Source organism: Pseudothauera nasutitermitis (genome assembly GCF_004801295.1).
Taxonomy (GTDB): domain Bacteria; phylum Pseudomonadota; class Gammaproteobacteria; order Burkholderiales; family Rhodocyclaceae; genus Pseudothauera; species Pseudothauera nasutitermitis.
Genome location: NZ_SSOC01000002.1, coordinates 57,000 through 287,685 on the forward strand (window position 1 = coordinate 57,000; position 230,686 = coordinate 287,685).

The 230,686-nt window shown below is 67.2% G+C and carries 209 protein-coding genes, 1 tRNA gene, 1 pseudogene and 2 riboswitches (2 of these 213 only partly in view); of the genes and pseudogenes, 101 read left to right on the forward strand and 110 right to left on the reverse strand.

Annotation, left to right across the window (positions count from 1 at the left end):
- The 4 genes in view from E6C76_RS04370 to E6C76_RS04385 are tightly spaced (at most 60 nt apart) and all read right to left on the reverse strand, a layout consistent with a single transcriptional unit that may run on beyond the window.
- Positions 1–45 carry the 5' end (the start) of a uracil-DNA glycosylase gene (locus E6C76_RS04370; RefSeq protein WP_136347575.1) on the reverse strand. It extends 834 nt beyond the left edge of the window, so 45 of the gene's 879 nt are visible here — the first part of the coding sequence; its start codon is at positions 43–45; its stop codon lies beyond the left edge, outside the window.
- Positions 45–491: a ribosomal protein S18-alanine N-acetyltransferase gene (gene rimI, locus E6C76_RS04375; protein WP_408003468.1), complete on the reverse strand. Its 447-nt coding sequence runs from the start codon at positions 489–491 to the stop codon at positions 45–47. Before rimI ends, E6C76_RS04370 begins: the two co-directional genes overlap by 1 nt.
- 41 nt (positions 492–532) lie before the next feature.
- Positions 533–1,219 carry a tRNA (adenosine(37)-N6)-threonylcarbamoyltransferase complex dimerization subunit type 1 TsaB gene (tsaB, locus tag E6C76_RS04380; protein WP_136347050.1) on the reverse strand — a complete coding sequence of 229 codons (687 nt, stop codon included), beginning with the start codon at positions 1,217–1,219 and terminating at the stop codon, positions 533–535.
- A gap of 60 nt (positions 1,220–1,279) precedes the next feature.
- Positions 1,280–1,645, reverse strand: a complete 366-nt coding sequence (locus tag E6C76_RS04385; protein WP_136347051.1) for a hypothetical protein — start codon at positions 1,643–1,645, stop codon at positions 1,280–1,282.
- A 216-nt stretch (positions 1,646–1,861) separates the two neighbouring features.
- On the opposite strand from E6C76_RS04385, the gene ompR reads away from it, so the two are divergent.
- The 8 genes from ompR (at position 1,862) to E6C76_RS04425 (ending at position 7,150) form a co-directional block, all read left to right on the forward strand.
- Positions 1,862–2,599 (forward strand): osmolarity response regulator transcription factor OmpR, encoded by a 738-nt coding sequence (gene ompR / locus E6C76_RS04390; protein ID WP_136347052.1) that lies wholly within the window; start codon positions 1,862–1,864, stop codon positions 2,597–2,599.
- Between the two features lie 94 nt (positions 2,600–2,693).
- The gene (locus tag E6C76_RS04395; RefSeq protein ID WP_230976181.1) at positions 2,694–3,980 is read left to right on the forward strand and encodes a sensor histidine kinase; all 1,287 of its coding nucleotides are present in this window, start codon (positions 2,694–2,696) and stop codon (positions 3,978–3,980) included.
- A gap of 31 nt (positions 3,981–4,011) precedes the next feature.
- On the forward strand, positions 4,012–4,728 hold the full coding sequence (locus E6C76_RS04400) for an MBL fold metallo-hydrolase (protein WP_331000001.1): 717 nt from the start codon (positions 4,012–4,014) through the stop codon (positions 4,726–4,728).
- A complete protein-coding gene (locus E6C76_RS04405; RefSeq protein WP_136347054.1) occupies positions 4,718–5,158 on the forward strand; it encodes a group II truncated hemoglobin in 441 nt (146 codons plus the stop codon). The genes E6C76_RS04400 and E6C76_RS04405 overlap by 11 nt, the downstream gene beginning before the upstream one ends.
- A gap of 9 nt (positions 5,159–5,167) precedes the next feature.
- Positions 5,168–5,776, forward strand: coding sequence for a septation protein A (locus E6C76_RS04410; protein ID WP_136347055.1), 609 nt, complete (start codon positions 5,168–5,170; stop codon positions 5,774–5,776).
- Complete coding sequence (locus tag E6C76_RS04415) at positions 5,776–6,075, forward strand: YciI family protein (RefSeq protein ID WP_136347578.1); 300 nt, start codon at positions 5,776–5,778, stop codon at positions 6,073–6,075. Before E6C76_RS04410 ends, E6C76_RS04415 begins: the two co-directional genes overlap by 1 nt.
- 14 nt (positions 6,076–6,089) lie before the next feature.
- Positions 6,090–6,368, forward strand: a complete 279-nt coding sequence (locus tag E6C76_RS04420; RefSeq protein WP_136347056.1) for a BolA family protein — start codon at positions 6,090–6,092, stop codon at positions 6,366–6,368.
- On the forward strand, positions 6,365–7,150 hold the full coding sequence (locus E6C76_RS04425; RefSeq protein ID WP_136347057.1) for a peptidylprolyl isomerase: 786 nt from the start codon (positions 6,365–6,367) through the stop codon (positions 7,148–7,150). Before E6C76_RS04420 ends, E6C76_RS04425 begins: the two co-directional genes overlap by 4 nt.
- Before the next feature lie 117 nt (positions 7,151–7,267).
- Here E6C76_RS04425 and E6C76_RS04430 read toward each other — a convergent pair whose 3' ends face one another.
- From E6C76_RS04430 to E6C76_RS04445, 4 genes are all read right to left on the reverse strand, one after another.
- Positions 7,268–9,061, reverse strand: a complete 1,794-nt coding sequence (locus tag E6C76_RS04430; protein WP_136347058.1) for an acyl-CoA dehydrogenase — start codon at positions 9,059–9,061, stop codon at positions 7,268–7,270.
- A 79-nt stretch (positions 9,062–9,140) separates the two neighbouring features.
- A complete protein-coding gene (locus E6C76_RS04435; protein ID WP_136347059.1) occupies positions 9,141–9,806 on the reverse strand; it encodes an energy-coupling factor ABC transporter permease in 666 nt (221 codons plus the stop codon).
- 28 nt (positions 9,807–9,834) lie between these two features.
- Positions 9,835–10,764, reverse strand: a complete 930-nt coding sequence (locus E6C76_RS04440) for an electron transfer flavoprotein subunit alpha/FixB family protein (protein WP_136347060.1) — start codon at positions 10,762–10,764, stop codon at positions 9,835–9,837.
- Between the two features lie 90 nt (positions 10,765–10,854).
- Positions 10,855–11,604: an electron transfer flavoprotein subunit beta/FixA family protein gene (locus E6C76_RS04445; RefSeq protein WP_136347061.1), complete on the reverse strand. Its 750-nt coding sequence runs from the start codon at positions 11,602–11,604 to the stop codon at positions 10,855–10,857.
- Positions 11,605–11,773: 169 nt separating this feature from the next.
- On the opposite strand from E6C76_RS04445, the gene E6C76_RS04450 reads away from it, so the two are divergent.
- The 3 genes from E6C76_RS04450 to E6C76_RS04460 all read left to right on the forward strand — a co-directional run bounded on the left by E6C76_RS04450 (position 11,774) and on the right by E6C76_RS04460 (position 14,703).
- A complete protein-coding gene (locus tag E6C76_RS04450) occupies positions 11,774–12,385 on the forward strand; it encodes a TetR/AcrR family transcriptional regulator (RefSeq protein ID WP_136347062.1) in 612 nt (203 codons plus the stop codon).
- A 112-nt stretch (positions 12,386–12,497) separates the two neighbouring features.
- Complete coding sequence (murJ, locus tag E6C76_RS04455; RefSeq protein ID WP_136347063.1) at positions 12,498–14,036, forward strand: murein biosynthesis integral membrane protein MurJ; 1,539 nt, start codon at positions 12,498–12,500, stop codon at positions 14,034–14,036.
- A 37-nt stretch (positions 14,037–14,073) separates the two neighbouring features.
- Positions 14,074–14,703 carry a YbhB/YbcL family Raf kinase inhibitor-like protein gene (locus E6C76_RS04460; RefSeq protein ID WP_136347064.1) on the forward strand — a complete coding sequence of 210 codons (630 nt, stop codon included), beginning with the start codon at positions 14,074–14,076 and terminating at the stop codon, positions 14,701–14,703.
- Positions 14,704–14,744: 41 nt separating this feature from the next.
- On the opposite strand, the gene E6C76_RS04465 is transcribed toward E6C76_RS04460, so the two are convergent.
- From E6C76_RS04465 to E6C76_RS04495, 7 genes are all read right to left on the reverse strand, one after another.
- Positions 14,745–16,004, reverse strand: coding sequence for a 6-phosphofructokinase (locus E6C76_RS04465; protein ID WP_136347065.1), 1,260 nt, complete (start codon positions 16,002–16,004; stop codon positions 14,745–14,747).
- Between the two features lie 99 nt (positions 16,005–16,103).
- A complete protein-coding gene (adk, locus tag E6C76_RS04470) occupies positions 16,104–16,757 on the reverse strand; it encodes an adenylate kinase (protein WP_136347066.1) in 654 nt (217 codons plus the stop codon).
- Positions 16,758–16,816: 59 nt separating this feature from the next.
- Positions 16,817–17,593: a 3-deoxy-manno-octulosonate cytidylyltransferase gene (kdsB, locus tag E6C76_RS04475; protein WP_136347067.1), complete on the reverse strand. Its 777-nt coding sequence runs from the start codon at positions 17,591–17,593 to the stop codon at positions 16,817–16,819.
- Positions 17,594–17,636: 43 nt separating this feature from the next.
- Entirely contained in the window at positions 17,637–17,825 is a 189-nt protein-coding gene (locus E6C76_RS04480) for a Trm112 family protein (protein ID WP_136347068.1), read from the reverse strand.
- The gene (gene lpxK / locus E6C76_RS04485) at positions 17,806–18,819 is read right to left on the reverse strand and encodes a tetraacyldisaccharide 4'-kinase (RefSeq protein ID WP_136347069.1); all 1,014 of its coding nucleotides are present in this window, start codon (positions 18,817–18,819) and stop codon (positions 17,806–17,808) included. Before lpxK ends, E6C76_RS04480 begins: the two co-directional genes overlap by 20 nt.
- Before the next feature lie 87 nt (positions 18,820–18,906).
- Entirely contained in the window at positions 18,907–19,329 is a 423-nt protein-coding gene (locus E6C76_RS04490) for an ExbD/TolR family protein (RefSeq protein WP_136347070.1), read from the reverse strand.
- 6 nt (positions 19,330–19,335) lie between these two features.
- Positions 19,336–19,944 carry a MotA/TolQ/ExbB proton channel family protein gene (locus tag E6C76_RS04495; RefSeq protein WP_136347071.1) on the reverse strand — a complete coding sequence of 203 codons (609 nt, stop codon included), beginning with the start codon at positions 19,942–19,944 and terminating at the stop codon, positions 19,336–19,338.
- A gap of 381 nt (positions 19,945–20,325) precedes the next feature.
- On the opposite strand from E6C76_RS04495, the gene xseA reads away from it, so the two are divergent.
- From xseA to E6C76_RS04515, 4 genes are all read left to right on the forward strand, one after another.
- Positions 20,326–21,687, forward strand: coding sequence for an exodeoxyribonuclease VII large subunit (xseA, locus tag E6C76_RS04500; protein ID WP_136347072.1), 1,362 nt, complete (start codon positions 20,326–20,328; stop codon positions 21,685–21,687).
- Positions 21,688–21,845: 158 nt separating this feature from the next.
- Positions 21,846–22,430, forward strand: a complete 585-nt coding sequence (locus tag E6C76_RS04505) for a superoxide dismutase (protein WP_136347073.1) — start codon at positions 21,846–21,848, stop codon at positions 22,428–22,430.
- Between the two features lie 113 nt (positions 22,431–22,543).
- The gene (locus E6C76_RS04510) at positions 22,544–23,032 is read left to right on the forward strand and encodes an acyl-CoA thioesterase (RefSeq protein WP_136347074.1); all 489 of its coding nucleotides are present in this window, start codon (positions 22,544–22,546) and stop codon (positions 23,030–23,032) included.
- Between the two features lie 295 nt (positions 23,033–23,327).
- Positions 23,328–24,956 (forward strand): methyl-accepting chemotaxis protein, encoded by a 1,629-nt coding sequence (locus E6C76_RS04515; RefSeq protein WP_168734238.1) that lies wholly within the window; start codon positions 23,328–23,330, stop codon positions 24,954–24,956.
- A 19-nt stretch (positions 24,957–24,975) separates the two neighbouring features.
- On the opposite strand, the gene E6C76_RS04520 is transcribed toward E6C76_RS04515, so the two are convergent.
- The 8 genes from E6C76_RS04520 to ppx all read right to left on the reverse strand — a co-directional run bounded on the left by E6C76_RS04520 (position 24,976) and on the right by ppx (position 33,343).
- Positions 24,976–25,743: a TatD family hydrolase gene (locus E6C76_RS04520; protein WP_136347075.1), complete on the reverse strand. Its 768-nt coding sequence runs from the start codon at positions 25,741–25,743 to the stop codon at positions 24,976–24,978.
- 19 nt (positions 25,744–25,762) lie between these two features.
- Positions 25,763–26,566, reverse strand: coding sequence for an enoyl-CoA hydratase (locus E6C76_RS04525; protein WP_136347076.1), 804 nt, complete (start codon positions 26,564–26,566; stop codon positions 25,763–25,765).
- 82 nt (positions 26,567–26,648) lie between these two features.
- Positions 26,649–28,298, reverse strand: a complete 1,650-nt coding sequence (locus E6C76_RS04530) for an acyl-CoA synthetase (RefSeq protein ID WP_136347077.1) — start codon at positions 28,296–28,298, stop codon at positions 26,649–26,651.
- 45 nt (positions 28,299–28,343) lie between these two features.
- Entirely contained in the window at positions 28,344–28,976 is a 633-nt protein-coding gene (locus E6C76_RS04535) for an ABC-type transport auxiliary lipoprotein family protein (RefSeq protein WP_136347078.1), read from the reverse strand.
- Positions 28,977–28,986: 10 nt separating this feature from the next.
- On the reverse strand, positions 28,987–29,937 hold the full coding sequence (locus E6C76_RS04540) for an MlaD family protein (protein WP_136347079.1): 951 nt from the start codon (positions 29,935–29,937) through the stop codon (positions 28,987–28,989).
- Between the two features lies 1 nt (position 29,938).
- Complete coding sequence (locus E6C76_RS04545; protein ID WP_136347080.1) at positions 29,939–30,730, reverse strand: ABC transporter ATP-binding protein; 792 nt, start codon at positions 30,728–30,730, stop codon at positions 29,939–29,941.
- Positions 30,730–31,839 (reverse strand): MlaE family ABC transporter permease, encoded by a 1,110-nt coding sequence (locus E6C76_RS04550; RefSeq protein ID WP_136347081.1) that lies wholly within the window; start codon positions 31,837–31,839, stop codon positions 30,730–30,732. Before E6C76_RS04550 ends, E6C76_RS04545 begins: the two co-directional genes overlap by 1 nt.
- A gap of 1 nt (position 31,840) precedes the next feature.
- Entirely contained in the window at positions 31,841–33,343 is a 1,503-nt protein-coding gene (gene ppx / locus E6C76_RS04555) for an exopolyphosphatase (protein ID WP_136347082.1), read from the reverse strand.
- Positions 33,344–33,496: 153 nt separating this feature from the next.
- Here ppx and ppk1 point away from each other — a divergent pair, with 153 nt between their 5' ends.
- On the forward strand, positions 33,497–35,575 hold the full coding sequence (gene ppk1 / locus E6C76_RS04560) for a polyphosphate kinase 1 (protein ID WP_136347083.1): 2,079 nt from the start codon (positions 33,497–33,499) through the stop codon (positions 35,573–35,575).
- 66 nt (positions 35,576–35,641) lie between these two features.
- Here ppk1 and E6C76_RS04565 read toward each other — a convergent pair whose 3' ends face one another.
- Together E6C76_RS04565 and E6C76_RS04570 are read right to left on the reverse strand one after the other, a co-directional pair.
- A complete protein-coding gene (locus E6C76_RS04565) occupies positions 35,642–36,226 on the reverse strand; it encodes a DVUA0089 family protein (RefSeq protein WP_136347084.1) in 585 nt (194 codons plus the stop codon).
- 136 nt (positions 36,227–36,362) lie between these two features.
- Positions 36,363–38,564, reverse strand: coding sequence for a RelA/SpoT family protein (locus E6C76_RS04570; RefSeq protein WP_136347085.1), 2,202 nt, complete (start codon positions 38,562–38,564; stop codon positions 36,363–36,365).
- 118 nt (positions 38,565–38,682) lie between these two features.
- Here E6C76_RS04570 and E6C76_RS04575 point away from each other — a divergent pair, with 118 nt between their 5' ends.
- The 4 genes from E6C76_RS04575 (at position 38,683) to E6C76_RS04590 (ending at position 41,422) form a co-directional block, all read left to right on the forward strand.
- Positions 38,683–39,576 carry a DMT family transporter gene (locus E6C76_RS04575; RefSeq protein ID WP_136347086.1) on the forward strand — a complete coding sequence of 298 codons (894 nt, stop codon included), beginning with the start codon at positions 38,683–38,685 and terminating at the stop codon, positions 39,574–39,576.
- The gene (locus E6C76_RS04580) at positions 39,576–40,346 is read left to right on the forward strand and encodes a M90 family metallopeptidase (protein WP_136347087.1); all 771 of its coding nucleotides are present in this window, start codon (positions 39,576–39,578) and stop codon (positions 40,344–40,346) included. The genes E6C76_RS04575 and E6C76_RS04580 overlap by 1 nt, the downstream gene beginning before the upstream one ends.
- Complete coding sequence (locus E6C76_RS04585; protein WP_136347088.1) at positions 40,343–40,807, forward strand: flavodoxin family protein; 465 nt, start codon at positions 40,343–40,345, stop codon at positions 40,805–40,807. Before E6C76_RS04580 ends, E6C76_RS04585 begins: the two co-directional genes overlap by 4 nt.
- A 174-nt stretch (positions 40,808–40,981) precedes the next feature.
- Positions 40,982–41,422 (forward strand): host attachment protein, encoded by a 441-nt coding sequence (locus E6C76_RS04590; RefSeq protein WP_136347089.1) that lies wholly within the window; start codon positions 40,982–40,984, stop codon positions 41,420–41,422.
- Positions 41,423–41,525: 103 nt separating this feature from the next.
- Here the strand turns inward: E6C76_RS04590 and E6C76_RS04595 are convergent, their stop codons facing one another.
- The 3 genes from E6C76_RS04595 to ispD form a co-directional block, all read right to left on the reverse strand.
- Positions 41,526–42,191: an Lcl C-terminal domain-containing protein gene (locus tag E6C76_RS04595; protein WP_168734239.1), complete on the reverse strand. Its 666-nt coding sequence runs from the start codon at positions 42,189–42,191 to the stop codon at positions 41,526–41,528.
- An 83-nt stretch (positions 42,192–42,274) separates the two neighbouring features.
- Complete coding sequence (gene ispF / locus E6C76_RS04600) at positions 42,275–42,760, reverse strand: 2-C-methyl-D-erythritol 2,4-cyclodiphosphate synthase (RefSeq protein ID WP_136347091.1); 486 nt, start codon at positions 42,758–42,760, stop codon at positions 42,275–42,277.
- Between the two features lie 12 nt (positions 42,761–42,772).
- A complete protein-coding gene (gene ispD / locus E6C76_RS04605) occupies positions 42,773–43,474 on the reverse strand; it encodes a 2-C-methyl-D-erythritol 4-phosphate cytidylyltransferase (RefSeq protein WP_136347092.1) in 702 nt (233 codons plus the stop codon).
- 98 nt (positions 43,475–43,572) lie between these two features.
- On the opposite strand from ispD, the gene E6C76_RS04610 reads away from it, so the two are divergent.
- The 4 genes from E6C76_RS04610 (at position 43,573) to E6C76_RS04625 (ending at position 47,048) form a co-directional block, all read left to right on the forward strand.
- Entirely contained in the window at positions 43,573–44,847 is a 1,275-nt protein-coding gene (locus tag E6C76_RS04610; protein WP_136347093.1) for an MgtC/SapB family protein, read from the forward strand.
- Between the two features lie 40 nt (positions 44,848–44,887).
- On the forward strand, positions 44,888–45,715 hold the full coding sequence (gene amrB / locus E6C76_RS04615) for an AmmeMemoRadiSam system protein B (RefSeq protein WP_136347094.1): 828 nt from the start codon (positions 44,888–44,890) through the stop codon (positions 45,713–45,715).
- The gene (gene amrA / locus E6C76_RS04620; RefSeq protein ID WP_136347095.1) at positions 45,693–46,304 is read left to right on the forward strand and encodes an AmmeMemoRadiSam system protein A; all 612 of its coding nucleotides are present in this window, start codon (positions 45,693–45,695) and stop codon (positions 46,302–46,304) included. Before amrB ends, amrA begins: the two co-directional genes overlap by 23 nt.
- A 69-nt stretch (positions 46,305–46,373) precedes the next feature.
- Entirely contained in the window at positions 46,374–47,048 is a 675-nt protein-coding gene (locus E6C76_RS04625; RefSeq protein ID WP_136347096.1) for a dienelactone hydrolase family protein, read from the forward strand.
- Here the strand turns inward: E6C76_RS04625 and E6C76_RS04630 are convergent.
- The 9 genes from E6C76_RS04630 to E6C76_RS21990 all read right to left on the reverse strand — a co-directional run bounded on the left by E6C76_RS04630 (position 47,045) and on the right by E6C76_RS21990 (position 54,277).
- The gene (locus E6C76_RS04630; RefSeq protein WP_136347097.1) at positions 47,045–47,935 is read right to left on the reverse strand and encodes a metal ABC transporter solute-binding protein, Zn/Mn family; all 891 of its coding nucleotides are present in this window, start codon (positions 47,933–47,935) and stop codon (positions 47,045–47,047) included. The genes E6C76_RS04625 and E6C76_RS04630 overlap by 4 nt on opposite strands.
- The gene (locus E6C76_RS04635) at positions 47,932–48,831 is read right to left on the reverse strand and encodes a metal ABC transporter permease (protein WP_136347098.1); all 900 of its coding nucleotides are present in this window, start codon (positions 48,829–48,831) and stop codon (positions 47,932–47,934) included. Before E6C76_RS04635 ends, E6C76_RS04630 begins: the two co-directional genes overlap by 4 nt.
- Positions 48,828–49,676: a metal ABC transporter ATP-binding protein gene (locus E6C76_RS04640; protein WP_136347099.1), complete on the reverse strand. Its 849-nt coding sequence runs from the start codon at positions 49,674–49,676 to the stop codon at positions 48,828–48,830. The genes E6C76_RS04635 and E6C76_RS04640 overlap by 4 nt, the downstream gene beginning before the upstream one ends.
- Entirely contained in the window at positions 49,673–50,614 is a 942-nt protein-coding gene (locus tag E6C76_RS04645; RefSeq protein ID WP_136347100.1) for a metal ABC transporter solute-binding protein, Zn/Mn family, read from the reverse strand. The genes E6C76_RS04640 and E6C76_RS04645 overlap by 4 nt, the downstream gene beginning before the upstream one ends.
- A 67-nt stretch (positions 50,615–50,681) precedes the next feature.
- Positions 50,682–51,248, reverse strand: a complete 567-nt coding sequence (locus E6C76_RS04650; RefSeq protein WP_136347101.1) for a DUF6162 family protein — start codon at positions 51,246–51,248, stop codon at positions 50,682–50,684.
- Positions 51,248–51,586 carry a hypothetical protein gene (locus E6C76_RS04655; protein WP_136347102.1) on the reverse strand — a complete coding sequence of 113 codons (339 nt, stop codon included), beginning with the start codon at positions 51,584–51,586 and terminating at the stop codon, positions 51,248–51,250. The genes E6C76_RS04650 and E6C76_RS04655 overlap by 1 nt, the downstream gene beginning before the upstream one ends.
- Positions 51,583–52,125 (reverse strand): thiamine pyrophosphate-binding protein, encoded by a 543-nt coding sequence (locus E6C76_RS04660; protein WP_136347103.1) that lies wholly within the window; start codon positions 52,123–52,125, stop codon positions 51,583–51,585. Before E6C76_RS04660 ends, E6C76_RS04655 begins: the two co-directional genes overlap by 4 nt.
- Positions 52,122–53,342, reverse strand: coding sequence for a PepSY-associated TM helix domain-containing protein (locus E6C76_RS04665; protein WP_230976160.1), 1,221 nt, complete (start codon positions 53,340–53,342; stop codon positions 52,122–52,124). The genes E6C76_RS04660 and E6C76_RS04665 overlap by 4 nt, the downstream gene beginning before the upstream one ends.
- A gap of 377 nt (positions 53,343–53,719) precedes the next feature.
- Complete coding sequence (locus tag E6C76_RS21990) at positions 53,720–54,277, reverse strand: Fur family transcriptional regulator (protein WP_168734240.1); 558 nt, start codon at positions 54,275–54,277, stop codon at positions 53,720–53,722.
- A gap of 450 nt (positions 54,278–54,727) precedes the next feature.
- Between E6C76_RS21990 and E6C76_RS04675 the strand changes: the two genes are divergently transcribed.
- The 8 genes and pseudogenes from E6C76_RS04675 (at position 54,728) to E6C76_RS04705 (ending at position 63,585) form a co-directional block, all read left to right on the forward strand.
- Positions 54,728–55,264 (forward strand): sigma-70 family RNA polymerase sigma factor, encoded by a 537-nt coding sequence (locus tag E6C76_RS04675; protein WP_136347106.1) that lies wholly within the window; start codon positions 54,728–54,730, stop codon positions 55,262–55,264.
- 6 nt (positions 55,265–55,270) lie between these two features.
- Positions 55,271–56,233 carry a FecR domain-containing protein gene (locus E6C76_RS04680; protein ID WP_136347107.1) on the forward strand — a complete coding sequence of 321 codons (963 nt, stop codon included), beginning with the start codon at positions 55,271–55,273 and terminating at the stop codon, positions 56,231–56,233.
- A 25-nt stretch (positions 56,234–56,258) separates the two neighbouring features.
- On the forward strand, positions 56,259–56,651 hold the full coding sequence (locus E6C76_RS04685) for a DUF423 domain-containing protein (RefSeq protein ID WP_136347108.1): 393 nt from the start codon (positions 56,259–56,261) through the stop codon (positions 56,649–56,651).
- 115 nt (positions 56,652–56,766) lie between these two features.
- A pseudogene (locus E6C76_RS04690) lies at positions 56,767–58,554 on the forward strand (TonB-dependent siderophore receptor); the annotation flags it as partial.
- Positions 58,547–59,230, forward strand: a complete 684-nt coding sequence (locus E6C76_RS22685) for a TonB-dependent siderophore receptor (RefSeq protein WP_408003469.1) — start codon at positions 58,547–58,549, stop codon at positions 59,228–59,230. The pseudogene E6C76_RS04690 and the gene E6C76_RS22685, both read left to right, overlap by 8 nt.
- A 237-nt stretch (positions 59,231–59,467) precedes the next feature.
- Positions 59,468–59,971 (forward strand): sigma-70 family RNA polymerase sigma factor, encoded by a 504-nt coding sequence (locus E6C76_RS04695; protein ID WP_136347110.1) that lies wholly within the window; start codon positions 59,468–59,470, stop codon positions 59,969–59,971.
- 43 nt (positions 59,972–60,014) lie between these two features.
- A complete protein-coding gene (locus E6C76_RS04700) occupies positions 60,015–61,031 on the forward strand; it encodes a FecR domain-containing protein (RefSeq protein WP_168734241.1) in 1,017 nt (338 codons plus the stop codon).
- Between the two features lie 115 nt (positions 61,032–61,146).
- Complete coding sequence (locus tag E6C76_RS04705) at positions 61,147–63,585, forward strand: TonB-dependent siderophore receptor (RefSeq protein ID WP_211090112.1); 2,439 nt, start codon at positions 61,147–61,149, stop codon at positions 63,583–63,585.
- Between the two features lie 98 nt (positions 63,586–63,683).
- Here the strand turns inward: E6C76_RS04705 and E6C76_RS04710 are convergent, their stop codons facing one another.
- Positions 63,684–65,360: a diguanylate cyclase domain-containing protein gene (locus E6C76_RS04710; RefSeq protein ID WP_168734242.1), complete on the reverse strand. Its 1,677-nt coding sequence runs from the start codon at positions 65,358–65,360 to the stop codon at positions 63,684–63,686.
- Between the two features lie 373 nt (positions 65,361–65,733).
- Here E6C76_RS04710 and E6C76_RS04715 point away from each other — a divergent pair, with 373 nt between their 5' ends.
- A complete protein-coding gene (locus E6C76_RS04715) occupies positions 65,734–66,288 on the forward strand; it encodes an NADPH-dependent FMN reductase (protein ID WP_136347113.1) in 555 nt (184 codons plus the stop codon).
- A gap of 96 nt (positions 66,289–66,384) precedes the next feature.
- On the opposite strand, the gene azu is transcribed toward E6C76_RS04715, so the two are convergent.
- Entirely contained in the window at positions 66,385–66,828 is a 444-nt protein-coding gene (gene azu / locus E6C76_RS04720; RefSeq protein ID WP_136347114.1) for an azurin, read from the reverse strand.
- Between the two features lie 176 nt (positions 66,829–67,004).
- On the opposite strand from azu, the gene E6C76_RS04725 reads away from it, so the two are divergent.
- Positions 67,005–67,502: a sigma-70 family RNA polymerase sigma factor gene (locus tag E6C76_RS04725; RefSeq protein WP_136347115.1), complete on the forward strand. Its 498-nt coding sequence runs from the start codon at positions 67,005–67,007 to the stop codon at positions 67,500–67,502.
- Between the two features lie 11 nt (positions 67,503–67,513).
- Positions 67,514–68,476, forward strand: a complete 963-nt coding sequence (locus E6C76_RS04730) for a FecR domain-containing protein (RefSeq protein ID WP_136347116.1) — start codon at positions 67,514–67,516, stop codon at positions 68,474–68,476.
- Positions 68,477–68,521: 45 nt separating this feature from the next.
- Here E6C76_RS04730 and E6C76_RS04735 read toward each other — a convergent pair whose 3' ends face one another.
- Positions 68,522–68,935, reverse strand: coding sequence for a MerR family transcriptional regulator (locus E6C76_RS04735; RefSeq protein WP_136347117.1), 414 nt, complete (start codon positions 68,933–68,935; stop codon positions 68,522–68,524).
- Positions 68,936–69,020: 85 nt separating this feature from the next.
- Here E6C76_RS04735 and E6C76_RS04740 point away from each other — a divergent pair, with 85 nt between their 5' ends.
- Positions 69,021–70,310, forward strand: a complete 1,290-nt coding sequence (locus E6C76_RS04740) for an NADH:flavin oxidoreductase/NADH oxidase family protein (protein WP_136347118.1) — start codon at positions 69,021–69,023, stop codon at positions 70,308–70,310.
- Between the two features lie 155 nt (positions 70,311–70,465).
- Complete coding sequence (locus tag E6C76_RS04745; RefSeq protein ID WP_136347119.1) at positions 70,466–72,934, forward strand: TonB-dependent siderophore receptor; 2,469 nt, start codon at positions 70,466–70,468, stop codon at positions 72,932–72,934.
- Between the two features lie 100 nt (positions 72,935–73,034).
- Here the strand turns inward: E6C76_RS04745 and E6C76_RS04750 are convergent, their stop codons facing one another.
- Entirely contained in the window at positions 73,035–73,469 is a 435-nt protein-coding gene (locus tag E6C76_RS04750; protein WP_168734243.1) for a DUF6491 family protein, read from the reverse strand.
- A gap of 147 nt (positions 73,470–73,616) precedes the next feature.
- Between E6C76_RS04750 and E6C76_RS04755 the strand changes: the two genes are divergently transcribed.
- The 6 genes from E6C76_RS04755 to fhuE all read left to right on the forward strand — a co-directional run bounded on the left by E6C76_RS04755 (position 73,617) and on the right by fhuE (position 81,876).
- Positions 73,617–74,105, forward strand: coding sequence for a sigma-70 family RNA polymerase sigma factor (locus E6C76_RS04755; protein ID WP_136347121.1), 489 nt, complete (start codon positions 73,617–73,619; stop codon positions 74,103–74,105).
- Between the two features lie 6 nt (positions 74,106–74,111).
- Entirely contained in the window at positions 74,112–75,083 is a 972-nt protein-coding gene (locus E6C76_RS04760) for a FecR family protein (protein ID WP_136347122.1), read from the forward strand.
- Between the two features lie 119 nt (positions 75,084–75,202).
- A complete protein-coding gene (locus E6C76_RS04765; protein WP_136347123.1) occupies positions 75,203–77,641 on the forward strand; it encodes a TonB-dependent siderophore receptor in 2,439 nt (812 codons plus the stop codon).
- A gap of 212 nt (positions 77,642–77,853) precedes the next feature.
- Complete coding sequence (locus E6C76_RS04770) at positions 77,854–78,378, forward strand: sigma-70 family RNA polymerase sigma factor (RefSeq protein ID WP_136347124.1); 525 nt, start codon at positions 77,854–77,856, stop codon at positions 78,376–78,378.
- A complete protein-coding gene (locus E6C76_RS04775; RefSeq protein WP_136347125.1) occupies positions 78,375–79,355 on the forward strand; it encodes a FecR domain-containing protein in 981 nt (326 codons plus the stop codon). Before E6C76_RS04770 ends, E6C76_RS04775 begins: the two co-directional genes overlap by 4 nt.
- Positions 79,356–79,440: 85 nt before the next feature.
- Positions 79,441–81,876, forward strand: coding sequence for a ferric-rhodotorulic acid/ferric-coprogen receptor FhuE (gene fhuE, locus E6C76_RS04780; protein WP_136347126.1), 2,436 nt, complete (start codon positions 79,441–79,443; stop codon positions 81,874–81,876).
- Between the two features lie 31 nt (positions 81,877–81,907).
- Here fhuE and E6C76_RS04785 read toward each other — a convergent pair whose 3' ends face one another.
- From E6C76_RS04785 to E6C76_RS04795, 3 genes are all read right to left on the reverse strand, one after another.
- On the reverse strand, positions 81,908–82,249 hold the full coding sequence (locus tag E6C76_RS04785) for a type II toxin-antitoxin system RelE/ParE family toxin (protein WP_136347127.1): 342 nt from the start codon (positions 82,247–82,249) through the stop codon (positions 81,908–81,910).
- Between the two features lie 4 nt (positions 82,250–82,253).
- The gene (locus E6C76_RS04790) at positions 82,254–82,490 is read right to left on the reverse strand and encodes a ribbon-helix-helix domain-containing protein (protein WP_211090113.1); all 237 of its coding nucleotides are present in this window, start codon (positions 82,488–82,490) and stop codon (positions 82,254–82,256) included.
- A gap of 148 nt (positions 82,491–82,638) precedes the next feature.
- Positions 82,639–84,828 (reverse strand): putative bifunctional diguanylate cyclase/phosphodiesterase, encoded by a 2,190-nt coding sequence (locus E6C76_RS04795; RefSeq protein WP_136347129.1) that lies wholly within the window; start codon positions 84,826–84,828, stop codon positions 82,639–82,641.
- 295 nt (positions 84,829–85,123) lie between these two features.
- On the opposite strand from E6C76_RS04795, the gene E6C76_RS04800 reads away from it, so the two are divergent.
- The 12 genes from E6C76_RS04800 (at position 85,124) to E6C76_RS04855 (ending at position 99,203) form a co-directional block, all read left to right on the forward strand.
- Positions 85,124–85,624 carry a sigma-70 family RNA polymerase sigma factor gene (locus tag E6C76_RS04800; protein ID WP_136347130.1) on the forward strand — a complete coding sequence of 167 codons (501 nt, stop codon included), beginning with the start codon at positions 85,124–85,126 and terminating at the stop codon, positions 85,622–85,624.
- The gene (locus tag E6C76_RS04805) at positions 85,621–86,580 is read left to right on the forward strand and encodes a FecR domain-containing protein (protein WP_136347131.1); all 960 of its coding nucleotides are present in this window, start codon (positions 85,621–85,623) and stop codon (positions 86,578–86,580) included. Before E6C76_RS04800 ends, E6C76_RS04805 begins: the two co-directional genes overlap by 4 nt.
- Positions 86,581–86,651: 71 nt before the next feature.
- Positions 86,652–86,921, forward strand: a complete 270-nt coding sequence (locus E6C76_RS04810) for a CopG family ribbon-helix-helix protein (protein ID WP_136347132.1) — start codon at positions 86,652–86,654, stop codon at positions 86,919–86,921.
- A complete protein-coding gene (locus E6C76_RS04815; protein ID WP_136347133.1) occupies positions 86,921–87,196 on the forward strand; it encodes a type II toxin-antitoxin system RelE/ParE family toxin in 276 nt (91 codons plus the stop codon). The genes E6C76_RS04810 and E6C76_RS04815 overlap by 1 nt, the downstream gene beginning before the upstream one ends.
- 125 nt (positions 87,197–87,321) lie before the next feature.
- On the forward strand, positions 87,322–89,724 hold the full coding sequence (locus tag E6C76_RS04820; RefSeq protein ID WP_136347134.1) for a TonB-dependent siderophore receptor: 2,403 nt from the start codon (positions 87,322–87,324) through the stop codon (positions 89,722–89,724).
- A 170-nt stretch (positions 89,725–89,894) separates the two neighbouring features.
- The gene (locus E6C76_RS04825; protein WP_136347135.1) at positions 89,895–90,398 is read left to right on the forward strand and encodes a sigma-70 family RNA polymerase sigma factor; all 504 of its coding nucleotides are present in this window, start codon (positions 89,895–89,897) and stop codon (positions 90,396–90,398) included.
- A complete protein-coding gene (locus E6C76_RS04830) occupies positions 90,395–91,384 on the forward strand; it encodes a FecR domain-containing protein (RefSeq protein WP_211090114.1) in 990 nt (329 codons plus the stop codon). Before E6C76_RS04825 ends, E6C76_RS04830 begins: the two co-directional genes overlap by 4 nt.
- A 94-nt stretch (positions 91,385–91,478) precedes the next feature.
- On the forward strand, positions 91,479–93,977 hold the full coding sequence (locus E6C76_RS04835) for a TonB-dependent siderophore receptor (protein ID WP_230976161.1): 2,499 nt from the start codon (positions 91,479–91,481) through the stop codon (positions 93,975–93,977).
- 341 nt (positions 93,978–94,318) lie between these two features.
- Entirely contained in the window at positions 94,319–94,813 is a 495-nt protein-coding gene (locus E6C76_RS04840) for a sigma-70 family RNA polymerase sigma factor (RefSeq protein ID WP_136347137.1), read from the forward strand.
- On the forward strand, positions 94,803–95,783 hold the full coding sequence (locus E6C76_RS04845) for a FecR domain-containing protein (RefSeq protein WP_136347138.1): 981 nt from the start codon (positions 94,803–94,805) through the stop codon (positions 95,781–95,783). The genes E6C76_RS04840 and E6C76_RS04845 overlap by 11 nt, the downstream gene beginning before the upstream one ends.
- Positions 95,784–95,925: 142 nt before the next feature.
- Positions 95,926–98,466, forward strand: a complete 2,541-nt coding sequence (locus E6C76_RS04850) for a TonB-dependent siderophore receptor (protein WP_136347139.1) — start codon at positions 95,926–95,928, stop codon at positions 98,464–98,466.
- A gap of 215 nt (positions 98,467–98,681) precedes the next feature.
- Positions 98,682–99,203 carry an OmpA family protein gene (locus E6C76_RS04855; protein WP_136347140.1) on the forward strand — a complete coding sequence of 174 codons (522 nt, stop codon included), beginning with the start codon at positions 98,682–98,684 and terminating at the stop codon, positions 99,201–99,203.
- Positions 99,204–99,252: 49 nt separating this feature from the next.
- On the opposite strand, the gene E6C76_RS04860 is transcribed toward E6C76_RS04855, so the two are convergent.
- Entirely contained in the window at positions 99,253–99,906 is a 654-nt protein-coding gene (locus E6C76_RS04860) for a DsbA family protein (protein ID WP_136347141.1), read from the reverse strand.
- The gene (locus E6C76_RS21995) at positions 99,903–100,055 is read right to left on the reverse strand and encodes a hypothetical protein (RefSeq protein ID WP_168734244.1); all 153 of its coding nucleotides are present in this window, start codon (positions 100,053–100,055) and stop codon (positions 99,903–99,905) included. Before E6C76_RS21995 ends, E6C76_RS04860 begins: the two co-directional genes overlap by 4 nt.
- 119 nt (positions 100,056–100,174) lie before the next feature.
- On the opposite strand from E6C76_RS21995, the gene E6C76_RS04865 reads away from it, so the two are divergent.
- Positions 100,175–101,113: a LysR family transcriptional regulator gene (locus E6C76_RS04865; protein ID WP_136347142.1), complete on the forward strand. Its 939-nt coding sequence runs from the start codon at positions 100,175–100,177 to the stop codon at positions 101,111–101,113.
- 22 nt (positions 101,114–101,135) lie between these two features.
- On the opposite strand, the gene E6C76_RS04870 is transcribed toward E6C76_RS04865, so the two are convergent.
- Together E6C76_RS04870 and E6C76_RS04875 are read right to left on the reverse strand one after the other, a co-directional pair.
- The gene (locus E6C76_RS04870) at positions 101,136–102,062 is read right to left on the reverse strand and encodes a bestrophin family protein (RefSeq protein ID WP_136347143.1); all 927 of its coding nucleotides are present in this window, start codon (positions 102,060–102,062) and stop codon (positions 101,136–101,138) included.
- A gap of 75 nt (positions 102,063–102,137) precedes the next feature.
- Positions 102,138–102,770 (reverse strand): DUF2325 domain-containing protein, encoded by a 633-nt coding sequence (locus E6C76_RS04875; RefSeq protein ID WP_211090115.1) that lies wholly within the window; start codon positions 102,768–102,770, stop codon positions 102,138–102,140.
- Positions 102,771–102,964: 194 nt separating this feature from the next.
- On the opposite strand from E6C76_RS04875, the gene E6C76_RS04880 reads away from it, so the two are divergent.
- From E6C76_RS04880 to E6C76_RS04900, 5 genes are all read left to right on the forward strand, one after another.
- A complete protein-coding gene (locus E6C76_RS04880) occupies positions 102,965–103,594 on the forward strand; it encodes a putative metalloprotease CJM1_0395 family protein (RefSeq protein WP_136347144.1) in 630 nt (209 codons plus the stop codon).
- Between the two features lie 77 nt (positions 103,595–103,671).
- Entirely contained in the window at positions 103,672–107,130 is a 3,459-nt protein-coding gene (mfd, locus tag E6C76_RS04885; RefSeq protein ID WP_136347145.1) for a transcription-repair coupling factor, read from the forward strand.
- 138 nt (positions 107,131–107,268) lie between these two features.
- Positions 107,269–107,679, forward strand: coding sequence for a DUF4332 domain-containing protein (locus E6C76_RS04890; protein ID WP_211090116.1), 411 nt, complete (start codon positions 107,269–107,271; stop codon positions 107,677–107,679).
- A 267-nt stretch (positions 107,680–107,946) separates the two neighbouring features.
- Positions 107,947–108,156: a cold-shock protein gene (locus tag E6C76_RS04895; protein ID WP_136347147.1), complete on the forward strand. Its 210-nt coding sequence runs from the start codon at positions 107,947–107,949 to the stop codon at positions 108,154–108,156.
- 128 nt (positions 108,157–108,284) lie between these two features.
- Complete coding sequence (locus E6C76_RS04900; protein WP_211090117.1) at positions 108,285–110,159, forward strand: DEAD/DEAH box helicase; 1,875 nt, start codon at positions 108,285–108,287, stop codon at positions 110,157–110,159.
- 28 nt (positions 110,160–110,187) lie between these two features.
- Here E6C76_RS04900 and E6C76_RS04905 read toward each other — a convergent pair whose 3' ends face one another.
- From E6C76_RS04905 to yaaA, 3 genes are all read right to left on the reverse strand, one after another.
- Complete coding sequence (locus E6C76_RS04905) at positions 110,188–110,478, reverse strand: hypothetical protein (RefSeq protein ID WP_136347149.1); 291 nt, start codon at positions 110,476–110,478, stop codon at positions 110,188–110,190.
- Positions 110,479–110,573: 95 nt separating this feature from the next.
- A complete protein-coding gene (locus tag E6C76_RS04910; protein WP_136347150.1) occupies positions 110,574–111,701 on the reverse strand; it encodes a M14 family metallopeptidase in 1,128 nt (375 codons plus the stop codon).
- Between the two features lie 5 nt (positions 111,702–111,706).
- Positions 111,707–112,492, reverse strand: a complete 786-nt coding sequence (gene yaaA, locus E6C76_RS04915) for a peroxide stress protein YaaA (RefSeq protein ID WP_136347151.1) — start codon at positions 112,490–112,492, stop codon at positions 111,707–111,709.
- A 142-nt stretch (positions 112,493–112,634) separates the two neighbouring features.
- On the opposite strand from yaaA, the gene bioA reads away from it, so the two are divergent.
- Genes bioA through bioD form a run of 5 tightly spaced genes read left to right on the forward strand, consistent with a single transcriptional unit; the run spans position 112,635 to position 117,327 of the window.
- Positions 112,635–113,954, forward strand: coding sequence for an adenosylmethionine--8-amino-7-oxononanoate transaminase (gene bioA / locus E6C76_RS04920; RefSeq protein WP_136347152.1), 1,320 nt, complete (start codon positions 112,635–112,637; stop codon positions 113,952–113,954).
- 2 nt (positions 113,955–113,956) lie between these two features.
- Entirely contained in the window at positions 113,957–115,117 is a 1,161-nt protein-coding gene (gene bioF / locus E6C76_RS04925) for an 8-amino-7-oxononanoate synthase (RefSeq protein ID WP_136347153.1), read from the forward strand.
- Entirely contained in the window at positions 115,114–115,854 is a 741-nt protein-coding gene (locus tag E6C76_RS04930; protein WP_136347154.1) for an alpha/beta fold hydrolase, read from the forward strand. The genes bioF and E6C76_RS04930 overlap by 4 nt, the downstream gene beginning before the upstream one ends.
- A complete protein-coding gene (locus tag E6C76_RS04935) occupies positions 115,847–116,653 on the forward strand; it encodes a methyltransferase domain-containing protein (RefSeq protein ID WP_230976162.1) in 807 nt (268 codons plus the stop codon). The genes E6C76_RS04930 and E6C76_RS04935 overlap by 8 nt, the downstream gene beginning before the upstream one ends.
- Positions 116,650–117,327: a dethiobiotin synthase gene (gene bioD, locus E6C76_RS04940; RefSeq protein WP_136347156.1), complete on the forward strand. Its 678-nt coding sequence runs from the start codon at positions 116,650–116,652 to the stop codon at positions 117,325–117,327. Before E6C76_RS04935 ends, bioD begins: the two co-directional genes overlap by 4 nt.
- A gap of 22 nt (positions 117,328–117,349) precedes the next feature.
- On the opposite strand, the gene E6C76_RS04945 is transcribed toward bioD, so the two are convergent.
- From E6C76_RS04945 to rpsB, 18 genes are all read right to left on the reverse strand, one after another.
- Positions 117,350–117,808: a hypothetical protein gene (locus tag E6C76_RS04945; protein ID WP_136347157.1), complete on the reverse strand. Its 459-nt coding sequence runs from the start codon at positions 117,806–117,808 to the stop codon at positions 117,350–117,352.
- A gap of 148 nt (positions 117,809–117,956) precedes the next feature.
- Positions 117,957–118,757: a TrmH family RNA methyltransferase gene (locus E6C76_RS04950; protein ID WP_136347158.1), complete on the reverse strand. Its 801-nt coding sequence runs from the start codon at positions 118,755–118,757 to the stop codon at positions 117,957–117,959.
- A 10-nt stretch (positions 118,758–118,767) separates the two neighbouring features.
- On the reverse strand, positions 118,768–119,223 hold the full coding sequence (locus E6C76_RS04955) for a CopD family protein (protein WP_136347159.1): 456 nt from the start codon (positions 119,221–119,223) through the stop codon (positions 118,768–118,770).
- Complete coding sequence (rnhB, locus tag E6C76_RS04960; protein WP_136347160.1) at positions 119,220–119,834, reverse strand: ribonuclease HII; 615 nt, start codon at positions 119,832–119,834, stop codon at positions 119,220–119,222. Before rnhB ends, E6C76_RS04955 begins: the two co-directional genes overlap by 4 nt.
- On the reverse strand, positions 119,810–120,982 hold the full coding sequence (gene lpxB, locus E6C76_RS04965; protein ID WP_136347161.1) for a lipid-A-disaccharide synthase: 1,173 nt from the start codon (positions 120,980–120,982) through the stop codon (positions 119,810–119,812). The genes rnhB and lpxB overlap by 25 nt, the downstream gene beginning before the upstream one ends.
- A gap of 67 nt (positions 120,983–121,049) precedes the next feature.
- A complete protein-coding gene (lpxA, locus tag E6C76_RS04970) occupies positions 121,050–121,820 on the reverse strand; it encodes an acyl-ACP--UDP-N-acetylglucosamine O-acyltransferase (protein WP_136347162.1) in 771 nt (256 codons plus the stop codon).
- Entirely contained in the window at positions 121,820–122,254 is a 435-nt protein-coding gene (gene fabZ, locus E6C76_RS04975) for a 3-hydroxyacyl-ACP dehydratase FabZ (RefSeq protein WP_136347163.1), read from the reverse strand. The genes lpxA and fabZ overlap by 1 nt, the downstream gene beginning before the upstream one ends.
- Before the next feature lie 3 nt (positions 122,255–122,257).
- Positions 122,258–123,283 (reverse strand): UDP-3-O-(3-hydroxymyristoyl)glucosamine N-acyltransferase, encoded by a 1,026-nt coding sequence (gene lpxD, locus E6C76_RS04980; RefSeq protein WP_136347164.1) that lies wholly within the window; start codon positions 123,281–123,283, stop codon positions 122,258–122,260.
- 16 nt (positions 123,284–123,299) lie between these two features.
- Positions 123,300–123,803, reverse strand: a complete 504-nt coding sequence (locus E6C76_RS04985; RefSeq protein WP_136347165.1) for an OmpH family outer membrane protein — start codon at positions 123,801–123,803, stop codon at positions 123,300–123,302.
- A gap of 37 nt (positions 123,804–123,840) precedes the next feature.
- A complete protein-coding gene (gene bamA / locus E6C76_RS04990) occupies positions 123,841–126,186 on the reverse strand; it encodes an outer membrane protein assembly factor BamA (protein WP_136347166.1) in 2,346 nt (781 codons plus the stop codon).
- A 6-nt stretch (positions 126,187–126,192) separates the two neighbouring features.
- Positions 126,193–127,557, reverse strand: coding sequence for an RIP metalloprotease RseP (gene rseP / locus E6C76_RS04995; protein WP_136347167.1), 1,365 nt, complete (start codon positions 127,555–127,557; stop codon positions 126,193–126,195).
- A complete protein-coding gene (gene ispC, locus E6C76_RS05000) occupies positions 127,554–128,744 on the reverse strand; it encodes a 1-deoxy-D-xylulose-5-phosphate reductoisomerase (RefSeq protein WP_136347168.1) in 1,191 nt (396 codons plus the stop codon). The genes rseP and ispC overlap by 4 nt, the downstream gene beginning before the upstream one ends.
- 3 nt (positions 128,745–128,747) lie before the next feature.
- Positions 128,748–129,575, reverse strand: a complete 828-nt coding sequence (locus E6C76_RS05005; RefSeq protein WP_136347169.1) for a phosphatidate cytidylyltransferase — start codon at positions 129,573–129,575, stop codon at positions 128,748–128,750.
- Entirely contained in the window at positions 129,568–130,350 is a 783-nt protein-coding gene (gene uppS / locus E6C76_RS05010) for a polyprenyl diphosphate synthase (protein WP_168734245.1), read from the reverse strand. Before uppS ends, E6C76_RS05005 begins: the two co-directional genes overlap by 8 nt.
- Positions 130,351–130,396: 46 nt before the next feature.
- The gene (frr, locus tag E6C76_RS05015; RefSeq protein ID WP_136347170.1) at positions 130,397–130,954 is read right to left on the reverse strand and encodes a ribosome recycling factor; all 558 of its coding nucleotides are present in this window, start codon (positions 130,952–130,954) and stop codon (positions 130,397–130,399) included.
- A gap of 10 nt (positions 130,955–130,964) precedes the next feature.
- The gene (gene pyrH / locus E6C76_RS05020; protein ID WP_136347171.1) at positions 130,965–131,681 is read right to left on the reverse strand and encodes a UMP kinase; all 717 of its coding nucleotides are present in this window, start codon (positions 131,679–131,681) and stop codon (positions 130,965–130,967) included.
- 10 nt (positions 131,682–131,691) lie between these two features.
- The gene (gene tsf, locus E6C76_RS05025; protein ID WP_136347172.1) at positions 131,692–132,585 is read right to left on the reverse strand and encodes a translation elongation factor Ts; all 894 of its coding nucleotides are present in this window, start codon (positions 132,583–132,585) and stop codon (positions 131,692–131,694) included.
- 79 nt (positions 132,586–132,664) lie between these two features.
- Positions 132,665–133,423 (reverse strand): 30S ribosomal protein S2, encoded by a 759-nt coding sequence (gene rpsB, locus E6C76_RS05030; protein ID WP_136347173.1) that lies wholly within the window; start codon positions 133,421–133,423, stop codon positions 132,665–132,667.
- A gap of 293 nt (positions 133,424–133,716) precedes the next feature.
- Between rpsB and map the strand changes: the two genes are divergently transcribed.
- Both map and E6C76_RS05040 read left to right on the forward strand, forming a co-directional pair.
- Complete coding sequence (gene map, locus E6C76_RS05035) at positions 133,717–134,535, forward strand: type I methionyl aminopeptidase (RefSeq protein WP_136347174.1); 819 nt, start codon at positions 133,717–133,719, stop codon at positions 134,533–134,535.
- An 8-nt stretch (positions 134,536–134,543) separates the two neighbouring features.
- On the forward strand, positions 134,544–137,132 hold the full coding sequence (locus E6C76_RS05040) for a [protein-PII] uridylyltransferase (protein WP_136347175.1): 2,589 nt from the start codon (positions 134,544–134,546) through the stop codon (positions 137,130–137,132).
- Positions 137,133–137,169: 37 nt separating this feature from the next.
- Here E6C76_RS05040 and E6C76_RS05045 read toward each other — a convergent pair whose 3' ends face one another.
- Positions 137,170–137,685, reverse strand: a complete 516-nt coding sequence (locus E6C76_RS05045) for a TIGR00645 family protein (protein ID WP_136347176.1) — start codon at positions 137,683–137,685, stop codon at positions 137,170–137,172.
- Between the two features lie 130 nt (positions 137,686–137,815).
- On the opposite strand from E6C76_RS05045, the gene E6C76_RS05050 reads away from it, so the two are divergent.
- Positions 137,816–137,900 (forward strand) — tRNA-Leu (locus tag E6C76_RS05050).
- A gap of 16 nt (positions 137,901–137,916) precedes the next feature.
- Here E6C76_RS05050 and E6C76_RS05055 read toward each other — a convergent pair.
- From E6C76_RS05055 to E6C76_RS05065, 3 genes are read right to left on the reverse strand one after another with little or no spacing between them, the layout of a single operon-like run.
- Complete coding sequence (locus tag E6C76_RS05055) at positions 137,917–139,038, reverse strand: lipocalin-like domain-containing protein (RefSeq protein WP_211090118.1); 1,122 nt, start codon at positions 139,036–139,038, stop codon at positions 137,917–137,919.
- The gene (locus E6C76_RS05060; protein WP_136347177.1) at positions 139,038–141,545 is read right to left on the reverse strand and encodes an FtsX-like permease family protein; all 2,508 of its coding nucleotides are present in this window, start codon (positions 141,543–141,545) and stop codon (positions 139,038–139,040) included. The genes E6C76_RS05055 and E6C76_RS05060 overlap by 1 nt, the downstream gene beginning before the upstream one ends.
- Positions 141,542–142,222 (reverse strand): ABC transporter ATP-binding protein, encoded by a 681-nt coding sequence (locus E6C76_RS05065; protein WP_136347178.1) that lies wholly within the window; start codon positions 142,220–142,222, stop codon positions 141,542–141,544. The genes E6C76_RS05060 and E6C76_RS05065 overlap by 4 nt, the downstream gene beginning before the upstream one ends.
- Before the next feature lie 105 nt (positions 142,223–142,327).
- On the opposite strand from E6C76_RS05065, the gene hpnC reads away from it, so the two are divergent.
- The 3 genes from hpnC to hpnE are packed head-to-tail and all read left to right on the forward strand — an operon-like array spanning position 142,328 to position 145,309.
- Positions 142,328–143,161, forward strand: a complete 834-nt coding sequence (gene hpnC, locus E6C76_RS05070) for a squalene synthase HpnC (protein ID WP_136347179.1) — start codon at positions 142,328–142,330, stop codon at positions 143,159–143,161.
- Positions 143,158–143,991, forward strand: coding sequence for a presqualene diphosphate synthase HpnD (hpnD, locus tag E6C76_RS05075; protein ID WP_136347180.1), 834 nt, complete (start codon positions 143,158–143,160; stop codon positions 143,989–143,991). The genes hpnC and hpnD overlap by 4 nt, the downstream gene beginning before the upstream one ends.
- A 7-nt stretch (positions 143,992–143,998) precedes the next feature.
- Positions 143,999–145,309, forward strand: a complete 1,311-nt coding sequence (gene hpnE, locus E6C76_RS05080; RefSeq protein WP_136347181.1) for a hydroxysqualene dehydroxylase HpnE — start codon at positions 143,999–144,001, stop codon at positions 145,307–145,309.
- 5 nt (positions 145,310–145,314) lie between these two features.
- Here hpnE and E6C76_RS05085 read toward each other — a convergent pair whose 3' ends face one another.
- Complete coding sequence (locus tag E6C76_RS05085; RefSeq protein WP_136347182.1) at positions 145,315–145,812, reverse strand: HAD domain-containing protein; 498 nt, start codon at positions 145,810–145,812, stop codon at positions 145,315–145,317.
- Positions 145,813–145,999: 187 nt separating this feature from the next.
- Here E6C76_RS05085 and fabI point away from each other — a divergent pair, with 187 nt between their 5' ends.
- Together fabI and E6C76_RS05095 are read left to right on the forward strand one after the other, a co-directional pair.
- A complete protein-coding gene (fabI, locus tag E6C76_RS05090) occupies positions 146,000–146,782 on the forward strand; it encodes an enoyl-ACP reductase FabI (protein ID WP_136347183.1) in 783 nt (260 codons plus the stop codon).
- A gap of 25 nt (positions 146,783–146,807) precedes the next feature.
- Positions 146,808–147,404: a hypothetical protein gene (locus E6C76_RS05095; RefSeq protein ID WP_136347184.1), complete on the forward strand. Its 597-nt coding sequence runs from the start codon at positions 146,808–146,810 to the stop codon at positions 147,402–147,404.
- Positions 147,405–147,421: 17 nt separating this feature from the next.
- Here the strand turns inward: E6C76_RS05095 and E6C76_RS05100 are convergent, their stop codons facing one another.
- From E6C76_RS05100 to E6C76_RS05210, 10 genes are all read right to left on the reverse strand, one after another.
- Entirely contained in the window at positions 147,422–147,748 is a 327-nt protein-coding gene (locus E6C76_RS05100; RefSeq protein ID WP_136347185.1) for a DUF3301 domain-containing protein, read from the reverse strand.
- Between the two features lie 26 nt (positions 147,749–147,774).
- Positions 147,775–149,358, reverse strand: a complete 1,584-nt coding sequence (locus tag E6C76_RS05105; protein ID WP_136347186.1) for an inorganic phosphate transporter — start codon at positions 149,356–149,358, stop codon at positions 147,775–147,777.
- 81 nt (positions 149,359–149,439) lie between these two features.
- Complete coding sequence (locus tag E6C76_RS05110; RefSeq protein ID WP_136347187.1) at positions 149,440–149,796, reverse strand: nucleotide pyrophosphohydrolase; 357 nt, start codon at positions 149,794–149,796, stop codon at positions 149,440–149,442.
- A complete protein-coding gene (locus tag E6C76_RS05115) occupies positions 149,793–150,638 on the reverse strand; it encodes a 23S rRNA (adenine(2030)-N(6))-methyltransferase RlmJ (protein ID WP_136347188.1) in 846 nt (281 codons plus the stop codon). Before E6C76_RS05115 ends, E6C76_RS05110 begins: the two co-directional genes overlap by 4 nt.
- Positions 150,639–150,795: 157 nt before the next feature.
- Positions 150,796–152,151, reverse strand: a complete 1,356-nt coding sequence (locus tag E6C76_RS05120) for an HlyD family type I secretion periplasmic adaptor subunit (protein WP_136347189.1) — start codon at positions 152,149–152,151, stop codon at positions 150,796–150,798.
- Positions 152,152–152,162: 11 nt separating this feature from the next.
- Positions 152,163–153,401, reverse strand: coding sequence for a glycosyltransferase (locus E6C76_RS05125; RefSeq protein ID WP_136347190.1), 1,239 nt, complete (start codon positions 153,399–153,401; stop codon positions 152,163–152,165).
- A gap of 16 nt (positions 153,402–153,417) precedes the next feature.
- The gene (locus tag E6C76_RS22345; RefSeq protein WP_230976163.1) at positions 153,418–163,041 is read right to left on the reverse strand and encodes a calcium-binding protein; all 9,624 of its coding nucleotides are present in this window, start codon (positions 163,039–163,041) and stop codon (positions 153,418–153,420) included.
- A 38-nt stretch (positions 163,042–163,079) separates the two neighbouring features.
- The gene (locus tag E6C76_RS05200; RefSeq protein ID WP_136347191.1) at positions 163,080–163,706 is read right to left on the reverse strand and encodes a hypothetical protein; all 627 of its coding nucleotides are present in this window, start codon (positions 163,704–163,706) and stop codon (positions 163,080–163,082) included.
- Between the two features lie 39 nt (positions 163,707–163,745).
- Complete coding sequence (locus E6C76_RS05205; protein WP_136347192.1) at positions 163,746–164,372, reverse strand: hypothetical protein; 627 nt, start codon at positions 164,370–164,372, stop codon at positions 163,746–163,748.
- A complete protein-coding gene (locus E6C76_RS05210) occupies positions 164,369–166,516 on the reverse strand; it encodes a peptidase domain-containing ABC transporter (protein ID WP_136347193.1) in 2,148 nt (715 codons plus the stop codon). Before E6C76_RS05210 ends, E6C76_RS05205 begins: the two co-directional genes overlap by 4 nt.
- Positions 166,517–166,757: 241 nt before the next feature.
- Here E6C76_RS05210 and E6C76_RS05215 point away from each other — a divergent pair, with 241 nt between their 5' ends.
- From E6C76_RS05215 to E6C76_RS05235, 5 genes are all read left to right on the forward strand, one after another.
- Entirely contained in the window at positions 166,758–167,297 is a 540-nt protein-coding gene (locus E6C76_RS05215) for a gamma carbonic anhydrase family protein (protein ID WP_136347194.1), read from the forward strand.
- An 86-nt stretch (positions 167,298–167,383) separates the two neighbouring features.
- Entirely contained in the window at positions 167,384–168,088 is a 705-nt protein-coding gene (locus E6C76_RS05220; RefSeq protein WP_136347195.1) for an SIMPL domain-containing protein, read from the forward strand.
- A complete protein-coding gene (locus tag E6C76_RS05225) occupies positions 168,088–168,417 on the forward strand; it encodes an MliC family protein (protein WP_168734246.1) in 330 nt (109 codons plus the stop codon). Before E6C76_RS05220 ends, E6C76_RS05225 begins: the two co-directional genes overlap by 1 nt.
- 73 nt (positions 168,418–168,490) lie before the next feature.
- Positions 168,491–169,051, forward strand: coding sequence for a C40 family peptidase (locus E6C76_RS05230; protein ID WP_136347197.1), 561 nt, complete (start codon positions 168,491–168,493; stop codon positions 169,049–169,051).
- A 112-nt stretch (positions 169,052–169,163) separates the two neighbouring features.
- Complete coding sequence (locus E6C76_RS05235) at positions 169,164–169,598, forward strand: CBS domain-containing protein (protein WP_136347198.1); 435 nt, start codon at positions 169,164–169,166, stop codon at positions 169,596–169,598.
- On the opposite strand, the gene ftsB is transcribed toward E6C76_RS05235, so the two are convergent.
- The 5 genes from ftsB to rluB all read right to left on the reverse strand — a co-directional run bounded on the left by ftsB (position 169,582) and on the right by rluB (position 174,969).
- Positions 169,582–169,929 carry a cell division protein FtsB gene (ftsB, locus tag E6C76_RS05240; protein ID WP_136347199.1) on the reverse strand — a complete coding sequence of 116 codons (348 nt, stop codon included), beginning with the start codon at positions 169,927–169,929 and terminating at the stop codon, positions 169,582–169,584. The two genes, E6C76_RS05235 and ftsB, sit on opposite strands and share 17 nt — an antisense overlap.
- 103 nt (positions 169,930–170,032) lie before the next feature.
- A complete protein-coding gene (gene eno, locus E6C76_RS05245; protein WP_136347200.1) occupies positions 170,033–171,322 on the reverse strand; it encodes a phosphopyruvate hydratase in 1,290 nt (429 codons plus the stop codon).
- Positions 171,323–171,364: 42 nt separating this feature from the next.
- Positions 171,365–172,204, reverse strand: a complete 840-nt coding sequence (kdsA, locus tag E6C76_RS05250; protein WP_136347201.1) for a 3-deoxy-8-phosphooctulonate synthase — start codon at positions 172,202–172,204, stop codon at positions 171,365–171,367.
- An 11-nt stretch (positions 172,205–172,215) separates the two neighbouring features.
- Complete coding sequence (locus E6C76_RS05255; protein ID WP_136347202.1) at positions 172,216–173,847, reverse strand: CTP synthase; 1,632 nt, start codon at positions 173,845–173,847, stop codon at positions 172,216–172,218.
- Positions 173,848–173,997: 150 nt separating this feature from the next.
- Positions 173,998–174,969 carry a 23S rRNA pseudouridine(2605) synthase RluB gene (gene rluB, locus E6C76_RS05260; protein ID WP_136347203.1) on the reverse strand — a complete coding sequence of 324 codons (972 nt, stop codon included), beginning with the start codon at positions 174,967–174,969 and terminating at the stop codon, positions 173,998–174,000.
- A 276-nt stretch (positions 174,970–175,245) separates the two neighbouring features.
- On the opposite strand from rluB, the gene E6C76_RS05265 reads away from it, so the two are divergent.
- Entirely contained in the window at positions 175,246–176,553 is a 1,308-nt protein-coding gene (locus E6C76_RS05265) for a tetratricopeptide repeat protein (protein ID WP_136347204.1), read from the forward strand.
- On the opposite strand, the gene E6C76_RS05270 is transcribed toward E6C76_RS05265, so the two are convergent.
- A complete protein-coding gene (locus E6C76_RS05270; RefSeq protein ID WP_136347205.1) occupies positions 176,550–177,995 on the reverse strand; it encodes a rhomboid family intramembrane serine protease in 1,446 nt (481 codons plus the stop codon). The two genes, E6C76_RS05265 and E6C76_RS05270, sit on opposite strands and share 4 nt — an antisense overlap.
- A gap of 77 nt (positions 177,996–178,072) precedes the next feature.
- On the opposite strand from E6C76_RS05270, the gene E6C76_RS05275 reads away from it, so the two are divergent.
- The 3 genes from E6C76_RS05275 to E6C76_RS05285 all read left to right on the forward strand — a co-directional run bounded on the left by E6C76_RS05275 (position 178,073) and on the right by E6C76_RS05285 (position 183,320).
- On the forward strand, positions 178,073–179,485 hold the full coding sequence (locus E6C76_RS05275; RefSeq protein ID WP_168734247.1) for a DUF805 domain-containing protein: 1,413 nt from the start codon (positions 178,073–178,075) through the stop codon (positions 179,483–179,485).
- A gap of 101 nt (positions 179,486–179,586) precedes the next feature.
- Entirely contained in the window at positions 179,587–180,876 is a 1,290-nt protein-coding gene (locus tag E6C76_RS05280) for a sigma-70 family RNA polymerase sigma factor (protein ID WP_136347207.1), read from the forward strand.
- 95 nt (positions 180,877–180,971) lie between these two features.
- Complete coding sequence (locus E6C76_RS05285) at positions 180,972–183,320, forward strand: TonB-dependent siderophore receptor (protein WP_136347208.1); 2,349 nt, start codon at positions 180,972–180,974, stop codon at positions 183,318–183,320.
- A 193-nt stretch (positions 183,321–183,513) separates the two neighbouring features.
- Here the strand turns inward: E6C76_RS05285 and E6C76_RS05290 are convergent, their stop codons facing one another.
- Complete coding sequence (locus E6C76_RS05290) at positions 183,514–184,500, reverse strand: Rpn family recombination-promoting nuclease/putative transposase (protein WP_136347209.1); 987 nt, start codon at positions 184,498–184,500, stop codon at positions 183,514–183,516.
- Positions 184,501–184,512: 12 nt separating this feature from the next.
- Here E6C76_RS05290 and E6C76_RS05295 point away from each other — a divergent pair, with 12 nt between their 5' ends.
- Complete coding sequence (locus tag E6C76_RS05295) at positions 184,513–184,719, forward strand: hypothetical protein (protein WP_136347210.1); 207 nt, start codon at positions 184,513–184,515, stop codon at positions 184,717–184,719.
- A 2-nt stretch (positions 184,720–184,721) separates the two neighbouring features.
- Here E6C76_RS05295 and E6C76_RS05300 read toward each other — a convergent pair whose 3' ends face one another.
- The 3 genes from E6C76_RS05300 to exaC all read right to left on the reverse strand — a co-directional run bounded on the left by E6C76_RS05300 (position 184,722) and on the right by exaC (position 187,808).
- On the reverse strand, positions 184,722–185,117 hold the full coding sequence (locus E6C76_RS05300; RefSeq protein ID WP_136347211.1) for a DUF779 domain-containing protein: 396 nt from the start codon (positions 185,115–185,117) through the stop codon (positions 184,722–184,724).
- A gap of 20 nt (positions 185,118–185,137) precedes the next feature.
- Positions 185,138–186,166, reverse strand: coding sequence for an alcohol dehydrogenase AdhP (gene adhP, locus E6C76_RS05305; RefSeq protein ID WP_136347212.1), 1,029 nt, complete (start codon positions 186,164–186,166; stop codon positions 185,138–185,140).
- 124 nt (positions 186,167–186,290) lie between these two features.
- Complete coding sequence (gene exaC, locus E6C76_RS05310; RefSeq protein WP_136347213.1) at positions 186,291–187,808, reverse strand: acetaldehyde dehydrogenase ExaC; 1,518 nt, start codon at positions 187,806–187,808, stop codon at positions 186,291–186,293.
- Between the two features lie 342 nt (positions 187,809–188,150).
- On the opposite strand from exaC, the gene E6C76_RS05315 reads away from it, so the two are divergent.
- On the forward strand, positions 188,151–190,025 hold the full coding sequence (locus tag E6C76_RS05315; protein ID WP_168734248.1) for a sigma-54-dependent Fis family transcriptional regulator: 1,875 nt from the start codon (positions 188,151–188,153) through the stop codon (positions 190,023–190,025).
- A gap of 39 nt (positions 190,026–190,064) precedes the next feature.
- Here the strand turns inward: E6C76_RS05315 and scpB are convergent, their stop codons facing one another.
- From scpB to E6C76_RS05350, 7 genes are all read right to left on the reverse strand, one after another.
- A complete protein-coding gene (gene scpB / locus E6C76_RS05320; RefSeq protein ID WP_136347215.1) occupies positions 190,065–190,697 on the reverse strand; it encodes an SMC-Scp complex subunit ScpB in 633 nt (210 codons plus the stop codon).
- Positions 190,675–191,514, reverse strand: a complete 840-nt coding sequence (locus E6C76_RS05325) for a segregation and condensation protein A (protein ID WP_136347216.1) — start codon at positions 191,512–191,514, stop codon at positions 190,675–190,677. The genes scpB and E6C76_RS05325 overlap by 23 nt, the downstream gene beginning before the upstream one ends.
- Before the next feature lie 18 nt (positions 191,515–191,532).
- Complete coding sequence (locus E6C76_RS05330; protein ID WP_136347217.1) at positions 191,533–192,198, reverse strand: site-2 protease family protein; 666 nt, start codon at positions 192,196–192,198, stop codon at positions 191,533–191,535.
- Between the two features lie 70 nt (positions 192,199–192,268).
- Positions 192,269–192,901 (reverse strand): L-threonylcarbamoyladenylate synthase, encoded by a 633-nt coding sequence (locus tag E6C76_RS05335; RefSeq protein WP_136347218.1) that lies wholly within the window; start codon positions 192,899–192,901, stop codon positions 192,269–192,271.
- 52 nt (positions 192,902–192,953) lie between these two features.
- A complete protein-coding gene (locus tag E6C76_RS05340) occupies positions 192,954–193,790 on the reverse strand; it encodes a 3',5'-nucleoside bisphosphate phosphatase (RefSeq protein ID WP_136347219.1) in 837 nt (278 codons plus the stop codon).
- Positions 193,791–193,900: 110 nt separating this feature from the next.
- Positions 193,901–194,389, reverse strand: a complete 489-nt coding sequence (locus E6C76_RS05345; protein WP_136347220.1) for a DUF6622 family protein — start codon at positions 194,387–194,389, stop codon at positions 193,901–193,903.
- A 50-nt stretch (positions 194,390–194,439) separates the two neighbouring features.
- A complete protein-coding gene (locus tag E6C76_RS05350; protein ID WP_136347221.1) occupies positions 194,440–195,312 on the reverse strand; it encodes an alpha/beta fold hydrolase in 873 nt (290 codons plus the stop codon).
- A 107-nt stretch (positions 195,313–195,419) separates the two neighbouring features.
- A riboswitch (glycine riboswitch) is annotated at positions 195,420–195,505 on the forward strand.
- A riboswitch (glycine riboswitch) is annotated at positions 195,506–195,609 on the forward strand. It abuts the riboswitch before it with no gap.
- A gap of 57 nt (positions 195,610–195,666) precedes the next feature.
- Here E6C76_RS05350 and gcvT point away from each other — a divergent pair.
- From gcvT to E6C76_RS05385, 7 genes are all read left to right on the forward strand, one after another.
- Positions 195,667–196,758: a glycine cleavage system aminomethyltransferase GcvT gene (gene gcvT, locus E6C76_RS05355; protein WP_136347222.1), complete on the forward strand. Its 1,092-nt coding sequence runs from the start codon at positions 195,667–195,669 to the stop codon at positions 196,756–196,758.
- Positions 196,759–196,820: 62 nt separating this feature from the next.
- Positions 196,821–197,123 carry a type II toxin-antitoxin system prevent-host-death family antitoxin gene (locus E6C76_RS05360; RefSeq protein ID WP_136347223.1) on the forward strand — a complete coding sequence of 101 codons (303 nt, stop codon included), beginning with the start codon at positions 196,821–196,823 and terminating at the stop codon, positions 197,121–197,123.
- On the forward strand, positions 197,120–197,527 hold the full coding sequence (locus E6C76_RS05365) for a type II toxin-antitoxin system VapC family toxin (RefSeq protein WP_211090119.1): 408 nt from the start codon (positions 197,120–197,122) through the stop codon (positions 197,525–197,527). Before E6C76_RS05360 ends, E6C76_RS05365 begins: the two co-directional genes overlap by 4 nt.
- A gap of 25 nt (positions 197,528–197,552) precedes the next feature.
- Positions 197,553–197,933: a glycine cleavage system protein GcvH gene (gene gcvH, locus E6C76_RS05370; protein WP_136347224.1), complete on the forward strand. Its 381-nt coding sequence runs from the start codon at positions 197,553–197,555 to the stop codon at positions 197,931–197,933.
- A 108-nt stretch (positions 197,934–198,041) separates the two neighbouring features.
- Positions 198,042–200,933, forward strand: a complete 2,892-nt coding sequence (gene gcvP / locus E6C76_RS05375; protein WP_136347225.1) for an aminomethyl-transferring glycine dehydrogenase — start codon at positions 198,042–198,044, stop codon at positions 200,931–200,933.
- 181 nt (positions 200,934–201,114) lie between these two features.
- On the forward strand, positions 201,115–201,417 hold the full coding sequence (locus E6C76_RS05380; RefSeq protein WP_136347226.1) for a type II toxin-antitoxin system TacA family antitoxin: 303 nt from the start codon (positions 201,115–201,117) through the stop codon (positions 201,415–201,417).
- An 8-nt stretch (positions 201,418–201,425) separates the two neighbouring features.
- A complete protein-coding gene (locus tag E6C76_RS05385; protein ID WP_211090120.1) occupies positions 201,426–201,929 on the forward strand; it encodes a GNAT family N-acetyltransferase in 504 nt (167 codons plus the stop codon).
- A gap of 1,014 nt (positions 201,930–202,943) precedes the next feature.
- Here E6C76_RS05385 and E6C76_RS05390 read toward each other — a convergent pair.
- The 4 genes from E6C76_RS05390 to E6C76_RS05405 all read right to left on the reverse strand — a co-directional run bounded on the left by E6C76_RS05390 (position 202,944) and on the right by E6C76_RS05405 (position 214,055).
- Positions 202,944–207,065 carry a two-partner secretion domain-containing protein gene (locus tag E6C76_RS05390; protein ID WP_136347227.1) on the reverse strand — a complete coding sequence of 1,374 codons (4,122 nt, stop codon included), beginning with the start codon at positions 207,063–207,065 and terminating at the stop codon, positions 202,944–202,946.
- Positions 207,066–207,067: 2 nt separating this feature from the next.
- Positions 207,068–208,759, reverse strand: a complete 1,692-nt coding sequence (locus tag E6C76_RS05395; protein ID WP_168734249.1) for a ShlB/FhaC/HecB family hemolysin secretion/activation protein — start codon at positions 208,757–208,759, stop codon at positions 207,068–207,070.
- Positions 208,760–209,207: 448 nt separating this feature from the next.
- Positions 209,208–213,245, reverse strand: a complete 4,038-nt coding sequence (locus E6C76_RS05400; protein WP_168734250.1) for a hybrid sensor histidine kinase/response regulator transcription factor — start codon at positions 213,243–213,245, stop codon at positions 209,208–209,210.
- A gap of 396 nt (positions 213,246–213,641) precedes the next feature.
- Positions 213,642–214,055, reverse strand: a complete 414-nt coding sequence (locus E6C76_RS05405) for an acetyl-CoA hydrolase/transferase C-terminal domain-containing protein (protein ID WP_456320485.1) — start codon at positions 214,053–214,055, stop codon at positions 213,642–213,644.
- Between the two features lie 124 nt (positions 214,056–214,179).
- Between E6C76_RS05405 and E6C76_RS05410 the strand changes: the two genes are divergently transcribed.
- Complete coding sequence (locus tag E6C76_RS05410) at positions 214,180–215,787, forward strand: glycoside hydrolase family 17 protein (protein ID WP_136347230.1); 1,608 nt, start codon at positions 214,180–214,182, stop codon at positions 215,785–215,787.
- Here the strand turns inward: E6C76_RS05410 and E6C76_RS05415 are convergent.
- On the reverse strand, positions 215,695–216,099 hold the full coding sequence (locus E6C76_RS05415; protein ID WP_230976165.1) for a hypothetical protein: 405 nt from the start codon (positions 216,097–216,099) through the stop codon (positions 215,695–215,697). The genes E6C76_RS05410 and E6C76_RS05415 overlap by 93 nt on opposite strands.
- Positions 216,100–216,373: 274 nt before the next feature.
- Here E6C76_RS05415 and E6C76_RS05420 point away from each other — a divergent pair, with 274 nt between their 5' ends.
- A complete protein-coding gene (locus E6C76_RS05420; protein ID WP_211090121.1) occupies positions 216,374–219,013 on the forward strand; it encodes a glycosyltransferase family 2 protein in 2,640 nt (879 codons plus the stop codon).
- 43 nt (positions 219,014–219,056) lie between these two features.
- Here the strand turns inward: E6C76_RS05420 and E6C76_RS05425 are convergent, their stop codons facing one another.
- Complete coding sequence (locus E6C76_RS05425) at positions 219,057–219,980, reverse strand: LysR family transcriptional regulator (protein ID WP_136347232.1); 924 nt, start codon at positions 219,978–219,980, stop codon at positions 219,057–219,059.
- Between the two features lie 108 nt (positions 219,981–220,088).
- Between E6C76_RS05425 and E6C76_RS05430 the strand changes: the two genes are divergently transcribed.
- The 7 genes from E6C76_RS05430 (at position 220,089) to E6C76_RS05460 (ending at position 228,893) form a co-directional block, all read left to right on the forward strand.
- A complete protein-coding gene (locus tag E6C76_RS05430) occupies positions 220,089–220,865 on the forward strand; it encodes a ferredoxin--NADP reductase (protein ID WP_136347233.1) in 777 nt (258 codons plus the stop codon).
- A gap of 154 nt (positions 220,866–221,019) precedes the next feature.
- Positions 221,020–222,054 (forward strand): cytochrome-c peroxidase, encoded by a 1,035-nt coding sequence (locus E6C76_RS05435; protein ID WP_136347234.1) that lies wholly within the window; start codon positions 221,020–221,022, stop codon positions 222,052–222,054.
- Positions 222,051–224,687, forward strand: a complete 2,637-nt coding sequence (locus E6C76_RS05440) for an EAL domain-containing protein (RefSeq protein WP_136347235.1) — start codon at positions 222,051–222,053, stop codon at positions 224,685–224,687. The genes E6C76_RS05435 and E6C76_RS05440 overlap by 4 nt, the downstream gene beginning before the upstream one ends.
- Positions 224,688–224,762: 75 nt before the next feature.
- A complete protein-coding gene (ettA, locus tag E6C76_RS05445; protein WP_136347236.1) occupies positions 224,763–226,427 on the forward strand; it encodes an energy-dependent translational throttle protein EttA in 1,665 nt (554 codons plus the stop codon).
- A 151-nt stretch (positions 226,428–226,578) separates the two neighbouring features.
- Positions 226,579–226,806, forward strand: a complete 228-nt coding sequence (locus E6C76_RS05450) for a sulfurtransferase TusA family protein (RefSeq protein WP_136347237.1) — start codon at positions 226,579–226,581, stop codon at positions 226,804–226,806.
- 48 nt (positions 226,807–226,854) lie between these two features.
- Positions 226,855–227,757, forward strand: a complete 903-nt coding sequence (locus E6C76_RS05455) for a sensor domain-containing diguanylate cyclase (protein ID WP_136347238.1) — start codon at positions 226,855–226,857, stop codon at positions 227,755–227,757.
- A gap of 233 nt (positions 227,758–227,990) precedes the next feature.
- On the forward strand, positions 227,991–228,893 hold the full coding sequence (locus E6C76_RS05460) for a creatininase family protein (protein ID WP_136347239.1): 903 nt from the start codon (positions 227,991–227,993) through the stop codon (positions 228,891–228,893).
- A gap of 269 nt (positions 228,894–229,162) precedes the next feature.
- Here the strand turns inward: E6C76_RS05460 and E6C76_RS05465 are convergent, their stop codons facing one another.
- The 3 genes in view from E6C76_RS05465 to E6C76_RS05475 are tightly spaced (at most 11 nt apart) and all read right to left on the reverse strand, a layout consistent with a single transcriptional unit that may run on beyond the window.
- Positions 229,163–229,621, reverse strand: a complete 459-nt coding sequence (locus E6C76_RS05465) for a DUF2846 domain-containing protein (RefSeq protein ID WP_136347240.1) — start codon at positions 229,619–229,621, stop codon at positions 229,163–229,165.
- 11 nt (positions 229,622–229,632) lie between these two features.
- Positions 229,633–230,355, reverse strand: coding sequence for a hypothetical protein (locus E6C76_RS05470; RefSeq protein ID WP_136347241.1), 723 nt, complete (start codon positions 230,353–230,355; stop codon positions 229,633–229,635).
- On the reverse strand, positions 230,352–230,686 hold the 3' portion of the coding sequence (locus E6C76_RS05475) for a hypothetical protein (RefSeq protein ID WP_136347242.1). The gene runs 130 nt beyond the window's last position; the window shows 335 of its 465 coding nt (coding positions 131–465); the start codon falls outside the window, past its right edge; it ends in the stop codon at positions 230,352–230,354. The genes E6C76_RS05470 and E6C76_RS05475 overlap by 4 nt, the downstream gene beginning before the upstream one ends.

The window sequence follows — 230,686 nt, forward strand, 5'->3', positions numbered from 1 at the left end:
GCCCAGGCCCAGCTCGCGCAGAACGGAGGCACGCTGGCCGGCGATCACAGTGCAAGCCTCATCACGATGGCGTCCTCGCGGCCGCCGGGCGCCGGGTAATATCCCTTGCGGCGGCCGATCTGTTCGAAACCGGTGCGCCGGTAGAGCGCGAACGCGCTCTGGTTGGAGGGGCGGACTTCCAGAAAGAACTGCGTGGAGCCGCCCGCGCGTGCGTTGCCGGTTAGGAAGTCGAGCAGCGCCGCGCCCAGACCGCGCCCCTGCATCGCGCGGTGTATGCCCAGGGTGAGCAGATGGGTTTCATCCAGCACGTTGAGCAGCACGGCGTAGCCGCTGCGCTGTCCATCCATGCGTTGCACCCACACTGCCTGGCCGGCGCTCAGTGAATCGATGAAATTGCCCCGGCTCCATGGATAGGCGTGCAGGTCGGCCTCGGTGGCTTCCACCCAGTCCAGATCGTCTTCGCGCATCGGCGCATGGTCGATCACCGGCATTCCGGCATCCATCTGGGGGCTGTCCGGAACCAGCGCGGCGTTCATGCGCGCCCTCCGCGTGCCAGCCGTTCGGCGGTGGTCAGGGCGACCTTGTCGCGCACGTACAGCGGGGCGGCGAGTTCCGCGGCCAGCAGCGCACCGCGCCGGGCAAGTGCCGCGCCGAGCCGGGCGACTTCGGCCGCGCGCGGGACCGCTTCATGATCGAAACGCACGGCGCACGGCGCCAACCGCTCCCGCAGGGCCGGGTAGGCGTTCAGCGCGGAACCGAGCACGGACCAGCGGCCCGCCGGGATTTCCAGCGTTTCTGGTGGTGCGCATCGGGGGGGGTGCACTTCTTCAAGCGCATCGCCCGTGCGCCGGTAGGCAGCGTAGTACACCTCGCTCATGCGCGCGTCGGTGGCCGTCAGCAGATGTTCGCCCTCGCCCTGCAATGCCAGGGCCTCCAGGCTGCACACCGGTGCGACCCCCAGGTCCGCGCCCAGGGCCAGCCCCTGTGCCACCGCGCAGGACAGACGCAGGCCGGTGAACGCGCCGGGACCGCTGCCGAAGGCGACGGCGTCCAACTGGCGCAGGGTAATGCCGGCCTCGGCGAGCAGTTCGCGCACGGCAGGCAGCAGATGGGCGGAGTGATTGGCGTGGCCCTGCAGCGGACGCTGCAGCAGCGTGTCGCCGAGCTGGAGTGCGATGCTGCCGTGTTCGCAGGAGGTTTCGAGGGCGAGAATGTTCATAGGCGCGCCATTTTACCGGTTGGCGCGCGTGCGCGCAGGGCTGTCCCCGCGTGTCCGGGCTCAGTGCGCGGGATAATCCTGATAGGCGCTGCGTACGGCGCGGCGCAGTTCGAGATGCAGCGCGTTGCGTTCCTCGGTGGTCATGCGCCGGCGTTCGCGCTGGGGCGCGCCCTGGAGCCCCTCGTCGTCGCCGAGCAGGGCGCGGCGGACTTCGACGCGGCGCGGCACTTCGAGGGAGGCCGGATACTCGATGAGGACTTCCTGTTCGACCAGCGGCAATTCTTCGCTCAGGATCTCTTCGGAGGTCTCCTGGGCCTGGACGGGCGCGCTCAGCAGTACAGCGGCGAACAGACAGGCGGTCGCGGCGCCGCCGCTGTGGCGGAAGGCGGACGGGTCGCGCGTGGGTTCGACGGACGAAATCATCATGGCGGGAATTATATTTCCCCTTTCGGGGTCATGGGCGATTACGACTCAAGATAGACGCTATCGACCCGCCGCTGCACCTGCATTTGTGTTTCAACCAGTGAGTTTGTAAGTGGATATTGCCCACTGCCAAACGTCTTACGAAGCGTTACGCCGCCCGCCGCTGCTCCGCGCGGTGGGCGCTGGCACACGGCTTTCCGAGCAGATAGGATGCGCACCATGAATACCAAAATCCGATATCGCGTACTGCTGGTGGACGACGACGCGCGTCTTCGCGATCTGTTGTCCCGTTATCTCCAGGAGCAGGGCTTCACCGTCAAGGCGGTGATCGACGCTCCGGCCATGGACCGCGCCCTGCACCGCGAGCACTTCGATCTGCTCGTGCTCGACCTGATGCTGCCGGGCGAGGACGGCCTGTCGATCTGCCGACGCCTGCGCGCGGCGGAAAACAAGCTGCCGATCATCATGCTCACCGCCAAGGGCGACGACGTGGATCGCATCGTCGGCCTGGAAATGGGTGCCGACGACTATCTGCCCAAGCCGTTCAACCCGCGCGAGCTGGTCGCCCGCATCCACGCGGTGATGCGCCGCCAGCCACCCAGCCTGCCCGGCGCGCCCACGCCCGAGGACGAAGTGGTGAGCTTCGGCCGGGTGCGGGTGAACCTGGGTACCCGTACGTTGACTCGCGACGGCGAGGAAATCTCGCTGACCACGGGCGAATTCTCCCTGCTCAAGGTGCTGCTGCAGCATCCGCGCCAGCCGCTGTCGCGCGACAAGCTGATGGAACTGGCGCGCGGCCGCGAATACGGTGTGTTCGACCGCGCCATCGACGTGCAGGTCTCGCGCCTGCGCAAGCTGGTCGAGGACGACCCCGCCAAGCCGCGCTACATCCAGACGGTGTGGGGCTTCGGCTATGTTTTCGTCCCCGACGAGCCCAAGCCGGCCAGCGACGAATAAGCGCTTCGTGCGACTGCCCGCGCCCCTGACCCGGCACGCCCGCCGCCTGCTGGCGGCGGGCTGGTGGCCGCGGACCCTGCTGTGGCAGACCTTCATGCTGATCGCGCTGCTGCTCAGCCTGACGCTGGCAGCGTGGTCGCAGATCTTTCGCTACTTCGAAGAGCCGGCGCGCGCGCGGGATCTGGCGCAGATGGTCGCCAGCGTGGTGAACCTCACCCGCACCGCGCTGCTCAATGCCGAGCCGGGTCTGCGCACCGGCCTGCTGATCGATCTGGCGGCGCTGGAAGGCATCCGCATCTATCCCTCCGAGCCCAGTGACGAACTGGCGCCGCTGCCGCAAACCCGGCCGATGCGCCTGCTGACCGCCGAGATCCGCAAGCAGCTCGGCGATCACACCCGTTTCGCCACGCGCTGGAAGACTGTGGACGGCTTCTGGGTGAGCTTCCGCCTGGAGGCCGACGACAAGGACGAATACTGGGTGATGCTGCCCGGCGAGCGCCTGCAGAAGCACAACGCACTCGACTGGCTGGCCTGGGGCAGCGCCGCGCTGGTGGCCGCGCTGGTCGGCGCCTTTCTGCTCGTCTCGCGCATCAGCGCGCCGCTGCGCAGCCTGGCCAAGGCCGCGCGCATCGTCGGCAGCGGACAGTACCCGCCCCTGCAGGCGGAAAGCGGGCCGGTGGAACTGGCGGTGGTGACCCGTGCATTCAATCAGATGACCGGCGATCTGGCGCGCGCCGACGCAGACCGCGCGCTGATCCTCGCCGGGGTCTCGCACGACCTGCGCACGCCGCTGGCGCGTCTGCGCCTGGGCGTGGAGATGTCCGGCGCGCCCGATGACGAGGTGGCGGCGATGGTTGCCGACATCGAGGAGATGGACCGCATCATCGGCCAGTTCCTCGACTTCGGCCGGGGCGATCCGCAGGAACCGATGCAACCGGTCGAACTGGTCGAACTGGTCAGCGGATTGAGCGAGCCTTACCGCCTGCGCGGTCTGCCGCTCGAACTGCGCTTGCCCGGGGAACTCACCGTTTCCGGGCGTGCCCTGCCCTTGCGCCGCGCGGTGGCCAATCTGATCGACAACGCCATCCGCTATGCGGGCTCGGAGTTGCCGATCACGCTGACCGTGGGCCAGGACGACGACGGCAGCGCCTACGTCGAAGTGGCCGACCGCGGACCGGGCATTCCGGAAGACGAGGTGGAACGCATGCGCCGGCCGTTCACCCGCCTGGAAAATGCGCGCAGCAACACCAAGGGCGCCGGCCTCGGGCTGGCCATCGTCGAGCGCGTGATGCGCGCGCATGGTGGCGCGTTGCTGCTGCTGCCGCGCGACGGCGGCGGCCTGCGCGCGGTTCTGCGGATGCCCCCAGGCCGGGCGGGCTAGAATCGCCCTTGACGCAAAACCAGGGCACGCCATGCACATCCTGTTCCGGCAACTGTTCGACGAGGACAGTTCCACCCTCACCTACCTGCTGGCTGATCCGCACACGCGCGAGGCCGTGCTGATCGACACCGTGCGCGAGCAGGCCGGCCGCGATCTGGCGCTGCTCGACGAACTGGGCGTGCGCCTCGTGTGGATTCTGGAAACCCACGTGCACGCCGACCACGTCACCGCCGCCGCCACGCTCAAGCAAGCCACCGGCGCGCGCACGGTGACCGGGCGCCACGCAGGCGCCGCCTGCGCCGACGTGATGGCCGGGGACGGGCATGAAATCGTCTTTGGCGGCGAGGTGATCCGCGTCATTCCCACGCCCGGCCATACCCCGGGCTGTGTCACCTACCATTGGCGCGACCGTCTGTTCACCGGTGACGCCCTGCTCATCGGCGGCTGCGGACGCACCGATTTCCAGGGCGGGGATGCCGGCGCGCTGTACGACAGCCTGACCACCCGCCTGTTCACGCTGCCCGGCGAAACGCTGGTCTATCCCGCGCACGATTACCAGGGGCGCCGCGTGTCGTGCATCGCCCAGGAGCGCGACACCAATCCCCGGCTGGCCGGCAAGACGCGCGACCAGTTCATCCAGCTCATGGGCGAGCTCAACCTGCCCCGCCCCCGGCGCATCGACGAGGCCCTGCCGGCCAACCTGCGCTGCGGGCGCGCTCCCGACCCGGCCGAACACCATGCCGCTTGAACCCCAGCCCCTGCCCGTACTGACGCCCTACCAGATGATCGGCGGGGAACCCGCCGTGCGTGCGCTGGTCGATCGCTTCTACCAGCTGATGGATGAATTGCCCGAGGCCTGGGGCGTGCGCAGGATGCACGCCGAGGATCTTTCCGGTTCCGCCGAGAAACTCTTCTTGTTCCTCTCCGGCTGGCTGGGCGGCCCCAATCTGTACGTGGAGCGCTTCGGCCCACCCTTCCTGCGCGCCCGCCATCTGCCGTTTTCCATTGGTGCCGCCGAGCGCGACCAGTGGATGCTGTGCATGCGGCAGGCGCTGGAAGAGATCGTCAGCGATGCCGAGGCGCGCGACCACCTTCTGCGCGCCTTCACCGGCCTGGCCGACCACATGCGCAACCGCGTCGAAGCGCCAGTGCCGACGCGCGCCGATCAACCGTTATAATCCCACCGCATGAAATTCCTGTTCGATCTCCTGCCCGTCATCCTCTTCTTCGGGGTTTACAAATTCGCCGGCGCCAATCAGGACGCCGCCTACCAATTGGCCGACCAGTGGCTGGGCGCGGGCATCACCCCGCAACAGGCGCCCATCCTGCTCGCCACTGCGGTCACCATCCTCGCGACCTTCGCGCAGATCGGCTGGGTCTGGCTGCGCCACCGCAAGGTGGACACCATGCTGTGGGTCAGTCTGGTGATCATCGTCGTGTTCGGCGGTGCCACGCTGCTCTTCCACAACCCCACCTTCATCAAGTGGAAGCCCACCGCGCTGTACTGGCTGTTCGGCGGCGTGCTGGCGATTTCGGCGCTGCTGTTCCGCCGCAATCTGATCCGCCGAATGCTGGAAGCGCAGATCCGCCTGCCCGATGCGGTATGGGACAAGCTCAATCTCGCCTGGGCCGGCTTCTTCCTGACCATGGGCGTGCTCAACCTCTATGTGGCCTACAGCTTCTCCGAGGAAGCCTGGGTCAACTTCAAGCTCTTCGGCGGCATGGGGCTGATGTTCGCCTTCGTGCTCGCCCAGGGCTTCTTCCTGTCCAAGTATCTCGAAGAGGATCCGCAATGATGTTCTACGCCCTGATCGGCGAAGACGCGCCGGACTCGCTGGCCGCGCGCATGGCTGCCCGTCCCGCGCATCTGGCGCGCCTGGAGGCCCTGCGCGACGAAGGCCGCCTGCTGATCGCCGGCCCCATGCCGGCCATCGACTCGCCCGATCCCGGCCCGGCCGGCTTCGCCGGCAGCCTGGTGGTCGCAGAGTTTCCCTCGCTGGCGGAGGCCGAGCGCTGGCTGGCTGACGACCCCTACGTGCGGCAAGGCGTGTTCGCGCGCACCAGCGTGCGTCCGTTCAAGAAGGTGCTGCCTTGAGCAGGGTGGAACGCATGGATGCGCTGCTGCGCGCCGCGTTTCAACCCGAGTACATCGCCATCCGCGACGACAGCGCCCTGCACGCCGGCCATGCCGGTGCGCGTTCGGGCGGCGGCCATTACCACCTGGAAATTGTTTCCGCTTCGTTCGAAGGCAAGAATTCGGTGTTGCGACACCGTATGATCCATCAAGCATTGGGCTCGATGATGCAGAGCGAAATCCACGCCCTGTCGATTCGCGCCCGGACGGCCGAGGAGGCCGCCAATCAACCCACCCCGAAGGAAATCAGATGAAAGCACTGCCCAGTCGTCTCGCTCTTTGCCTCGTGGCCGGCTTCGCCGCCCTGTCGGTCCAGGCGGCCGACACCACGGCCACCGTCAATGGCAAGGGCATTCCCGCCTCGCGCCTCGAGGTCATGCTGGGCGAACAGCGTGCCCAGGGCGCGCCGGACAGCCCGCAGCTGCGTGACGCGGTGCGCGAGGAACTGATCCGTCGCGAAGTGCTCGCCCAGGAAGCCGCCAAGCTCGGCCTGGACAAGAAGGCCGACGTGCAGGCGCAGATGGATCTCGCCCGCCAGGCTATCCTGATCCGCGCCTACCTGCAGGACTGGGTGAAGAAGAACCCGGTGTCGGACGCCGACGTGAAGAAGCAGTACGACACCATCGTCGCCGAACTGGGCACCACCGAGTACCACCCGCGCCACATCCTGGTGGAAACCGAGGATGCCGCCAAGGAGATCATCGTCAAGCTGCAGGGCGGCGCCAAGTTCGACGAACTGGCCACCAGCAGTTCCATCGATCCGGGCTCCAAGGAGCGCGGCGGCGATCTGGGCTGGGTGAGTCCGGCGCGCTTCATCAAGCCGTTCTCCGATGCCATGGTCAAGCTCAAGAAGGGCGAGTACACCGCCGCGCCGGTGCAGACCGACTTCGGCTACCACGTGATTCTGCTGGAGGACACCCGCACGGCGCAGCCGCCGGCCCTCGACGAAGTGAAGGGCGAACTGCAGCCGCGTCTGCAGCAGGACAAGGTCGAAAAGCACATCGTGGACCTGCGCAGCAAGGCCACCGTGCAGTAAGAGCGCCGATGCGCGCCGGGGTGACCGGCGCGCGGAAAACAAGGAAGGCCGGCCCGCTTGCGCGGACCGGCCTTCTCGCTTTCATGCCCGGGGCGGCCGTGGCCGCCCCGGCACTGCTCAGAACTGCTCGTCGCTCAGCGCCAGCGCGCCGGCGGCGCCATTCACCACCGCGTAGGACAGGCCGGAGGCCTGGGCCAGCACGTGGTCGGCGTAGAAGCGCGCGGTGACGATCTTGGCCTGGTAGAAGGCGGCATCGCCCTCGCCCTGCGCCAGCTTGCGCTCGGCGACCAGCGCGGCACGGGCCATCTGCCAGCCGCCGGCGACGATGCCGAGCAGCTTCAGGAAGGGCACGGAGCCGACGTGCGCGGCCTTGATGTCAGCGTTGTAGGTGGCCAGGATGTAGGCCACCGCCTCTTCCACCGCCTGGATGCCGTTGCCCAGCGCGCGGCCGATGGCGGTGAAGTCGCCGTCCTTGGCGGCCAGTTCAGCCTGCACCTTGCGCATCTCGGCCACCACGCCCTGGATGGTGGCGCCGGCCTCGCGGGCGATCTTGCGGCCGATCAGGTCGTTGGCCTGGATGGCGGTGGTGCCCTCGTAGATCGGCGTGATGCGCGCGTCGCGCAGATGCTGCGCGGCGCCGGTTTCCTCGATGAAGCCCATGCCGCCGTGCACCTGTACGCCGGTGGAGGCGATATCCACCGAGTTCTCGGTGCACCAGCCCTTTACCACCGGAATCATCAGATCCACGAAAGCCTGGTTGCGCGCCCGCACGCCTTCGTCCGGGTGCAGGTGGGCCAGATCGGTGGCCGCGCCGACCACGTAGGCCAGCGCGCGCATGGCTTCGGTCTGGCTCTTCATGGACATCAGCATGCGGCGCACGTCGGGGTGCTGCAGGATGCTCACCTTGGGACCGCCGCGCACACCGAGTTCGGTACCCTGGATGCGGTCCCTGGCGTACTGCAGGGCGTGCTGGTAGGCGCGCTCGGACAGCGCCAGGCCTTCCATGCCGACCGCGAAACGGGCCTCGTTCATCATGATGAACATGTACTCCAGGCCGCGGTTCGGCTCGCCCACCAGCGTGCCGATGGCGCCACCGCTGTCGCCGAAGGCGAGTACCGCGGTCGGGCTGGCGTGAATGCCCAGCTTGTGCTCGATGGACACGCAGTGCACGTCGTTGCGCGCGCCCGGGCTGCCGTCCTCATTCACCAGGAACTTGGGCACGACGAACAGCGAGATGCCCTTCACGCCTTCCGGCGCATCCGGCAGACGGGCCAGCACCAGGTGGATGATGTTGTCGGTGAGGTCGTGCTCGCCGTAGGTGATGAAGATCTTCTGCCCGAAGATCTTGTAGGTGCCGTCGCCCTGCGGCTCGGCGCGGGTGCGCACGGCGGCGAGGTCGGAGCCGGCCTGCGGCTCGGTGAGATTCATCGTGCCGGTCCATTCGCCGCTCACCATCTTCGGCAGATACATGTCCTTCTGCGCGTCGGTGCCGCGCAGCATCAGCGCCTCGATGGCGCCGTTGGTCAGCATCGGGCACAGCGAGAAGGCCATGTTGGCGGACTTCCACATCTCCATCACGGCGGTGGAGATCAGCTTGGGCAGGCCCTGGCCGCCGTACTGCGGATCGCAGGCCAGCGCGGTCCAGCCGGCTTCGGCGAACTGCTCATAGGCGGCCTTCCAGCCCGGTACGGTGGTGACTTTGCCGTCCTGCCACTTGGCGCCGTGCTGGTCGCCGATCTTGTTCAGCGGGGCCAGCACGCCGCCGGCGAACTTGCCGGCCTCCTCCAGGATGGCGTCGACCAGGTCCGGGGAAACCTCCTCACACCCGGGCAGCGCGGCCACGGCGTCCAGGCCGGCCAGCTCGCGCATGACGAACTGCATGTCACGGATCGGTGCGGTGTATTGACTCATTTGACTGTTCGCTCCACATGGAATTGTTGTCGGTCTGCGGCCCTGCCCGCCTCTCCTGCGCCTGCCCGCGGGCAGGGTGCTACTTGCGGAACAGGTAGCGGCGGTCGTCGAAGGCCGCCACCCATTCCGGGCGATACACCACCATCAAGGTGATCACCCCGCCGCTGATCCAGCCCTCGGAAAAACCGAGCAACAGGAAGTACGGCAAATAATCGCTGGCCAGAAAATCCGCGCTGTAGGCGCCGGCCGCCACCAGCACCGCGGAGGCCACCAGCCCCTGCAGCATCACGGTGAGCGCGGAACCGAAAAATCCGGCCACGAAGATGAAGACGAAGAAATGCGCCGGCAGCCAGCGTTCCACCAGCCGGTGGATACGGTAGGCGATCAATACCGGCACCACCACCATCAACAGGAAATTGATCGGCCAGGCCTGCCACCCGAAGGTACCGTTGAGCGCGATGCCGGTGAGCGCCAGGCCGAGCGCGACGATGGCCAGCTGCGGGCCCAGCGCCAGCGTGGCCGCCATGGCACCCATCATGTGCAGGGTGAGGCCGGGTTTGACGCCGGCCTTCAGGCTCCAGATCAGCGTCAGGCCCACGGCGAACCCCAGCAGCAGGTTCAACTGCGGGCCTGTCTTGAGCCGCTGCCACGGCGCGGTGCGCCAGGTCAGCCAGCCGATCAGCAACGACAGCGCCAGCGCGGCCAGATGCCAGCCCGTGGAAAACAGATCGGCCGACAGATTCATCGTACGCCCCGCTGGCGCCCGGCGCCGCTTACAGCGCCTTGGTCAGTTCCGGCACCACCTCGAACAGGTCGCCCACCAGGCCGTAGTCCGCTACCTGGAAGATCGGCGCTTCCGGATCCTTGTTGATCGCCACGATCACCTTGGAGTCCTTCATACCGGCCAGATGCTGGATGGCTCCGGAGATGCCCACCGCGATGTACAGCTGCGGCGCGACGATCTTGCCGGTCTGGCCGACCTGATAGTCGTTGGGCACGTAGCCGGCGTCCACCGCGGCGCGACTGGCGCCGAGCGCCGCGCCAAGCTTGTCGGCCAGCGGTTCGAGCACACTCTGGTAGTTCTCTCCGCTGCCCAGGCCGCGGCCGCCGGAAACGATGACCTTGGCGGCGCCCAGTTCCGGGCGTGCCGACTTGGTCAGTTCGCGGCCGACCAGCCTGGTCAGCCCCAGGTCGGCACCCGCCGGCACGCTTTCCACGCTGGCGGAGCCACCCTCGCCCGCCGCCTCGAAGGCGGTGGTGCGCACGGTGATGACTTTCACCGCGTCGGCGCTCTTCACCGTGGCCAGCGCATTGCCGGCATAGATCGGGCGCACGAAGGTGTCGGCGGACTGCACTGCGACGATGTCGGAAATCTGCGCGACGTCGAGCAGCGCGGCCACGCGCGGGGCGACGTTCTTGCCGAAGGAGGTGGCCGGCGCCAGGATGTGGGTGTAGCCGGCCGCCTTGGCGACCACCAGCGCGGCCAGGTTTTCGGCCAGTTGGGCCTCGTAGTGCGGCGCGGATACGCTCAGCACCTTGGCGACGCCCGCCAGTTTCGCGGCGGCCGCGGCGGCGGCCTCGTTGCCGTTGCCGGCGACCAGCACGTGGACTTCCCCGCCCAGCGCGGCGGCCGCGGTGACGGTGTTGAGGGTGGCCGCCTTGAGGCTGGCGTTGTCGTGTTCAGCAATAACCAGGATCGTCATGGCATCCTCCGCAGGGCCGTCCCAAGGAGGATGTTCGCCCCCGCGGGGGGCAGTGCAGCGGCGCCAGCCGCAAACGTGGGGGTCGTCATTTCAGATCACCTTCGCTTCGTTCTTGAGCTTGTCCACCAGCTGGGCCACGTCGGCCACGCGCACGCCCGCGCTGCGCTTGGGCGGCTCATCGACCCGCAGCGTGCTCAGGCGCGGGGCGACGTCCACGCCCAGTTCATCGGGCTTGACGATTTCCAGCGGCTTCTTCTTGGCTTTCATGATGTTGGGCAGCGTGGCGTAGCGCGGCTCGTTGAGGCGCAGATCAGTGGTGATCACCGCCGGCAGCGAGAGTTCCAGCGTTTCCAGGCCGCCGTCGATTTCGCGGGTCACCGCCGCCTTGCCGTCGGCAATGGTGACCTTGGAAGCGAAGGTGGCCTGCGGCCAGCCGTTCAGCGCAGCGAGCATCTGGCCGGTCTGGTTGGCGTCGTCGTCGATGGCCTGCTTGCCGCAGATCACCACCTGCGGGGCTTCCTTGTCGGTCAGCGCCTTGAGCAGCTTGGCCACGGCCAGCGGCTGCAGATCGACATCGGTTTCCACCAGGATGCCGCGGTCGGCGCCGATGGCCATCGCCGCGCGCAGGGTTTCCTGGCAGGCCGCGATGCCGCAGCTCACCGCGACCACCTCGGCGGCCACGCCGGCTTCCTTGAGGCGCACGGCCTCTTCCACGGCGATCTCATCGAAGGGATTCATCGACATCTTGACGCTGGCGATATCCACGCCGGTGCCGTCGGCCTTGACGCGCACCTTGACGTTGTAATCGACCACGCGTTTGACGGGAACCAGTATCTTCAAAGCTGCGCTCCTCTATTTTGGGTTGGGATTGGTCTTGTCCGGAATGCCATTATCTCACCGCACAAAAGCGTTTGACACCTGCGCCAGCCGCCGGGAGAATGATTCCATACGCTGCAGTATGGCGGCGTACGGTAGCGTATGGTCTACGATTCGTCAATAACTATTCCGTATGGAAATCGCCCCAGCAAAACAACGCATACAACTCGACCGCGACGCCTGGGTACAGGCCGCCGTCGAGGTGCTCGCCGAGGAAGGCGTCTCCGGCCTGCGCGTGGAGGTGCTGGCCAAGCGCCTGAAGGTCACCAAGGGGAGTTTCTACTGGCACTTCCAGGACCGCCGCGACCTGCAACTGGCCGTGCTGCACGACTGGAAGGAAGGCCGCATCCGCGACATCGTCAAGCAGACCCGCGCCCAGCCCGGCCAGGAGCTCGAGCAGATCTACCACGTCATCGACGTCTATTCGACGCGCCGCAGCCGGCGCGGCATGCTCATCGAACTGGCGGTGCGCGACTGGGCGCGCCGCGACGCCGAGGCTGCGGCCATCGTCGCCGAGGTGGACGACATCCGCCTGCGCAGCGCGCGCGAGCTGTTCCTCGCCTGTGGCGTGCCGCTGGAGGAAGCCTCCAGCCGCTGTACGCTGCTCTACGCCTATGTGTTCGGCCTTTCACTGATGGTGTACGACCGTTTTGCCGAAGACCCGGCCCGCCTCAAGCGGGACATCGCCGATCTGATCGCGCGTTCCGCAGCGATGAAGCAAGCGGCGCCCGGCCAGTCCGGCTGAGCGCCGGGAAGCGGCGCAAACTTCCGCCACAAGGAATCCGCCCCCGCGCGCGCCCACGCCGCTATCATCACGGCTTTGCCGCCCGGCGGGCGGAACCCCGCAGCGAACCACCATGAATCTGCTCCGCGCGCTGGCCACGGTCAGCGGCATGACCCTGCTGTCGCGCATCCTCGGCTTCGTGCGCGATTTCGTCATCGCCCGCGCCTTCGGCGCCGGCATGATGACCGACGCCTTCTTCGTCGCCTTCCGCCTGCCCAATCTGCTGCGTCGCATGTTCGCCGAAGGCGCCTTCTCGCAGGCCTTCGTGCCCATCCTGGCCGAGTACAAGAACCGCCAGGGCGAGGACGCCACCCGCACGCTGGTCAATCGCACCGCCACACTGTTGGCGCTGGTGGTCACCGCGGTGTCCATCCTCGGGGTTCTTGCCGCGCCGTGGATCATCTACCTCTCCGCGCCGGGCTTCGCCGTCGATGCGGAAAAGTTCGCCCTTACCGTCGAACTCACCCGCATCACCTTCCCCTACATCCTGTTCATGGCGCTGGTGGCGCTGGCCGGCGGCATCCTCAACACCTGGAGCCGCTTCGCCATTCCGGCGTTCACGCCGGTGCTGCTCAACCTCAGCTTCATCGGCATGGCGCTGTTCGCCGCGCCCTGGTTCGATCCGCCGGTGCTCGCGCTGGCCTGGGCGGTATTCCTCGGCGGCGTGCTGCAACTGGCGCTGCAACTGCGCCCGCTGCACAGGATCGGCATGCTGCCGCGCTTCGACCTGAATCTGCGCGACCCCGGCGTGCGGCGCATCCTCCGGCTGATGGCGCCGGCGCTGCTGGGCGTGTCGGTGAGCCAGATCTCGCTGCTCATCAACACCATCTTCGCCTCCTTCCTGCAAAGCGGCAGCGTGTCGTGGCTGTACTACGCCGACCGCCTGATGGAATTCCCCGCCGGCCTGCTGGGCGTGGCCCTGGGCACCATCCTGCTGCCCAGCCTCGCCAAGCTGCACGCCGACGAGCGGCGCGAGGAGTTTTCCTCCCTGCTCGACTGGGGGCTGCGCCTCACCCTGCTGCTCACCCTGCCCGCCGCGCTGGCGCTGATGCTGCTGGCCGTGCCGCTGATCGCCACCCTGTTCCACCACGGAGCGTTCTCCGCCGCGGACGTGCTGGCCACCCGGCAGGCGCTGGTGGCCTACAGCGTGGGGCTGACCGGGCTGATCCTGGTCAAGGTGCTCGCCCCGGCGTTCTACGCCCGGCAGGACATCAAGACCCCGGTGAAGATCGCCCTGCTCACCCTGGCCGCCACCCAGGTGATGAACCTCGCCTTCATCATTCCGCTCAAGCACGCCGGGCTGGCGCTGTCCATCGGCCTGGCCTCGCTGCTCAATGCCGCCCTGCTCTATCGCGGCCTGCGCAGGCGCGGGGTGTATCAACCGGAAGCCGGCTGGCTGAAATTCTTCGCCAAGCTGCTGCTCGCCCTGGCGGTCATGGGCGTGGTGCTGTGGTTTGCCGCGGGCGCGGAAACGCGCTGGCTGGAGGATTCCAGCCTGCTCCGCGTGCTGCGCCTGGGCGGCGTGGTGCTGGCCGGCGCGGCCGCCTACTTCGCCACGCTGGTCGCCCTGGGTTTCCGTCCGCGCGACTTCCGCCGCCGCGCGGCGGGCTAGAATCGGATTTCCATGCCATGAGAAAGGAGACCCTGCGATGATCCTCACCACCCAGAGCTTCGCCGATGGTGCCCGCATTCCGGGTGAATTCGCCTTCTGCATTCCCGCCGCCGAAGGCCACGTCTGCCTGGGCGCCAACCGCAATCCGCAACTGGCCTGGACCGACGTGCCGGCCGATACCCGCTCCTTCGTGCTGATCTGCCACGACCCGGACGTGCCGAGCAAGGGCGACGACGTCAATCAGGAAGGGCGTACGGTGCCGGCCAGCCTGCCGCGCGTGGATTTCTTCCATTGGGTGCTGGTGGATCTGCCCGCCAACCTGCGCGGGATCGCCGCCGGCAGCTTCTCGTCCGACGTGACCCCCGGCGGCAAGACCGGCCCCGCCGCCGCCCACGGCACCCGCCAGGGCATCAACGACTACACTGCGTGGTTCGCCGGCGACGAAGCCATGCGCGGCGACTACCACGGCTACGATGGCCCCTGCCCGCCGTGGAACGACGAATTGCTGCACCACTACGTATTCACGCTGTACGCGCTGGACATTCCACGTTGTCCGGTGGAAGGCAAGTTCGGGGGTGCCGACGTGCGCAAGGCCATCGAGGGGCATGTGCTGGCGTCGGCGTCGATCACCGGAACCTACACGCTGAACCCGACACTCGGCGATTAAAGCCACAGGGGCGAGCGCGCTCAGGGCGCCCGCCCCTGCCGCTACGACACTTGCGCCGGGAGTCTGCGCCGCAGCGAGCGGAGATTCACGGCCGAGTAGTCCGGCAAGCCATCTCGATACGGGCGCACGACCTCCCCTTCCACCAGCGGACGCAGATAGCGCAGCGCAGCGTCGGTCACGTGCAACCCATCCTCGCGGATGAAATGTGCCGGCACCAGCCGTTCCAAGTTGGCAATGGCGCGGGTATCCACCGCTCCGATGCGCCAGCGGTAGGGTTCGTCCGCTTCGCGGATGATGGCGGGCATGGCGGCCTTGCGGCCGGCGACGGCATACTCGACGGCGGCGGTACCGACGGCGCGGGCCTGGGCGTGGTCGGTGGCGGAGACCAGATGGCCGGCCGCGCGTTGCAGGTAGTCCGGGATGGCCCAGTGGTGCTTGTAGCCCAGGCGGGTGCTGACCAGCCGTGCGATGCACTGGCCGGCGCCGCCGAGCTGGACGTGGCCCTTGTTGTCGTGGCCCTGCTCCATGACCAGGCTGCCGTCGGCGCGACGGACGCCCTCGGAAACGGTGACGGTGCAGTAGCCCAGGCGCTCGACCACTTCGCGCACCTTGGCAAGGAAGGTCTCATCGTCGAACGCCACTTCCGGCAGCAGGATGATGTGCGGCGGGGCGTCCACCCTGTCCCGCGCGGCCAGCGCGGTGGCCGCGGCCAGCCAGCCGGCGTTGCGGCCCATGACTTCCATGACGAACACCCTGCCCTTGCTGCCGGACATGGCGGCGAGGTCCAGGCCGGCCTCCAGCATCGAGGTGGCGACGTATTTGGCTGCGGAGCCGAAACCGGGGGAGCAGTCGCTGCCTTCCAGGTCGTTGTCCACGGTCTTGGGCACGCCGATGGCGGTGATCGGGAAGCCGCGCGCCTGGGCGGCGGCGGTGATCTTGGCGACGGTGTCCATCGAGCCATTGCCGCCGTTGTAGAGGAAATAGCCGATGTCGTGGGCGGCGAACACGTCGAACAGGCGATCGTATTGCGCGGGGTTTTGGTCCGGCGGATCGAGGTCGAAGCGGCAGGAGCCGAAGGCGCCGCCGGGAGTGAGCGCGAGCGCGGCCAACGCGGCATCGTCGAGTGCAGCGGTGTCCACCAGGTTTTCCGCGAGCGCACCGAGAATGCCGTTGCGCGCGGCGTAGATGGCGCCGATGGCCTCGGGGTGGCGGCGGGCGGTTTCGATGATGGCGGCGGCGGTGGCATTGATCACCGCGGTCACGCCGCCGGATTGTGCGTAGAGCAGATTGCGCCGGGTCATGGACTGGTCCGGTATCGGGGATGGAAAGATGCGTGGACGTGAAAACGGCCGGCCCGGGCACTGCCCGCCGCCGGCCGCGTTGCTGGCGCGTGGCGCGTCTTACTTCAGCGCGTCGAGCGCGCGCGCGGTGATTTCATTGACCTGGCCGAGGCCGGAGATCTTGCGCACCTTGGGCGCCTTGGCGTCGCCGGCGGCAGCCCAGTCGGCGTAGTACTTGACCAGCGGCTTGGTCTGCGCGTGGTAGACCTCCAGACGCTTCTGCACGGTTTCCTCGCGGTCGTCGTCGCGCTGGATCAGATCCTCGCCGGTTTCGTCGTCCTTGCCGGCGACCTTGGGTGGGTTGTACTTGACGTGGTAGGTACGCCCGGACGCCACGTGCACGCGGCGCCCACTCATGCGCTCGACGATCTCGCTGTCGGGCACGTCGATTTCCAGTACGAAGTCGATGGGCACGCCGGCAGCCTTCATGGCATCGGCCTGCGGAATGGTGCGCGGGAAGCCGTCGAACATGTAGCCGTCTTTACAGTCGGGCTGTTGCAGACGGTCCTTGACCAGGCCGATGATGATGTCGTCGGACACCAGGCCGCCCGAGTCCATGACCTTCTTGGCCTCGATGCCCAGCGGGGTGCCGGCCTTGACCGCGGCGCGCAGCATGTCGCCGGTGGAAATCTGCGGAATGCCGAACTTTTCCTTGATGAAGTTGGCCTGGGTTCCCTTGCCGGCGCCCGGAGGCCCCAAAAGAATGAGTCGCATACACCCTCCCGGTGAAGTGTCGGCCTTGTCGTCCGGCCGGTTCTATGAAAGAAATAAACTTACTCGACTGGCTTCGACCGGTCAAACGCGCGGCGCACGCGTTCGAGGTCTTCCGGCGTATCGACGCCGGCGGCCGGGGCCTCATCCACCCGCAATACCTGGATGCGGTGGCCATGCCACATGGCGCGCAGTTGTTCGAGCGCTTCCCACTGCTCCAGCGGCGACGCTTCCAGTCCGGCGTAACGCCGCAGGAAGGCCGCGCGGTAGGCGTACAGGCCGATGTGGCGCAGCACCGGCAGGCCGGCGGGCAACTGCCCGCGGTTTTCGGCGAAGGCATCGCGCGCCCACGGAATCGGTGCGCGCGAGAAGTACATGGCTTGGCCGGCGGCATTGCACACCACCTTGACCACGTTGGGGTTGAAGAACTCGGCCGGATCGGCGATGGGATGCGCGGCGGTGGCGATGGATGCGTCCGGGTCGGCGGCCAGCGCGCGGGCCACCGCGCCGATCAGCGCGGGGTCGATCAGCGGTTCGTCGCCCTGCACGTTGACCACGATGTCCTCGTCGGCCCAGCCCAGGCGTTCGACCACTTCGGCGAGGCGGTCGGTGCCGCTGGGGTGGTCGGCGCGGGTCATCAGCGCCTGGCCGCCGGTCTGCCGCACGGCGTCGAACACGCCGGCGTGGTCGGTGGCCACCCAGACTTCGCTGGCACCGGCCTCGCGGGCGCGTTCGGCCACGCGCAGCACCATGGGCTTGCCGCCGATGTCGGCGAGCGGTTTGCCCGGCAGGCGGGTGGAACTGAAACGGGCGGGAATGACGACGCGGAAGGAGGTCATGCGCGAGGACTCGGAACGCGGTGCGGGAAGGCCGGTGCGCGGCTCAACGCAACGCGTCGACTTCCTCGGCGGGCAACTGGGCGGCTTCGTCCTCCAGCATCACCGGAATGCCGTCGCGGATCGGGAAGGCCAGGCGGTCCGCCTTGCAGACCAGATCCTGCTTGTCGCGGCGGTAGTCGAGCGGCCCCTTGCAGAGCGGGCAGACGAGAAGATCAAGCAGTCTGGCGTCCATGCGGCAGTTTCTCCAGGATTCGTTGCGCCGCGTCCGGCGGGATTTCCGCCACCACCGGCAGTTCCCAGCAGTTCGCGGGCGCGAAAGCCGCGCATTTTACCGCATCCTTGCTGGTCATGACCCGTGGGCGGCCGTCGTCCGGCGCCAGATCGGCGGGAAGGAAGTGGTGATGATCGGGGAAAGCCTGGCCGTCCACTTCCAGCCCGAGCGCGCGCAGGTGCTCGAAGAAGCGTTGCGGGCGGCCGATGCCGGCGAGCGCATGGACGCGCTGGCCGTGGAAGTGCTCCGCGCCGACTTCGCGGCCCGAGCCGTCCAGCGCGCGGAAGCGTGCCCCGCCAAGGCGCAGCGGATAGACCGCGCAGCCTTCCAGGCGTGCCTGGAGCGCGGGGGAAAGCGCGCCATGGGCGAACACCGCATCCACCTCGCGCAGGCGCTCCAGCCCCTCGCGCAGCGGCCCGGACGGCAGGCGCCAGCGGTTGCCCAGGGTGGCTTCGTCGACCACCGCCAGTTCCACGTCGCGCGCCAGGCGGTAGTGCTGCAGGCCGTCGTCGCAGACGATCACGTCGCACTCGGGATGCGCGGCCAGCAGTGCGCGTGCGGCGGCCGGGCGGTCCGCGCCGACGGCCACCGGGCAGCCGGTCAGGCGGGCGAGCAGCACGGGTTCGTCGCCATACAGACCGGGGTCGCCGTCGGCGGGCACCAGCGCGCAGCCTTCGACGCGGCCGCCGTAGCCCCGGCTGACGATGCCGGGGCGGCGGCCCGCCGCGCGCAGTTGCCCGGCCAGCCAGTGCGCCACCGGCGTCTTGCCGCTGCCGCCCACGGCGATGTTGCCGACCACGATGACCGGTACCGGCAGGCGTTCGGCCTTGAGCAGGCCGCTGCGGTACAGCCGGCGGCGCAGCCCGGCCAGCACGCCGAACAACGCGGCGAGCGGCAGCAGCGCCGCGCTGCGCGCGTTGCGGGTGGCCCAGAAGCTTGGCGCCTGACGCGGCATGTCAGGATATCCGCCTGAAGGGGGGGAGATGCCGGCTGGCCGCTGCCCTGCCCGCCGGGACCGGCCGGGAGCGGAGCGCCCGGGCCATCAGTTGCCGGCCGACTGGATCGCGAAGGTGATGTGCGCCAGCCCGGCGCGCTGGGCGGCCTGCATCACGTCGATCACCCGTTGATGGGCGGCCTTGGCGTCGGCGTTGATGACCACCACCGGGGCTCGGCCATCGCCGGGCGCGGCCTGGGCGAGCGCCGCGGAGATCGCCTCGATCTCGCGCCCGCCCACGGGGCGGCGGTTCACCAGCACTTCGCCCGCGGCGGTGACCGCGACGATGATCTCGTTGGGGGTGCTTTCGGCCGCCGGCGCGTCGGCGGTGGGCAGGTTGATCTCCAGGCCGGCAACCTTGGAAAAGGTGGTGGTCAGCATCAGGAAGATGATGATCACCAGCACCACGTCGATGAGCGGAATCAGATTGATGTCCGGCTCCAGGTGGCGGTTGTTGCGGCGGAAGTCCATCGCGGCTCAGCCCTGCCGCTCGCCGTGCACCACTTCCACCAGTTCGATGGCTTGTTGCTCCATGTCGATCACGAAGCTGTCGACCAGGCCGCGGAAGTGGCGCCAGAAGATGGTCGCGGGAATCGCGATGATCAGCCCCAGGCCGGTGGTGTACAGCGCGATCGCGATGCCCTGGGAGAGCTGCTGGGGGTTGGCGCCCGTCACGCCCTGCGAGGCGAAGATCTCGATCATGCCGACGATGGTGCCGAACAGGCCGAGCAGCGGGCTGATGGTGGCGATGGTGCCCAGCGTGGTGAGGAAGCGCTCCAGCTCGTGCAGCACGGCACGCCCGCTGTCCTCGATGGATTCCTTCATGACCTCGCGCGAACTGTTCACGTTGCGCAGTCCGGCTGCCAGCACGCGGCCGAACGGCGAATGCTTGGTGAGCCGTTCGATCATCTGTGGCGAAGCGCCGTGCAGGCGCAGGTCGGTGAGCACCATGCCGAGCAGATCCGCCGGCACCACCTTGGAGCGGCGCAGCGCGAAGGATCGTTCGACGATCAGCGCCAGCGCGATGACTGAAGCCAGCAACAGCGGCCAGATCGGCCAGCCCACGGCTTGGATGATCGCCAACACGCCTCGGTACTCCGTATGGGAAAGGCGAAACTCTAGCGTCCGGCGCTCTTCAGAGCAAGCCGCGGGGCAAGAGTCTGAATGCTGAAGGCATCGATTTCGCGATACCTGAGAGGGTGCCTGGAAGTGCGGAGGGATAAAACCATTGTGCTACAAGGGTTTTGCGCAGCAATCCACAGAATCTGTGGATAACTTTGTGGACTACTTTGGGGAAGTGCGTGGAAGCGGCGCCGTTGCAGGATTTGCCTTGCTTCGATTAAAAAATAGGCAATCAAAAAATATATAAAAAACAAAGCATTGCATTGCATGTAAAAAAACCGAAGGATTGGCGCGAAAATTGTTGACAAGGCGTCCGGGCTGTGGATTTTCGCTACAATGCGCGCCATGTCAGCCCCCTTCCCCGCCCGCGATCTGCCCGGCGACGCACCGCTGCCGGTATCCGCCCTCAACCGCCTGGCGCGGGAGATCCTCGAACGCAGCTTCCCCCTGCTGTGGGTGAGCGGCGAAATCTCCAACCTCACCCGGGCCGCTTCCGGACATCTCTACTTCACGCTGAAGGACGAGCAGGCCCAGATACGTTGCACCATGTGGCGGAACCGTGCCCAGTTGCTGCCTTTCCGCCCGGAAAACGGCATGCGTGTGGAGGCGCGCGCACTGGTCACGCTGTACGAGCCGCGCGGCGATTATCAGCTCGGCGTGGAGACCCTGCGCAGCGCCGGGCAAGGCAATCTGTTCGAGGCATTCACCCGCCTGAAGGCGCGGCTCGGCGCCGAGGGCCTGTTCGACCCCGCCCTGAAGCGCGCCCTGCCCCGTTTCCCGCGCGCGGTCGGCGTGGTGACCTCGCCGGCCGCCGCCGCGCTGCGCGATGTGCTGGCCGCCCTGCGCCGCCGCGCCCCGCATCTGCCGGTGGTCCTCTACCCCGCCCCGGTGCAGGGTGCCGATGCCGGCGCCGCGCTCACCCAGGCGCTGGTGACCGCCAGCGCGCGCGCGCAGCAGGACGGCATCGACGCCATCCTGTTCGTGCGTGGCGGCGGCGGCATCGAAGATCTGTGGGCCTTCAACGACGAGGCCCTGGCGCGGGCCATCCGTGCGTGTCCGCTGCCAGTGGTGAGCGGCGTGGGGCACGAGACGGATTTCACCATCGCCGACTTCGCCGCCGACCTGCGTGCGGCCACCCCGACGATGGCTGCGGAGCTGGTCAGCGCGGGCTTTCACGCCGCGCCCGGAGAGCTGGCCGCGCTGGCCCGGCATCTGCGCGATGCGCTGACGCGCCGTCTGGGCACGCTGACCCAGCGCGTGGACCGTGCCGCGCTGCGCCTGCTGCACCCCCGTGAGCGCCTGCGCCGTGCCGCGCAGGATGGCGAGCGTCTGCGCGCGCGCCTGGATAGCGCGCTGGCCCGCCGGCTGGAACGCGAGCAGGCGCGCCTGGGGGCCTTGCAGGCCCGCCTGCGTGCCACCCGGCCCGATCTGCAGCGCGCCGGCGAGCGCGTGTCGCGCGCCGGACATGGACTGGAGCAAGCGCTGGAGGTCTTGCTGGCGCGCCGGCGCGAACGCCTGGAAACACTCGCCAGCCATCTTCAGCACCTCGATCCGCAGGCCGTGCTGGCGCGCGGCTACGGCATCGCGCGTGATGCGCGCGGCAACATCCTGCGCGGCGGCGACGGACTCGCGGCCGGCGATGCGGTCAGCGTGCAACTCGCGGATGCTTGGCTGGATACCCGTCTGGAGGAAATCCGCAAACGCTGAACACGCCGCATCGCGGACATTTCGCCCCGGAACACGGACCGCCCGGATGCGCCCAACATTTGCGCGGGCCGTGCAATCCCGACTAGAATAGTCGGGCTTACACCATAACTAGCCGGCTACCGGCACCCACCACTTCTGACTCGCTACAGGAGAGACATATGGAACACGTTCTGCCCCCCCTGCCCTATGCCAAGGATGCCCTGGCTCCGCACATTTCTGCGGAAACCCTGGAATTCCACTACGGCAAGCACCACCAGGCCTACGTCACCAACCTGAACAACCTGATCAAGGGCACCGAGTACGAGAACCTCGATCTCGAGGCCATCGTCAAGAAGGCGCCGGCCGGCGGCATCTACAACAACGCCGCGCAGATCTGGAACCACACCTTCTTCTGGAGCAGCCTGTCGCCTACCGGTGGCGGTGAGCCGAGCGGCGCGCTGGCCGAGGCCATCAAGGCCAAGTGGGGCTCCTTCGAGGACTTCCGCAAAGCCTTCCAGGCTTCCGCCGTGGGCAATTTCGGTTCGGGCTGGAGCTGGCTGGTGAAGAAGGCCGACGGCAGCGTCGACATCGTCAACATGGGCGCCGCCGGTACCCCGTTGACCACCGGCGACAAGGCCCTGCTCTGTATTGACGTGTGGGAACACGCCTACTACATCGACTACCGCAACCGTCGTCCCGACTTCGTCGCCACCTTCCTCGACAAGCTGGCCAACTGGGATTTCGCCGCGAAGAACTTCGCCTGACGGCAAGCCCGTCATGCGGGCAGCCGGCTGCATGGAAGGCGCCACGGCAACGTGGCGCCTTTTTCTTGTTTCTCCCTTAAAGATGCGCACGCTCTGCGTGCGCCGGAGCCTACATGGAACTGCCCAGCCATCAAACGACCATGACCGTGCTGATGACGCCGGACATGGCCAATTTCTCCGGCAAGGTCCACGGCGGCGCGATCCTGCGCCTGCTCGACCAGGTCGCCTACGCCTGTGCCAGCCGGTACGCCGGCGAATACGTGGTCACCCTGTCGGTGGATCAGGTGATGTTCCGCGAACCGATCAATGTCGGTGAACTGGTCACCTTTCTTGCCTCGGTGAACTACACGGGCAAGACGTCGATGGAGATCGGCATCAAGGTGGTGGCCGAGAACATCCGCGCCAAGCGGGTGCGCCACGCCAACAGCTGCTTCTTCACCATGGTCGCGGTGGATGAGAACGGCCGCGCCACCAGCGTGCCGTCTTTCGTGCCGGGTACGCCGGAAGAAGCGCGGCGCAACCGCGAAGCCAGACTGCGCCGCGAACTGCGCCAGGAGTTCGAGCAGCGTCAGCAGGCCCTCAAACCGGGCGACGGCACGTAGGCAAGCGCGGTTCACCGGGGGCACACTGGCCCGCGTACGGCGCGCTTTCCGCCTTCGCTCCCGCCGTACGGCAGTGGCTTGCGTTGACCACTGGCGGGCGTGCCCTGGCACTACCCATTTCGGGCAGCGATGCCGGCCCCCGCGCCGGCTTTCGCCCTCCTTTTTCCGTGTGCGGAATGCTCTAATGCCATCAAGTTCACTGCCCGGTGGCCGATATCCGGCGTGTACGGCCCCGCAGCCGATGGACGCGTCCCCTGGCGGGACAAGATAACAATCACAGGGTGGGAGCGAGGAAATGGGGATCTTCAACAACCTGAGCATGCGTGCCAAGCTGTTCTGCTTTGCCACACTGACCGGAGGGGTGCTGCTCATCGCGGTGGGTTTCATCCTGAGCGAGTTGCGGGCGATCAACAACGAGGCGCGGGTGGTCGCCAACGAAGCCCTGCCCGGCGTGGAAGGCGCCGGCGCGCTGAGCCAGCTGCGCCTGCGCTACCGGGTGCGCAGCCTCGAATACCTGCTTTCCGACGATCCCGCGGCGGCCGCGCAGATGGAGAAATCGCTCGCGTCGCTCAACACCGAACTGGTGCAGGCCATCAATACCCAGCGCGCAAACTCCCGCACGCCGCGCGAGCGCGAGTTGTTCAATCGCGTCGAGCAGCTTGCCGGTGCCTATCACCAGGCGGTCGTGCAGGCCAGCGAGCATGCGCGTGCGGGCGACATGGAGAGCGCCCAGCAACTGCGCCGCACGGTCTGGGTGGAGCGTGCCAACGCCTTGCGCGACGCGATCGACGAACTGGTGGCGCTGAACAAGGAAGAGGCCCAGGCGGCCATCCTCCAGGCCGAGGAATACGCCCGGCTGGCCCTGTGGGGCGGCAGCATCGCCGCCGCGCTTGCCGGGCTGCTGACCCTGGTGCTGACCTTCGTGTTCGCCGCCAACATCAGCCGCCGGCTGGGCGATGCCGTCGACGCGGTGCGCCAGATCGCCGCCGGTAATCTGCGCGTGCGCCTGCCGGCGGCCACCCGCGACGAGATCGGTCTGCTGGTGGATGCCGTGGGCGGCATGCAGCGCGAACTGCGCGACACCATCACGCTGACCGGCGACAGCGCCGAGCAGGTGGCTGCGGCGGCCACCCAGCTCAAGCAGAGTGCTTCCCAGGTGGGCCACAGCACGGCCGCGCAGAGCGGCGCGGCGGCGGCCATCGCGGCCAGCGTGGAAGAGCTCACCGTATCGATTTCCCACGTTTCCGAACGCACTGCGGATGCCAGCCAGGTCGCCGCGGATTCCGACCGCCAGGCGCGCAGCGGCCGCGAGGCCGTCGACCGCCTGATCGCCAACATGACCCAGGTGGGCAAGGTGGTGGGCGACGCGGCGACCCAGATCGCCGGTCTGGAGGCGCAGTCGGAAAACATTTCGAAGATCGTCGCGGTGATCCGCGACATCGCCGAGCAGACCAACCTGCTCGCGCTCAACGCAGCCATCGAGGCGGCGCGCGCAGGGGATTCCGGGCGCGGCTTCGCCGTGGTGGCCGACGAGGTGCGCAAGCTTTCCGAGCGCACCGCCAAGGCCACCGAGGAGATCGGCGGCGTGGTGGAAAACGTGCAGGCGTCGACGCGCGATGCCGTGGTCGGCATCGAGAAAGGCGTGACTGCGGTGCATCGCAGCGATGGCGAGGCACACGAGGCCGGCGAGGTGATCCGCAATCTGCAGGAAATGTCGCAGCAGGTCGCGGTGATCGTTTCCGAACTGGATTCCGCCTTGCGCGAACAGTCGATGGCTTCTTCCGAGGTGGCCCGGCGCATCGAGGAAATCGCTCAGCAGGCCGAGGAAACCACCAGCGCCACGAACCAGTCGGTGGCGTCCGCCGAATCGCTCGACCATCTCGCCGGCCAGATGCTCGGCGCGGTGCGCCGCTTCCAGGTCTGACGCGGCGTGTGCCGCGCGCTCAGTCCGCCAGGGCGGGCAGCGCGGCGTGCGCGTTGGCGGCGGTGGCGCGCACGACGGTGTCGACGTCGATGCCACGCAGGTCGGCCAGTACCTGGGCATAGCGCGCCAGGTTGGCCGGCTCGTTGCGCTGTCGCGCCCCCCAGGCCGGCGCCATGTCGGGCGCGTCGGTTTCCAGCACGATGGATTCGAGCGGCAGCGTGGCCGCCAGCTCGCGGATGCGCCGCGAGCCATCGTAGGTCATCGCCCCGCCGAAACCCAGCTTGAAGCCCAGGCCGATGAAGGCTTCGGCCTGCTGCCGGCTGCCATTGAAGGCGTGGGCGATGCCGCCGCGCACGCGGATGCGGCGCAGTTGCTTGAGCACCGCGTCCTGCGCGCGGCGGATGTGCAGGATCACTGGCAGGTCGAAGCGCCTGGCAAGCTTCAGTTGCTCGATGAAGTAATGCGCCTGGCGCTGCGGATCGGCAGCCGGCACATAGCCGTCCAGGCCGATTTCGCCGACCGCCAGGGCGTCACCACGATCGAGGCGCGCGGCGAGCAGGTCCAGATCGGCGGGTTGCGCGCCATCGACGTACAGCGGGTGGATGCCATAGGCGACGTGCACGTCGGCATGCGCGGCGGCCAGTGCGGCGACGTCATCGAAATGGGCCGCCTGCACGGCCGGCACCACGAAGGCGCGCACGCCGGCCGTGCGCGCGGCCGCCAGCACCTGTGCGCGGTCGGCGTCGAATTCGGGCGCGTCGAGGTGGCAGTGCGTGTCGATCAGCACCGCCGCGCCCTCCTCCGCCTTACTTGCCGCGCCACTCCGGCTTGCGCTTGGCGATGAAGGCATCGATGCCCTCGGCGGCGTCCTCGGTCATCATGTTGCACGCCATGCTCTCTGCGGCCATCTGGTAGGCGGCCTCCAGGCCCATTTCCAATTGGCGGTAGAACATCTGCTTGCCCGAGCGGATGGCCAGCGGGGCCTTGGCGGCGATGGTGGCAGCCAGCGCGTTGACCTCGTCGTCGAGGCGTTCGAGCGGCACCACGCGGTTGACCAGGCCGCGGCGCTGCGCCTCGAGGGCGTCGATGAACTCGCCGGTGACCAGCATCTCGAAGGCCTGCTTGCGGCCCATGTTGCGCGCCAGGCCCACGGCGGGGGTTGCGCAGAACAGCCCGACGTTGATGCCGGAGACGGCGAAGCGCGCCACGTCGGCGGCCACCGCCAGATCGCACATGGACACCAACTGGCAGCCGGCGGCGGTGGCGATGCCATGCACGCGGGCGATCACCGGCTGGGGCAGTTCGGTGAGCTTCACCATGAACTTGCCGCACAGGCGGAACAGGTCCTGCTGGAATTCCAGGTTGTGGTTGCCGCGCATTTCCTTGAGGTCGTGCCCGGCACAGAAGGCCTTGCCCTCGCCGGACAGCACCACGACGCGCACGGACGGATCGGCGGCGATGGCGTCGACAGCGGTGATCAGCTCTCCCAGCACCGCCCTGGAAAGCGAGTTGAACTGGCCCGGACGGTTCAGGGTGAGCCAGGCGACGCCGTCCTGGTCACGGCGCAGGATCGACGGCTGTTCGGCGGCAGGGGTGGGTACGGCGCTCATCGCGGCTCCTTCCTGGAAGAGAAGGCGTCGACGTTGGCGCCGTCCGGCAAGGCTGTCAAGCCCGCCGGACGGGTTGCACCGCTTACTCGATGGCGGCGGCGGAACGCGCGCGTTCGCGCAGCACGAACTTCTGGATCTTGCCGGTGGAGGTCTTCGGCAGTTCGGTGAACACGATCTGCTTGGGCACCTTGAAGCCGGCCAGATGTTCGCGGCAGTGCGCGATGACCTCTTCCGGCGTGGCGCTGGCGCCGTCCTTCAGCTCGATGAAGGCGCACGGCACCTCGCCCCACTTGGCGTCGGGCGCAGCGACCACGGCGGCGGCCATCACCGCCGGATGCTTGTACAGCGCATCCTCGACCTCGATGGAGGAGATGTTCTCGCCGCCGGAGATGATCACGTCCTTGGAGCGGTCCTTGATCTTGACGTAGCCGTCGGGCTGCATCACCGCGAGGTCGCCGGTGTGGTACCAGCCGCCGGCGAACGCCTCGGCGCTGGCCTTCTCGTTCTTCAGGTAGCCCTTCATCACCAGGTTGCCGCGGAACATGATCTCGCCCATGGTCTCGCCGTCCCAGGGCACCGGCTCCATGGTCTGCGGGTCGAGCACGCTGATGGCTTCCTGGGCGTGGTAGCGCACGCCCTGGCGGCCGTTCAGCGAGACCTGGTCGGCCAGTGGCTTGTCCGCCCAGTCGTCGTGCTTGGCGCATACCGAGGCCGGGCCGTAGGTTTCGGTGAGGCCGTACACGTGGGTGATGTCGAAGCCGATCTTGGCCATGCCCTCGATGACCGCGGCCGGCGGCGGCGCGGCGGCGATCAGGCCGGAAACCTTGTGGTTGATGCCCCGGCGCCATTCCTCCGGCGCGTTGGCCAGCATGGAGTGCACGATGGGCGCACCGCAGTAGTGGGTGACGCCGTGCTCGCGGATGGCGTTGAAGATCAGGCGCGGATCGACGCGGCGCAGGCACACATTGATGCCGGCGTTGGCGGCCATGGTCCACGCGAAGCACCAGCCGTTGCAGTGGAACATCGGCAGGGTCCACAGATACACCGAGTGCGGCGGCATGCCCCACGAGACGATGTTGCTCATCGCGTTGAGGTAGGCGCCGCGGTGGTGATAGACCACGCCCTTGGGGTTGCCGGTGGTGCCGGAGGTGTAGTTGAGCGAGATGGCGTCCCACTCGTCGCGCGGCAGCACGAAGGCGAAGTCCTCGTTGCCCTGCTCCAGCAGCGCTTCGTAGTCCATGCGCCCGAGGCGTTCGCCGGGGCCGGTGTATTCGGGGTCATCCACGTCGATGACGATGATGTCCTTGCGTTCGGTGAGCTCCAGCGCGCGCGACACCGCGCGGGTGTACTCGCGGTCGGTGATCAGCACCTTGGCTTCGCCGTGGTCCAGCGTGAAGGCGATGGTCTCGGCGTCCAGGCGGGTGTTGATGGTGTTGAGCACCGCGCCGCAGCCCGGTACGCCGAAGTGGCACTCGAACATTTCCGGGGTGTTGTTGAGCACCACGGCCACGGTGTCGCCACGTTCGACGCCCAGCTGGGTCAGCGCGGAAGCCAGCCGGCGCGCGCGCGCCGCGCTCTGCCGCCAGGTGTAGCGCCGCGCGCCGTGGATGACGGCGACGCGCTCCGGATAGATGTAGGCGCTGCGCTCGAGGAAGGTGATCGGCGTCAGCGGCACGTAGTTGGCCGCGTTGCGTTCCAGCCCCTGGCTATAGGGGGACCGACTTTCAGTCATGATTTCTCCGCTCCGTTTTTCAAGATGTTCCAGCTCGTTATTGTTTTATGGCCGGCAGGCCATCCCGCCATTCAAACGACCTATGGCTTTCGGGTCAAGACCCTCCAGCCAGTTGCCGAGCTCGGCGGTCAGCCGGCCGACCGCCGCGCGCGCGGCCAGTGCTCCGCCCCGCGCGTCGGCGCTGTCGGCCGGAACGCGTAGCTGCAGGTCGCGTCCGGCCAACGGGGTTTCGCCACGCTGCGGCAGCAGCATGGCGCGTGCGGCGAGCAGCTGGTGGCTGCTTGCCGGACTTTCGAATACCTGGATGAATTCATCCAGCTCCACACGCAGCCGGCAGTGGCCCTGCGTCTCGCCGGCCGGCTGCAGGGCCTGCTCCAGCGCGCGGGTGAGCATTTCCGCGGGCGGTGCGGCCCAGCGGGTTTCGGTATAGGCCTGGCGCTGCAGCGCGTCGGCGTATGTCAGGCGGTACTGCTGTGCGCTGGTGGTCAGCCAGGACGGCGCACGCACTTCCACGCCGGTGGGGCGCGCGGCGGCGGAGATCGAGACCGGCTCCTGCAGACCGAGGTCCAGGCGTGCCAGATCGCGCGGAGGGGCGCCGAAGCCGGCGCAGCCGGCGAGTACGGCGGCCAGGGCCAGGGGGGCGAGCCGGGTGAGAGGGGCGGAAAGGCGGCGGATCATCCGGGTCTCCTTATTGTGCGGCGCGCGGCGGCGCGAAGCCGGCTTCGCCCGGGCCGGGGATGCGTTTGCCGCGGCCGGTCAGCAGCATCTGCGGCGAGCTTTCCACTTCTTCGATCAGGCGGCTGAGCCGGCGCGAGGTGGTCACCAGCCCGCCCAGCAGTTCGTTGAGCTGCGGCAGGGTGTCGTCGAGCACGCCGTCGGTGGCGGCGGTGGCGGCCTGATCGAGCCGGGCGGCCATGCCGTCCAGGCGGGCCATCAGTTCGCGTGCCTCATTGACCGTGGGCGCAGCGTCGGCGCTGGCGCGCTCCAGGTTTTCCAGCGTGGCGGACAGGCGCTGCAGGTTTTCCTGGTTGAGCGCGTCGCGCACCGCCGCGAAGGCTTCGGGGGCGACGCGGAAGGTGCGGTCCACGCCGTCCGAGGCGGATTCCAGGCGTTCCAGCACGCGCCCGAAGCGTTCCAGGTTGGCGTCGTCGAAGAACGCTGCGGTGCGGTCGGACATCTCGCGCAGACGCCCCATGGCGTGCAGCGCGGCATCGGCCACCTGGTCCATCAGCCCCGGCTCCAGCTGGATGCGCGGCGGGCCGCCGTCGCCGGAGACCAGCGGCGTGGGGTCGGTGCCGCGGTCGTCGAGTTCGACGAAGGCCAGTCCGGTGACGCCCTGATAGCCCAGCGTGGCGCGCGTGCCGCGGGTCACCGGCAGTTCCTCGCGGATGCGGATGCTCACCAGGATGTGGCGCGGATCGAGCGGGTCGACCACCACCGCGGTGACCTTGCCGGCGGCGATGCCGCGATAGCGCACCTGGGCCTGTACGTTCAGTCCGGTGACCTTGCCGTTGGAGACCAGCACGTAGTCGCGCATGGGGTCGCGGTCCTCGGAGAACCACCACAGCGCGGCCGCCAACGCGGCGCCCATCAGCAGTGCGAAAAAACCCGCCGCCAGGGCGTGGGCACGGTTTTCCATGTCAATTGCCTCCCTGCACGCGGGCCAATGCCCGGCGTCCGTGTTCGCCGTGGAAAAAGCGGTGGATGAAGGGATGATCCACCTTCAGGGTGTCTTCCAGCGAGGCGTAGCTGAGAATGCGCCGCTCGCCCAGTACCGCCACCTTGGTGGCCAGCGCGGCGAGCGTGTCGATGTCGTGGGTGACCAGCACCACGGTGAGCCCGAGGCGGCGCTGCAGGTCGCGGATCAGCGCGACGAAGGCCGTGCTGCGGTCCGGGTCGAGACCGGCGGTGGGTTCGTCGAGCAGCAGCAGTTCCGGTTCCAGCGCCAGTGCGCGCGCCAGCGCGACGCGCTTGACCATGCCGCCGGACAGTTCGGCGGGTTTGAGCAGCGCGTGCGCGGGTTCGAGTTCCACCATGGCCAGCTTGAGGGCCACCAGATCGCGGATTTCCGCGTCCGTGGCCACGCGCGCCTCGCGCAGCGGGAAGGCGATGTTCTCGCCCACGGTGAACGCGGAGAACAGCGCCCCCTGCTGGAACAGTACGCCGAAGCGGCGCTGCAGCGCGCGGATGTGTTCGGCCCTGCCGTCGAGCAGCGATTCGCCGAACAGGCGCAGTTCGCCGGCGGCCGGCCGAGTCAGGCCGATGACGTGGCGCAGCAGCGTGGTCTTGCCGCTGCCCGAGCCGCCCACCAGGGCCACCACCTCGCCCGCGTCCACGCGCAGGTCCACGCCGTCATGCACCAGGTTGTCGCCGAAGCGGGTGACCACGCCACGCATTTCGATGACCGGATGGCAGTTTGCCGGCGGATTCATCAGGGCACCCCGATGGAACGCGTGGCGATGGCGAACACCGCGTCGACCAGGATCACCAGGGTGATCGCGCTGACCACCGAGGCCGTGGTGTTGGCCGACAGGCTCTCGGTGTTGGGCGCCACGCGCAGGCCGAAGTGGCAGGCCACCAGGGCGATCAGCAGGCCGAACACGGCGCCCTTGGCGAGACCGATGTAGAGGTTGGCGATGGGCACCACTGCGGGCAGCGTGTCGAGGAAGAAGCCGAAGGAGAGATCGAGCTGCAGCCAGGCCGACACCATGCCGCCGAACAGCGCCATGCCCGAGGTCCACAGCACCAGCAGCGGCATGGCCAGCGTGAGCGCGGCCACCTTGGGCAGCACCAGGCGGATGGTGCGCGAGATGCCCATGGCCGCCAGCGCGTCGCTTTCCTCGGTGACCCGCATGACGCCGAGCTGGGCGGTCATCGCCGAGCCGGAGCGCCCGGCCACCAGTACCGAGACCAGCACCGGGCCGAGTTCGCGGATGATGCCCAGGCCGAGGATGTTGACGATGAAGATGTCGGCGCCGAAGGCGCGCAGCTGCAGGGCGGACAGATAGGACAGCACCACGCCGATGAGAAAGCCCACCAGCGCGGTCACCGGCATCGCGCGCACGCCGACCTTGTGCAGGTTGGCGGAGATTTCCAGCAGCGGCCATTCGTGCGGATGGCGGAGCAGCCGGCCGAGGTCGAGCAGCAACTGGCCGAGCAGGCGGAGAAAGTCGGCGAGGTGGGCGCCGAAGCTCAGCAGCGCCGTGCCCAGTGCGGCCACTGCGTCGAGCACGGTGAAGCGTGGGGCCACCGGCAGTGGCGAGGACGCGGCGGCGGCCACTTCGCCGAACAGCGCGCGCTGTTCGTCGGAAACCTCCACCCGCTCCGGCCAGCGCTGGCCCCAGGCGCGCCACAGCAGGGTGGCGCCGAAGCTGTCCAGGCGTTCGACGCCGGCCAGCGTCCAGTGTGCATCGGCGGGCAGCGCGCCGAGCCGCGCGCGCAGTTCGCGCAGGACCGGTTGCAGCGCACGCAGGGTCCAGTCCCCCGTGGCGCTGGCTACGCCTTGCTGCCGGTCGAAGTGGAGCGGCGCCGGCGCGCTCATCTCAGGCAGCGAGCGGCCCCGTGGCGGTAGCGCGCACCGCCAGCCCGCGTCCGACCGAGAGCCACTGGCGTTGCTCCTCTTCCAGCGCGGCCGCAGTGAGCGGCAGTTGCTTGAGCCAGTCCTGCGGCGCGGCCACGGCGAAGGCGCGCCCTTCCCTGCTCACCTGGATGGGCGGAATGCCGCGCCCGTCGCGCGCGCGATGCACCACCACGGCCAGGCGCAGGCAGGCGATCAGCAGCCAGTCCGGGCTGCCGGGGTCCAGCCCGGCCACGCGCTCGAGCTTGCCGCGGTGGGCGAGCACGATGCGCGCCAGACGCCCCTGATCCATGCGCGAGAAGCCCGGCATGTCGGCGTTGGCGAGGATGTAGGCGCTGTGCTTGTGGTAGCTGGAATGTGCCACCGAGATGCCGATCTCGTGCAGCATCGCCGCCCAGCGCAGGAAGCGGCGGTCCAGCTGGTCGGGATCGGCGGCGGCCGGCTCGACCTGTTCGAGCAGATGGCAGGCGGTGTCGGCCACTTCGTTGGCCTGCGCGCGATCCACGCCGTAGCGCGTCATGAAGGCATCCACCGTTGCATCGCGCAGATCGTGGTGGTGGTAGCGGCCGAGCAGGTCGTAGAGCACGCCGAGGCGCAGCGCGCCCTCGGAGAACACCATGTGTTCGAGGTCGAATTCCTTGAACACCGCGCTCATGATCGAAAAGCCGCCGAGCAGCACCGGCAGGCGGTCGCTGCGCAGGCCGGCCAGTTCCAGGCGGTCCAGGCTGCCCGCGCGCAGCAGCGCGGTGCGCAGGCGCTCCAGGCCGTCGCGGGTGATGCCGCCGTCGGAGAAACCGTTCTGGGTGAGGATTTCCACCAGCGCCTTGGCCGATCCGCTGGAGCCCACCACCTCTTCCCAGCCGGCCTCGCGGTACGGGTGGGCGATGGCCTGCAGCTCGCGCCGCGCGGCCAGTTCGGCTTCCTTCATGCCGCGCTTGTCGATCTGCCCGCCGGGGAAATACTGCAGACTGAAGCTCACGCAGCCCATGTACAGCGATTCGAGCAGGATGGGCTGGAAACTCTTGCCGACGATGAACTCCGTCGAGCCGCCGCCGATGTCCACGACCAGTTGCTGGCGGTGCGGATCCGGCAGGGTGTGGGCGACACCGACGTAGATCAGCCGGGCTTCCTCGCGCCCGGCGATGACTTCGATGGGGAAGCCCAGGGCGTCCTCGGCCTGGCGCAGGAAGGCGTCGGCATTCTTGGCCACGCGCAGGGTGTTGGTGGCCACCGCGCGTACCGAATCCGGCGAGAAGCCGCCCAGCCGCTCGTTGAAGCGGCGCAGCGCATTGAGGCCGCGCAACTGCGCGCTTTCGTCGAGCAGCTTGTCGCCACCGAGGCCCGCTGCCAGACGGACCGATTCCTTGAGGCCATCCAGCGGGTAGATCTGGTCATTCACGATGCGTCCGACCTGCAGGCGGAAGCTGTTGGAGCCGAGGTCGATCGCGGCGATCAGTTCTTGCATCATGAAGTGGGATCGGCCTGGGGCCGGTGGTCCGGGTGTGGCGGATTCTACCCTACCACTCGGCCTCCTCGCAGGAACCTGAGCGGGTTTCCGCCGTCATCCTTTGGCAACATCTTTGTCACATAATGGGGCATTCGCCGCCGTACACGAACCATCATGCATACGCCCACGCACAATAGAAGCTACCCGACAGACCATTTCCTCAACCGCGAATTGTCCCTGCTGCAGTTCCAGCGCCGTGTGCTGGCCCAGGCCGCCGATCCGGAGGTGCCCTTGCTCGAACGCCTGCGCTTCCTGTGCATCGTGTCGAGCAATCTCGACGAGTTCTTCGAGATCCGCGTGTCCGGCATCAAGGAGCAGATTCGCCTGGGCAGCCGGGCCTCCGGCAACGACGGGCTGGCGCCCGGCGAACTGCTGACGCGGGTGAGCCAGGAGGTGCATGAACTGATCGCCGAGCAGTACGCGCTGCTCAACGACGACATCCTGCCCGCGCTCGAATCCGAAGGCGTGGTGTTCCTGCGCCGCACGCTGTGGAACGATTTCCAGCGCGAATGGATCCGCGAATACTTCCTCCGCGAGGTGATGCCGGTGCTCACCCCGATCGGCCTGGACCCCGCCCACCCCTTCCCGCGCGTGCTCAACAAGAGCCTCAACTTCGCCATCGAACTGCGCGGGCGCGATGCCTTCGGGCGCGATTCGGGCGCGGCCATCGTGCAGGCGCCGCGCGTGCTGCCGCGGGTGATCCGCCTGCCGCGCGAAATCTGCGATCAGGAATACACCTTCGTCTTCCTTTCCTCCATCCTGCACGCCCACGTGGAGGAACTGTTCTCCGGCATGAATGTGCTGGGCTGCTACCAGTTCCGTGTGACGCGCAACTCCGACCTGTTCGTCGACGAGGAAGAAGTGAAGGACCTGCGCGCCTCGCTGAAGGGCGAACTGCAGCAGCGCCACTTCGGCGATGCGGTGCGCCTGGAGGTGGCCGACAACTGCTCCGACGAGATGGCCGACTTCCTGCTCCAGCATTTCCGCCTGGGGCGCGACGATCTGTACCGCACGCCGGGCATCGTCAATCTGGTGCGCCTGATGCAGGTGCCGGACTGGGTGGACCGTCCGGAGCTGCAGTACCGCCCCTTCCTGCCCGGCGTGCCGAAGGCGCTCGACAAACGCCGCGACATCTTCGCGGCGATCCGCAACGGCGACATCCTGCTGCACCACCCGTTCCAGAGCTTCAGCCCGGTGATCGACCTGCTGCGCGCGGGCACCGACGACCCGCAGGTGGTGGCGATCAAGATGACGGTGTACCGCACCGGCACCGATTCCGTGCTGATGGAGCACCTCGCGCGCGCCGCGCAGAAGGGCAAGGAAGTCACCGTGGTGCTCGAACTGATGGCGCGCTTCGACGAGGAAGCCAACATCAGTTGGGCCAACCGCCTGGAAGAGGTCGGTGTGCACGTGGTGTACGGCGTGTTCGGCTACAAGACCCACGCCAAGCTGCTGATGCTGGTGCGCCGCGAGGAACACGGCCTGCGCCGCTACGTGCACATGGGCACCGGCAACTACCACCCGCGCACGACGCGTTTCTATACCGATTTCGGCCTGCTGACCTGCAACGAGGAAATCGGCGAGGACGTCGCCGACGTGTTCAAGCAGCTCACCGGCCTGGGCAAGGCCAGTTCACTGAAGCATCTGTGGCAGGCACCCTTCGCCCTGCAGCCCAACGTGGTGGCGGCGATCAATGCCGAGGCCGAGATCGCCCGCCAGGGCGGCAAGGGCCGCATCATCGCCAAGATGAACGCCTTGCTGGAGCCGGAAACCATCGAGGCGCTGTACGCGGCCTCGCAGGCCGGCGTGGAGATCGACCTGATCGTGCGCGGGCCCTGCGCACTGAAGCCGCGCGTGCCGGGGCTGTCGGACAACATCCGGGTGCGCTCGGTGATCGGCCGTTTCCTGGAGCACCACCGCATCTTCTATTTCCACGCCGACGGCAAGGAGCGCATCTACCTGTCCAGCGCCGACTGGATGGACCGCAACTTCTTCCGCCGCATCGAGATCGCCTTCCCGGTGCTCGACATGCGCCTCAAGCGCCGCGTCATGAAGGAGGGCCTGCGCGCCTATCTGCTGGACAACTGCCAGGCCTGGGAAATGCAGCCGGACGGCAGCTACCGCCGCAAGAATCCGCGCAGCGCGCGGCGCTCTGCGCAGATGGTGCTGCTGGGCGAACTGGCCGGGGGCTGAACGGCCGCGCAAAAGAGAAAGGGCGCACCCTTTGCGGTGCGCCCTTTGCGCTGGCGGAAGGGCTGTTCAGCCTGCCTTGCGGCGGCGCATCGCCAGCCCGCCCAGCGCGCCCACAGCCAGCAGCGCCAGCACGGACGGCTCCGGCACGGTGTTGCCCGGCACGCTGGCCACATCCACGCCATCCAGCCAGACGCTCCACACATTGCCCTTGCCGGTGCCGTTGGCCGGCTGGTTCCATTCGCCGATCGGAATCGGTGTCTGGTTGTCGAAAGTGAAGCCGTCGCTCAGCAGCGTGCCGAGCGCCCAGTTGTTGTAGGCGGCGATGGTGAAGAGGTAGCTGCCGGCAGCCAGGAAAGGCAGGGAGAAGCCGGAATCGTAGATCGTCTGGGTGGCCGGGTCGATGCTGGCGTTGTCGTCGTTCTCGCCGAGCCGGGTGCCATCGGCCCTCCACAGGGCGGTGATCGGGTCGAAGTTCAGACCGCTCTTGAACGAATCGGTCCATACGCGGACATCGGTGGCGTCGGCATAGGTCGTGAATGAGACCTGGACGACGTCGGAGTGGTTGGTGATCGTTCCGGTGAAGTTGAAAAGCGCGGCCTGACTGGGGGCGGACAGGGCCATCATGGCAGCGGCAACCAGCGGTAGTTTCATGGGTATGTTCCCGTTTGGCGTTGAAATGGATACACCAAAGCAGAAACAATGCCAATGATCTAACTGATTGATGACATTGGGGATCGCCCGTATCGGCCAAAGGTCAGTGTAAAGAATGCCGACACCCGCGGCCGCATTACTTGCGCTGTGCGTCGATCACCCCCGACACTTCGCGGATCAGCGTGATGGCGCGCTGCAGCTGGGTGACGCCGCCCACTTCCATGGTGAAACGCATGAAGGCGGTGCCCTTCTTGGTCAGGGTATTCACCGCGATCACGTTGAGCTTCTCGCGCGACAGCACTTCGGAGATGTCGCGCAGCAGGCCCTGGCGGTCGACGGCCTGCACGGCGATATCCACGGGAAACACCGCCTGGCGGTTGTTGTAGGCCTGGTCGCCCCACTCCGCCTCGATCACCCGTTCCGGATGGCGCTTGGCGAGTTGCTGGAAGTCGTGGCAATCCACGCGGTGGATGGAGATGCCGCGCCCGCGCGTGACGAAGCCCTCGATGGCGTCCGGCGGCGCCGGACGGCAGCAGCGCGACAGCGAGGTGAGCAGCTTGCCGACGCCGACGATCAGCACCTTGTCGCTGGTGTCGCCCGAACGGCTGCGGCCGACGACGATTTCCGGTTCGGCCGGCGCCTCGGTGGCGGCCTCGGTCTCGCGCAGCGCCACCTGCACGGAACGCGGGCCGACCTCGCCCCGCCCGGCGGCCAGATAGAGCGCCTCGGCGTTCTTGAAGCCGAGCTTGCCGGCGAGTCCCTCGATGTTGGCCTGGCCGTGGCCGTCGCGCTGGATTTCGCGGGTGACGAAGCTGCGCCCGCGCGACAGCAGTTCTTCCTCTTCCTGCTGGCTGAAATACTGCTTGATCTTGTTGCGCGCGCGCGGCGTGGCCACGTAGCTCTGGCGCGCGTCCAGCCAGTCGCGCGAGGGGCCGCCCTCCTTGGCCGCGGTGATTTCCACGGTCTGGCCGTTTTCCAGCGGGGTGTTGAGCGGCACCAGATGGCCGTCCACCTTGGCGCCCCGGCAGCGGTGGCCCAGGTCGGTATGCACGCGATAGGCGAAATCCACCGGCGTGGCGCCACGCGGCAGGTCCACCACCCTGCCCTGCGGGGTCAGCACGTACAGGGTGTCATCCAGCGAGGCGCGCTTGAAGCGCTGCACCCAGTCGGCCGAATCGGTGACTTCGTCGCGCCACGAAAGCAGGCTGCGCAGCAGGGCGATCTTTTCATCGTAGTCGCCGCCGTGGCCGCTGCCTTCCTTGTAGCGCCAGTGCGCGGCCACGCCCAGTTCGGCGTGACGGTGCATTTCGTGGGTGCGGATCTGCACCTCCAGCGCACGCCCGTCGCCGGCCAGCACGGCGGTGTGCAGCGACTGGTAGTTGTTGCCCTTGGGCTTGGTGATGTAGTCGTCGTATTCCTTGCTGATGGGCTGCCACATCTGGTGCACGATGCCCAGCACGGTGTAGCAGTCGCGCACTTCATCGACCAGCACACGCAAAGCGCGGATGTCGTAAACCTGAGAAAAATCAATATCTTTCTTCCGCATCTTATTGTAGATGCTGAAGATGTGCTTGGGCCGCCCGTAGATCTCCGCCCGAATGCCCACGGCGGCGATCTCCTGGCGCAGGCGCTCCATCGATTCGAGGATGAACTGCTCGCGCTCCACCCGGCGCTCGTCGAGCATCTTGGCGATGCGCTTGTAGGTGTCCGGCTCCAGGAAGCGGAAGGACAGGTCCTCCAGTTCCCACTTGAGCTGCCATACGCCCAGGCGGTTGGCCAGTGGCGCGTAGATGTCCAGGCTCTCGCGCGCCACCTCGACGCGCGCCTCGCCGGCGTGCTCGGTGAAATAGCGCAGGGTCTGCGTGCGCGAGGCCAGGCGCAGCAGCACCACGCGGATGTCTTCCACCATGGCGAGCAGCATCTTGCGCAGCACCTCGGCCTGCGTGCGGATCTCCGGCGCGCTGGCGGTGGCGGTCATGCGGGTGATCAGGCGCAGGCCGTTGAGCTTGCGCAGGCCGTCGACCAGATGGGCCGCCGGACGGCCGAAGCGCGCGGCGATCTTCTCCTCGCCGTCCTCCAGATAATCGCAGGCGGCGAACAGCAGCGCGGCGATGCGCGTTTCCGCATCCAGGCGCAGCGAGGCGCAGATCAGCGCGGTGCCCAGCGCGTGCGGCCATACCGCCTCGCCGGTACCGAGAATGTGGTCGCCGTAGAGTTCGGTGGCGAGATCGACCGCGGCCTCGATCAGGGCGCGATCATTGGCGCACAGGCCGTCGGCGAGCAGCTCGATGGGCGGCGGTGCGTCTTCCTTGGGGAGGGCGTGGGTCACGGATACCATGATGGCGCGGATTATCCCATATCACCCGTCCGTCCAGCGTTTCCACTCGTGTCCGGGAGATGCCCCAAGCGCGCCGCGCTGTGCCATCATCGCCCCTCCCCGACGAAGCCCCAGCGCGATGAAGCGTCCAGCCGCCAACCCCTATCTGCTGCTCACCCTGACCGCGCTGTTCTGGTCCGGCAACATGGTGGCCGGACGCGCGCTGCGCGATGCCGTGCCGCCGCTCTCGCTGGCCTTCTGGCGCTGGGTGATCGCCCTGCTGCTGATGCTGCCCTTCGTGCTGCCCCACCTGAGGGCGCAGTGGCCCGTCGTGCGCCGGCACTGGCGTACCGTGGTGGTTCTCGGCCTGCTCGGCGTGGGCGGTTTCAACACGCTGGCCTACGTGGCACTGCAGACCACCACGGCCACCAATGCACTGCTGCTCAATTCCTTCATTCCCATCGCCACCATCGCGCTGGCCTTCGTGCTGCTCGGCAGGCGGCTGCGCGGCCTCGAAACGGCAGGCGTGCTGGTCTCGCTGATCGGCGTGCTGACGATCGTCAGCCGCGGCGACCCCGCCGTGCTGCTCGGCCTCAGCCTGAACGGCGGCGACCTGTGGATGCTCGGCGCGGTGCTGGTGTGGGGCTTGTACACGGTGGGCCTGCAATGGCGCCCGCAGGGCCTGGATCCGATGGTGATGCTGTTCGCGTTCACGGTGGTCGGCCTCGCCGCGCTGACGCCACTGTATGCCTGGGAACTGTCCGCCGGGCGGTACATCGAGATGAACCGGGGCACCCTGCTGGGCATCCTGTACATCGCCATCTTCCCCGGCTTTCTCGGCTACGTGTTCTACAACGCCGGCGTGGCGGCGGTGGGGCCGGCGCGCAGTTCGCTGTTCATCCACCTGATGCCGGTGTTCGGCACCCTGCTGGCGGCCGTTTTCCTCGATGAACGCCCGCAGCCTTACCACCTGGCCGGCATCGCGCTGGTGTTCGCCGGCATTTTCCTGACCATGCGGCGGGGCTCCGCCTGATGGCCGGCTGGCTGCGCCGCCTGTTCGGCAGGGAGCCCCCGCGCCGTGAAGTGGATGCGGCGACCTGGGCGCGCGTCGAAGCCGCCCTGCCCTTTCTCGGCTTCCTGTCCGCCGGCGAGCGCGAGCGCCTGCGCGCGATGGCGCTGGAGTTTCTCGCCGGCAAGCAGTTCCACGGCGCGCACGGCTTCAGGCTGACCGACGAGATTCTGCTCGGTATCGCCCTGCAGGCCTGTCTGCCGGTGCTCAATATCGGCCTGCAGGCCTATCGCGGCTGGGTCGGCGTGGTGGTGTATCCGGGCGATTTCGTCATTCCCCGCCAGGTGCTGGACGAGGATGGGGTGATGCACGAATACGACGACGAAGTGCTCGGCGAGGCCTGGGAAGGCGGGCCGGTGCTGGTGTCCTGGTTCGGCGAGGGCGAGTCGCCCGAGGGCGTGAACGTGGTGATCCACGAATTCGCCCACAAGCTGGACATGGAGAACGGCGGCGTGGATGGCTTCCCGCCGCTGCCGGCCGAGATGTCGCGCAGGGCCTGGGCGGACGCCTTCGGCGAGGCCTACGAACGGTTCTGCGCGCAGGTGGATGCCGGCGAGGACACCGTGATCGACCCCTACGGTGCCGAGCATCCGGGCGAATTCTTCGCGGTCGCGGCGGAAACCTTCTTTCTCGATCCGCACGGGCTGCTGGAAGCCTATCCGCGCGTGTATGAGCAACTGGCGGCCTACTTCCGCCTCGACCCGGCCGCCGCCGGCGCGCGGGAGCCGCAGTGAGCGAGCGCCGGCGCCTGCTGCTGGTCTATCACACCCAGTCCGGCAACACCGGACGGCTGGCCAAGGGGGTGGCCGAAGGCGCGCGCAGGGTGGCCGAGGTCGATACCGCGGTGCTGCGTGCCTTCGATGCCGGGGTGGACGACCTGCTGGCCTGCGACGGCCTGCTGCTCGGCACGCCGGAGAATTTCGGCTACATGTCCGGTGCGCTGAAGGATTTCTTCGACCGTACCTACTACCCCTGCGAGAACCGCCTGACCGGCCTGCCCTATGCGCTGTTCGTCAGCGCCGGCAACGACGGGCGCGGCGCGGTGCGCGAGGTCGGCCGCATCGCCACCGGCTACGGCTGGAAGGCCGCGGCCGAGCCGCTGATCGTGCGCGGACAGCCTGCCGAAGACGATCTGCGCCGCTGCCGCGAACTGGGCGAGGCGATGGCCACCGGGCTTGCACTCGGGATATTCTGAAAATATTCCGGGCAAGGCAATCCAGCCCCCGCGCGGGTTTCCACGGACGTGTGCAATGCTGTTTCGGCAAGTGAAACAGCACGTGCTTGGCAGCCTGGAAATCCCCTGACTAAGCTGGAAAGGCATCCCCCCCGCAGGCCCTGTCCTGCATCGTCGATTCGCAGAGGAGTTCCCATGGCCATTACCTGGATTCTGGTTGCCAACGCCAGCCTGTGCCGTCTGTACGAGAACCTCGGTCCCAACAAGGGCATGAAACTGGTGAAGGAGCTGATCCACCCGGAAAGCAGGCAGAAAAACGCGCAACTGGTCACCGACCGCCCGGGCAGCATGGCGGTCAACGGTTCGGGCGGCGGCGCCAAGCAGCCGCAGACCCTGCCCAAGCAGCACGAGGCGCGCGTCTTTGCCCATGAAATTGCGCAGGAGCTGTATCGCGGACGGGCGCGCAACGCGTTCCGCCGCGCCATCCTGGTCGCCCCGCCCGGCTTCATGGGCATGCTGAATTCGGTCATGGATGGACCGACTGCCCAACTGGTCTCCGACCGCTTCGAGAAGGACTACACCAAGACCCCCGAGCCGGTGCTCGCGCAGCGCCTGGGGGGCTGCATCTACCTCTGATTGTCCGTGCGTCTCCCTCGGGGAGACAATGGGTTCGCCTTTCCGGCGGCCCGAAGCAACGCGGGGCGCTTGGCGCCCCGCTCCTTTTCCGCCCGCCGGAACTTCAAGGCGCCGTGCGCACCATGCGCACGTATTCCTGATCGGTCTTGTTGCCGACGCCGGTCACTGCGGTGCTGAAGGCCACTCCCCAGGCGGAGAAATTCTGATGTCCGGCCGTGGAGGTCCAGAACTTGGCCGCCGGCGTGGCCGGGAAGACTTCGTGCAGGATGGTCGGCCGGCGGAAGTCGCCCACGCAGGAGCCGCCCGCGCCGTCGGCGTCGGTGGCATGGCGCCGGCCGCTGCTGCACCAGGTCAGGGTCAGCAGTTCCTCGCGGGTGGGCAGACGCCAGTCGCCGTGGCCGCCCGCGTTCACCGTGCCCTGGGTGGACAGCGCGCGTGCCCAGGCGAAGCGTTCGGCCTCGCCGGCGCAGGTTTCGCCGTTCCACTGCTGGCCGAGCGCGCAGCGCATCCACATCAGCCCGGTGGCGGTATCGGTCACCGTGCCGTCCTCGCCGATGCTGAAGCGTTCCACCGCCGCGCGCTCGCGTGCTTCCAGATCGCGCTGCTGTGCGGCAAGGCGCTCTTCTTCCGCCGGGGTCAGGCTGCGCAGCCCGCCGTCGATGCGGCTCTCCGCGGTGCCGGGCGCCTCGCGCTGCTCCGCGCAGGCGGCGAGCAGAACGGCGGCGAGCAGGATGAAGGAACGGGTCGTGCGGGCGTGGCAAACAGGCATCGGGCTCTCCGGCGGATGGTGTGGGTCAGGCCTCATTGTGGCGGCGGTGGCGGCTGGCGCCGAATCCGCCGCCGGGCATGTGCTCAGACATGCGCCAGCAGCGCGACCACCTGGGCGGCGATGCCTTCGCCGCGCCCGGTGAAGCCGAGTTTCTCGGTGGTCTTGCCCTTGATGTTGATGGCGTCGGCGGCGATGCTCAGGTCGGCAGCGATGTGGGCGGCCATGGCCGGCGCGTGCGGCAGGATCTTCGGCGCGCGGCAGATCACCGTGGCGTCGATGTTGACCACCTGCCAGCCGGCCGCGCGCACGCGCGCCCAGGCCTCGCGCAGCAGCACGCGGCTGTCGGCGCCGGCGTGCGCCGGGTCGGTGTCGGGGAACAGCCGGCCGATGTCACCCAGGCCGGCGGCACCCAGCAGCGCGTCGGTGATCGCGTGCAGCAGCACATCGGCGTCGGAGTGGCCGAGCAGGCCGCGCTCATAGGGAATGGTGACGCCGCCGACGATCAACGGGCGGCCGGGCACCAGGGCATGTACGTCGAACCCCTGGCCGATGCGGAATGGAACGCTCATCGCACGCCTCCTTCAGCGCTCGCGGTTCTGCAGGATCCACTCGGCCAGATGCAGGTCGAGCGGAAAGGTGACCTTGAGGTTGGTGGCGTCCCCCTCGATCAGTCGCGGATGCAGGCCGGCCGCCTCGATCGCGCTGGCCTCGTCGGTGACCCCGTGGGCGGATTCCAGCGCGCGGCGCAGCATCACGTAGCGGAACATCTGCGGGGTCTGCGCCTGCCACAGGCGGTCGCGCGGCACGGTGGCGGCTACGCGGCGGTGGCCGTCGGCCTGCTTGAGCGTGTCGGCCACCGGCACGGCCAGCAGGCCGCCGACCTCGTCGTGGGCCAGTTCGCGCACCAGTTTGTCGATGTGCCAGGGTGCCAGGCAGGGGCGCGCGGCGTCATGCACCAGCACCCAGTCGGACTGCGCGGCCTCGCCGGAAATCGCCCGCAGGCCGGCCAGCACGCTGTCGGCCCGGCTGGGGCCGCCGCAGAACAGCGGCACCAGCTTGGGGCCGAGCGCCGACCAGTCGTGGCGCATCCACTCCGCGTCGCCCACCGAGAGCACCACGTACACCCGGTCGATGTCCGGCGCCGCGCACAAGGTGGCGAGCGCGTGATGGATCAGCGGGCGGCCGAGCAGCGGCAGGTACTGCTTGGGCTTGTCGGCGCCCATGCGGGTACCGCTGCCGGCTGCCGGGACGATGGCGAAATGGCGTGGATGGAAGTTCTGCATGGGGCCGGATTCTAGGCGAGACGCCGGTTTGGCGCCATCGACGGGCTTGGCGCGATGTTCTAAAGTGACGGGCCCGCGACCCACCCGCCGATCCGCCCATGCCCTTCTCGATGCCCTTCGACATGGAACAAGCCCAGGCCTTTCTGATCGCCGTGGGCATCGGCCTGCTGATCGGCCTGGAACGCGAGCGGGTGCCCTCGGCGCGCGCCGGCCTGCGCACCTTCGGGCTGGTGGCCATGTTCGGCGCGCTGGCCGCGCTGCTCGGCGAGCATCTGCACAGCATCGCGCCGCTGGCCGTGGGCATGGCGGCGATCGGCGCGATGATCATCGCCGCCTACCTGCGCCATCCGGACCCTTCCGACCCCGGCACCACCTCGGTGGCCGCGCTGCTGGTGTGCTTCTGCCTGGGCGCGGCGGTATGGTACGGCTATGCCACGCTGGCGGTGATGCTGGCGGTGGGCACCACCATCCTGCTGTACTTCAAGGCGCAGCTGCGCGGCATCGCCACCCGCCTGCGCCCGCGCGACTGGATCTCCATCCTGCAGTTCAGCGTGCTGTCGGTGGTGATCCTGCCCATTCTGCCCGACCAGGAATTCGGCCCCTACGGCGCGCTGAATCCCTACCAGGTTTGGTGGATGGTGGTGCTGATCTCCGGCGTCAGCCTGGCCGGCTACGCAGCGCTGCAACTGGTGGGCGCGCGCTACGGCGCGGCCTTCGTCGGCGTGTTCGGCGGGCTGGCGTCGAGCACCGCGACCACGCTGGTGTATGCGCGCAACGCGCGCGCCGAGCCGGGCATGGCCTCGATGGCGGCGCTGGTGATCGTGCTCGCCAACCTGCTGATGGTGGTGCGCGTCACGGTGATCGCCCTGGTGGTCGCCCCCGGCGTGATCGGCCAGTTGCTCACCGTGGTGCTGCCCGCCCTGCTGCTCGGCGTGATCGCCCTGCTGTGGAACTGGCGGCGGCTGAGCAATGGCGGCGAGGTGGTGCTGCCGCAGACTGGCAACCCCACCGAACTGCGCACCGCGCTGGGTTTCGGCGCGCTGTACGCGCTGGTGCTGTTCATCGCCGCGTGGATGGCGGAGATCGCCGGCAACAGCGGACTGTACGTGCTGGCGGTGGTCTCCGGGCTGACCGATATCGACGCCATCGCGCTGTCCAGCCTGCGCCTGTTCGCCCTGGACAAGCTCGACCTGGCGCCCACGGTGATCGTCATCGGCCTGGGCATGGTCGCCAACCTGGCCTTCAAGACCGGGCTGGCGGTGGTGATCGGTGGGCGCGCGCTGGGCAGGAAGGTGCTGGGCGGCATGGGCGCGGTGGCGATCGGCCTGGCCCTGGGCATCGCGTGGAGCGCAATCGGCGCGCCAGGCCTATAATCCCGCCCTGTTCCGCGGTTTTCGGCATTTTCAGCCCGCCATGGCCAACGCTTCGATCCGTCCCGCCACGGCCGCCGGCCACTACTATCCCGGCGATCCCCTGGTGCTCCACGCCCAGTTGAGCGAACTGCTGTCCACCGCCGTCGCGCTGGAAACCGTGCTGGCGCCCAAGGCGCTCATCGTGCCCCATGGCGCCTATCTGTATTCCGGTCCGGTGGCCGCCACGGCCTACGCCGCGCTGGCACCGATGCGCGAGCAGGTGCGCCGCGTGGTGCTGCTGGGCCCCGCCCATCACAGCCAGTTCGAAGGCTTCGCCCTGCCCGCCGCGCAGGCCTTCGCCACCCCGCTCGGCGCGGTGGCGCTCAGCCGTTCCCACTGGCTCGCCCTGCAGAAGCGTGCCGACTGCGTAGTGGACGACCACGCGCATGCGCTGGAACACACCCTGGAAGTGCAACTGCCGTTCCTGCAGACCGTGCTCGGCGGTTTCGAGCTGGTGCCGGTGCTGGTCGGCGCCGCCGGCCCGGAGGCGGTGGCCGGCCTGCTCGACGAGCTGTGGGGCGGACCCGACACCGTGGTGGTGGTGAGTTCCGACCTGTCGCACGATCTGAGCTACGAACAGGCGCGCCATTGCGACCGCGCCACCATCCGCCAGATCGTCGATCTGGGCGCCAGCCTGACCACCGAGCAGGCCTGCGGCGCCGCGCCGGTGAATGGCCTGCTGCGGGCCGCCACGCGCCACGGCCTGGATGCCCATCTGCTCGATCTGCGCAACTCCGGCGATACCGTCGGCGGGCGCGAGCGCGTCGTCGGCTACGCCAGCGTGGCCTTCTGCGAATCGCCGCAGTATGCCTGCCGTGCCTGCCACTGAGCGCGACGAATCTCTCGGTGCGCTGCTGCTGGCACGTGCCCGCGCGGCCATCGGCCGGGCGCTCGGGCGTGCCGTCGAACTGCCCGACGACCCCGCGCTCGCCGTACGCGGCGCGACCCTCGTTGCGCTCAGCGTGGATGGCAAGCTTCGCGGCCGCGCGGGCGGCGCGCGTCCCGTGCGTGCGCTGCGTGACGACGTGGCCGCCAACGCGGTGGCCGCTGCGCTGCATGCGCCGGATTCCGTGCCGCTGGCCGCAGCCGAGCTGGATGCACTGCGCATCGAGGTCGCGCTGCTCAGTGAAATCGAGTTTCTCGATTTTGCCGACGATGCGGCCCTGCTCGCCCAACTGACGCCTTTCGAACACGGCCTGATGCTGTTCGGCGGTTGCCGGGGGGCGAGCTTTCTTCCCGGCGACTGGCGGCACTTCCCGGACCCCGGGCGCTTTCTCGCCGCGCTCAAGGCCAGGGCCGGTGTGGCGGCCGAACGCCCGGCCGGCGCGCTGATGGCCGCGCGCTATCGCGTGCGGACGTGGTCGGAGTCAATGCATGTCCAACCAAGGGAATATGCCGGCGCTGATCCACGGGCGTGATCTTTGCGCCTTGCCGGCCCCGCCGCCGCGTGCCATGCTCGAAGCGTTCTCCTTCCCCGCCGCGCGACCGTGAAACTACGCCATTCGTTGATCAGCATCCCCACCGCGCAGACCTGGCTGGTGGCCCTGCTCTGCCACGCGCCGGACGTGCGTGCGCTGGCCGTGATCCTGCGTCCGTTTTCGGTGCCCGAGGAGCAGGAGCGCGAGGACGAAACCAGCTGCGCGCTGCAGGCCAGCGGGCACGCCACGCTGACGCTGGATCTGCTGACTCCGCATGAGGAAAGCCGCGACCCGGACATGCGCTTCGCCGTCTCCCAGCTCGCCTTGCGCGCCGAGGGCGTACGCGAGTGGATCGCCCATCAGCCGGGTCTGGGCAAGCTGCCGGTGGGCCTGGTGGCTTCCGGCACCGCGAGTGCCGCGGCGATCCGCGCGGCGGCCCGTGCGTCCGAGGACTATCAGGCGCTCGCCTGTCAGGGCGGGCGCCCGGATCTGGCCGGAGTCAAGCCGCTCGGCATGCTGCGTGTGCCCACGCTGATCGTCGCCGGCGGGCAGGACCCGGGGCTGCCGATGCTGCGCCAGTCCTACGAGCACATCGGCTGCGAGCGCGACTGGCAGGAACTGGCGGATTGCGACGACAGCTTCGCCTCCCCCGCTGCGCAGACCGCCTTCGCCCGTCTTGCCGACGATTGGCTGACCAGCCATTACGAAGCCGAAGCGCTTCCCGCCGCCTCCGACGCGCCCTAGGGCGCGTTCAGCGCCTCCGCGACCGATTCGACCGCGTTGCGCAGTTCTTCCAGCGGATCGTTGCCTTCCGCCGGAATGAGCACCGGCACCGCGCCCGCCGCGCGCACCGCCGCATCCAGGGCTGGTGTCAGCGCGCGATGGTGGAGCACCACGCCGATGCCTTCCGCGCGCAGGCGCTCGCCCAGTTGCGCGGCGGCCTCGTCCGTCCACGCTTCGTCCTCGCGTACGTCGCGGCCGGCCAGTTCCAGGTTGAAACCGGTGACGAAGTAGTCCAGGCGCTCCGACAGGGTGAATACGACCGGGTTGTCGGCCTGGGCGAAACGCCGGCCGGCGCCGGCGGCCAGCTCCACCACTGCGCGCTTGAACGTGGCCAGGCGCCCGGCGATGCCTTCGGCGTCGGCCGGCGACAGGCGGCCCAGGTCGCGTGCGACGACGTCCGCCATGCGGCCGAGGTTGGTCGGGTCCAGCCAGGCGTACAGGCCGTCGGCCTCGCCGCTGCGCAGCGCCACGCCGGGCAGCGCGCCATCTACCGGACGCGCCGCGTCCACCTCGACGACGCGCACGTTGGCGCGCCGCGCGTGCGGATAGAGCACGTCGTCCGCCCACACCGAACGCAGCCCGACCACCGCGTCGGCCTGGCGTGCGGCGGCCTCGAAGGCCCCTGCCCCACGCCCGCCGAGGAAGGAAGCATGGCGCGTGGGCGGCAGCGTGGCCGGCACCACGCGGGTGATTTCGATGGCGCCGCCTTCCGCGAGACGGGCGGTGATCGCATGGGCCACCGGATGCGCGGTGAGCACGCGGACGGCCGGCGTGCCGGCAGCGGCGGCCGAGGCGGATGCGCCGGCCAGCAGCCCGAGCGCGACGAACAGGATGTTCACGGTTTTCATGAGACTTGCCCCTTGAGCGCCGGCACGGTGCCGCGCGCGATGGCCGCGAGCGCGAACAGCGTTCCGGCGAACAGGATGATGGCCGCGCCCGAGGGCACCGGCAGTGCGAGTTCGATCGGCAGCAGGATGCCGGCCAGCGTGCTGAGCGTGGCGAAGGCCACCGACAGCCAGAAGAAGCCGCGCAGGGAGCGGCTCAGCAGCCGTGCCGAGGCAGCCGGGATGACCAGCAGCGCACCGACCAGGATGGCGCCGATGACCTTCACCGAGGCCACCGTGACCACGGTGACCAGCGCGACGAACAGGTAGTCCAGCAGCTTCACGCGCACGCCGCGCACGGTGGCCAGCTGCGCATTGAAGCTGGCCAGCATCATGCGGTTGTAGAGTGGCAGCGCCAGCACGGCGACCAGCGCGGCGACCACGGCGAGCACGACCAGATCCTGCCCGTTGACGGTGAGCACCGAGCCGAACAGCACGTTTTCCAGGATATGGATGTTGACCCGCCCGGAGAGCAGCAACAGCAGGCTGCCGCCCAGCGCCAGGGATACCGAGAGGAACACGCCGATCAGCGTGTCCGGGGTGAGCCCGGTGCGGTTGCGCAGGAAATTGAGCAGGATGCCGAACAGCAGGCAGTAGCCGAACAGGCTGCCGTAGGGGCCGGTGTACGGCTCGCCGAGCAGGATGCCGATGGCCACGCCGGTGAGCGCGGCATGGCCGACCGCCTCGGAAAAGAAGGCGAAGCGCTTGACCACCACCAGTGTGCCCAGGCCGCCCAGCACCGGGCCGATGATCAGCCCGGCGAGCAGCGCGCTGACCACGAAGCCGTAGGCCATCGACGGCGGCAGCCAGCCGGCCTCCGCCAGACCCTGCACGAAGACGCGGAAGTTCTCGTAGCTCACTGGACTACCCTCCTGTCGCTGCGCGACATCCTCCCCAAGGGCGGGTGAGCGCCCCCGTCGGGCGGCCGGGCGGGGGCGCTCACTGCCGCCTCCAGCGCCGCAGCGTCCGCTGGTTCGCGGTTCTCCTGCGCCGCCGTGCGCGGGCGCGCGGAGAACAGCGCGAGCAGGCGTTCCGGCGCCAGCACTTCGCGCGGCGCGCCGTCGAACAGCACGCTGCGGTTCAGCCCGCTGACGCGGTCGGCCAAGCGGCCGACGGCTTCCAGGTCGTGTTCCACCCACAGCACGGTCACGCCGTCGCGGCGCCAGTCGCGCAGCAGGTGTTCGAACACCGCGAAACCGGCCTCGTCCAGCGCCGCCATCGGTTCGTCGAGCACCAGCAGGGCGGGATTCGGAATCAGGCTCTGAGCGAGCAGCACGCGCTGGCGTTCGCCGCCGGACAGCGCGCCCATGCGGCGCAGGCGCTTGTCCGCCATGCCCACGCGGTCGAGCGCGGCGTCGATGTCCGCCATGCCCTCGCGCGGACGGCGCAGGAAGGCCGGACGGCGCTGCGTGGTGGCGCGCATGAAGTCTTCCACGCTCATCGGCAGGCCGCGGTCGAATTCCAGCGACTGCGGCACGTAGCCCACCGTGCCGGGCGCGCCCGGCCAGTCGATGGCCAGCCGGCCGCGATGCGGCATCTGGCCCAGCAGGGCCTTCACCAGCGAACTCTTGCCGCCGCCGTTGGGGCCGACCAGCGCGTGCACGCTGCCGGCCTCCACGCTCAGGCGCACGTCGCGCAGGATTTCGGTGCGCCCCAGGGTGAGGCCGACGCCGTCGAAGCGGATGCGCGGGCCGCCCGCCGTCATTGCGCGGCCTCGCGGATGGCGCGTACCACGGTGGCCAGGTTGCGCGCGGTTTCGCGTTCGAACTTGTCGATTTCGTATTCGCCGTAGGAGATGTGGGTGAGCGGATAGAGCTGCACGCCGGCCTCGCGGCGGATGGTGTCCACGTAGGCCGAGGGGAAATCCATCTCCGAGAAGATCACCTTGACGTCCAGGCCGCGCAGGCGGTCGATGGTGCCCTTGAGCTGCGCCGGGCTGGGTTCGATGCCGTGGGAGGGTTCGACCACGGCGGTGACTTCGATGCCGAATTCGCGCAGCAGGTAGTCGTAGGCGCCGTGGATGGTCGCCACGCGGAACTCCGCGTTCGGCACGCCGGCCAGTTCGGCCAGCGCATCGGCGCGCAGTTGGCGCAGGCGGCGTGCGAAAGCGCGTGCGTTGGCCTGGTAGGCGGCCGCGTTGGCCGGGTCGAAGCGCCCGAGTTCGCGCGCGATGGTGTTCACCTGGGCGATCGACGCGGTCACCGACAGGAAGGTGTGCGGATTGACCACGGTGCCGGAACCCGCGCGCCCGGCCAGCCCGGTGGCGGCCAGCAGCGGCACGTCGGCGTTGGATTCGATGACCGGCAGGTTCGGTTTCTCGCTGGCAGCAATCATGCGTTCGGCGAAATCGTCGTGGCCCACGCCGTTGACCACCATCACGTCCAGCGTGCCGATGCGCTTGATGTCTTCGGCGCGCGGTTCGTAGGCGTGCGGGTTGAAGCCGGCGGGGATCACCGGCACCACCTCGGCCAGATCGCCGACGATGTTCGCCACGTAGCTGTAGTACGGATGCAGCGTCACGCCGATGCGCAGCGGCTTGTCGCGTTTCGGCACGGCGGCGAACACGCGGGCCGGCAGCGCGCAGGCCAGGGCCAGCCCGGCCAGCATGCGGCGGCGCGGGAAGGAAGGGAGAGCGTCGGGCATGGAGACTCCACGTTGAGGCGTCCGCGCGCGGCCGCCGGGTTGGACGGGAAACGGGCCGGCGGCCCGCTCAGTGGCGGTGGCGTGTTGCGCCGGCGTCGAAATGGGTGACCACCTGCTGCCAGCCGCCGTGGACGAGGTATTCGGTATCCAGGCGCGCGGGCGGGGATGCCGAGGGGGAACGGTTGAGCCAGATGTCGGCTTCGCCGGCATCCGCCGGTCCGGACAGCCGCAGCAGCATCGAGCCGGCGACCTCGGGGGCGGCACTGAGGCCCAGGTAGGCGCTGGCCGCACCGTGCTCGATCAGCGTCCAGGCATGGTCCCCGCGCCAGGCGGTGCCCACGTCGGCGACGAAGGGCGGCAGCAAGGCCTCGGCGAGTTCCGTCACCGCAGGCGGCCGATCGCCGAAATCGGCGAGTTCTCCGGGCACCAGGCGCAGGTCGGCGTACAGGCCCTGCTCCGCGGCGAGCAGATCGTCGCGGGCATCCAGCTGGTGCGCGGCGACCTCGATGCGCTGCGCCGGCGTCTGGCGTGCGCCGATCACCGCTGCGGCCAGCGCCACGATGACGGCGCAGGCCAGCGCGACGAACAGTGCTTCATGCCCCGCGCCGGCGGGGCGGACGACTTGTTCCGCCATCACTCGATCTCGGCGTGGTCGATTTCCACCACGTGGCCGGGGCCGGCATCGAAAAGAATGTAGAACTCGCCCTTCGGGCGGTTGAACACCAGCGTGGAGTCGGCGCCCAGCTTGCCGTTGATCAGGATGGTCTCGTCGTAGGCGATGACGTCCAGGGTGACCCCCGGTGCCTTGCTGCCGTCGGAAAAGCCGCCGGTGCAGCGGATGCGCTGCGCGTCCACCGACTCGCAGGTACACACCGGGTTGTGCGCGGCGGCGGCGCCCGCCAGCGCGCACAGCAGGCCACCGGCCAGGGCGCGTGCGAGCGTGGCGGATGTGCGGCGGAGGGTGGGGGTCATGTCGGGTTTCCTCGTTTGCTGAGCCATTCGATGGTGATCGGCGACGCTTCCGCGAGCGGCAGCGCGGCCTGATGCACGGAGCCGTCCCAACCCTCCAGGGTGATCCACAGTTCCGCGTCCGCCGTCACGCGCTCGGGAATCGGCAGCGCGACGGACTGGCGATACGGCGAGCCGAAGAAGATGGAACCGGCCGCGCGCAGGTTGCGCGGCTTGCCGACGCGCAGATAGGCGGCCTTGACCTGTTTGGCGCAGGTGTCGCACAGCGCCAGGGTGAAGCTCTTCGCATAGCCGGCCTCGCCGTTGCGGAACGGCTGCTCCACCCGCCATTCGGCGAAACGCACCGACCACGGGCCCACGGCGATCTCGCCCAGTTCGCGTTCGCCCAGGCCCTTGGTGCCGCGGTTGAGTTCCTGGCTGTGGAAGTAGGCGGGCAGATAGAACAGCGGCAGGACGACGAAGACCGCTGACACGCGGAACAACCAGCGCTTCCAGGCCGGTACGCCGGCGCGGCGGGTGGATGGGGATCTGGCTGTGCTCACCGCGCGCCCTCCGTTTCCAGTTCCGCCACCGAGCCGTCGGGCTCTTCCTCGCGGCGGCGCAGCATGGCGGCGGTGGCGTGCGCGGTGCGCTTGGTCCAGATCAGCAGGCCGCTCAGCACCATCATGGTGAGCAGCAGGCCGAAGAAGAAATACACCAGCTTCAGCCACAGCCCGGCGAAATCGCCGGTGTGCAGCGGGCGCATCGACTCGGTGAACAGCTCCAGCGCGGAGCGGTCCGCCACGCGGCGCACGTATTCCACCTTGCCGTTGTACGGATTCACGTGCAGGCGCTCGAACAGCAGCGGATAGGCGCCGCGCCCGGCCACCACGATGTGGTCGTAGGCGTTGCCCGGCAGGCTGACGAACATCGGCTGCAGGCCCGGCAGGTATTCGCTGGCATGCGCGGCGGCCTCGTCCAGGCTGACGATGCGCGGCGGCAGGCCGTCCGGCGTGTAGGGCGCATCCTCGCGCGCCACAATGGGCGGAGCACCCTCGGAGGAGATGGAGATCGACAGATCGCCGAGCACCGCCTGCACGGTGAACCACAGCCCGGTGATCGCGATGATCAGGATGAAGGGAATCGACCAGATGCCCGCGAGGCGATGGAAATCCCCCCAGAACACCCGCGCGCCGTGGCCGAAGCGCAGCCGGGGGCGCAGAAAGCCCCGCCAGAACTTCTTGTACACCACCAGCCCGGTGATCAGCGAGACCAGCATCGGCAGGCCGAGCAGCGACACCGCGTACCAGCCCAGGTTGAAGCCGTTGGTGAACGGCATCAGCAGCCAGCCGTGCAGCGCGCGCACGAATCCGCGGAAGTTGAAGGACGGGTCGGTGCCCTGGATTTCCCCGGTGTAGGGGTTCACGTAGATCGACTGGCTGGTGCCGTCCGGATTGCCCACCCGCACGCTCAGTGCGAACTGCGACTTCACCGGGCGGGAAATGGACTGCACCACGGATTCCGGGCTGGCGCGGTTCACCGCCGCCAGCACCTCGTCGTAGCCCAGCAGCCGCGCGTCGGCGGACGGCGCGCGGGCGCGCACGGCCGGGTCGGCCAGCCAGACGATCTCCTGGCTCACCGTGGCGATGGTGCCGGTCAGACAGACGAAGAACATGAAGATCCACAGCGGCAGCGCGGCCCAACTGTGCACCAGGAACCACAGGCGGGCACGCCCCGCCTTGGGGGCCGCGGGCCTGGCGGCCGGCACGGCGGCGCTCACCGCATGCCTCCGGCGCGACAGGTGGATGAAAACGGACCTGGCATGAAGACTCCTAGGGGGATTGTGCGTCGGAGCCGGCGGGCAGTCCGGATCCATGTACGGATTTCCCGTGGACGCGCGGCACGCGTCCACGGGAAAGCGGCCGAAAACTCGGCCCTCAAAAGACATGTCGTTTGAGGGCGCAAAAACGCGCACTTTGTTACATAGACTTACAAATGGCGGGCCTTGTGGGAATCCCGGCGGGGATCGCTCTCGATGCGGCACCCCATGCCTTTCAGCAGTGCTGTGGCAGCGGGTCACAATCGGCCGAGCCGGCAGCGGACAAGGTATCCGGAGGTCGGCAGGCGCCGCCTGTGCTGGCCCGGTGCTTGGAGCCCCTACTCCGCGTCCGGGCCGCGTGCCTCGGCGGCATGCGCGCAACCGTTCGCGCAGACGCCGCGCACCAGCACTTCGTAATCGCCCAGCGCGAAGCCCTGGCCGCCGACCAGGCGGCTCAGCAGTACATCCAGCGAATCGTTATGGAAGGTGCGTTCCGTGCCGCAGGCCTCGCACACCACGCGCACGGTCGCCTGCGGCAGGGCGCCGGCACGCGCATACACCCGCCGCCCTTCCTCGAAGCGGCTGGACAGCAGCTTGGCGGCGTCGAGCTGACGGAGCGCCGAATACACGCTCGACAGGGAGATGTCGTTGCCTTGGTCGAGCAGCGCGCGCATCACCTGATCGGCCGACAGGACCGTCTGCCCGGCTTCCAGGAACGCCGCCAGCACCTGCAGGCGCGGCTGCGTGACCCGCAGGCCGGCGCGCAGCAGGGTTTCCCGCGCGGTGGCGAGGCGCGAGGATGGCCGTCCCGACGCCCCCCGCTCGTCGATGGCCGTTGCGCGCGGGCGGATGCGCCCTCCCCGCATGGTTGAAATTCCGGCCGGCAATACGCTCATGGAGACCTCGATGGTGCGTTGGACAGCGAAGCCGCGAAATCTGCAGCTCTCGTAGACATGTCGTTCGAGACCGGCAAAACGCGCACTTGAAACACACTTTATTACATATCTCCTTAGCATTTCATGACTTTTCATTAAAAAACATGCCTTTTGCTTCAGCACGAATGGCCTGCCGATCGGCCGTTTCCTGGCGTGTGGCAGAACAGGTTCGCCGAGAGCGGACGCGGTGCGCCCAACTGACGAGCGCCAGCGTGGCCGGCTCTTGCGAGCCGGCCACGGGGAATAGGCAGGAATGCGCGTTTCTGAGCGCGGGGTGGCGGCCATGGGCAGACGCCGCGTGCCCACCGGATCGCCGGGCAGACGGCCCGACGATCCTTTTGGCTTGCCGCCTGGTATGAGTGTGAATGATAATCCTTCCCATATGGATTGATCTGGTCACCGCGCCTTGCCATGCCGCCCACCGCGCCCACTCCCCGGCACACCCTGCACACCCTGTATTCCGAGCACCACAGCTGGCTGCAAGGCTGGCTGCGCAAGAAGCTGAGCTGCTCGCAGCAGGCCGCCGATCTCGCCCAGGACACCTTCCTGCGCCTGCTGATTTCCGGCCGGCTGCCGGAGCCGGAACGCTCGCGGGCCTACCTCACGCAGATCGCCAAGGGGTTGCTGGTGGATCAGTACCGCCGCCGGCAGCTTGAGCAGGCCTACCTGGAGGCGCTGGCCCGCGTACCGGAATGCCATGCGCCCTCGCCGGAAACCCGCGCGCTGGTGATCGAGACCCTGGTGTGCATCGACGCCCACCTGGGCCGGCTGCCGCAGATCGTGCGGGAAACCTTTCTGCTGTCGCAGTTCGACGGCCTGAAATACTCCGAAATTGCCGAACGCCTGGGCATCGCCACGGCCACCGTGCGCAAGTACATGCTCAAGGCGAGTCTGGCCTGCTACGCGGCGCTGGAGGAATCCCCCGCCTCCGGCACGCCTGCGCGCTGAACCGCCATGTCTTCCGCCCACGTTGCCGCCGCCAGCGCAGATGCCCTCTTCCACCAGGCGCTGGCATGGCAGGTCACGCTGTGGTCGGGCGAGGTCAGCGATGCCGAACGCGCCGAATTCGAACGCTGGCTGCATGCCGATCCCGCCCACCAGGCGGCCTGGGGAAAGGCGCAGAGCCTGCACGCCCGCCTTGCCGACCTGCCCGCCGGCCTCGGCGCGCAGGTACTGCGCGCGCCACCGCCACGGCTTGGCCGCCGCCGCGCGCTCGGCATGCTGGGCTGGCTGGTAGGCGGTGCCCTGGCGCTGCAGGGCGCGCGGCAGACGCCGCAATGGCAGCTCGCCACGGCGGACCACGCCACGCGGCGCGGCGAACGGCGCCAACTGGTGCTGGAGGACGGCACCCGCATCGATCTGAACAGCGCAAGCGCCGTCGACATCCACTACGACGATGAGGTACGGCGCATCACCCTGCGGCACGGCGAGATCTTCATCGCCACCGCCAAGGACCCGGCCCGGCGTCCCTTCACGGTGCGCACCGGGCATGGCGAGATCCAGGCGCTGGGCACCCGTTTCCAGGTCCATCAGGAATCCGCCCATGTGCACGTCGCCGTCTTCGACGGCGCGGTGGCCGTGCGTCCCGCCCAGGGGCCGGAGCGGCGGCTGGATGCGGGCCGGCAGGCCTACTTCGATGCCAGCGGCGTGCAGGTCGAAACGGCGGCGGAGCCCGCCGCCATCGCCTGGACGCGCGGGCAGCTGGTCGCCGAGCGTCTGCGCCTGGACGAGTTCATCGCCCAGCTGGCGCGGCACCGCCCGGGTTTCCTGCGCTGCGATCCGGCCGTCGCCGAACTGACCATCTCCGGCGTCTTTCCGCTCGACGACACCGACCGCGTCCTGCGCGCGCTGACCGAGGCCCTGCCGGTCCGGCTGAGCCAGGTGACCCCATACTGGGTTACCGTAACGCCCCGTTGACCCCTTTCCCCGCAAGGACGCAATCATGTTCCGTTTCTGGATGACGCTGACCGGGCTGCTCGGCGCGCTCGGCGTTGCCGTGGCCGCCTGGAGTTCGCATGGCCTGCCCCAGTTCGTTGCGCCGGACCAGCTCGAACTGGCGGTGGAGCGGGCGCGTGCCGCCACCCTGCACCACATGCTGCACACCCTGGCGCTGTTCGGCGTCGCCCTGTGGTCGCGCACGCAGGCCACGCGCTGGCTGGACGCCGCCGGCACTCTGTTCGTGCTCGGCATCGCCGGCTTCTCCGGCGGCATCTACCTGATCCGCCTGATCGCCGGCATCCACGAAGGGCCGATCCTCTACATCGTCCCGCTGGGCGGCATCTGCCTGATCCTGGGCTGGCTGGCGCTCGCGGCCGCGGCCTGGCGCAGGGGCTGACCCCGCTCCCAAAAAAAACACGGCGGCGGCGTAGCACTTTTTCCGTTTCGTTCGGAAAGGAAGGTATCCCCCCATCGCGGGGGGTGTATCGAACCCCACGAAAGGAACGCCGATGATGCCCCACCCCACCGCCGCCCGCCCCGCGCGCCGCGCGCTCCATCCCGCCCCGGTCGCCCTGGCCGTGCTGCTCGCCTGCACCGCCCTCGCCGGCCAGCCGCGCCCGGCGCATGCGCAGGCCACCCAGACCGCGCAGCGCTACGACATTCCCGCCGGCCCGCTCGACCAGGCACTGAACCGCTTTGCCGCCGAGGCCGGGATTCTGCTGACCATCGATGGACGCCTCACCGCCGGCAAGCGCAGCCCGGGGCTGCGTGGTGAAGCCGGCATCGCGCAGGCCCTGCAGCGCTTGTTGGAGGGTACCGGGCTGGAGGCGTACGAAGGCGACAGCGGCTATCAGTTGCGGCGCACGCCTTCGGTTTCCGGCGGCGAGACGGTGCTCGGCACCGTGCAGGTCAAGGCGGCTTCCCTGGGTTCCGCCACCGAAGGCAGCGGCAGCTACACCACGCGCGCCACCAGCACCGCCACCCGCCTGCCGCTGTCGCTGCGCGAGACGCCGCAATCGGTCAGCGTGGTCACGCGCCAGCAGATGGACGATCAAGGGCTGGAACACATTGCCGACGTACTTCAGCAAACCCCCGGCATCACCGTCAACCGCGACAACACCGAAGGCTACAGCTTCTATGCGCGGGGCTTCCAGGTCGAGAACTTCCAGTTCGACGGCGTGGCCAGTCTGGCCACCGCAGGCGGAAACGTGCGCGACAACTACAGCATCGCCGATTCGGCCATCTACGACCGGGTGGAGGTGCTCAAGGGCGCGACCGGGCTGGTCAACGGCGCGGGGCTGCCTTCCGGCGTGATCAACATGGTGCGCAAGCGCCCCACCGCGGACTTCCAGGGGCATGCCTCGGTCGGCGTCGGCTCCTGGGACCACTACCGGGCGGAAGTCGATCTTTCCAGCCCGCTGGCCGAAAGCGGCGCGATCCGGGGCCGCGTGGTCGGCGCGGCCCAGCACAACCGCAGTTTCATCGAACACCTGAAGAATCGGCAGGAATTGTTCTACGGCATCGTCGAGGCCGATCTCGCCCCCGCCACCATCCTGTCGGTGGGCTTCGACGTGCAGCGCAACCGCAACGACGCCAGCAGCAACAGTCACCTGCCCGCCTTCTTCTCCGACGGCTCTCCCGCGAAATTCTCGCGTTCCACCAATGCGGCCGATGTGTGGGCCGAGCGCAACCACGATACCCAGCGCATGTTCGCCACGCTGGATCACAGCTTCGGCAGCGGCTGGAACCTGAAGGCGACCCTGAATCAACGCAAGTACCAGTCGCGCGAGATCATCGCCGGGATGACCATGGCCACCATCGACCCGGTCACGCACAGCGTGGCGCACGGCTTCTATGCCGGTGGCGCGGCCCGCTTCCATACCGACACCAAGGAAAAGGGCCTGGACCTCCAGCTGTCCGGAAGCTATTCCCTGTTCGGCCGGGAACACCAGATCGTGCTGGGTTACGCCAACGCGCGCACCAATGCGGTCTCCAGGCGCTGGGATGGCGATACGGACGCCCTGATTCCCGACGCCTTCAACTGGGACAACCGCGCCACCGAGCCGGCTTTCTATGACTGGTGGTCGACCTTCGACGTGAAGGCGCGCCAGAAGATCGGCTATGCCGCCACGGTGTTCGAGGCGACGGAGCGTCTGTCGCTGATCCTCGGCGCCCGCAACACCGATTACTCGTGGAGTCTGGACAGCGTCAACGCCAACGGCGTATCCAGCCGCACGGCCACCAAGGTTTCCGGCGAAGTCACGCCCTATGCCGGCCTCACCTTCGACGTCGATGCCTGGCACACGGTTTACCGACATCTTCAAGCCCCAGGCCTACAGCTACGACGCCAACGACCGGCAGCTGGATCCGCTGACCGGCGAGAGCTACGAGATCGGTGCCAAGGGCAGCTATTACGGCGGCCGGCTGAACGCCAGCGCAGCGCTCTTCCGGCTCGAACAGGACAACTACGCCATCAGGGACCCGAGCGGCGCGGCGCGGCCCGGCGGCGGCGTTGCCTACGTGGCCATACAAGGGGTGACGACCAAGGGCCTGGAACTGGAGGTGAGCGGCGAGCCGCTTCCCGGCTGGCAGCTGAACGCGGGCTTTACCTACATCCAGCCGCGCGATGCGGACGGCCAGCGCGTCAGTACCACGCAGCCGGAGCGCACCTTCAAGCTGGCCACCATGTACCGCCTGCCCGGCGCCTGGAAGCACATCCGCCTCGGCGGCAACCTGCAGTGGCAGAGTTCGACTCATTTCACCCAGACCATCGCCGGCACGCCGCGGCGCTTCGAACAGCCCGCCTATCTGCTGGCCGGGCTGGTCGCCAGCGCCGATCTGGCCGGCAATCTCAAGGCCACGGTAAGCATCAACAACCTCTTCGACAAGAAGTACTACTCCGGCATCGGCAACTACAACGCCGTGTACTGGGGTACGCCGCGCAACGTCATGGCCAACCTGCGCTACGAGTTCTGAGGCCTGCCCTTCCGCCCGGCCGGCCATGAACGGCCGGGCCTGCCTTGCCGGGTCCACAGACTGCCCGCAGTTGCCGCCATGCCGGTGGTCGGCTGCCAGGATGCTCATGGCGGCGGGCGATCGTTGCGGATATTTGACGCTGCCGCACAAATTACGGAGAATGAGAACAATTCCTAATTAAGAATAGCCAGCCACCCCTTCCGGGCCAGCCAGCGCTCTTGTTCTCCGGAGGTTCTCTTGAGCACCGCTGCGCCGCCCGACGGCTTCTCCACCCTGTACCGCGACCACCATCGCTGGCTGCACGGCTGGCTTCGCCGCAAGCTCAATTGCACCGAGCAGGCCGCCGATCTGGCGCAGGACACCTTCGTCCGCCTGCTTTCCAGGCCCGAGCCGGAAGGCTTGCGCGAACCGCGCGCCTACCTCGCCACCATCGCCCACGGACTCGTCGTCAACCACTGGCGGCGCAAGGCGCTGGAACAGGCCTATCTGGAAGAACTGGCCAGCCGTCCGGAAGTGCTGGCGCCCTCGCCGGAAGAGCGCCGCCTGGTGGTCGAGGCGCTGGAGGAAATCGCCCGCCTGCTCGACGGGCTGCCCGCGCGGGTGCGCGAGATCTTCCTGCTCTCGCAACTCGACGGGCTGACCTATGCGGCCATCGGCGAACGCCTGGGCGTCAGCATCAACGTGGTACAGAAGGCCATGGTGCGCGCCACCGCGCATTGCTACAGGGCGCTGTACCGGTGAGCCGCCTGCGTTTCCGCGTACATTCCGCGCCCTGCCGCCCGCGATGAGCCCGCCCGCCGCCTCCCTGCGCCAGCCGCTGCCCGCCATGCAGCAGGACGATGGCCGCCCGCTGGCCGACGGGATCATCGATCAGGCCATCCACTGGTACGTGCTGCGCGCTTCCGGGGAGATGTCGCCGGATGACGAGACGGCGCTGCAAAGCTGGTGCGCGGCCCATCCCGATCACGCACTGGCCTGGGCGCGTCTGCATCACATGGGCGAGCATCTGCGCCGTGGCCCGGACCTGCCGTCCGACCTCGCGCGCGGCACGCTGGCGCGCCTGGGACGCACAGGCCGCAGGCGCGCGCTGGGGCATCTGCTGTGGATCGGCGCCGCTGGTTCGCTGCTGTGGCTGGGGCGCGATCCACTGCGCGATGCCGTGCTGCCCGCGCAGTTTCATACCGCCGTCGGAGAGCGCCGTGTGGTCACGCTGGCCGATGGCACCCTGCTGCGCCTCAACACCGCGACTTCGGTCGATGTGCGCTACGACCAGGACGCCCGCCGCATCCTGCTGCGCGAGGGGGAGATCGAAGTCACCACGGCCGCCGATCCGGCCGGACGCCCGCTCTGGGTCGAGGCGCGCGATGCGCGGCTGATGCCCGTGGGCACGCGTTTCAGCGTGCTGCAGGCGCCTGCGCACACGCATCTCGCGGTGCGCGAGGGCGCCGTGGATGTCCGCATGCGCGACGATGCCGTGGAACGCATCGCCGCCGGGCAGCAGGCCCGTTTCACCCAAGCCGGCGAGATCACCACGGCGGCGCTCGACGACAGCCGCCAGGCCTGGGTGGACGGCATGCTGGTGGCGGTCAATCGTCGCCTCGACCGCCTGCTGATCGACCTGTCGCGGCACCGTCCGGGGCATCTGCGCTGGAGTCCGGAAGTGGCCGCCTTGCGTGTGACCGGCACCTGGCCGCTGGACGGAGACCGGCCGACCGACGCGGTGCTGGAATCGCTCGAACGCCGGCTGCCGATCCGCGTGCGCTACCTGACCCGTTACTGGGTTTCCGTGGAAGCCCGCTGAGCCTGGCGGGGATTTTCAAAAAAAAAACGGCAGGTTTTTCGTTTTCGTTGGGCATAGGGATCGGAAGCCGCGCGCAACGCGCGGACATGCTCTGCAACCGACCACTAGGAACGCCATGAAATCGACCGTACGCTCCCGTCCGCCGCGCCCGCGCGCGGCGGCCCCGCTTTCCCGCGCATTGCTGCTCGCCTTCCTCGGCAGTGCGGCCGTGCTGGCCATGCCGCCCGCCCAGGCGCAGGCCGCCGATGAAGTCGCGGTCCGCCAGTTCGACATCGCCGGCAGCGATCTCGATACCGCGCTGGGGCGTTTCGGCCGCCAGAGCGGCACGCAGATCGCCGTGAATGCGGAGGTCACCGCTGGTTTGAGCAGCCCCGGCGTGCGCGGCACCTTCACCGTGGCCGAGGGCCTGCGCCGGCTGCTTGCCGGCACCGGGCTGGAAGCCGTGCGCGACGCCAGCGGGGAATACACTCTGCGCAAGGCGCCGCCCGCTGCCGGCAGTACGCCGAAAACGCTGAGTGCCGTGCAGGTCACCGCCAACCAGCTCGGCGAGATTTCCGAGCACACCGGCAGCTACACCCCCGGTGCCATCGCCACCGCCACCCGGCTGGTGCTCACCCCGCGCGAGACGCCGCAGTCGATCAGTGTGGTGACCCGCCAGGAGATGGATGACTTCAACCTCACCACCATCGACAAGGTCATGGCGCACACGCCGGGGGTGAGCATCATCACCTACGACAGCGAGCGCACCGAATTCCACGTACGCGGCTTCGGCGTGCAGAACTTCCAGTACGACGGCATCCCGATGGAGCGCGATTCGTCCTACTCCGCGGGCAACACGCTCAGCGACATGGCGATCTACGACCGCGTGGAAGTGCTCAAGGGCGCCACCGGCCTGCTCACCGGCAGCGGCGAGCCCGGCGCGACGATCAACCTGATCCGCAAGAAGCCCACGCGCGACTTCCAGGGCCACGCGACGCTGGGTGCGGGCTCGTGGAACAACTACCGCGGCGAACTCGATTTCAGCGGCGCGCTGAACGAGGCCGGCAGCCTGCGCGGCCGGGTGGTGGTGGCCCAGCAGGACAAGCATTCCCACCTGGACGGCTACCAGCGCCGGACCTCGGTGTTCTACGGCGTCCTGGAAGCCGACCTGACGCCCGGCACCCTGCTGACCGTGGGCGTGGACTACCAGGACAACGACCCCAAGGGCTCGACCTGGGGCGGCATCCCGATCTACGACAGCAACGGCAATTTCAACAAGCGTTCGCGTTCCTTCAACAGCGGCACCAGATGGAGCAGCTGGGCGCAATACACCCGCACGGCATTCGCCACGCTGGAACACTACTTCGACAACGACTGGGTGGCCAAGCTGCAGCTCAACCACCAGATCAACGGTTACGATGCTCCGCTCGGCTCAGCCGGTGGCGGGAATCCGGACCCGGCGGACGGCAGCGGCACCTCGCTGTGGCTCGGCCAATACAAGGGCAAGACGCGCGCCAACGCGGCGGACTTCTATGCCAGCGGTCCGTTCGAACTGCTCGGCCGCAAGCACGAGCTGGTGCTCGGCGGCAGCATCAGCGAACGCACCTGGACCAACAAGAGCGACGGTCCGAACGTGGGATATCCGACCAGCATTGCGGACTACTACGGCTGGAACGGCCGCATTCCGGAACCGGACTGGAACGACCCCGCCGCGTGGCACGGTGAAAACCGCGAAACCACACGGGAAAACGGCCTCTACACCACCGCCCGCTGGAACCTGCGCGACAACCTCAAACTCATCACCGGCGCGCGCCTGTCCAACTACAAGCGCGAATCCATGCGCGAATCCGGCGTGCTCGTGCCGTACCTCGGCGCGGTGTACGACATCAACGACACCTATTCCGTGTACGGCAGCTACACCAGCATCTTCAAGCCGCAGTCCGCGCGCGACGAGTCCGGCAGCACGCTCGATCCGCAGGAAGGCAACAACTACGAACTGGGTGTGAAAGGCGCCTTCTTCGGCGGCCGCCTGAACGCCAGCGCCGCCGTGTTCCGCCTCGAGCAGGACAACTACGCCGAGGAAACCGGCAACCTGACCCCCGATGGCGGCACCGCCTACCGCGCCATCAACGGCGTGCGCACCAAGGGCTACGAGCTGGAAATGTCCGGGCAGTTGAACGAGTTCTGGAGCCTCCACGCCGGCTTCACCCACAAGGTGGCCCGGCAACAGGGCGAGAAGGTCTCCACGCTCACCCCGGAAAACCAGTTTTCCCTGTTCACCACCTACAAGCCGGGCGGCCGCAACGGCCGGCTCACGCTCGGCGGCGGCGCGCGCTGGCAGGACAAGACCTGGGGCGACGTGTACAACCCGGCCGTCGGCACGGTCAAGCATACGGTGGATGACTACTGGCTGGTCGACGCCATGGCCAACTGGCGCTTCAGCGACAAGCTCAGCGCGTCGCTCAACATCAGCAATCTGTTCGACAAGAAGTACTACACCATCTTCAACTGGTACAGCACCTACACTTGGGGCGAGCCGCGCAGCGTCAACCTGTCGGTCAAATACACCTTCTGAGGACATGCCGGCGGCGGCCAGGGGCGGCTGCCGGTATTTCACCCGATGGACATGGAAAAGCGCCCTTGCAGGCGCTTTTCCCCATCTGCCCGGCGTGTTCAGTTGAGCGAGGCGATGCTGCACTTGCCCCGCTTCTTCACCGCATACATGGCCAGATCGGCCTGATGCAGCACGGCTTCCGCGCTCAGGCCGCAGCCCGCCCGGTAGAACGCCATGCCGATGCTGGCGCGCACGGTGACGGTATGCCCTTCCAGATCCATCGGCTCGCACAGCGCGGCCAGCGTCTTCTCGGCCACCTGGCGGGCTTCCGCGTCGGCATGCAGGCCTTCCAGCACCATGACGAATTCGTCGCCGGCCAGACGCACCACCAGATCGGAACGGCGCGATACCGACAGCAGGCGCTGCGCCACTTCCTTGAGCAGTTCGTCGCCGATGTCGTGGCCCAGATCGTCGTTGATCTTCTTGAAACCGTCCAGATCGATGAACAGCAGGCCGATCAGGCCGCCTGTGCGGTCCGCGCGCGCCATCGCGCGCGGCAGCGAAGCCGACAGCCGGCGGCGGTTGGGCAGGTCGGTAAGCGCGTCGTGGGTGGCCTCGCGTTCCAGCAACTGCTCGATGCGCTTCTGCTCGGAGATGTCGGTGATGAAGCCGACGAACATCACCAGATCGTCCAGGCGCAGTTCCCCCACCGCCAGGCGGATCGGGAAGATGGAACCGTCCTTGCGCATTGCGGTGGTCTCGCGTCCTATGCCGATCACCCGCTTCGGCCCGCCGGAAAGATAGTTGGCCAGGTACTGGTCGTGTGCGGAGCGCTGCGGATCGGGCATCAGCATCTTGATGTTGCGGCCGATCAGTTCGCTCTGCTCCCAGCCGAACAGGCGTTCCACCGACGGGTTCACCGAGACGATGATGCCGCGGCGGTCGATGGTGATGATGCCGTCCACCGCGGTATCGAACACCGCCTTCTGGCGCGCCTCGCTCAGATGCAACTGCTTGTAGAGCATGCGGAAGCGCAGGGACAGGTTGACGGCCAGCACGATGCCGCCGAGCACCACGGTGACGATGGTGATGCCGATGATCAGATCGGTGTCGAGGCTGTGTTCGTGGCCGGCCACCTCTTCGCCGATGAAACGCGCCGCGTTCATCGCCACGTAGTGCATGGAGGCCACCGCCACCCCCATCGCGGTACCGCTGAGCGCGATGGTGCCGCCGTTGCCCAGGTAGCGGCTCTGATGCAGGCCGAAGCGCAGCCACAGGGCCAGCCAGGCCAGCACCACCGAAACGACGATGGAGATGGCGAACCAGAGCGGATCGAAACGCAGCATGGGCGCCATCTGCATCGCCCCCATGCCGCTGTAGTGCATGGCGCCGATGCCGGCGCCCATCAGCACGCCGCCGACCATCAGCTGATTGGGGCTCACGCTGTCCTTGGCGAGCATTTCCAGCGCGATCCACGAGGCCAGGATCGCCGGCACCACCGACAGGGCGGTCAGGAAGGGGTCGTAACTCACCGGCGTGCACAGCTTGAAAGCCAGCATGCCGATGAAGTGCATCGACCAGATGCCCGCACCCAGCGCCAGCGAACCGGTGGCGATCGCCATCTGGCGGAACAGCGCGGTGTGGCTGTCGCGCGCGATGCCGGCGATCTGCATGGCGATGCAGGAAACGAGGATGGCGATGAGCACCGACAGGGCCACCAGGCCGTAGTGGTACTCCCCCATCATCAACAGCGCGGGATCGCCATTCGCCCAGAAAAAACGTTCCAGCTCCAGCATCGGCAACCCCTTCCATGGTGGACTTGTCATGCATGGCAGTGCTGAAAAAACGTGTTTTCCTGCGATGCGCGATCGATATTATAGGAACGCCTCAGGGCATGTCATCGGCCTTTGACAGGCGGGAATTTCCTTGTTTGATGGGAGTTCCCGGCCGGCCTATCACCGAAGACATAGGTCTCGCCACGTGCCGGAATCCGTCGGGAGGGAGGTATGCGAGAGCATTCGTGGTGGAAGGACTCGCGGGCCGGAATCGAGTAATCTGCCCTGGCCCGACAGGCCCGGAGAGCGCAGCATCGAGCATCATTCCGTCCTTGGCCCGCGCATCCGCGCGTGCGGACAAGGTCCTTTTGCCGTATCGACAAGGAGGTACTCCATGGCTTCGATTCAGCTACTCGGCATTGCCGGCAGCCTGCGCCGCGCATCCACCAACCGCGGGCTGCTGCGTGCCGCCCAGGCCGGCCTGCCCGAAGGCGCCAGCCTGCAGATCGCCGAACTGGGCGACATCCCGTTCTACAACCAGGACATCGCCGAGAAGCCCGAGGCAGTCCGCCGCGTACTCGCGCAGATCGGCGCGGCCGACGCACTGGTGCTGGCCGCCACCGAGTACAACTACTCGCTGGCGCCGGCACTGAAGAACATCCTGGACTGGGCCTCGCGCGAGCCGGACAACGCGCTGCTCGCCGGCAAGCCGGTCGCCATTCTGGGCGCCGGCGGGGGCATGGGCAGTTCGCGCGCGCAGTATCACCTGCGCCAGGTCTGCGTGTTCCTGGACCTGCGGCCGCTGAACAAGCCGGAGGTTTTCGCCAATGCCTTCAGCGGCAGTTTCGACGGCGAAGGCAATCTGACCGACGAGCGGCTCATCAAGCTGATCGGCGAACAGATGAGTGCCCTGGTGGGCAAGGTCCGTCAGCCCGGCAACGCGGGCTGAAGCAACACGGCCCGGCGCCATTCAGCACCGGGCCGCGCATGCTCGCTCATCCCCGCGCACCGTCGAGCGGCCACGCGGGGATGCCTGGCGAATGCCTCAGAACTTCAGCGTGCCCTTCATCACGCCCCAGTGGCCGGGGAAGGAGCAGAAGAAGGTGTAGTCCGTGCCGGCGGTGAGCTTGGCGACGTCGAAGGTCACGGAATCGGATTCACCGGCGCCGATCACCTTGGTGTGGGCGATCACGCGGGTGTCGCCCGCCTTCACATAGTCCTGCGCCGCGCCGGCGGCCATCCCCTCGGTCGCCGCGTCCTTGAGGTCGGCGGTCTTCACCAGCACCCAGTTGTGGCCCATGACGTTCTTGCCCAGCTTGCCGACGTGCTTCAGGTGCACGGTGAACTGCTTGCAGCTCTTGTCGACGGTGATTTCCTTGACGTTGAACTGCATCGCATCGTTGCCCTCCACGGTGACTTCGCAGGTGGCCGCCCAGACCGGCGCAGCGCAGAAGAACAGAGCGGCGGCCAGGATTCCTTTCATTTTCATTGCTTCTTTCCTTGTCAGGATGATGGACAGGAATATTCTAGAACCTGTGTGGCCCGGCATGCCAGACGCCGTTGCGCGCCGGAGGGCGGGTGGCCGCTGTAGCCATTCATTCGAACTCCGCACTACAATAGGAACGATTATCAATCCTATCAAATTCCGGCGTATTCGTCCCGCACATGTCCGCCCACGACACCTTTCCTGACGTGCAGGCCCTCTACCGTGAGCACCACGGCTGGTTGCACGGCTGGCTGCGCCGCAGGCTGGGCGACTCCTGCACCGCCGCCGATCTGGCCCAGGACACTTTCCTGCGCCTGCTCGCCGGACGGCGGGAACGCCGCATCGAAGAGCCGCGCGCCCTGCTCACCCACATCGCCAAATGCCTGGTGGTCGACCACTGGCGGCGCCAGGAAGTGGAGCGCGCGTATCTGGAAATCCTGGCCCGCCGGCCCGAACCGCAGGCGCCTTCGCCCGAGACGCGCATGCTGGTGATCGAGGCCATCGTGCGCGTCGATGCCATGCTTGCCGGGCTGCCCGCGCGCAGCCGCGAGATCTTCCTGCTGGCACAGCTGGAGGGGCTGACGCTGCAGCAGATCGCCGAGCGCACCGGCGTCCCCGTGATCACCGTGCGCCGGCACATCCAGAAAGCGCTGCTGGCCTGCATGGCCGTACTGTAGGCAGACCTGCGATGAGCCCTCCGCCGCAACCGGATTTCGCGCTGCTCAAGGAAGCGGCCGACTGGGCCACCACGCTGCATTTCGGCACCCCCTCGAGTGCGGAGCACGACGCCTTCGAGCGCTGGCGCGGGCAAAGTCCCCAGCACGAGGCTGCCTGGGCGCGCGCGCAGAGCGTGCTCTCCGCCTTCGGACAACTCGACGGCGACACGGGCAAAGGCACGCTGCACGCCCTGGAGCGCATGCGCGGCCGCCGGCGCAGCCTGCGCGTGCTGGGGGCGCTGCTGCTCGCGGCACCGGCCGGGTGGCTGGCCTGGAACCAGGCGCCGTGGCGGGAATGGAGTGCCGACCTCGCCACCGTGACCGGCGAACGCAGAACCTGGATGCTGCCGGACGATTCGCGCCTGGTGCTGAATACCGCCAGCGCGGTCAACATCGCCTATGGCGAGGCCGAGCGGCGCATCGTCCTGGTCGAAGGCGAAATCCTCGTCACCACGCACGCCGACCCGTCCCCGGTGTTCCGCCCGTTCATCGTGGAGACCGCGCAAGGCCAGATCCGCGCGCTGGGCACGCGCTTCGGCGTGCGCCGCGTGGACGACGACAGGACGCGCGTCAGCGTCTTCGAGCACGCCGTGGAAATACAGCCGCTGGACGGCCCGCCGCGCATCCTGCAAGCCGGCGAACAGGCCGACTTCGACGCTTTCGGCGTGCGGGCCGGCAAGCCGGTCGATGCCGGCGCCGCGCTCTGGGAGCACGGTATGCTGGTGGCACGCAACATGCGTCTGGCGGAGGTGGTCGCCGAACTGGGCCGCCACCGCCGCGGCATCCTGCGCTGCGACCCGGCCGTGGCCGATCTGCGCGTGTCCGGTTCCATCTCCCTGGGCGACAGCGATGCCGCCCTGGCGCTGCTGGCGCAGACCATGCCGCTGCGCGTGGCGCGCATCACCCCGTACTGGATCACCGTCGCGCCGCGCTGAGCGCACGGACACGCCAGCTTCCCGCTGGCCAAAAAGGGCCCGGTGTCACCCCACTTCTTTACCCAGCACGCGCGACAGTACCCGGCGTGCATTGGCGGCGCAGTCCATGTCTCCGGGCTTGGCCTCAATGTCCTGGATGAGTGCGACCAGTTGCGCCCTGCTCTGGGCAAGCTTCGCTTCGAGCGCCTCGATATCGCCCACTTTTCGGCGCAGCGCCTCAAGCAAGGCGTCGTGCTCCCAGTGTTCCAGGTCCGGCGGGAGCAACGTGCGGATTTCATCCAGGCTGAAACCAGCCTTTTGTGCGGTCGTGATCAGTTCGAGCGCCAGTACCGCCTCGGGCGGGTAGGTCCGGTACCCATTCGGCCGTCGATCCACCGTCCTCAATAGGCCGGCACGCTCGTAGAAGCGAATACGCGAATTGGTCAGCCCGGTGCGCTTCGCCAACTCCCCGATGTTCAAGTTGGAACTCCTCGAAAAAACCCACTTGACCTTTAACTTAACTTCAAGGTTATGGTGCGTCAAATTCCTGTGATTGGAGCCTTCCATGTCCCTTTTTTCCCCACTGACGCTGCCCTCCGGCGCCGTGATCCCGAACCGCATCGCCAAGGCGGCGATGGAAGAAAACATGGCCGACGACGACCATGCGCCCTCGGCCGAACTGCTGCGCCTCTACCAAGCCTGGGCCGAGGGCGAAGCGGGACTGATCATCACCGGCAATGTGATGGTCGACGCCCGCGCCATGACCGGCCCCGGCGGCGTGGTGCTGGAGGATGACCGTCACCTCGACCGCTTCCGGGCCTGGGCCGAAGCAGCGCGCTCGCGCGGCGCCGGGGCGTGGATGCAGATCAACCATCCTGGCCGGCAGATGCCGGCCGGGCTCGGCCAAGAGACGCTGGCACCTTCCGCCATCGCGCTGGACCTCGGCAAGCAGTCCAACCGGTTCCGCATGCCGCGCGAGATGACGGCGTACGACATCGCGGAGGTCGAGCGCCGCTTCGTGGCCACCGCGCGCCTTGCCGAGCGCGCGGGGTTCACCGGCGTGGAGATCCATGCCGCGCATGGCTATCTGCTCAGCCAGTTCCTCTCGCCCCTGTCCAACCATCGGCAGGACCGCTGGGGCGGCGCCCTGGAGAACCGCGCACGCCTGCTGCTCGACATCGTGCGCGGCGTGCGCGCTGCGGTCGCGCCCGGTTTCGCGGTCGCCGTCAAGCTCAACTCGGCCGATTTCCAGCGCGGCGGCTTCTCGCCGGAGGACGCGCAAGCCGTGGTGGCGATGCTTGCTCCGCTCGGCGTCGATCTGGTCGAACTTTCCGGCGGCAGCTACGAGGCACCAGCGATGATGGGCGCCTCGCGCGATGAGCGCACCCTGGCGCGCGAGGCCTATTTCCTTGAGTTCGCCCGCGGCATCGCCGCTGTGGCAACGATGCCGTTGATGGTCACCGGCGGCATCCGGAGACACGCGGTCGCGCAGAAAGTGATCGACAGCGGCATCGCCATGGCGGGGATCGCCACCGCGCTGGCGATCGAACCGAACCTGCCCCGCAATTGGCGGCTCGGCCGGCCGGACGTACCCACGCTCAAGCCGATCACCTGGAAAAACAAGCCGCTCGCCGCCACCGCTCACATGGCGGCCGTCAAATACCAACTGAACCGCCTCGGCCGCCAGCGGCGCACAGCTCCCGGCGTTTCGCCGATCTGGGCGCTGATCGTCTCGCAAGCGGACGCCAGGCGCCGCGCCCGCCGCTATCGCCGCTGGATGGAAGAACGATCCGTCCGCACCGAGGGACTGGCCATGCCACGGAAGACGGATCGGCATCCGGATGCTTGCCCCTGAAGTCAAAAGCCGCGCCGGGTGGTCGCCTTGTCGCGCTGAACAAAAAATATCCGCCCGGTGATGAGCACTTTTTCCGTTTCGTCCGGTGCACGGAGGAATGGTCCGTTTCCACGACGGGCCACGCCTTCCGCATCCAACCAAGAGGACGAAACAGCATGATCCGATCCATCCCCCTCCGCTCGCACCGGCGCCGGCATCCCCTGGCGGTCACCGCGCTGGCCGCCGCCCTGCGGGCCGGCCTCGGCGCGCTCGCATTGAGCGCCCTGCCCGCCGGCCCGGCCTTCTCCGCCGAATCCGCCGCGGAGCGCCAGTACGCCATCGCCGCCGGCCCGCTGGGCGACATCCTGGCGGAGTACGCCGCCACGGCCGGCGTGCAACTGGTCTTCGACCCGGCGCTGCTCCAGGGGCTGCACAGCCCGGGCCTGCAGGGACGCTACGCGCTGCGGGAGGGCTTCGAGCAACTGCTGCGCGACAGTGGCTGGCAGGCCGTTCCGCAAGGCGGCAACGGATGGTCGCTGCGCAAGGTGGCGGGCGGACGGCCGACCGCCACGCTGGCCGCCGTGACCGTCAGCGCGCAGCGCCTGCAGGACGGCACGACCGAAGGCTCCGGCCAGTACACCACCGGCGCGATGAACACGGCCACCAAGATGGCGCTTTCGCCGCGCGAGACGCCGCAATCGGTGAGCGTGCTGACCCGTGCGCAGATTGACGACCAGAACCTCACCACCCTCGATGACGCGGTCCAGCAGATCACCGGGCTGACCATCCAGAAAGGCTATTACACCGGCGATTCGGGCAGCTTCAGCGCACGCGGCTTCCCGGTTGCCAACCTGCTGCTCGACGGCGTGCCGACCAGCGCCGGCGCCAACGGCACCTTCAATGCCGACAACGACGCGCTGGACATCTACGACCGCGTCGAAGTCGTGCGCGGCGCCACCGGCCTGACCACCGGCGCCGGCACGCCGTCCGCCGCCATCAACCTGGTGCGCAAGCGCCCGACGGCGCAAACCCAGGGCCGCGTGACGCTGAGCGCGGGCAGCTGGGACAACTATCGCGCCATGGTGGATGCCGGCGGCCCGCTCAACGAGGCCGGCACGCTGCGCGGCCGGGTGGTGGCCAGCGTGCAGGATTCCGACAAGTTCTACGACGTCGCCCACGACCGCAACCACCAGCTCTACGGCATTCTGGAAGCCGACCTGACGCCCGAGACCGTGGCCACCCTCGGTTTCCACTACCGCAAGGTGGACAACGACGGGCTGCTGCCCGGTCTGCCGACCAACCCCGACGGCAGTTTCCTCTCCGGCCTGCGCCGCTCCGCCAATCTCGCCAACGATTTCGACTACTGGAAACAGACCGACAAGACGCTGTTCGCCGAGCTGACCCATCGCTTCGCCAACGACTGGCAGATGAAGGCAGCGGCGGTGTGGAAGCGCCCCGAGCAGGACATGCTGTTCTCCGGCCTGTACCGCAACGGCGGCGTGCTGCGCCAGAACACCCAGCACTACCGCCTCGACAACGAGCAGGACAGCTACGACCTCTCCCTCAATGGCCCCTTCTCGCTGTTCGGCCGCACGCATGAACTCATGCTGGGCGCCAGCTATCGCAGCCGCGACAACCTCAACTGGGGCGGCTGGGCGGCCTACAGCTGGACGGCGGCCGGGCCGGCGGTCGATCCCTACGACTGGGATTCGTCCGCGGTGAGCAGGCCGGACATCGACATGACGCTGTGGGGCATCGACACGACCACCCGCCAGCAAGCCGTCTACGCGGCCACGCGGCTGAGCATCGCAGATCCGCTGAAAGTCATCCTCGGCACGCGCATCAACCGGTACAAGCACGACAACCACCGCAACAACACGAGCTACAAGGTCAACCAGGAACTCACCCCGTACCTCGGCGCGATCTACGACCTGGACGACCGCCATTCGGTCTACGCGAGCTGGACGGAAATCTTCGAACCGCAGGGCAGCTACGACAGCAGCGGCAAACTGCTCGACCCGATCACCGGCACCAACTACGAAGTCGGCGTCAAGGGCGAGTATTTCGGCGGCCGCCTGAACGCCAGCCTGGCCGCCTTCGTCATCCGGCAGCAGAACCGCGCCACCGACGACCTGGCCGGCCCCAACCCCTGCCCCGGCAGTGCCTGGGGCTACTGCCAGCGGGCGTCGGGCGAGGTGGAAAGCAAGGGCATCGAGCTGGAAGTCAGCGGCGCGCTGACCCCGGACTGGCAACTGATGGCCGGCTATACCTACGTGGCCGCCAAATACACCAAGGATGCCGAGCGCTCGAACATCGGCAGGCTGCTCAATCCCAGCCTGCCGCGCCACCAGTTCAAGCTGTCCACCAGCTACCGCCTGCCCGGCGAGCTCAGGCGCTGGCGGGTCGGCGGCAACCTGTACGCGCAGAACGGCATCAAGGCCAGCGAAGACTCGCGCATCCGGCAGTCCGGCTACGCCGTCGTCGGCCTGCATACCGCCTACAGCGTGGACAAGCAGACGGAAATCCGCCTGAACATCCACAACCTGTTCGACAAGCGCTACTACCAGACCATCGGCTGGGATGCCGGCGGCAACGTCTTCGGCGCGCCGCGCAACTTCACGCTGAGCGCCCAGTACTCGTTCTGAGCGGGCTTCGGCCCTCGTGCCCGCCGGCGGCTTTCCAGGAGGCCGCCGGCGGCGGGGCGTTCATCCCGCCGCCCGGCGCTCCTCTCCGGCTCGACCCGCCCTACGACCCGCCGGAACTGCTCCGTTCCACCCGCTCCAGCCTGTGCAGCTCGCTCACCGGGCAACTCACCGGCTGTCCGACATGGCGCGCCAGGATGCGCTCCATCACGCCGAAGGTGCCCGCGCTGGTGGTGTAGCCGATGCGCTCCACCCACTGCAGCTCCCGGCACGGAATGCTGAAGGTGATCAGGTAATCCCGCCCGGGGCCGTCGTCGACCTGGATGTGGTACTCGTCGATGTAATTCCACCCCGACAGCGAGAACGACGGCACCATGCGGACCGCCTCGCCCTGCCGGTAGCCGCGCTTCTCCAGCGTCTGCCGCCAATCGGTCTCGGGCTCCGGGGCCTTATCCACCGAGGCGCAGGCGGACAGCAGCGCGAAAAGCAACGCCACGCCCCATGGCCTGTCGATACGGGTCCTACCACTCGGCTTCATCTCATGCCTCCTTGCAGCGGATAGCGCCGGTTTGCGCACGGGCCGTTTGACGCTCGTGCGCAAACCAGCAAGAATGAGAAAACTTCTCAATTATAGCCAGCCAACCCGTCCGGGCCAGCCAGCAATCCGCGCATCACGGAGATTTGCATGAGCACCGCTGCGCCCGATTCCATCGACGCGCTCTATCGCGACCACCACGGCTGGCTGCAGGGCTGGCTGCGCAGGAAGCTGGGTTGCGGGCACCAGGCCGCCGACCTGGCGCAGGACACCTTCGTCAGCCTGCTGGCGCGCCCGTGCCAGCCCGATGAGCCGCGCGCCTACCTGCTCACCATCGCCCGCCGGCTGGTGTTCGAAACCTGGCGGCGGCGCGACCTGGAGCGTGCCTGGCTGGCTCAACTGGCCACGCTGCCCGAGGCGTGCGCACCCTCCGAGGAAGAGCGAGCCATCGTGCTCGAAGCGCTGCTCGCCATCGACGCCCTGCTCGACGGGCTGTCGCCCAAGGCGCGCCGCGCATTCCTGCTCAGCCAGCTCGAAGGGCTCACCCACGCGCGCATCGCCGAAGAACTGGGCGTTTCGGTCAGCCGCGTGCGCCAATACATCGCCCAGGCGCTGGCGCGCTGCTACGAGGCCGTGTAGTTCGCCATGAACGCCACGCACCCCGCTCCCGCTTCCGCGCAGGACCCCATCGTCCGGGATGCCATTGCCTGGGCGGTCCGCCTGGGTTCCGGCGAGGCCGGCGAGGAAGAATACCGCGCGTTCGAGGCCTGGCGGCGCGCCGACCCGCGCCACGATGCCGCCGCTGCGCGGCTCGAACAGGCGCTCGGCGTGTTCTCTCGGGTGCCGGACGATGCCGGCCTGCGCCGTGGCGCGCAGCGCGCCCTGCTCGCCCGCCCGGAACGCCGGCAAATGCTGCGCGGGGCGCTGGGCCTGGCCCTGCTGGCGGGCGGCAGCGGGTTGATCGCCCAGCGCCATTACCCCGCCGCCTATCTGGTCGCCGACCATGCCACCGGTACCGCACAACGCCGCAAGGTGGCGCTGCCCGACGGCAGCGCGTTGTGGCTCAACGCGCGCAGCGCGGTGGATGTGGCCTTCGGCCCGGATCGACGGGAACTGCGGCTGCGCAGCGGCGAACTGATCGTCGACGTGGCGCGCGACCCCGCCCGCGCCTTCATCGTGCACAGCGCGCACGGCAGCGTACGGGCCCTGGGCACGCGCTTCCTGGTGCGCCTGGCCGACGACCACACGCTGGCGGCGGTGCTGCATTCCTCGGTGCGCATAGACAGCCTGGGTGGCACCAGCGCGGTACTGGCCGAGGGCCACAGCGCGCGCTTCGACCGCCACGGCATCCGCCCCGACCCCCTTCCGCCGAGCGCCGCGAGCGCCTGGGAGGACGGCTTCATCGAAGTGCACGACCGCCCGCTGGAAGAAGTGGTGGCCGCGCTGCGCCCCTATCGCGCGGGCATCCTGCGCCTTTCCCCGCAGGCCGCGCGCCTGCGGGTCACCGGCAGTTTTCCGCTGGACGACAGCGAACGCACGCTGGCCGCGCTGGCCGAGGCCCTGCCGATCGCCATCCATCGGCATACCGATTACTGGGTGCGCATCGAACTGGCCTGAACCGGTTTCAGCCTCAGGCAAAAAAAGTACGCCCCACCCCTGTCACTTTTCTCCGCTCGTTGCACATGGTCGTTGAAGGCCCCCGCTGCGGCCACGTTCAACCTTGTGGAGAGTGTTCCATGCGTATTTCCCGTTCCGCCGCCCCGCATTCCCGGCGGCGCATCCGTTTCCAGCCCCGCCCGCTCGCGCTCGCCGCCGCGCTGGCATTCGCCCTGGGCGCCGGCCCGCAGGCCATCGGCATCGCCCACGCGCAATCCACCCCAGCAGCCGTGCAGCACTACGATCTGCCCGCCGGTCCGCTGGATGCCACCCTCACCCGCATCGCCCGCCAGTCCGGCCGCGTCATCGTGGTCGAACCGCAACTCGTGGAAGGCCTGCATGCCGCCCCGGTGCGCGGCGAGCTGACCATGGAACAGGCTTTCTCGCAGGCGCTCTCCGGCACCGGGCTGGTGCTCGACGTGCGCGACAGCGGCACCCTGGGCGTGCGCAGGCCGCGCAACGCCACTCTGCTGGCACCGGTGACCGTTTCCGCGCGGACCGAGCGCAGCGGCATCACCGAGGGCAGCGGCAGCTACACCGCCGCCGGGCCGAGCAGCACCGCCACCGGCCTGGCCCTGAGCCTGCGCGAGACGCCGCAGTCGGTCACCGTGATGACCCGCCAGCGCATGGACGACTTCAAGCTGGAGACACTCGCCGACGTGCTGGAACAGACGCCCGGCGTCACGGTGGACCGGCAGAACGACATGACCACCTTCAACGTGCGCGGCACCGCCGTCAACCTGCAGACCGACGGCAACCGCCGCTTCGCCAACGGTTGGGGGTGGAACAGCCACATCGTGCATACCCTCGACGATCTGGCCGAAATCGACCGCGTCGAGGTGCTCAAGGGCTCCTCCGGCCTGATCAACGGCGACGGCGCCTACGGCGCCACCATCAACCTGATCCGCAAGCGCCCGACGCGCGAATTCCAGGCCAGCGCCACGGTCGGCGCCGGCAGTTGGGATACCTGGCGCCTCGATGCGGACGTCAGCGGCCCGCTGAACGCCGACGCCAGCCTGCGCGGCCGCCTGGTCGCCGCGCGCAAGGACGGCAAGACCTTCAACGGCAAGGAAACCGACAGCTCGATGCTGTACGGCACGCTGGAATACGACCTGGCCCCGGACACCCTGCTCAGCGCCGGCCTCACCTGGCGCCAGCGCGAACTGCGCGGCGCCGCCGGCACCACGCCGATCCAGGGCTTCGACGGCGACGGCAACGCCGTGCCGCGCATGGCGCGCGACTACAACATCGGCGCGGACTGGGCCGGCTACAAGCAGGATTCGCTCAACGCCTTCGCCCGTCTCGAACACCGTTTCGCCAACGGCTGGACGGGCAAGCTGCAACTGGCGCACGAAGGCATCGAGACGCCCAAGATGCGCATCGGCTCGCTGCGCTACGCCCTGCCGGCGGTGACCGCCCAATACGGCGTCTACAAGGACATCGAATCGCGCGACCAGAGCTTCATCCTCGACCTGCAAGGCCCCTTCGAACTGTTCGGGCGGGAGCATCAGTTGCTGTTCGGCGCCGGCGCCTACCGCCACCGCACCACGCTGCTGCGCGCCGGCCTGCCCAACCTCGTGCTGCCCGGCGCCGACTACGGCCAGGGCGGCGGCATCGTGCCGAAACCGGCCGCCAATCCGTCCTACTCGGACGACTACTTCAGCAATGACCGCCGCTACGTCTATGCCGCCGGCCGCTTCTCACTGGCCGACCCGGTCAAGCTGATCCTCGGCGCGCGGGTCAGCGACTACGAGCAGAAGGACGTCACCGACATCAGCTGGTACAACACCAACCTGCGCGAAAAGGGCGTGGTCACCCCGTACGCCGGGCTGGTGGTGGACGTGGCCAGGGACATCTCCGTCTATGCCAGCTACGCCAGCATCTACCAGGCGCAGAGCGCCAAGGACGCCAACGAGCGCACCCTGGACCCGGAAGAAGGGCTGACCTATGAAATCGGCGCCAAGGGCGAATTCTTCGACAAGCGCCTGAACGCCAGCGCAAGCTATTTCTGGATGCGCACCGACAACACCGCCGAAGAGGTGGGCCTCAACGTCCAGGGAGACTCCATCTACCGGGCGGTCAAGGGTGTCATCCGGCGCGGCTACGAGCTGGAACTCTCCGGTGAACTGGCGCGCGGCTGGCAGGCCCAGGGCAGCTACGTGCAGAACAGCAGCGACCTGGACAGCGCCAGCGCCACGCCCAAGCACCAGTTCAAGCTGGGCAGCACCTGGCAGTTCGCCGACGGCGCGCTGCGCGGCCTCACGGTGGGCGCCGCCACGCGCTGGCAGAGCACGATCTCCGTCCAGCGCGGCAACGCCGAACTGCGCCAGCGCGCCTACTGGCTGGTCGACCTGATGGCGCGCTACCAGATCGACGCCAAGCTGAGCATCAGCGCCAACCTCCACAACGCGCTGGACAAGAAGTACTTCGCCGGGGTCACCAACTTCAACGCGCAGGGGCTGTTCTACACCTGGGGCGCGCCGCGCAGCTTCAACGCGAGCCTGCGCTACGATTTCTGACGCGTTGCCCGCAAGCATTGCCGTGCGTCCCGTCCGGGACGCACGGTGGACGGCGCAGGGCAATCGCATGATGCCTGTGTGCTGAATTCCCCTATCGCATTGACTCCACCGGCTTCCATTAGGAAAATGAGAACCATTATTGATTAAAAGACCAATCCAGCCGGCTTTCGGGCAGCGGCTTGGCTGGCCTCAGAATTCCCCGGAGCGTCCGCTTGCGTACCACCGCCCCCGACGGCCAGACCGTTGCAACGCTGTATTCCGAGCACCACGGCTGGCTGCAGGGCTGGTTGCGCCGCAGGCTGGGGTGCACCCACCAGGCTTCCGACTTGGCGCAGGACACCTTCCTGCGCCTGCTCAAGCACGATACCCTGCCCCGCATCGACGAACCCCGCGCCTACCTCACCACCATCGCCAAAGGCGTGTTGGTGAACTGGTACCGGCGCCAGTCGCTCGAACAAGCCTGGCTGGAAGCCCTTGCCGCGCAGCCCCAGGCGCTGGTGCCGTCCGAGGAAGAGCGCTACCTCATCCTCGACGCCCTGAACGAACTGGACGCCCTGCTCAACGCCCTGCCTCCGCTCGTCAAACGCGCCTTCCTGCTCGCCCAGGTGGCCGAATACAAGTACGAGGACATCGCCGAAGAACTCGGCGTTTCGCTCGCCACCGTCAAACGCCACATGCGGCAGGCCTTCCGCCACTGCCTGCAGCACTTCGACGACATCATGGCCGAGCGCTCGTGAAACGCCCGGCCCCCACTTCTCCCATTCCCGCCGAGGTGCTGGACGAGGCCGCCGACTGGCTGCTGCTCATCCAGGAAGGCGGCGCCGACCGCGACGCCTTCGAACAATGGCGCGCGCGCAGCCCGGAACACAGACGCGCCTGGGAACGCGCCGAAGCCCTGCTCGGCAAGCTCGGTGCCCTGCCCCCCGCCCTGGCCCTGCCCACGCTCGGCCGCCCCGCCGCGCGGGGACGCCGGGCCCTGCTGGCCAAGGCTGGCAAACTGGCCGTGCTGCTGGCCCTGCTGCCCGCCGGCTGGAACGGCTGGCGCATGCTGGAGCGCAAGGGCCTGGGGGCGGACTACCGCACCGCCGCGGGCGAGCAGCGCGAAATCCTGCTGGAAGACGGCACGCGGCTCACGCTCAACACCGCCACCGCCCTCGACGTGCGCTTTGGCGGCACGGCCCGCAGCATCCTGCTGCGCGCGGGCGAGATCCTCGTCCATACCGGGCATGGCGACACCGCCGGCCGGCCGCTGCACGTCGTCACCCCGCACGGCATCGCCAGCCCCATCGGCACCCGTTTCAGCGTCCGCCTCGACGAGGCCGGCACCCGCGTCGCCGTGCTCGAAGGCCAGGTGCGCATCACCCTCGCCTCAACCTCAGCCTCCCAGGTGCTGCAGGCCGGGGAGCAGCTCCGCTTTGCGCCGGGCGCGCCCGGCCCCGTCACCCTCGCCGGCGACAACGCCACCGCCTGGACGCGCGGCATGCTGCTGGCCGACGACATGCCGCTCGGCGAACTGGTCGCCGAACTGTCGCGCTACCGCACCGGCGTGATCCAGTGCCACGACGCCGTCGCCGCCCTGCGCATCAGCGGCGCCTTCCCGGTCGGCAGCACGGCGGCCATCGAGCGCTCGCTGGCCATGCTCGCCGGCACCCACCCGCTGGACATCCGCAGCCGCCTCGGCGGCCTGTGGATCAGCGTCGATCCACGCAACTGAGAAAAATTTTCCGCGTACTGACACTTTCCGCCGCCGTCGGCTGGCAAGCAGGTTGAAGCCCGTTTGCCACCCGAGGAAAACACGCATGTACGCACACCCCCGCAAGCCAGCCCCCACCCCGCTGCAACGCGCCCTGGGCACCGCCCTGCTGAGCCTGGCCCTGAGCGGCGCCGCGCTCGCGCAAGGCACGCCCCCGGCACAACCCGCCCTGCAGTCCTACGAAATCCCGCCCGGTCCGCTGGGCCGCAGCCTGGCCACCTTCGCCACCCGCGCGGGCGTGGCCCTGTCCTTCGACCCCGCCATCACCGACGGCCTCCAGAGCCCCGGCCTGCAAGGCACGCACGCCACCGGCGACGCGCTCGCCCACCTGCTTGCCGGCAGCGGGCTGGAAGCCGTACTGCGCGCGGATGGCAGCTATGCCCTGCGCCACCGCAGCGCCGGCGAAACTGCCCTGGCGCCCGTCACGGTGACCGCCACCGCCGGCCGCAGCGGCACCACGGAAGGCAGCGGCAGCTACACCACGCGGGCCACCGCCGCCGCCACCGGCCTGGACCTTTCGCCGCGCGAGACGCCGCAGTCGGTCAGCGTGGTCACGCGCCAGCGCATCGACGACCAAGGGCTGCAAGACCTGGGCAACATCCTGCTGAACACCACCGGTGTTTCCGCGCAGCAGCTGGACAGCGAACGCACCGTGTTCGCCGCGCGAGGTTTCGGCATTTCCGATCTGCAGTACGACGGCATCTCCACCTACTACAAAAGCAATTACGCCATCGGCGAATCGGAACTCGACTCCATCCTCTACGACCGCATCGAAGTCGTGCGCGGCGCCACCGGCCTGCTGGCGGGCTCCGGGGAGCCGTCGGCCTCGGTCAACCTGGTGCGCAAGCATGCGGACAGCAAGACCTTCAAGGGCGAAGCGACGCTCAGCCTGGGCTCGTGGAACAACCGGCGCGGCACGCTGGATGTTTCCACGCCGCTCACCCAGGACGGACGCATCCGGGGCCGGATCGTTGCTGCTTATGAGGACAAGGAAGCCTTCTTCGACCGCTACGAGCGCCAGCGCAGCACGATATACGGCGTCGTCGATGCCGACCTGACGCCCGCCACCACGCTGAGCGTGGGTGCGAGCTATCAGCACAACGATGCCCAAGGCCTGACCTATGGCGGCGTGCCGTCGTGGTACACCGACGGCACGCCGGCCCGTTTCAGCCGCTCCTTCTCGGTGGCCCCCAAATGGAACAGGGAAAAATCCAAGGTGCGCAATGCCTTCGCCAATCTCGACCACCAGTTCGACAACGGCTGGAAGGCCCAGCTGCGGCTGATGCACAGCAAAAGCACCGTGGACAACCAGCGGCTGTTCGTCTGGGGCTTTCCCGACCCGGATACGGACCTGATCGCGGATGAGCCGTCCATTGGACGCTTCCCGGGCTACCGCAAGCAAAACAGCGTGGATGCGCGGCTGTCCGGCCCCTTTACGCTGGCGGGGCGCGAGCATGAGGCCATCGTGGGCATGGCGCATGTCGATCACCGCTATGCCTTCGATTGGGTCGGCTCCAGCACGGCCTGGAGTTCTCCGCTGGATATCCATGACTTCGGCTCCGTTGCCGAGCCGCGATGGGACTACAGCACGCGCGAGCTGTCCGAACGCAATCACACCCGGCAGACGGCGGCCTACGGTGCGCTGCGCCTGTCGCTGGCCGATCCGTTGAAGCTGATCGTCGGTGGACGCTACACCCGCTACGACCGCGCCGGCGCTGGCTGGGCTTCCAGTGGAGAATACGATTACAGCGCCAACGAATTCGTGCCCTATGCCGGGCTGGTGTACGACCTGAATGCCACGTACTCGGTCTATGCCAGCTACACGAGCATCTTCAACTACCAGGATTTTCGTGACCGCAACGGCGCCTGGCTGGACCCGGTGACGGGCAAGGCCTATGAAACCGGGATCAAGGGCGCATTCCTGGATGGCAGGCTCAATGCCTCGCTGGCGCTGTTCCGCATCGAACAGGACAACCTGGCGCAGGAGGATGCCGGTCATCTGATACCGGGCACCGACGGTACCGCCTACTACGGCACCCAGGGTGCGGTATCCGAAGGTTTCGAGGCCGAACTGTCCGGCGAGTTGAAACCCGGCTGGCAAGTGGCATTGGGCATTTCCCACTTCTCGGCCAAGGATGCGTCGGACAACGACGTCAACACCAGCCATCCACGCACTTTGCTGCGCCTGTTCACGACCTACCGCCTGCCCGGCGAATGGCACAAGCTGACGCTGGGCGGCGGCGCCAACTGGCAAAGCCGGGTGTATTACGACAACGTCGGACCGAATGGCGAGCGCCAGCAGCAGAACGCCTACGCGCTAGCCAGCCTGATGGCGAGCTACGACTTCAGCCCGGCAATGTCGCTGCAGATGAACGTGAACAACGTCTTCGACAAGAAATACCAGCGTGCCGTCAACTGGTATGGCCAGGTCATCTGGGGAACGCCCCGGGAGTTCGTGGCGACGTTGCGCTATAAATTCTGATCATGCGGACGATGCGCCATTCGCCGTGACCTCAGCTTCCCACGGGGCGGACACCCGGATCGAAGTCTTCGCGGAAGCGTTCGATCTGGTGCATCCGCTCGTGCAGGATCGTCACGATACCGATGTCGCCGTTCGACAACCTGCGCCAATAGACGAAATGCCGTTCGTAGCGGAAGAAGTAGCCCTCGATGCCGAACTCGGCCGGAATGGGCCGTGATGGCGTCGCGTGGGTCTCGATGCCATCGAAAGCCTCGAACAGGCCGGTGATGTAGCGGTCGGCCTGCTGGGCGCCCCAGCGATCGCGTGTATAGCGGTAGATTTCGTCGATCCGGTAGGACGCCGATTCCTGGACCCGGACGCGCACGGTGGCCATGCCGTCAGGCCCGGTTGCGTGCGATCACCTCGGCCGCCGTCAGCGGCTGATAGGACGACTCCGGGGCAGCGTAGGCATGGGCCAGTTCCGCCTTCAATCGGTCGAGCGCTTCCTGCTCGGTACGCTCCTTGTCGCGGCGGATGAGGTCCCGCATGTACTCGCTGACGTTCTCATAGGCGCCGTGTTCTCCCACATTCGCGGCGACGAAATCGCTCAGGGTTCCGCTGAGGCGCACAGTCATGGTCGTAGTCGTGGATCGGGGCATGGCGACAGTCCTCAAGACGTTGCTGATGTATTCAATATATTCAAAAACGAATACACTGGCAACGTCGCGCCTCGCCGAACATGGTCAAGGCGGTGAAAAGCCCGGGCTTTTCTACGCCGCCGCTTCATGCACGCATCGATTGCCGCGCGGGAGACGGGATGCCGAATGCCTGCTCGAATTCCAGCGCCGGCAGCGGACGGGCGAACAGATAGCCCTGGCCCTGTACGCACCCCGCCTCGATCAGCGCGGCGCGCTGCTCGGGCGTCTCCACGCCTTCGGCGATGGTTTCCAGCGAGAAGACGTTCGCCATGTCCAGCACGGCATTGATGACGGCCCGGTCCTGCGGGGATTCCAGCATGCCCTGGACGAATGAGCGGTCGATCTTGATGCGGCTCAGGGGATAGCGCTTGAGCAGGCTGAGCGAGGCGTAGCCCGTGCCGAAATCGTCAAACGCCACGCCGACGCCGCAATCGCGCAGGCGGCGCAGGGATTCGAGCACCTGATCATCGTGATCCAGCACGATGTTCTCGGTGATCTCCAGCTCCAGGGCCTGCGCTGGCAGCCCATGCCGCTCCAGCGTGTCCACCACATAGGAGGCCAGGTCATTGACGCGGAACTGCGCACCGAACAAATTGACGCCCATGCGGAAATCGGTCAGCCCGACCCGCCGCCACCGGGCAAGCTGAGCGCATGCCTCATCCAGTATCCACGCCCCCATGGTCGCCGCCAGCGGCCCCTGTTCCAGCGCAGGCAGGAAGGCCGCCGGGGATAGCAGCCCGCGCTGCGGATGCCACCAGCGGATGAGGGCTTCGGCCCCGATCAGCGCACCGTCGGACAGCCGGACCTGGGGCTGATAGAAGAGCACGAATTCACCCGCCTGTACCGCGCGGTGCAGTTCCAGCCCGTACAGATGGCGCGCGACCGCCTCCATGCGCAGTGCCTGCATGAATACGAAGGACTGGGCGCCGCCCAGACGTTTGGCCTGGAACAGGGCCAGGTCTGCGCTGCCGATGAGCGCCACGGCTTCCTGCTCATGCTCCGGCGCCACGGCGACGCCGCAACTGGCCGTGACCCGGACCTCGTAGCCATCGACGGCGATGGCCTGCGACAGGCTGCCGATCAGGGACTCCGCGACTTGTTGCGCCTGCCTGGCGTCGGTGACGTCCTGCAGCAGCACGGCGAATTCGTCCCCCCCGATCCGCGCGGCCAGCCCGGCCGCCCCCGCCCCTGCGCTCAGCCGGTTCGCCACTTCGCGCAGGATGCTGTCGCCCACCGCGTGCCCCAGCGCATCATTGACGTCCTTGAAACCATCGAGGTCGAACATCAGCACCGCGCCGGGCCTGGCCGCCGTCAGCACATCCTCCACGGCCCGATAAAAGCGCGCCCGGTTGGCAAGCCCGGTGAGCAGATCGGTGCTGGCCATGCGCTGCAGTTCCTCTTCCTTGCGCTTTTGCGCGGAGATGTCCTGCAGGTGCGCGTTGAACACCAGTTGCTCGCCGTCCCGCCAGCAGAAGAGCGCAAGCCCCAGGTCGAACTGGCTGCCGTCCTTGCGCAGGCCGTGGGCCGTCTTGGGCATGGCCACGCCATCGAAGGTGCCGGCCGCGACCGCGGTCTCGACCAGCGACTGGAACAGGGGCCGTTCGGCTTCAGGAATCAGCCTGTCCACCAGGCTGCCCGGCCCCTCGTCGAGCGCATAGTCATGCAGGGCGGCGGCGGCCTGATTCCAGGCGACGATCCGGCGTTGAGCATCGAACCAGACCACCGCGGTCGGCGAATGGCGGGCAAACTCGTCGAACGACCGTCTGGCCTTTTCCGTGGAAATTTCCAGGCGGCGCAGTTCCAGCCGATCGACGGCCATCCTGGCGAGTTCGCGCAGACGTTCGCAATCCTCGGCGGAAAAGTCCCGCGGCTGCCCGTCGATGACGCACAAGGCGCCAAGCGCATGTCCGTCGGGCGACATCAGCGGAATCCCCGCGTAGAACCGCAGGTTGGCAGGTCCGGTGACCAGGGGATTGTCATGGAAGCGCTCATCCAGCCGGGAGTCCTTCACCACCATGACGTCCTTCTGGTTGATCGCATGGGCGCAGAAAGACACGTCGCGCCGCAGATCCACCTCGCCGATCCCCGTGCTCGCGGCAAGGAACACATGATCGCTGCCGATCATGTTGACCGCGGCCACCGGGGTGCCGAACATGCGACTGGCAATCTGCACGACGGGATCGAGCGTCGGCAAGGGCCGATCGCCGCTGAGGCCATAGTCCGCCAGTGCGCGCAGGCGGTCGATTTCATCTTGCGGAACAGTAGGACACTTCATCGGACGTCTCCTATTGCAGCAACACTCCGCCCCGGCCCCCTCCTGCGGAAGGGGGAGGATTCCGGCACCTCCGGATCAATGTAGCACCATCAAGAGCAATCCGGCACACGGGCTCCGCCCTTTTCTCCGGCAGTCCGTGAACGTGTGATCGACGGCAACACAATGCCGACAACATGTCTGCGGCGTATCCACCGTAAAATGTTTTGAAAATGAGAACGGTTATTGATTAAATGCACAGACATCGAACCCGTGATGCCAGGCACAGGCATTGCCCGCACCGCCCCGGAGAGCCCGCTTGAGCGCCGCCAGCCCCCAGGATCAGCATGTCGCCGCCCTCTATGCCGAGCACCACAACTGGCTGCAGGCCTGGCTGCGCAGGAAGCTCGGCTGCTCCCACCGCGCGGCGGACCTGGCGCACGACACCTTCCTGCGCCTGCTCAGCCGTGAAGACCTGCCGTCCTTCCAGGAGCCGCGCGCCTATCTCACCGCCGTGGCGCGCAATCTGATGGCCGACCACTGGCGCCGCCAGGCGCTGGAACGTGCCTACCTGGAAGCGCTGGCTGTGCTGCCCGAGCCGGAATACCCCTCGCCGGAAGTCCGCCTGCTCGCACTCGAAACCCTGCTGCGCATCGATCGTTGCCTGAACGGCCTGCCCGCGTTGACCCGGCGCATCTTCCTGCGTTCCCAGCTCGACGGACTGGGGTACGCCGACATCGCCGCGGAGCTGGGCATTTCCCTGCCCACGGTGAAGCGCCACATGAGCCGCGCCTTTCTCGCCTGCCTGAGCGTCGAATGAAGTCGGGCGAAGCGGCCGCCGGCGAGATCGACCCGGCCATCCTGCAGGAAGCGGCCGACTGGCTGATGCGCCTGCATGCCGGCGACGCCGGGCCGCAGGAGTGGGCCGCGGTGGAATGCTGGCGGACCACCAGCCCGGCCCACGGCCGTGCCTGGCAGCGCGCCGAGGCCCTGCTCGGCGATCTGCGGCAGTTGCCGCCCGGGCCGGCGCGCGCCGCGCTGGAACGCCCCAACGCCCGTCGCCGCCAGTTGCTGCGCCTGCTGTGGATTCCCGCGCTGCCGGCCGGCCTGCTGGCCTGGCGGCAGTTCTCCGTGGATGGGGAGCGCTGGCAGAGCGCGACCGGGGAACAGCGCCCGCTGACGCTGGCCGACGGTACGCAGGTACTGCTCAATACCGCTACCCGCATCGCAGTGCGCTTCGATGCGCAAACCCGCCTGCTCCGCCTGCTGGAAGGCGAAATCCTGGTCACCAGCGCGCCGGACTCCGCCCCCGTGCATCGTCCGCTGATCGTGGCCACCGGCGACGGTTCGGCGCGCGCCATCGGCACGCGCTTCTCGGTGCGCCGCGCGGACGGCGACGACGCCAGCCGGGTGGTGGTGTTCGACGGCGCGGTGGAGGTCGAAGCCGGCGGCACGCGGCGCACGGTGAAACGCGGTGAGCACGTGGTTTTCGGAGCGGATGGCCCTGGCACGCCGGCGGCGTTCGAGGCCGGTGTGGACGAAGCCTGGACCCAGGGCATGGTGATCGCCCGCCGCATGCGCCTGGCCGATCTGCTCGCCGAACTGGAGCGCTACCGCCCCGGCCTGCTGCGCTGCCACCCGGCCGTGGCCGATCTGCGCGTGTCGGGCAGCTTTCCGGTGCTGGAAACGGATCGCAGCCTGGCCCTGCTGGCTGCCACCCTGCCCGTCCGGGTGCGCTACCGCACCCGCTACTGGGCCATCGTGGAGCCGGCCTGATTTTTCTCCGGCTTGACCGATTCATTTTCAATCACCATGATTGAAAAGGTATCAAGACGAGGAAATTCGACATGGCGCAAACCGGAACCAAAGTACTGACCGCCCACGTACCGCTCCCGTTGGCCGAAAGGGTCGATCAGATGGCCGAACGGCTGGAGCGCTCGCGCGGCTGGATCATGAAGCAGGCGCTTTCGGCGTGGATCGAGCAGGAGGAAATGCGCGAACACCTGACCCGCGAAGCCCTTGCCGACGTGGATGCCCGCCATGTCATTGATCATCGGGCCGTGCAGGCCTGGGCCGATAGCCTGGGGACGGAGGATTCGCTGCCGGTACCGCGCTGATGGAACTGAAGTGGACCAACAAGGCGCTTGCAGACCTAGCACGCCTGTACGATTTCCTGGCGACGCGCGACAAACCGGCCGCCGCACGGGTCGTGCAGGCGCTGGCCAGGGCACCGGCCATCCTGCCGTCGAATCCCCGTATCGGCGAGCAGCTTTTCGAGTTCGAGCCGCGCGAGGTCCGGCGGCTGCTCGTCGGGCACTACGAAGTACGCTACGAAATCCAGCAATCGACCCTCTACATCCTGCGGCTCTGGCACACGCGGGAAGACCGCTGAGGCCACCGGCACCGCCCTGTCCCCTGTGATCCTGTGCATAAGGGGCAGCCCGGCTGATACCTTTTCCCGCTTCGTTCGTCGTGTTCTGTGGGATCCATCCACCTACGCCACGAAAGGACGAAACCGTGCCGAACCGCCACGCCCCCCGCCGCAGCCCCGCGGCCCTCGCCATCGCGCTGCTGCTCGCCGCCCTGCCGGGTGCGCCGCTCCACGCGCAGGACACTCCGCAGGAAATCCGCCAGCGCTACGCCATCGCCGCCGGCACGCTGGAAGACGTGCTGACCCGCTTCGCCGCCAGCGCGGGGATCGCGCTGTCCTTCGATCCCGCGCTGGTCACCGGCCTGCGCAGCCCGGGGCTGAGCGGCGACTACACCGGCGAGGAAGGCCTGCGCCGGGTGCTCGCCGGCAGCGGCCTGGCGGCACAGCCCCGGGGAGAAGGAGGCTACACGCTGTACCGGTTGCCAGCCCCGGCGGGCGAAGCGGTGCTGGCGCCAGTACGGGTGATCGCTGCCACCGAGGGCTCCGGCTCCTACACCACCAACCTGACCAACACCGCCACCAAGCTGGATCTGTCGCTGCGCGAGACGCCGCAGTCGGTCACCGTGGTGACCCGCAAGCGCATGGAAGACCAGAGCCTGGACGAAGTGGCCAAGGTGCTCGACCAGACCGTCGGCATCCATTTCCACAACACCAACGTCCCGGGCGCGGACATGAACCAGATGTATTCGCGCGGCTTTCCTCTCGAGAACTACCAGGTCAACGGCGTGCCCCGCTCGACCCGCTTCGGCTTCCAGGACGACATCGCCGACACGGTGGTGTACGACCGGGCCGAGATCGTGCGCGGCGCCAGCGGCCTGCTCAACGGCATCGGCGAACCCTCCGGCGCCGTCAATCTGGTCCGCAAGCTGCCCACGCGCGATTTCCAGGCGCATGCCGCCGTGCGCTACGGTTCATGGGACCTCTACCGCGCCGAGGTCGACGTCAGCGGCGCGCTCAACGAAGCCGGCAGCGTTCGCGGGCGCCTGGTCGGGGGCTATCAGACCAACGACACCTTCGTCGATCGCGTGAACATGGAGAAGGAAGTCCTGTACGGCATCGTCGAGGCCGATTTGACGCCCAGCACCATCCTCTCGCTGGGCATCGAGTACCAGAAGCACAAGACCAGCGGCGCGGGCGATGCCTACTCCGGCGCGCCGCTGTTCTTCGCCGACGGCAGCCGCACCGGCTTCTCCCACGGCACCAACCTGTCCGCCGACTGGGCTTCGACCACGCGCGAGAACCTGAACCTGTTCTCCACCCTGGAGCACTATTTCGACAACGACTGGCGTCTGCGCCTCGACCTGGAACACATCCGTCGCAAGTACGACATGGTATTGCCGTCCCTGGTCGATCTGGAACCGAGCGGCGACGCCGGGCTGCTGGCCTTCCGCTGGGCCGGCAAACCCAGGCAGGATTCGATCTCCCTGCATGCCAACGGGCCGTATCAGTTGTTCGGCCGCAGCCACGAACTGGTCGTCGGCGCCAGCTACATGCGCGGTAAGGAGAATGGCAAGAACTACGACGAGTTCTACGACGTCATCTCCAATGCCTTCGATGTCATCCGCACGGGAAACTTCCCTCGCCAGGGTCTGAGCCCGGACGGCAGCGGCTATTCCTTCCACGACGAGCAGAGCGGCCTGTACGCCGCCACCCGGCTGAATCCGTTCGACAAGGTCCACGTCATCCTCGGCAGCCGCCTGAGCAACTGGAAGACCCGTACCGACCGCTACAACGCAGCCGGCGTCACCACGCGCGGACGGACGAACGAGGAATCCTCCGTGCTTACGCCCTACGCCGGCATCGTGGTCGACCTGACCGACAGCCTTTCCGTCTACGGCAGCTACACGGACATCTTCCAGCCATCCACCCGTTCCGACGCCAGCGGCAACCTGCTCGACCCCGCCGAAGGCTCCAACCTGGAGGCCGGCCTCAAGCTCGCCTTCTTCGACGACAGGCTGAACCTTTCCGCCGCCGTGTATCGCACCAAGAAGGACAACGTGCCCGAATACGTGCCCGGCCCCGGCGGCACGGTCAATTTCGGCCCCACCGGGGAATATGTGTACGAAGGCATCGACGGCACCAAGACCACCGGCTTGGAACTGGAGGTGGCCGGCCAGTTGACGCCCGACTGGCAGATCAGCGGCGGCTACAGCCACGCCAGGCTCAGGGACGCGGAAGGCAAGGCGCGGCTCACCTATCTGCCGAGCAGGACGTTCAAGCTGTTCACCAGCTATCGCCTGCTGCCGCAACTGACGCTGGGCGCCAACCTGCGCTGGCAGAACGGCATCCACAGCGAACGCAATCACGGCTACCGGCAAGGCAGCCTGGCGCTGGTGGATCTGATGGCGCAGTACGAGATCACCCGCGACCTCACCGCCACGCTCAACGTCAACAACGCCTTCGACAAAACCTACTACACCGACATCAACGTCAGCGGCTGGTACGGCGCACCGCGCAGCGCCTATCTGAATCTGCGCTACGCGTTCTGACGCGTCGCGCAATGGCGTGGGGCCGCGGCGCTCGCGGAAGCGGCGGCCCCATACATGGCCGGCACGCGATTGACGCCGGAAGCAGCGCAATCCACAATAAGAATTATTCTCGATAGCTAGCTGCCCGTGATGGGCAGCCCACCAGTGGCTTCCGTCTTCCGGAGCATTCCGTGTCCGTCCCTGCCCATCCCGTCGCCAAGCTCTACGTCGATCACCATGGCTGGTTGAAGAACTGGCTGCGCAAGAAGCTCGGCTGCTCGCAGCGCGCCGCGGATCTGGTGCAGGACACCTTCGAGCGCGTGCTCAGGACGCAGGCCAGCGCGCAACCGGAGATCCTGCGCGAACCGCGTGCCTACCTGGTCACCGTGGCCGGCCGGCTGGTCGCCAACCACTATCGCCGCCAGACGCTGGAAGACGCCTGGCTGGCCGCGCTGGCGCAGATGCCCGAGCCCGTCGCGCCGTCGCCGGAAGAACAGCTGCTCATCCTCCACACCCTCAACGAAGTCGATGCCCTGCTCAACGCGCTACCGCACAAGGTCCGCACCGCCTTCCTGCTGTCCCAGCTCGAAGGCCTGGGCTATGCCGAGATCGGCGAACGCCTGGGGGTCACCGTGCGCACCGTCAAACGCTACATGGCGCAGGCTTTCGAAGAATGCCTGATGAGCCTCGAATGAGCGGCCAGCCGCTCACCCGCGAGGTCGCGCGCGCCGCCGCCGGCTGGCTGGCGCTGATCCATTCCGGCGAAGCCGGCCCCGCCGATCTGGCGGCCTGTCAGCGCTGGCGCGCCGAGGCGCCGGAGCACGAACAGGCCTGGCAGCGCGCCGAGCGGCTGGCCGGCATGCTGGGCGGCCTGCCCGGTGGCGCGGGCATGGCCGTGCTGGGCCGCAGCGATCGCGGCGGGCGGCGGCAGTTCGCCAAGACGCTGCTCGCGCTCCTTACCGCCGCCCCGGTCGCTTACGCCACCTGGCGCGCATGGGACGATGGCCTGGTCGGCCAGTTGACCGCCGCCCAGCACACCGCCACGGGCGAGCGCCGCCGCCTGGTGCTGGACGATGGCGGCATCCTGCATCTGAACACCGCCACCGCCGTCGACATCGCCTATGGCGAGGATCGCCGCGAAATCCGCCTGCACGATGGCGAGATCCTGATCGAAACCGCGCCCGATCACGCCCGCACGCCTCCCCGCCCCTTCACCGTGCGCACCACGCACGGCCGCCTGCGCGCGCTCGGCACGCGTTTCGTGGTGCGCACCGAAGGCGGCGCGGCGGCGGGCAATACTCACCTCACCGTGCTCGAAGGCGCGGTCGAAGTTGCACCGCGCCATGCCTCGGCCGCCACGCTCGTCGTGCAGGCCGGCGAACAAGCCCGCTTCGGCGCCGCTGCCATCGGCAAGGTCGAGGCCGCCGCCACGCACACCGGCGACTGGTCGCGCGGCCTGCTGGTGGCGGACAACCTGCGGCTGGCGGATTTTGCCGCCGAACTCGGCCGCCACCGCCCCGGCATCCTGCGCTGCGACCCGGCGGTGGCCGACCTGCGCATCACCGGCGCCTTCCAGCTCGACAACATCGATGCCACGCTGGCCGCCCTGCCCGACACCCTGCCGGTCAGCGTGGTGTACCGCACCCGCTGGTGGGTCGGCATCGTGGCGCCCCGGGGCTGAACGACAAAAATTTCCGGCGCACGTCCCCTTTCGCGAGTTCGCGTGTCATTGCCGATGTAGCCGCTCGGCACGACTTCACGAAAGGAACGCATCCATGCCCCGCAATGCCCGTCTTCCCCGCAGATCCACTGGCCGCAACACCCAGCCGCCCCAGGCCGCCGAGGCGCCCGTCCGGCGCCTGAGGCTGAGCACACTGCTGCTGGGCATGGCGCTTGCCGCCACCTGCGGCCTGCCCGCTTCCGCCTGGTCGGCGAATGGCGCCCCGCCGGTTCAGCAAAGCTACAGCATCCCCGCCGGCCCGCTGGCCGAGGCGCTGACCCGCTTCGCCGCCAGCGCCGGCGTTTCCGTGCAGGTCGATGCGCGGCTGGTCGAAGGGCTGCGCACCGCCGGCCTGAGCGGCACGCATACCGCCGCCAGCGGACTGGCCAGCCTGCTCGCCGGCAGCGGGCTGGAGGCCGTGGAGCGCGCCAATGGCACCTACGTGCTGCGTGTGGCCCCCAAGCCCACTCCGGACGCGGATACCCGGTTGGCGCCGGTGACGGTCACTGCCGCGGCGGAGCGCAGCGGCACCACGGAAGGCAGCGGCAGCTACACCACCCGCGCGATGAATACCGCCACCCCGCTCAGCCTTTCCATGCGTGAAACGCCGCAATCGGTCAGCGTCGTCACCCGCGACCGCATCGAGGACAGCGGCATGACCACCGTGGAAGATGCGCTGGCCTACACCACCGGCCTCACCATCCTGGCCACCGCCGGCGAGCGCAGCACCTACAGCGCCCGCGGTTTCGACGTGACCAACATCATGGTGGACGGACTCGCCATCGGCCATGACACGGACACCCTGGGTTCGGCCAGCCTGGCGATGTACGACAGGGTGGAAGTGGTGCGCGGCGCCACCGGCCTGCTCGAAGGCAGCGGCAACCCCTCCGCCTCCATCAACCTTGTGCGCAAGCGCCCCACCGATACGCGGCAGGCCTCGGTATCCGCCTCGGCCGGCCGCTGGGACAACTACCTCGGCACCCTGGACATCGGCGGCCCGCTGAACGAAGCCAAGACCCTGCGTGCCCGCGCCGTCGTCTCGCTGCAGGACAGCGATACCTTCACCAAGGGCTACAGCCACGAGCGCCAGCTCTTCTACGGCACCCTGGAAGCGGACCTGACCGACCGGACCCTGCTGACACTGGGCGCCTACCACAACAAGGAGGACAACCCCGGCGCCGACTGGAACGGCCTGCCCACGCGCAGCGACGGCAGTTTCTACGACTTCAAGCGCTCCGTCCGCGCCAGCCCGTCATGGTCCTACTGGAACAAGGAAAACACCAACGTCTTCGGAGAACTCAAGCACACCTTCGCCAACGACTGGAGCGTCTCGCTGAAGGGCACCTACCTCGACAGCAAGCTGGACATGCTGGGCACCTCGCTGATCTGGCGCGATGCGGCGGATACCTTCACCTACAACGTCGGCAAGTACGACTACCACCACAAGCAGACTTCGATTGATCTCCGCGCAACCGGCCCCTTCGCCCTCTTCGGCCGCGAGCATCAACTGGCCATGGGCGCCAACTACCGGCGCAACGTTTCCGATGACGGCCCGGGCGGATGGCCCGGCGCCTACAGCTACGGCTTCGATCCGTCGAACTGGCAGAACACGATTGATCCACCCAAGGCCAGCATCGACGATCTCTGGAGCAGGGATGCGGAAGAGGTGCAGTACGGCGCCTATGCGACAGCGAAATTCAGCCTCGGCGATCCGCTGAATCTCTTTGTCGGCGGCCGGCTGAGCTGGTACGAACTGGACGAGACGCTCAAGAGCGGCACCTGGATCGGCAACGCGGCCTCCGAGGCGAACGCCGAGTTCACACCCTATCTTGCGCTGAGCTATGACGTGGACACGCAGCACACCCTCTACGGCTCGGTCACCGGCATCTTCAACCCGCAGAACTACTCCTCCGCCAGAGGGAGCCTGCTGGACCCGGTGGAAGGCACCAACCATGAACTGGGCATCAAAGGGGAATACCTGCAAGGCAGATTGAACGCCAGTGCGGCGCTCTTCCAGATCAACCAAAAGAATCTGCCGGAAAGTCTGCCGGCCGCGAGCTGCCCTGCCCTGCCGGAATGCTATTCCGCAGCAGGCGAAGTCCGCAGCCGCGGCATCGAACTGGAGGTATCGGGCAATCTCACCGACAACTGGCGCGCCTTCGCCGGCTACACCTACCAGCAGGCGGAATACGTCGAGGATTCAGTGAATGGCAATGCCGGCGACGACTTCGGCACCAATATCCCGCACCGCCTGCTGACGCTGTCCACCCTGTACAAGCTCCCCGGCCGCTTCAAGGATTGGCGTGTCGGCGCCTCGGTGCGCATCCAGAGCGCAACCAAGAGAACCATCACCGGCTACGCCACCGTGCGGCAGAGCGGCTACGGCATCGTCAATCTGATGGCCGGCTACAGCCCGGCCAAAAACCTGGACTTCCAGTTGAACATCCACAACGTCTTCGACAAGGAGTACTACCGGGCGATCGGCTACCCGGACAACGCCAACCTCTTCGGCGAGCCGCGCAACTTCGTGCTGACCGCCAAGTACAGCTTCTGATTTCGTCAGGGCGGCACAATCAGACGGCGCCGGCCCAGGCGCCGTTTTTCACTGCATCACCCAACCCCGCCCATCTGGTCGCGATCCGCTCTCCGGCCAGACCGGCACCGCCCGGCTGGCATTCCTCGGCTCAATGTATACGGACTGAACGAAGCGCCGTTGATGCTGGAAAACTGGGTATAGCCGCATTGCGGCGGGATTCCGGCTGCCCGGAACTGCCAGCAGGGGAGTCTCCGGCCTGAGAAAGCGATTGACGGGGACAATTCCGACATATCAGAATAAGAACCGTTATCAGTAACGAGCTGCCCTATGGACAGCCAACGGTTTTCCCGGAGCCTCTTGTGTCTGCCGTCCATCCCGTCGCCGATCTGTACGCCGACCACCACCACTGGCTGCAGGCCTGGCTGCGCAAGAAGCTGGGGTGCTCGGAGCGTGCGGCGGATCTGGCGCACGACACCTTCGTGCGCCTGCTCGACCGCGAGGAGCCGGTTCGCCCGCAGGAGCCGCGCGCCTTTCTGACCACCATCGCCAAGGGGCTGGTCGCCAATCATTTCCGCCGCCAGAAGATCGAACAGGCCTGGCTGGAAACCCTGGCCCGCCTGCCGGAAGCCGAGGCGCCCTCGCCCGAGGCGCGCGCGCTGATCCTGGAAACCCTGATCGCCATCGACCGCCAGCTTGATGCGCTCGGCCCGCTGGTGCGCCGCGCCTTTCTGCTCTCCCAGCTGGATGGCCTGCCGCAGGCCGAAATCGCCGCCCGCCTGGGTGTTTCCGTGCCTACCGTGAAACGCTACGTCGCCAAGGCATTGGTGGCATGCTGCTTCGCCGGTGCCGACTGAGGCGCGGCGCGCCGGCAGCGCGCAGGACATCCGCCTGGAAGCCGCGCTGTGGCTGGTCGAGCTGCAGGCCGGCGGCGACGACGCGGAACTGCGCGTGCGCTGGCAGCGCTGGTACGACACTTCCGCCGAGCATCGCCAGGCCTGGGAACGCATCGAAGCCTTCGGCGCCAGCCTGCGCCAGCTTCCGCCCACACTGGCCCATGCGGCGCTGGCGCCGCGCGCATCGCGCCGGCGCGCGCTAAAGGCGCTCGCGCTGCTGCTCGGCGCCGGCGGCGGCGCCTGGCTGGTGGCGGAATCCCGCCATCTGCCGGCGCTGACCGCCGACCTGCGCACCGGGCGCGGCGAACGCCGGCAGATCGCGCTGGAGGATGGCAGCCGGATCGATCTCAACGTCGATACCGCGCTGGACCTGCGCTTTGACGGGCAAATCCGGCGGCTGGTGCTGCATCAGGGCGAGATCCACATCGTCACCGCGCCCGACCCGCAAGGACGCCCGTTCTTCGTCGACACCCCGCAGGGCCGAGCCCGCGCGCTGGGTACGCGCTACATCGTCCGCACCGGTGCGGACGAAGCGGAAACCCGCGTGGCCGTCCATGCTGGCACGGTCGCCATCGAACCCGCAAACGGGGAGCAGGCCGCCCCCGTCCTGCTTCCCGCCGGCCAGCAGACGCGCTTCACCACCCATGCCGTGCAGCCGGCCACGGCCGCCCGGGAGAAGGACGCCGCGTGGACGCGCGGCATCCTGGTGGCCGAGGACATGCCCCTGCCCGCGTTCACCGCCGAACTGGCCCGCCTCACCGGCCGCGCGCTGCGCTGTGATCCGGCGCTGGCACACCTGAAGGTCAGCGGCACCTATCCGCTGGCCGACCCCGAGGCCGTGCTCGACCTGCTGGCGGCCGCGCTGCCGGTGAGGCTGGAACGGCGCAAGCGTTGGTGGGGGAACGTGGAAACGCGCCTGTCGCCGGCCTGAGCACGGCACGGACGATGCCGGCCGGAAAGCGCCGATGCGAGGCTGCATGGTTTTTTTGAACGCGGGTGATCCCGATTCCGTTTTCGCGGGGCATGGATAACGAGACCTTCGTTTTCCTGCCCATCCACGAAAGGGGAATTTCATGAAGCAACCCGCGCGTTCCGGCGGCGCCGCCCTCCACTCCTCCCACCTGCGCATGCATGCACTGGCCCGTGCGCTGCGCCGCGCAGCGCTGGGCGCGGCCCTGGCCTCCGCGCTGCTGCCTGCTGCCGCCCTGCACGCCCAACAGGAGGAAAGCCGCGCCTACGCCATCCCGGCCGGCAGCCTCACCGACGTGCTGAACCGCTTCGGCGTGGAAAGCGGCCTGCTGCTGTCCTTTTCCACCGAGCTTACCGCCGACCGCCAGAGCCCCGGCCTGCAAGGCCGCTACACCACGGCCGCCGCGCTGCATGAACTGCTCCGCCAGAGCGGACTGGAAGCCGTGCCCCAACCCGGCGGCGGCTACCTGCTGCGCCGCGCGCCGGTCTCCGGCAATGCCGACGCGCCCACCCGGCTGGCGGCGGTGCGCGTCCTCGCGCGGCGAGCCGGAGACGGCACCACGGAAGACAGTGCTTCCTACACCAGCCGGGTGACCAGCATCGCCTCGAAGACCGACATGGCCTTCCGCGAGATTCCGCAGTCGGTTTCCGTGGTCACCCGCGCGCAGATCGACGACCAGAAGCTGGTGGACATCAACGACGCGCTGAAGCTGATGCCCGGCGTCACCGTGAACCGGATGAACGACAACTCCTTCAACTTCTACTCGCGCGGCTTCCAGATCACCTCGATGCAGGTGGACGGCGGCGCCCCGCTGGCGCTCGGCGCCTACACCTACAGTCCGTTGCAGGACCTGGCGTTCTACGACCGCGTGGAAGCCATGCGCGGTGCCTCCGGCCTGCTCGGCGGCATGGGCGACCCCGGCGGCATCATCAACCTGGCGCGCAAGAAACCGCTGGCCGAAGCGCAGACCGTGCTGGAACTGTCCGCCGGCAGTTGGGACCACTACCGCGCGGTGGCGGACTTCAGCCGCCCCTTGACCGAAGACGGCCGCATCCGCGGCCGTGCCGTGGTGCTCTACGAGAACCGCGATTACCACCTGGACCACCGCAGCACCGAACGCCCGGCCTTCTACGGCGTCATCGAGGCCGACCTGGGCGACCGCACGCTGTTCACGCTGGGCGGCAGCTTCAACCGCCGCAACGAGACCGGCGGCGGCTCGGGCCTGCCGCGCTACGCCGATGGCCGCGCGCTCGACCTCAAGCGCAGCGCCAGCCTGACCCAGCCCTGGGCCTACAAGGACAGCGACGAAAGCGAAGTCTTCGCCCAGTTCGCCCATACCTTCGCCAACGGCTGGGCGCTCAAGCTCAACCTGACCCACAGCGAGACCGACACGGAAGCCAATACCGCCTTCGTCGGCGGTCCGGTCGATCCCGCCACCGGGCTGGGCGTCTGGGCCGGTGGCCACTACGAGTACGAAAACCGCCAGGATCTGGTCGACCTCAACCTCAGCGGCAACTTCGAGCTGTTCGGCCGTACCCACGAACTGCTGCTGGGCGCGGACTGGCAGCGCGTGAAGAGCCGCTGGATCGCCGCCACCTTCGCCGGCCACTGGAGCGACCCGGCCTACGTGCCCGGCGGCGGCGATGCATGGAATCCGGACCACGACGTTTCCCAGCGCTACCACACCCGCTACGGCCCCTGGGGCCAGGAACAGGTCGGCGGCTACGCGGTGCTGCGCCTGCATCCCACCGACCGCCTGCACGTGGTCGCCGGCGCCCGCGCCAGCCGCTACGAGTTCGATCAGCGCATTTCCTCCGCACCCTCGGCTTCGGCGCCCTGGACCACCACCTCCGACTTGCCGTTCAGCCTCGGCACCAAGATCACCCCCTACGGCGGCGTGATCTACGATCTGAACGACAACTGGTCTGCCTACCTGAGCTATGCCGGCATCTACAAGCCGCAATCGCTGATGCTCTACGGCCCGCCGCCGGGCAGCGGCTCTCTGGAGCCCATCAAGGGCAAGAGCTACGAGGCCGGCCTGAAGGGCGAACTGTACGGCGGGCGCCTCAATGCCACGCTGAGCGTGTTCAACGTCGAGCGCACCGGCACGGCGCTGCTCGACACCCGCTACCCCGCCAACTACCACGCCTATTCGGGCAACTGCTGCTATCTGCCGCAGGGCAAGGTCACCAGCCGCGGCGTGGACGTGGAGATCGGCGGCGAACTGCTGCCCGGCTGGCAGGCCGCGCTGGGCTATACCTACAACCGCACACGCGACGAGAAGGCCGGCAGCACCTTCAGCACCATCACGCCGCGCCATCTGCTCAAGCTGTCCACGGCTTACACGCTGCCGGGCGAATGGTCGCGCTGGAAGGTGGGCGGCAGCGCGCACGTGCAGAGCAAGACCCTGGTCAGCGGCACCGCCACCCTCAACGGCGTCGACCGGGCCTACGACTTCCGCGAGGGCGGCTACGCGGTGCTCAACGCCATGGTGCAGTACCGCCTGGACCCGAAGTGGACGCTGGCGCTCAACGTCAACAACCTGTTCGACCGCAAGTATTACGAGAACATCGGCGATACCTGCTGCAACAACTGGTACGGCACGCCGCGCAGCGCCATGCTGACGCTCACCTACCGGCAGTAGGCGCGCGTGCGGAGGCACCCGGACGGCGCCGCGGAACGTGGCGCGCTGCCGCTCCGCATGCCGGCCGGTGCCTCCCGCGCGCATCATGATCCACCGACGCCAGGTGAGCATATGTGCAACGTGAAGACACGATGCTCGGTGAATCCTGTACGCATGCATCGGTTAGAATCCCGGGCGATTCATTCATCGCAATCGTGACATTCGGGAGAGAAAGCATGTTCGATCAGGAAGACGGCGAACTCAACGTGGTCATCGGGGTACTGTTCGGCGTCATCGCGCTGGTCATCGCCTTCGTCATCGGGCTGGGGGTGTATTCCCTGCGTGGCCAGAATCCGGCGCCGGCCGGCGCCGTGCAGGAAGCCAGCGTGGAAGCTGCCGGAATCGCGGTGGTCGAAGTCGAGTTCGTCGAGACCGCCGAAGTCGGCGAAGCGCTGTTGAAGATCTACTTCGACACCGGCTCTTCCTCCCTGCCCGCCGATACCACGGTGGAGCTCGAGCGCATCGTCGCCGAACTGGGCAGCCGTTCTGAAACGGTGGCGCTGATCTCCGGCTTCCACGATGAAAGCGGCAGCGCCGAGGCCAATGCGGCGATTGCCCGCGACCGCGCGGTGGCCGTCGGCCAGGCGCTGGTTGCCGCCGGCGCCCCCGCCGAGCGGGTGCAGCTGCGCCGCCCGGCCGTGACCCTGGGCGACGGCGACGCGGCCGAGGCCCGCCGCGTGGAAATCCGCGTGCAGTAAGCAGCGCTTCCTCATGGCTTGAAGAACGCCCCGGCAACGGGGCGTTCTGCTATGTGTTCCCCGCCTGCCCAATGGCGCCGGAGATGAGGACAGCGAACGCCTCGGCCCGGCCTAGCCAGAGTCCGGTATCGATATGTGCCAGCGTGCCTTGCGGCGACTCCAGCGCCAGGGTCGGGAAGCCCTGCCCGCCCACGCGCGCCAGCCAGCGGCGGCTGTCCTCGATGTACCGCCCGGTGGGCTCGCCGGCCAGTTCTGCATAGCGCGCTTCGAAATCCTCCGCATCCAGGCCGAGCTCGACCGCCAGTTCGTGCAGCACGGCGGGGTCGGCGATGCGGCGGCCCTCGACGTAATGGGCGCTCTGCACACGGTGCAGCATCGCCAGCCCCTGCCCCTCGAGCGCTTGTGCGGCCAGGATGGCGGTGGTGGGCGGCGCCGAATCCAGCAGCGCGCCGTTGTCGCGCAGCAGTCCGTCGATATAGGCATTGCCGAACGGCTGGCCGGTGAGCTCGGCGATGCGCCGGTCGTGGGGCAGGACGTATTCGCGCCATTGCGGGGTGATCTGCCGGCGGTTGGTGCCGGTCATCATGCCGCCGCCGTGCAGGGCGATGCGCAGGCCGTCCACCCCGGCCGCCGCGCTCAGCAGCGGTGCGGCGGCGTAGCACCAGCCGCAGAGCGGGTCGAAGATGTAGTGCAGGGTGTTCATTGTCCATTTCTCTCGTGTTTCGCCGCCGGGCGGAGGCTTACGGCCGGCGGCAGGTGCATCTGCTGCGGCCACTTCAATTCGCCCTGGATGACCTTGGTGGACAGTTCCAGCGACGCGGGGTCGCCAAGCTGCGGATAGCGGCGCTGCATGGCGGCGATTCATGAGGTTCTCTCGGAGCCGGGTGATGCGGTGAAGGAATTTTAGAAAAATCGACTTGCGCGAAAAACACGCCAATCTAAAATTCATTGTTTCCTTATTCGATCAAATCATGGATCGCATCCGCGCCGCGCAGGTATTCGTCGCCATCGCCGAGCGCGGCAGCCTGACCAAGGCCGCCGAACTGCTCGACATGTCGCGCGCCATGGTCACCCGCCACCTGGCGGAGATGGAAAGCTGGGCGGGTGCGCGCCTATTCCACCGCAGTACGCGGCGCATTGGCCTGACGGCGGCCGGCGAAGCCACGCTGGCGCGTTGCCGGGAGATGCTCGCCCTGGCCGAGCAGGTGCCCAGCGCCGGGGAGCACGGTGGAAGCACGCTGCGCGGCATCCTGCGCATCGCCTGCGCGCCCTCGCTCGCCCAGGCCACGCTGGCCACGGCGGTCGCGCGCTTCCTGCAGCGCCATCCGGAAACGGCCGTGGTCCTGCAGGTGGATTATCAGGCGGTGAATCTGGTGGGCGAACGCATCGATCTGGCCATCCGCATCACCAACCATCTGGAGCCTGGCCTGATCGCCCGGCGCATCGGCGACTGCCCATCGGTAGTCTGCGCTTCGCCCGACTATTTGCGCCGCCACGGCACGCCCCGGCGCGCGGAGGATCTGGCCGAGCACAACTGCCTGACCTACGCCTACTTCGGCAGGAGCCTGTGGCATTTCCGCCGTGCGGGCGGCACGGTGGGTGTGCCGGTGGGCGGCAATCTGAGCGCCAACGATTCGCTGGTGCTGCTGCACGCCGCGCTGGCCGGCGCCGGCATCGTCATGCAGCCGGCCTACTCCGCCGCGCCGTGGATCGCCAGCGGCGAACTGGTGGCCCTGCTGCCCGGCGAGACGCCGCAGTTGCTGGGCATCCACGCGCTGTATGCCTCACGTGAATACCAGCCCGCATTGCTGCGCGCGATGCTCGATCATCTGGCCAAGTGGTTCGGGGACGATTCCCGTCTCGCTGCGGATGCGCCAGGGCGCACGGGTTTGCCGCACGCACCGGGCTGAGCGCCCGGCACCGGGCAAGGTTTCAGGTCAGCACGAAATCCCGTGCCTGCGGCGGCGCGCTCAGCGGCTCCAGCCCGCTCAGTTCGCAGGTGACGAACTCGATGTTGTGGCACAGCGAATCGAGCGCCAGATCGTTGGCCTCGGTGCCGAAGGGCTCTTCCAGCTGCTCCCCCACGACCTCCACTGCCAGGAAGGTATACGCGACGAAGGTGGAAATCAGCAGCGTCAGCCAGCCCAGCGTGGTGGTCAGGCCGATCGGCAGCATCAGGCAGTAGCCGATGATGGTGCGGTTCATCAGCACCCGGTAGGTGTAGGGGATGGGCGTGTTGGCGATGCGCTCGCAGGAGCCGGCCACTTCGCCGAGGAGGTCGAGGTCGCGCGTCAGCGCCAGCCACTCCATGTCGCTCAGGGCACCCTCGCGGCGCAGGCCGGCAAGGCGCTGGTTCAGCACGCGCAGCACGGCCTGCGCGGGAAAGCGCTTGCCGCCGGTTTCCGCCAGCATGGCCGGATCGAGCCGCCGGTTCAGGTCATCCGCCGGATCGGTGAAGCGCAACTGGTGCTTGAGCGCATAGGCAAAACCCGCCACCGCACGCGTGAACTCGTGGCGCAGCGTGGCATGGGCTTCGCCGGGCAGGGTCGCGCAGAGCTTGCTGATCAGGTTGCGCGCGACGATCAGCAGCATGCCCCACTGTTTGCGGGCTTCCCAGAAGCGCTCGTAGCTGACGGAATTGCGGAACCCCAGGAAGATCGCCAGGGCGATGCCCATCAGCGTGAAGGGCGGAATGCTCAGCGCCGACTCGGGATAGTGCGTCATCCACCACTCGCGGCACAGCACACTGAGCACCGACACCGCGAGGATCAGCCCGAGCCGGCCGATGATCTGCGGCAGCACCGAACCCCGCCAGACGAAAAGGAGACGGAACCAGTGGTGCAGCGGGCGAACGATCATGTCGGGGGTGGCGTGCGGCGGAAGGCCCGCGGATCATAGCACTCCACCCCATGCGGGGGAACGTCGCGAGAGGCCTCAGCCGGTATGGACGTGCTGGGGCGCTTCCTTGCCGACCAGTACGCATTGCTTGCCGGTACGCCGGCAGTGGTCCTGCACCCGCCAATAGGCATCGTGGCCCACGCAGCCGGTCTGGCAGATCACCAGATCAGCGGCCACCAGGCTGGCTTCCAGCACCTCGGGGTCGTGATTGCCCTGCTCGCCGTCCAGCGCATGCAGCATGAACGCACCGCCGGCGCGCTCCACCATGCGCCGTGCGGCGCCGATCTCCGGTGCGTTGCTGCCGACGCACAACACGGCCTTGCTGCGCAGATCGGCCAGCCGCTCGACGCGCGGCGTGCGCGGGCGGTTGCGCGGTTCGCGCATCAGATCCTGCACGCGCTCCACCAGCGCTTCGACGCGGCGCGCCAGCGCCAGCCGGCGCGGCAGGCCGGGAATGGCGGCCTCCAGTTCGGCGCGCTCCTCGCGGGCCAGCGCCAGCGCGGTATCGCGGGCGATGAGTTCGCCGCGCAGGCGGATGATCTCCGCGCCCAGGCGCTCGATCTCGGCGGCCTGCTCCGCGATCAGATCGCTGCAACGGCGCTGCACGCTGCCCAGGCGGCCGACAAGGCCACGGTATTCGCCGACGATGGAGTTGTTGTAGGTCGTCATCGAGGTCTCCTGCGGGGTGGAACGAAGCATCAACGCGGGGAATTATAGTTGAGAATCTATCTCATTAAGCCATTTTCGATTTTCGATACATTCGCGGAGGCTGCCCGAAACAGGGGAAAGTCCTTTTCAGATCGCGCACATACGGCTAAGGTAAGGACATCCCGCGTTGCACTCGAGAAACACTTTTCTTCCCCATGCAGGTCTCCGGCGCGGTTTCGTCCGCCTATTCCTCGCCATTCGGCAGCAAGGATTCCCCGCTTGGCGCGGAGGGAGAGGCGCGCGCGCGCCAGGAGGACGCGGAAAAGACCGGGCAGTCCGGCGGGAACGGGAAAAACGCGGCGCCGGGAACGGATGCCGAACTCAGCGAGGCCGACCAGCGCCTGCTGGAACGCCTCAAGGAGCGCGACCGCGAAGTCCGCGCCCACGAGATGGCCCACCTGGTCGCCGGCGCGGGCATCGCGCGCGGCGGCGCCACCTACACCTACCAGGTCGGCCCCGACGGCCAGCGCTACGCGGTGGGCGGCGAAGTGTCCATCGATACCTCCCCCGGGCGCACCCCCGAGGAAACCCTGCGGAAAGCCGAAAAAATCCGCGCCGTGGCGCTGGCGCCGGCCGAGCCTTCCTCCCAGGACCGCGCGGTGGCCGCGGAGGCCGCACGCATGGCCGCCCAGGCCCGCCAGGAACTGGCCGCCAGCGAACGCGGCACGGAAGACGGCACCAACCCGGTCAACTCGGCGGAGCGCAGCGGCGGGGCCTACGCCCTCTTCGACGAAAGCGCGCTGCGCCCAGCGCGTACCGGCGGCCTGATCGACACCCGCGCCTGAATGGCGCTACCGGCTTACCCTATAATCCCGCACCTCGTCGCATCCCATGCCGGGCCCTTGCTGCGCCCGCAACATCCATGTCTTCCGCCGAATCCAGTTCCGCCCCATCGCCGCAACACGCCGCGCTGTTGCCCGCCCTGCCGTTCGCCCGCCCCGGCCAGCGCGTCGAACTTCCCGCCCTGAGCGGTTCCAGCGATGCCCTGGCGCTGGCACTGCTGGGCGAACGCGCCGGCACCCTGCTGGTGGTCACCGCCGACCCCATCGACGCCCAGCGCCTGCGCGAGGAAATCGCCTGGATCGCCCCGACCCTGCGCCTGCACACCCTGCCGGACTGGGAAACCCTGCCCTACGACGCCTTCTCGCCGCACCAGGATCTGATCTCCGAACGCCTGTCCACGCTCTACGCCGTCTCGCGCGGCGAGGCCGACGTGGTGCTGGTGCCGGCATCCACCGCGCTGTACCGCATGGCGCCGCCGGCCTTCCTGGCGGCCTACACCTTCTTTCTGAAGCAGGGCGAGCGCCTGGATGCCGACCAGTTGCGCGCGCAGATGACCCTGGCGGGCTACGCCCACGTCACCCAGGTGGTCAGCCCGGGCGAATTCTCGGTGCGCGGCGGGTTGATCGACCTGTACCCGATGGGCGCCCCGCTGCCCTACCGCATCGATCTGTTCGACGACGAGGTCGAGAGCATCAAGACCTTCGACCCGGACACCCAGCGCACCGTCTACCCGGTGAAGGAAATCCGCCTGCTGCCGGCGCGCGAATTCCCGCTCGACGAAAAGAGCCGCGGGCAGTTCCGCGGGCGCTTCCGCGAGACCTTCGAGGGCGATCCCACGCGCAGCCCGATCTATAAGGATGTTTCCAACGGCATCGCGCCGGCCGGCATCGAGTACTACCTGCCGCTGTTCTTCGACGACACCGCGACCATCTTCGACTACCTGCCGGCCGACACGCCGGTGCTGCTGCATCGCGACGTACCGGCCGCCATCGCCGAGTTCTGGCGCGATACGCGCTCGCGCCACGATCTGCTGAAGGGCGACCGCAGCCGCCCGGTGCTGCCGCCCGAGGCCCTGTTCCTCAGCGAGGAAGCCTTCTTCGTCGCCCTGCAGGAGCGCGCGCGCTACGTGCTGCCCGCCACGGGCGAGAGCGGCCCGGCCGAGGCGTTGCCGCCCGTGGCCGTGGAGGGCAAGGCCACCGACCCGCTGCACCGCCTGAAGGCCTTCTGCGCCGGCTTCGACGGCCGCGTGCTGGTGCTCGCCGATTCGCCCGGACGGCGCGAGACCATGGCGGAGTACTTCCAGCAGTACGCCCTGCCCTTCGCCCCCAGCGCGGACTTCGCCGGCTTCCTGGCGGGCGACGCGCCGCTGGTGCTCGGCGTGGGGCCGCTGGCCAGCGGTTTCGCCTTGCCCGCCGCGAGCGTGGCGGTGGTCACCGAAGCCGAGTTGTACGCCGCCACCGCGCGCACCCGAGGTAGGCGCGACAACCGCCGCGCCACCACCATGGAAGGCTGGCTGCGCGATCTCTCCGAACTCAAGGTGGGCGACCCGGTGGTGCACGTGTCGCACGGCGTGGGCCGCTACATGGGCCTGATCCACATGAACCTCGGCGAGGGCGACACCGAGTTCCTGCACCTCGAATACAACGGCGGCGACAAGCTGTACGTGCCGGTCTCGCAATTGCATGTGATCACCCGCTACGCCGGCGCCGACCCGGAAGGCGTGGACCTGCACCGCCTGGGTTCCGGGCAGTGGGAAAAGGCCAAGAAAAAGGCCGCCATGCAGGTACGCGACACCGCTGCCGAACTGCTCGCCCTGTACGCCCAGCGCGCCAGCCGCGCCGGCCACCGCTTCGACTTCAAGCAGCACGACCTGGACGCCTTCGCCGAAGGCTTCGGCTTCGAGACCACACCCGACCAGCAGGCCGCCATCGACGCGGTGATCGCCGACATGCGGACCGGGCGGCCGATGGACCGCCTGGTGTGCGGCGACGTGGGCTTCGGCAAGACCGAGGTGGCCCTGCGCGCGGCCTTCGTCGCCGTGGCCGACGGCAAGCAGGTGGCCGTGCTGTGTCCCACCACCCTGCTCACCGAGCAGCACTGGCAGACCTTCTCCGACCGCTTCGCCGACTGGCCGGTGAAAGTCGCCGAGCTGTCGCGCTTCCGCAGCGCCAAGGAGCAGAACGAGGCGCTGGCGCAGCTGGCCGAAGGCAAGGTGGACATCCTCATCGGCACCCACCGCCTGCTTCAGAAGGACGTCAAGTTCAAGCGCCTGGGGTTGGTGATCATCGACGAGGAGCACCGCTTCGGCGTGCGCCAGAAGGAAGCCCTGAAGGCGCTGCGCAGCGAGGTGGACATCCTCACCCTCACCGCCACGCCCATCCCGCGCACGCTCGGGCTGGCGCTGGAAGGCATGCGCGAGTTCTCGGTGATCGCCACCGCGCCCTCGCGCCGGCTGGCCATCAAGACCTTCGTGCAGCGCTGGAGCAAGGGCATCGTGCGCGAGGCAGTGCTGCGCGAATTCAAGCGCGGCGGGCAGGTGTACTTCCTGCACAACGAAGTGGACACCATCGAGAACATGCGCAACACCCTGGCCGAGATGCTGCCCGAGGCGCGCATCGTGGTCGGCCACGGACAGATGCCGGAGCGCGAACTGGAGCGCGTGATGCGCGACTTCACGCAGAAGCGCGCCAACCTGCTGCTGTGCACGACCATCATCGAGACCGGCATCGACATCCCCACCGCCAACACCATCCTGATCAACCGCGCCGACCGCTTCGGCCTCGCCCAGCTGCACCAGCTGCGCGGCCGCGTGGGGCGCAGCCACCACCAAGCCTACGCCTACCTGCTCACCGATGCGGAAGCGAAGCCCACCACGCAGGCGCAGAAGCGCCTGGAAGCCATCACCATGATGGAAGACTTGGGCGCCGGTTTCTACCTGGCCATGCACGACCTGGAAATCCGCGGCGCCGGCGAGGTGCTGGGCGAGCACCAGTCCGGCGAGATCCAGCAGGTCGGCTTCAGCCTGTACACCGAGATGCTCAAGCGCGCGGTGAAGGATCTGCAGGCCGGCAAGGAGCCGGACCTCTCCCAGCCGCTGGAAGTGGTTTCCGAAATCAACCTGCACATCCCCGCCCTGCTGCCCTCGGATTACTGCCCCGACGTGCAGGAACGCCTGACGCTGTACAAGCGCCTGGCCAACTGCGAAAACGAGGAGGATCTGCGCGCGCTGCAGGAAGAGCTGATCGACCGCTTCGGCGAACTGCCGCCGCAGACCCAGGCCCTGCTGGAAACCCACCGCCTGCGCCTGGTGGTGCATCCCTACGGCGTGATCAAGGTGGACGCCTCGGAATCCCAGGTCAGCGTGCAGTTCGGCGCCCAGCCGGCCATCGACCCCGGCAAGGTCATCCTGCTCCTCCAGCGCGACCGCAACACCCGCATGGCCGGACCGGACCGCCTGATCCGCAAGGCGAACCTGCCCCAGCCGCGCCAGCGCGTGCAGGCCGTGCGGGAACTGCTCGAAGCCGTACGCGCGCACTAGGGCGTGCAATAAGACACATACTTTGACAGGGCTTCCCGGCTGCGCCCGCGCATGCCGGTGAAATGGCTGGCTACAATGAAAATCACGGACGGGCAGCGGCAGCCGCCCGGCCCTTTTCAGTCAACCGGGAGAGTGCAAGTGGCAAGCAAAAAGATCGAGGATGTGGAAGGCATCGGCGAAGTCATCGGCGGCAAGCTGCGCGCGGCCGGCGTCAAGGACACCGACGGCCTGCTGGCGGCCTCCGCGACCCCCGCCCAGCGCAAGCAGCTGGCCGAAAAGGCGGGCCTGAGCGAGAAGCAGATCCTCAAGTTCGCCAACATGGTCGACCTGTACCGCATCGACGGCGTCGGTTCAGAGTACTCCGAGTTGCTCGAGGCCGCCGGCGTGGACACCGTGCCCGAACTCGCCCAGCGCAACGCCGCCAACCTGACCGTGGCGCTGGCTGAAGCCAACGAGAAACGCAAGCTGGTCCGCCGCGTGCCCAGCGAAGCCGAAGTGGCCAAGTGGGTTGCCCAGGCCAAGACGCTGCCGCGCGTGCTCACCTACTGAGCCACCGCACGCCCCGCTCCGCACGCGGAGCGGGCCACAATACCCGGGCAGAATGCCCTTCCCCTTGGCGGGGCGGGACAAAAAAAGCACCACAGCCGCGCAAAACCGTGTATTGTGCGCGTTGCGGTCGATTCAAGCAGTATGTCCTAGCGGTATTCTGGCAGTACCTTCATCCCTGAACGGTTTCGGTTCGAATTCCCTCGCGCGATTCTTGATCGTTCCTGCGCCCGGGCATTTCGCCCATTCTTTTTTCACGGAACGCCATACATGAGCACTCAAACCGGTACTGTCAAGTGGTTCAACGACTCCAAGGGCTTCGGCTTCATCACCCCGGAAGGCGGCGGTGACGACCTGTTCGCCCACTTCAGCGAAATTCAAGGTTCGGGCTTCAAGACCCTGGCCGAGAACCAGCGCGTCGAATTCGAAACCAAGAACGGCCCGAAGGGCCTGCAGGCCACGAACATCCGCGCGATCTAAGCGCCTCTTCGTTTCCTGCCAAGACGCGGCCGCTCCGGCCGCGTTTTTCTTTTTGCGTGGTCTTCGACATGGATCGTCCGTCCGCGCTCTGCCACACTGAAACATCCTCCGCCCCCCGGACCGCCCCGATGACCACCGCCCCGACCGCCAGCTTCCGCGATCTCGATCTGCCCGCCGCCCTGCTCAGCGCGCTGACCGAGGTCGGCTATGAAACCCCCTCGCCCATCCAGGCCGCGTGCATTCCGCACCTGCTGGCCGGACACGACCTGCTCGGCGAGGCGCAGACCGGCACGGGCAAGACCGCCGCCTTTGCGCTGCCGGCGCTGGCGCGCCTGGATCTGAACAACAACCGCCCGCAGGTGCTGGTGCTCGCGCCCACCCGGGAACTGGCCATCCAGGTCGCCGAGGCCTTCCAGAAGTACGCCCACCACATGCCGGGTTTCCACGTGCTGCCGATCTACGGCGGACAGAGCATGGTGGTGCAGCTTCGCCAGTTGAAGCGCGGCGCGCACGTCGTCGTCGGCACGCCGGGCCGGATCATGGACCACCTGGAACGCGGCAGCCTGAACCTGGACGGACTGCGCACCCTGGTGCTCGACGAAGCCGACGAGATGCTGCGCATGGGCTTCATCGACGACGTGGAATGGATTCTCGAGCACACCCCTGCCGAGCGGCAGACCGCGCTGTTCTCCGCCACCATGCCGGAGGCCATCCGCCGTGTCGCGCACCAGCACCTGCGCGAACCGCGCGAGGTGAAGATCCGCGCAGCGACCAGCACCGTGGCGGCGATCCGCCAGCGCTACTGGCAGGTGCGCGGCGTGGACAAGCTGGACGCGCTGACACGCATCCTGGAGGTCGAGGACGACTTCGACGCGGCCATCGTCTTCGTGCGCACCAAGACCGCCACCGTGGAACTCGCCGACCGCCTGGAAGCGCGCGGGCACGCGGCCGCCGCGCTCAACGGTGACATGACCCAGGGCCTGCGCGAGCAGGTCATCGAACGCCTCAAGGGCGGTTCGCTGGACATCGTGGTGGCCACCGACGTGGCCGCGCGCGGCATCGATGTGCCGCGCATCAGCCACGTGATCAACTACGACATCCCGTACGACACCGAAGCCTACGTGCACCGCATCGGCCGCACCGGCCGGGCCGGCCGCCAGGGCACCGCGATCCTGTTCGTCGCGCCGCGCGAGACGCGCATGCTGAAGACCATCGAGCGCGCCACCCGGCAGCCCATCGAAGCCATTTCCCTGCCCACTCGCGAGGCCGTGGCCGACCGCCGCGAGGCGCAGTTCCGCCAGCAGATCATCGAGACGCTGGAGAAGGAGGATCTGAGCTTCTTCGCGGAAGTGATCGCCCGCATCGAGGAAGAGGAAGGCCTGGACCCACACCAGATCGCCGCGGCGCTGGCCGCCCTGGCGACGCGTGAACGCCCGCTGCGCATCGAAGAGAGCGGACGCGGCTGGGCGCTCGCCACCGCCCCGCAGGACGAACGCCGCGAACGCGCCCCGCGCGAGAACCGGGAAAACCGCGAGGAGATCCTCACCCGCCGCCGCGCCTTCTCCGAAGGTCTGCTGACGCGCTACCGCATCGAGGTGGGCCGCCAGCACGGCGTGACGCCGAAGGAAATCGTCGGCGCGATCGCCAACGAAGGCGGCATCGAGGGCCGCTACATCGGACAGATCCATCTGTTCGACGAATACAGCACGGTGGAATTGCCCAAGGGGCTGCAGGGCGAGATGCTCGGCGCACTCAAGCGCATCCGTGTGCGCCAGCGTCCGCTGGCGATCCGCGCACTCGCAGAAGGAGAAGGCGAGGCCCCGCGCGAACGCGCCCGCCCGGCACCCCGGCAGTACGACGGCGAACGCCCCCAGCGCAAGTACGCGGAGCGCACGGAAGGCGCCAAACGTCCATGGGATGGAGAACGTCGCAGCCCGTCGCGCAAGCCGGCCGGGGATCGCCCGCCGCCGAAGACGCACCGCAAGGGCGGCCAGAAACCGTAAGTCGTGGGAGCCGGTGCGCGCCGGCGGGTCAGTAGCGTCCGCCGCCGCGCCGCGTGGGATCGCTGCCCCAGGCGGCATTGGCGTCGTACTCGAACTCCGGATAGTTCCGGTCATGTTCGAGCAGCAGGCTCATGATGGTCATCGCATGCTCGGGCGGGAAGCCCTGGCGGGCGCCGCCGCGCGTGTCGGTCATCAGCCGGAAGATGAACTGGCGGCACTCCTTGCTGCCCCACATCAGATCGATCTGGCGCAGATGCGGGAAGCGCTCGTAGAGCGCCCGGGTATCGGTTTCGGTCGGACGGCCGCTGGCGGTGTTCATCCCAGGAGATGCTCGGGGAGTGGTTGTCACAGAACGTCGGACTTATAACCGAAGTCGTAGTTCCCCGCAACCACCCGAACGGCGGACGCCGTCCATCAAACGGGTGTCGAGACGTGACCCAGGATGGCGTTGAGCATGGCCGCACCCAACCGTTCGCTGCGCGCTGCGCTCCAGCCTGCCCTTTCGTCGGGCAGCGCGGCATTGTCCTTGAAGGGCATTTCCAGCGTCAGCGACACGCAGCCGAAGTGGTTGGCGACCCACTTGCTGGCAAGCGTGAGCAAGTCCTCGCCGAAACGCCCCGGCAGATAGCCATGCTCGGTCTGGAAATCCGGGCTGGCGGCGAGCAGCGCATCGATGAAGCGCGCCTGCCGGCGGGCCAGTTCGGCCGTGAAGTTGGGCACCTCTTCCGCCGTGGAGAAAAACACGTAGGGCATTTCCTCGTCGCCGTGGATGTCGAGGAACAGGTCGCAGCCGCTTTCCATCATTGCCTGGCGGGTCAACGCCACTTCCGGCGCGGCCAGCGGATCCGGCGCACGCCATTCGCGGTTGAGGTTGCGCCCGGCCGCATTGGTGCGCAGATTCCCGTGCATGGCGCCATCCGGGTTCATGTTCGGGACGATGTGGAAGCGCGCATGTTCGCGCGCCTTGCGCGCCACCGGATCGGCGGGGTCCAGCAGGCGCTTCAGCAGCCCTTCGACGAACCACTCCGCCATGGTTTCGCCCGGATGCTGGCGGGCGATGATCCACACCGGCCGGCGCTGCGGAGCAGGCTCGCCGACCACGATCACGTCGACATCACGCCCTTCCACGGTGGCGCCCAGGTTGCGCACGCGCGCGCCGGGATGCTGCGCCGCCCAGGCCAGCAGATCCAGATGGCGCTCGTGCGAATAGGGTTCGAAGTAGGCGTAGTAGATGCTGTCCTGCTCCGGAGTGTGCTCGACCACCAGGCGGCCGTTTTCATAGCGCGTGGCGTCGATGCGGAACCAGTCGCGCCGATCGTAGGAGGCCACGCAGCGATAGCCCCGCCAGTCCGGGTAGGCCGATTCGGCCGCGTTCTCGAACACCATGCGCAACGGGGTGTGCGCCGCGCCCTGGACGCGGAAATGGAACCACTGGCGGAAGTCGGCCGCATTGTCCGCGCGCAGGCGCAGGCGGATGTTGGCCGGGTCGGCGGCATCCACCACCTCGATGGAGCCCGCGTCGAAAGCGTGGCTGATGCGCATGGCGCTCACTCCTGGCGGCGGCGGAACACCAGGGTGTCGTCGTCCGAGGCGGCCTCGACGAAGGCATAGCCCTCCGCGTCGAAATCCTTCAGGGCCTCGACATCCATCGCACGCTGCCGGATGACGTGGCGGCACATCAGCCCGCGCGCGCGCTTGGCGTAGAAGCTGATGATCTTGTAGCGCCCGCCCTTCCAGTCCTCGAACACCGGGGTGACCACACGCCCGCCGAGCTTGTCGGCCTGGACGGACTTGAAGTACTCCTCGGAAGCCAGGTTGACCAGCACTGGCAGTTCGCCCGATTCGCGCTGCGCCGCGAGCGTGGCACGCAGCGCATCGGTGATCCGGCTCCCCCACCAGGCGTACAGGTTGCGCCCGCGCGGATTGGCGAGCCGGGTGCCCATCTCCAGCCGGTAGGCCTGCATCAGATCCAGCGGGCGCAGCACCCCGTACAGCCCGGAGAGGATGCGCAGATGGTCCTGCGCCCAGGAAAGGTCGTCGTCGCCCAGGCTGGCGGCGTCCAGGCCCTCATACACGTCGCCGTTGAAGGCCAGCACCGCCTGCTTGGCGTTGGCGGTGTCGAAGGGGCGGGACCAGGCGGCGTAGCGCGCCACGTTGAGGGTGGCGAGCTGGTCGGAGAGGTCCATCAGCTTCGCCACGTCCTGCGGCGCGAGTTCGCGCAGGATGCCGATCAGTTCTTCGGCCTGGTCGAGGAAATCCGGCTGGCTGTGGCGGGTGGTGGTCGGCGGGGTTTCGTAGTCCAGCGCCTTGGCGGGGGAGATGACGAAAAGCATGGTGTTGTGCGCGGGTTGGGGAATTGCTGGATGGTAGCAAAAGCGCACGGCCCGCAGCGCATCCGCACGGGGCACGGCGTTTGACACCACCGGGGCGATTGCGCACCATTGCCCGGTTTTGCCCCACCCTCGCCCACCGCCCATGCCGCAACCCGACCTGCTCCAACGCTCGCTCGCCGCCGTCTGGCACCCGTGTACGCAGATGAAGCGCCACGAAACCCTGCCGCCGGTGGCCATTGCGCACGGCGAAGGTGCGTGGCTCATCGACGCGGACGGGCACCGGCTGCTGGATGGCATCTCTTCCTGGTGGGTGAACCTGTTCGGCCACTGTAACCCGCGCATCAATGCGGCCCTGCGCGAGCAGCTGGACACGCTGGAACACGTACTGCTGGCCGGCTTCACTCACGAGCCGGTGGTGGCGCTCTCGGAACGGCTGGCGGCGCTGACCGGCCAGCGCCTGGGGCATGCCTTCTACGCCTCGGACGGCGCCTCGGCCACCGAGATCGCCCTGAAGATGAGCGCCCATTACTGGCGCAACCACGGCCAGCCCGGCAAGCACCGCTTCGTCAGCCTGGCCGGCGGCTACCACGGCGAGACCGTGGGCGCGCTGGCGGTGACCGACGTGCCCATCTTCCGCGACGCCTACGCCGATCTCGTCAAGCCCGGCGCCACCGTGCCCTGCCCCGATGCCCGCCTGGCCGCCCCCGGCGAAACCCCGGCCGACGTGGCCCGCCGCGCGGCGGCCGCGCTGGAGGCGCATCTGGCCGAACACCACGACGAGACCGCCGCGCTGATCGTCGAACCGCTGGTGCAGGGCGCGGCCGGCATGGTCATGTACGACCCGGAATACCTGCGCCTGGCGCGCGCCCTGTGCGAGCGCTACCGCGTGCATCTGGTGGCCGACGAGATCGCCGTGGGCTGCGGGCGCACCGGCAGCTTCTTCGCCTGCGAGCAGGCCGGTGTGTGGCCGGACTTCCTGTGCCTGTCCAAGGGCATCTCCGGCGGCTATCTGCCCCTGTCGCTGGTGCTGTCCACGGACGAGGTCTACGCCGCCTTCTACGCTGACGACGCCGCGCGCGGCTTCCTGCATTCCCACTCCTACACCGGCAACCCGCTGGCCTGCCGCGCCGCGCTCGCCACCCTGGAGATCTTCGCCGAAGAAGACGTGCTGGCCGCCAACCAGGAGCGCGCCGTACTCCTGCACCGGGCGATGGAGGAGCACTTCGGCAACCACCCGGCGGCACGCCACCTGCGCAGCCGCGGCATGATCCTCGCCTTCGACGTGGCGGGCGCCGGCGCCGACTTCGGCCGCCGCTTCTTCGCCGCCGCGCTGGCGCACGGCGTGCTGCTGCGCCCCATCGGCAACACGGTGTATTTCATGCCGCCCTACATCGTGGACGAAGCCGAAACCGCCCACCTGATGCGCGGCGCCCGTGCCGCGCTGGACGCGGCGCTCGCCTGAACATGCTGCGCGACCGCCTGCGGGCCGACCTGGCCGCCCTCGACGCCCGGGCCCTGCGCCGCAGCCGGCGCAGCCTCGCCAGCCCCTGCGGGCCCCGCGCGGTGGTGGACGGACGCGAGATGCTGGCCTTTTGCAGCAACGACTACCTGGGGCTGGCCGGCGAACCGCGACTGGCTCAGGCCCTGGCCGACGGCGCCGCACACTGGGGCGCGGGTTCCGGGGCCTCGCATCTGGTCAGCGGCCACTACCGCGTGCATGACGAACTGGAGGCGCGCCTGGCGGCCTTCGTCGGCATGGAGGCGGCGCTCTATCTGTCCACCGGCTACATGGCCAACCTGGGAGTGGCCCCGGCGCTGCTCGGGCGCGGCGACGCCATCTTTGCCGACCGCCTCAACCACGCCTCGCTGGTGGACGGCGCCCTGCTTTCCCGTGCCGAACTGCACCGCTACCCCCACGCCGACACCGCCGCGCTGACACGCATGCTGGAAGGCAGCAAGGCGGCGCGGCGCGCCATCGTCACCGACAGCGTGTTCAGCATGGACGGCGACCTCGCCCCGCTGGCCGAATTGCTGGCGCTGGCCGAACGGCACGACTGCTGGCTGATCGTGGACGACGCCCACGGCTTCGGCGTGCTCGGCCCCCGGGGGCGCGGGGCGCTCGCCGCCGCCGGGCTGGCGAGCTGGAGGCTGATCTATGTGGGCACGCTGGGCAAGGCCGCCGGCGTGTCCGGCGCCTTCGTCGCCGGGCAGGCCGAGGTGGTGGCCTGGCTGATGCAGAAGATGCGCACCTACATTTTCACCACCGGCGCCCCGCCGGCGCTGGCCCATGCGCTGCTGGAGAGCCTGGATCTGATCGAAGCGGGCGACGCCCGCCGCGCCCGGCTCGCCGAACTGATCGACCTGCTGCGCGGCGAACTGCGCCTCGCCCGCTGGCGCCTGTCGCCCTCGCCCACTGCCATCCAGCCCGTGCTGGTGGGCGACAATGCCGAGACGCTGCAGCTTGCCCGCGCGCTGTGGGACGAAGGGCTGTGGGTGCCGGCCATCCGCCCGCCCACGGTGCCCCAGGGCAGCGCCCGGCTGCGCATCTCGCTCACCGCCGCGCATACCGAAGACGACGTGCGGCGGCTCGCCGCCGCGCTGAACCGCCTGGAGGCGGCGCCGTGAGCCGGCCGCTGGTGCTGCTGCACGGCTGGGGCCTCACTGCCCGCGTATGGGAAACGCTGCGCGCGCCGCTGGCCGGCCTGACCATCCATGCCCCCGACCTGCCCGGCCACGGCAGCGCACCGGCCGTCAGCGGCACTGACCTGGCCGCGTGGACCGACCGCCTCGCCGCCGATCTGCCGGACGGCGCCACCGTGTGCGGCTGGTCGCTCGGCGCCCTGCTCGCCCTCGACTTCGCCGCCCGCCATCCACGCAAGGTGGCCCGCCTGGCACTGATCGGCGCCACGCCGCGCTTCGCCGCCACCGAGGGCTGGCCCCATGCACTCGACGCCGAAACGGTGGCCGCCTTCCGCGACGCCTTCACCAGCGCGCCGGCCGCCGTGCTGCACCGCTTCATCGCCCTGCAAGTGCTGGGCGACGCCCACCGGCGCGAAGTAGGCGGCAAACTCACGGCCGCCCTGAGCGCCGCCGAACCCGACGCGGCCCAGACCGAGGCGCTGGCCGCCGGTCTGGCGGTACTGGCCGGCGCCGATCTGCGCGGCACGCTGGCGGCCATCCGCCAGCCGGCGCTGCTGCTGCACGGCGAGCACGACGCGCTGATGCCCGTCGGCGCGGCACGCTGGCTGGCGGCGCAATGGCCCGATGCCCGGCTGGAAATCCTGGCCGCCTGCGGCCATGCGCCCTTCCTTTCCCGCCCGGCGGAATGCGCTACGCTGCTGGAGGGCTTCCATCGTGGCTGACCCCGTGCTCCAGCCCGCGCCGGCGCATGCCTCCGCCAAGGCGCGGGTGCGCCTGGCCTTTCATCGCGCGGCGGCCACCTACGACCGGGCCGCGCAGGTCCAGCGCGAAGTCTGCGCCCGCCTGGAGGCATTCGCCACGGCGCACGCCTGCCGCCGCCCGGTGGCGCGCGTGCTGGACGCCGGCTGCGGCACCGGCCACGCCCTGGCCCGTCTGGCCGCCCTGCATCCGGGCGCGCAGGTGCTGGCCCTGGACTTCGCCCCCGGCATGCTGGCCCGGGTGAACGGCCACGCGTGCATCTGCGGCGATCTCGAACGCCTGCCGCTGGCCGGCGGCTGCATCGACGCACTGTGGTCCAGCCTGGCCCTGCAATGGTGCGCGCCGCAACGTGCGCTGGGCGAGATCGCCCGGGTGCTCGCGCCGGGCGGCAGCGCCTGGATCGCCACGCTGGGGCCGCACACCCTGCACGAACTGCGGGAGGCTTTCCATGCGGTGGACCGGGCCGCGCACGTGATCGACTTCCACCCGCCGCAAACCTGGCGTGCCGCTGCCGAGGCCGCCGGGCTGGCGGTACGCACCCTGGAACGGGCGCCGGCCTGGGCGCTGGCCGCCGATCTGCGCAGCCTGCTCGCCGGCATCAAGGCCATCGGCGCGCACAGCGTGGGCCCTGCCCCGCGCGCGCCGCTCGGCCGCGCGGCGTGGCGCACGCTGGAAGCGCGCTACGAAACCCGGCGTCGGCCGGACGGCCTGCTGCCGGCGACCTACGACGTGATCCTGCTGGCCGTGGAAAAACCGCTGTGAGCGCCGCCGCCTGGTTCGTGACCGGTACCGATACCGAAGTCGGCAAGACCTTCACCACCTGCGCGCTACTGCATGCCGCGCGCCGCGCCGGCCTGCGCGCCCTGGGGATGAAGCCGGTGGCCGCCGGCGCCGAGCTGGTGGACAGACGGCTGGCCAACGAGGATGCGCTGCACCTGCGGGCCGCCGGCAGCTTCGATCCGGGCCTGGAACTGCTCAACCCCTACTGCCTGGCCAGCCCGGTCGCCCCTCACCTGGCGGCGCGGGAAGAAGGCGTGTGCATCGATCCGGCGCTGATCGCCGCCCGGCTCGCGCAGTTGCGCGCCCTGGCCGACTGCGTGTTCGTCGAGGGCGCGGGCGGCTTCCGCGTGCCGCTGGCGGACGACTACGACATGGCGATGCTGGCGCGCGATCTCGGCCTGCCGGTGATCCTGGTGGTGGGCATGCGGCTGGGCTGCATCAACCATGCCCTGCTCACGGCGGAGGCCGTCGCCGCGCGCGGACTGCCGCTGGCGGGCTGGATCGCCAACCGCATCGATCCGCGCATGCTGCGTTTCGAGGACAACCTGGAGGCGCTGCGCGAGCGCCTGGACGCTCCTCTGCTCGGCGTGCTGCCCCACCGCGCGGACGGCGACGCGGCGGCGGCCGGCGCCGGGCTGGCGCTGCCGCAGCCTTGACCCCGCCTTCACTCGGGCACCCCTACAGCACGGTCAGCAATTGCCCCTTCAGTTCGGCCGCGCGCTGCCTGCCGGCTCTGGTCAGCGAGATGCTTTCCAGCCAGTCGTCGACAAGCCCCTGCAGTTCGAGCGCGCTGCGGCTGTCGCTGATGCGGGTCATCAGATCGATGTTGCCGTACGGACCGTTGAAGGTACGCAGGGAATTCATCATGAAGTTGCGGGCCGGCTCGATCGTCCTGCCTTCGGTCCGCTGCGTGCTGGCCGTTTCGGCCGCCGCGGCGCCGGTCGCTTCCAGATAGCCTTCCGCCTGCAACAGCGCGAGAGTGTCGTCCAAAGCGGGATCGGGCATCAGCGCGCGCACTTCGGCAAGCCTGCGCTTGCCGTCGAACAGGATCAGCACCCTGCGCGCACGCGGGCCGAGCCCGCTGCGGTGTTCGATTTCTTCCTGCCCTTTGCGGGTCTTGGCGAAAATCGCGGTCATTTTGTCTCCTCGGTGTGGAATGTGCTGCGGTGTATGTGGTGGAAGTTCCTCGCATGAAAGATGAGCGGCCCGACCTGCTCAGCAGGTCGGGCGGGAAGATTTTGCGCGCCTGCCGGCCAATGTCAATAGCGTTTTCGAGCGCGCCGTTTCAGCGCGTCGGCATGTCCCGGCGCTGACGCAATTGCTCGAACAGGCAGATGGCCACGGCGGCGCCGACGTTGAGCGACTCCAGCCTGCCGGGCATGGGAATGCGCACATGCCGGCTGGCCAGCGCAAGCGCTTCGGGCGACAGCCCCTGCCCTTCGGCGCCGAACAGCCAGGCGACCGGAGCACGCAGATCGAGCTCGTACAGATCCCAGGAATCGTCGCGCAGCGCGGTGGCGAGGACCTGTCCCGGATAGCCGGCCAGCGCGGCGGCCAGGTCTGCGCGTTCGTGGATGCGCAGGGCGAAGTGCGCGCCCATGCCTGCGCGCAGCACGCGCGGCGCCCAGGCTTGCGCGCAGCCCGGGGAGAGCAGCGCATCCTGAATGCCGGCGGCCGCAGCGGTGCGCAGGATGGCGCCGAGGTTGCCGGCGTCCTGCACGCCGTCGAGCACCAGCAGGGAATCGGTGAACGCGCGAGGGGCCGGCTCGGCGGGCAGATCGAAGGAGGCCAGGATGCCCGCGGGCGTATCGACCGGACTGATCTGGGCAAGCACGGCATCGGGCAGACGCAGCACTTCGCAGGATGTGCCGGCGCAGCGTTCCGCCAAACGAACGATTTCAGCGCTCTGCAAGCCCTGCTCGCTGATCGCCAGTTCGCGCAAGGTCCACCCGGCATCGAGCGCGGCGGTGATCAGATGGGCGCCATCCAGCACGCTCTGGCCGAGCTTGCGGCGTTCGCGCGCCGAGCCGGCCAGCGCGCGCAGACGGCGCACGGTGGGATTGTCGCGCGAGGTGATGGCTTTCACCGCCCCAGCCTCAGATGCCCAGGCCCAGCGTGGACACGGCGATGGTCAGTACGCCCAGCGCCAGATTGAAGCCCACGCGCTGGCGGATGCGCCCCAGCGCGAGCGCGGCCGTCGCCCAGTCTTCCGCGTCGACGGCCGCGCGCAGGCGCTGCCAGGGGCCGAACCAGATGGACAGGAACACCGCCATCATCAGGTTGCCGGTGAACAGCATGGCGTGCCAGGCACGCGGCGCCGAGGCGAAGCCGACCTCGAACAGCCGATAGCCGCCGGACAACGCGATGAGCGCGATCGACACCCATACCAGCGGGAAGAAGCGCGCCAGCACGCCGCGCCACAGTTCCAGGCGGGCCGCCGGGGCCAGACCGGCGGCGGCCGGGCGCAGGCAGGCCCAGGCGAAGGCCATGCCGCCGACCCACAGGGTGACGCCGCACACGTGCAGGAACAGCATCAGGTGGTTCACGGTCATGCGCCGCCCTCCTCCGTCCGTAGTGGTGGATTCTGCAGGACGGCGCGTACCGGTGCGAAGCTGCGGCGGTGGAAGGGCGCGACGCCGTGGCGCTGGATCGCGGCCAGGTGGGCCGCGGTGGGATAGCCCTTGTGCGCGGCCAGGCCGTACTGCGGATACAGTGCATCCAGTTCGACCATCATCGCATCGCGCGCGGTCTTGGCCAGGATCGATGCAGCGGAGATCGCCGGCTCCAGCGCGTCGCCCTTGACGATGGCACGCGCGCGCATCGCCAGCCCGGGCGGGCAGCGGTTGCCGTCGATCAGCGCTTCCTGCGGCTGCACGCCGAGCGCCTCCACGGCACGCCGCATGGCCAGCATGGTGGCGTGCAGGATGTTCAGCCGGTCGATTTCCTCGACGCTGGCTTCGGCCACCGCCCAGGCCAGTGCATGTTCGCGGATCAGCGGCGCCAGGCGTTCGCGGGCCTTCTCGCTGAGTTTCTTGGAATCGGCGAGGCCGGCGACCGGCCTGGCCGGGTCGAGGATCACCGCGGCGGCGACCACGGAGCCGCACAGCGGACCACGGCCGGCCTCGTCGACGCCGCAGATCAGGTGGACGGATGTGCTGGACATGAGGGCTCCACGCCCAGATAGGGCAATATCGCGCGCGCGGCCTTGTCGGCGGTGTCCTGGCGCAGCGTATGGTGAAGTTCGGTGAAGCGCTCGGCCAGCGCGCGGCGCGCGGCGGGGTCGAGCAGCCAGGCATCGAGGGCGTCGGCGAGCTTGTCGGGCACGGCATCGTCCTGCAGCAGTTCGGGCACCACGGTTTCGTTGCACAGGATGTTGGGCAGCCCGACCCAGGGCAGATAGGCCATGCGCTTCATCAGCCGATACTGCCAGTTGCCGATGCGGTAGCTGATCACCATCGGACGCTTGAGCAGCGCGGCCTCCAGGCTGGCCGTGCCGCTGGCCACCAGCACCACGTCGGCGGCGGTCATGGCGTCGACCGCATGGCCGAACAGCATGCGGATCGGCAGTTCCCCGGCCTGGTTGCGACACAGCGCCTCGGCGAACAGCAGACGGGTTTCGCGGGTGGCGAGCGGCACGAGGAAGACCGCATCCGGGTGACGCGTGTGCAGCAGCTTGGCGGTGGAGATGAAGGTGTCCGCCAGATTGCGCACCTCGGACTGCCGGCTGCCCGGCAGCAGCGCGAGCACCGGCGCATCGGATGGCAGTTCGAGCATCTCGCGCGCGGCGGCGCGGTTCGGCGCCAGCGGAAACACGTCGGCCAGCGGGTGGCCGACATAGCTCACCGGCACCCCGGCGCGTTCGTACAGCGCGGGCTCGAACGGGAACATGCACAGCATGTGGGACACGGAACGCGCGATCTTGCGGATGCGTCCGCCGCGCCATGCCCAGATGGACGGACTGACGAAGTGGATGGCCGGCATGCCGGCGGCCTTCACCTTGCCCTCCAGCCACAGATTGAAATCCGGCGCGTCGACGCCGATGAAGGCGGCCGGCCGCTCGCGTTTGATGCGCGCGAGCAGCTGCTTGCGGATGCCGGACAGCTCGCGGTAGCGCTTCAGCGCATCCACGTAGCCATGCACCGCAAGCAGTTCGCACGGCCACAGCGCGTCGAAGCCTTCCGCCTGCATCTTGGGGCCGCCGATGCCGAAGAATTCGGCGTCCGGCAGATGACGGCGGATCGCGCGGATCAGGTGGCTGGCTAGCAGATCGCCGGAAGCTTCTCCGGCAACCATGGCGATTCTGGGCGGCATCGGGAGCGCTGGATCAGACGTGGGTGGAGTGTGGGAACACGGGCGCCCGCGAGCGCCGCGTGGATACTCAGCGGACGATACCGCGTCCGCTGATGGAGATGAATTCGGCGAAAGGCCCGGCTTCCGGATGCTCGGCGACGATGCCGCGCACCTGCTCGCGCGCTTCGTCCAGTGTCAGGCCGCTGCGATAGAGTGCGCGGTAGGCACGCTTGATGGCCGCGATGGCCTCGGCGGAAAAGCCCCGCCGCTTCAGCCCCTCGCTGTTGATGCCGTGCGGACGCGCGGGATTGCCGGAGACCGTGACGAAGGGCGGCAGATCCTGCAGCAGCACGGTGCCCACGCCGCAGAAGCTGTGCGCGCCGACGCGGCCGAACTGGTGCACCCCGGTGAAACCGCCGAGGATCGCCCAGTCGCCCACGTGCACATGGCCGGCCAGCGTGGCGTTGTTGGCGAAGATGGTGTGGTCGCCGACCTGGCAGTCGTGCGCCACGTGCACGGAAGCCATGATCCAGTTGTCGCTGCCGACGCGGGTCACCCCGGCATCCTGGCTGGTACCGACGTTGAACGAGCAGTATTCGCGGATGGTGTTGCGGTCGCCGATTTCCAGGCGGGTCGGCTCGCCGTCGTACTTCTTGTCCTGCGGCTTGGCGCCGATGGAGCAGAACTGGAAGATCTCGTTGTCGCGGCCGATGCGCGTATGGCCTTCGACGACCACATGCGGGCCGATCTTCGTGCCATCGCCGATTTCGACGTGCTCGCCGATGATGGAATACGGGCCGACCGAGACGTTGGCGCCGATGCGCGCTCCCGGATGAACGATGGCGGTCGGGTGGATCATCACTTGGCCTTGAGCGCGCACATCAGTTCGGCTTCGGTGGCGATCTGGTCATTCACGCGCGCCACGCCCTTGTACTTGTAGATGTTGCGCTTGCCCTGCAGGATCTCGACGTCGAACACGAGCTGGTCGCCCGGCACCACCTGGCGCTTGAAGCGCACGTTGTCGATCCCGGCGAACAGCACCACCGAGTTTTCGTCCGGCACCACGCCCATGGTCTTGAACGACAGCAGCGCGGCGACCTGGGCCATGGCCTCGACGATCAGCACGCCCGGCATCACCGGATGCCCGGGGAAATGCCCGGGAAAGAACGGTTCGTTGATGGTGACGTTCTTCACCGCCAGGATGCGCTTGCCTTCCTCGATCTGCAGGACGCGGTCGACGAGCAGGAAGGGATAGCGGTGCGGGAGGTACTGCAGGATTTCGTTGATGTCCATGAGTTACTCGGCCGGATCGGCCTTGTCGAGACGTTGTTCGAGGGCGCGTATTCTATCCGCCATGGCATCCAGATGGCGCAGGTGGGCGAAATTGCGCACCCATTCCGGGTGGCTTTGCACAGGCAGGCTGGCGGTATACACGCCGGCGCGGGCGATCGACTTGGTGACCAGCGTGCCCGCCGAGACGACCACGTCGTCGGCGATGCTCAGATGCCCGATGATGCCGGCCTGCCCGCCGATCATGCAGCGCGCGCCGATCACCGTGCTGCCGGCGATCCCCACGCAGCCGGCGATCGCGGTGTGCGCGCCGATGCGCACGTTGTGGGCGATCTGGATCTGGTTGTCGAGCTTGGCGCCTTCGCCGATCACCGTGTCGTCGAGCGCGCCGCGGTCGATCGTGGTGTTGGCGCCGATCTCCACGTCGTCGCCGACCAGCACGCGGCCGGTCTGCGGGATCTTGACCCAGCGGCCGTCGCGTTCCCGCGCGAAGCCGAAGCCGTCCGCGCCGATCACCACGCCGGCATGCAGGATGCAGCGCGCACCGATGCGGCAGCCGTGGTAGATGCTCACATTGGCGTGCAGCACGCTGTGCGCGCCGATGTGCGCATCACGCCCCACATGACAGCCCGGCCCGATCACCGCGCCTTCGCCGATCAGCGCGCCGGCCTCGACGACCGCGCCGGGCGCGATGCTGACCGACGGCGGCACATCCGCCATCACCGTCGCGCCGGGATGGAGACCCGCTGGCGGCAGCACCGGTGGATTGAACAGCTGCGCGACCCGCGCGAAATAGACGTAGGGATCGGCCGTGACGATGCGCGGCAATACGGTGGATTCCCGCGCATCGGGCGCGAGGATGACCGCCGATGCGCGGCAATCCTTCAGGCGGGAGGCGTACTTGCGGTTGGCGAGAAACGCCAGATCGCCCTCTCCCCCCGTATCCAGTGTGGCAATCCGGCCCACCCGGACCGCAGGATCGCCGATCAGTTCCCCGCCCAGCCGGGCGACCAGTTCATCGAGTCGGAACATCGGGCGGGGACGTCGCTCAGCGCGCTTCGGAGAGCGCCTTGATCACCTTCTCGGTGATGTCGATGCGGGGGCTGGCGTACACCGCCTCCTGGAAGATGATGTCGTACTTCTCATCCTCGGCGATCTTCTTGACCGCCGCGTTGGCCTTGTCCAGCACGGTCGCCAGTTCCTCGTTGCGGCGCTGGTTGAGATCCTCGCGGAACTCGCGCTGCTTGCGCTGGAAATCGCGGTTCAGGTCGTTGAGCGTGCGCTCCTTGTTGCGCCGATCCGATTCGGCCATCGTCACCCCGCCGCGTTCGAGCTCTTCCTGCAGCGCCTGCAGGTCGGCGGCCATGCGCTGCAGTTCCTGATCGCGGCGTTCGAATTCCTTTTCCAGGCGCTGCTGCGCGCGCACCGCCGGCGCAGCCTCGCGCATCACGCGGTCGGTATTGACGACACCGATCTTCGACTCGGCGATCGCGCCCTGCGCCATGAAGGCCAGCACGGCGGCGAGCAGAACGGAAGTGGTACGGACTTTCACTTGAAACCTCCAGCAAAACCGGTCGAACGCGACCGGATCAGAACATCGAGCCGAGTTGGAATTGGAAGCGCTGAATCTCGTCGTCGCTATCCTTCTTCAGCGGGAAACCCAGACCGAACTTCAGCGGCCCGATCGGCGAATTCCACGAGAACGCGAGACCGGTACTGTAGCGCAGATCGCTGAAATTCAGCTTCTGCTGACGCCCTTGCAGATCCTCGCCCCATACGTAACCGGCATCGAGGAACACCGACATGCGGAAGGAGCGGTCGGTACCCGAGCCCGGCAGCGGGAAATAGAATTCCGCGTTGCCGACGACCTTCCGGGTACCCCCCATCGAATCGCCGTTTTCGTCCTTGGGCCCCAGCGAGCTTTGTTCGAAGCCGCGCACCGACCCCAGACCGCCGACGTAGAAATTCTTGTAGAACGGCATCTCCTTGCCGCGCAGCCCCTTCGCCCAGCCGACCTCGCCGTTGAGCATCAGCGCGTAGTCGCGTCCGATCGGGAACCAGTGCTGGTACTGGTAGCCGGCCTTCACGTAGGACAGGTCGCCGATCGGCGTGGCGAGCTCGGCATACAGGTTCTGATAGACCCCCTGGCGCGGATACAGGAAGCTGTCGCGTTTGTCGCTCGCCCAGCCGGCGGTCAGCGTGAGGCTGTTGGCGGTGAACTTGCAGTCATCCGTGATGGCATTCGTGCAGCCGTTCTGCTGGGCGAAGCGCCGGTACTGGAGCGATGACGGGTAGGTCGAGTTGCTGCCGAAGGTGGTCACCTCGGTCCGGTCGACGCCGACGCCGACGTTGACCGTGTCGTCTTCGCTGATCGGGAAGCCGAGACGCATGCCGACCCCGGTGGAAACCGTCTTGTAGGGCGAAATCGAGTAATACGCGTCGGTAGCATCGTAGGTGCGGTGGTACACATCCCAGCCCAGGCTGACGCCGTCGACCGTGTAGTACGGATCGGTAAAGGACAGTGCGTAGGTACGGCCCGTCTTGCTGGTGTTGATGCCGAAGGTGACCGCATTGCCGCTGCCGAACATGTTCTGCTGGGAGATCGAGGCCTGCAGGCTGATCCGCTCCGAACTGGAGAACCCCGCACCCAGCATCAGGTTGCCCGTTGCGCGCTCCTTCACGGTGAAATCGACATCGACCTGGTCGGTGGTGCCCGGCACGGGCGGGGTTTCGACGTTGACCTCGTCGAAGAAGCCGAGCCGATCCACACGCGTGCGGGAGCGGTTGATCGCCTCCGCGTCGTACCACGCCCCTTCCATCTGGCGCATCTCGCGGCGCACCACCTCGTCGCGGGTCTTGGTGTTGCCGCCGACGTTGATGCGCCGTACATAGACCCGGCGGCCCGGGTCGACGATGATGGTGAAGGCGACTTCGCGTTTTTCCTTATCGACTTCCGGCGCGGCGTTGACGTTGGCGAACGCGTAGCCTTCGTTGCCCAGCAGGTCCGTGATCGCCTTGGTGGTTTCGGTCAGGCGCTCGCGGGAGAACACTTCACCCGGATGAATTTGGGTGGCCTTGCGATAGGCCTCCTCGTCGAGCACCAGATCGCCGGTGTAGCGCACACTGGATACCGTGTACTTCTCCCCCTCGGAGATGCTGATGGTGATGTAGATATCACGCTTGTCCGGGGTGATCGAAACCTGGGTGGAATCGATGTTGAAATCGAGGTAGCCGCGGTCCATGTAATGGGAGCGCAGGGTCTCCAGGTCCGCGGACAATTTCTGGCGGGAGTACTGATCGTTCTTGGTGTACCAGGTCAGCCAGCCAGGCGTGCGCAACTGGAGAAGATCGATCAGATCGGACTCCTTGAACGCCGAGGCGCCGATGATGTTGATCTGGCGGATCTTCGCCACCTCGCCCTCGTCCACGGTGAAATTCACCGCGACCCGGTTGCGCTCCAGCGGCGTCACCGTGGTGGTGATCACCGCGGAGTACTTGCCGCGCGACAGGTACTGGCGCTTCAGTTCCTGCTCGGCACGCTCGACCAGCGAACGGTCGAAGATGCGCGCCTCGGCCAGCCCGACTTCGCGCAGACCCTTCTTGAGCGCTTCCTTGTCGAACTCCTTGACGCCGACGAAATCGATCTGCGCGATGGCCGGGCGCTCGTCGATGAACACCACCAGCACTTCGTTCTCGACCTCGATGCGCACGTCGCGGAAGAAGCCCGTGGCGAACAGCGCACGGATGGCCTCGGCGGCCTGCTCCTCGGTGAAGGTGTCGCCGACACGGACCGGCAGATAGTTGAACACCGTGCCGGCTTCGGTGCGCTGTATGCCTTCGACCCGGATATCCTTGACCACGAAGGGTTCGAAGGCCATTGCCGGAGCGGACGCAAACAGGGCCACCATCAGCCCGGAGAGGAGCTTACGATTCATCAGGTATCAGCCGGAAACAAGACGGGAGATGTCGTTATAAAAGGCGAACGCCATGAGCATGGCGAGAAGGACCAGGCCGACCTGCTGTCCAATTTCCATCACGCGTTCGGGAACGGGGCCGCCCTTTAAAATTTCGATCGTATAGTACATCAAATGCCCCCCGTCCAGAACGGGGATCGGCAGCAGGTTCAGCACGCCCAGGCTGATGCTGATCAGGGCTACGAAGCGCAGGTAGTGGGACCACCCGAGCTGTGCCGTCTGCCCGGCGTAGTCGGCGATGGTGACCGGCCCGGAGAGGTTCTTCCACGACACGTCGCCGGTGATCATGCGGCCGATCATGCGCAGGCTGAGCACACTGGTTTCCCAGGTCTGGCGCACTGCCTTGCCCAGACCGTCGAACGGTCCGTAGCGCACCACCGCGAACAGCGCGTCGCGCTCGCCTTCCGCCGGACGGGCCACGGCAACGCCGATGCGCCCCACCCGCTCGCCACTCTCGGTGGCGACCTCGGGCAGCAGCGTCACCGCGATTTCCTGCCCGGCGCGCTCGACCACGGCCGGCAGCGCCTCGCCGGCGGATTCGCGCACGCGCGACACCAGTTCCGTCCAGGAATCCAGGGGCTCGCCGCCGAGCAGGATGAAACGGTCGCCTTCGCGCAGCCCCGCGCGCTCGGCCGCCCCGCCGGGCATCAACTGGCCGATTACCGGATCGATGAGCGGACGCCAGGGCAGCAGGCCGATGCGCACCACCAGATCCTCATCCGCTTCGATGGCGACGCCTGCGAGATCGAGCGTGCGTGTGGCCTCCACGCCTTCGGCAGTGCGCACCTGGAGATGCACCTGGCGCGCGTCCAGCGCATGGCGCAGCAGCGCCCAGCGCAAATCCTGCCAGCTGCGTACGGACTGCCCGTCGACCGCGGTCACCAGATCGCCGTCCTGCACTCCCGCACTGGCCGCGATGCTCGGGCCGTCCATCAGTGCAAGGCGCGGGCGCAGCTCTTCCACGCCACCGACGAACAGCGCCCAATAGACCACGATGGCAAGCAGGAAATTGGCCAGCGGGCCAGCCGCCACGATGGCGAAGCGACGATAGACCGACTGGCGGTTGAAGGCGCGGTGGAGCTCGTCCGCCGGCACCTCGCCCTCGCGCTCATCGAGCATTTTCACGTAGCCGCCGAGCGGGAACGCGGCCAGCGCCCATTCGGTGCGGTCCCTGCCGGCCCGCCAGGCCACCAGCGGCTTGCCGAAGCCGATGGAAAAGCGCAGTACCTTGACGCCGCACCAGCGTGCCACGAGGTAATGGCCCAGTTCGTGGATCAGGATCAGCAGACCGAGTGCCGCGACGAAAGGGATCAGATAGTCGAACAGGTTCATGAGCGGTTCCGGATTTCCTCTCGCGCGACCTGGCGCGCGCGCCCGTCGGCGGCGAGGATGGCGTCGAGGGAGTCGACCGGCAGCGCGCGCACGCGTTCCAGCGTGGCGGCGATCACCTCCGCGATGCGCCGGAAACCCAGCCGCCGGTCGAGGAAGGCGGCCACCGCCTCTTCATTGGCGGCATTGAGCACCGCCGGGGCCGCCCCGCCCTCGCGCAATGCCTGATAGGCCAGCGCCAGGCAGGGAAAGCGCTCGAAATCCGGACGCTCGAAAGTCAGCCTGGCGATCTCGAACAGATCCAGGGAACGCACGCCGGCCTCGATGCGCGCCGGCCAGCCCAGCGCGTGGGCGATCGGCGTGCGCATGTCCGGGTTGCCGAGCTGGGCGAGCACCGAGCCGTCCACGTACTCGACCATCGAGTGGATGACGCTCTGCGGATGCACCACCACCTCGATCTGTTCGGCCGGCGCGCCGAACAGCCAATGCGCCTCGATGACTTCGAGGCCCTTGTTCATCATGGTCGCGGAATCGACAGAGATCTTGCGGCCCATCACCCAGTTGGGATGCGCGCAGGCCTGCTCCGGGGTCACCGCTTCCAGTTCGGCCGGCGCCGTGTCGCGGAACGGCCCGCCGGAGGCAGTCAACAGGATGCGCCGCACGCCACTGGCCGCCGGATTGCGTTCGAAGCGCTCCGGCAAGGCCTGGAAGACCGCATTGTGCTCACTGTCGATGGGCAGCAGCACGGCGCCACTGGCGCGCACCGCGTCCATGAACAAGGCGCCGGAGAGCACCAGGGCTTCCTTGTTGGCGAGCAGGATGCGCTTGCCCGCCTGCGCGGCGGCAAGGGTCGGCGGCAGACCGGCGGCACCGACGATGGCGGCCATCACCGTGTCGGTTTCCGGCGCGGCGGCCACGTCGATCAGCGCTTGGGGGCCTTCCAGCACCTCGGTCCGGCTGCCGGCATCCGCCAGCCGCGTGCGCAGCTCGGCCGCCGCCGCGGGCAGTTCCAGCGCGGCGAAACGCGGTGCGAAGCGCATGCATTGCTCGAACAGGAGGTCGATATTGCGGTGCGCGCTGAGCGCGAAAACTTCGAAGTGTTGCGGGTGGCGGGCCACCACGTCGAGCGTGGACACGCCGATGGAGCCGGTGGCGCCAAGCACGGTGATGCGCTGTCTGCTGGGGGTCATGAGTCAGCGGGCGAACCAGAGGGCCGCCAGACCAATCAGCGGCAAGGTGGAAGTGATGCTGTCGATGCGGTCGAGAATGCCGCCATGCCCGGGCAGCAGCGAACCGCTGTCCTTCAGGCCGACCTGGCGCTTGAGCAGCGATTCGAACAGATCGCCCATGACGCTCACCGCAGTCAGCACGATCAACGCGGCGCTCAGCGCCAGCAGCCCGGCGGCGCCGGAAAACGGCCCCTGCGCCAATCCATTCACCAGCAGGCCGTATACCACCACGCCCAGCAGCGCGCCGTAGACGCCTTCCCAGGACTTCCCCGGACTGATGGCCGGGGCCAGCTTGCGGCGGCCGAAAGCGCGCCCGGTGAAATACGCGGCGATGTCGGCAATCCAGCAGATCGCCATCGCCGCCAGCAACAGCCAGGCGCCGAACTGGCGCAGGTGGGCGAGCGCGAGCGCCGGCGGCAGCAGCACCACGAGGCCGACCAGGATGGCGCTCGCCAGCCCCGGCACCGGCCACTTGTGCCGCAGCCAGAACGGCACCACGGCCAACCAGAACAACGCACTCAGCAGATAGACGGGCAGCAGCACGGCACCCGGCGCACCGTCGGGCCGGGCAAGCCCGGCGTACAGGCCGATCAGCAGGCAGGCGGCGCCCAGCAACGCGGCAAACGTTACGCGCACGGGTGTGGCCATGCGCGTCAATGCGCCCCACTCCCATCCGGCTGCGGCGCACACCAGCGCGCACAAGGCCAGCCAGCCGATGGCAGGCAGCAGGAAGATGGCGCCGAGCAGGCCGGCGAGCAGCACTACGGCGGTGATGACGCGCGTCTTAAGCATGGCCGTCACCCCCCTGCCCGCTCTCGCGCAGTTGCTCGCTGGTACGCCCGAAACGCCGTTCGCGCGCACGGTAGGAGGCGATCGCCGCATCCAGCGCGGCATCGTCGAAGTCGGGCCACAGGGTATCGGTGAAATACAGTTCGGCGTAGGCCAGTTGCCAGAGCAGGAAGTTGCTCACGCGCTGCTCGCCGCCGGTGCGGATGAACAGGTCCGGCTCCGGGGCGAAGTTCATCGACAGCTCGGCCGCCAGTTCTTCCTCGGTGAACTCGTCCTGGCGCTGCGGATGCTTGCGCACCAGGCGGTTGACCGCCTGCAGGATGTCCCAGCGCCCGCCGTAATTGGCGGCCACGGTCAGCGTCAGGCGGTCGTTGCCGGCGGTGAGCGCCTCGGCGTTGCGCACCAGTTCGACCAGACCCGGTTCGAAGCGCGACAGGTCACCGATGACCCGGAAGCGGATGCCGTTCTCGTGCAGGCGCTTGACCTCCTTCTGCAGCGAACGCATGAACAGCTGCATCAGGAAGGACACTTCGTCGGCCGGGCGCCGCCAGTTCTCGGAACTGAAGGCGAACAGGGTGAGATGGCCGACGCCGCGCTGCACGCAGGCGCGGATCAGCCCGCGTACCGCCTCGACGCCACGGGTGTGGCCGGCCACGCGCGGCATCAGGCGCTTGCGCGCCCAGCGCCCGTTGCCGTCCATGATGATGGCGATGTGGCGCGGCACGGCCGACACCTCCGGGATGACCCGGGTGGAGCTGGTGAAGGAGGAACCCGCCATGGACGGCCGTACCGGGAAGCGGAAGCAGAACGATCCGGAAAGCGGATCAGATCTGCATCAGTTCCTGTTCCTTCTGCGCGACCAGCTTGTCGATCTCGGCCACGGAACGGTCGGTGAGCTTCTGGATGTCGTCCTCGGCGCGGCGCTCCTCGTCCTCGCTGATCAGCTTGTCCTTGACGGCGTCCTTGAGCTGCTGATTGGCATCGCGGCGCAGGTTGCGCACGGCCACCTTGGCGGTTTCGCCTTCGTGGCGCACCACCTTGGTCAGGTCGCGGCGGCGCTCCTCGGTGAGCGCCGGCATGGGCACGCGGATCAATTCGCCCTGGGCGGCCGGGTTGAGCCCCAGGTCGCAGTCGCGGATGGCCTTCTCGACCTTGGAGACCATGTTCTTTTCCCACGGCTGCACGCCGATGGTGCGCGCGTCGATCAGGGTGACGTTGGCCACCTGATTCACCGGCACCATGGAGCCGTAGTATTCCACCATGACGTGATCGAGCAGGCCGGCGTGCGCGCGGCCGGTGCGCACCTTGGCCAGATCGGCCTTGAGCGCGTCGATCGACTTGTGCATCTTCTGCTCGGTCGTGTTCTTGAGTTCGGGGATCATGCGCGAATCCTCAGGAATGGACCAACGTGCCTTCGTCCTCACCCATCACCACGCGCCGCAGCGCGCCGGGCTTGAAGATCGAGAACACGTTGATGGGCAGTTTCTGGTCGCGGCACAGCGCGAAGGCGGTGGCGTCCATCACTGCCAGATTGCGGCCGATGGCCTCGTCGAAACTGATGCGGTGATAGCGCTGGGCGGCCGGGTCCTTCTTGGGGTCGGCGGTATACACGCCATCCACCTTGGTGGCCTTCAGCACGATCTGCGCGCCGATTTCCGAGCCGCGCAGCGCGGCCGCGGTATCGGTGGTGAAGAACGGGTTGCCGGTACCGGCGGCGAAGATCACCACGCGCCCTTCCTCCAGATGGCGGATGGCGCGCCCGCGGATGTAGGGTTCGACCACCTGGTCGATGCGCAGCGCGGACTGCACGCGGGCCTCGACGTCGGCGCGGCGCATCGCGTCGGCCAGCGCCATGGCGTTCATCACCGTGGCCAGCATGCCCATGTAGTCCGCGGTGGCGCGGTCCATGCCACTGGCCGCGCCGCTCATGCCGCGGAAGATGTTGCCGCCGCCGATCACCACGCCCACCTGGACACCCAGGCGGACCACGTCGCCGATCTCGGCGACGATGCGGCTGACGACGTCCTCGTTGATGCCGTAGGCGTCGTCGCCCATCAGGGCTTCGCCGGAGAGCTTCAGCAGGATGCGCTTGTAGGCGGCGGCACTCATGACGGACCTCTTACTTCTGCGCAGCGGCGGCCTGGGCGGCCACTTCGGCGGCGAAGTCGGTCACTTTCTTCTCGATGCCCTCGCCCACCAGGTACAGCGAGAAGCCGGCCACGGAAGCGCCCTTGGCCTTCAGCAGCTGTTCGATGGTCTGCTTGCCGTCCTCGGCCTTGACGAACACCTGGGCCAGCAGGGTGACTTCCTTGAGGAACTTCTGCACGGTACCGTCGGCGATCTTGTCGAGCATGGCTTCCGGCTTGTTGTCGGCGCGGGCCTTCTCGATGGCGACGCGGCGCTCGGTGTCGATCAGTTCCTGGGACACGCCGGAAGCGTCCAGCGCCTTCGGCTTGGACGCGGCGATGTGCATCGCGATGTCCTTGCCCAGTTGCTCGTCGCCGCCCACCAGATCCAGCAGCACGCCGACCTTGGCGCCGCCGTGGATGTAGGTGTACAGCTGGCCCTTGGCCTCGACGCGGTTGAAGCGGCGCAGCGACATGTTCTCGCCGATCTTGCCGACCAGCGCGGCGCGGGTGGATTCGATGGTGCCTTCGCCGAAGGGCAGCGCGGACAGCGCGGCGACATCGGCGGGGTTGTGGCTGACGACCAGATCGGCGGCACCCTTGACCAGGGCGAGGAAGTCGTCGTTCTTGGCGACGAAGTCGGTTTCGCAGTTGACTTCGATGATCGCGCCCAGCTTGCCGTCGGCCGACACGCTGACCGCGACGATGCCTTCGGCGGCCACGCGGGCGGCGGCCTTGGAGGCCTTGTTGCCCAGCTTGACGCGCAGGATTTCCTCGGCCTTGGCCAGATCGCCGGCGGCCTCGGTCAGCGCCTTCTTGCATTCCATCATCGGCGCATCGGTCTTCTCGCGCAGTTCCTTGACCATGCTTGCGGTGATTTCCGCCATGCTAACTCCTGAGATTCCGTTTAAGACGAACACCCCGCCAGGGCGGCGGGGTGTGGGATACGTTGGCGCGGCGTGGCGCTCAGGCCTGTTCGCCTGCGCTGGCCTCTTCCTGCACTTCGACGAATTCGTCGGAGCCGGCAGCCACGACTTCCTGCAGCGACTGACTGCGGCCTTCCAGCACCGCGTCGGCCACGCCACGGGCGTACAGGCGGATGGCGCGGGAGGAGTCGTCATTGCCCGGGATGATGTAGTCGATGCCTTCCGGCGAGTGGTTGGTATCGACCACGGCGACCACCGGAATACCCAGCTTCTGGGCTTCGGTGACGGCGATCTTGTGGTAGCCGACGTCGATGACGAACAGCGCGTCCGGCAGGCCGCCCATGTCCTTGATGCCGCCGATCGACTTCTGCAGCTTTTCCAGCTCGCGGGAGGCCAGCAGCGCTTCCTTCTTGGACAGGCGCTCGATGGAGCCGTCCTCGATCATGGCTTCCATTTCCTTCAGGCGCTTGATGGACTGCTTGACCGTCTTGAAGTTGGTCAGCATGCCGCCCAACCAGCGCTCATCGACGTAGGGCATGCCGGCGCGGCGGGCTTCCTCGGCGACGATCTCGCGGGCCTGGCGCTTGGTGCCGACGAACAGGATGGTGCCGCGGTTGGCGGCCAGCTTGCGCACGAAAGCCATGGCTTCGAGATACTTGCCCATGGTCTTTTCGAGGTTGACGATGTGGATCTTGTTGCGCTGGCCGAAGATGTAGGGGGCCATGCGCGGGTTCCAGAAACGGGTCTGGTGGCCGAAGTGGACGCCCGCTTCGAGCATCTGACGCATCGTGACAGTCATGGTGAAACTCCGAATCGAAGGGTTGAACCTCCGCCCGGCACGGCCGAGAACACAAGGGGTTCGCGGCCCGAACCGTCGCCGGCATGCGCTTGGACAGCGCGTGCAGCTGGCAGACGGACCCTCGCGGTACGCTGCCGGGCGTGTGGATTTTGCCTGCCGACCATCGACAGACAAGCCGAGGATCATAGCACTTGTTCATGACCCCGCTCAAGCCACGGAGTGTGACGGATTTGCCCGGGGCGGGCGCATGCGCTAGCCTTCAACCTTTGGAACGACCCCACCTCCCCGATCAGATGAGCATCATCCTGAAGACTCCCGAAGACATCGAGAAGATGCGCGTGGCCTGCCGCCTGGCGGCCGAAGTGCTCGATTACGCCGCGCCCTTCTTCAAGCCCGGCGTGACCACCGGCGAAATCGACCGCCTGTGCCACGACTACATGGTCAACGTGCAAGGCACCATCCCGGCACCGCTCAACTACGCCCCGCCGGGCTACACCCCTTATCCCAAGGCCACCTGCACCTCGGTCAATCATCAGGTCTGCCACGGCATTCCCGGCGAGAAGGCGCTGAAGAAGGGCGATATCGTCAATCTGGACATCACCGTCATCAAGGACGGCTACCACGGCGACACCAGCCGCATGTTCATCGTCGGCGGCGACGGCCCCATCCTCGCCAAGCGCCTGTGCCAGATCACCTTCGAGTGCATGTGGCTGGGCATTTCCGTGGTGCGCCCCGGCGCCCGCCTGGGCGACATCGGCGCGATCATCCAGAAGCACGCCGAAGGCAACGGCTTTTCCGTGGTGCGCGAATTCTGCGGCCACGGCATCGGCCAGAAATTCCACGAGGAGCCGCAGGTGCTGCACTACGGCAAGCCGGGCACCGGCGTGGAACTGCAGGCCGGCATGATCTTCACCATCGAGCCGATGATCAACGCCGGCAAGGCGGCGATCTCCGAGATGCCCGACGGCTGGACCATCATCACCAAGGACCGCAGCCTGTCCGCCCAGTGGGAGCACACGGTGCTGGTCACCGACGGCGGCGTGGAAATCCTCACCCTGTCGGCGGACTGCCCGCCCCCGCCGGCCTTCGCCGCACACCTGCTGCCCGCCTGAACGAGCGGATGGACCATCCGGACATCGCCCCCGAACGCCTGCGCCGGGCCGTCGCCGATACCCGTGCGCGGCTCAGCGCCGAATCCGCCGCGCTGCGGGCCGCCTATGAAGCCCACCCGCGCACCGCCGTCATGCTCAAGGGCCGTGCGCGGCTGGTGGACGAGGCCATCCTGCAACTGTGGCGAATCTGCGCGATGCCCGAGGAGGCCGCCCTGGTGGCCGTCGGCGGTTACGGACGCGGCGAGTTGTTCCCGTGTTCCGACGTGGACCTGCTGGTCCTGCTGCCCTCGCCCGCCGACGAGGCCCTGCAGGCGCGCCTGTCCACGCTGGTCGGCGCGCTGTGGGACGTGGGGCTGGAAATCGGCCACAGCGTGCGCACGCCGGACGAATGCCTGGAAGCCGCCGCGCAGGATGTCACCGTGCAGACCAATCTGCTCGAAGCCCGCCTGCTCACCGGCAATGCCGCGCTGTACGAAGACTTCTCCACGCGCTACCACGAGCAGCTCGACGTGCGCGCGTTCTACAAGGCCAAGCAGCTCGAGCAGGAACAGCGCTACGCGCGCTACAACGACACGCCGTACAGCCTGGAGCCCAACTGCAAGGAAAGCCCGGGCGGCCTGCGCGACCTGCAGATGCTCGGCTGGATCGCGCGCGCGGCCGGACTCGGACGCAACTGGCGCGAACTCGCGCGGCGGCGCCTGCTCACCGGCGAGGAGGCCAGCGAACTGCGCAGCGTGGAACGCTTCCTCCAGCATCTGCGCATCCGCCTGCACTACCTCACCGGCCGCGCCGAGGACCGCCTGCTGTTCGACCACCAGGAAAAGCTCGCGCGCATCGTGGGCATCGAGCCCACCGCCGCGCGGCGCGCCTCCGAGGCGCTGATGCAGCGCTACTACCTGAACGCCAAGAAGGTCACCCAGCTCAACACCATCCTGCTGCAGAACTACGGCACGGAGATCTTCCCCGACCGCAACGGCCCGGCCATCGTCATCAACCCGCGCTTCCAGGCCGTGCGCGAACTGCTCGACATCCGCCACGACCAGGTTTTCGAGCAGCATCCCTCGGCGCTGCTCGAATGCTTCCTGCTGCTCCAGCAGCGTTCCGAACTGAAAGGCATGAGCGCGCGCACGCTGCGCGCGCTGTGGCTGGCGCGCAAGCGCATCAACGCCGCGTTCCGCGCCAATCCGGCCAACCGCGCGCTGTTCCTGGAAATCCTCCAGCAGCGCCGCGGCATCGTGCACGAGATCCGGCGGATGAACCAGTACGGCATCCTCGGCCACTACCTGCCCGCCTGGCGGCGCATCGTCGGACAGATGCAGCACGACCTGTTCCACGTCTACACCGTGGACCAGCACATCCTCATGGTGCTGCGCAACGTGCGCCGCTTCACCATGGGCGAGCACGCCCACGAGTATCCGCTGATGACCCGGCTGATCCTCGGCTTCGAGCGCCACTGGCTGCTGTACGTGGCCGCGCTGTTCCACGACATCGCCAAGGGGCGCGGCGGCGACCACTCCAAGCTGGGCATGGAGGATGCACGCGAGTTCTGCGAGCAGCACGAACTCGCGCCGCAGGACGCCGATCTGGTAGTCTGGCTGGTCGAGCACCATCTCACCATGAGCCAGGTCGCGCAGAAGGAGGACACCTCCGACCCCGAGGTGGTGCGCCGCTTCGCCGCCACCGTGGGCGACGAGCGCCGGCTCGTCGCGCTCTACCTGCTCACCCACGCGGACATCCGCGGCACCAGCCCGAAGGTGTGGAACGGCTGGAAGGGCAAGCTGCTCGAAGACCTGTTCTTCGCCACCCAGCGCCTGCTGCGCGGGGCCACGCCGCAACAGGCCCTGGGCCTCGACGACCGCCAGGAGGACGCCCGCCGCCTGCTGCGCTTCCACGGCCTGCGCCCAGGCATCGAGGACGCCCTGTGGGAACAGCTCGACGCGGTGTATTTCATGCGCCACTCGGCCGAGGAAATCGCCTGGCACACCCGCCTGCTCTACTACCGCAGCGATTCGGCCGAACCGGTGGTCAAGGCGCGCGTGGTGGAAGACGAGGACGGCGTGCAGGTGATGGTGTTCACCCACGACAAGGCCGACCTGTTCGCCCGCCTCACCGGCTTCTTCGGGCGCATGGGCTTCAGCATCCTGGACGCCAAGGTGCACACCACGCGGCACGGCTACGCGCTGGACAGCTTCATGCTGCAGGACAGCGGGCATGCGGCCAGCTACCGCGACATCGTGGTGCTCATCGAACACGAACTGTCCGCCCACCTGGCGCGTGCCGACGCGCCCATCCAGCGCCCGGCGGACGGCCGCCTGTCACGCCAGGTGAAGCATTTCCCGGTGACGCCGCAGGTCAGCATCCGCGCCGACGACGCCGGACGGCACTACATCCTCTCGCTCACCGCGGCCGACCGCCCCGGCCTGCTGTACGGGGTTGCCGAAGTGCTCGCGCGCCACGGCATCGACGTGCACACCGCCAAGATCGCCACGCTGGGCGAACGCGTGGAGGATACCTTCCTGCTCACCGGCGGCGGCCTGTCGCAGGATTCCCGCCTGCTGCAGGTTGAACGCGAACTGCTCGACCGCCTGCAGCTCTGAGGACGCCGCGCGGACGGCGCGCGCCCTCCAGCACGGTTCAGTGACCGTCGCCGCCGCCGCGCTGCAGGCGATCCATCACCGCATACAGCAGGCCGGAGAAGATGAAGGTCACATGGATGCCGATCATCCACGCCAGTTCGCGGTCATCCAGATTGCCGACGTTCATAAAGCCCTTCAGCAGTTCGATCCCGGAAATCGCCACGATCGAACCAATCAGCTTGATCTTCAGATCGGCGAAGCCGATGTGGCCCATCCAGTCCGGGCGATCCTGGTGGTTGTGCAGATCCTCCATCTTGGAGACGAAGTTCTCGTAGCCGCTGAACATGATGATGATCAGCAGATTCATGATCAGCGCGATGTCCACCAGCGACAGCACGCCGATGATCATCTCCGCGCCGCTCGCGGTGAGGATGTGCGACAACAGGTACAGCACTTCCTTGGCGAACTTCACCAGCAATACCACCATGGCCAGCACCAGGCCGAGGTAAACCGGGGCCATCAGCCAGCGGCTGGAGAACAGCAGATGCTCAAAGGATCTTTCAAACTGCTTCATCGAATGGGGTCCAGGAGGATCGGAGGGCGCGGATTGTAGCGCGGAAGCGTTTCGCGCGATCAAGCGCCGCGCCGTGCCGCACGCACGGGCCGGCCGCCCCATTAGCGCCCGTGTATAATCCGCCCGCCGTGCGAGGGTGGCGGAATTGGTAGACGCACTGGATTTAGGTTCCAGCGCCGCAAGGCGTGAGAGTTCGAGTCTCTTCCCTCGCACCACGGCCACGGCGCGCGCTCACATGCGCAGGCGCCCGGCGTAGCCGGTCATCTCCAGATAGCCCCGGCCGATCTCGCGGCCTCCCTCGAGCAGGCGCACGGCCCCCTCCCAATACACCGCCCCGGTCGAACGCCGGCTGTCGAGTTCCTGGTCGTCCATCAGCGGGACGATCTCGAACGCCCGCGCACGGCCCTCCCGCCCATCCGTCACTTCCAGGCGCCAGGCCACCGGATAGCGTGCCCCCGTGCGCGGCGAACGCCAGTGGCGCGACGGGCTGAAGTGCACGGCCTGCTCGTCCAGCGCCTGCGCAGCTCCGTCCTGCCCGCGCAGCGTGCCGGCGGCCCACAGCGGCCGGCCGTCCTCAGCACGCATGCGAAAGGCCATCAACGCGCCGCCATCATGCAGATTGATACCGATCCAGTCCCAGCCGTGCGCCCCTGGCGGCATCAGGCCGCTCGACCATTCATGGTCCAGCCATGCGCTGCCAGCGACCTCCACTCGCCGCCCGCCCACTTCCAGCGTGCCGGACACTACCAGCTGCGGGCGGCTGTAGTAATGGCTGGCATGCGCAGGATCGGCATCCTTGCGGCTGAAGCCGTCTTCGCCATTGAGCATCGGCGGGCCGTCGGGCCGCAGGCGCAGATCGAAGGAGAAGGCCCCGTCGGCAGCCTGCGCGCGGTAGTGACCGTCTCCCCAGGCCAAGCTCCAGCCATCCACCCAGGCGTGCGTGCGCCCCTGCTCCACACCCGCCAACGGCGACAAGGCGCGCGCGGCGCGTTCCGCGGCCAGCAGGCGGCCGTGCGCCGGATCTGCCACCGCCGCATGGGCGAGGATCAACTGGGTGGGCGCGAAGCGGCTCGGGTTGTCCTCGCCGATGCGCGTACGCACGCGGAAAAAGGTGATCTGGAAGCCACGCTGCGCGCCTTCCGCGTCTTCCAGCCAGCCGGTCACGTACCACCACTCGGTGCGAAAGTCCGGATGCGCCCCGCCATCCCGTGGAAACGCCAGTTGATAACCTGGCAGAACCGGTGGATAGCCGGCCGGCTCCACATCGTCGCCGGCCCCTGCCCGCCCGGCGGCAAGCGCCAGCAGCATGCAGACCAGGCTGGCAAAGCACCTCCCCTCCATGCCTTTCTGCATCACCAATCCTCCCGCACCGCGCGTACCGCCGCGGTGCGCATCGCGTGCGCCCCGGCCAGCCGCGCGGCAGCGGCGGCGAGCGCGATCAGCACGGCGGCAAAGATCGCCAGCCCACCCACCGGCACATGGAAATCCATGCTCCAGTGGAAGCTCTGCCGGTTGATCACTTCCACCAGCACCCAGGCCACCGCGCCCCCGGCCAGCATACCCAGTGCCACGCCGAGCATGGCACCCAACGCGCCTTCCAGTGCCAGCAGGCGGCCGACCTCGGCACGCGTGAAACCCAGATGGCGCAGCATGCCGAACTCGCGCCGGCGCGCCGAGGCCAGCGCGGCGAAACTGGTGGCGATGCCGGCCAGGCCGATCAGCACGGCCACCGCCTCCATCAGATAGGTCACCATGAAACTGCGGTCGAAAATGCGCAGGCTGAGCGCGCGAATTTCCCCGGCGCTGGATACGCGCACCGTGCGCTCGCCGAACAGGTCGAGCAAGGCCTCCGCGATGCGCGCGGCATCGGCCTGCGGGGCAAGGCGGATGGCCAGATCGTTGACCCGGCGGTCGCCGCTGAGCGCCCGGTAGGTTTCCAGATCGACCGCCAGCGCACCATGCTGGCGGGCGTAATCGCGCCAGATGCCGGCCACCTCGAAACGCAGCAAGCGGCCGTCCAGCGGCACATCAATGGTGTCGCCCACATCCAATTCGAACAGATCCGCCACCGCCTCCGAGATCCACACCGGCGGGTCGGCACCCGGCCGCGCCGCGGCGATGCGCCCGGCCACCAGGGGCAGGTCGCCATCGGCAGAGATGGGCCGGGCGAGCAGCGTGACCGGCGCATGCCCCGGCGCCAGGCGGAGCTGGCGTGCGCGGATGGGCGCCTGCGCCGCGATGCCGGGCAAGGCCGCCACCCGCGCAAGCGCCTCGTCGTCCAGATAGCCGCTGGCCGCGGATGGCGAAGCCTGCAGGTACAGATCGGCCGGCAGCATGCGCGCCAGCCAGTCATCCAGCGAGACCCGGAAGGCCGCCACCATGATCGCCATGGCCACCGCCAGCGCCACGCTGGCCACCACGCCCGCCACCGCCACGACGATCTGGCCGGGCGCGGCGCCCAGCCGTGCCCGCGCCAGCCGCCACGGCACCGCGCCGCTGCCCGCCGGCAGCCGCACGGCCAGCGCGGCCACGCCGGGCAAGGCGAACAGCGCGGCGGCCAGGATGCAGGCCACCGCCGCATAACCGGCCACCGGCACGCCGCCCACCGGCGGCAAGGCGCACAACAGCACCGCCGCGACGACGCAGAACGCACAAGCGCCCCAGCGCGGATGCGCTTCCAGCGCCGTCTCGTCTGCCGCGCGCAGGGCGCGCGCGGGCACCAGACGCGCGGCATCGCGCGCCGGAATCCAGCTTCCCGCAAGCCCCGCAGCCACGCCCAGCGCGCCGTGGGCCAGGGCCAACCAGGGTTCGAAACGCAGCACCGGGCGCACCCCGTCGAAATAGCCCGCCCCCAGATCGCCGCCCACCAGGCGGAACGCCAGCGCCGCCAGGCCGTGGCCGAGCAGCACGCCGGCCATGCCGCCGAGCAGTCCGAGCGCGGCGCCTTCTGCCAGCAATCCCCTGCGCAGTTCGGCGCGCGTCATCCCCAGCGCGCGCAGAAAGGCGAATTCCTGACGGCGGCGGGCCACCGCGAGCATCTGCGAGGAAAACACCAGGAACACCCCGGTAAGCAACGCGATGGCCGCCAGCATGCCCAGGTTGACCCGATAGGCCCGCGACACCCCGCCGGCCTGCGCGGCAGCCGACTCGGGCGCCAGCACCTCGACGCCGGGCGGCAGCAGCGCGCCGAGCGCACGCCTTGCCGTCTCCCGCTCCACGCCGGCGTGCAGGCGCAGTTCGATGCGGGTGATGCGTCCCACGTGGCCGAACAGGCGCTGCGCACCGGCGAGATCCATCACCGCCAGGGCCTGCCCGCTGCCCGCCCCCGGCACACCGCCGGAAACGCGCAGCACGTGCTCCGTGACGCCGCTCTGCACCGGCAGGCGGGCCGGCTGCTCCATGTCCAGCCCCAGCGCGGCGGCGGCCGCCGCGCTCAGGAAGATGCGGTCCGGCTCCAGCGCGGCGAACTGGCCGACCCCCTCGGCGGGCACCGGCAGCAGCGCCGGCTGCACCGCCGGCAGGCGGAAGATATCCACTCCCAGCACGCGCAGGCTGTCGTCGTGGCCGGGAAGGCGCGCGCGCACCTCCAGCACCGGACTGGCCGCGGCGACCTCCGGACGTACGGCCAACGCTGCGTACAGCGCGTCGTCGAAGCCCTCGCGCGGACCGACGACCTGCAGGTCGGCCTCGCCGGCCAGCAAGCGCAGGCCCCGCCCGAATTCGTCCAGCGCCGCGTCGTGGATCAACTGCACCGCCAGCCCCAGCGCCACCCCCAGGGCGATGGCCAGCAGCGACAACGATGCACCGAGCGGCCGCCGGCGCAGGCCGGCGACGAACAGCCGGCGCAGCGGCAAGCTCACGCCTCCTCTCCTGACGGCGGATGCAGCCCGTGGGCACTCAGCCGCAGCACCCGGTCCGCACGCGCGGCGGCGGCGGCCGAATGCGTTACCAGCACGCCCGCCGCGCCTGCGGCGCGGATCGATTCCAGCAGCAGATCCAGGACGCTGCCGGCATGCGCGGGGTCGAGGTTGCCGGTGGGTTCGTCGGCCAGCACCACCGCCGGACGATGCACCAGCGCACGGGCGATGGCCACGCGCTGCAGCTCCCCGCCCGAGAGATTGCGCGGCCAGTCGTCGGCGCGCGCGCCCAGCCCCACGCGCGCCAGCATCGCGCGGGCGCGCTCGCCAGCAGGTTCTTCCGCCTCGCCGAGCAGCCACAGGGGCAGCGCGACGTTCTGCGCCAGGGTGAGATGCGGCAGGATGTGGAAGGCCTGGAACACGAAGCCGTAGCGTGCGCGGCGCAGGCGGGCGAAGGCGTCGTCGTCCAGCCCGGCCAGTTCCTGCCCCTGCAGGCGGATGCTGCCGCCGTCCACCGGCTCCAGCCCGGCCAGACAGTTCAGCAGCGTGGATTTGCCCACGCCGGACTCCCCGATGATGGCCACGCATTCGCCGGCGGCGATGTGGAGATCCACGCCCTCGAACAGCGGAACGGGAGAATCTGGCGTGGCGCGCTTGGCAAGACGGCGGATTTCGAGCATGGCAGACAGACCCGCGCACAGGCCGGAAAGTGCCGGCGCACGCTTTGGCTTATACTCCGGGCGGCCCGCGTCCTCCAAGCGGGCCGCCGTTTTTCGCCCACCTCCATGCCCGTCGACCACTACGAGAACTTTCCCGTCGCGTCCTGGCTGTTGCCCGCCCGCCTGCGCGAGCCGGTGGAGGCCATCTACGCCTTCGCGCGCGGCGCCGACGACGTGGCCGACGAAGGCGACGCGGCGCCGGCCGAGCGCCTCGCGCGGCTGGACGACTACCGCGCCGGGCTGGCGGCCATCGCCGCCGGCGAACCCTGTCCGGTCGCCGCGCTGGCGCCGATGTTCGAGCGCCTGGCGCGCAACGTGCGCGCCTTCGATCTGCCCTTGGGGCTGTTCCACGATCTGCTCGACGCCTTCGCGCAGGACGTGGTGAAGAAGCGCTACGCCGATTTCGCCGAACTCGCCGACTATTGCCACCGCTCGGCCAACCCGGTCGGCCGTCTGCTGCTGCGCCTGTACCGCGTGGAGGATGCCGAGGCGCTGGCGCAGTCGGACCGCATCTGCAGCGCGCTGCAACTGATCAACTTCTGGCAGGATGCGGGCGTCGACCGCGCCAAGGGGCGCATCTATCTGCCCGCAGACGAAATGGCGCGCTTCGGCGTCACCGAAACCGCCATCGGGCACGGCACGGTGGACGCGCCCTGGCGCGCGTTGATGGACTTCCAGGTGCAACGCGCGCGCGCCATGATGCGCGCGGGCGCCCCGCTCGCCCGCCGCCTGCCGGGGCGCATCGGCTGGGAGCTGCGCCTGATCGTGCTGGGCGGCCTGCGCATCCTGGAAGGCATCGAAGCGGTGGGCTACGACGTATTCACCCGCCGCCCCAGATTGCACAAGAACGACGGCTTACGGCTCGCCTGGCGCGCCCTGAACTACCAAAGGCATACATGAATCCGCACGCCTACTGCCAGGACAAGGCCGCGCAAAGCGGCTCCAGCTTCTACTATAGCTTCCTCTTCCTGCCGACCGGGCGCCGCCAGGCGATCACCGCGCTGTACGCCTTCTGCCGCGAGGTGGACGACGTGGTGGACGAATGCCACGACCTGTCGCTGGCGCAGACCAAGCTCGACTGGTGGCGGCAGGAAGTCGGCCGGATCTACGACGGCCAGCCCACCCATCCGGTCGGCCTCGCGCTGCGCGACGTGCTGCAGCACTTCGACCTGCCGCGCGAGCAACTGCTGGAAATCATCGACGGCATGGCGATGGACCTGCAGCAGACCCGCTACCTCGACTTCAAGGGCCTGCAGCTCTACTGCTACCGCGTGGCCAGCGTGGTCGGCCTGCTGGCCGCCGAGATCTTCGGCTACAGCGATCGCGCCACGCTCAAGTACGCGCACGACCTCGGCATGGCCCTCCAGCTCACCAACATCATCCGCGACGTCGGCGAGGACGCCCGGCGCGGGCGTATCTACCTGCCCATCGAGGATCTGCAGCGCTTCAACGTGCCGGCCGCCGACATCCTCGAAGGCCGCCACGGCGACAACTTCCGCGCGCTGATGGAATTCCAGGCGGAGCGCGCCCGCCAGTACTACGCCCAGGCCTTCACCCAGTTGCCGGCGGTCGATCGCAAGAGCCAGCGCCCCGGGCTGGTGATGGCGGCCATCTATCGCGCGCTGCTCGAAGAGATCGCCCGCGACGGCTTCCTGGTGCTCGACCGGCGCACCTCGCTGACGCCGCTGCGCAAGCTGTGGATCGCCTGGCGCACCTGGATCAAGGCTTGAGAAACCGATGAACGCGCACCCCGTCGCCATCATCGGAGCCGGCTACGCGGGCCTGGCCTGCGCGGTGGAGCTCGCCCGCCGCGGCATCCAGGTCACCGTGTTCGAGCGCTCGCACACCCTGGGCGGCCGCGCCCGCGTGGTCGCCAAGGACGGCCACCGCTTCGACAACGGCCAGCACATCCTGCTCGGCGCGTACACCGAACTGACCCGCCTGCTGCGCACCACCGGCGTCTCGCCGAAGACCCTGGAACATCTGCCGCTGCTGCTGCACGTACCCGGCGCCCTGCACCTGCAGGCCGTCCGCCTGCCCGCGCCGCTGCACCTGGCCGTGGGCCTGCTGCGCGCGCACGGGCTGAGCTGGGCGGACCGCCTGGCGGTGATCCGCCTGATGCGCTGGCTGAAGAAGCGTGCCTGGCGCGTCGAACCCACGCTGAACGTATCCACCCTGCTGCAGCTGACCCGGCAGACCAGTGCCACCACCCGGCTGATCTGGGCGCCGCTGTGCGTCGCCGCGCTCAACACCCCGGTGGCCGAGGCTTCCGCGCAGATCTTCGCCAATGTGCTGCGCGACAGCCTGGGTGCCGACGCCACGGCCAGCGAACTGCTGATCCCGCGCATCGACCTCTCCGAACTCTTCCCCGTGCCCGCCGCGCGTTTTCTCGCCGTACGGCGCGGCAAACTGCGCACCGGCACGGCGGTCGAGGGCATCCGCCGCGAGGGCGGGCTGTTCTATCTGACCGGGGACCCGGCCAGCACCGGCTACCGCCAGGTCGTCATCGCCACCGCGCCCCACCACGCCGGCGCCCTGCTCGCCTCTACCGGCCATTGCGTGCGGCTCGCAGCGCAGATCGACACCCTGCCGGCCGAACCCATCGTCACCGTGTATCTCGCCCTGGGCGACACGGTGCACCTGCCGCACGCCATGATCGGCTTGTCCCGCGGCCCGGCGCAGTGGGCCTTCGATCGCGGCCGCCTGGGCGGGCGCGTCGGCCTGCTGGCCTGCGTGATCAGCGCACGCGGCGCGCACGAACAGTTGTCGCGCGAGGAACTGATCCTGGCGGTGCACAAGCAATTGGAGGACGAACTGGGGCGACGCCTGCCGACACCCCAGTGGAGCCAGGCAATCACCGAGAAACGCGCCACCTTCGCCTGCCGGCCGGGTCTGACGCGTCCGGGGCACCGCACGCCGCTGGCCGGTCTGTGGCTGGCCGGGGACTATCTGGAATCGCCCTACCCGGCGACGCTGGAATCCGCAGTGCGTTCCGGGGTGGACGCGGCCGCCCACGTACTGCGCCACGCGCAGCAGAACGGCGACTGAGGCAATCAGGCCCAGCGCAGCGCGTGCGGGGGGGGCTGGATCTCCGGGGCGCCGCTGCGGAACGCGGTGAGCATGCGGCGCAGCGCGCCGGCATCCTCTTCGGTGAAACCGCGCTTGAAATCAGTGAGGATCAGCCGCGAGCGGGTCATCCAGTTGCCCGGTGCGTCATCCAGCGCACACCAGGCCGAGGTGGCGATGTCAGCCTCGTGCTGGGACAGCCAGAGCATGGCCTCGCGCTCGCGCAGGCCGTGCAGCTCCACGCCCTTCTTGGGAATCATGTGCGGCGTGGCGCCGATCACGCGCGTGCGCACGTCCTCGGAGAAACGCGCCACCAGCTTGGACATGGAGAACAGCATGCGCCAGTCCGAGGCGATGACGATGCGCACCTCCTCGAACTCGCGCACCACCTCCTCGATGGCCGGCAGGCAGCGAAAGTCCTCGACCTCCCCCCACGGATGGGTGACGCCGTCGAAATCCATGAAAATGTAGCTGTATTTGCTCATCGCCGCGTGTAAAACATGCTGCAGTGCATGCCCGGATGGTTCATAGATGCTGCGATGCAGAATATACTGCAATCGTCCAACGGCAAAGCAGATTCACTGCATATCGAACGATGTAGTGTTCTCGCTGTAATGTCCGCGTGCTGAAATCCCGCACTGCAACGAACATGCACTCAACCAGGAGCCTCATATGTCGTCCCCGATCATCAACCTGGAAGGCAAGGTCGGCCTGATCACCGGCATCGCCAACGAAAAATCCATCTCCACCGGCGTCGCCGAAGCCTGCGCCGAGGCCGGCGCCAAGCTGGTCATCACCTACCAGAACGACAAGACCCGCGCCTTCATCGAGCCGATCATCAACCGCCTCGGCATCGAGGACGTGTATCTGATGGATGTGACCCGCACGGAGACCATCCAGGAAGTGTTCGCCAACATCGAGCAGCGCCACGGCAAGCTCGACTTCGCCATCCACAGCATGGCCTTCGCCAAGCGCGACGACCTGCACGGCCGCGTGGTCGACACCTCGGCCGACGGCTTCGCCCTGGCCATGGACGTTTCCACCCACTCCTTCGTGCGCCTGGCCAAGTACGCCGAGCCGCTGCTGGAAAAGGCCGGCGGCGGTTCGCTGGTCACCATGACCTATCTGGGCTCGGAAAAGGTCATCCCCAACTACGGCGTGATGGGCCTGTGCAAGGCTGCGCTGGAAGCCGCCACCCGCTATCTGGCCGCCGAACTGGGCAGCAAGAACATCCGCGTGAATGCCGTGTCGCCCGGCCCGCTGATGACCCGCGCGGCTTCCGGCATCGCCGGCTTCGACGGGCTGATGGCCGCCGCCGTGGAGCGCTCGCCGCTGCACAGCCTGGTGACCCCGGAAGACATCGGCGCGCTGACCGCCTTCCTGGTCTCCGATGCCGGCCGCCGCATCAGCGGCGGCGTACACTTCGTGGACGCCGGTTACAACATCGTCGGCTGAAGCAGGCCGTCCGGAGGGCTCACGCATGATCGATCTTGCCGAGGCACGCGCCAGGCTGGGACGAGAATGCGTGACGCTCCCCGACCCGGTGCCGGCCCATCCGCTGCTCGACGGCAAGCAGGAGATCGGCCGGGGCGAGTACTCCATCGTGCTCGACAAGGGCGATGGCGAGCGGGTCTACAAGGTGATCAGCTCGCCGGCGGACTATTTCCTGTACACCGCCGAAGACCGCCCGCGCGGCCCGCATTTCCCGATCGTGTACGCCGATCACGGCATCATCGGCCGCGCCAGTTCCGGCTACCCCTTCCATCTGATCGAGATGGAGCGCCTGTACCCGCTGCAGGAAGATACCCAGGCCGCCGCGCTGGCCTCCCGGCTCATCGAGTTCTACTGGGCCTCGTGCCAGCAGTGGAGCCGGCTGGGCATGGACATGGGGCGCATCGCCCTGCACAACCTCACGGTCAATCCGCTCGACGTCTCGGAGAGCATGAAGCAGTCGCTCAAGGCGCTGTCGGACTTCGTCGAGGAATACCAGGTGCTGCCGGACATCCTCAACACCAACAACCTGATGATGCGCAAGGACGGCACGCTGGTGTTCTCCGACCCGGTGTTCATCGCCTGAACCCGGCGCCAGCGCGCTCAGTGCAAGGTGTGCACGCGGCGGTGCGCGCTGACATCCAGCATCACCACCTCCTGCCCGTTCAGCATCAGCGAGCCGCGATGGCGGTCCACCCCGCTGTCGGAATACTCGAAGTCATACACCCGCGCCAGGGTCGCGCGCCCCTGCTCGTCGCGGTCCAGACGCAGCGAACGGCAGGCCACCGTCTCGTCGAGCAATTGCACGCCCTCGCGCTGGCAGGCCGCGCGCGCGCCGCGCATGGCGGCCTCGCGCGCTTTCAGGCTGGCGAGCCAGAACCACGCGAGGCCGCCGAGCAGGATCAATGCGGAGAGTTCGAATCCGGACATGGCCGGCATGATACGCGCAACGCGCGTCAGATCATCATGCCGCGGATCATGTAGAACAGCATGGCGGCCAGCAGCGCCGACACCGGCACGGTGACCACCCAGGCGGCGGCGATGCGCAGCAGTTGCGAGCGCTTCACCAGTTCGCGCTTGTAGACCTTGCGCAGGCCCTTGCGCTCGGTCTTCGACAGATGCAGCGGATCGACCACGTGCAGCTTGGCCCTGCGCTTCAGTTCGCGCAGCATCTCGCCCTTGCGCTCCACCGAGGCCTTGGCGAATTGCGCCAGGAAGGCATCCAGCACCTCCTGGTTGTCTTCCGGATGGTGCGCCTTGATCTCCGCCACCATGCGGTCGTAGTTGCGCTTGAGGTATTCGCGCAGGAAGCCCACGCCGAACACCCCGCCCACGGCGATGTGCGTGGAGCTCACCGGCAGGCCGAACTGGCTGGCGACGATGACGGTGACCGAGGCGGCCATGGCGATACAGTAGGCGCGCATCTGGTCCAGTTCGGTGATTTCCGAGCCCACCGTGCGGATCAGCTTGGGGCCGTACAGCCCCAACCCCAGCGCGATGCCCAGCGCGCCGACCATCATCACCCAGAACGGCACCGGCGCCGTCGAGCTGGACTGCACACCGCCGTGGGAAACGATATCGACGATGGCCGCCAGCGGCCCCACGGCGTTGGACACGTCGTTGGAGCCGTGCGCGAAGCTGAGCAGCGCAGCGGCGAAGATCAGCGGCGCGGTGAGCAGCTGGTTCACCGTTTCCTTCGAATTGCTCAACTGGCGCGAACGCCGCTCCACCAGCGGACGCACGATGAAGTACGCAGCCACCGCCAGCGCCAGGCCGATCAGCAGCGCGGCGCCGAAGCCCACCTTCCACATCCGCCCGAAGGCCTTCAGCAGCAGATAGGAGCCGAAGGCCCAGACCATCATCGCCACCAGCAGCGGCACCATGCGGCGGGCCGCGGCGACCATGTCCGCCTGATAGGTGATGTTGCGCTTGATGAGATACAGGAAGGCTGCGGCGACGATGCCGCCGAGCAGCGGCGAAACCAGCCAGCTGGTGACGATGGAGCTCATCACCGGCCAGTTCACCACGTCGAAACCGCTGGCCGCCACGCCGGCGCCCAGCACCGCGCCGACGATGGAATGGGTGGTCGATACCGGTGCGCCGATGGCGGTGGCGATGTTCAGCCACAGCGCACCGGCCATCAGCGCCGCCAGCATCAACCAGACCATGGTGTTGGCGTCCGGAATGCCTGCCGGATCGATGATGCCGCTGCGGATCGTGCCGGTGACCTCGCCGCCGGCGATCAGCGCGCCGGCCATCTCGAAGATCGCCGCGATGGCCAGGGCGCCCCCCAGCGTCAGCGCCTTGGAGCCCACCGCCGGACCGACGTTGTTGGCCACGTCGTTGGCGCCGATGTTCATCGCCATGTAGCCGCCCAGCATGGCCGCGATCACCACCACCATGCTGACCTGGCCGTCGCCGCGCATCATGGCATACAGCATGACGCCGACCAGGAAGAGCAGGCCGGCGCCGAGTTTGAACAGTTCCGAGCGGCCGCGATCCGTCGCCCGCTCGATTTGATTGATGTGCTGAAGTTCCACGCGCCAACGCCCGTTTCCACGAAAGCGCGTATTGTTTCAGAAATATATCTTTAACCCAAACGTAACATTGACCCCGCCGGCTCACAGCCGGTCGTACTTGTCCGCCCGGCCGCGGGCAGCCTCCACGGGATAGCGCCGGGCGTTGATTTCCAGCTTGCGGCGGGCCGCCCCGGCCAGATCGATTTCCAGCACGTCGGCCAGCCGGACAAGGTAGAGCAGCACGTCCGCCAGTTCCAGCGCCACCGCCTCGCGGGTGTCGTCCGGCAGCGCGGCGGACTGCTCGGCGGTCAGCCACTGGAAATGCTCGATGACCTCGCCGGCCTCGCCGGAAAGCGCCATCGCCAGGTTCTTCGGCGTATGGAAAACCTCCCATTGGCGCTCGGCGGCGAATGCGCGCAGCACATCGCGCAGTTCGGTCAGGCTGTCGTCGGTGTTCATGCGATGCGATGCTCCAGATCGAAACCCGCCCCGTCGTCCTCGCTCAGCCGGTGCACCAGCCAGGGCAGCACGTTCTCCAGACGCTCGGGCAGCACCCAGGGCGGATTGACCACGAACATGCCGCTGCCGAACATGCCGAAACCGTCGCGCGCCGGACGGCGCACCGTCAGCCGTACCTCCAGCCAGTTCTCCACCCCCAGCGCGGCCAGCCGCTCCGGTAACTGGCGGGCTTCCGGACACGCCAGCATGGGATACCACACCGCGAAGGTGCCGGTGGGAAAACGCTGCAGCGCATGCCCCAGCACCTCCACAACGCGGCGGTAATCCTCCTTGACCTCGTAGGGCGGGTCCAGCAGCACCACCGCGCGCCGGGTGGGCGGCGGCAACAGGCCACGCAGGCCGGAAAAGCCATCCGCCTTGCGGATCAGCACACGCTCCTGCTCGCCGGCAAAGGTCTGGTGCAGCAACTCGGCATCGGCCGGGTGCAGTTCGAACAGGCGCATGCGGTCCTGCTCGCGCAGCCGGGTCATCGCCAGCGCCGGCGAACCGGGGTAGAAATTCAGCCGTCCATGCGGGTTGAACTGGCCTACCGCATCCACATAGGGCCGCAGTGCCTCCGGCAGATCCTCGGCCGCCCACAGGCGGTCGATGCCGCCCACATGCTCGGCGGTCTTCGCCGCCTGCTCGCTCTCCAGCGCGTAGCAGCCCGCCCCCGCGTGGGTGTCGATGTACCACCACGCCTTGTCCTTGCGGTTGAAGTAGTCGAGCAGCTCGATCAGCAGGTAATGCTTGAGCACATCGGCATGATTGCCGGCATGGAAGGCGTGACGGTAACTGAGCATGAAAAGGTGCCTGCGGGCGAAGGGCGGTACGGAAACGATGCGCGCGATGTTAACACCGCGCTGCGGATCGCCCGGAAGTGCTTGATGCACCAACGTCTTTTGGCATTGCGCCCGGAGCCGGGCCGGATATTCCCGGTACGCCCGGAGCCCGGCGGATTCATCGTTCCCTGCCTGCCTCGTGCCAGGCTTTTTGCACTGGCGAGAGCAGATATTCCGCCACTGTCCGATTGCCCAAAAGGACTTCGGCGGTCGTCTGCATGCCCACCGAAAGAGGGTACTTACGATCCTCCATTTCCAACACGGACTCCTCCAGCGCAATCAGTGCCTTGTAGCGCAGGGGCCGTTGTTCGGCCGTCACGCCGGCGTCGCGCGCCTCCTCCTCGCTTTGCGCGTCCGCGCTGACGAGTTCGACCGTACCGTGCCCCATGCCGTACTTCTGGAATGGATAAGGCGCAAATTTCAGCTTCACGGCCTGCCCAGGCCGAACGAAACCGATGTCCTGGTTCGACACCCAGATTTCGGCCCTCAGCCGCTCGCCTCCCGGCACCAGACTGGCAAGCACCGTTCCCGGCTGCACCACCGTACCCGCCGTATGCGTGGCAAGGTTCTTGATCACACCATCCTGCGGTGCCTTCAATTCCAGCAGAGCATGCCGATGGCGCTGCTTTTCGAGCTCCGTGGCGAGGCGATCAAACTGAATCCGTGTTTCGTTGCGCTCGGCATGCAACTGGCGCTGGTAATCCGCTTCAATCTGATGAAGTTTCTTTTCCGATTGCTCGATGGAAGCCTGCGCGGACGCAATCAAGTGAATCTGCGTGGCAAGCTCCTGCTCCTTTTCGATCCGTTCGCGCCGTTTTTCGCTGACCATCAGTGGCCCGTAGAACCCTCTGCCGGCCAGTTGTTCGAATGCGCGTTCCTGTTCCACATAATGCGGCAGCACCGCTTCGAGCCGGATCTTCTGTTGTCTGGCGGCTGCCAGTTCCTGCTGCGCCTTCCGCAAACGGCTGCGTTCTTCTGCCAGGGCCGCCCCCAATGCCGCACGGTTGGCCAGGTACTGCGCGGCAACCTCCCCCGCCAAGGCCGGCGGAATCCCATCTCCCGCTTCGAATGGCTTGCCCGACAGTTCCGCATCGATACGCACCAGGGTCAACCGCTTGTTGGCATGTTCCGCGGTCAGCGCATCCAGATCGGCTTCACTGGTCAGTGCGTCCATGCGCATCAGCACCTGCCCCGCACTGACCTGCTCGCCTTCCTGCACCAGGATTTCCTTGATGATTCCGGCCTCTGCGGGCTGCACGATCTTCAGATAACTCGCGGGAACAAGCTTGCCTTCCGCGACAGCCACGATGTCCAGCCGGCCCAGCAAGGCCCACACAAGCAGAAAGCCGAGCAAGGCGGCCAGGCTCCACAGCACATGGCGCCCCAGTGGGTTCGGTGCAGTTCCTTGCAGACGGATAAGTGGCGGATGGAACGCTTGATAACCGGATGAGGATGCTTGCAGGATGGTTTTCAAAGGAGGCACTCCTAAAAAATCGGAGCAGTTTCAAGCACGGCAGGCGGTACCGGCTGATCCAGCAATCGGCGTTCAATGGCCGCCATCACGCCCTCGACGGACCGATCCGCAGAAAAACCCCGGTAGCGCCCACGGAACGCTTGCGCCGCATGGCGATATTTCGGGCTCTCCATCAGATCCTCCAGATCATCGAGAACCGCCTCAGGTGTGGCCTGCCCATCGATCGAGCGCCCGGCGCCGAGGACTTCGACACGGCGGGCAAGCAGCGCCTGCTCGACATGCCACGGGCGCAGGAGCAGAGGCACACCGGCAAGCAATGACTCGGATACAAAACCGCTGTTCCCGTAGCAGACGGCCAGATCCGCCTGCTTCAGCAACGGCAACACGGCAATTGGCGTAAGCGCGATGCGCAGGCGCTGTGTCGCCATTCGCCGGGCCATGCCGGCGGCCAACCCCGGCACAATGCACAGGACTTCGGCATCCAGACGCGCCAACGCACGCATGATGGCCATCGATCCGGGAATTTCGGGCCGCATGTAGGCCAGCACCCTGGAGCATCCCATACCCTCCGTTGCCCAGTTCACCCGCCGAGCTGCGGAAAGCGATCCGATCGGGCCGACATAGCACGCATTTGCCCTGCCGCCGTAATGGTCGAGTTCGACAAATGTATCCAGCACATCCTGCGCACCGAACAATGTACGCATGCGAACCGTCTGCGCGTATCCCGACATGCTCAAGGCACCGGCAACCACTGCATCGAGCCGCGTTTCCGCCTCGATCAACGCAGTGTCGGGGATGCTCTCCCACGGACGAATAGACGGCCATGGAGATGCCACGGGCGGAATCGCAAAACCGGTACCGACCGCCAGATGCGGAAGCCCCCCCGTACGGGCGGCCAGCAAGGCCGTCGGCGCATGATCGGCAACGACAACGTCGGGGCGGGCAAGCGCCATCAATCCCTGCCACGCGACCAACCGGGCGGCCACATCCTCCGCCTTCGCGAATCCGCAGTGCGTCAGCACCTCTGCGTAGTTGACCGGTGGACGGGCTGGTGCTCGTTCGGCGGGTGCGAACGGCGCCGCCACGATGGTGATGCCCGGCAGCGGCGCACTGACCGTGGGAATCCTGACATCCCGAAGCGCCAGCACCACATCGTGCCCGCGCAGGCGCAAGGCCTGCGCAAGGCGCAGACACCGGGCAAGGTGCCCGAAGGCACCGCCCAGTTCCCATGCGATCAGGACACGCGCCATCACGCCCCCCGATTTCTCAGCACCGCAACCGCCCCAGCCCCTCGCGCAGGCCCGCGAAGCCTTTCAACTGCGTACCGCCACCCGCGAGCGAGAAGGCATCCACCCCGCCGCGCGCCTGTTGGGAGCTGCCATGCAGCAGACCGGCCAGGCCGGAAAGATCCGCGCCATGCTGCGGCTGGCTCCAGGCGGGCGCCCCCTGGCGTTCGGCGTCCATCCGGCCGAGCGCCTGCTGAAGCTGCGACCAATGCGTCTCGATGGATTTGCCAGTGCTGGTTCCAGAAGCACGCAGATCGTCCCATCCCTTCGCGGGCGCGTTCCATTGCTCGAACCAGCCCCTGTCCAGCCCGGGAACCTGTTTGTGCCCTGGAGAGGAATTCCGCTCGAAGCCATCAAAGAAACGTTCCAGGATTCCCTTATCCCCCCAGTGCTCCTGCCCTGCGCCAGAACCACCATGATGGCCCGAACCGAACCAGGGCAACGGCACGTCCGGGCAATTGCCCGCGCCCTCCTTGTCCTTCGGCAGAATGGTCGTGCTGCCGAAGTTCACCTTGAACGTATCGGCGGCCACGGAGCATTCGCCGTGCCCATCGCTCACGACGACGCGTACTTCGATGCTGCTCTTGGCGTTGCCCGGCGCGGTGCCGCTGAACGTCCGGGTGGCCGCATCGAAGCGTAACCAGTCGGGCAGCGGCTTGCCGTTCTTGAGCGTGGCCGAGTAGGTGAGCGTATCGTTGCGATCCGGATCGAGGAAACTGCCGGCCGGCACCTGCCACGAGAAGGCCTTGCCCTTGGCAAGCTGCACGTCCTGCAGGCTGCGCGCCAGGTACGGCGCGTCATTGGTCCCTTCGATGGTCACCGCCAGTTCGCCGGTGCTGCGCTCGGTGCCGTTGCTGGCCAGGTAGGAGAAGCGTTCCACCGCCGTCTCGCCCGCGCCCAGGCCCTGGACCTTGGAGGAGACATTGTTCAGCGTGTAGGTATAGGCCCCGTTGGGCAGCAGCGTGAGCCAGCCATATTCGCCACGGCGAGTGCCGGCATCGGCCACCGTGAGGCTGCCGCCTTGCGGATCCTGGTCGTTGGCCAGCACGTTGCCCCACGCGATCAGCCGGCAATCTTCGCTCACCGTGGCCCCATCCGGTGCCGTGATCGGCGCCGGATCGGCGGCGCCTTGAACCCGCAGCGCAAAGCGCTGGCTCGCCGTGGCACCGGCCAGATCCGTGGCGGTCACCACGATGCGGTAGTCGCCAGCCTGCGCGGAGGTGCCGCTGAAACCGCCGGTCTGTGCATCGAAGGACAGCCAATCCGGCAGCGGACTGCCATCGGCCATACTGGCCGTGTAGCTCAGTACGTCGCCCGCATCGATGTCCACAAAGGCGCCTTCGGGCAATTGCCAGAAAACGTCCGTGCCGGCCTCCGCCGTCTGGTCGGCGAGCGCCACGCCCACTTCGGGCGCGTCGTTGACGTTGGCCACCTCCAGCACGAAGGTCTGCACGGCGGAGGCCCCGGCCAAATCGGTCGCGGTAACGGTGATCCCCAGGTTGCCCACGGCGTCGTTGCCGGGCACACCGGAAAAGGTGCGCGTGGCTGCATCGAAGACCAGCCACGCCGGCAGCGGCGAACCGTCGGCGCGCTGCGCCGACCAGTTCAACGCGTCGCCCGCATCCACGTCGTGGAAGGCGTCTTCCGGCAACGCGAACGCAAAAGCCTCATCCTCGGTGACCTGCCGGTCGACGAGAGGCGTGCCGGTTTGCGGCGCATCGTTGGTGTTGTGTACAACGAGGCGCAGCTTTTGCGTGGCCAGCAGGCCGTAGTCGCCCCACGCTTCCAGCACGATGTCCAGCCCACCGACGTCGTCGTTGTCCGGCGTGCCAAAGAACACCCCATGCTGCGCATCGAAGACGAGCCAGTCCGGCAGCGCGCCGCCGTCGGCCAGACGGGCGTGCAGCAGCCTGGCCTGACCGAACGGGCCATCCTGATCGAACACGGACAACTCCACGGTCTGCCGGTAGGGCGCATCCTCGACGGCCGCCGCCAGTTCCACGGTATTCACCCGAACGGGATCGCCACCGGCACCGATCAGCACCGGCAGCGCCGCCATCTCCCCGTCGTCGAAGCGCAGGGCGGTCACCGGCGGCGTGCCGTCCTGGGTCTTGGCCAGATAATCCGGAATGCGGATCGCATCGCCGGGACCGTAGCGCAGCACCAGCGTGTCGCCGTCCCACTCGATCTCCAGGTCCGCCAGGGCGATGCCCGGTCCGAACACGATGAAATTGTCGCTGGGGCCGTCGAGGATGGTGTCGATGCCGTCGCCCCGGTTGAAGAAATAGCCATCGACGCCGTCGCCGCCGATCAGGGTGTCGTTGCCCGCGCCACCATGGAATTCATTGACGCCCGCGCCGCCGTCGAGCACGTCGTCCCCGTCATGGCCATACAGGCGGTCGTCCAGATTGGTGCCGGTCAGGGCGTTGCCCGCGTCGTCTCCCTCCACGGTGAAGCCCCACGAAACCAGTGTGGCGTACTCCACCACCGTGCCATCGCTGAACACAAAGGTATCCACCGCATGGCCGCCGCCCAGCACGTCCTGCGGGTTGAAACCCGACAGGCGCAGCACGTCGTCCTCTCCGCCATAGTGGATGAGCAGGAAGTGGCCGCCCTCGCCGTCGTCGGCGAAGCTCAGCCGCTCACGCAGCGCATCCGCCTCAATGCCGGGGCCGAAGCGCACGGTGTTGCCGGCATCCGCCGTGGATACCTCCACGATGGTCACCTCGCCATCGCCCAGGTTCACGTCGTAGACGTCCTGCGTCTGCCCGTCGTAGCGCACCCCACGGGCGAGCAGTTCATCGAAGCTCAGCGTGATGCCCGGCCAGGACAGGTACACCTCCGCCACCGGCGCCGGCATACCCGGCATGCGCGGGTCGAAGCCGGCGAAGCGCACGCTGCCGCCGTCTTCGCCCAGGCGCAGCAGCAGGTCGTGGCCGTCGAATTCCAGGTACAGATCGTCCGCGCTCACGTCGCCGCTCAGTTCGAGGCGGTTGTGATCCTCGGCACGCCAGGTTTCGACGATGGTCGTTTCGGAAGTGTCCCCCTCATCGCCCTGACGGATACGGTAGGTGTCCGACCCCACGCCGCCCACCAGCAGATCCGAGCCACCGTTGCCGTTCAGCACATCGTCGCCCTCCCCGCCCACCAGCGTGTCGGCGTACTGCGTGCCGTCCAGCCACCCGCCTTCGTCCCCGCCGAACTCGGTCCGGCCGGCAACCTCGATGGTGCTTGCGGCGATTTCCGTGCCGTCGGCAAAGCGGATGACGTCCACCGAGCGGGTCTGCGTGGCGCGGTGAGGGGCGAAGCCCCGCAGGATCACGCGGTCGCCGGGGCTACCGGCGAACTCGATCACCAGGTCGCCGTCGCGTTCCGAGTAGATCAGATCCTCCGGCCGGATGCCTTCGCCGAACGCCAGGACGTTGGGGGCGTCGTCGAGGATGGTGCCGCCATAGTCGTAACCGCCGCCATAACCGCCATCCACCACGACCCCGCCGTATCCTCCTACATAAAGCAGGCGATGGTCGTCGTCGATGACCACCTCCTGGTCACCGGCCTGGTACACATAGGTGTCGCCGCCCCATTCACCGTACAACTCGTCCCGGCCCGTGCCGCCGCGCAGCGTGTCCGCGCCCCAGCCGCCGTACAGCACGTCGTCGCCGGCCCCGCCGTCGAGCACGTCGTCGCCGTCCAGCCCCATCACGACATCGTTGCCGGCGCCCGCGTCGAGCACATCGCCCTCGGGGCTGCCGTACAGCACGTCGTCCCCGTCGGTGGGCGTATTGGCCGCCAGATTGGGGGTGGCGAAGAGGTCGCCCGTCTGTGCGTAAGCCACCGCTTCCAGCCCGCCGGCGGGCGCCGCCCGGCCGGTCAATTCAAAACCGGCGCCATCGAAAATCAGCGGGGATTCCACCGTGGCGACCGCCAGCGCCGCCACCTGCGCGCCGACCCAGGCGGCAAAGTCGAAGACGCGTGCCCTGCCCTCGGCGTCGATGAACTGAATACGCTCCAGGTCGCCCGGCAGGTCGTCTGCATGGACGCCATCCAGGGTGATCGAACCGCCGGTACCGCCGTCGATGGACAGCACCAGCCGCCCATCGGCATCGAAGGCGGCCGCGAGCATGGCCGGCTCGATGCCGACACCGAAGGACAGGGTGTCCCGCCCCTCGCCGGCCGTCACCACGTCGTGGCCGTCCCCATGATTGAACACGAACACGTCGTCGCCGGCCCCGCCGTTCAGTTCGTCGCCGCCCGCCTCGCCCGCGATCAGGGTGCCGCCGCCACCGGCATGCACGGTGTCGTTGCCGCTGCCGGCCGAGATGACGTTGCGCCCTCCCACCAGATACACGTAGTCGTCATTCGCGCCCGCACGCACGGTGATCGATTCACCGGTGTAGTCATAAATTCTGTCATCGGCCGCGCTGCCCAGCAGTACTGGGCCATCGCCCTGGTAGCGTTGTTGGTACCCCATCAGGCCGCCATCCGCGCGTGCGATCATCTCTGCCAGCGTCAGTTCGGTGCCGTCGTCGAAGCGAAAGCGCTTGACCGCTCCACGGGCAAGGTCGTTCCAAGCCTCGTTGTGCAGCACCAGCGCGTCGTCCCCGCCAATGCCGACGACCATTTCCACGTAGCCGACGTCGCCAGTCTGATAACCCCAACTGCGCTCACCCAGTTGCACGGTAACGTCTTCCAGTCGGATGCCCGGCGCGAACAGCACCGTGTCTTCCGCCACCTGGGCGGAAGCGACAGACGCGAAATCCAGTTCGGAACCTCGTGCCAGAACATAGGTATTGCTGCCGGCACCGCCGTATAGCTCATCGCGGCCCGTGCCGCCGTCGAGCACGTCGTCGCCGTCTTCGCCGTAGAGCCGGTCGTTGCCCCCGCCGCCGATCAGCGTGTCGTTGCCCGCCCGGCCACGGATCGTGCTGTGCTTGTCCGTACCGATGAGCCGTTCATCCTCCGGCGAGCCGTACAGGATTTCCGAGTCGTCTTCCACGTTGAGCAAGGCCTGCACATCATTCGCGCTCAACGATGCGCCGTTGGCGAACTCAAAACGGTCGATGCGCTGCCAGGTGTTCAGCCAGCCATTGATCCGGATGGAATCGCCCGAAGCATTCACCGTGACGATGAGATCCCGACCCTCATGGCTGAAGCTCACGCCAAAGTGATCGATACCATCCTTGAAGACAATCTTCCCATAGCCATCTTCGATCACATCCTGCCCATCGCCGGTACCGAAGCGATAAGTGTGGTACCAACCTCCGCCGCCAATGAAACGGTCGTTCCCCGCACCGCCATCCAGTTCGGTCGCTTCATCACCCAGTACGATCACGTCATCGCCCGACGTACCGGCAACAGCCTGTACAGCCAGTTCTTCCCGTCCCCATACTGTGCCATCGGCAAAACGCAGTTGCTCGATGCCGTAACCGTTGCCCCCCGAAGAGCGCCGGTCCTGCCTGCGCACCACCACATTCGTGCCGTCGGGCAGAGTCACCACCATCCCGCCCTGTGCCGTCCAGCGCACGGACACGTCCTCGGGTCCGATCCCGGCAGCCAGTTCCAAAATGTCTATCGCGCTTGGATCGTAGCCCTCCTCGATCACGTCCTGCCCATCGCCCAGGCCGATACGGTAAGTGTCGGAACCCTTGCCGCCGCGCAGCAAGTCGTTGCCCTGCCCGCCTTCCAGCGTGTCATTTCCGGCATGACCCGCCAGCGTATCGTTTCCTGCCGCCCCGACGATCAGATTGTCCCGCCCAGCAAAGCCGCTCAGCACCTCGTCCCCATCGCCGCCGATGAGCACTTGGGAGCGGATCGCCTCGGCATCCCACACGGTACCATCGGCAAAGACAATCTCTTCCACGGCATAGCGGTTGCTGGCATTGAAATGGTTCTTCACCGTGATCGTCTCGCCGGTATCGCGGATCATCAGCACTAGGTCGTCCGACATCTGCCACGCATTTACCGGAACTTGAACCCGTTCGAGCCGCACGTCCGCCGGGTCGACGCCCGCCTTCAGCACGATGCGGTCGACTTCGCTCGCAACCCATGAATCCTCGACGACCACGTCGTGCCCGTCACCGCGACCGAAGCGGTAGGTATCGCTGCCGCTACCTCCAGTCAGCGTATCGTTGCCCGTCCCACCATCGAAGGTGTCGTCCCCCGCAAAGCCCAGCAGGTCGTCGTCGCCTTCTTCACCGGTCAGCACGGCCGTGCGGATGGCTTGCGCATCCCACACCGTGCCGTCGGCAAAGATAATCTGCTCCACCGCGTAATAACCGTTGCTACTGAAATGGTTCCTGACCGTGATCGTCTCGCCGGTATCGCGGATCGTCAGCACCAAGTCGTCCGACACCTGCCAGCCTGTCTTGACCTGTACCCGTTCCAGCCTGACGTCCGCGGGGTCGATTCCGGCTTTCAATGCGATACGGTCGACCTCGCTCGTCCCCCAGGAGCCTTCGACAACCGTGTCGTGCCCGTCGCCTCGGCCGAAACGGTAGGTGTCACTGCCCGCGCCACCGCGCAGTTCGTCATTACCGACACCGCCATCAAGGGTGTCGTTGCCCCACCCGCCGACCAACGTGTCGTTGCCGCCGCGGCCCACGATCCGGTCGTCGCCGCCCAGCCCGTCGATAAGGTCGTCGGAACTGCTCCCGAGCAGCACGTCGTTGCTCTGCGTTGGTATGTTCGTCCCCACCCAACCGCTCAGTTTCCCGGTAATCGTACTCACCACGTCAGCCCCCAATGGAGCCAACTGTGCCAAGAATCCCTCCATGTCCAACTGATCGGGCTTGTTCATACTCCGCAGGGAGCCGACGAACTCGCCCAGTTCTTCCAAGCCCGCTTCCCGGTCGGTTTCGATACGAACGGCCAGCGTAGCGGCCACTTCGGAAAGATCGCCCACGACGCTCTCGATATCGTCATCCCAGCCATAACGAATCTGCTGGAACAAATCCTTCAGATGGCTTTGCGCCATCAGTTGTCCATACACCAGCGCTTCCAACTGGGCATACGCTGCGTTCAGCGTGCGGGACGCATCCGGGCCGGGGTTCCGGCCCCAACTGTGCTGCGACCATTCCTGCCCAAGGAAGGCTTCCAGTGCCTCCAGCCGGCGTGCATCCCCAATGGCGTTGCGCCAGCTTCGGTTGGTCCGGCTTGCAGGGTGGATGTCCTGCACCCCCGCCCAGCGGTAGATGATCTGGGTCACCAACGCCTTTCGATCCTCCGCATCCGTCGTGCCCACGAAACGCTCGACCAGTTCCGTCAAGGCCGGATCACGCACCATCGCCTGGTGCAGGTCGTATACCTTGCCGTAGCCGTAGGCGTCGGGTAGCGCAGCGATCTCTTCGGGTACCTCCAGCCACTCGGTTGGTTCGCTATAGGTGGGGTTGGACTGGAACCACACGTCGGCGGCCACACGTACTTCGCCGTCGGTAGTGGTGAAACTGCCCACCTGCTTGTGGGCGTTGCCGTTGGCGTCCACGCGGCTGGAGTTCGTGTAGCCCACGTCGATGCTCTGCACGCCGGCCTCCTCCAAGGTCAGCAGTTCGCCGGCGTCGGTGCGCCCGTTGGCATTGGCATCCTTCCAGATGCGCAGTTCGGAAAACGCCGCGTCGGCCGCGTCGATCCGGCCGTCGCCATTGGCGTCCAGTTCGGCCAGCGCCTGAAAGCCGTTGGCTGCCTTGCTCCCGTCGGAGAGCAAGGTCTCCGAGCCGAACAGTTCGCGCCCCGAATCGATCCGGCCGTTACCATCGAGGTCGCGGACCAGCAGACCATCTTCCGGAGAAACCCACGCGGTATGCTCGGCAAACCCGTCTTCGGCATAGTCGAAGTAGGTGCCGGTATTGAGTGGGGTCGTCTTGACGCCGTCTCCATTCAAATCCAGGACGATGGGCGACGAATATCTGGATGCCTCATCCGCCTTCTTCTTGATATCGTCGATGTCCGGCTCTTCTTCGAGCTTGATCCACAAATCGCCGTTGGTGAAATCCTGGATCGTCAATCCACCATCGACCACCAGTGTTGTGCCCTGCAAGACGTACTCGGTGCCGTCGCTCCCCTTGTAGACGCCCGCCGGGTCCGTCTTCTTGCGGGTGCCGCCTCGCAGGAGCCTGCCGTCGAGAAACACCTCGCCCAAACCGTCGCTGTCTTTGATCGTGTCCTCGCCATCGGCTTCATAACGATCGATTCCAGTCCCGCCATACAGCTCATCGGCACCGGCACCTCCGGTCAGCGTGTCGTCGCCCTTGCCACCCAGCAAGATATCCGCACCCGCGCCGCCATCCAGCTTGTCATTTCCTTGGCCGCCAACCAGCAGGTCATCCGCCGTTCCTCCAATCAGCGTATCGGCACCATCTGCACCGAGCATGAAGGCTCCCCGGTTCTGGGTGTCCGTGGCGCTCATCCCTAGCGAACCGAGCGCCACGCTCCAGTCTCGCAAGTCGGAAATGTTTTGAATGACGAGGCTACGCTCCTCGGGCGTGAAAAGCAGGCCATTATCGAGATGTTTTATGAAGTACTGCTGGTAACCCTTTGCTTCGGTAATATCCGACGCAACGGCTTGCGCATCGAATTGCAGGCCGTTACCTGCCACGTCGAACAATTCTTCCAGGTAGCGCGGACTGGACGGAGTTTCGTTGTAATACTTCTCCATCGCAAAGGCGATGAATGCCTTCACCAGATCATATCTGTAACTGGCAGAAACCCCCTGCGCCTGCACGATTTTTCCCATGTCCGCAGCAAGCCGATCCAGCATGCCATCAGGCTGAACCTCGCCAGGCACTCCGAGCTGATGGCGCAGGAGTTTTCGGGTCAAATCTTCATTGACCGGATCCAAGGAATAAGTGGCAAAGAGCCCTTCATCCATCAGCATGGACACCAGGTACGGCGAATTTCTGACCGCCTGGAGAAATGCCGGAGAAGCCTGCAGGGCAGTCATCAGCGCCATGGAATGGCGATCCCTTGCTCCCGCATCCGATCTGCCCAAGGAAATCGGGTTGTCGCTTCCGACCAGCGTGTTTGCCGAGAGACGGATTCCAGCCAGCACTTCGCCTTCGATGTAGTAATGCGTCACGTTCGACTCCCGGGACAATGCAAGCAGCCCGCCGGAAGCGATGTAGTCGGCCAGCGCATCATTCGAAACCCCCGCCGCAGCCATTGCCGCAGCATACGATGGCAGCAGGGCGGGATTCACCGCCGCGAGCTGGAAGGGCGCCTGGTCGAACACCGTGGCCTGCTTGTCGAACAACACGGCCATCAGCGACGCCAAGCCGCCGCCAAGGGAATGCCCGGTAAAGGAAATAGGCGTCTCCGTAGGGAACGCGGATTGCCAGGCAAAGTAATAGGCCATCGCGTCGTATATTTGAGGAGCGGGAACCCCTAGCCCGGCCGTCCAGCTGATCGGGTCCGCAACTTTATCGTTGGTCCCCGTGTAGGCAATGACGACCTCGCCTGTTGCATCATTCCTGAAAACGCCGGCCGAAAAGCCCGTGAACTGGTCTGGCTGCCAGTCGATTCGCGTCCATCCAGAGGGAACGCCGACTCGGTTTATTGCTGAAGCAGCGTAAACGTTGGTCGAAAACTGCATGTATTCGAGTAATGTAGGCATTTCAGCACTCCAGAAGGATCATCAAATTATCGTCAGCACTAGCGATTGCATGTTCTTCGATCAGGCCCGACATACCTCAACGACTCCCGATACCTGCCTTCTTTATTGAAATTTTCTTTGGCATCCAGACTTACAGCGCCGGAACCAATTCGGAGCAGCAAATTGGTAGCATGCCGCTCAAAAATCTTTGGCAGCCTTTCTTCCACCCAAACCCCATTGCCATAGGTGTACTTGGAATACTCGGCACAGGCCAGGCTAACGGCCAATATGGAATACACAACCGGCACGCCCGATTCGACATCAAATACCAACGGCACCTCGGGCCATGTTGCTATATCCTTCTTTGTTGAGCGCCACTCGATCTTCCTCTCCGATCCATCGGGATGATCGAAACGGATGACATACTGCTTGGGCTTGGTGCCGCTGCGATTGACCGCCAGTTCATTACCGCCGCCTTCCATCAGCAATTTGCGCTCGATGACGATGACCCGGCCATCGCTCAGTTGCACCTCCTCTCGCCAGCTATGAGGAGAGGTGCACACCCCTATGCCCAGCGCAAGCAGCAACAGCACCCCCAGCACGACCAGTTTTTTCTTCCATCCGGTTCGCAAGGGATCGAAGCGGTGAAAAAAGGCAATGAAGGGCCACTCGCGATTTTCAGGCATTTCAACACTCCAAGAAATCATGAAAACGTCGTCAAAACGCTAACGATTGCATGTCCTTCGATCAGGCCCGACATACCTCAACGACTCCCGATACCTGCCTTCTTTATTGAACTTTTCTTTGGCATCCAGGTTTACAGCACCGGAACCAATTCGGAGCAGCAGATTGGTAGCGTGCCGCTCAAAAACCTCCGGCAGCCTTTCTTCCACCCAAGCACCACCGTCATAAATATATTTGAAATAAGCTGCACAGGCCGGGCTAACGGCCAATATGGAATACACAACCGGCACACCCGATTCGATATCAAACACCAACGGCACTTCGGGCCACGTTGCAGGGCTTTTCTTGATCGAGAGCCACTCGATCTTCTTCCCCGATCCATCGGGATGATCAAAGCGGATGACATACTGCTTTGGCTTGGTGCCGCTGCGATTGACCGCCCATTCGTCACCACCGCCTTCCATCAGTAATTTGCGCTCGATGACGATGACCCGGCCATCGCTCAGTTGTACCTCCTCGCCCCAGCCATGAGGAGAAGCGCACACCGCTATGCCCAACGCAACCATCAGCAGCACCCCCAGCACGGTCATCTTTTTCGCTGATCGGGTTCGCAGGGCATCGAACCGGTAGGACAAGGCAGCGAAGAAGCGCTCGCGTTTTTCGCTCATACATGCGTTCCCATATTCACCACCCCATCCACCTGTAACCCCTTGGGGACTTGGTGAGTAATGAAAATCATCGTCACCCTGCCCTTGAGCCGGTTGATGGTGTGGGCGAAGTGTTCGGCAGTCTGCTGGTCGAGGTTGGAGATGGCTTCGTCGAAGATCAGCACCTGGGGGCGCTTGAGCAGGGCGCGGGCGATGGCGATGCGCTGGCGCTGGCCGCCGGACAGGCCGGTACCGCGTTCGCCGATCTCGGTCTGGTAGCCCTGCGGCAGGCCTTCGATGACGTCGTGGATTTCGGCGGCCCGGCAGGCGGCGATGACGTCCTCGAAGCCGGCGTGGGGGTGGGCCATGACGAGGTTGTCGTACACGGTGCCGGAGAACAGCACCGTCTCTTGCGGGACCACGCCGAAGTAGGCGCGCAGTTCGTTGGCGGCGAGTTGGCGGATGTCGCGCCCATCGATGGCGATCCGCCCTTCCTGCGGCCAGTAGAAACCCTGCATGAGCTTGGCCAGCGTGCTCTTGCCGCAGCCGGAGGGGCCCATCAGCACGGTGAGCTTGCCGGTGGGGATGGCGAGGCTGAGGTTGCGGTAGAGCCAGGGGTGCTGCTCGGAGTAGCGGAAGCCCAGGTCCTTGATCTCGATGCGCCCCGCGCCGCCGGCCGCGCGCCGGGGCGTGAGGGTGACGGGTTCCTGCGGCATGTCCAGGATGTCCGCCAGGCGCTTGACCGCGACACTGGCCTGCTGGAACTCCTGCCACAGGCCCACCAGGCGCATCACCGGCTGCGACAGACGGCTGGCGAACATCTGGAAGGCGACCAGCATGCCCACGGTGAGCCCGATGTTCTGCATGACGTACCAGGCGCCGACGATGAGGATGGACAGGGTCATGACCTGTTCGAGGCCCGAGGCGACGACCTGATAGGTGTTGCCCACCTGCCGCGTGGCGAAGCTGGCCGTGAGGTATTGGGCCAGGTAGGTGCCGTAGCGCCGGTCCACGTCCGGTTCGAGCTGCAGGGATTTCACCGTGGCCATGCCCGAGAGGTACTCGGTGAGGAAGGCCTGGTTTCTGGCGCCGAGCAGGAATTGCTTGTCCAGCCGGGCGCGGAAGATGGGCACCATGACCAGGCTGGCGAGCACGATGAGAACCAGCAGCCCCAGCGCGATGAGGGTGAGCTGCCAGCTGTAGAAGAACATCACCGCCAGGAAGATGAACAGGAAGGGCAGGTCCAGCACCAGGGTGACGGCCGCGCCGGAGACGAATTCGCGCAGGGTTTCCACGCCGTGCAGGCGCGCGACCAGGGTGCCGGTGGGGCGTTGCTCGAAGTACGGCAGCGGCAGGCGCAGCAGGTGGCGCATGACCTTTTCGCCCAGCACCGCGTCGATGCGGCTGCCGGTGTGCAGCACGAGGTACTGGCGCAGCCAGCTCATGACGCTGGTGAACAGCATGAAGGCCACCATGGCCACGCCGAGCACCACCAACGTGCTTTGCGAGTGGTGGGCGATGACCTTGTCGATGATGACCTGGGTGAACAGCGGCGTGGCCAGGGCGACCAGCTGGATGGACAGGCTGGCGACCAGTACGTCGCGCCACAGGTGGCGGTGGCGCAGCAGCTCGGGCACGAACCAGGAGAAGCCGAAGGGTTTCTGCTGCTCGGTGGCTGGGTCCGCCTGTGCGGTGGATTCGCTCAGCGGCGGATCGGCCTCCGCCACCAGCAGCAGGAAGGGGGCGCATTGCGCGCGGGCGGCATCCAGGGAAAGGGCTTTTGGCGCTGTTTCGCCGGGTTGCACCCAGGCGAGTGTGCGGTCACCGTGCTTGACGACGAGGGCGGGGTTGAATGCCCCTGGCTGTCCCGTTGCAGGGTCCGTGGGCTCCGCCGCTCCCGGGGCGGTGACGAATGCCACGGCAGGCAGCGGCAACGCGCTGGAATCGTCTTTCGGCCAAGGCACGAGCCCCGCCTTGAGCCCCTGCGACGCCAGCGCCTCGATGAGCGTGGGCAGTTCGATGGGGGGAGAAAGATGCTTGAGCACCAGTTCGGCGTCGAACGGCCGCCGGAAAAGGCTTGCAAGACTGCCAAGCAGCCAGACGACCGCCTCGACGCCGAGTTGCCCCGAAGACTGTCCGGACTGCCGTTGCGGCGCTGCCTGCATGATCGCTTTTCACCCCACACAGAGGCGAAGACAAGCGCATAGTTCCGCAGAATACCAAGAAAATGTCAAGAGCAACCATATAGATTGTTTGCATAACCTGATCACATTGTCTGGTGATCCACCGAAGGGTTCGGCGATATCGCCCGCCCGGCGCAGGTTTTCACACGAGGTACCGCTTGCTATGATTGCGCCCCTTTCCCGCCGGCGGACCGTCCGCCGCACGCAGCCGGAGATGTTGGGCATGCCAATCTACGCACTGGGCGACAGGACGCCGCGCTTCGGCGAGGGTTGCTGGGTCGCCGACAACGCCACGGTGATCGGCCGGGTGGAAGCCGGACGCGACGTGAGCATCTGGTACAACGCGGTGATCCGCGGCGACAACGACCCCATCGTGATCGGCGATGGCACCAACATCCAGGATGGCTCCATCCTGCACAACGACGACGGCGTGCCGCTGACCATCGGCGCCCACGTCACCATCGGCCACATGGTCATGCTGCACGGCTGCACCATCGGCGATGGCACGCTGGTCGGCATCAACGCGGTGGTGCTCAACAACGCGGTGATCGGGCGGGAATGCCTGATCGGCGCCAACGCGCTGATCCCCGAGGGCAAGGTGATCCCCGACCGCTCGCTGGTGGTCGGCTCGCCGGGGCGCATCATCCGCGAACTCAGCGACGCGGACATCGCCGGCCTGCGCGCCAATGCCCGCCATTACGTGGACAACGCCCGGCGCTATGCCGGCGAGCTGCGCCGGATCGATCCGTTCGCCGTGCGCTGAGCCACACAAGCTTACACCTGCGCGGACGTGCGGCCGGCGGCGATGCGGTATAAAAGCGCCCGTCATCCACTCCCGCAGAGTCCATCATGACCAAAACGCTCCGGCCCCTGATCGTGCTGATGTGCACCGGCCTGCTGGCCGCCGGCCCGCTGCGCGCCGCCGAACCCGCCCAGCCCCGCGTCACTACCATCGACCTGTCCGCCGAGGCCGCGCGCCCGGCCGAGAACGACCTTGCCGTGGCCACTGCCTACTTCGAGGCCACCGACGCCAGTTCCGCCGCCGTGGCCCGCCAGGTCAACCGCGCCATCGCCGCCGCGCTGGATACCGCCAAGGCCTACGGCACGGTCAAGACCCAGTCCGCCGGCACGCATACCTGGCCGATCTACGGCAAGAACGACCGCAAGATCGAAGGCTGGCGCATGCGCTCGGAGATCCGTCTGGAAAGCCGCGACGTGGCCGCCCTGTCCGAACTGCTCGGCAAGCTGCAGGCCACCCTGGCGGTGTCGCAGATCAACATGGAGCCGGCGCCGGAGACCCGCCGCAAGGCCGTCGAGGAAGCCACGGTGGAGGCCATCCGCGCCTTCGAACAGCGCGCCGAACTGATCGCCGGCACCTTCGGCAAGACCTACCGCATCCGCCACCTCAACGTCGGCGATTCCGGCTACCGTCCGCCGATCATGCGCATGCAGTCCGTCGCAATGGCCGCCAAGGATTCCATGCCCGCGCCCATCGAGGCCGGCGAGAGCCAGGTCGGCGTGGCGATCAGCGGCACCATCGAACTGAGCGAATGATGCTTCGTCCGCTTCTGCCCACGGTGGCCGTGCTCGCCTCGGCCACCGTGCTGACCGCCGGGGTCACGCACGCACGCGACAACACACGCGACATGGAATACCAGTGCCCTTCCGGCGAGCGCTTCGCGGTGGAGCACCACAGCAACCACGTGCGCGTGCGCACCGGCAGCGGCGTGTTCGCCCTCGCACCGCGCGACGGCGCTTCCGGCGCGCATTATTCGGATGGCGGCATCACGCTGTGGACCGACGGCACGCGCGCCGCGCTGCTGCGTCCGGACATGGAGCCCTCCGGCATCTGCACCGAGACACTGGCGCTGCATACCAGCTGAAGCCCCATACCGGCACACGCCCAACCCCGGTGCGGGGTGGACGCTGGCCGGGCAGTGGATTATCGTTGCCGCCATGCACGCCAGCCCCCCCGCCCGCCGCCGCACGCTTCCGCCTCTTGCCCTGCCCCTGCTGTTTTCCGCCGTGCTGGCCGGCTGCGGCACCCTGCCGGGTACTTCCACATCCACGCGCGCGCCCGTGGCCGTACCACCGGGCAAGCCGGCGGCTTCCTATTTCACCCTCGAACACCCATCGCAGAGCCAGGAAATCGTGCTGTACGCCCTAGGGCTGCTCGACGTGGGCTACCAGTTCGGCGGGCGCAATCCGGAAGCCGGCATGGACTGCAGCGGCATGGTGAGCTACATCGTCGAGCAGATCAGCGGACGACGCCTGCCGCACAACGCCGCGGCCATCGCCGAGCGCACGCGGCCGATCGCCGCCACCGATCTGCGCCCCGGCGACCTGGTGTTCTTCAATACCCTGAACCGCCGCCATTCGCATATGGGCGTCTATATGGGCGACGGCCGCTTCATCCACGCCCCCTCCAGCCGCGGGCGCATCCGCATCGAACGTCTGGACAACCCCTACTTCGCCCAGCGCATCGACGGCGCACGCACCCTGCTCGCGCGCAACTAGGGCGTGTTCACACTATCCGCGGCGGATGCGGGACAACCCTGCTTGCGCGCGTCCGCACGGACTCCTAGCCTGTCGGAAAAATCCACGGGTTCATCCACAAGGAGGAGTCATCATGCCGACACGCCAGATCAACGAAGTGATTCGCCACCAGAACATCCTGACCGCCCCGGGCGGCCTGCTCGTCCGCGAGGCGTGCCGCCGCATGGCCGCCGCGCAGGTCGGCTCGATCCTGATCGTGAATACCGCCGGCGCCCTGCTCGGCATCTTCACCGAGCGCGACGCGCTTACCCGGGTATTGGCCGCAGGGCTGGATCCTGATGCCACCACCCTGGAGACGGTGATGACCGCCAACCCGATCGTCGTGGAGCCGTCCCGCCCATTGGGCCATGCCCTGCATCTGATGCACGACGGCGGCTTCCGCCACGTGCCGGTGGTGGAAGACGGCCATCCAATGGGGATGCTGTCGGCGCGCGACGCGCTGGGGCTGGAACTGGTGGCTTTCGAGGAGGAGCTCGAACAGCGCGATTCGATCACCGAGTTGCTGTAGCGCCCGCCTGCGGGGAGGCGGCGGCACCGGCGGACGCCTGCCCTTCCCCGGGCTTCCTGGGCGGGGTGGGCACATGCACGTAGATTTCCCCCGGACGCGTCAGGCCCAGTTCGAAGCGCGCGCGCTCCTCGACCGCTTCGTTGCCGCTCTTGAGATCCTGCACTTCGGCGGCCAGTGCGGCGTTGCGCTGCTCCAGACGGTGCGTGACCTCGCGCTGGGCGTTGAGCTGCCCATCCACTTCCCAGACCCGCAGCCAGCCCCCCTTGCCCAGCCACAGCGGGTATTGCAGGACGACCGCCAACAGGGCGAGGATGATCACGGGCCAGCGCATGGACTCGATGCAAGAAAGGCCGGCGAAATCTTCGCCGGCCTTTTGTTTTTACCACGCGGCGCCCGCCCCGGGCGAGCACCGTGTGTCAGGGTGTGTGCCGTGCTCAGCGCACGCGCAGGTTGAAGAAGGCCTTGCGGCCCGGATACACGGCGGTATCGCCCAGATCCTCTTCGATGCGCAGCAACTGGTTGTATTTGGAGATGCGGTCCGAGCGGCTGAGCGAGCCGGTCTTGATCTGCATGGCGTTCAGGCCCACGGCGATGTCGGCGATGGTGGCATCGTCGGTTTCGCCGGAGCGGTGGGAGATCACCGAGGTGTAGCCGGAACGCTTGGCCAGTTCGACCGCCGCGAAGGTTTCCGACAGCGTGCCGATCTGGTTGATCTTGATGAGGATGGAGTTGGCCACGCCCTGGTCGATGCCCTGCTCCAGAATCTTCGTGTTGGTGACGAACAGATCGTCGCCCACCAGCTGCACCTTCTTGCCCAGCTTGTCAGTGAGGATCTTCCAGCCGTCCCAGTCGCCCTCGGCCATGCCGTCCTCGATGGAGACGATGGGGAACCTGTCGGCCAGCGTGGCGAGGTAGTCGGCAAAACCCTCGGCGGACAGGCTCAGCCCTTCGCCCGCCAGTTCGTACTTGCCGTTCTTGTAGAACTCGCTGGAGGCGCAGTCCAGCGCCAGCAGCACGTCGCGGCCCGACTCGTAGCCGGCGGCGGCAATGGCGTCCTGGATCAGGTTGAGCGCTTCCTCGGTGCCGGCCACGTTGGGGGCGAAGCCGCCTTCGTCGCCCACGGTGGTGGGATAGCCCTTCTTGTCGGTGATCTTCTTCAGGTGGTGGAAGATTTCCGCCCCGCAGCGCAGCGCCTCGCGGAAGCTGGTCATCGACACCGGCATGATCATGCATTCCTGGATGTCCAGGCTGTTGTTGGCGTGCGCGCCGCCGTTGATGACGTTCATCATCGGCACCGGCAGGCTCATCGGACCGGAACCGCCGAAGTAGCGGTACAGCGGCAGGCCGGCTTCTTCCGAGGCGGCCTTGGCCACCGCCATGGACACCGCCAGCGTGGCGTTGGCGCCCAGGCGGCTCTTGTTCTCGGTGCCATCCAGCTCGATCAGCGTGCGGTCGATGAAGGCCTGCTCTTCCGCATCCAGGCCGATGATGGCCTCGGAGATTTCGGTGTTTACGTTTTCCACGGCGCGCAGAACCCCCTTGCCGAGGTATCGGCCGCCGTCGCCGTCGCGCAGTTCGATGGCCTCGCGCGAGCCGGTGGACGCGCCCGACGGCACAGCGGCGCGGCCCATCACGCCGGATTCCAGCAGCACGTCGGCTTCGACGGTGGGATTGCCGCGGGAATCGAGAATCTCGCGGGCGATCACATCAACGATTGCACTCATGGTTCTTCCTGTATCGGTTGAAACGGGGAAAACGGATGCGCCTCAGAGGCGCGATTCGGTGAAGCCACTGGCCTTGACCAGACGGTCGATGTCACGCAACACGGCAAGCAGTTCCTTCATCCTCGGCAGCGGCCAGGCATTGGGGCCGTCGGACAGTGCCTTGGCCGGGTCCGGATGGGTTTCCATGAACAGCCCGGCCACCCCGGCGGCCACCGCCGCGCGCGCCAGCACCGGCACGAACTCGCGCTGCCCGCCCGAGGCCGTGCCCTGCCCGCCCGGCAGTTGCACCGAGTGGGTGGCGTCGAACACCACCGGACAGCCGGTCTCACGCATGATCGCCAGCCCGCGCATGTCGGAGACGAGATTGTTGTAGCCGAACGAGGCGCCGCGCTCGCACACCAGGATGGTGTCCGCGCCGCCGTTGGCTTCCCTGGCCTTGTCGACCACGTTCTTCATGTCGCCGGGGGCGAGGAACTGGCCCTTCTTGATGTTCACCGGCTTGCCGGAGGCCGCCACGGCGTGGATGAAGTCGGTCTGCCGGCAAAGGAAGGCCGGGGTCTGCAGCACGTCGACCACGGCGGCCACGGCGGGGATTTCCTCCTCCGTATGCACGTCGGTGAGCACCGGCAGGCCGAGTTGCGTCTTCACCGCCTCGAGCATCTTCAGCCCGGCATCCATCCCATGCCCGCGGAAGCTCTTGCCCGAGCTGCGGTTGGCCTTGTCGTAGGAGGCCTTGAAGATGTACGGAATGCCCAGCCCGGCGCAGATTTCCTGCATCTGCCCGGCAATGTCCAGGCACATCTGTTCGGACTCGGCCACGCAGGGGCCGGCGATCAGGAACAGCGGCTGGTCCAGGCCTGCTTCGAAACCGCACAGCTTCATGGTCTGCCTCCTCAACCGGCCTTGCGCGCCAGCGCCGCCTGCACGTAGGCGGTGAACAGCGGGTGGCCGGTACGCGGGTTGGAGGTGAACTCCGGATGGAACTGGCAGCCGACGAACCACGGATGCACGTCGGCGGGCAGTTCGACCATCTCGCACAGGTCGGTCACCGGCGCGCGGCCGGAAACCACCAGGCCCTTGTCTTCGAGTTGGGCCAGCAGGGTGTTGTTCACTTCGTAGCGGTGGCGATGGCGCTCGATGATGTCGTCCGCGCCGTAGATGCGCCGCGCCAGCGAGCCTTCCTTGAGGTGGCAGGTCTGCCCGCCCAGGCGCATGGTGCCGCCCAGGTCGGAATCCTCGCTGCGCTTCTCGATCTTGCCGCTGCGGTCCTTCCACTCGGTGATCAGGCCGATCACCGGGTACGGGCTGGCCTTGTCGAATTCGGTGGAGTGCGCGCCCTGCAGGCCGGCCACGTCGCGGGCGAATTCGACCACGGCGAGCTGCATGCCCAGGCAGATGCCCAGATAGGGCACCTTGTTCTCGCGAGCATGGCGGATCGCGGCGATCTTGCCCTCGGTGCCGCGCTTGCCGAAGCCGCCGGGCACCAGGATGGCGTCCATGTCCTTCAACGCGGCGCAGCCGTCGCGCTCGATGTCTTCGGAATCGAGGTAATGGATGTTGACCTTGCTGCGCGTGTGCATGCCGGCGTGGTTGAGCGCCTCGATCAGCGATTTGTACGACTCGGTGAGATCGACGTACTTGCCGACGAAGGCGATGTCCATCTGGTGTTCCGGGTTCTCCAGCGCATGGATCAGCTTTTCCCATACGGAAAGGTCGGCCGCGCGCGCCAGGATGCCCAGCTTGTGACAGACGATCTCGTCGAGCATCTGGTCGTGCAGCGCGCCGGGGATCTTGTAGATGGAATCCGCGTCCAGGCACTCGATGACCGCTTCCGGCATCACGTTGCAGAACAGGGCGATCTTGCGGCGCTCGTCGGCCGGGATGGAGCGGTCCGCGCGGCACAGCAGGATGTCGGGCTGGATGCCGATCTCGCGCAGCTCCTTCACCGAATGCTGGGTGGGCTTGGTCTTCAGCTCCCCGGCGGTGGGAATGTAGGGCAGCAGCGTGAGATGGATGAAGCAGGTGGCGTTGCGGCCTTCCTCGATGCCCATCTGGCGGATGGCTTCCAGGAAGGGCAGCGATTCGATGTCGCCCACCGTGCCGCCCACTTCGACGATGGCCACGTCGGCGCCTTCCGCGCCGCGCTTCACGTAGCTCTTGATCTCGTCGGTGATGTGCGGGATGACCTGCACGGTCTTGCCCAGGTACTCGCCGCGGCGCTCCTTCTTCAGCACCGATTCGTAGATCTGCCCGGTGGTGAAGTTGTTGCGCTTGCTCATCTTGGCGCTGGTGAAGCGCTCATAGTGACCGAGGTCGAGGTCGGTTTCCGCGCCGTCCTCGGTGACGAACACCTCGCCGTGCTGGAACGGGCTCATGGTGCCCGGATCGACGTTGATGTAGGGATCCAGCTTGAGGTGCGTGACCTTGATGCCGCGGGATTCCAGAATGGCCCCCAGAGAGGCCGCCGCGATGCCCTTGCCCAGGGAGGACACGACACCGCCGGTAACGAAAACGTATTTGGTCATGGGAATGCGACTGCGGGAAAGCGCGATGATAACCGAAGTGCTCCCCGGCCCGGAAGCGGGCACGCCCCACATACCCCAAATTCATAACCACCCGACCGGGCGCCCACGCCCCGCCGCGCATGGGCTGCGGCCGCGCGGCGCAAGACTTTCTCAGTCGCGCCGGACGGTGCGGTGCAGGCGCGCTTCACGCGGGCGGTCGCCCGGCTTGACCACCGGCGGCGGCAGGCCGGCCAGCTTGCAGGCATCGGCCTCGGCCATCTCCATCCACATGCCGCGCTTCAGACGCGAGGGCAGTTCCACCGTGCCGTAGCGCACACGGATCAACCGGCTCACGGTCAGCCCGACTGCCTCGAACATGCGGCGCACCTCGCGGTTGCGGCCTTCGGAAAGGGTGACCCGGTACCAGTGGTTCACCCCCTCCCCGCCGGCATCGGCCAGGCTGTTGAAGCGTGCCTCGCCATCCTCCAGCTGAATGCCGGCCTTGAGCGACTCGATCTGCTCATCATTCAGCGAACCGAGCAGGCGCACCGCGTACTCGCGCTCCAGTTCGTAGCGCGGGTGCATCAGCTTGTTGGCCAGTTCGCCGTCGTTGGTGAACAGCAGCAGGCCGGAGGTGTTGAAGTCCAGCCGGCCCACAGCGATCCAGCGCCCGCGGCGCAGGATGGGCAGGCGCTCGAACACCGTCGGACGGCCATCCGGATCTTCGCGCGAGACGATCTCGCCTTCCGGCTTGTGGTACAGCAGCACACGCGGCGAACGCTGGGCAAAGCGCAGCGAGACCAGCTTGCCATTGACCTTGACGCGATCGCCCGGGCCAATCTTCTGCCCCGGTACCGCCGGCTCGCCATTCACCTGGATGCGCCCGGCCTCGACCATGGCCTCGATCTCGCGCCGCGAACCGACGCCGGCGGCGGCCAGCACTTTCTGCAGGCGTTCGGGTTCCACCGGCGCGGGCGCGGCACCCGAACGCCCGCTTGGACGCGGGCGAGGCGTGCGTACGGCGCTCTTTTCCACCTCATCGGCCGGCGCCCCGCGTCCGCGCGTTGGCGCCGGGGTGTCGCGCGGCGCCTTCTTGGCGGTTGGCGCTCGGAACGGGGTGCGGGTCTTGCGGGACGAGGACAAGGGTTTTCTTCCTGTTGGACATGCCTGGGACGGCGAAAGGCAGGGGCCGTGCCCGCCATCCGGAGCGCGGATTATAGCCGCTCCCAAGCGCTCCGCTGGCAACCCTTGCTGGCCGTCCCGGCATGCCCACGCGGTTGCCGCCATGCGCCCCGCGTGTCGTGCCCCAGCGGAACGGTCCGCACGGCGCCGGCTGCGTCCGGCATCGGGAGGAGATAACATGCTGTCGTCACAGTTTGTCTGCCAGGCCGTTCCACCCCCGCCAGCGCCTCTTTCCCGATGACCGATCAGACGCCCGCCATTCCTCCCTACTGGACCCGCCTCGGCAGCTTTTTCCTCTACCCGCTGTCGTTGGAATCCCTGTTGGCCTGCTGCGCCTTCGGTCTGCTGGCGGGCCTGGCCTCCATTCTTTTCATACCGGCCAATCTGGTCATGGGCGGCGTGTTGCTGGTCGCCACCCTGCGCTACGGCTACAAGGTGCTCGAACGCACGGCACGCGGCCACCTCGACGACTCGCGGATACTGTTCGATTCCGTGCACGGCGGAAAGTATCTGCCCTACAAGCAGTTCGTCGTCATCGCCGTGGGGCTGACTCTGTGCGCCTACGCTGCAAGCGTGGCGGGAGCACATCTGGCCCTCGTACTGCTGGTGTCGTTCGCCCTGCTGCTGCCGGCCAACACGATGCTGCTGGCCGTCACCAACGATCTCGGCGAGTCCATGTCGCCGCCGCGCCTGTGGGAACTGATCCACGGCATCGGCATGCCCTACCTGGGCCTCTGCGCCTGCCTGCTCCTGCTCTCGTCGGGCAGCGGCGCCCTGCTCGGCCTGTTGGCGCCGCTGGTTCCCGACGCGCTGCTTGGCGCCGTTTCCGGCTTCCTCGGCGGCTATTTCACCATCGTCATGTTCCGCCTGATGGGCTATGCGCTGTACCAGTATCACGAGGAACTGGGCCTCGCGGTCGACGTCGGTTTCGAACGCCAGGCGGCGGCGCTCACCCCGTCCGACCCCGCCCGCCAGCGCGCGGAGCAAAGCGTCCGTTTGCTCAAGGAGGGGCGCTACGGCGAGGCGATTGCCCAGGCGCGCGCCGAAGTCGATGCGCAGCCCGGCGACCTGGCGGCCAATCTGCGTCTGCACCGCCTGCTGCTCGCCGTGCCGGGGCAAACGCAGGCGATGCTGGCGCACGCCCGCGGCTGGCTGCCGTCGCTGACGCGCCCCGGCCATGAGCACTACGCCATCGAGACGCTGGAGGCGATCTGGCAGCACCAGGAGGATTACCAACCCGATCAGCCGCGCCTGATCCTGCCGCTGGCCAGCGCCATGCTGGCGGCGCACCGCGGCGACGGCACGGCCCGCCTGATCAGGAATTTCGACCAGCGTTTTCCGGGGCACGCCGACACGCCGGCCATCTACCTGCTCGGCGCGCGCTTGCTGATCGAGCACAAGCGCGACGAGGCGCAGGCACGCCGGGTACTCGCAGCCGTGCGCCAGCACTACCCGGGGAGTCCCGCGGCGGCCGAAGCGGCGCGGCTGGACGGATTGCTCGATCGCCTGGCCGCCGCGGCTTCCGCGGCGGCCCCCACGCCCTAGCGGACCGCCACCTGGGCGGCAAGCGCGCTCCTGAGGCGCAGGATGGGCGCCGCCCGTCCGTCCTCCCCGCGGGCGATGAAGGAATTGGCCAAGCGGCCGGCCTGGCGCAGCGTGGCCTGGCGGAGATCCCGCACCGGAAACAGACGCAGCAGCAGCCGCTCGGCGCCATCGAGTTCTCCCCCGTCGATCAGGCGGGCGAGCAGACCTTCCCATTGAGCGGCCGCGAGTTTCGGCAAGGCGTCCGGCAGTTCCAGCACGATTTCGCCCAGCAGCGCAGACGGGATGGCCGCCCCCCGCTGCGCAGCGGCCAGCAGCAGCCGGTGGTTGGCGTCGGCCAGCAATTCGGGTTGGCGGGCCAGCGTGGCGATGCGGCGATACTCGATGGCGCATTGCGCATCCACACCGGGGTGTTCGGCGAGCAACTTGCGGTAGGTCAGCGCCGCCGGACCGAACTTCATCTCGGCGACCTGCCCGGCGGCCTGTGCCAGCAGTGCCGCGACAGCCTGCTCGTCGTCCTGGCGGTGGACGATGTCGGCACTGCGCCCCTTGCGCCGCCAGCGATAGAGCCCGGCGAGCAGCGCACCGCTGGTCAGTCCGGCGAAATGCGCCATGTAATTGACCCGGCCTTCGGGATCGAACACGAAGTTCTGCAGCAATTCGTTGGCCAGCCACAGCGGCAGGATGGCCAGCGCCGGCCAGCGCACCGTGCCGAAAACGAAACCCAGCCAGTAGAAGAAGGTAATCCGCCGGTAGCCGAACAGTACCAGATAAGCGGCCATGACCGCCGAAACCGCACCGGAGGCGCCGAGCGACAATTGCAGTTCGTCGGCTGGCATCAGCACATCCGGCACGGCGGCCCCGACGCCGCCGAGCAGATAGAGTGCAAGAAAGCCCAGCGGGCCCAACGCCGCCTCGACGGTGTAGCCGACAACGAAGAGCACGGCCATGTTGCCGGCGAGATGCATGATGCCGTCGTGCAGAAACATGTGGGTGAGCAGCGTGACCGGACGCGGGTCGCGGCTCGAAAGGCTGTAGTGCTCGGTGACGATCCGCTCGCGCAGCTCTTCGTACTGGCTGCGCTTGGCACGCCAGCCCGGATAGTCGGGATGAGCGCGGGTGATCACCCGATCGTGGCGCAGCCGCTCGATGAAACTGTTGTCGGCTTCCATCATCCGCAGCGCCGCGGCGCCGTTGCCCCGCGCAACGCTACGGCGCACGGCGGCAAGTTTCTCCGTCTGGCCGGAGCGTTCCAGATCGGCCAGATAGGCCGGAATCTCGATCTTGCCGATGCCCGCGTGCTGATAGAAGCGCCAGGCTTCCTCGGCGCGCTGGTAATCGCCGCCCTGGATCAGGAAAACGGCCAGACAAAGCGCCATGATGGACAGCGTGGCCCATGGCGGGCGGGACCAGTCGGGGCGGGCCGGGAGGGGAAGGATCAGCATGGTGGTGCCCGAGGGCGAGGGCCGGCGGAACAGTATACCGGGCCGATGTCAGCAGGGTAGCCAGTACGCACCATCCTGTGCAGAATGACGGTCTGATCGAGCAAACCGAAAAGCGTATGTTGGAAAAATACCAGGTGGTCATTTCCGGGCGGACGCTGGACGGGGCGCCGTTGTCGAGCGTGAAGGCCGAAGTCGGAGAAGCCTTCCACCTGCGGGATGAACAACTCGACCGCATGCTCTCGGGCAAGCCGCGGGTGGTTTCCCGCAGCACCACCGCCGAAGGCGCGGAAAGACTGCTCGCCCGCCTACGCGCGCTCGGGCTCGAGGCACATGCCGAATTGCTGGCGGAAAACCGCGACGAGGCGCCGTCTGCGCCACGCCCCGGCAGCGGGAACCCGCCCGCGTCCCGCCCTGCGGCCGGCAATCCGCCTCAAGCGGACGGCCAGGAACTGTTTGCGCTCGCCGGGCCGCAATCGCCTGCCCACAACCACACGGCCGCGCCGATGGTCCTGGAAGCGCTCCCGGCAGACGGCGTGACCTGCCCGAAATGCGGAGAGTCCCAGCCGAAACGGACCTTGTGCCGGGCCTGCGGCCTCGACATGCCGCGTTATCTGGCCAGCAAGGAAGCCGAGGAACGCGAGCAGCGCGAAGCACGCACGGCCGAACTGGCGGCCCGCCGGCCGGGCACGGCCGCCTTGTCCCGTCCGGGAGGCGACCGGCCGGCCCTGCTCAGCCTCGGCTTCGCCGGGCGCTTCGGCCGCTTGGACTATTTCGCCGCCTCGCTGTTCAGCACCCTGCTCTGGCTGATACCGGTCTGGCTGGCGGTCGTCACGGGCAAGAACGCCTTCGCCGGCCTCGGCATGCTTTTGTCGTTCGTCTATGCACTGCGCTGCATCGCCCTGCGCCTGCACGACACCGGACGAACGGGCTGGATGGCGCTGATTGCCGTCGTTCCCGTGATCGGTGCGCTGATGGCGCTGGCGCTGCTGTTCATCGGCGGGGAAGAAGAGCACAACGAATACGGCCCTGCGCCTGCCGAGGCGGGAGTCGGGCGGGCCCTGCTCACGCTCGCCGCATGCGTCGCCGTTTCAGGATTCGTCTACGGTGCCATCACCGACAGCCCGGAAAGAATGATGCGCTTCGCCCAGGCAATGGGTGCCGGAGAGGATTCGCCGGCATTCGACGAGGAAATGGGCGAAGCGCCTTTCCAGGACGAACCGGTGCGCTATGCCCGCAGCAATCGGATCGATATCTATGTCATTGCCGGTTGCGGCGACTGCGACGCAATGCTGGCCTGGCTGCACGGCAACGGCCTGCATCCCGCGGTGTACCACGTCGACAGTGACCGGCAGGCGGCCGAACGCCTGCACGCCATGATCGGCGGCACCGGGCGCATCCAGCTACCGGTGCTGGAAGTGAACGGCGAGGTGCTGCCGGGCAATCCCGCTATCGGTGAAGTGCACGAGTACTTGCGGCAGGCCGAGCAGTGACGGGCGTGGCGGACACCCGGATCGAGGCTGGAAGGCATTTCATTTGAAATGAGAATCGGTCGCACATAGAATCGGCCCTTTCCTTTCCATCGGCAAACACGGTGTCCGGCTTTGCTTCCAATCCGCTGCTGGCCTGCTACCGGGAACACTACGCCGGCCTGCTGCGCTTTCTCACCAAACGCACCCGCTGCGCGGACACCGCGCAGGATCTGATGCAGGAAACCTGGCTGTGCCTGGCGGAAAAGGACGGCACGGCCTTCCTCCGCGAGCCCGGCCAGGGGCTGCGTGCCTACGTCTACACCGTCGCCGCCAACCTGGAGATCGACCGCTACCGCCAGGCCGCCCGGGCCGCCGAGCGTTTCGTACCCATCGAAGACCTGGCCTGCCTCGAAAGTCTCGCCAGCACGCCGGACGCCGGGGATGTATTCCTCGCCCGCGACACCCTGCGCCACATCGACGCCGCGCTGGCGCAACTGCCGCAGCGTACCCGCGAAGTGTTTCTCGCCAGCCGCCTGGAAGGCGTGCGCCGCGCGGAGCTTGCCGAACGTTTCGGCATCTCCCTGAAAACCGTGGAGCGCGACATCACCACCGCCCTGGAACATCTGGAGCGTGCGCTGCATGCCCAGCGCGGCGAACTGCCGCCCGCCGCCTCCACGACGGGCAGGCCGCGCCGCAAGAATCTCGCCCGCCTGCTCTCGCTGGTCGGCGGCCTGCTCGCACTGCCCACGGCCTGGCAGGGCTGGCGCCACTTCGTCCCCGTCTGGCGCGGCGAATGGAACACCGCCAGCGCCCGCTTCCACGGCCAGACGCTGCCCGACGGCAGCACCGTGCTGCTCGACAGCGCCACGGCCATCGAACTCGCTTACTACGCCACCCGGCGCGTCGCCACGCTGCGCCAGGGCGCGGCATTCTTCCAGGTCGCGCGCGACGAGGGCCGCCCGTTCACCGTGCATGCGCTGGATGTACGCATCACCGTGCTGGGCACGCGCTTCGGCGTGGATGTGGAAACGGGACAGGTGCGCGTGGACGTCGAATCCGGCCGGGTACTCGTGCAGGCGGCCGACGGCAGCCGGCGCGAACTCGGCGCGGGCGAAAGCCTGAGCGTGCGCGAACACGGCGGCTTCACCGGCCACACCGCCCACGGCCATCCCAGCCCCTGGCGCGACGGCTGGCTGAACTTCGACGACATCCCGCTGGAGCAGGCCGTGCAGCGCCTGGCGCGCTACATGCCCACCGCCGTTCGGGTGGAAGCGGACGTCGCGGCCTTGCGCGTCTATGGCCGCGTCCGCATCGCGGACAGCAAGGACTGGCTGCGGCAACTGCCCAGCATCCTGCCGGTCCGCCTGATGGATGAAGCCGACGGCGGGCTGCGCATCGTCCGGCGAGCCTGAGTTTCATTTTCCTGGGGGTACTTTCGCGGCTGGGGCGTTCTAGCGGTTGAAGCAGCAACAAACTTCCTTCAACCCGACACAGGAACACCACCGCCATGGCTCCACGCGCCACCCTGCTCGCCGCCGCCCTGTTCGCCCTCGGCAGCCCCCCCGCCATCGTCCACGCCGCCACCTTCGACCAGCCGGCCCAGCCGCTGGCGCAGGCCCTCGACCAATTCACCCGCCAGGCCGGCCTGCAGGCGCTGGCCTCGCCGGAACTGATCCGTGGCCGGCAGGCCCGGGCCATCAGCGGCGCGCGGGACGTTTCCGAAGCGCTGGAGCAGATGCTCGATGGCACCGGCCTGCGCGGGCGCATCGACGGCGGGACGCTGCTGATCGAGGCCGCAGCAGGAGATGGGGCGACCGCTCTGGCTCCGGTGACGGTAACCGCTGCGATCGACCGCAGCGCGACCACGGAACACACCGGCAGCTACACCACCAGCGCCATGAATACGGCAACCCGGCTCGGGCTTTCTATCCGCCAGACACCGCAGTCGGTCAGTGTGGTGACGCGCCAGCAGATCGAAGACCAAGGGCTCACCAGCATTGAAAGCGTGCTCGAAAGAAGCGTCGGTATCACCCAGAACAAATACGAATCCGACCGTGGGGACTTCAGCGCGCGTGGTTTCACCATCAGCAAGATCCAGATCGATGGCCTGCCTTCCTACGCCAGTAATTCCTTCGATTCCGACGCCTTTTCCGACACGGCGCTCTACGACCGGGTGGAAATCGTGCGCGGCGCCACAGGGCTGCTGGCTGGCACCGGCGACCCTTCCGCCACCGTCAATCTGGTCAGGAAGCGGCCGACGAAAGACTTTCAAGGATATGCACAGATTGGCGCCGGCCGCTGGGACACCTACCGGACTGAAGTGGATTTGTCCGGGCCTATCGCTGCTGAAGGCAAAATCCGTGGGCGTTTGGTGGGCGCCTATGCGGACGGCAAGTCCTTCATGGAGAACTATCAGAAGGACACCAGCGCCTTGTACGGCATCCTGGAGGCCGACCTGCCTGCCGATGCGGTGCTGAGCATCGGTGTCGACTACCGCAAGAGCCATGTGAATGGTGCGACTTGGTATCCTCCCGTTCCATTATTTTTCTCGGATGGCAGTCGCACCGATTTCTCCCGCTCCACCAGCACGGGCGCCAAATGGGCTTACATCAACAACGAGAGCACGTCCATTTTCGTCGGTCTGGAAAAGCAGTTCGCCAATGGCTGGACCACCAAACTGCAGTACACCGACCGGGATGGCAAGACGCGTCCCAAGCATATGAGCACCTGGGGCTTCCCGGATCGGGTAACAGGAGGTGGCATGGAGGCCGATTACCAGTCCCAGGACAGCCGTCGCCAGCAGCAGGCACTGGATATCCACGCCGCTGGTCCGTTCAGCCTTTTCGGACGCGAGCATGAACTCGTTCTGGGATATGCCAGAAACGCCAGCAAAACCGATACCGAGTGGTTTTATCGCCACTACGGTGCACCGCTGGGCAGTTTTTACGACCGGCACAATTTCCCGGAGCCGCACGCAGGCAACGGGGCCAGCACGCAGCAGTTCGAGCAACGCGAAAGCGCGGCCTATCTGACCAGCCGCTGGAACGTTACCGATCCTCTGAAGCTGATCATCGGTCTGCGGGTCACCGATGCCGAGCAGGAAATCATCGCCGATGGTGTGCGTACTTCGGCCCGTTACCGCGATGAACTGACGCCCTATGCAGGCGTAGTCTACGACATTTCCCGAAATTACTCGGTTTACACGAGCTACACCGGCATCTTCAAAACGCAGACCGCCCGCAACCGCGCCGGGAATCTGCTGGACCCGGTCATTGGCAAGAACTACGAAGCGGGGGTGAAGGGCGAGTTCTACGACGGCCGGCTGACGGTATCCGCCGCCGCGTTCAAGGTGAAGCAGGACAACCTGGCCTCGTTCGACGCAATCGTCGATGGGGAGGCGCGTTACAAAGCGATCAATGGCGCGACCGTCCAGGGCTATGAACTGGAAGCATCCGGAGCGCTGACGCCGGACTGGGACGTTTCCGCCGGCTTCACCAAGCGCACGATGAAGAACGGCAATGAGTCCTATCTGGAAACGACCCAGCCCGAAAAACTGCTCCGGCTGAGCAGTTCCCACAGGCTGCCTGGCGCACTCAGCAGGGTGATGGTCGGGGGACATGTGACGTGGCAAAGCCGCATCTACGAAAAAGGCACCGGCCCCGGCGGCATCGATCCCGTGCAGAACAGCTATGCCTTGCTCCATCTCTTTGCCAGCTATCAGGCCGACGACAATCTGAGCTTCCAGTTGAACATCAACAACGTGTTCGACAAGAAGTATCTTTCGGGGATTCTGGGTGGTTATGGGCGCTATGGCGATCCACGCAATGTTTATCTGAGAGCGAAGTACCGTTTCTGATTGGTTCCGTCATCCGAACGGCCCCGGACGAAGCGATCGCCGGGGCCGTTTCATTCACCGCGCCGGCCGGCCGCAAATGCAACAATTCGTAAGAAAGTTGCCATTTTCGCCGCCTCAAACGAAAGGCACACAAAAACGAACCGCCGGGCTGCTCGCGCAGGCCCGGCGGTTCGTCGTTGGGCTGCGGCCTGCGCTATTCCGGCTTGCCCAGCACCCCTTCCAGGCTGTCCGCGCTCAGCACGGCCTCGGTCCATTGCTCCAGCTCCGCCTCCGTCGCCCGCCCCAGCCGCGCCATCGCCCACGCCGGCAGTTCGCCGAAACGCAGGCGCAACTGGCGCTCCAGGGTCTTGGCAGCGCCTTCCTGACGGCCTTCCAGGCGCCCTTCCTGCATCCACTTCCGGGTCCATTGTTCGATGCGTTCGGCCAGCATGCTGTCGATCTCCTGCAAGTCGGTGAATTCTTCGATGGGTTCGCCGGGGTTCAGTTTCCGAAGGATGATTCGATTGTAGAACACCACGAACACCCGGCGCAGGCTGTCGTACTGCGGGCCTTTCAAGTGTTGGACCAATTCGCGGGTGGCTACGCTGATGGCGGGGGCTTCGGGAGTGTTTCCCAGGCGGATCAGCAGCGCCAGCAGGTTGCCCGACAGGCGCCGCAGTTCCTCGTCCGCCACCCGCCCTTCGTCGAGCAGGTGATAGCGGAAGGATGGCCGCCAGCGCGCCAGGCCGACGGGGGCGGCGATGAGGTGGGCGAGTTCGCGCGTGGGGCGCCAGCGCGGCTGGCCGTTGTAGAGCACCAGCGGCAGCACGGGAGGCAGCTTGCGGCCGCGGGCGATCTGGCCGCTCTTGATGAGATCCTGGTACAGCAGGCACACGTAGGTGAGCATACGGAGCGCCATCCACGGATCGGCCCGGCTCTGGAATTCGATCAGCAGGTAAAGGTACAGCCATTCACTGCGCCCGTCGGGCAGGTTCAGGCGCACGCGCCAGATCACGTCGTCGGCGCGTTGCAGCAATTCATCGCTGACGTACTGGCCGTTGGGCTTTTCCAGCGTGGCGAAGTCCAGCTGCGCCACCCAGTCTTCATGCACGAAGCCGCGCAGCAGGGCTTCCACCATCTGCGGGTGGGAGAACAGTTGCTTGTACAGGCCGTCGTAGGGGGTGGCAGGCGGAGAAGACATGGTGGATGTGTCTTGAGCAGAAGACGGATTATGCCAAAAACAAATCCATTTCGTGCCCTTGGCATAAACGAATTGGCCGATGTTCTCGGCCATGGCGCATTCGTCTTGTCCACCGATGCGATATTCGCCATCGACAACGCCAGGCTCCGCAACCCCGTGGGCAGCCTCGGCATGAAAGACCGGATGAAGAATAACGGGCTGGCTGATCCCGCGCCTTAAGCCTACCGCCCCTCGTGCGCCTGCAAGGCGGCCCACTCGTCATCCCCGAACAGCCGCGAACGGGTCAGGAAGCGCACGCCTTCCGGGCCTTCCAGGGAGAACATCCCGCCCCTGCCCGGCACCACGTCGATGATCAACTGGGTGTGCGCCCAGTATTCGAACTGGGCGCGGCTCATGTAGAACGGGCAGCCGCCGATCTCGCCCAGTTGCACGTCGGCGGCACCGACCTGGAATTCGCCCTGCGGGTAGCACATCGGCGAGCTGCCGTCGCAGCAGCCGCCGGATTGATGGAACAGCAAGGGGCCGTGCCGAACGCGCAGGCGCTCGATGAGTTGCAGCGCCGAGGGAGTGGCCACAACCCGGAGAGGTGGGGAGGGAGCGCTCTGCGGTCCGGTCACGGTTCGGTCCTCCTGGCGGCCTATGCCGCCATGTCGAGCACGATGCGGCCTTCGATCTGGCCCTTGTGCATGCGTGCGAAGATGTCGTTGATGTTCTCCAGCTTGTCGGCCGCCACGGTGGCCTTGACCTTGCCCATCTCGGCGAAATCCAGCGATTCCTGCAGATCCAGGCGGGTGCCGACGATGGAGCCGCGCACGGTCACGCCGTTGAGCACCATGCCGAAGATGTCGAGCGGGAAGTCGCCCGGCGGCAGGCCGTTGAGCGACACCGTGCCGCCGCGGCGGACCATGCCGATGGCCTGTTCGAAGGCCTTGGGCGACACCGCGGTGACCAGCGCACCGTGGGCGCCGCCGATTTCCTTCTTCAGATAGGCTACCGGGTCGGTGGTCCGCGCGTTGACCGTGACGGTGGCGCCCAGGCGCTCGGCCAGTTTGAGCTTCGCGTCGTCGACGTCCACCGCCGCCACGTTCAGGCCCATCGCCTTGGCGTACTGCACGGCCATGTGGCCCAGCCCGCCGATGCCGGAGATCACCACCCAGTTGCCGGGCCTGGTATCGGTGACCTTGAGGCCCTTGTAGACGGTCACCCCCGCGCACAGCACCGGGGCGATTTCCACAAAGCCAATGCTCTTCGGCAGGTGGCCGACGTAGCCGGCGTTGGCCAGCGCGTATTCGGCAAAGCCACCATTGACCGAATAACCGGTGTTGCGCTGCGACTCGCACAGGGTTTCCCAGCCGCCCAGGCAGTGCTCGCAGTGGCCGCAGGCCGAATACAGCCAGGGGATGCCGACGCGGTCGCCTTCCTTGACATGGGCGACGCCGGCGCCGACCGCGACCACGTGGCCAACACCCTCATGGCCAGGGATGAACGGCGGATTCGGTTTGACCGGCCAGTCGCCCTCGGCCGCATGCAGGTCGGTGTGGCAGACGCCGCAGGCTTCGATCTTGACCAGGATGTCGCCCGCGCCCGGACGCGGCACCTCGACCTCTTCGATGGTCAGCGGTTTGCCGAACTCACGTACCACGGCGGCTTTCATCGTCTTCTGCATGGAACACTCCCTGTGAAAATGGAAAACACTCCCGGACGGAGCTGACGCGGCGGACATCCCGTCCGGGAAGGACGCCTGCCGGCCAGACCGCCGCGCCTACAAGCGCGGCGGCGGCCCACCGGGCTCAGAAGAAGCCCAGCGCGTTGGGCGAGTACGACACCAGCAGGTTCTTGGTCTGCTGATAGTGCGCCAGCATCATCTTGTGGTTCTCGCGCCCGATGCCGGACTGCTTGTAGCCGCCGAAGGCCGCATGCGCGGGATACAGGTGATAGCAGTTGGTCCACACCCGGCCGGCCTGGATGGCGCGCCCCATGCGGAAGGCACGCGAGGCGTCGCGCGTCCACACGCCGGCGCCCAGGCCGTACAGCGTGTCGTTGGCGATGGCCAGGGCGTCCTCCTCGTCCTTGAAGGTGGTCACCGCCACCACCGGGCCGAAGATTTCTTCCTGGAAGATGCGCATCTTGTTGTGGCCCTTGAACACCGTGGGCTTCACATAGAAGCCGTCGGCCAGGTCGCCTTCCAGCACGTTGCGCTCGCCCCCGGTCAGGCACTGCGCGCCTTCCTGGCGGCCGATGTCCAGGTAGGCGAGGATCTTCTCCAACTGCTCGGAGGAGGCCTGCGCACCGATCATCGTGGAGGCATCCAGCGGGTTGCCCTGCTTGATCTTCGCCACGCGGTCCAGCGCGCGGGCGATGAACTTGTCGTAGATCGACTCCTGGATCAGCACGCGCGACGGGCAGGTGCACACTTCGCCCTGGTTGAGCGCGAACATGGCAAAACCTTCCAGGCACTTGTCGAAGTAGGCGTCGTCGGCCGCCATCACGTCCTCGAAGAACACGTTGGGGCTCTTGCCGCCCAACTCCAGGGTGACCGGGATGATGTTCTGCGCGGCGTACTGCATGATCAGCCGGCCGGTGGTGGTCTCGCCGGTAAACGCCACCTTGGCGATGCGGCGGTTGGAGGCGAGCGGCTTGCCGGCTTCCAGGCCGAAGCCGTTGACCACGTTGAGCACGCCCGGCGGCAGCAGGTCGCCGATCAGTTCCAGCACCACCAGCAGCGAGGCCGGGGTCTGCTCGGCGGGCTTGAGCACCACGCAGTTGCCCGCCGCCAGCGCCGGAGCCAGCTTCCAGGCGGCCATCAGGATGGGGAAATTCCACGGAATGATCTGCCCCACCACGCCCAGCGGCTCCTTGAAGTGGTACGCGTAGGTGGTTTCGTCGATCGGGCAGATCGAGCCTTCCTCGGCGCGGATGCAGCCGGCGAAGTAACGGAAGTGGTCGACGGTCAGCGGAATGTCTGCCGCCAGGGTCTCGCGCAGCGGCTTGCCGTTGTCCAGCGTCTCGGCGGTGGCGATGAGCTGGAGGTTGGCCTCGATGCGGTCGGCGATGCGGTTGAGCACGTTGGCGCGTTCGGCCGGCGAGGTACGCCCCCACGCTGCCTTGGCCGCGTGCGCGGCATCCAGCGCGGCTTCGATGTCCTTTTCGTTCGAGCGCGGCACCGCGCACAGCACGCGGTCGGTGACCGGGCTGCGGTTCTCGAAGTACTGCCCGTCTGCCGGCGGTACCCATTTGCCGCCGATGTAGTTCTCGTACTGGGTCTTGAACGGGTTTTCGATGCTGACTTCGTTGATGCGCAGGCTCATGTTTGTTACTCCTCCGGTGGATTTGTCGTGGGCGCCGCCGTCGCGGCGGGCCCGCAGTGCGCAGCAGGCCGCGTGCCATGGCGCGCCGCACCATCCCCCTTCCCGCCCGGAGCCTGCGGGTCCGCGCGCACATCCCGCGGCGCAGCACGGCACCCCTGCGGCGAACTTGCGCGAACGGCGCCCAAGTGGCCTAATTAGCCGATAAAAATCATGAATTTGTCGCAATTTGCGACAACACGGGGATTCCCGGCGCGACACCCGCGACGCCCTTTCCCCGATGGCCCGCAGAAGGCCGGGCGGCGCTTGTCGCGCCGCGCGACACCCCACGGAGGAGAGCGGAGCATGAACCTGTCGAACACTCCCGTACGTCCCGCGCCGAGCGAGGCGGACCTAGCCCGCGCCCGGCGCGATTTCTTTCTGCGCGGCCGCCCGCCCGGCGCCCTGCTCGGCCGCCGCGTGCTCGGTTCATGGATGCGCTGCATGCAGCGCGGGCTGGTGGCCGAACGCGCCTGCCCGGTGGAGCCGCTGGGGTCGGCTGCGCTGCTCGCCGCGCGCGAGCGTGCCGAGCTGCTGCGCCGCCTGGCCGCGCCGGAGCTGGAATTCCTCGCCGAAACCCTGGCCGACACCGCCAGCCAGGTCATCCTGGCCAACGCCGATGGGCTGATCCTCGACACGCGCGGCGATGCCCGCGCCATGGACCGCGCCACCCGCGTGGCCCTGCTGCCCGGGGTGAGCTGGGCCGAGGCGGCGATGGGCACCAACGCCATCGGCACCGCGCTGGCCGACAACGAGCTCACCGAAATCTGGGGCGGCGAACACTTCCACGACCAGCATCACCGCCTGTGCTGCACGGCCGTGCCCATCCTCGACCACACCGGCCAGCCGGTGGGCCTGCTCGACGTTTCCGGCGATGCCCGCCTGCCGCGCGGCTACGCGCGCGCCATCGTGCTGCGCGCGGCGCGCGAGATCGAGCAGCGCTGGCTGCTCAACGCCCCGGAGCGCTATGCCCGCCTGCGCTTCCATCCCGAGCGCGCCTGCGTGGGCGCCTACCAGGAAGGCGTGCTGCTGCTCGACGACGACCGCATCGTCGGCGCCAACCGCAGCGCCCTGCAATGGCTGGAGACCGACTGGAGACTCATCGGCCGCGCCGTGGACCAGGTGTTCGAGCATGCCGGCCCATCCGCCGAGCGCCTGCGCACGCGCGCCGGCCGGGCGCTATTCGGCCAGTTGCAGGCCGCCCGCCGCCCACGCATGGCCGCCGGCGCGCCACGTGCGGTCGACCCGGTGGAAAGCGACGGCCCCTGGCTGGGCGAACCGCAGCGCGTGGCGCTGGAGCGCACCCGGCGCGCCATCGACGCCGGCCTGTCCACCGTGCTGCACGGCGAAACGGGCTGCGGCAAGGAAGTGCTGGCGCGCCGCGCGCACGCCCTGTCTTCGCGTGCCAGTGGCCCCTTCGTGGCGATCAACTGCGCCGCCCTGCCGGACACGCTGATCGAGGCCGAACTGTTCGGCTACACCGAAGGCGCCTTCACCGGCGCGCGGCGCAAAGGCTCGCCGGGGCGCATCGCCGAGGCGGACGGCGGCATCCTGTTCCTCGACGAGATCGGCGACATGCCGCTGCTGCTGCAAAGCCGCCTGCTGCGCGTGCTGCAGGAACACCGGGTGGAACCGCTGGGCGGCGGCGCGGCGCGCGCGGTCGATTGCGTGGTGCTGTGCGCCACCCACCGCGACCTGGACGCCCTGGTCGCCAGCGGCGAATTCCGCGCCGATCTGCTCTACCGCCTGCGCGAGCACCAGGAAACGCTGCCCGCCTGGCGCACCCTGCCGGAAGCCCAGCGGCGCGACGCACTGTCCCGCCTGTGGGCCTGCGCCGGCGGCCCGGCACGCGGCGTCCGCCTGGCGCCGGAAGCCTTCGACCGGCTGGTGGCACACGCCTGGCCGGGCAACTTCCGCCAGTGCGCCGCCGCGCTGCGCGCGCTGGCGGCCTTTGCCGACGACGGCGCGCAACTCGGCCCGGCCGATCTGCCCGCCGAACTGCAACCGGCGGTGGAAGCGGCACGGGCTTCGCTGGAAGAGCTCAGCCACGGCGCCATCGTCTCCGCGCTGGCGCGCCACCGTGGCAAGGTGGCCGCGGCGGCAGCGGAGCTGGGCATTCACCGCGCCACGCTGTATCGGCGCATGCGCAAGCTGGGTATCGCGGCCAGCGGCGAGGGCTGAACCCGCCGTCGCCGCGCATCACCGCACGGCGATCGGCACTCAGCCGGGAGATTCCGTGGATTCGCCGCTTTCGTCCGCGCCGACCTCTTCCGCCGCTTCGCTCGCCGGCTGGCCCAGCGCGGGCAGTTCGACCAGTTCCATGATGCGCTCGATCTCGGTGAGCGCCGGCAGTTCGGTCAGGCTGCGCAGGCCCAGGTCGTCGAGAAAGCGCCGGGTGGTGGCGAACAGCGCCGGGCGGCCGGGCGTGTCGCGGTGGCCGACCTCGTCGATCCAGCCGCGCGACTCCAGCGTCTTCAGCACGCTCGGGGAAACCGCCACGCCGCGGATGTCCTCGATGTCACCGCGCGTCACCGGCTGACGGTAGGCGATGATCGCCAGGGTTTCCAGCACTGCGCGGGAGTATTTCGGCGGTTTTTCTTCCTTCAGCCGGTCCAGATAGACCTGGTATTCCAGGCGGGTCTGGAAGCGCCAGCCGCCCGCGGTCTGCGCCAGTTCCACACCACGCCCGTCCCAGTCGGCGCGCAGCTCGTCGAGCAGGCGGCGGACGAAATCCGCGCCGGGGTCTTCCTCGAACAGGCGGCGCAGCGTGGCCACCGGCATCGGCGCGCCGGCCGCGAGCAGCGCGGTCTCGATGACGCGCTTGTAGTCCTCAGGCGTGTTCGGTGACTGCATCGTCGCTGGCAAGCCTTACGTAGATGGGGGCAAAGGCATCGTTCTGGGTCACCTGCACGAGCTTTTCCTTGACCAGTTCGAGCATGGCGAGAAAGCTCACCACCAGCCCGGGCGGGCCCAGTCCGGGGTCGAACAGCGCCTCGAAGGCCACGAAGGCGCCGCCCGAGAGCCTGCGCAGGATGCCGGTCATGTGCTCGCGCACGGAAAGCTCCTCGCGCTGCACGCGGTGGTGCTGGTTGAGCCGCGCCTTCTTCATGATCTTCAGCCAGGCGTGCTGCAGATCGTGCAGGGTGACGTCGGGCAGGCGCTCCACCACCTTCTCGGCAACGAACACGCCGACCCACTCGAAATCGCGCTCCACGCGCGGCAGCACGTCGATGCGCGCGGCAGCCTGTTTCATCTGCTCGTATTCAAGCAGGCGGCGCACCAGTTCCGCGCGCGGATCGGCGGCCTCTTCCTCGCTCTCGCGCGGTGGACGCGGCAGCAGCATGCGCGACTTGATCTCCAGCAGCATGGCGGCCATCAGCAGGTAGTCGGCAGCCAGTTCCAGATTGGTGGCGCGCATGGCCTCGACGTATTCCAGGTACTGCACCGTGAGCGGCGCCATGGGAATGTCGAGGATGTCGAGGTTGGACTTGCGGATCAGGTAGAGCAGCAGGTCCAGCGGCCCTTCGAAGGCTTCCAGGAAGACTTCCAGCGCATCCGGCGGAATGTACAGATCGCGCGGCAGTTCCAGCATGGGCTGGCCGTACAGGCGCGCAACGGCGGCGGCCTCCTGGGCCGATTCGACGGGGGCAAGATCCAGCGCGTCGTTCATGCGGCGGGCGTACGCGCGCTAGCCGTAGAAACCGAAAACCGTGGCGAGCGAAAAGCGGAACATCGCGATCAGCGGCCACAGGATGGCGCCCAGCACGCCGGTGAACAGCAGGATGAGCAGGATCGGAAAGCCGTACGGTTCGATGCGCGCGAACTGCCAGGCCAGCTTGCCGGGCAGCAGGCTCACGGCGATGCGCCCGCCATCGAGCGGTGGCAGCGGCAGCAGATTGAGGAAGAGCAGTACGGCGTTGATCGTCATGCCGGCCTCGGCCATCCGTTCCATCGGCAGCGTATAGGCCGTCTCGGGCGAACTGCTGGCGAACTTGAACACCAGCGCCCAGCCCAGCGCCATGATCAGGTTCATGAACGGCCCGGCGGCGGCCACCCACAGCATGTCGGCCTTGGGGTTGCGCAGGCGGCCGAAATTCACCGGCACCGGCTTGGCCCAGCCGAACAGGATGCCGCCGGCGCCGAACAGTGTGGTGAGCGTGAGGATGCCGATGGGCACCAGCACCGTGCCGACCGGATCGATGTGCTTGAACGGATTGAGCGTGATGCGCCCGGCCTGGTCGGCCGTGGGGTCGCCGAAATGGCGTGCCACGTAGCCGTGCGCCGCCTCGTGCAGCGTGATGGCCAGCAGCACCGGCAGCGCCCAGATGGCAATCGTGGGGATCAGCGTTTCCATGACGGACCGTTCGGCAAAACGCGGATTCTAGCAGAGCGCCCCAAGGCCTCCCGGACGCCCGCCAGGCGCCTCATTCGGCCTGCAGTCCAAAGGGTGCGGGGTCGCCGCGCCCCAGGCGCACCAGTTCGGGCGCGCCGGAGGTCAGATCGATCACCGTGGTGGCCTCGGGGCCGCAGTAACCGGCCTCGATCACCAGGTCCACCTGCTTTTCCAGGCGCTCGCGGATTTCCTCGGCGTCGGTGAGCGGCAGATCCTCCTCGGGCAGCAGCAGCGTGGAGGTCAGCATGGGTTCGTTGAGTTCTTCGAGCAGCGCGGACACCACCGGATGATCCGGCACGCGCAGGCCGATGGTCTTGCGCTTGGGATGCAGCACGCGGCGCGGCAACTCCTTGGTGCCTTCCAGGATGAAGGTGTAGGCGCCCGGCGTGGTGGCCTTGAGCAGGCGGAACTGGGCGTTGTCCACGCGCGCATAGGTGGCGATCTCGGAGAGGTCGCGGCACATCAGCGTGAAGTGGTGGCGTTCGTCCACGCCGCGGATGCGGCGGATGCGCTCCAGCGCGGAAGCGTCGCCGGTCAGCGCCGCGAGCGCATAGGCCGAATCGGTGGGCAGCGCCACCAGCTTGCCGGCGCGCAGGATTTCAGCGGCCTGGCGGATCAGCCGGGGCTGAGGATGTTCGGGATGCAGGGAAAAGAACTGGGCCATGATCTCTGGGATGTTTTTGTTTTTTGCTGCGGTGCCGGCAAGGCCGGCGGATTCAGTGGGGTGTCAGACGGGTCCACACCGGCACGAGGTCCGGCGGCAAGGGGTTGCAGCGCCCGAGGTCCACCGCGCTCTCGCGTTCGCCGTGGAAATCGGACGCCCGCGAGGCCAGCAGGCCGCGCCGGCGCGCCTCGCTGGCGAAACGCGCGGCCTCGTCGGGTGTGTGCGCGCCGGAAACCACCTCCACCGCCTCGCCGCCGGCCGCCTGGAACTGGTCGAACAGGCGTGCCATGTCGGCGTTGGACAGCCGGTAGCGCGCCGGATGGGCGACCACCGCGATGCCGCCTGCAGCGGTGATCCAGCCCACTGCCTCGTCCAGGCGAGCCCATTCCTGCTCGACGAAACCCGGCTTGCCGCGCACCAGATAGTGGTCGAAGACGGTCTTGGTATCCGGCATCACACCCTGGTTCACCAGGAAACGGGCGAAGTGCGAGCGGCTCACCAGCGCCGGGTTGCCGGCCAGCGCGCGCGCGCCTTCCAGCGCACCGCGGATGCCGATGCGGGCGAGTTCGTCCCCCATGCGCACGGCACGCGCGTCGCGCCCGGAACGCACCTGATGCAGCCCGGCGAGCAGCGCGGCGTCGCGGTGGTCGATCCCAAGGCCGACGATGTGGATGGTTTCTCCAGCGAAGGACACCGAAATCTCCACCCCGGCGATGAACGGCACGCCCAGTCCGGCGGCGGCGGCACGGGCTTCGTCGATGCCGCCGACCTCGTCGTGGTCGGTGAGCGCCAGCAGCTCCACCCCGTTGTCGCGCGCGCGCCGCACCACCTGCGTGGGCGACAGCAGGCCATCGGAGACGGTGGAGTGACAGTGCAGATCGGCGTTCATGATGGATTTCCGGGGGAACGTTTCATTCTAGCAGTCCCATGCGGCGACATTTGGCGCAGGCTGTAAGCGTGGCGGGCCTTTCGGCCCAATCGGCCGCCTGCCCTGCCCCGCTAGCGGACGCGCCAGGCGACGACCGCCCGCGCCAGAAACACTCCGCCCAGGCACCCCAGCGCCAGGCTGGCGCTACCCGCGAACCACGCCTGCGCCACGACGGGAAGCTGCCGCGCCGCGGCGTATCCGATCACGTAGCGGATGCCGAAGATCGCCATCATCAGCGTCAGCGGCCACCAGCTTCCCGATACCCGCAGGCATCCCGGCGGCTCCGCCCGGACGACGGGCATCAGCCATGCGGGGCGCAGCGCCAGAACCATGGCGTTTCCCAGCCCCCAGGCCAGTACGGGCAGCGGCGCGAAACCGAAGGACGCGACAACGCCATGCAGCGACAAGCCGAACATCGCCACCGGCAGGATCAGCAGGCTGCCGCGACGTACCCTGCGGTCGCGGCTCTGCCGCCAGCCCAGCACCAGCAGCACGGCAAGAACCACGAAGACCCACTGCGGGGTATTGGCCAGAATGGCCGACAGGGGAAGCTCGCTCACCGCCATGCCTTCATCGAATCAGGGCTTGTGTCTTGCTGCGCACGGCAGGATCAGCAGCCGGAACGCAGGAACGGCTCGACGATCCGTGCCAGTTCGGCCGGACGGTCGTGATGCAAATTGTGCCCGCAATCGGCCAGCACCACCTCGCGCAGATTGCGGAAGCAGGCGCGCGCGGCCTCCAGCGCCGCGTCTTCCACGCCGAGATGCTTGCGCAGCCCATCCTCTTCCGGACGTACCCACAGCACCGGCGCCCGCACGCGGCGCCAGCAGGCCTCGGCCTCGGCGCGGCGGTAGAGCACCGCGTTGATGCGCTTGTGCGCCGGGTCGCCGAGCAGGCGCACGCCGCCGGCGCCATCCTCTTCGCCTAGCTGGCGGGACAGCCAGCCGGCGCGTTCGGCGGACAGCCGCGGATTGTCACGCATCAGCCGCGCGGCCAGCTCATCGAAACCGGCATAGCCGCGGAAAGCCACCGGCCGGGCGAGTTCGTCCAGCCATTTCTCGTAGCGCCCCGGCGCTTCGTCCGCCGAACGGTCGGCCAGGCCGAAGGCATCCAGCGCCACCACCGCCGCCACCCGCGCCGGGCGCACGCCGGCATACAGGCAGGCGACGTTGCCGCCCATGCTGTGGCCGAGCAGGCGCGCCGGCGCCTCCAGCGAGTAGTGGCGCAGCAGGGCATCCAGGTCGCCCAGGTAATCCGGATACCAGTACGCGTCCGCCCCGCGCGCGCTGCGGCCGAAGCCGCGCCAGTCGGGCGCGACGACGTGCCAGTCGTGCGCCAGTTCGTCCACCAGGAACTGGAAGGAGGCCGACACGTCCATCCAGCCGTGCAGCATGAACACCCTGGGCGCTCCTGGCGTGCCCCACTCGCGCACATGATGGCGCAGGCCGCGCAGTTCGAGATGGGTGGAACGGGAGGCTTTCATGGGCGGACCGGCGAATAGAAAAAACGGAGGATGCGCGCCCAAGCATAGCAAGCGCGCGGGCCTGCGTGCCGGCCTTGCGGGGCGCCCCGCGCGGATGCTATCGTCCGCTCCGTCGCGCGGGAGAGAACTCCCATCGAGTCGCCGAAGGCGTAACCCCCCGGAATCGCTCAGGCAAAAGGACCGCGCGCACGGCAGCAGCAAGTCTGGAGAGCGATGCGGGTTCCGTGCCTGTGCATCCACCGAAGGGGCACCCGGCCGCGCCGGAATCTCTCAGGTACAAGGGACAGATGGGGCGCAGCGGACCGGCATGGCCGATTCCGTCTTTGTCATTCCCCCGTTTCCCGGAGCCCTGCCATGACCGCCGCCCCCGCCAAGCACACCCCGCTTCACGCCGCCCACCTCGCCGCCGGCGCCCGCATGGTCGATTTCGCCGGCTGGGACATGCCGGTGAACTACGGTTCGCAGATCGAGGAGCACCATGCCGTGCGCCGCGACGCGGGCATGTTCGACGTCTCCCACATGCTTTCGCTGGACCTCGCCGGCGCCGGTGCCACCGACTTCCTGCGCGGCCTGCTGGCCAACGACGTGGCCCGCCTGAAGACGCCGGGCAAGGCCCTGTACAGCTGCATGCTCAACGAACAGGGCGGCGTCATCGACGACCTCATCGTCTACCGCATGGCCGACGACGATTACCGTGTGGTGGTCAATGCCGGCACTGCCGACAAGGATCTGGCCTGGATGCGCGCGCGCATCGCCGCCACCGGCGCCAATGTCACGCTGGAGTCGCGCCGCGATCTGGCGATGATCGCCGTGCAGGGCCCGAAGGCCCTGGAGCGCGCCGCCAGCGCGCTGCCCGAACTGGCCGCCGCCGGCTTTCCCACGCCGTTCTCCGCCCAGCGCACCGACGATCTGTTCATCGGCCGCACCGGCTACACCGGCGAGGACGGCTTCGAACTCGCCGTGCCCGCGCAGCGCGCGCAGGCCGTGTGGGATGCCCTGGTAGCCGCCGGTGTGCGCCCCTGCGGCCTGGGGGCGCGCGACACGCTGCGCCTGGAGGCCGGCATGAACCTGTACGGCCAGGACATGGACGACCACGTCTCCCCGCTCGACGCCGGGCTGGCCTGGACCGTGGATCTGCGCGACGAGGCGCGCGGCTTCGTCGGCCGCGCCGCACTGGAGACGCACGGCGAGCACAAGGTCTTTCTCGGCCTCATCCTCGAGGACAAGGGCGTGCTGCGCGCCCACATGAAGGTGGCCACCGCGCGCGGCGCGGGTGAAACCACCAGCGGCAGCTTCTCCCCCAGCCTGGAGAAATCCATCGCCTTTGCCCGCCTGCCGGCCGGCACCGAGCCGGGCGAAGCGGTGCAGGTGGACGTGCGCGGCAAGGCGCTGGCCGCGCGCACCGTCAAGCTGCCCTTCGTGCGCAACGGCAAGGCGCTGCTCTGAGCGCGGGCAGGTCCATTCTTCATGTCTATAATGAACATGAAGATGGACACAAGGAGATTCCCATGAGCTGGAACGTCGCCCAGGCCAAGCAGCACCTTTCCGAAGTGCTGCGCCTTGCCGCCGAGGAGCCGCAAGTCATCTACAACCGCAGCCGCCCGGTGGCCGCGGTGATCCCGGCCCAGGATCTGGAAGCCTTCCAGGCCTGGAAAACCGGCCAGCAGGCGCCGCAGCGCACGCTGGTGGAGGAATTCGCCATCCTGCGCGCACTCGCCGAAGGCGACGATGACCCGATTCCCGAGACCGACCGCTTCGCAACCATGCGCCCGAACGCCTTCGAAGAAATGCTCGACGAGGAATACCCGTGAGCGTGCAATACCTGGTCGACACCAATGTGGTCAGCGAACTGATGCGTCCCCGGCCGGACGCCCGCGTGGCCGCATGGCTGGCAAGCCAGGCCCGCTTTGCGCTGTCGGCCATCTCCGTCGATGAATCGGTGTTCGGCCTGGTCCGCAAGGAGCGCAATACACTCCTGGCTGGCTATGAGCGTTTCGTTGCCGAACGCTGCCTCGTACTGCCGATCACCGACGACATCGCCCGCCGCGCCGGCACACTGCGCGGCCAGTTCGCCCGCCGGGGCATCGCCCGCAGCCAACCGGACATGCTCATCGCCGCCACCGCCCAGGCCCACAACCTCACCCTGGTCACCCGCAACACCCGCGACTTCGAAAGCTGCGGCATCGGCCTGCTGAATCCCTTTGAACACCCTTGAAATGCCTTTCCACGGAGCCCACGCCATGAGCAACATTCCCGCCGACCTGAAGTACACCCCCTCCCACGAATGGATTCGCGTCGAAGCCGACGGCACGCTGACCATCGGCGTCACCGACCACGCGCAGGAAGCCCTGGGCGACGTGGTCTTCCTGGAACTGCCGGAAGCCGGCCGCCAGGTGGCCGCCGGCGAGGCCGTCGCGGTGATCGAATCGGTCAAAGCCGCCTCCGACATTTACGCCCCGGTGGCCGGTGAGATCATCGCCGCCAACCAGGACGCTATCGACGCACCCGACAGCGTGAATGCCGACGCCTACGCCACCTGGCTGTTCAAGCTGGCCCCGGCCGCCGGCGCGGATCTCTCTGCCCTGCTCGACGCCGCCGGCTACACCGCCGCGATCGACTGACCGGCCTTCCGCCGCGTCACTACGCACCACGCCGCCGCCCACCACGGGCGGCGGCCGCAAGACCCACCTTTCCCGTCTCTTCTGACCGCCCCGGCCCGGACTCCGACCATGCAGGATTTGCTCACCGCCCCGCTCGCCCGCCTCGAACAGCGCGACGCCTTCGCCGACCGCCACATCGGCCCCAGCCCCAACGAAATCGCCGCCATGCTCGCCACGCTCGGCGTGCCCAGCGTGGATGCGCTGATCGGCCAGACCGTGCCGGCGGCGATCCGCCTGGAGCGCCCGCTGCCGCTGCCCGAAGGCCGCCCGGAACACGAGGCGCTGGCCGCGCTGCGCGCCATCGCGCAGAAGAACGTGGTCAACAAATCCTTCATCGGCCTGGGCTATCACGGCACCCACACGCCCACGGTGATCCTGCGCAACGTGCTGGAAAACCCCGGCTGGTACACCGCCTACACGCCGTATCAGGCCGAGATCGCCCAGGGCCGGCTGGAAGCGCTGCTGAACTTCCAGCAGATGGTCATCGACCTCACCGGGCTGGAACTGGCCAACGCCTCGCTGCTCGACGAAGCCACCGCCGCCGCCGAAGCCATGGCCATGGCGCGCCGGGTATCCAAGGTGAAATCCAACGCCTTCTTCATCGATGAAGGCGTGCTGCCGCAGACCCTGGACGTGATGCGCACGCGCGCCCACTACTTCGGCTTCGAACTCATCGTCGGCCCTGCCGCGCAGGCGGGCGAGCACGAGGTGTTCGGCGCCCTGCTGCAATACCCGGACGCCAACGGCGAGGTGCGCGACCTCGGCGCCCCGCTGGCCGCGCTGAAGGCCAAGGGCGCGATCAGCGCCGTGGCCTGCGACCCGATGGCGCTGGTGCTGCTCAAATCCCCCGGCGCGCTGGGCGCGGACATCGCGCTCGGTTCCGCGCAACGCTTCGGCGTGCCGATGGGCTTCGGCGGCCCGCACGCGGCCTTCTTCGCCACCCGCGAAGCCTTCGTGCGCGCAATGCCCGGGCGCATCATCGGCGTCTCCAAGGACCGCCACGGCAAGACCGCGCTGCGCATGGCGCTGCAAACCCGCGAACAGCACATCCGCCGCGAGAAGGCCAACTCCAACATCTGCACCTCGCAGGTGCTGCTCGCCAACATCGCCGGCTGCTACGCGGTGTATCACGGCCCACAGGGGCTGAAGACCATCGCCGCGCGCATCCACCGTCTGGCGGCGATCTTCGCCGAAGGCCTGCGGCGCGCCGGCATCGCCCTGGTGGCGGAAAGCTTCTTCGACACCGTGCTGGCGCGTACCGGCGCGCGCGCCGCAGAACTGCTGGCCGCCGCCGAGGCCGCCGGCTACAACCTGCGCCACGTCTCCGACGACACCCTCGGCGTGGCCATGGACGAAACCACCACCGCGCAGGACGTCGCCGCCCTGCTCGCCCTGTTCGGCGCCCCCGCCGACGTGGCCGCGCTGGATGCCGCGGTGAGCGCCGCCGGCGTGCTGCCCGCCGCCCTGCTGCGCGACGACGCCATCCTCAGCCACCCGGTGTTCAACACCCACCACACCGAGCACGAGATGCTGCGCTACCTGAAGAAGCTGCAGAACCGCGATCTCGCCCTCGACCATTCGATGATCTCGCTGGGCTCGTGCACCATGAAGCTCAACGCCACCAGCGAGATGATCCCCATCACCTGGCCGGAATTCGCCAACCTGCACCCCTTCGCGCCGCGCGCGCAGGCGCGGGGCTATGTGGAGATGATCGACGGCCTGGCGGATTACCTGAAGGCGGTCACCGGCTTCGACGCCATCTCCATGCAGCCCAACTCCGGCGCCCAGGGTGAGTACGCCGGCCTGGTGGCCATCCAGCGCTATCACGCCGCGCGCGGCGAATCCCAGCGCAAGGTCTGCCTGATCCCGCGCTCGGCCCACGGCACCAACCCGGCCACCGCGCAGATGTGCGGCATGGACGTGGTGGTGGTCGATTGCGACGACAACGGCAACGTGGATCTGGCCGACCTCAAGGCCAAGGCCGCCCAGCACGCCGAGCGCCTGGCCGCGCTGATGATCACCTATCCGTCCACGCACGGCGTGTTCGAGGAAAGCATCCGCGAAATCTGCGCCACCGTGCATGCGCACGGCGGCCAGGTGTACATGGACGGCGCCAACCTCAACGCCCAGGTCGGACTGACCTCGCCGGCCACCATCGGCGCCGACGTCTCCCACATGAACCTGCACAAGACCTTCTGCATCCCGCACGGCGGCGGCGGACCGGGCATGGGCCCGATCGGCCTGAAGGCTCATCTGGCCCCGTTCATGGCCGACCACGTCGTCGCGCCCACCGGCGGCACCGGACGCCCCAACGCCGGCCAGGGCGCGGTGGCCGCCGCGCCCTTCGGCTCCGCCAGCATCCTGCCGATCTCCTGGATGTACATCGCCATGATGGGCGGCGCCGGCCTCAAGCGCGCCACCGAGGTCGCCATCCTCAACGCCAACTATGTCGCCGCCCGCCTCGCCCCGCACTACCCGGTGCTGTACACCGGCAGCCAGGGCCGCGTGGCGCACGAGTGCATCCTGGACATCCGCCCCATCAAGGCGGCCACCGGCATCAGCGAGGTGGACATCGCCAAGCGCCTGATGGACTACGGCTTCCACGCCCCCACCATGTCCTTCCCGGTGCCCGGCACCATCATGGTGGAACCCACCGAATCGGAAGACCTGGGCGAACTGGAGCGCTTCATCGCGGCGATGATCGCCATCCGCGAAGAGATCGCCCGCATCGAGCGCGGCGAGCTGCCCGCCGACGACAACCCGCTGAAGAACGCCCCACACACCCAGTTCGAAGTCACTGCCAGCACCTGGGTGCATGCCTACAGCCGCGAGGAAGCCGCCTACCCGCTGCCCTGGGTGGCCGATAACAAGTTCTGGCCGAGCGTGGGGCGCATCGACGACGTGCATGGCGACCGCAACCTGTTCTGCGCCTGCGTGCCGGTGGAGGATTACGCCGGTTGAGCAATGGCCTGGAAACTCCCTTCGCGGGATGCTGGATGCACGGGCAGGCGGCCGTGCGTGTGGGCGCAACCCTGGCTGCCATCGGCCGCAAAAAGCTCTCCACTCGGCCTTGCGAGGAAACGTATTGACAACATCGCTACAAACACTAGACTAAGCTCTCTTCCAGGCCACGAGGTTCACCATGTCGCCGCCGCTCCGCTCCACCACGCACAAGACCGCGACAAAGGACGAAGTCATCCAGATTCGCGCACCCAGACAGGCCAAGGCACTGTTCGGCCAGGCGGCGGCCCTGCGCGGTCAGAAACTCTCCGAATTCATGCTCGACTGCGCCTACCGACAGGCTGAAGCAACCTTGCTCGACCAGCGCGCCTTCTTTCTCGACGAAGCCGAACATGCGCGTTTTCTGGCCCTGCTCGACGCCCCGCCTGCCATTCCCGCCGACGCGGCGCGACGGCTGCAACGCAAAGCGCCGTGGGAAGCCTGAGCGCGCCTTTGCTCGGCAAGCCGGAACCGCTCTCCCCACGCCACGACGTTGCGAGCTTCGGCAACGGCCGCCATCCCTCGCTTGACCACTGGCTGCACGAACAAGCACGGCGCAGCGAAGGTTTATCGGCCCGCAGCTACGTCGTTTGCCCGCAAGCCGAACCAGACCGCGTCGTCGGCTATTTCTCCGTTGCCACCGCACTGGAACAGCGCAACGCGCTACCCTCCGCCAAATTGCGCCAGAACATGCCGGAGCGCGTGCCGCTCCTGCTCATCGCCCGGCTGGCCGTCGATGCCGGATGGCAAGGCCGGGGACTGGGATCGGCGCTGCTCGCCGACGCGCTGCGCCGCTGCCTGGCCGCATCCGAAATCGCCGGCGCGCGCGGCGTCATCGTGCACGCCATCGACACCAGCGCCGCCGCGTTTTACCAAGCGCACGGCTTCATCCCCTCGCCACTGGGCGAACACGTCCTGTTGATGCCCATCGAAACGGTACGCGGCCTATTGTCGTGAGCCGAGGCCGGCTTTCCCGCCGGCCGTCTGCCAGTCCGAGCAACTGGCCACGTACCAGCCGGTGATCGAGCCGGTGCTGACCGCCGCTGGCCGGCCAGATCAAAAGCCCCGACCGATGCGCTGCAAGCGAACAGTCGCGAAACCGGCCTGCGAGGCCGGCTTGTCTTGCGGCAGGAACCTGGCTTTCGTCAAGAGGGAACCGTGGTTTGTCTCTGAGCTTGCCTGACGACGCCCGGTTGCGCTGAATCTGCGCGCGGGCGGCGGTGATGGCCGCGCCGCGGGAAATCGATCCGGCCACGGCCCCTCTTATCTGAAGTTCGAGTACGCGCTGCGATCGAAGTGCCCATGCGCAAAACCCCTTTGTGAAAGCACGGTTGTCCGGATGAGGCAGAGCGCATAACCGCTCAGCCATGCAGTTGACCGCCGAACGTCGGAAGCGAATTCTGCTGGAATTTTCCACAGCCATCCAAGCCTCTACGGACAATGCTTTCATGCGGAACATAAATTACCTAGCACTAACGCTTCACATCACCGGCAGCAAAAAGCGGTGTGGCTGGGAGCGCAGCGGAAACCACGCCGATTTCTGCCACCCGAGTGTATGTAATCGTTATGCTTTTTCGTAAATGATTGGATTTGGTGCACTTGATGCACTACCCGAATAAACTTTAGATCCATTTACATAAACTGTGCTCTCGCCAATGAGGAAAAGATTTGTATATCCTCGGCACACCCCGTTATCGTACTAGTCTACCGGCACTTTCATTACACAAATCGTACTCATCTAAAGCCCCTTGTTTTAGAAATTCAAATATTTAACCAGCAATTCTACAGAGCAGCCTGATAGAGAAAACCCCCTTTAAAAACCAAGGCAAAAATTTATTCAGATAATGACCTATCGATTTGCCGGATTAACATTTAATTTTATCTACCTGGCAATTACAATTTACTTTGTGAGCTATTTATATGCCATCAACCCTCCCTTGTCGCCTAACGTTTAGGGTCACGCGGGCTGACTTATTTGAATGGCAGGTAATTGACAAGCCCGACAGGCGGCGTTGAAAAAGTCCTGATGAGATCGAGCATGAAATCTTGTTTCGCAAGATTTTTATGACTATCCATGTACGCAAAATCAATCAATTGCTTGGCCTCCGTCGGAACAATTTTTCCACCCTCGCTTTTCCATAGCTCCAGGCTGCCACCGCCATCGTGAATTTCTTTCAGCCTCACAGCAACATCGATGATCCTGCCAGCCTCACTGGCGTCGATCCCGCGTTGTTCCGCAGTTCTTACATACAGATCGTCAAGCCCGGTCAGACCGAGATCCATTTTCCTGCCGATCTTGCTGTCCAAAATCGACCTTTCTTCCTGGGTCAAGCCGTTTGCATTTCCCTCGACCTCCAAAGCCAATGCCTGTGTTATTTTCAGGTTTTTGTAATGGGTCAGCGCAAGATTCATTGTGCTCGCGTTCATCTGATCCTTTGCCGCATTCAATTCGACACTGGCTTTCCATAGACCCAAGACAGCCTTGAACGACATGTCAGCCATGTCGGCTGCAAAGCCAACCTGGAAAAGTGCGGAGGCCAATGCTTGATTTCCGTTTGACTTGTACTGGCTCTCCAGCCCATTCTTGACCATGGATGCAGCAATATCAGCAAGGTAGCCCTCAATCATGCCGATCGCGCTGGCACTGTCCTGACCTATTCCAAACGTATCCTTTATATGATCCCTGATTTCCCCTGAAATTGCATCGATAAGCGCATCCGTTACCCCTTCCTTTAAAATATTGGCAAATTTTGGCTTTGCCAGAGTATCGCCAACAAGTTTCTCTATTAGATTCAACTTCCCCCTGAGATAACTTGCTGCATCATACCCAAGAAATTTTTCCACAACCCCGTTTTCACTCGACACAAACGCCATGCTGACTGCCAGTTTGACGGCAAAAGAGCCCCCAAAATCAACTACACCCTCGACGGCCTCAATGGTATCTATGAGGTCAGACTCAACCTCCCCATTTTTTGGTTTTTGTTGATTATCCCCAAACAAATCATCAATCTGCTTTTGCACGTTCTGGGATTGTTCATAATCCTTCCTGGCCCGGCCGCGCTCGCTCCAGTTCGAGATACCGAGGGCGTCCCAGACAGCGCCGGAATCCTTGAGCCTGCCCGAGACCAATCCATCGAGGATGGCCTGATAACCGCCCTCCCGGTATTTGAGGTAGCTGCCCCAGAGTTGCGAGGCGTCGATTCTCTTTTGCTCGGGCAGGCTGTTCCATATGGCCTGGCCCGTGTCGCCTGAAAACACGCCGTCGCCGCGTGCCGCCAGCAATACGGGGATGCTGGCGTTGCTGTAAACGGCAATCCCGTCGGCAATCTGCTGCTCTTGCTGGCCTTGTTCCTGCAACCAGGCGGCGTAGGCATTCAATGCGCTCTGACGCGCCGCGCCGTTCGAGACGCCGAGGGCGGACCAGATGGCGGTGTTCAAGCTGCCATTTTTGTAGAGCGCGCTCGACTTGTTCTTCAGCCCGGCAAGAATGAAATCGGTATTCGCGTTCTTGTAGCTGTCGTAGGCGGGCTGGAATGCGTTGGCGTCTATCTGGTTCTGGGTCGCCGATCCGTTCACATACAGGCTGCTCCAGACGAGGTCGCTGGGGCTGTTGACGAACAGCCCGCTACCGACGGCCACCAGCAGATCGGCGACGCTGGGATTGCTGTGCGCGTTGAGCCAGGCTTGTTGCTGCGGCGTAAAGGGCGAGGGCGTCGTCGATGTGCGCGACAAGGCGCGTAGCACGGGAGAGGATTCTCCTTCCTTGATAACCCAAATGCTGTCCCCGCTCTCACTGGCGGAAATATCCCACCCGGTGAAGCTCGCCAGGGTTTTCATCTGGGCGGTGGTCAGCCCGGTGCCGCCCGCACTGGTGGTCTGGCCAGTGGTTTCGGTGTTCCAGAAGCTGTTGGTGACGGTACTACTGTCGTTCTCCCCTATCAGCCCGCCGAGGTAGCTATTGCCCGTCACACGACCAATGGCGTAACTGTTGATGACAGTGCTACCGTCGCTGTTGTAGCCCACCAACCCTCCGACGTTGTTGCTGCCTGCCACGCTGCCGGTGGCGTAACTGTTGGCGATCGCGGACCCGCTGGTGTTGTTCCCCACCAGCCCGCCTACGCTGTAACGACCCATCACACTACCGCCCATGACGTTGCCGGTAGCGTAGCTTTTGGTAACGGAACTGGCGTTGTTGTAGCCCACCAGCCCGCCGATATTCTGACTGCCCTCGCCCGTCACACGGCCTGTGGCGTAGCTGTCGGTGATGCTGCTGCTATAGCGGCTGCTCCCCACCAGCCCACCGACATGGCCCTCGCCCGTCACGCTGCCAGTGACATAGCTGTTGCTGATCGTAGTGTACATACCTGACCCCACGAGCCCGCCGACGTCGTAAAGGCCCGTTACGCTGCCGCCAATCAGTCCCACGTTACGCAGTATGGCGGAGTGGGTGCGGGCGAACAGGCCGACAGACGTTGCTTGGTTCCTGTTGATGGTCAGCCCGCTGATCGTATGGCCAAGACCGTCGAAGATGCCGGAGAAGTTGCCGTTGGATATGGCTGTACCGATGGGCGAGAAGCCGATACCGTTCCACCAGTCCACCGTGGCGCTGGCATCGATGTTGGCGCCCAGAGCGTATTTTCCGGCGAGATTGCCGTTGATGCCCTGCAAATCGAAACGGGTGGTGCTGCCTTGCTCGCCCAGTCTGTTGATGACCGTGTAACTCTCGCCATTGATGGTCAGAAAGCCTGTGCCGGAGCGGTTCGGAAAGTCCACCCGTCCAGCAAACCCTTGAGCTTCGCTGGGGGCGAAGCCGACGTTGACGTCGCCGTCGGTGCCGGTGTTCATCACCAGCTTGGACGTGCCGCTGGCGGTCATCACGGCGTTGATGTCGATATTGCGTTCGGCGGTGAGCGTCAGCGTGTTGTTGCTCCAGCTCACGGCATCGTTCACGAAGATGTCGCCGTTGCCCGCCTTGCTGCCGCTGATCGACTGGATGGTGATGTTGTTGTTGACGAGGGCGCTGGAAAGCTGCGCGCCGGTGATGTCGCCGCCGCTGGCGGCGATGGTGTAGTCGTTGGGGTCGATCAGCCAGTTGCCGGTCTGGCCGGAAGGCGCTGCGGTGGTGATGCGCACCGTCTTGCCAAGGTCGACCTTGCCGCCGGAGGTTTCGATGAAGCCACCGTCGCCGCCATCCGGCGCCGAGGCGTCGAGCGTGCCGGAAACTTCGAGACTGCCCTTGCCGGCATGCAGGATGATCTCGCCGTTGTGTTGCCCCACGGTTGTGGCTTCGATCACGCCGCTGTGATTGATGACGCCGTGGATGGCGCTTTCCGCCGCTTTGGCGGTGAGCAGCACATAGCCGCCCGCCGCTTCGATCCTGCCTGAACTCTCGACGAAGGAGGTCAGTTGATGACCTTCCAGATCGAAGGCGGTCTGGGCGACTTCATCGCTGACCAGGAAAGCCAGCAGTTCATCACCGTGAAAATCCAGCGTGAAGCCGTTGGCCGCGGCCAGGGCAACCTTGCCGAGCCGTGCGACGACAACCCCACGATTGGCGATGGAAGGCGCGACGAAGGCGGCCACGCCGGTATCGGCGATGCGGATGACTCCTTCGTTGATGATGGCGGCGCCGGGTTTACCGGGAATGTTGAAGCGATAGTTTCCGGCCAGGAAATCTTCGTTGCGGATATCGTGGGTGGAAGCGACCAGTCCGGCCACGTCGATTTGCGCGTTCCTGCCGAAATAGACGCCGTTGGGGTTCACCAGGAAGACTTTGCCGTTGGCCGTCAGGCGCCCCAGGATGGCCGACGGGTCCTGGCCGACCACGCGGTTCAGGGCGACGGCATTGGCCGAGGGCTGGTAGTACTGAACGTGTTCGTTGGCACCGATGTTGAATTTCTGCCAGTCGATGATGGCCTTGTCGGAGGTCTGCCGGATGCCGACCTTGCTGGCGCTTTCCTGGTGGATGGTGGCGTTTCCGGCCACGACCTGGCCGCCTTCCGGGTTGGCGAGAGCAGGATGGCAAGGCAGGGAAGCGAAGCCGATACCGGCAAGGGCCAGGACGAGGGCCTTGATTCGTTGTTGGCGCTGCATGTTTAGAACCTCACGGAAAGACTGGCGAAAATACGGGCATCCCGGTTGCCTTCGTTGGCAACGTCGCGGGTCAGGGGTTTGGCGTATTCGATGGCACCGCTCAGGTATTGGCCGATGCCGTAGCGCAGGCCGAGGCCGCTGGAGCTCAGGCTCTTGGTCCGGCTGTCCATGGCGTTGAGCGGGTTGTGGTTGGTGACGCTGCCGCCGTCGTAGAAGACGTAGGCTTGCGCGTATTGCAACGGGGTTCCCTGGGTCTTGATGGCGTAGCGCAATTCCAGGCTGGCGGCCAGGCAACTGTCGCCAAGGATTTCCGACGAATCGTAGGCACGCCCGAACTGCTGTCCGCCGATGCCGCATTCTTCGGATGACAACAGGCCACGGTCGGAATATTGGCCCATCACGGCCGCGTTGATGGAAAACTGGCTGAGGTGGGGAGAGAAATAGCCGAGTTCCTGTCGGCGCGAGAGGTTGACGACCAGTTTCTGATAATCGGGGACGCCGTCGGCGCGGGATTTGAGCGGCGAATCGTCACGGCTCGCCCCCAGACCGCGAATGCCCTTGCTGTATTCCAGCAAGACCTGGTTGATGCCGTCGTGAGCATCGGCCTTGTCATAGGACAGCCCGAGGCGGATGGAACGGATCTTGTCCCGCGAGGCCGTGGCACCGAGCGACTTGCTTTCCGTGTCCTTCTGATCGTATTTGACGCTGACGCTCAGGTTTTCCTGGCGGGTGCGGATGAACGGATGCTCGATCTTGACCGACCACCCCTGGCTGTCGCTTTCCTGTTCGAGCAGGCGCAGGATCGCGGTGCCCGACTCGGACCGGCTGCTGGTATGACCGATGATCAGCGAGGTGCCTTCGTTCGAGAGGATCTCGGTATGGGAAAGCGACCAGTATTGCAGTTCCCTGCCCTGCTCGACGGTGGCATAGCCGAGCGTGGTCCGGGAAGCGCGGCCGCCCAATCCGTTGAGGGAAACGTCGCCGTTGAACTGGGTTTTGCCGACCGAGTCGGTCCCCCGGTTGTCGATGCTGGCCCCGCCTTTGGTCTTCGGTGCCGGTTCGACTTTCAGGATCAAGGTGGAGGCACCGGGAGTTCGTTCCGATTGCTTCATGGTCGACGTGACCTTGATGGCGAAGCGGTCGTTGGCAAGCAGCAGGTAGCGTTCCAGCGTCCGGGCACGCAAGGGACGTTCCGCCTTGATCCTTTCCGCCGCGTAGGCCAGATAGGCCTGCTGCGCTTCGCTGGCACCTTCGATGATGACTTCATCGACGAAGCCTTCGATGATCTCGATCAGCACCAGCCCTTCGGCCTGTATCCGCTGTTCCGGTATCACCGCCTTGGAGAGGCCAAAGCCGGCATTGCCATATTTGGCGGTAATCGCGTCGCGCACGGCATAGATGTCGAGCAAGCTGATTTCCTGCCCAAGCAGATGGGCATGGAGCGGCTGGAGTTCTTCCGTGGAAAACACCGTATTGCCCTTGACGGTGAGTTCCTTGAGCCGGAATCGCAAATCGGCGGCCTGCGCTGGCGGCAACGTCTCGCCGATGGGAAAGATCAGGGGCTGCGGCGTCGACCGCGGCTCCGGAAGTTGCTCGAAACGTTTCTCCAGCCGCCCGGCATCTTCCTGAGCCAGTGCGACGAAAGGCACCATCAGCCCAATGCAAACCAGAGAAAATCTGCTGCTCTTATTCATTCCGACTCCCTGCTGAACCCCTGAAAGAAATGACAAATACAATTCCCGCGACCAGGATACGTCTCCACCTCTGATGATCGACCCGTCCATTCCACTGCAGACCTCCTTGCCGCTTGGCGGCATTCGTCGAGGCGAGCATGACGAGCAGGATGGAAGGCCGCCATTTTTGAACAGCCATGGTGGGTTGCGAACGGACGACGTAAGCGACCGTAGCGACCCGGAATGCATGTCGCAACGGGCCTTGCGCGCATTGGCGTGGCTGTACCAACGATTGGCGTGAAAGTGCATCAAGACGCGCGAACGGCACGCCAGCACTGGAGATGGAGCGGGAGGCAGCGGCGCCGGGCGGGATGCCGCCGGGGGGCTATGCAGCACACAGGCCGGTGTGCCGGGCAGGGCATCGGCAACCCGTCGGGATTCGCCGGGCGCCGGTAGCAGGGGAACGGAATCAGTCGCCGGACGGCTCGGTCGCCGCTTCCGCCTTGTACGCCGACGGAGTCGTGCCCAGGCGCTTGCGGAATACCCGGCTCATGTACGACTGGCTGGAGAAACCCGCCTCCAGGGCGGCGCGCTTGGCGCTGGCGCCGGCCTCCAGCAGCGTCCTGGCCCGCCGCAGTTGCAGATCCACCACGTACTCGGCAAACCCGCATCCATACAGCGCCTGCAACTTGCGCTGCAGGGTGCGCGGGCTTTGCCGCACGTCCGCCGCCACGGTTTCGAGACGGCAGTCGTTGTGCGCCAGGCGGGCGAAGACCGCCTCCTCCAGCCGGCGCACGTACTCCGCTGCGGTCCGGGCTGCCAGGTCCGTGTTCGGCGCGTCGTCCGCCGGGGGCACGGCCGGGGCACAGCCGGCGGTCAGTTGCGCGCGAGCCCATTCCCGCGTGCGCCGGCGGTTTTCCAGGTGGCTTTCGATGCGCAGGCGCAGGGTTTCCGGCTGGAACGGTTTGGCCACGTAATCGTCGGCCAGGCTGCGCCAGCCTTCTTGCTGGTTGGCCACGGTGGACAGGGCGCTGAGCACGACGACCGGGATGTGGCAGGTATCCGCATCCGCCTTGAGCCGGCCGACCAGGGTCAGGCCTTCGCCGTCGGGCAGCATGCGGTCGCAGACGATGAGGTCGGGCATGCATTCCTTGGCCAGTGCCAGCCCTTCGCCCAGGCTGCAGGCGAAGCCCAGGCGGTAGTACGGCCCGAATGCGTCTGCCAGCGCCGGGCGCAGATCGGGGTCGTCCTCGATGAACAGGATTTCGGCGCGATGCGGCGCCTCGTCGGCGTCGCCAGCGGTAGCGTCCGCCTGCCTGCGGCCGGCCGGACGGTCTTCCGGTACGGATGCGATCCTGTCCGCTTCGCCGCTCCAGGTGCATGGGAACTCGGCGACGAAGCGGCAGCCCCGGCCGGGCTCGCTGGATACGGTCACATCGCCGCCGACTGCACGCAGGCGGGAGCGGCAGATGTGCAGCCCTTCCCCATGGCCGGCTGGGTCGCACGCGGCGGCATGGGCCGTCCTGAAGCCACTGTCGAAGATCCGTTCGCACTCGGCGGCGGTGAGGCCCGGGCCGTCGTCTTCGACGCACAGCCGCAGTCTCCCGGAAGACGCCAACAGTTCCACCGCGCCGTCTATCCGCCCGCCTTCGCGGGTGTATTTCACGGCATTGGCCAGCAGGTTGTGGAGGACGTCTTCGAACACCGCGCGGTGCAGGGTGACCGCCGCATCCGGAATCGGCGCGAAGCGCAGGGTCTTGCCTGCCGCCTCGGCGCTGTGGCGGTAGAGTCCGACCAGCGGTAGCAGGAAGGCGCCGAGGCCGAAGGTCTGCCGGTCCGTGGCGCGAACATCGCGGGGGTCGAGCGCGACGTCGGTCAGTTGCTCGACGAGTTGATCCAGCCGTTCGACCCCGCGCGCGATGGTCGACGCGGCGTCGCGCACCTCGGTGCGCCGGTCGATCAGGGCGCTCAGGCGCTTGAGCGGCAACGAGACCAGGGTCAGCGGCGTTTTCAGTTCGTGCGCGATGCGCCGATAGAACTCGGTCTGGCTGGCCAGCAGCCGTTCGAGTTCGCCGGCCTGGCGGTTGAGGCGTTCGTTCTGCGCGGCGATTTCGCCGGTCTTGGCATCGACTTCCGCCTGCAGCCGGGTGGCCCGGAGGCGCAAGGCGCGCGTGCGCAGCCCGGCGAGCAGCCAGGCCAGGCCGAGCAGCGCCACGAGACCAGGCACCAGGGTCCACGGCTGGAGCCAGAGCGGACGGGGAACGCGCAGGTGCACTTCGAGTGGCGGCCCACTCTCGACGCCGCTGCCGGTGAAGCCGACGATCTGGAAACGGTAGTCGCCCGGGGGCAATGCCGCATAGCTCACCTCGGTCTGCGCGGCCGAGGCATGCGACCAGCGTTCCTCATGGCCGAGCAGCCGGTAGCGGTATCCATTGCGCATGCTGTTGAGGTAATGCAGGACACGGGCCTGGAAGCGGATGCTGCCATCCTTGAGTTCGACCGGAGCGCCCTCCCCATGGCCGCCCGCCGGCACGATGCGGGCGGGCTGGTTGTCGATGAGGTAGGCCAGATGCAGGCGCGGCGCCACCGCATCGCGCAGCAGACGGTCGGGACGCAGCCGGTTGAAGCCGCCGATGCCGCCCAGCAGCAGTTCGCCGGACGCGGTCTTGAGGTATGCGTTGAAGTTGAACTCGTTGCTCTGCAGCCCGTCGCCCTGGTCGAAGCGGATGGTCGAGTACGTACGGCGGTCGAAGCGGGTCAACCCGCTGTTGGTGGTGATCCACAGGTAGGGCCCGTCCGGGATCACGCTGTACAGGGTGTTGTTGCTCAGTCCGTGCCTTTCGTAGAAAAAGCCCGCTTCGCCGCTCGCCGGATCGAGGCGGGTCAGTCCGATGCCGGTGGCCAGCCACAGGATACCCGCTTCGTCGCGATGGATGCCGCGTACATCGTTGTCGCTCAGGTGGCCCTGGCTATGCGTCCAGGTAACGAAACGATCCTCCTGCGCGTCGTAGCGGCTGAGCCCGCCGCTCGTGCCCACCCAGAGCGTGCCCTGCCCGTCTTCATACAGGCTGCGTATGCGGTTGTGCGGCAGGCTGCCCTCGCCGCCGTCGGCACGGTAGTGGCGGACCCAGCCGCTGACGGGGTCGAGCCGGTTGAGCCCGTTGTCGGTACCGATCCACAACTGCTCCGTTGCATCACGCAGCAGCAGACGGACCCGCCTGCTCGTCAGCAACTCGCCATATGCGCGGTACCGGCAGCTTGCAGGGTCCAGCAGTACCAGCCCCCCATCGGCCAGGCCCAGCCACAGCCGCTCCTGCTCCGGGAGAATCGCCCGCACGTCCACGCCGATGCCAGGTCCGCCGCAGCGCCCGCTGGCCAGGTAGCGCTCGGTGGTGCCGGCGGCGGGGTCGAAGCGGCTCAGGCCGCGCCGCGTTCCCACCCAGATCTCGCCAGTTGGGCCTTCCGCGAAGCTCCACACCATGGCGTGGATCAGCCCGTCCGGGCGGGTGGGGTCGAAGGCGTGATGCTCCAGGGCCCCGTCATACGGCATGACCAGGTTCACCCCCGCGTCGTAGGTGCCGGCCCACAGCACGCCACTCTGGTCCCGCATCAGGCTGACGACGGTATTGCTGCTCAGGCTCGTCGGCACCGCCGCCTGGGTGCGGTGGTTGTCGATGCGCCCGTCGCCAGGATCGAGGCGGTACAGGCCGCCCGACCAGGTGCCGAACCAGATTGCCCCCTGCTCGTCCTGCAGGATGCTGGTCACCTCCGCATCGTAGTCGCCCGGAATGTGATCGACCCGGCCGTCGCGCGGGTCGATCCGGAACAGCCCGCCGCGCTCCGTACCCACCCACAGGTGTCCATCATGCGCTACGTGCAGTCTGAGCACAGGGCCATCGACCGGCAGGTCGACGCTGCGCACGCCGCTTGCTCCGACGCGGCGCAAGCCACCCTGCGCGCGGCCGAGCCAGATATCCCCATCGCCCGTCTGCGCGATCGCCAGCACCGCACCCAGCGCCCCCTCACCATCCTCGCGGAAGTGGGTATAGCCCCCTCTGGCGACATCGAGCCGCGACGCCCCCACACCGTGGCCGATCCACAACGCGCCGTCGACGGCGGCAAACAGGGCCTCCACCTCCGCACTCGGTAGCCCGTCCGATCCGGCCGTGGGGTAGCGGATGAAACCGCCTCCGGCAACATGGTGGTTGAGTCCGCCCCCCAGGGTACCCACCCACATGCCGCCCTCGGCATCGGGCAGCAATGCCCGGACGTAGTTGTCGCTCAGGCTGACGGAGTTCTCGGGGTCGTGCCGGAAGTAGGAAAACCGTACACCGTCGAACACACTCAGGCCGTTCTCGGTGCCGATCCAGATCAAGCCAAACGCATCCTGCGCCAAGGCGCGCGCGGTGACCTGCGACAACCCCTGGTCCGTTCCCACGCGGCGAACGGTCAGCGGCCGGGGTTCCGCAAGCGCGGCGGCCACGTTCAGCAGCACGATCAGCAGCAAGACACAACACCGCGCCGCATGCATGGCGTAGCGGTGCGGTCGATGGCTCGTCGTAACCGCAGCCGTCATGAAGCTCGTGCAAAACGCCGTGCAAGGCATAAATGATCGATGGGAATAGCAAGAATTTGTAACAAAATACCAGCGTCCATCCATCGAACGCAAACGTATCCGTACATCCGGCGGCCGATTTCCGGGCCGGATATCCATATCGAGTGGTTTTCCCGCTGACCGATGAAGAACGATCAAACCCGACGCATGCGGCTGCACCCGGCCGGTCAGGGGCCCGCAGCGCTGCGCCCGGGCGCACGATCTGAAGTCGCCGGAGAAGCCCGGACACCGGGCGCGACGGAGCTCGATGCTCGCCGGCCCCCGGCACTGCTCCGCCCGGGGGTACCCCTACTTCTTCCAGGCGTCCGCTTGCACCGTCGCATCTTCGCGCCAGGCGGCGCGCGCGGCCTGGTTGGCCATCCAGTTGGGCAGGAAGGTGTAGACCTCGTCCAGCAGATGCGGGGGATGGCGGCCCGGGGAATAGCGTTGCGCGCGGTCGTAGTATTCCCGCAGGGCAGGCTTGAAGTTGGGATGCGCGCAGTTCTCGATGACCACCTTGGCCCGCTGCTTGGGCGACAGGCCGCGCAGGTCGGCCAGGCCCTGCTCGGTGACGATGACCTGCACGTCGTGCTCGGTGTGGTCCACGTGCGAGACCATCGGCACGATGCAGGAAATGCTGCCGCCCTTGGCGCTCGACGGCGTCATGAAGATGGAGATGAAGGCGTTGCGGGCAAAGTCGCCGGAGCCGCCGATGCCATTCATGAATGATATAAGAGATTTTTTGCCGAACACGCTGCGCGGCACACCCGCAGCACGCTGATCTTCCCGGCCACAACTCGGTTGTTCAACCGATCACGGTAGAATCCGCGCTTCCATCACCGGCTGGATGCCCGTGCAATTGCCTGCCACCACAACGCCCCTACGCTGGCGCGCCCTGCTGGCCTTGAGCCTCGCCGCATTCGCCGGCCTGCTCGCCTATCTCGCCTGGCAGGTCCGGCCGATCCCCATGCACGACCTGCACCTGGCCGACGGCGAAAAGCTGCAGTGTGTGTCCTATGCGCCCTTCCGCCTGCCTGGCCAGACACCTTTCGACCCCACGCTACGCATCCCGCACGAACAGATCGCCGATGACCTCGCCGCGCTGTCGCGCATCACCCGGTGCGTGCGGCTGTATTCGGTGGACCAGGGACTCGACGCGGTACCCGCGGTGGCCCGCGAACTCGGCCTGAAGGTCTTGCTGGGCGCCTGGATCGGCATCGACCCGAAGCGCAACGCGGTGGAACTCGACCGCGCCATCGCCCTGGCGAACGAATACGCCGACGTGGTCGATGCGCTCATCGTCGGTAACGAAGTGCTGCTGCGCCGCGAACGCACGCCGGCGGAAATGCGTGAACTGCTGGCCTACGCAAAGCAACGCGCGCAGGTACCGGTGACCTACGCCGATGTATGGGAATTCTGGATGCGCAACCGCGAACTGGCGGCCGAGGTGGATCTGGTCACCGTGCATATCCTGCCGTTCTGGGAAGATCACCCGGTGGGCGTGGACACCGCGCTGGAACACGTCGGCGAGGTTTTCAACGAGGTCCGCGCAGCCTTCGACAAGCCGGTGATGATCGGCGAGACCGGCTGGCCCAGCGCCGGCCGCCAGCGCCAGGAATCCCGCCCCTCGCGGGTCAATCAGGCGCGCTACGTGCGTGAATTCATCCACCACGCGCACCAGCAAGGCTGGCGCTACAACCTCATCGAGGCCGTCGACCAGCCCTGGAAGCGCCGCCTGGAAGGCACCGTGGGTGGCTTCTGGGGCATGCTCGATCCCACCCTCGCACCCAAGTTCCCGCTCGCCGGCCCGGTGGCCGAGCGTAACGACCTGCGCACACCGCTGCTCGGCGGCCTGGCCGGGCTGCTGTTGTGCGTGGTACTGGCGAGCCGTGCCCGCCACACCACCCGCGCACGACGCGCGGCGGCTGGCGCCATGGGGCTGGTGGGCGGCATCGTGGCCGTACTGCACGCCGAGCACGCCCTGCTCGCCTACCGTGACGCGCTGGAATGGAGCGTGCTGGGCGCAGTGGCCGTGCTGGGCGCCGCGCTGCCGCTGCTGCTCAGTTGCTGGAACGGCGAAGGCCGGCTGCCCTGCGTGGCGCACGCCTGGCAGGCTGTGCGCCGCCGGATTAGCTTGCCCGCCCCGCTCGTATTGCTCGGCCTGGTGCGCGGCGTGCTGCTGTTCGCCTGCGCGGTGGCCGCGCTGCTCCTCGCAGTCGACCCGCGCTATCGCGACTTTCCGATCTGGCTGTACCTGCTCCCCGCGCTCTACCTCGGCCTGCTCGGCTGGCTGGCCGCCGAACACGGCAACGAGGAACGCCTGTGCAGCCTGGTGATCGTCGCTGCCGTGCTGCTGCGCTGGCTACCCGAGCCGGCCAACCCCCAGGCCATCGCCTGGCTGCTCGTCGGCCTGGCTTTCGGCCTGCCCGCGCTGCTCGCGCGCAAGCGCGAGTAAGGCGAGCAAGGCACCCACGGCGGCCGGCTCGAAGCTGTACCACACCAGCCCCGCCAGACCGGCCAGCCAGCCAGTCCAGGCCAGCGCGCGCCAACCCAGGACGAACGCCAGCGCGGCGCAGAGCAGGCTCAGCCAGCCCAGGCGCTGGTACATGAAGGCCTGCACCATGGCCCACTTGACGCCGCACAGCCCCCCCAGCCCCTGCTCGATGCTGCCGCCACAATCACGCGGCAGCAGGTTGGCTTCCAGCACACCGTAACGCAGCCACAGGACGGCCGCGAGCAGCGCCATGCTGACTACCACAAAAGACATACCACCGCATTGGCGCAAAATATTCCGCCACATCGTGCCTTTTTCCTTATCGATCAAGGGAGCGCCGGGGATCACACTTCCTGTTGCAAAACCGCGGCGAAAAGCGCTGCGCGATCCCGCGAATCGAGCATAAACTGCGCGGCGTTCCGCGCAAATGCGGCCCCGTGCGGATTGTGCCCGAGCCGCTGGGGCGTGGGTGTTGCAACGCGCAAAGAAGTATCACCGAAACTGCGCCAAATCATTTCCAGCTTTCCGTCTCTGGACCGAGGTACCAATGAAGAATTCCGCGTCGCTGATCTACCGCCTGCTGGTCGCGTCGGCGATTGCCACCCTGGTCGCCCTGGCGCAGTACGAGCTGTGGCAGTACTTAAGTCGTGGTGCCGAGCTGATCGGCAACGCGCACAGCATCAAGGGCTACGCCTACACCGGCTTCCAGCGCGACCAGAGCCCGCTGCGCGGCACCTTCCCGTCCCGCGAGGATGTCGCCCGCGACCTCGAACTGCTCGCCCGCTCCTCCGACGCGATCCGCACCTACAGCGTGCGCGACCTGCCCCACCAGCTCACCGAAGCCGGCAAGCTGGACATGCTGATCACCGCCGGCGCATGGATCTCGCCGGTGAAGACGGAAAACGACGCCGAACTCGACGCGCTGATCGCCGCTTCGCGCTCGATGCGGCAGATCGAACGCCTGATCGTCGGCAACGAAGTGTTGCTGCGCGGCGACCTGAGCGTCGACGAACTGATCATCTACCTGGACCGCGCGCGCAAGGAACAGAAAAAGCCGGTCTCCACCGCCGAACCCTGGCACGTGTGGCTGAAGAACCCGGAACTGGTCAAGCACGTGGACTTCATCGCCGTGCACCTGCTGCCCTACCACGAAGGCGTTCCGGCCGAGGCCGCCGTGGAATACGCGCTGATGCGCTACGACGAACTGGCGCGCACCTTTCCGCGCAAGCGCATCGTCATCGGCGAAATCGGCTGGCCCAGCCGCGGGCCGATCATGACCAGCTTCGACGGCGCCACCCAGGCCGTGGCCTCCGCCGAGAACCAGGCCCGTTTCATCCACGAATTCCTCTCCCATCCGCGCTCGCCCCGGCTGGACTACTATCTGATGGAAGCCATCGACCAGCCCTGGAAGGTGGAGGTGGAAGGCTGGGCCGGCGCCTACTGGGGGGTCTACAACGCCGACCGCGAACCCAAGTTCGCCCTCGAAGGCGTGGCCATGCGCGACCCGCACTGGCAGAAGAAGGCTGGCACCGCCGCCGTGCTGGCGCTGCTGCCGATGCTGCTGGTGGCCTTCTTCCTGTCGGACTGGAACGTCTTCGGGCGCGTCTTCCTGGCCGCGCTGATCCAGGCCTGCGTTTCCACGCTCATCGTCGGCATCAACGTGCCGGTGGATTACTACCTGAACCAGCGCGACCTGGTCGGTCTGACCCTGCTGATCGCCGCCACCGGACTCACCGCCGCGGTGCTGCTGTCGCACGGCTTCGAATTCGGCGAGGTGCTGTTCAAGCGCCGCTGGCAGCGCCGCTTCATGCCGCTCGACCCGCATCCGCAAGAGCGCCAGCCCTTCGTATCGATCCACCTCGCCTGCCACAACGAGCCGCCGGAGATGGTCATCGCCACCATCGACAGCCTGGCCAGGCTCAACTACCAGAACTTCGAGGTGCTGATCCTCGACAACAACACCAGGGACGAGGTTAAGTGGAAACCGCTTGAAGCGCGCTGCGCCGAACTCGGCCCGCGCTTCCGCTTCTTCCACCTGATGGACTGGCCCGGCTTCAAGGCCGGCGCGCTCAACTACGGCCTCAAGGTCACCGATCCGCGCGCCGAGGTGGTCGGCGTGGTGGATGCCGACTACGTGGTCGATCCCGACTGGCTGGCCGGGCTGATCCCGCACTTCGACAAACCCGACGTCGCCGTGGTGCAGGCCCCGCAGGCCCACCGCGACTGGGAGACCCACCCCTTCCGGCGCATGTGCAACTGGGAGTTCGAGGGTTTCTTCCGCATCGGCATGCACCACCGCAACGAACGCAATGCGCTGATCCAGCACGGCACCATGACCCTGGTGCGCCGCCTGGCGCTGGAAGAAGTGGGCGGCTGGTCGGAATGGTGCATCTGCGAGGACACCGAGCTGGGCCTGCGCCTGATCGAAAACGGTTACGACACACGCTATGTAGACCACATCTACGGACGCGGCCTGACGCCTTCGGACTTCGCCGCGATCAAGAGCCAGCGCTTCCGCTGGGCCTTCGGCGCCATGCAGATCCTCAAGCACCACGTGCCGCAGATGGTCGGCCGCAGCCGGCTCAATCTGGCGCAGCGCTATCACTTCCTCACCGGCTGGTTCGCCTGGCTGGGCGATGCGCTGCAACTGGTGTTCGCCTTCGGCAGCCTGTTGTGGACGCTGGGTATCCTGCTGTTCCCCAAGGCCTTCGGCCTGCCGGTGAGCGCGCTGGCGCTGCCGGTGCTGGCCTTCATGATCTTCAAGGCGGCGCTCGGCCCGATTCTGTACCGGCGCACGATGAACTGTCCGTGGCGCGACATCCTCGGCGCATCGGTACTCTCGGTGGGTCTGGCCCACGCCATCGCGCGCGGCGTGTTCGCCGGCCTGTGGAAGAAGCACGGCACCTTCGTGGTCACCCCCAAGGGCTGGAAGGCCAAGGGCGCGCTGGCCTTCTTCGGGCCGATCCGCGAGGAACTCGGCATGCTGTTCGCCCTGCTGCTGGGCATCTTCGCCCTGCTCCAACTGCAAGACGGCACCCAGCTGGAAACCCGGCTGTGGGTCGGCATCCTGGGTTTGCAATGCATTCCCTACCTGGCGGCCATTGCCTGCCAGGTGGCGGCCTACCTGCCGGAGCGCGCCACCCCGGCGCCGCTCGGCGACTCCAAGATCAAGCCGGCAACGCTGTAGGAACGCCGGATGCAAACCACGGGGGCCTCGACGGCCCCCGTTTTCATTTGACCGGCGGCAGCGGGATCTCGTGGCTGTTGCCGGCGCCCTCGGTCATCCGCCGGCAGGCCGCCAGGAAGGCGCGCATGGCGGCGGTGTGATACTTACCGCGGTGCCAGACGAACTGGAAACGCCGCGACAGATCCAGCCCCGGCGTCTCCAGCGGCACCAGGCTGCCGCGCCGGAACGCGTCGCGCAGCGCCAGACGCGAAATGCAGCCGATGCCCAGGCCGTTCTCCACCGCGCGCTTGATCGCCTCGGTGTGCTCCAGCTCCAGACGCACGCGCAGGCCGCCGTGGTGCCGCAGCGCACCCTCCAGCGTTTCGCGGGTGCCGGAACCGTGCTCGCGCAGAATCCACCACTCTTCCATCAATTCTTCCACGCGCAGTTCCTTCCGCCCGGCCAGCGGATGCGAAGGCGCGCAGAACGGCACCAGTTCGTCGCGCACCCAGGGCTCGACCTCGACGTCCGGCTCGTCGGTGCGCCCTTCGATCAGGCCCAGATCGATCTCGTAGCGCGACACGCGGGCGACGATGGTGGCGGTGTTGTGTACAGACAGCGATACCTGCCCGGAAGGGTGGCGCTGCAGATAATCCGAGGCGATCAATGGGGCGAGGTAGTTGCCGATGGTCAGTGTCGCCCCCACCTTGAGACTGCCGGGGGTGTCGTCGGCCTGCAGCAGCCCTTCCAGCTCCAGCGCGCGGTCCAGCAGCTCGACCGTCTTCGGCAGCAGCAGGCGGCCGTGCTCGTTGAGGCGCAGGCGCTTGCCGACACGGTCGAACAGCGGCCGGTCGAACTGGTTCTCCAGTTCGGCGAGCGCCGCGCTGGTGGCCGACTGCGACAGCGACAGGGATTCGGCCGCGCGCGAAACGTTCTCGCCGCGCGCGATGGCCACGAAGACTTCGAGCTGGCGGAGCGTGAAGCGCATATCGACTCCATAACTATCTAATAGACAAATTATCCATCAAACAAGTAAGCAACGTCGCATAGAATGCCGCCACCCTCCATCCCAACAGACTGACGGAACCCCAGAACCATGAGCAAGCTCGGTACCGAACGCGTGATCAGCGTCCATCACTGGAACGACACCCTGTTCAGTTTCCGCACCACCCGCGACCCGGGGCTGCGCTTCAACAATGGTCAATTCGTCATGATCGGCCTGGAAACCGAAGGCCGCCCGCTCACCCGCGCCTACAGCATCGCCAGCCCGAACTACGAAGAGCACCTGGAGTTCTTCAGCATCAAGGTGCAGAACGGCCCGCTCACCTCCCGCCTGCAGCACCTGCAGCCGGGCGACCCCATCGTGGTCAGCCGCAAGCCCACCGGCACCCTGGTGCTCGATGACGTGCGCCCCGGCCGCAACCTGTACCTGCTGTCCACCGGCACCGGACTGGCGCCGTTCATGAGCGTGATCCAGGATCCGGAAACCTACGAGCGCTTCGACAAGGTCATCCTGACCCACGGTGTGCGCTATGTCTCCGAACTCGCCTACGCCGATTTCATCACCAATGAACTACCCAAGAACGAGTTCTTCGGCGAGGCCGTGGCCGAGAAACTGCTGTACTACCCCAGCGTGACCCGCGAGCCCTTCCGCAACCAGGGCCGTCTGACCGCACTCCTCGACAGCGGCAAGCTCACCGCCGACCTGGGCCTCGACCCGCTGGATCCGGAACACGACCGCGCGATGATCTGCGGCAGCGCCGCCATGCTGAAGGACTTCCGCACGCTGCTCGACAGCCGTGGCTTCAAGGTTTCCAAGCACATCGGCGATCAGGGCGACTACGTCATCGAACACGCCTTCATCGAGAAGTAAAACGCAATACTTTCCACCTCAGCTGCCCATTTCGGGCAGCTGGGGTGGCGCACCATCCGAAAGCGCGCATACAATCCGCCGCCAGCCCGAACGCATCGCCAATTTCCTTGATGCGCCTCAAAAATCGGGCCCATGCCAAGGATAAGATGCGCCGGTGACCCCCAGAACCCTCCATCTCGCCATCGTCGCGCTGCTGTCGGCCTTTGCCGCGACGCTGGTGTTGCTGACCTGGCGCGAGACACCACCGGCATCCATCGAAGCAGCCGCCGTGCCGGCCATCTCCGACGCGATCCGCCGCGAAGAGCCGCTCTCCCCATTGCCGCGCAACGCGCCGAACGGCGACCCGGAACGCATCGCGCTCGGCGAGCGCCTGTTCAACGAACGCATGCTGTCGCGCGACGGCTCCATATCCTGTGCGAGCTGCCACCCGCTCGAACGCGGCGGCGCGGACGGCCTGGCCCACTCGCCCGGCGTCGATAATGCGCTCGGCGAGATCAACACGCCCACCGTGTTCAACACGGTCTACAACTTCGCGCAGTTCTGGGACGGCCGCGCGCTGACCCTGGAAGACCAGGTGGCCGGGCCGATCCACAATCCGCTGGAAATGGACTCCAACTGGGATGAGGTGATCGCCAGGCTGAACGCGGACGCCGGCTACCGCGCCAGCTTCGCCCGCCTCTACCCGCGAGGCATCACGGCGGAAACCATCAGCGATGCCATCGCCGCCTTCGAGCGTACCCTGACCACCCCCGACGCGCGCTTCGATCAGTACCTGCGCGGCGACCACGGCATCCTCAGCCCGGAGGAAAAACAAGGCTACGTCCTGTTCAAGAACCTCGGCTGCACCAGCTGTCACCAGGGCGTGAATGTCGGCGGCAACCTCTTCCAGCGCTTCGGCGTGATGGGCGATTATTTCGCCGACCGGGGCTCGATCACGCGCGCCGACCTGGGGCGCTACAACGTCACTGGCGAGGAGCACGACCGCCACGTGTTCAAGGTGCCCAGCCTGCGCAACGTGGCCTTGACCGCGCCCTACTTCCACGACGGCAGCGTGGAGCGGCTGGAAAGCGCGGTCGAGATCATGGCGCGCTATCAACTCGGCCGGCAGTTGTCGAATGAGGACATCCAACTGGTCGTCGCCTTCCTGCGCACGCTCACCGGCACCTACCAGGGCCAGGCATTGCAATGAGCGGCTCCGCAGGCATTCCGCAGGAGTCCCCGCGCGCGCCGCGCGCCATCCTGGGCGTCACCCGCGGCCGTCTGGTCTGGACACTGACCGCCATCGCCCTGGCCGCCAGCCTGCTGAGCTGGCTGTTCCTGCGCGCCGATGTGGTGAATACCCGCGAACACCAGGACTACAGCCGCGAATTGCGCTTGCTGCGCCAGGCCGATGCGGAACTCAACGCCGCCGTGCTAGCCAGCCACATGGGCCTGCAGACCGATTTCGACACCATCGTCGCCACCCTGGCGACCATTGACCGCCTCACCGCGCGGCTGGCGCGGATACCCGCCTTCCTGGCCGGACAGGACCACCAGAACCTGCTGGCAAAGGTCGCCGAGCTGCGCGCCGCGCAGGAAATCAAACGCAACCAGATCGATCGCTTCAAGCGAGAGAACTCGGTCCTGCGCAACTCGCTGGTGTTCCTGCCGCAGGCCACCGACCAGTTGATCAACGATTCCAGCGCCGACATCAACCAGACCCGCCCCATCGGTGTCTTCGTGCGCGGCGTGATGACCCTCACGCATGGCAGCGACCCGGACATGGTGGCGGATCTGTTCCTTCGCCTGGAAAGGCTGGAGAACCGCATCGTCCGGTTCGACGGCGTGGAACGCCAGCAACTGGAGAACATCCTGCGCCACGGCCGGGTCATTCTCGAACGCAAGCCGGTGGTCGATGCGCTGACCCGCGAGATTCTCGCCGTGCCCACCTCCTCGCTCGGCGAGGAACTCGACCTGACCTACGCACTCGGCTACGAGCGCGCCTCGCGCGAGGCGCACAACTACCGCGTGGTGCTGTACGTGCTGGCGCTCGCGCTGGCCGGCTACGTGGCGCTGGCCATGCTCCGGCTGGGGCGCGCCTCGCGCGAACTGGCGCAGGCCAACAGTGATCTGCAAGAGCGCATCGAGGCCCTGCACCGCACGCGCGACGATCTCAAACTGTACGCCACGGTGTTCACCAGCGCCTCCGAGGGCATGGCCATCACCGACGGGCAGGCCCGCATCGTCGCGGTCAACCCGGCGTTTACCGAAATCACCGGCTACAGCGTCGATGAAATCGTCGGGCGCAATCCGGCGGTGCTCGGCTCCGGACGCCAGAGCGACAGCTTCTACCGCGAGATGTGGAGCATGCTCGCCAGTGAAGGCCAGTGGCAGGGCGAGATCTGGAACCGCCGGCGCAATGGCGAGGTGTACCCGGAGTGGCTGTCGATCACCGCCGTACGCGGGCAGGACGGCGAACCCAGCCACTACATCGGCATCTTCTCCGACATCACCGAACGCAAGGCCGCCGAGGCGCGCATCCATCACCTGGCGCACCACGACGCACTCACCAACCTGCCCAACCGCATCCTGCTGCAGGACCGCCTGGAGCAGGCCATCCTGCAGTCGCGGCGCAACAAGCGCCATGCGGCCATCCTGTTCATCGACCTGGATCGCTTCAAGCTGATCAACGACACCCTCGGCCACGAGGTTGGCGACGGACTGCTCAGCCAGGTGGCGCGGCGCTGCCTGGACGTGGTGCGCGACACCGACACCGTGGCGCGCCAGGGTGGCGACGAATTCGTCATCGTGCTGCCCGAGCTGGACAACGTGCAGGACGCCACCATGGTGGCGCGCAAGCTGCTCGAAACCCTCGGCAAACCCTACCGCCTGGGCCCGCACGAACTCACCGTCACCGCCAGCATCGGCATCGCCGTGTATCCCGAGGACGGGCGCAACCCCTCGGTGCTGCTGCGCAATGCCGATGCCGCCATGTACGGCGCCAAGGCCGAAGGCCGCAACGCCTTCCAGTACTACTCCAGCGATCTCAACAAGGCCTCGCTGGGCGAACTGCTGCTGGAAAACCAGTTGCGCGGCGCGCTGGACCGCGACGAACTGCTGCTCTACTACCAACCCAAGGTGCAGGCCAGCGACGGGCGCATCACGGGTGCCGAGGCCCTGTTGCGCTGGAGTCATCCGGAACTCGGCGTGCTGCTGCCGGGCCGCTTCATCCCTGCGGCGGAAGAGTCCGGCCTGATCGTGCCGATCGGCGAATGGGTGCTGCGCCACGTCTGTGCGCAGTTGCGCGCCTGGCTGGATGCCGGCCATCGCCCGGTACCCATCGCGGTCAACCTGTCCGCCCAGCAATTCGCCCACCAGGACATCGCCCTGCTGGTGCGCGGCATTCTCACCGAACATCGCGTGCCCGCCGAACTGCTGGAACTCGAACTCACCGAGACCATGCTGATGCGCGACGTGGAGCGCACCGTCGGCCTGCTCGCCCGTCTGCGCGGACTCGGCGTGCGCCTGTCCATTGACGACTTCGGCACCGGCTATTCCTCGCTGGCCTATCTGAAACTGTTCGAGGTCGATGTACTGAAGATCGACCGCAGCTTCGTCAACGACATCCGCGGCGACGACGGAGAGGAAGGCAAGATCGCCACTGCGGTCATCGCGCTGGCCCACAGCCTGGGCCACAAGGTGGTCGCCGAAGGGGTGGAAACCAAATACCAGCGCGACTTCCTCACCCGCCAGCAGTGCGACCAGTTCCAGGGCTACCTGTTCGGCCACCCCATTCCGGCGGATGAGTTCATCGCCCGCCTGCACACCGATACGCAGACCTGAGCGCCCTCCCGGCCCGGGTGGCGCAGGTGGTATCCTCTCGGGTCTTTCCATTTCTGCCCGATTCCGCTTGCACACATGGCTCAATACGTAATGTCGATGCTGCGGGTGAACAAGACCGTTCCCCCGAAGCGCCAGATCATCAAGGACATCTCCCTCTCCTTCTTCCCCGGCGCCAAGATCGGCCTGCTCGGCCTCAACGGCTCGGGCAAATCCTCGGTGCTGCGCATCATGGCCGGCGTGGACAAGGAGTACGACGGCGAGGTGCAATGGCAACCTGGCGTGCGCATCGGCTACCTGCCGCAGGAGCCGGAACTGGACCCGGCCAAGACGGTGAAGGAAGAAGTCGAATCCGGCCTCGGCGAAATCACCGAGGCCCGCCAGAAACTGGAAGAAATCTACGCCGCCTACGCCGAACCGGACGCCGACTTCGACAAGCTCGCCGAGGAACAGGCCCGCTACGAGAACATCCTGACCGCGGCCGGCGGCGACATCGAGAACCAGATGGAAATCGCCGCCGACGCCCTGCGCCTGCCGCCGTGGGACGCGGTGATCGGCAACCTCTCCGGCGGCGAGAAGCGCCGCGTCGCGCTGTGCAAGCTGCTGCTCTCCAAGCCCGACATGCTGCTGCTCGACGAACCCACCAACCACCTCGACGCCGAATCGGTGGAATGGCTGGAACAGTTCCTCACCCGCTTCCCCGGCACCGTGGTGGCCGTCACCCACGACCGCTACTTCCTCGACAACGCTGCCGAATGGATCCTCGAACTGGACCGCGGCCACGGCATCCCCTGGAAGGGCAACTACTCCTCCTGGCTCGAACAGAAGGGCGAGCGCCTGGCTCAGGAAGCCAGGCAGGAAGCCGCGCACCAGAAGGCGATGAAGACCGAGCTGGAATGGGCGCGCTCCAACCCCAAGGCCCGCCAGGCCAAATCCAAGGCCCGTCTGGCGCGCTATGAAGAGATGGCCAGCGTCGAATACCAGCGCCGCAACGAGACCCAAGAGATCTTCATCCCGCCGGGCGAACGCCTGGGCGACAAGGTCATCGAATTCAACGGCGTCAACAAGGCCTTCGGCGACAAACTGCTGATGGACAACGTCAGCTTCAGCGTGCCGCCGGGCGCCATCGTCGGTGTCATCGGCCCCAACGGCGCCGGCAAATCCACCCTATTCAAGATGATCCAGGGCCTGGACAAACCGGACAGCGGCGAAGTGACGATCGGCTCCACGGTGAAACTGGCCGCCGTCGACCAGAGCCGCGACGGTCTGGCCAACGACAAGACGGTGTTCGAAGCCATCGCCGACGGCGCCGACATCCTCACCGTGGGCAAATTCGAAATGCCCAGCCGCGCCTACATCGGCCGCTTCAACTTCAAGGGCGGCGACCAGCAGAAGATCGTCGGCAACCTCTCCGGCGGCGAACGTGGACGGCTCCATCTGGCCAAGACCCTGATCGCCGGCGGCAACGTGCTGCTGCTGGATGAACCGTCCAATGACCTGGACGTGGAAACCCTGCGCGCGCTGGAAGACGCCCTGCTGGAATTCGCTGGCTGCGCGCTGATCATCTCCCACGACCGCTGGTTCCTCGACCGCATCTGCACGCACATTCTGGCGGCCGAGGGCGACTCGCAATGGACCTTCTTCGCCGGCAACTACCAGGAATACGAAGAGGACAAGAAGAAACGCCTGGGCGAGGAAGGTGCCAAGCCCAAGCGCATCCGCTACAAGCCGATCACCCGCTGAACCTTCTGGATGTACCGCGCGGCCCGTACAGGGCCGCGCGGCATTTACGGACAATAGAAATTTTCATTCTGTACATTGCCGAATAGCAGCATAAGCCCCGCCCGGATTTGGAATACGATTCGGCAACACTCCATTCAAACGGACGCCGGGCATGTCGAAAGTCATTCTTGATGTCAAGAATCTGAATTGCCCCCTGCCGGTCATCCACACCCGCAAGGCCATGCGGAATCTGGAAAGCGGCGCGGTGCTCGAAATCCTCACCACCGACCCGGCCTCCATCCGGGACTTCAACGCGCTATGTCGCTCCACCGGCAGCGACCTCATCAATCAGAGCGAATCCCAGGGAATCTATACATTCCAGATTCGCAAAGGCGCGTAATCACCGCCCGGGGCGCCCGCCCCGGGACAGAAGGCCGAGGCTCAGGACATGAAACTGAGCATTTCCACCCTGGAACAGATGTTCTCGCAGGATCACCGCCTGCGGGTGTTCAACGACACGGTGCCCGCCGGCATTCTGGTGATTTCCGTGGAAGACGGCCGGATGGTGTTTTCCAACCGCTTCTTCAACGAAATACTGGATGTGAACGCGGTGGACATTCTCGGCCACCGCTGGCGGGAACTGTTCGTCGATCCGGAAGAGCGCAACCAGCTGCTGCAGGGTTTCGCCGAACGGGGCGAAGTGCGTAACTTCGAGTTGCGCCTGCGCGGCCGCGACGGCAGCGAGATCTGGGGGTTGGCCTCGCTGTCGGAAATCCCCATCGAAGAAGAAGGCCTGCTGCTGTTCGCCTTCGTCGACATCACCGCACAGAAGGAGGCCGAAGCGGAACTGCGCGCGCTGGCCGACCATGACGCCCTGACCGGCCTGCTCACTGTGCGCCGCTTCCGCCATGAAATCGAAAAGGCCCGAACCCGGGCCGAGCGCGATTCCAGCCGCTTCGCGGTGCTGTTCATCGATCTGGACCGCTTCAAGACGGTCAATGACGGCATGGGCCACGAAGCCGGCGACCTGGTTCTCCAGGAAGTCGCCCGGCGGCTGCAGCGCAGCGTGCGCACCGCCGACACCATCGCGCGCGTGGGTGGCGACGAATTCCTCGTGCTTGCCGAGCGCATCACCGCCGAACTGGTGGAACGCATCGCCGCTCGCATCGTCGCCGACCTCGGGAAAGCCTTCGTGCTGCCCCACGGCAGTGCCCATATCGGCGCCAGCGTGGGCATTGCCCTCTACCCGGACAACGGCCTCGACCCGCACACCCTGATCCGCGCGGCCGACCTCGCCATGTACGCCATCAAACACACCGGACGCAACACCACGGCATTTTCCCGACGCTGAACCATATAAAACACGAACCCCGGGCCACTATCGTTTTCTTGATCTGGATTTAATCATTTAAACGCCACCACGCAATTTCATTTTAATTATTTCCGGCCCATTCCTCCCTTCTTTAGACTGCCTCCAGCAACGGCACGAAGGCCCGCAAGGGCTTGCATACCGTCGCGCTCCCGCATTTCCCCCACGCAAAGCGGCGAATCGCCGCCCCTGCGAAACAGACAGGAAAACAGAGAATGGCAGACCCCATCATTTTTGAATCGCTGACACTGGACGCAGCGGATCATCTGGCAAAAACCCGCGGCACCATCATCATCCCAGCCGCCACGACCGAAGCGCACGGCGATCACCTGCCGCTCGGCACCGATACCTACACGGCGGAATGGATCGCCGAGGAACTGAGCCGCCGTACCGGACTCCCGGTGCTCTCGCCGACCCCGTTCCGCGCCGGCGCCTCCCCCACCTTCCACTACGACCTCAACGGCGATCCGATTCCCGGCACGCTGGCCGTTTCCCAGCAAACCCTGTTCGCCTTCGCCAAGGACATCCTGCGCGGCCTGTGGGCCACCGGGTTCCGCAAGGTCATCATCGTGCAGGGCCACGGGCAGGAGCCACACTTCCAGGTCATCGCCCACGAAACGGCGACCGAACTGCGCCGGGAAGGCAAGAACCTGTTCATCGCCGCCGCCACCTACTGGGAACTGGCGGCGGAAACCCTGCGCCGCGAGGTGAGCACGCCGTTCTATCACTCCGGCGAAGAAGAGACGAGCAACGTGCTGTTCGTCCGCCCCGATCTGGTCAAGCTCGACAAGGCCAGCGGCAAAACCTTCAAGCCGCTGATCGACAGATCCCTGCTCAAGCGTTCGATCACCCAGGACGAAACCGAAACCTTCCAAGTCTTCGACATTGCCCAGGTCATCCCCATTCCGCAACCCGGCCATCTCAGCCGCGGCGGACTGGGCACCACCGAGGACATCCTGACCGCCTCCGCCGAAAAAGGGCGCAAGGTGCTCGAACGCGCGGTGGAGCGCTACCTGGATCTGATCCGCGATCTGGAAGAGCACTACGGGCCGCAGGAAGTACCGGGCGTGGATGTACGCGCCTACCCGGAGGAAAAGCGCTTCACGGTCAACTATTGAGGCGCTTTCCGTAATCAGACCGGTCTGGCACGTTTGTGCCACCGCTGAAGGCACCCGGTACTGGCGTGCTCAAAGCAAAAGGCCGCGACGAATATCGCGGCCTTTTTCACCCCTCCCCCTGTTATTGATGCTCGATCAGCTTGCACTCGGCGCCCCCTTCATGCCCGGTCGCCTCATCCACCAACTGCAACTTTTTCCATACGCACGAAATTCCGAAAGGGTAGAGTCATTCGAGTTTTTCTGAAATAAATCTACTCCGACCCCTTTGGTCATTTACTACTGCATTTCCCAGACTGCGCCATGTTCAGTTTCGCAATATCCGCCTTGCCTTGCTCTTCCGAAACCTCTTCCAGATCAGCTCCGCCAACGAAAGCGCCCATCTTGATGAACTGCCGGATGAAATAATTTTTCCCTGCAACAAACATTAACTCCAGCGCGTTCGGAGAGAATTCAGACTCCGTCTCGATCTTGTGTTTCTCTCCGCCCTTTACCTCGGTATAGAAAAAGACATCGGGCGCACTCTCCCCAACGCATTCACCATCGATCCACAGGTCTTTCTTCAGTGCTTTGCCAGCAAAGCTGTTCCGGTAAATATAAACGCCAGCCTGCCCTGCGCTTGGCGGGTCAAAGCGTTTGGCCTTGTCCGATGCCTCCTTCGAAGCCATGTCGACAGATGCGCAGCCGGTCATCAGCACGGCTGCAAGGACGAGGACGGTGAATTTGGTCATGAAGATACCTTTCAATGGGTGGTGGTGGATAAAAACGTAGATAACGCTAAAAGCTCAACTTGAACTTTGAAGAAGTAAAACCACAGCCCGACGGCCAATGCACCAATACTCCACGCCATACCCAGCTTTACAGGCATCGGCAGTCCCGTCTTCGAGATCGTATGACTCAGGCTGTATGCAAAGACGCCCAGAACCAGGCCACGCATGGCATTCAGCGGCTCACCGAAAAGCGTCAACGGCAAGGCCAGGAGCAGCGGCCAACCCCATACCACGTCGTGCAGGATCGGCCAACGTTGCACCAGCCCCTTTTGTTCTGGCTGCCTGGGAACAGCGCCCCCGGCATCGACGTTCTTTCCTTCCTTACGATCGTGCTCCGCCCTCTCCTTGAGCCACAAGGCGGCCTGCTGGGCCGCCTGGGGGGCTGCGGCCCTGAGATAGCGGCGTCGGCGAAAGATCGTAAAAAGGTTGATGGGTGACAAGATCAACAGTGGCGTTGCAAGACCGCATGCAACACGTGCGTACCAATCGGCCTTGCCAGGGGAGATGATCAGCTCCTCTCCAAATAAACCCCACAGCCATCCACCAAAAAAATCTATATAACGCCCTCCATAAATAATAAGCAACGCAAAAACAAATATTCTCAACGTCCCCGTATACGTCCAGATATCGAAATACCCTCCGTGGACAAATGGGGAATCGTTAAAGTATCTACGGGGTCTAGCATTTTCGCTCACGGATTCTCTCCCTGCGACGGCCCGGAGAACAAACCCGGCGCAAGGGAAGGAATCCCGTTCACTACATTCCCTGTCGATTTCCCGATGGTGTCGATATAGGGAACGAGCGGATTGGGACGGCCCAAGTTCTGTAGCAAAATCGGCACATTGCGATCAATGGGTTTGCCGCCGATGTATCTCGGTATATTGGCATTGAGATAATTCGTAGTGCCATCTGCGACTCGGTTACCCAGATATCCAAACGTACCACCCAAGAACGCATTCCACACCACGCTATTGGATCCGGTGTTAGGCCGATCGTAGACCTCATTGGTCACCGCCGTCACGACCC

Coding starts and splice junctions, on each gene's coding strand:
- E6C76_RS05230 (WP_136347197.1), top strand. CDS start 168,491: ATGCACGCCAGCCCCCCCGCCCGCCGCCGCACGCTTCCGCCTCTTGCC.
- E6C76_RS04420 (WP_136347056.1), top strand. CDS start 6,090: ATGGATGCGCTGCTGCGCGCCGCGTTTCAACCCGAGTACATCGCCATC.
- E6C76_RS05285 (WP_136347208.1), top strand. CDS start 180,972: ATGGCTCCACGCGCCACCCTGCTCGCCGCCGCCCTGTTCGCCCTCGGC.
- hpnD (WP_136347180.1), top strand. CDS start 143,158: ATGAATCCGCACGCCTACTGCCAGGACAAGGCCGCGCAAAGCGGCTCC.
- E6C76_RS04675 (WP_136347106.1), top strand. CDS start 54,728: ATGCCGCCCACCGCGCCCACTCCCCGGCACACCCTGCACACCCTGTAT.
- E6C76_RS05315 (WP_168734248.1), top strand. CDS start 188,151: ATGAACCTGTCGAACACTCCCGTACGTCCCGCGCCGAGCGAGGCGGAC.
- E6C76_RS04870 (WP_136347143.1), bottom strand. CDS start 102,062: ATGATCGTTCGCCCGCTGCACCACTGGTTCCGTCTCCTTTTCGTCTGG.
- lpxA (WP_136347162.1), bottom strand. CDS start 121,820: ATGATCCACCCGACCGCCATCGTTCATCCGGGAGCGCGCATCGGCGCC.
- E6C76_RS05210 (WP_136347193.1), bottom strand. CDS start 166,516: ATGCAGGCAGCGCCGCAACGGCAGTCCGGACAGTCTTCGGGGCAACTC.
- E6C76_RS04685 (WP_136347108.1), top strand. CDS start 56,259: ATGTTCCGTTTCTGGATGACGCTGACCGGGCTGCTCGGCGCGCTCGGC.
- E6C76_RS04480 (WP_136347068.1), bottom strand. CDS start 17,825: ATGGACGCCAGACTGCTTGATCTTCTCGTCTGCCCGCTCTGCAAGGGG.
- E6C76_RS04410 (WP_136347055.1), top strand. CDS start 5,168: ATGAAATTCCTGTTCGATCTCCTGCCCGTCATCCTCTTCTTCGGGGTT.
- E6C76_RS05065 (WP_136347178.1), bottom strand. CDS start 142,222: ATGCTCGAAATCCGCCGTCTTGCCAAGCGCGCCACGCCAGATTCTCCC.
- E6C76_RS05040 (WP_136347175.1), top strand. CDS start 134,544: ATGGACCATCCGGACATCGCCCCCGAACGCCTGCGCCGGGCCGTCGCC.
- E6C76_RS04805 (WP_136347131.1), top strand. CDS start 85,621: ATGAAGTCGGGCGAAGCGGCCGCCGGCGAGATCGACCCGGCCATCCTG.
- E6C76_RS04955 (WP_136347159.1), bottom strand. CDS start 119,223: ATGACCGTGAACCACCTGATGCTGTTCCTGCACGTGTGCGGCGTCACC.
- E6C76_RS04570 (WP_136347085.1), bottom strand. CDS start 38,564: ATGGTATCCGTGACCCACGCCCTCCCCAAGGAAGACGCACCGCCGCCC.
- E6C76_RS22345 (WP_230976163.1), bottom strand. CDS start 163,041: ATGCCTACATTACTCGAATACATGCAGTTTTCGACCAACGTTTACGCT.
- E6C76_RS04415 (WP_136347578.1), top strand. CDS start 5,776: ATGTTCTACGCCCTGATCGGCGAAGACGCGCCGGACTCGCTGGCCGCG.
- exaC (WP_136347213.1), bottom strand. CDS start 187,808: ATGAGCCTGCGCATCAACGAAGTCAGCATCGAAAACCCGTTCAAGACC.
- ppk1 (WP_136347083.1), top strand. CDS start 33,497: ATGCATACGCCCACGCACAATAGAAGCTACCCGACAGACCATTTCCTC.
- E6C76_RS05085 (WP_136347182.1), bottom strand. CDS start 145,812: ATGAGCAAATACAGCTACATTTTCATGGATTTCGACGGCGTCACCCAT.
- E6C76_RS04460 (WP_136347064.1), top strand. CDS start 14,074: ATGATCCTCACCACCCAGAGCTTCGCCGATGGTGCCCGCATTCCGGGT.
- E6C76_RS04740 (WP_136347118.1), top strand. CDS start 69,021: ATGTCCCTTTTTTCCCCACTGACGCTGCCCTCCGGCGCCGTGATCCCG.
- rpsB (WP_136347173.1), bottom strand. CDS start 133,423: ATGACTGTCACGATGCGTCAGATGCTCGAAGCGGGCGTCCACTTCGGC.
- E6C76_RS05430 (WP_136347233.1), top strand. CDS start 220,089: ATGAGCAAGCTCGGTACCGAACGCGTGATCAGCGTCCATCACTGGAAC.
- E6C76_RS04385 (WP_136347051.1), bottom strand. CDS start 1,645: ATGATGATTTCGTCCGTCGAACCCACGCGCGACCCGTCCGCCTTCCGC.
- E6C76_RS04545 (WP_136347080.1), bottom strand. CDS start 30,730: ATGAATCCGCCGGCAAACTGCCATCCGGTCATCGAAATGCGTGGCGTG.
- ispD (WP_136347092.1), bottom strand. CDS start 43,474: ATGCAGAACTTCCATCCACGCCATTTCGCCATCGTCCCGGCAGCCGGC.
- azu (WP_136347114.1), bottom strand. CDS start 66,828: ATGAAAATGAAAGGAATCCTGGCCGCCGCTCTGTTCTTCTGCGCTGCG.
- rimI (WP_408003468.1), bottom strand. CDS start 491: ATGCCGGTGATCGACCATGCGCCGATGCGCGAAGACGATCTGGACTGG.
- E6C76_RS05115 (WP_136347188.1), bottom strand. CDS start 150,638: ATGCTCAGTTACCGTCACGCCTTCCATGCCGGCAATCATGCCGATGTG.
- E6C76_RS04860 (WP_136347141.1), bottom strand. CDS start 99,906: ATGAACACCCTGCACTACATCTTCGACCCGCTCTGCGGCTGGTGCTAC.
- E6C76_RS05100 (WP_136347185.1), bottom strand. CDS start 147,748: ATGTCCGGATTCGAACTCTCCGCATTGATCCTGCTCGGCGGCCTCGCG.
- E6C76_RS04565 (WP_136347084.1), bottom strand. CDS start 36,226: ATGAAACTACCGCTGGTTGCCGCTGCCATGATGGCCCTGTCCGCCCCC.
- E6C76_RS04710 (WP_168734242.1), bottom strand. CDS start 65,360: ATGCTGGAGCTGGAACGTTTTTTCTGGGCGAATGGCGATCCCGCGCTG.
- E6C76_RS05265 (WP_136347204.1), top strand. CDS start 175,246: ATGACCGATCAGACGCCCGCCATTCCTCCCTACTGGACCCGCCTCGGC.
- ompR (WP_136347052.1), top strand. CDS start 1,862: ATGAATACCAAAATCCGATATCGCGTACTGCTGGTGGACGACGACGCG.
- E6C76_RS04715 (WP_136347113.1), top strand. CDS start 65,734: ATGGCTTCGATTCAGCTACTCGGCATTGCCGGCAGCCTGCGCCGCGCA.
- E6C76_RS04430 (WP_136347058.1), bottom strand. CDS start 9,061: ATGAGTCAATACACCGCACCGATCCGTGACATGCAGTTCGTCATGCGC.
- E6C76_RS04850 (WP_136347139.1), top strand. CDS start 95,926: ATGAAGCAACCCGCGCGTTCCGGCGGCGCCGCCCTCCACTCCTCCCAC.
- fabZ (WP_136347163.1), bottom strand. CDS start 122,254: ATGGACATCAACGAAATCCTGCAGTACCTCCCGCACCGCTATCCCTTC.
- yaaA (WP_136347151.1), bottom strand. CDS start 112,492: ATGCTTTTCGTCATCTCCCCCGCCAAGGCGCTGGACTACGAAACCCCG.
- E6C76_RS05095 (WP_136347184.1), top strand. CDS start 146,808: ATGATCGATCTTGCCGAGGCACGCGCCAGGCTGGGACGAGAATGCGTG.
- ppx (WP_136347082.1), bottom strand. CDS start 33,343: ATGATGCAAGAACTGATCGCCGCGATCGACCTCGGCTCCAACAGCTTC.
- E6C76_RS05405 (WP_456320485.1), bottom strand. CDS start 214,055: ATGAATGGCATCGGCGGCTCCGGCGACTTTGCCCGCAACGCCTTCATC.
- E6C76_RS21990 (WP_168734240.1), bottom strand. CDS start 54,277: ATGAGCGTATTGCCGGCCGGAATTTCAACCATGCGGGGAGGGCGCATC.
- E6C76_RS04595 (WP_168734239.1), bottom strand. CDS start 42,191: ATGCCTGTTTGCCACGCCCGCACGACCCGTTCCTTCATCCTGCTCGCC.
- E6C76_RS04540 (WP_136347079.1), bottom strand. CDS start 29,937: ATGGAAAACCGTGCCCACGCCCTGGCGGCGGGTTTTTTCGCACTGCTG.
- E6C76_RS05455 (WP_136347238.1), top strand. CDS start 226,855: ATGAAACTGAGCATTTCCACCCTGGAACAGATGTTCTCGCAGGATCAC.
- amrA (WP_136347095.1), top strand. CDS start 45,693: ATGCCTGCCGTGCCTGCCACTGAGCGCGACGAATCTCTCGGTGCGCTG.
- E6C76_RS05425 (WP_136347232.1), bottom strand. CDS start 219,980: ATGCGCTTCACGCTCCGCCAGCTCGAAGTCTTCGTGGCCATCGCGCGC.
- E6C76_RS04810 (WP_136347132.1), top strand. CDS start 86,652: ATGGCGCAAACCGGAACCAAAGTACTGACCGCCCACGTACCGCTCCCG.
- adhP (WP_136347212.1), bottom strand. CDS start 186,166: ATGCAGAAGACGATGAAAGCCGCCGTGGTACGTGAGTTCGGCAAACCG.
- E6C76_RS05415 (WP_230976165.1), bottom strand. CDS start 216,099: ATGTCTTTTGTGGTAGTCAGCATGGCGCTGCTCGCGGCCGTCCTGTGG.
- E6C76_RS04865 (WP_136347142.1), top strand. CDS start 100,175: ATGGATCGCATCCGCGCCGCGCAGGTATTCGTCGCCATCGCCGAGCGC.
- E6C76_RS04510 (WP_136347074.1), top strand. CDS start 22,544: ATGGAACTGCCCAGCCATCAAACGACCATGACCGTGCTGATGACGCCG.
- E6C76_RS05270 (WP_136347205.1), bottom strand. CDS start 177,995: ATGCTGATCCTTCCCCTCCCGGCCCGCCCCGACTGGTCCCGCCCGCCA.
- E6C76_RS04855 (WP_136347140.1), top strand. CDS start 98,682: ATGTTCGATCAGGAAGACGGCGAACTCAACGTGGTCATCGGGGTACTG.
- E6C76_RS21995 (WP_168734244.1), bottom strand. CDS start 100,055: ATGCAGCGCCGCTATCCGCAGCTTGGCGACCCCGCGTCGCTGGAACTG.
- E6C76_RS04525 (WP_136347076.1), bottom strand. CDS start 26,566: ATGAGCGCCGTACCCACCCCTGCCGCCGAACAGCCGTCGATCCTGCGC.
- E6C76_RS05330 (WP_136347217.1), bottom strand. CDS start 192,198: ATGGAAACGCTGATCCCCACGATTGCCATCTGGGCGCTGCCGGTGCTG.
- E6C76_RS04795 (WP_136347129.1), bottom strand. CDS start 84,828: ATGAAGTGTCCTACTGTTCCGCAAGATGAAATCGACCGCCTGCGCGCA.
- E6C76_RS05215 (WP_136347194.1), top strand. CDS start 166,758: ATGCCAATCTACGCACTGGGCGACAGGACGCCGCGCTTCGGCGAGGGT.
- E6C76_RS04450 (WP_136347062.1), top strand. CDS start 11,774: ATGGAAATCGCCCCAGCAAAACAACGCATACAACTCGACCGCGACGCC.
- scpB (WP_136347215.1), bottom strand. CDS start 190,697: ATGCAGTCACCGAACACGCCTGAGGACTACAAGCGCGTCATCGAGACC.
- E6C76_RS05200 (WP_136347191.1), bottom strand. CDS start 163,706: ATGCCTGAAAATCGCGAGTGGCCCTTCATTGCCTTTTTTCACCGCTTC.
- E6C76_RS05110 (WP_136347187.1), bottom strand. CDS start 149,796: ATGAACACCGACGACAGCCTGACCGAACTGCGCGATGTGCTGCGCGCA.
- ftsB (WP_136347199.1), bottom strand. CDS start 169,929: ATGCGCTGGCCCGTGATCATCCTCGCCCTGTTGGCGGTCGTCCTGCAA.
- E6C76_RS04765 (WP_136347123.1), top strand. CDS start 75,203: ATGCGTATTTCCCGTTCCGCCGCCCCGCATTCCCGGCGGCGCATCCGT.
- E6C76_RS04440 (WP_136347060.1), bottom strand. CDS start 10,764: ATGACGATCCTGGTTATTGCTGAACACGACAACGCCAGCCTCAAGGCG.
- E6C76_RS04405 (WP_136347054.1), top strand. CDS start 4,718: ATGCCGCTTGAACCCCAGCCCCTGCCCGTACTGACGCCCTACCAGATG.
- E6C76_RS04905 (WP_136347149.1), bottom strand. CDS start 110,478: ATGAACACCGCCAGCGGCCGTCCGACCGAAACCGATACCCGGGCGCTC.
- E6C76_RS05005 (WP_136347169.1), bottom strand. CDS start 129,575: ATGCTTAAGACGCGCGTCATCACCGCCGTAGTGCTGCTCGCCGGCCTG.
- tsaB (WP_136347050.1), bottom strand. CDS start 1,219: ATGAACATTCTCGCCCTCGAAACCTCCTGCGAACACGGCAGCATCGCA.
- E6C76_RS05390 (WP_136347227.1), bottom strand. CDS start 207,065: ATGCAGCGCCAACAACGAATCAAGGCCCTCGTCCTGGCCCTTGCCGGT.
- gcvH (WP_136347224.1), top strand. CDS start 197,553: ATGAGCAACATTCCCGCCGACCTGAAGTACACCCCCTCCCACGAATGG.
- lpxK (WP_136347069.1), bottom strand. CDS start 18,819: ATGCCGCGTCAGGCGCCAAGCTTCTGGGCCACCCGCAACGCGCGCAGC.
- E6C76_RS05360 (WP_136347223.1), top strand. CDS start 196,821: ATGAGCTGGAACGTCGCCCAGGCCAAGCAGCACCTTTCCGAAGTGCTG.
- tsf (WP_136347172.1), bottom strand. CDS start 132,585: ATGGCGGAAATCACCGCAAGCATGGTCAAGGAACTGCGCGAGAAGACC.
- E6C76_RS04755 (WP_136347121.1), top strand. CDS start 73,617: ATGAGCACCGCTGCGCCCGATTCCATCGACGCGCTCTATCGCGACCAC.
- E6C76_RS04700 (WP_168734241.1), top strand. CDS start 60,015: ATGAGCCCGCCCGCCGCCTCCCTGCGCCAGCCGCTGCCCGCCATGCAG.
- gcvT (WP_136347222.1), top strand. CDS start 195,667: ATGACCGCCGCCCCCGCCAAGCACACCCCGCTTCACGCCGCCCACCTC.
- E6C76_RS05380 (WP_136347226.1), top strand. CDS start 201,115: ATGTCGCCGCCGCTCCGCTCCACCACGCACAAGACCGCGACAAAGGAC.
- E6C76_RS05220 (WP_136347195.1), top strand. CDS start 167,384: ATGACCAAAACGCTCCGGCCCCTGATCGTGCTGATGTGCACCGGCCTG.
- E6C76_RS05450 (WP_136347237.1), top strand. CDS start 226,579: ATGTCGAAAGTCATTCTTGATGTCAAGAATCTGAATTGCCCCCTGCCG.
- E6C76_RS05055 (WP_211090118.1), bottom strand. CDS start 139,038: ATGCAGAAAGGCATGGAGGGGAGGTGCTTTGCCAGCCTGGTCTGCATG.
- mfd (WP_136347145.1), top strand. CDS start 103,672: ATGTCTTCCGCCGAATCCAGTTCCGCCCCATCGCCGCAACACGCCGCG.
- map (WP_136347174.1), top strand. CDS start 133,717: ATGAGCATCATCCTGAAGACTCCCGAAGACATCGAGAAGATGCGCGTG.
- fhuE (WP_136347126.1), top strand. CDS start 79,441: ATGTACGCACACCCCCGCAAGCCAGCCCCCACCCCGCTGCAACGCGCC.
- bamA (WP_136347166.1), bottom strand. CDS start 126,186: ATGAATCGTAAGCTCCTCTCCGGGCTGATGGTGGCCCTGTTTGCGTCC.
- E6C76_RS05410 (WP_136347230.1), top strand. CDS start 214,180: ATGCCCGTGCAATTGCCTGCCACCACAACGCCCCTACGCTGGCGCGCC.
- hpnC (WP_136347179.1), top strand. CDS start 142,328: ATGCCCGTCGACCACTACGAGAACTTTCCCGTCGCGTCCTGGCTGTTG.
- bioF (WP_136347153.1), top strand. CDS start 113,957: ATGCTGCGCGACCGCCTGCGGGCCGACCTGGCCGCCCTCGACGCCCGG.
- xseA (WP_136347072.1), top strand. CDS start 20,326: ATGTCAGCCCCCTTCCCCGCCCGCGATCTGCCCGGCGACGCACCGCTG.
- E6C76_RS04880 (WP_136347144.1), top strand. CDS start 102,965: ATGCAGGTCTCCGGCGCGGTTTCGTCCGCCTATTCCTCGCCATTCGGC.
- E6C76_RS04505 (WP_136347073.1), top strand. CDS start 21,846: ATGGAACACGTTCTGCCCCCCCTGCCCTATGCCAAGGATGCCCTGGCT.
- E6C76_RS04790 (WP_211090113.1), bottom strand. CDS start 82,490: ATGACTGTGCGCCTCAGCGGAACCCTGAGCGATTTCGTCGCCGCGAAT.
- hpnE (WP_136347181.1), top strand. CDS start 143,999: ATGAACGCGCACCCCGTCGCCATCATCGGAGCCGGCTACGCGGGCCTG.
- eno (WP_136347200.1), bottom strand. CDS start 171,322: ATGAGTGCAATCGTTGATGTGATCGCCCGCGAGATTCTCGATTCCCGC.
- E6C76_RS05205 (WP_136347192.1), bottom strand. CDS start 164,372: ATGAGCGAAAAACGCGAGCGCTTCTTCGCTGCCTTGTCCTACCGGTTC.
- rseP (WP_136347167.1), bottom strand. CDS start 127,557: ATGAACCTGTTCGACTATCTGATCCCTTTCGTCGCGGCACTCGGTCTG.
- E6C76_RS04705 (WP_211090112.1), top strand. CDS start 61,147: ATGAAATCGACCGTACGCTCCCGTCCGCCGCGCCCGCGCGCGGCGGCC.
- kdsB (WP_136347067.1), bottom strand. CDS start 17,593: ATGACCTCCTTCCGCGTCGTCATTCCCGCCCGTTTCAGTTCCACCCGC.
- E6C76_RS04630 (WP_136347097.1), bottom strand. CDS start 47,935: ATGAAAACCGTGAACATCCTGTTCGTCGCGCTCGGGCTGCTGGCCGGC.
- E6C76_RS04785 (WP_136347127.1), bottom strand. CDS start 82,249: ATGGCCACCGTGCGCGTCCGGGTCCAGGAATCGGCGTCCTACCGGATC.
- E6C76_RS04750 (WP_168734243.1), bottom strand. CDS start 73,469: ATGAAGCCGAGTGGTAGGACCCGTATCGACAGGCCATGGGGCGTGGCG.
- E6C76_RS04945 (WP_136347157.1), bottom strand. CDS start 117,808: ATGACCGCGATTTTCGCCAAGACCCGCAAAGGGCAGGAAGAAATCGAA.
- E6C76_RS05350 (WP_136347221.1), bottom strand. CDS start 195,312: ATGAAAGCCTCCCGTTCCACCCATCTCGAACTGCGCGGCCTGCGCCAT.
- frr (WP_136347170.1), bottom strand. CDS start 130,954: ATGATCCCCGAACTCAAGAACACGACCGAGCAGAAGATGCACAAGTCG.
- E6C76_RS04875 (WP_211090115.1), bottom strand. CDS start 102,770: ATGACGACCTACAACAACTCCATCGTCGGCGAATACCGTGGCCTTGTC.
- E6C76_RS04645 (WP_136347100.1), bottom strand. CDS start 50,614: ATGCCCGACGCTCTCCCTTCCTTCCCGCGCCGCCGCATGCTGGCCGGG.
- E6C76_RS04760 (WP_136347122.1), top strand. CDS start 74,112: ATGAACGCCACGCACCCCGCTCCCGCTTCCGCGCAGGACCCCATCGTC.
- E6C76_RS05465 (WP_136347240.1), bottom strand. CDS start 229,621: ATGACCAAATTCACCGTCCTCGTCCTTGCAGCCGTGCTGATGACCGGC.
- bioA (WP_136347152.1), top strand. CDS start 112,635: ATGCCGCAACCCGACCTGCTCCAACGCTCGCTCGCCGCCGTCTGGCAC.
- E6C76_RS04640 (WP_136347099.1), bottom strand. CDS start 49,676: ATGACGGCGGGCGGCCCGCGCATCCGCTTCGACGGCGTCGGCCTCACC.
- fabI (WP_136347183.1), top strand. CDS start 146,000: ATGTCGTCCCCGATCATCAACCTGGAAGGCAAGGTCGGCCTGATCACC.
- E6C76_RS04490 (WP_136347070.1), bottom strand. CDS start 19,329: ATGGACTTCCGCCGCAACAACCGCCACCTGGAGCCGGACATCAATCTG.
- ispC (WP_136347168.1), bottom strand. CDS start 128,744: ATGACCCCCAGCAGACAGCGCATCACCGTGCTTGGCGCCACCGGCTCC.
- uppS (WP_168734245.1), bottom strand. CDS start 130,350: ATGGCGGGTTCCTCCTTCACCAGCTCCACCCGGGTCATCCCGGAGGTG.
- E6C76_RS05235 (WP_136347198.1), top strand. CDS start 169,164: ATGCCGACACGCCAGATCAACGAAGTGATTCGCCACCAGAACATCCTG.
- E6C76_RS04515 (WP_168734238.1), top strand. CDS start 23,328: ATGGGGATCTTCAACAACCTGAGCATGCGTGCCAAGCTGTTCTGCTTT.
- E6C76_RS04465 (WP_136347065.1), bottom strand. CDS start 16,004: ATGACCCGGCGCAATCTGCTCTACGCACAATCCGGCGGCGTGACCGCG.
- E6C76_RS05420 (WP_211090121.1), top strand. CDS start 216,374: ATGAAGAATTCCGCGTCGCTGATCTACCGCCTGCTGGTCGCGTCGGCG.
- E6C76_RS05335 (WP_136347218.1), bottom strand. CDS start 192,901: ATGGCCCAGTTCTTTTCCCTGCATCCCGAACATCCTCAGCCCCGGCTG.
- ispF (WP_136347091.1), bottom strand. CDS start 42,760: ATGAGCGTTCCATTCCGCATCGGCCAGGGGTTCGACGTACATGCCCTG.
- rnhB (WP_136347160.1), bottom strand. CDS start 119,834: ATGTCCAGCACATCCGTCCACCTGATCTGCGGCGTCGACGAGGCCGGC.
- E6C76_RS05325 (WP_136347216.1), bottom strand. CDS start 191,514: ATGAACGACGCGCTGGATCTTGCCCCCGTCGAATCGGCCCAGGAGGCC.
- murJ (WP_136347063.1), top strand. CDS start 12,498: ATGAATCTGCTCCGCGCGCTGGCCACGGTCAGCGGCATGACCCTGCTG.
- pyrH (WP_136347171.1), bottom strand. CDS start 131,681: ATGAGTGCCGCCGCCTACAAGCGCATCCTGCTGAAGCTCTCCGGCGAA.
- amrB (WP_136347094.1), top strand. CDS start 44,888: ATGGCCAACGCTTCGATCCGTCCCGCCACGGCCGCCGGCCACTACTAT.
- E6C76_RS05440 (WP_136347235.1), top strand. CDS start 222,051: ATGAGCGGCTCCGCAGGCATTCCGCAGGAGTCCCCGCGCGCGCCGCGC.
- E6C76_RS04395 (WP_230976181.1), top strand. CDS start 2,694: ATGCTGATCGCGCTGCTGCTCAGCCTGACGCTGGCAGCGTGGTCGCAG.
- E6C76_RS04830 (WP_211090114.1), top strand. CDS start 90,395: ATGAGCGGCCAGCCGCTCACCCGCGAGGTCGCGCGCGCCGCCGCCGGC.
- E6C76_RS04895 (WP_136347147.1), top strand. CDS start 107,947: ATGAGCACTCAAACCGGTACTGTCAAGTGGTTCAACGACTCCAAGGGC.
- E6C76_RS04910 (WP_136347150.1), bottom strand. CDS start 111,701: ATGCGCATCAGCCACGCTTTCGACGCGGGCTCCATCGAGGTGGTGGAT.
- E6C76_RS04610 (WP_136347093.1), top strand. CDS start 43,573: ATGCCCTTCTCGATGCCCTTCGACATGGAACAAGCCCAGGCCTTTCTG.
- E6C76_RS04655 (WP_136347102.1), bottom strand. CDS start 51,586: ATGACCCCCACCCTCCGCCGCACATCCGCCACGCTCGCACGCGCCCTG.
- E6C76_RS05395 (WP_168734249.1), bottom strand. CDS start 208,759: ATGAATAAGAGCAGCAGATTTTCTCTGGTTTGCATTGGGCTGATGGTG.
- E6C76_RS05045 (WP_136347176.1), bottom strand. CDS start 137,685: ATGAAGCAGTTTGAAAGATCCTTTGAGCATCTGCTGTTCTCCAGCCGC.
- adk (WP_136347066.1), bottom strand. CDS start 16,757: ATGCGACTCATTCTTTTGGGGCCTCCGGGCGCCGGCAAGGGAACCCAG.
- E6C76_RS05255 (WP_136347202.1), bottom strand. CDS start 173,847: ATGACCAAATACGTTTTCGTTACCGGCGGTGTCGTGTCCTCCCTGGGC.
- lpxB (WP_136347161.1), bottom strand. CDS start 120,982: ATGCCGCCCAGAATCGCCATGGTTGCCGGAGAAGCTTCCGGCGATCTG.
- E6C76_RS04535 (WP_136347078.1), bottom strand. CDS start 28,976: ATGATCCGCCGCCTTTCCGCCCCTCTCACCCGGCTCGCCCCCCTGGCC.
- gcvP (WP_136347225.1), top strand. CDS start 198,042: ATGCAGGATTTGCTCACCGCCCCGCTCGCCCGCCTCGAACAGCGCGAC.
- E6C76_RS04580 (WP_136347087.1), top strand. CDS start 39,576: ATGGCCGGCTGGCTGCGCCGCCTGTTCGGCAGGGAGCCCCCGCGCCGT.
- E6C76_RS04435 (WP_136347059.1), bottom strand. CDS start 9,806: ATGAATCTGTCGGCCGATCTGTTTTCCACGGGCTGGCATCTGGCCGCG.
- E6C76_RS05125 (WP_136347190.1), bottom strand. CDS start 153,401: ATGGCGCGTGTCCTGATCGCATGGGAACTGGGCGGTGCCTTCGGGCAC.
- E6C76_RS04575 (WP_136347086.1), top strand. CDS start 38,683: ATGAAGCGTCCAGCCGCCAACCCCTATCTGCTGCTCACCCTGACCGCG.
- E6C76_RS04425 (WP_136347057.1), top strand. CDS start 6,365: ATGAAAGCACTGCCCAGTCGTCTCGCTCTTTGCCTCGTGGCCGGCTTC.
- E6C76_RS04650 (WP_136347101.1), bottom strand. CDS start 51,248: ATGGCGGAACAAGTCGTCCGCCCCGCCGGCGCGGGGCATGAAGCACTG.
- E6C76_RS04815 (WP_136347133.1), top strand. CDS start 86,921: ATGGAACTGAAGTGGACCAACAAGGCGCTTGCAGACCTAGCACGCCTG.
- E6C76_RS04400 (WP_331000001.1), top strand. CDS start 4,012: ATGCACATCCTGTTCCGGCAACTGTTCGACGAGGACAGTTCCACCCTC.
- E6C76_RS04835 (WP_230976161.1), top strand. CDS start 91,479: ATGCCCCGCAATGCCCGTCTTCCCCGCAGATCCACTGGCCGCAACACC.
- E6C76_RS04725 (WP_136347115.1), top strand. CDS start 67,005: ATGTCCGCCCACGACACCTTTCCTGACGTGCAGGCCCTCTACCGTGAG.
- E6C76_RS04530 (WP_136347077.1), bottom strand. CDS start 28,298: ATGACTGAAAGTCGGTCCCCCTATAGCCAGGGGCTGGAACGCAACGCG.
- lpxD (WP_136347164.1), bottom strand. CDS start 123,283: ATGTTCCGACTCGATGAACTGGTCGCCCGGCTGGGCGGGGAACTGATC.
- E6C76_RS04680 (WP_136347107.1), top strand. CDS start 55,271: ATGTCTTCCGCCCACGTTGCCGCCGCCAGCGCAGATGCCCTCTTCCAC.
- E6C76_RS04590 (WP_136347089.1), top strand. CDS start 40,982: ATGGCCATTACCTGGATTCTGGTTGCCAACGCCAGCCTGTGCCGTCTG.
- E6C76_RS05460 (WP_136347239.1), top strand. CDS start 227,991: ATGGCAGACCCCATCATTTTTGAATCGCTGACACTGGACGCAGCGGAT.
- E6C76_RS04745 (WP_136347119.1), top strand. CDS start 70,466: ATGATCCGATCCATCCCCCTCCGCTCGCACCGGCGCCGGCATCCCCTG.
- E6C76_RS04900 (WP_211090117.1), top strand. CDS start 108,285: ATGACCACCGCCCCGACCGCCAGCTTCCGCGATCTCGATCTGCCCGCC.
- E6C76_RS05290 (WP_136347209.1), bottom strand. CDS start 184,500: ATGTCTTCTCCGCCTGCCACCCCCTACGACGGCCTGTACAAGCAACTG.
- ettA (WP_136347236.1), top strand. CDS start 224,763: ATGGCTCAATACGTAATGTCGATGCTGCGGGTGAACAAGACCGTTCCC.
- E6C76_RS05340 (WP_136347219.1), bottom strand. CDS start 193,790: ATGAACGCCGATCTGCACTGTCACTCCACCGTCTCCGATGGCCTGCTG.
- E6C76_RS04730 (WP_136347116.1), top strand. CDS start 67,514: ATGAGCCCTCCGCCGCAACCGGATTTCGCGCTGCTCAAGGAAGCGGCC.
- kdsA (WP_136347201.1), bottom strand. CDS start 172,204: ATGAAGCTGTGCGGTTTCGAAGCAGGCCTGGACCAGCCGCTGTTCCTG.
- E6C76_RS04550 (WP_136347081.1), bottom strand. CDS start 31,839: ATGAGCGCGCCGGCGCCGCTCCACTTCGACCGGCAGCAAGGCGTAGCC.
- E6C76_RS05225 (WP_168734246.1), top strand. CDS start 168,088: ATGCTTCGTCCGCTTCTGCCCACGGTGGCCGTGCTCGCCTCGGCCACC.
- E6C76_RS22685 (WP_408003469.1), top strand. CDS start 58,547: ATGCCTGGCACACGGTTTACCGACATCTTCAAGCCCCAGGCCTACAGC.